Source organism: Rhizobium laguerreae (assembly GCF_002008165.1).
GTDB classification, from domain to species: Bacteria; Pseudomonadota; Alphaproteobacteria; order Rhizobiales; family Rhizobiaceae; genus Rhizobium; species Rhizobium laguerreae.
In genome coordinates this window covers 271638-497917 of record NZ_MRDM01000002.1, presented here as the reverse complement: position 1 = coordinate 497917, position 226280 = coordinate 271638, and the positions used below count along the sequence as shown (strand labels likewise).

The window sequence follows — 226280 nt, the reverse complement described above, 5'->3', positions numbered from 1 at the left end:
GAGACCGGCGCCATTAAGGCGCTGGCGCACATCACCGGCGGCGGCTTCCCGGAAAATATTCCGCGCGTGCTGCCGAAGCACCTGGCGGCCGAGATCAATCTTGCCGTTGTCAAGGTGCCGCCGGTGTTTTCATGGCTCGCCAAGACGGGCGGCGTCGAATCCAAGGAAATGCTGCGCACCTTCAACTGCGGCGTCGGCATGATCGCCGTCGTCGCCGGTGAGAATGTTGCAGCGGTTTCCGCCGCACTCGAAGCCGAAGGCGAGACGGTTGTCACGCTCGGCCGCATGATCGCCCGTGACGAGGGCGCTGCCGGCACGGTCTACAAGGGCACGCTTGCCATATGAGCTCGCCGCGCAAACGCGCCGTCGTCTTCATATCAGGCAGCGGCTCCAACATGATGGCGCTCGTTGCGGCGGCAAAGGCAGCCGACTATCCGGCCGAGATCGTCGGGGTGATCTCCGACAAGACGGATGCCGGCGGGCTTGCCAAGGCGGCTGCCGAAGGCATCGCCACCTTCGCCTTTCCCCGCAAGGACTATGCCAGCAAGGACGCGCACGAAGCGGCGATCTTTTCGGCGCTCGACGAGCTTAAACCCGACATTCTCTGCCTGGCAGGCTATATGCGGCTGCTGACGGCGACATTCATCCAGCGTTACGAAGGCCGGATGCTCAATATCCACCCTTCCCTGCTGCCGCTGTTTCCCGGCCTGCATACACATCAGCGTGCGATCGACGCCGGCATGCGGATCGCCGGCTGCACGGTGCATTTCGTCACCGAAGGCATGGATGAGGGGCCGGTGATCGGCCAGGCGGCCGTACCGGTTCTTTCCGGCGACACGGCCGAAAGCCTTGCCGCACGTGTGCTCACCGTGGAGCACCAGATCTACCCGCAAGCGCTGCGGCTCTTTGCCGAGGGCCGCGTGATGATGGAAGCCGGCAGGGCCGTCGGTGCGGAGGCCTCGACCGCTGTGCCCAAGGCTCAGCTGATTTCACTGATCGGCGATCGCGCTTAAGCCGCGAGCGCCCGCAATGGATGCAGCGTGCCGTCGCTGTAGACGAAGCGGCCGGCGCGGAAGGTGGCGCGGATGCGATTGATATCACCCGGCTCGACCACGATCAGATCGGCGCGCTGACCGATGGCGATCTCGCCACGATCCGACAGGCCGGCCGAGCGGGCCGCATTGCCGGTCGCCATGGCAACGGCTGCCGGCAGGCCACCTTCCACCATATCGGCAAGCTTGAAGATGCCGGGCACGAAGGCGGCCGGATGATAATCGGCGGCGATGATGCTCAGCAGGCCGGCGCTTGCGGCATCGAGCGCGCTGAGATTGCCTGACATCGACTGGCCGCGCAGCGCGTTCGGCGCGCCCATCAACGTCCAGAGGCCACGACGGCGCGCCTCCTCCGCCGCAGGTGCGGTGACCGGAAACTCGCTGATGGTGACGCCGAGATTATGCATCTCGGCGACCTTTTCGACGCTGTCATCGTCATGGGAGGCAAGCGACAGCTTGTGCTTCAGCGACAGCGCGACAATCTCCTTCAGCTTGGCCTCGATGTCAGGATTGCTGCGCATGGCGATGCGCTTGGCAACGATCTCCGCCGCCATTTCCTCGGAGATGGCACGACGCTCGGAAATGCTGAGGATGTAGCTCTGCAAGTTGTTGTACTGGCCCTGGCCCGGCGTGTGATCGGTCAACGAGACCATGTCGATCTGATCGTCATTCAGCAGGCGCTCGAGTGCAGGGGCTGCACCGACATTGGTGATTTCGTAGCGGGCGTGGACACGGTGGTCGATCAGCAGATCGTCACGCAGGCGGTTGATGCCTTCGATCACCGCCGATGTCGTCTCCAGCGAGCGGACGTGGCCGTAGACGCTTTCGGTCGCGAAGGAGACGGCGGCAAACGCCGTCGTGACGCCGGCGGCAGCAAGTTTCTTGTCGAGTTCGTGGATGCCGAAATCGATCGGCATCGTCGCGTTCGGCCGCGGGGCAATCTCGCGCTCGATCATATCCCCGTGGAGATCGACGAAGCCCGGCATCAGCAGCCGCCCGCCGCCATCGATCACAGCACCTGCGACCGGCTCCGGCCTGATCTCGGCGATGGCGCCATCCTCAACACGCACGGAACCTTCACTCACCACCTCGTCTGGGAGAACGAGGGTGAAATTGCCGAGCCACATGGGCTTTCTCCTGACCGCATCCGATGATTGACAAACCGCAGCGCATAGAACCGCTTCGTGACAACTGCATGAAGAACTTCCAAACTTCTTACCCTTTCCGTTCTTGCTTTGCCATACTTGACCAATCAGTTGACCAAGTTTTGACATAACATTATATTAGAGACAAAGTGGACGGTGGCCATGACGATCAAAGTGAAAGTGGCAGAGGCAAAAACGCATCTCTCGGAGCTTCTGACAAAGGTGGAAGCAGGCGAAGATGTGGTGATATCACGCGGCAACAACGCGGTCGCCCGCATGATCAAGATCGATGACCGTCGCCAGAGGCTCGACGCCATCCGTGCACTCCGCAGCGAACGGGCAGAACGCGCCGGAGCAACCGCGGCTGAAATTCAAGCCTGGCGGCGCGAAGGCCAGCGCTGATGCCGTTCGTGGTTGATGCTTCTGTTGCGGCGGCTTGGTTGCTTACCGATGAGGAAAGCCGGACTGCCGAAGAAGCCTTGTCGTTTCTCGAAACGGAAGATGCCTTGGTGCCCGATCTCTTCTGGCATGAGATACGCAACATCCTGTTGACCGCGGAACGGCGGAAACGCATCTCCAACGAGGATGTGCTCGCTTGTCTCATGCGGCTCACCAGCCTGCCGCTGCGCACTGTCTTAAGCGAAGACCATCTTCCCATCTTACGACTTGCCGGAAAATATCAGCTATCGGCCTATGACGCCGCTTATCTGGCGCTTGCGGTCGCAGAGAACGTATCGCTTGCGACGCTGGACGCCAGATTGGAGCGTGCCGCGTCAGCGGAAAGTCTCACCTTCGGGCTGGGTTAGAGCCTTTCCTGGTCAGATTGCAGCATTCTGTTGGCTCAAACGGAGTCGGATGGTCAACCGGCCGGCGCGCGTCGTAGCCAAGCTCTACGGCCAAGCCGGCCGGTCGATCAGCCGGCCCGTTTCAGCCAACCCGAAGGGCCGGGCATCTTTCCGCCAGGATCAAAGGCGATCGGCTCGGACGTACCAAGAGGTATGCCCTTCGCCAATCGCCTCTGCCCTGACGAAAACCTGCTCCGGCAGAATGCTACAATCTGACCAGGAAAGGCTCTAAGAAAGCGTCTTCCTGTTCAACAGAGCCCATTGCAGAAGCACGATCGTCTTGACGTCGAAGATTTCGCCGGTTTCGATCATCGCTGCCGCCTCGTCGAGCGGGATCTCGAGAACTTCGATATCCTCATGTTCCTCGTCTAGGCCGCCGCCTTCGGCGACGCGATCGGCGGTGTCGACGAGGGCTGCAAAGAAATGCACGACCTCGGTGACGGCGCCCGGCGAGGTATAGGATTTGAACAGGAAGCGCGCATCGCGCAGGTGATAGCCGGTCTCCTCCATCGCCTCGCGACGGATCGCTGCTTCCGGATGGTCGTCGTCGAGAAGGCCGGCCGGCACCTCGATCATCCAGGCCGGATCGCCGTTGAGATGAACGGCGAGGCGGAATTGGCGGACGAGAACGACGAGGTCGCGCCTGGGATCATAAAGCAGGATGCAGGCGGCCGGTGTGCGGTGATAGACTTCCCGCTTCAACCGTTGGGTTGCGCCCTGGCGGTCGATATAGTCGAGCAGGTAGCTGCTCAGCCGCGTCCACCCATTCGACAGGGTTTCCTCGCCGGCGATCTTCACGCGTGATTTCGGCTGCATCATGCTGCGTCCCTGCGAAGCCAGACCTTGTTGTCGTGGACGGCCGCCCCGCCATAAGGCGCGACAGGGTCGGCGCCGGTCAAGACGTTGATGCCTTCGCCGTCGACATGCGCCTTGTTCGGCCAAAGCCCCTCGGCGATCAGCACGCCGGATTTGACTTCGGTGGTGATGCGGGCGTGGATGCGCAGATCGCCGCGGCTGTTGCCGATGCGCACAAGATCGCCCTGCGCGATGCCATTGGCTTCGGCATCGGCCGGATTGATCATCACTTCAGGGCGGCCTTCCTTCTGGCGGGAGGTCTTGGTCTCGGAAAAGCTCGAATTCAGGAAGTTGCGCGCTGGCGAGGTGGCGAGCCGGAAGGGATGTTCGGAATCGGCGACTTCAATGACATCGACCTGATCAGGGAAAGCCGGAAGCGCGGCATGCGGCCCGAGCGCGCCGATCGCCGCCGGTGGCTTGTTCGGCGCCGGCTGATTGATCCAGTCCGGGCGGAAATGGAACTTGCCATCCGGATGGGCAAAGCCGTTCAGGTAATGCGCTTCCTCGAAAGCCGGCTGGCGGTCGAACCATTTGTGTTCGAGGAAATGGTCGTAGCCCGGCAGGCCGCTCGATTCGAGGATGCGGTCGACCATCTCGCGGGCGGTGAAGCCGAAGCCGGGGCGATCGGCGACGCCGAGGCGTTTGGCCAGTTCCTCGATGACGAAGAGATTGGTGCGCACGGTTGGCGGCGGCTCGACCAGCTTCGGCCCCAGCAGGATATGGTTCTGGCCGCCGGCCCGATAGATATCGTCATGCTCGACGAACATCGTCGCCGGAATGACGATATCGGCGATCTCAGCCGTTTCGGTCATGAATTGCTCATGGACGGCGACGAAGAGATCATCGCGGGCGAAGCCGCGTCTGACGAGGCGCTGCTCGGGCGCGATGTTTGCGGGATTGGTGTTCTGGATCAGCATCGCCGTGACAGGGCCGCGGTGGCGCAGCGCCACGGCATCGCCGGTCAGCACGCGGCCGATCTGCGACTGGTCGAGCATGCGGATATCGGCATCCTTCATCGACCGGCCGGTCAGTTCGGCGCTGTTCATGCGGAAAATATCGCTGTTCGAATGGAAGGCGCCCCCGCCCTCATACTGCCAGGAACCGAGAACGGTGGCGATCGAGGCGGCCGCATGCATGGCGACCGCGCCATTGCGCTGACGGGTGAAGCCGTAACCCAGGCGGAAGAAGGTCTTCTTCGTCGTGCCGACGAGGCTGGCGAAGGCTTCGATCTCCTCGACCGAAAGGCCGGTGACAGCGGCGGCCCATTGCGGCGTCTTGGTTTTCAGATGCGCTTCGAGACCGGCGGGATCATCGGCATATCTCGCCATGTATTCGCGGTCGGCGTAACCGTCGCGGAAGGCGATGTGCATGACGGCGCAGGCGAGCGCGGCGTCGGTGCCCGGCCTGACGACAAGCGCCATGTCGGCCTGCTTCATCGTCGGATTGTCATAAATGTCGATGACGACGATCTTCGCGCCGCGCTCCTTGCGCGACTTGATGGCGTGAGTCATCACATTGACCTGGGTCGACACCGCGTTGGTGCCCCAGATGACGACGCAATCGGTGCGGCCCATCTCGCGCGGATCGGGACCGCGCAGCGTGCCGGTCGCCATGGTGAAGCCGGTCCAGGCGGGGTTGGTGCAGATCGAGGAGAAGAAGCCGGAGTAACGCTTGGCATGACGTAGGCGATCGATCGAATCGCGCTGCACCCAGCCCATGGTGCCGGCGTAAAAATAGGGCCAGATCGCCTCGCTGCCGTCCCTTGCCTCGGACTTCACAAAGGCTTCTGCGATCTCATCCAGCGCATCGTCCCAGGAAATCTGCTGCCACTGTCCTGCCCCCTTGGCGCCGGTGCGACGCAACGGATGCATCAGGCGGTCGGGATGGTAGAGCCGCTCGGCATAACGGGCGACCTTGGCGCAGATGACACCTGACGTGTAGGAGTGGTCATTGGCGCCGCGGACACGGCCGATGCGGCCATCCTCCGATATCTCGACCTCCAGCGCGCAGGTGGAGGGACAGTCATGCGGACAGGCCGTGTGGCCCACCCTGTTGTCCGGCTTTTCTGATTTGGCGTGGATGGGGGTCGCAATGTTCATGGCATTTGTATATTCCAAGGCTTGCACGGCCAAAAGCCACAAAAATTTCCCATGATGCGAATTCATACGGACATCAGCGAACATGAACTACCGCCACATCTATCACGCGGGCAACTTTGCCGATGTGCTGAAACATGTCGTGCTGGCGCGGCTGATCCGTTACATGCAGAAGAAGGATGGCGGGTTCCGCGTGCTCGACACGCATGCCGGCATCGGGCTCTACGACCTCTCCTTGGAAGAAGCGCAGAAAACCGGCGAATGGCTCGATGGCATCGGCAAGCTGATGGAGGCAGACTTCGGCCCTCAGGTCTCTGAACTGCTGGAGCCCTACCTCTCGGCCATCCGCGAACTCAATCCTGAGGGCGGCATCCGCTTCTATCCCGGCTCCCCGAAACTTGCGCGCATGCTGTTCCGACCGCAGGACCGGCTGTCGGCGATGGAACTGCATCCCGAGGACTATGTCAGGCTGCACCGGCTGTTCGAGGGTGATCACCATGCCCGCATCACCGAGCTTGACGGCTGGCTGGCGCTCGGCGCCCATCTGCCGCCGAAGGAGAAGCGCGGCATCGTGCTCGTCGATCCGCCCTTCGAGGAGGAGGACGAATATCAGCGGCTGGCCGAGGGACTGGAAAAGGCCTATCGGCGCTTTCCCGGCGGCACCTATTGCCTGTGGTATCCACTGAAGAAGGGCGCGCCGATCAAGGAGTTCCACGAGACCCTGCAGGCGCTCGACATCCCGAAAATGCTCTGCGCCGAACTCACCGTGCGCAGCGACCGCGGCATTACCGGACTGACGGGCTCAGGCCTCGTCATCGTCAACCCGCCCTTCACGCTGAAGGACGAGTTGCACCAATTGCTGCCCGCATTGAAGGATCATCTGGCGCAAGACCGTTTCGCCTCGCACCGCGCCTTCTGGCTGCGCGGCGAAAACAAGGCCGTCAAGGACGATTGACCAGCCAATCGCCTTCAGGAATAGTCCGCGCCGCAGTCTACAACCTCATCAGGTGTCCCATGAAGCTCCTTTGTTCGCCCGCCTCGCCCTATTCCAACAAGGTGCGGATGGCCGCGCATTTTCTGGGCCTGGAGTTGAACGCCATCCGGGTCGACACCAATACCGGACCGGCGATCCTGGTGGACAACAATCCGCTCGGTAAGATCCCGACGCTGCTGACCGATGACGAGGTCGCGATATATGACAGCGTGGCGATCATGCATTATTTCGACCGGCTGACGAAGGGCGGGCTCTACCCTTCCAAGAAGGGCAAGCGCACGGATGCGGAAATCCTCGAGGCGCTCTGCGACGGCATCTGCGACTGCCTGCTCGCGATCGTCTACGAGCGGCGCTTCCGCGACGAGGAAAAGGTTCACCAGCCGTGGATCGACCGGCAGTGGAAGAAGGCGACGAGCGGGCTCGCTCATCTCAGCGCCAATCCGCCGAAAACAGGCAAGAGGCTCAATGGCGGACATTTCGCGCTGGCCGCGACGCTCGATTATCTCGAGCTGCGCTTCAAGGACCAGTGGGAAGCCGATCATGCGCCGCTGATCGACTGGCAGCGGCAGTTCGACAAGAAATTCCCGGCCCATAGCGAGCTCAAGTCTGACGGTTGAGCTCTCGGAAACAACGAGATGACAGCAAAAAGCCGGGCGAGGTGCCCGGCTTTTCCATGTTCGGATATCAATCAGCTTAGAACTTGACGCCGATACCGAGCTTGACGCTGTTCTCGTCGTAACCGCGCGAGAAGCTGCCGGAGTCGAGGTCGTAGTCTTTGCTCTGGTAGTCGGTGTAGCGATATTCGAGGCGCGTCGTGATGTTGTTGGTCACGAAGGCTTCGACGCCGGCGCCGACCGTATAGCCGAAGTTCGTCTTGCTTTCATCCGAGGTGTCGTCGGAAACCTTGACGTCGCCGATGGCAAGACCGGCCGTGCCGTAGAGCAGGAAGGGGTTCATGTCGTAGCCGACGCGGCCACGGACGGAGCCGTTCCAGCCATACTTGTTCTCGACCCCGCCCGAGGAGACGTCGTCGCCGCTGTAGCCGAGATCGGATTCAACGCCGTAAACGATCTGGCCCTGCTGCCAGTTGTAGCCGGTGAAGACCTGGCCGCCGAAACCGTAGGTGTGGCGGTCGGAACCGAAGTCACCCATGTTATAGGTGCCGGCACCGCCGAGGTAGAAACCTTCCCAGTTGCCAGCCGGCTTGACCGGAGCTTCCTGGGCGACCGGTGCTTCCGGAACCTGGTCGACGGCATCGGCCGCCTGAGCTGCCGAGACGCCCGCAATTGCAAAAACGGAGGCCATGAGGCCAGCAATGAGTACACGCATACTTAGTCTCCTTTCAGTCCCGCGCCGCTTGTCAACTGTCTATCAGTGAAGCATTGGCGGGATATTGCCAGATGTCCCTTCCGGATCGAGACTGAAATTGGAACTGAAATGCGGATTTGAAAGAGCCAAATTGTGATATCATTGTGGCTGCCGGATGGCTGAAATTCGATGTTGCTTTGGCGCAACATACACTTCATTAACCCTACTGAAGTGTTAAACTGAAAATACTTATTTTAAGAAATCGTATTCTTAAATAATACATAGAATATCCCCTTCCCCGACGCAACCGCAACGACCTATTTATATAATCTCCGTCGGCCCCTATATAGTCTGCTGACAGACTCGCGGGATCAGAAGGCACGATTTTGAACCACAAAAGACTTCGCTCGGCCCTTATAACAGGGGCTGCTAAAAGAATAGGCCGGGCAATCGCCGAAGACCTTGCTGCAAATGGCTTTTCCGTTGCGATCCACGCGAACGGCTCCATCGGCGAGGCCGAAGAGCTGGTGACGGAATTGCGGCGGAAGGGACAAAGGGCGATCGCGCTGCAGGCTGACCTTAGCGATCTCGGCGAAACGGGCGCGTTGATCGCGAAGGCGGCGGAAGCGCTCGGGCCGCTCGATCTGCTCGTTAATAATGCGTCGGTCTTCCAGCATGATTCAGCGCGTAGTTTCAATGCCGCCACCTGGGCATTGCACTTCGACCTGCATGTCCGTGCCCCCTCTATCCTTGCGGCGGCCTTCGCGCAGCAGATGCCCGCTGACGCAGCGGGGCTGATCGTCAATATCATCGACCAGCGGGTTTGGGCGCTGAGGCCCAGCTTCTATTCCTATACCCTCTCCAAATCCGCGTTGTGGACGGCGACGCAGACGCTTGCACAGGCTTTGGCGCCGCGCATCCGCGTCAATGCCATCGGCCCCGGCCCCTCGATGCCGAGCGAGCGGCAGGCGATGGAGGACTTCCAAGCGCAGGTCTCAGCCCTTATCTTGCAGCGAGGGCCGGCGCTGGAGGAATTCGGACAAACGATTCGCTTCCTTTACGACACGCCCTCGATCACCGGCCAGATGATTGCCCTCGACGGCGGCCAGCACCTCGCCTGGCAGACGCCCGATGTGGCGGAGATTACGGAATGAACGGACGAAAGCTGCCGGATGGCGGCGTTCTCTACGACGAGACGGACGAGAGCGAAGACGATATCGAGGTGGAAGGCGACGCTTCCGTCGCCGCGCCGCTTACGGCGACGGTCGACTGGAATGCGGGTAGCCTCAATGAAACCGGGCTCCTCGGTGCGGACCTGATCGGCGAATTCGTCAAGCGGCTGCCGAACAGCCCCGGCGTCTACCGCATGTTCAACGCCGAAGGCGACGTGCTCTATGTCGGCAAGGCGCGCAGCCTGAAGAAACGCGTCAACAATTACGCCGTCGGCCGCGTGCATTCCAACCGCATCGCCCAGATGGTGCGCCAGACGGCGAACATGGAATTCGTGACGACGCGCACGGAAACCGAAGCGCTGCTTCTGGAAGCGAATCTGATCAAGCGCTTGCGGCCGCGCTTTAATGTGCTTTTGCGCGACGACAAGTCCTTTCCCTATATCCTCATCACCGGCGACCACCGGGCGCCTGCCATTTTCAAGCATCGCGGTGCGAGAGCGCGAAAGGGCGACTATTTCGGACCTTTTGCTTCGGCCGGCGCGGTCGGACGGACGATCAACTCGCTGCAGCGCGCCTTCCTGATCCGCACCTGCACCGACAGCGTCTTCGAAACGCGCACGCGACCCTGCCTGCTCTACCAGATCAAGCGCTGTTCCGGGCCGTGCACACATGAGGTTAGCGACGAGGGTTACGGCGAACTGGTGCAGGAGGCGAAGGACTTCCTGTCCGGCAAGAGCCAGAAGGTGAAGTCGCATATGGCCGAGGCCATGAACCAGGCGGCCGAGGACCTCGACTTCGAGCGGGCGGCGATCTATCGTGATCGCCTGGCGGCATTGTCGCATGTGCAGAGCCATCAGGGGATCAATCCGGCGGGCGTCGAGGAGGCTGACGTTTTCGCCATCCACCATGAAGGCGGCATCTCCTGCATCCAGGTGTTCTTCTTCCGCACCGGCCAGAACTGGGGCAACCGCGCCTATTTCCCGAAGGCCGATCCACAGCTTTCGAGCGCCGAGGTGCTGAACTCCTTCCTCGCGCAGTTCTACGACGACAAGCCGGTGCCGAAGCAGATCATGCTGTCACAGACGGTCGAGGAGTTGGAACTACTGGCCGCCGCACTCAGCGAAAAGGCCGGCCACAAGGTTTCCATCCTCGTGCCGCAGCGCGGCGAGAAGCGGGATCTGGTCGACCATGTCGTCGGCAATGCGCGCGAGGCGCATGGGCGAAAGCTTGCCGAGACGGCGTCGCAGTCGCGGCTGCTCGAAGGTTTCAAGGAGACCTTCGGGCTTGCCTATGCGCCGCAGCGCATCGAGATCTACGACAACTCGCATATCATGGGCACCAATGCCGTCGGCGGCATGGTGGTCGCGGGGCCGGAAGGTTTCGTCAAGAACCAGTACCGCAAGTTCAACATCAAATCGACCGACATCACGCCCGGCGACGACTTCGGCATGATGAAAGAGGTGATGACGCGGCGGTTCTCGCGGCTGATCAAGGAGGAAGGCATTCCTGACCGGACGGCGCAGGTGGCCACGCCCGATGCAGCCGACATGCCCTTCCCGACTTGGCCCGATGTGATCCTTATCGATGGAGGCCAGGGGCAGATGACGGCGGTGCGCGCCATCCTTGCCGAGCTCGGCATCACCGACAGCGTGACGGCGATAGGCATCGCCAAGGGCGTCGACCGCGATGCCGGGCGCGAACGTTTCTTCCCGGCCGGACGCGAGAGTTTCACGCTGCCGCCGCGCGATCCTGTGCTCTACTTCATCCAGCGCATGCGCGATGAGGCGCACCGTTTCGCGATCGGCTCGCACCGGGCGCGGCGCAAGAAGGAAATGATCAAGAACCCGCTCGACGAGATCGGCGGCATCGGCCCGTCGCGCAAACGCGCGCTGCTCCAGCATTTCGGTACGGCGAAGGCGGTTTCGCGCGCAGCCCTGTCCGACCTGATGGCGGTGGAAGGCATATCGGAAGCCGTCGCCAGGCAGGTCTATAACCATTTCCACGACGACGCCGCGAAATAACCGGCGTCCGTCGCAAATTCCACGCAAAGGCGGTGAAAAGACAGAAAGAATGTTGACGGTCCGCGGCCAAAGCCGTCATCTACCGCATCGGCCCGAGCATGATGCGGAGGTTCTAAAGTGTTACAGCGTCCTTGGCTCGTCTGAAAAGGCGCGCGGCGCTGTAGCGGTGCATCAATTCAGAGAAACGATCCCATGGCATCGCGTGCGTACAGCATTCCCAATCTTCTGACCTACGGCCGTATCCTCGCCGTACCGCTGATCGTTCTCTGCTTCTTCATCGAGGGCAGGCTGTCGATCAGCAATACGGCGCGTTGGGTGGCGCTGTGGATCTTCGTCATCGCCTCGCTCACCGATTTCCTCGACGGCTATCTCGCGCGCATCTGGAACCAGACGTCGAATATCGGCCGCATGCTCGATCCGATCGCCGACAAGCTGCTGGTCGCCTCGATCCTTCTCCTGGTCGCGGCCGACCAGACGATCGCCGGCTGGTCGATCTGGGCAGCGATCACCATTCTCTGCCGCGAGATCCTGGTGTCGGGACTGCGCGAATATCTGGCGGCGCTAAAGGTCAGCGTCCCGGTGACGCGGATCGCCAAGTGGAAGACGACGCTGCAGCTCGTCGCCATCGCCTTCCTGCTCGCCGGCCCGGCCGGCGACGAGATTTTCCCCTATACGACGCAGACCGGCATCGCGCTGCTGTGGATCGCGGCGCTGCTGACGATCTATACCGGCTACGACTATTTCCGCGCCGGGGTGAAACATATCGTGGATGACGAAGAATGACGCGACTTGTCTATTTCGCCTGGGTGCGCGAGCGCATCGGCAAGGGCGAGGAGGAGATCGACCTCCCCTCCTCCGTCGTCACCGTCGCCGATCTCTTGAATCATTTGAAGACGCTGGGCGAAGAATATGAGACCGCACTTCAATATCCCGACGTGATCCGCGTGGCGCTCGACATGGAGCATGTCGAGCATGACGAACCGATATCAGGCGCACGGGAAATCGGGATATTTCCGCCGATGACGGGTGGATAGGGCGGTGACCGTGATGCCGTGTCGCTACCCCCCTCTGCCCTGCCGGGCATCTCCCCCACAAGGAGGGAGATTGGCTGGGCGCACCGGCTTCCCCAAACAATCGGCGTTTCAGCCCGGCAAAACTGTAGATGGGCACGATGGTCAAGCCACGTGTAATCTCCCTCCTTGTGGGGGAGATGCCCGGCAGGGCAGAGGGGGGTTGGCACGGCACGCCCTCTCCATAGCCTCCGCTACGACATCAAAGCAGTTGGGGATGTTATCATGACCATCACCCCCACCATCCGCGTCCAGCATGAGGACTTCGACCTGCAAGCCGAGGTCGATCGCCTCTCCAAGGGCAAAGCCGGCATCGGCGCCGTCGTCACTTTTTCCGGCCTCTGCCGTGATGAAGGCGGGACACTGGCCGCCCTCGAACTCGAGCATTATCCCGGCATGGCGGAGGCGGAGATGCGGCGCATCGGCGATCTTGCCATCGGGCGTTTCGGGTTGCTCGGGCTGACCGCCATCCACCGCTACGGGAAGATCGCTGCCGGCGAGAATATCGTGCTCGTCGTCGCAGCCGCGCCGCACCGGCAGGCGGCGTTCGACGGCGCCAATTTCGTCATGGATTTCCTGAAGACTGCAGCCCCCTTCTGGAAGAAGGAGCACGCTGGAGATGGCACCACCGGCGAGTGGGTCTCGGCGAAAGACGCCGACGACGCGGCGCGTGACAAGTGGAAGTAAATTAGAGAACCACGCGCTCCCTGCGGCTCATCACCAGGAGCAGGACGAGCAGCGAGAAAACGACCAGATCCCGCCAGACGAAGGGGCCGTAGGCGCCCCACATGGTTTCGACAACGGCAAGCCCGGCAGCGCCGCCTGCCGAGCGCAGCGGATCGGAATGGCCGCCGACGGCTGCGATCAGCAGCACCTTCAACCCGAACATAAGGCCGGCGCCGAAATCCATCGAGCCGTAGTAGAAAGTCGCGAGGATGCCGCAGATGGTGGCGACGAGGGCTGCGGCCCCATAGGCGACAAGAAAGACGCGGTTGGCGCTGGTGCCGCAGAGTTCGGCGGCCAGCGGATCATCGGTGACGGCGCGCCAGACGCGGCCCCAGGCCGTGCGCCTGAGGATCAGCGCACCCACGACGACGATGGCGCACATCAGTGCGGTGTCGATCAACTGGATATGGGTGAGCGTCACCTTGAACGGGCCGTCGCTCCAGAAGACGACCGTGTCGTTCAGGAACGGCGGCAGCCAGATGGCGCGGGTATTGGCGGCAAGCCGGGCGGTCTCCATGAGGACGATCATGATGCCGAGGGCAGCGACGATGACCGTATTCGGCGACTTGCTGACCAGCGGCAGCATGATCGAGCGACCGATCCATAGGCCCGCCGCCAGCGAATAGACGATGGAAGCGCCGGCGCCGACGGCAAGGGCGGCCGGCAGCACCAGCCAGAAGCGGTTGAAGGCGAGTTCGGTGAAGAGCAGCAGGATCTGGCTCGCGAAGGCAAAGATCGCCCCATAGGTGATATCGGTCCGCTTCGTCACGCCGAAGGCGACGGCATAACCGAAGGCGAGCGCGGCATAGAGGGCGGCAAGCGGAACCGCATTCGCCAGCTGCTGCAGAAGATAAGCCATTCCGGACACTCCGCGTCAGCAAAATTATAACTGGTAAAACCTATTTCACCAGTTATAATTTCATCATGAGTTTTTCCTGGACCCCTCACCGCTTTACCGGCGGCGCACTGGCGCTCGATGTCGTCAACAGCGTCGTTCTGCGCCACGATGCATCGCGGCGGATCGACCGCTTCGCGGTCAGGGACCAGATGCGGAGCTTTCCGCGCGCCGCCGCCGAATTCTGCGCCGAGCGCGCCCTCTTCGGCGACATCGCGCCGGTGGCGGCGGAAAACGAGGCGGATTTCATCGCGCTGCGGGAAGCGATCGACCTCTATTTCCGCGAGCGTATACTTGATGGAGGCGACGACCAACTGCTCGCTAGCCTGCTGGAGGCACTGGCGAAGGCGTTGCGCGACACGAGGCCCGACAGCTTGGTTGCGGCGACCGCCCATTCGGCGCTGCGGCTGATCGCCATGCCCGATCCGGAGCGCATGAAGATCTGCGGCAATTGCGGCTGGCTGTTCATCGACCGCAGCAAGAACAGGAGCCGGGCCTGGTGCGACATGGCGGTCTGCGGCAACCGCGCCAAGGCGAACCGTCACTATCGCCGCAAGAAGGAGGAGACGCCATGAGACAGCATTGGATCGTGATGGCGGCGGTGGCCGGGCTGATGCTGTCAGCCTGCCAGCGCCAGGCTGAAAATCTGGTCGAGGTCACGGGCCATCTCTTCGTGTTCAACTATCGGGTGGCGAGCGCCACCTATCTGCTGACGTTGAAGAAGACGGGGCCTATTCCCGACGGTTCGGTCATCATCGCCGAATTCGAAAATCCGCAAGGTGGCGATCCGCTGGTGCTGAACCAGAAGATCTACCCGATCGACGACAAGATCGCGCTGCAGAGCGAAAACCTGCATTGCGTGCGCAAGGACCGTCCCTATTCGGTCAGCGTCCGGCTGGTCGACAAGGACGGCAAGGTGCTGCAGGAATTGAAGACGCAGTTCCGGTCCGACCTCGACCAGACCGTCCTGCCGAGCAAGCCGCTCGTGGTAGGTGCGTTTTATGACAAGAACCCGGAGGTCTTCAAGCCTGACGGCAGCGTCGATTTCTCGAATACGGACAAATGTCCGGCATAGAGAAATGCATGGAAAAAGCCGGAGCGAGGCCCCGGCTTTCGAGAGTCAATTCAAGGCATTGCCGGCGAATGCCGAAGCGTGGCCTCAGCCGACGATTTCGGTATCGGAGAACCAGTACTTGATTTCCTGGGCAGCCGTCTCCGGAGCGTCCGAGCCGTGAACCGAATTTTCGCCGATCGACAGAGCGTGAACCTTGCGGATCGTGCCTTCGTCAGCGTTTGCCGGGTTGGTCGCGCCCATGATCTCGCGGTTCTTGAGGATCGCGCCTTCGCCTTCCAGCACCTGGACGATGGTCGGGCCGGAGGTCATGCCTTCGACCAGTTCGCCGAAGAAGGGACGGTCCTTGTGAACGGCGTAGAAGCCTTCGGCTTCGCGACGGCTCATCCAGACGCGCTTGGAAGCGACGACACGCAGGCCGGCATCTTCGAGCATCTTGGTGATGGCGCCCGTCAGGTTGCGCTTGGTTGCATCAGGCTTGATCATCGAGAAGGTGCGTTCAATCGCCATAGTCAAATCCTCTGTTTTCTCGGGAAAAGTGGGCGGTCTTTACCCGCCCCAACGCCCGAAAACAAGAGGTAGGCGGCAATTTCACGCCGCTGTCACAGTCCTGCCGCGGCATTGGTGAAGATCGAGGCAGCGTTCGAACCAGGCCATGACGGGATCGTCGGCAGCTAGCATGGCGAGACCGGCGGACACACGCAGCCATTGCAGCGCGCCGAAGACGATATAGTCGGCAAAGAGCGGTGCCTGCCCGCCGATGAAGGGCTGGAACTTCAGCATGTGCCGGAGCGGCTCCAGCTTGGCGCCGAAGGTGGCTTTCTCCGTCTCGCTGTCGGCGGCAACCACTTCCAACGGCTTGCCAAGCCGAGCCTCCCGGCTTTCGCGGAAATAGGCCTTGTCTGCCTCATCGAGGTTCGCATGGATGTCGAGAAGGGCGATGCGCATGATCGCTGGATGGATGATCATCTGCGAATAACCTTCCACCATGCGCGACAGCGCCTTGCCGCCCTCGCCGTTGAACAGTGACGGCCGCTCGGGATAGGCCTCCTCCAGATAGAGGGCGATGTCGAAACTGTCGGAGACCAGCCGGCCATTGTCGTCGAGAACGGGCACGATCGACGAGACACCGCCGCCGATCGCGCGGATGCGGGCATAAGTCGTCGGAATCTCCTCGAAATCGAGCCCCTTATGCGCGAGCGCCATGACAGCCTTCCAGCAATGGGGCGAAAAGAAGCGCCGCTCGTCGGCGCCGCAGAGGGAATAGAGGGCTCTGGTCATAACAGTCCTTTCGAGATCGCAGCTCCATGCATTCGACGACAGAAAGCGCCTGCGATCAAATCAGGAAATTTCATGGGCGCATCACTGCGATTTCCGGGAAAAGGGGCTAAACTGCCGCGACCAATCCGGGAGGGACAGAACGCTCAGACATTACAGGATGTTCGCCGCCTATAATCGCTGGGCCAACACGCAAGTCTATGCGGCTGCCGCCGAACTCAGCGATGCAGAATTCCGCAGCGACTGCGGCGCCTTCTTCGGCTCGCTGCATCGCACGCTCAATCATCTGATCGTCGCCGACCGAATATGGATGAAGCGCTTCACCGGCGCCGGCGAAGCACCGACGACACTCGATGCCGTGCTCTTCGAAGATCTGGATGCGCTTGCCGCCGCACGCAAAGCAGAGGACGAGCGGATCATTGCCTGGACAGGCATGCTGGACGAGGCGGCGCTTGCCGCCAACTTCACCTATGTAACAGTGGTACAGCCGGTCGAGATCACCCAGCCTCTGTCGGCAGCGCTGGCGCATTTCTTCAACCACCAGACCCATCATCGCGGCCAGTGCCACATGACGCTGACGGCGCTCGGCAAGCCGAGCCTCGTGCTTGATCTCATCTACTTCCTGCGCAGCGAGGGCCACGAATGGATGTGAGGCCCGATCCAAATTGAAAAGTTGGAACATGATGTCATCCGAAAACCGCTCACACTTTTCCGGCCATCAACACTGAATTAACCGCCTTTGCCGGTTCCACCCGCCAATCCCGGGATTCCCGTTGAAAATTCAGCCTCTTTTAAAAGCTTGCGGGCATAGCGGATGTGAGAGATGAGGCCGGGCCGCGAGGGATTGTCATGCAGAATGCAAGCGCAAACGCATTGGTGCCGCGCGAGGCTGCGCGCTCCGCACCGATGGCGGATATTCAGAAGATCGCCCAGCACATGGCGCGCCTGAACGTCCCGGCACTGCCGCGCAATTACGAACTCTTTCACGAGGCGATCGTCGGGCTCAATGCCGGCCTTGCGCAGGATATCGCAGCACTCGGGTCCCAGCCGCAGCAGCCAATGCTCGACGAACTCGGCCTGAAATACCGCCTCGTCGGCCATTGCGGGCTGGCGGGCGAGACATCACGCAACGAGGCGAGCCGGATGCTGCGCGACGTGGCGGAAAGGCTTGCCGAAGGGCTGAAGCACAAGAATGCCTTTGCGCGCGCCTGCGGCACGATCCTGAAATCCGTCTCCGGACAGGACGACCAGAGCCTTGCCGCCTTTCTCAGCGAGATCGACTACCTCACTGCGTCGCTTTCGACCGTTCTTGCAGCGGAGATGGAAATCGGCGCGAAGCTGCAGGACGATATCAAGACGCTGGAAACGCTGGAGCGCGGCATTTCGGCGATGCAATCGGCCGCGATCGCCGACAGGATCACCGGACTTCCGAACCGCATCGCGCTGAACCGGACGATCGCCGATCTCTACAAGCGCGAGGAAGGTGCCGCCGGCAGCGCGCTGATCATGGTCGATATCGACAATTTCACCGAACTCAACGACAAATACGGCACCCAAGCCGGCAACAAGCTCCTGAAGAAGCTCGCCGGCCTGTTCAGCAAGTCGGTCAAGAAAAACGATTTCGTCGCCCGCACAGAGGCTGACGAATTCGCCCTGTTGTTTTCCAACGTCGGCATGCAGGATGCGATGACGATTGCCGAACGCCTGCGCGCCTCCGTCGAAGACAATCTGGTCTTTGCGACATCCGACAAGGCCGATCCCGGCAGGCTCACCATCTCGATCGGCGTAGCGCTCAGCACCGATGCGGCAACGCCGGGACAGTTGCAGGCCAATGCCCGGGTGGCACTTCTCGCCGCGCAATCGAACCCCCGACAGCCGGTGCAGGCTTTCGGCCGCTGAGGCGGCGGACAATTGTTCTGGTCGCGAGACAAGCAAGCTTGGGGCGGACAAGCGAGCTTGCCGCGGGGATAAGCAAGCTTGTCAGCGCACAAGCAAGCTTGGCGCGGGGATAAGCGCTCTTGCCTTAGCGAGCGCTTTCGGCCAAAACGCCGGCCATGATCACGCTCACTGACATTTCCGCCCGCATCGCCGGGCGCCTGCTTCTCGACAATGCCAGCGTTTCGCTGCCTTCAGGCACGAAGGCTGGGCTCGTCGGGCGCAACGGCGCCGGCAAGTCCACGCTCTTTCGCGTCATCACCGGCGATCTCGGCTCGGAGAGCGGAACGGTGTCGATCCCGAAGGCCGCACGCATCGGCCAGGTGGCGCAGGAAGCGCCGGCGACCGAGGACGCGCTGATCGAGATCGTGCTTGCCGCGGACAAAGAACGCACCGCCCTCGTTGCCGAGGCAGAAACGGCAACCGATCCGCATCGCATCGCCGAAATCCAGATGCGTCTTGTCGATATCGACGCGCATTCGGCCGAAGCGCGTGCGGCGAGCATTCTTGCCGGCCTCGGCTTCGACAAGGACGCGCAGGCCCGCCCCGCCTCCTCCTTTTCCGGCGGCTGGCGCATGCGCGTCGCCCTTGCCGCCGTGCTGTTTTCCGAGCCTGACCTGCTCCTGCTCGACGAGCCGACCAACTATCTCGACCTCGAAGGCACGCTGTGGCTTGAAGATTATGTCAGGCGCTATCCGCATACCGTCATCATCATCAGCCACGATCGCGACCTGTTGAACAACGCGGTCAATGCAATCGTCCACCTCGACCAGAAGAAGCTCACCTTTTATCGCGGCGGATACGACCAGTTCGAGCGGCAGAAAGCGGAAGCTGACGAGTTGCAGACCAAGGCCAAGGCCAAGAACGACGCGGCGCGCAAACATCTGCAGGGCTTCATCGATCGCTTCAAGGCCAAGGCTTCCAAGGCTCGTCAGGCACAATCGCGCGTCAAGGCGCTGGAGCGTATGGGAACGGTTGCCGCGGTGATCGAGGACCACGTTCAGCCGATCACTTTTCCCGAGCCGGAAAAGCAGCCGGCTTCGCCAATCGTCGCGATCCAGAGCGGCGCCGTCGGCTACGAGCCCGGCAATCCGATCCTGAAAAACCTCAATCTGCGCATCGACAATGACGACCGCATCGCCCTGCTCGGCTCGAACGGCAACGGCAAATCGACCTTCGCCAAATTCATCTCCGGCCGGCTGGCGCCGGAGAGCGGTGAAGTGAAGATCGCGCCGAGCCTGAAGATCGGCTTCTTCGCGCAGCACCAGCTCGACGACCTGATCCCCGAGCAATCGGCGGTGGAGCATGTGCGCCGGCTGATGCCCGGCGCGCCGGAAGCCAAGGTGCGCGCCCGCGTCGCCCAGATGGGGCTTGCGACCGAGAAGATGGCGACGGCCGCCAAGGATCTTTCCGGCGGCGAAAAAGCTCGATTGCTGATGGGGCTTGCCGCCTTCAATGCGCCCAATTTGCTGATCCTCGACGAGCCGACCAACCACCTCGACATCGACAGCCGCCGCGCGCTGATCGAGGCGCTGAACGACTATGAAGGCGCCGTCATCCTGATCTCGCATGATCGCCATCTGATCGAGGCGACGGTCGACCGGCTCTGGCTGGTCAATGGCGGCACGGTGACGAGTTTCGAAGGCGATATGGACGAGTACCGCGACCTCATTGTCACTTCAGGTAAAAAAAAAGAAGAAAAGCCTCAGCTAGTTGAAGACGCGACGTCGAAGGCCGACCAGCGCAAGCTCAATGCCGAGCGTCGCGCCTCGCTGACGCCACTCAAGAAAAAGATCAACGAAATCGAATCCTTGACGGCGAAGCTGGAGAAACAGATTCAGGCGCTTGACGCGGAACTTGCGGATCCGGCCCTTTACGAGAAGACGCCCGCTAAAGCCGCCGAGAAGGCAAAGCAGCGCGGCGAAGCCGCGGCAAAACTGGCTGCCGCCGAGGAAGACTGGCTGATGCTGTCGGCCGAATACGAAGAAGCGATGGCGGGATAGCCACAGGGTGACGCTGAAATTCAAGAAGACCGAGGTGCCCGACACCGTCGTCGCCTCGGCCGAATTCGTGACGATCCGCTAGCGCATCAGCGCGTCTGAAGAGACGCGGCGCTATAAGGCGGGTTGCCAAGTCGGGACCGTCTGCCTAGATCTGTCCGACGTCAACGGAAGCCGGCAGGTTAGAATGAACCTTCATCTCGAAACGGACGACGATCCACGCACCCGTCAGTTCATCGACGAGCACAACCGGGCTTCCGGCGCGGCACTGAGAACACCTGAATTCGACAGGGATCGCGACGCGATCAAAGCGCTGATCGAGCGGCAGGACAGGCTGATCGTTCCGATGCGCCGAGGTGAGTGGCTGTTCGATTTCCGCCAGAGCAAGGACAATCCTCTCGGCATCTGGCTCCGCCTGCCGGCAGATCAGGAGCCGCTGCCGGACGCCGCCTGGGAGCCGGTCTTCGATCTCGACGCCTTCTGCGTCAGGGAAGGCAAGCGCTGGAACTGGCGCGGCGCCGTCACCTGCCCATGGGAGCCGACGCGGGTGCTGCTCACGCTTTCGGACGGCGGCTCCGACCTTCTCCGGCTGCTCGAATTCGACGCCGAGCGGAAACAGGTCGTCGAGGGCGGCTTCGATACACCGGCCACACGATCGCATGCCACCTGGCTGAGCCGCGACGAAATCTGCTATTTCGGTTCCATCGACAGATTTTCGGCGACCCGCTCCGGATGGCCGCGCGTCGGACGGCGATTGAAGCGCGGGCAGCGACCGGAAGATGCCGCCGTCATGTTCGAAGCCGCAGACGAGGACGTCTACGGCTTCAATCTCGTCATTGACCCTGACCTATCAGGCGCTTCGGCGGATCGCGGATTGATCGATATTTTCGTCGCCGCCCACGAGATCGGCGTCGCCAGCGCTTTCCTGATCGCCAACGACGGCACACAGCGGCGCATCGATCTGCCTAAGGAAGCCGATTTCCAGTTCAATCATGATCATTGCCTTTGGCGGGCAAAGACCGATGAACGCGTTGCGACCGGCAGCCTCGTGCTGCAACGCTTCGACCCCGCCTCGGAGACGGCCCTGCTCGGGCCGGAGCGGATCCTGTTTCAGCCTGGAGAGGGCCAGTCCATCGCGCAGATGATGCTGATGCAGGAGTGGTGCGTCTTCATCATCTCCGATCGGCTGCGACCGCGTCTCATGGTGCTGGACCTGACAAGGCCCGATGCCGAACAGCGCGAGATCGCACTGCCGGCGGATATGCAAACGGCTCACTTCAGGCCACTCCATGCGGATCTGCATCTTGGCGACGATACGCTCCTCGTCATCGGCCAGGGCTTCCTGCAGCCGCCCGTCTGTTACCGTCTCGAGCTGTCGGATCGCAGCAGAGAGGCCGAGCCGGTTTTTGTCGCCGCGGCGCCGAGCTATTTCGATACGACCGATATGTCATCCGAACTGCTGGAGGCTGTTTCGGAGGACGGAACGAGGGTTACCTACCGGTTGGTTCTGCCGAAGCAATGGACCAAGGGCGCGCTGCCGGTGCTGCTTTACGGCTATGGCGGCTTCGATGTCCCGTTGTCGCCAAGCTATTCCGGCGTGACAGGACGCTGGCTGGAACAAGGCGGCGCCTATGTGCAGGCCTATATTCGCGGCGGCGGCGAATTCGGGCCCGACTGGTATCGCAGCGCCAAGCGGCAGGGGCGAGACCGGGCGTTTGCCGATTTCGTCGCCATCGCGCGCGATCTCGTCGGCCGCGGCTATACCGTGCCGTCGCGGATTGCCTGCCAGGGCGGCAGCAATGGCGGTCTGCTGACCGGCGTGATGCTGACGCGCTACCCGCAAGATTTCGGCGCCGTCTGGTGCCAGGTGCCGGTTCTCGACATGACACGCTTCCACCTGTTTACCGCAGGGCAAGCCTGGATGGACGAATATGGCGATCCGGAGACGCCGGTGGACCGGGACTTCATGCTCGGTTATTCGCCGCTTCACAATGTCGGGGCGGCGACCAAGGTCAGCTATCCGCCTATCTACATCGAAAGCTCCGCCAATGACGACCGCGTGCATCCCTCGCATGCGCGCCGCTTTGCCGCGCGGCTGGAGGAAGAAGGACACCGGCCGCTCTTCCATGAATTCGGCTCCGGCGGGCATGGCGGTGACGGTAACTCCGAAGAGCGCGCGGCGCGTGCAGCGATGGGTTACAGCTTCCTTCGCCAAACGATCATGCGATAGAATGCCATAATGCAAAGAATGAAGAGGGAGAGCTTGTCGGCGTTCCTCTTTCTGCTAAAAAAACGAACCCAATAAGTCATACTTTTCATAGGCTGGAACGAAACACCATGTCCCCCATCAACCTCGCCATCGTTGGCGTCGGCAAAATTGTCCGCGACCAGCACCTTCCCTCCGTCGCCAAGAACCCGGATTTCGAACTCGTCGCGACGGCAAGCCGCCACGGCACGGTCGAAGGCGTCAAGAGTTATACGACGATCGAAGCGATGCTCGACGCCGAGCCTTCGATCGATGCCGTTTCGCTCTGCATGCCGCCGCAATATCGCTATGAGGCCGCCTATAAGGCGCTGGTCGCCGGCAAGCACGTCTTCCTGGAAAAGCCGCCCGGCGCGACGCTCAGCGAAGTGGCCGATCTCGAAGCGCTGGCGAACAAGCAGGGTGCGTCGCTCTTTGCTAGCTGGCATTCGCGCTATGCACCGGGCGTCGAAGCTGCCAAGGCGTTTCTTGCCTCGACGACGATCAAAAGCGTGCATGTGATCTGGAAAGAGGATGTCCGCCATTGGCATCCGAACCAGGACTGGATTTGGCAGGCCGGCGGCCTCGGCGTTTTCGATCCCGGCATCAACGCGCTGTCGATCGTCACTCATATCCTGCCTCGGCCGATCTTCATCACCGAGGCCGTGCTTGAATTTCCCGAGAATCGCGATGCGCCGATCGCGGCCGACATTCACTTCCGCAACGCGGACGGCCTGCCGGTTCACGCCGAATTCGACTGGCGCCAGACCGGCAAGCAGAGCTGGGACATCGTCGCGGAGACGGCAGCCGGCCAGATGGTGCTCGCCGAGGGCGGCGCCAAGCTTTTGATCGACGGCGCGCTCAGATTCGCCGAGCCGGAGCAGGAATATCCCTCGCTCTACCGTCGCTTTGCCGAAATCATCAAGGCCGGCAAATCGGATGTCGATCTCGCGCCGCTGCGTCACGTCGCCGATGCCTTCATGCTCGGCAAGCGGAAATTCGTCGACGCCTTCCACGACTGAGCGTCGCAATAACGTCATAGAAACCGGCAAGATTTGCCGGCCTATGGCAATCGTGTTCGGGGGCAGCCGCTCATGAGCAACAAAATTGGCCGCAAGGGCCGATTTTTCCGCGTGTCGAAGATTGGCATCCTTGTGGTGCCGCTTCTCGGCCTTGCAGCATGTTCGGGCGAAGAGGTCGTCATGCCGCCTGATCCACCGGGCATTTCCCGATCCGAGGAATATTCCTTCGGATCGGCGACCCAGGCCCAGGATTGGCGGGCCACCCGCAAGGTGCTGGGCCAACTGGAAGGGCGGTTCGGAGAGAAGTCCATGCGTATCCTGGCGCGCAATCTTGCCAGCACCACCGACCCGCAGACCATCAAGGCTTATTATGCCGAACGCCTTGTGCATCAAGCCGGCTGGGCGGAAATGCCGGTCAGCACCTTTGCCGACAAGGCGTGGGCATTCGCTTTGGTCAGTCCGAATGGAAAGCATGTTTTGGCAGTCGAGGCGCTGGACGCATCGGAAAGTGCTGGCGGGATCGTACCCCTCAATATCCTGACAAACCTCGACGAGGATAAAGGGGCGAGGCGATAACGGCTTCTATCGCGCGCATTTCACGCAAAACCCTCAAGCTTTCTTCTCCCACCGCCCCTGTGCCGTCTGCTGCCAATAGGTGAGGTTGTGCCCCTCGCCTCTCAGCTTCTTCCACTGCGCACGCGCGGCTTCCAGTTGCTCCTGGTCGTGACCGTCGAACATGAAGACGACGCGCTCATAGGCATCGGCGGGCGGCGGCTCTGCGCCGTCGACGATGAAACGCACGGTCGCCGCATTGGCATTGTCCGGCGTCACCGTCAAAAGCACCGGCTGGCTTTCGGCGAAATCCGCCTCGTCGGTGCCGTGCGGCAGGAAGCTCTCCTCGCGGAAAGTCCAAAGATGCTGATCGAGCGCATCACGCCGCGCCGGCTCGCGCGTCTGGACGGCAACGCGCCAGCCGCGCTCGACGCTTTTGTCGATGAGCGGCGGAAGCGCGTCCTCCAGCCTGGATTCGGTCAGATGATAGAAGAGAATTTCCGTCATCAGGATTCATAATGGGCGCGAACGAGTTCATCGAGCAGGCGCACGCCGAAGCCGGAGCCCCAGGACTGGTTGATCTCATCCTGCGGCGAGCCCATCGCCGTGCCGGCAATATCGAGATGCGCCCAGGGCGTGTCCTGCACGAAGCGCTTGATGAAATGCGCCGCCGTGATCGAGCCGGCCTGCCGGCCGCCGGTGTTCTTCATGTCGGCGAACTTGCTGTCGATCAGCTTGTCGTAGTCCCTGCCGAGCGGCATGCGCCAGAGTTTTTCGTTGCTCGAAAGACCGGCTGCCGTCAGTTGCGCGGAAAGCTGGTCGTCGTTGGAGAACAGGCCGGCATGCACATTGCCGAGTGCGACGACGATCGCCCCGGTCAGGGTGGCGAGATTGATCATGAACTGCGGCTTGAAGCGGTCGTTGCAGTACCAGAGCGCATCGCAGAGCACGAGGCGGCCTTCGGCATCGGTGTTGATCACCTCGATCGTCTGGCCGGACATCGAGGTGACGATATCACCAGGACGCTGGGCGTTACCGTCGGGCATATTCTCGACCAGGCCGATGATACCGACAGCATTGACGGCGGCCTTGCGGGAAGCGAGCACATGCATGAGGCCGGTGACGGCTGCCGCACCGCCCATATCGCCCTTCATGTCCTCCATGCCGGCGGCCGGCTTGATCGAAATGCCGCCGGTATCGAAGACGACACCCTTGCCGATGAAGGCGACGGGACGATCCTTGCCCTTGCCGCCCTTCCACTGCATGACCGCCAGGCGCGGCGGGCGCACGGAGCCTTGGGCGACGCCGAGAAGGGCGCCCATGCCGAGGCGGCGCATTTCGCGCTCCGTCAGGATTTCCACTTCGACGCCGAGCTTTTCCAGCTCCTTCGCCTTGGCGGCGAACTCGACGGGGCCGAGCACGTTCGGCGGTTCGTTGACGAGGTCGCGGGCAAGGTTGACACCACCGGCAATCGCTTCGGAATCGGAAAACGCCTTCTTGGCACCGCCCGGATCGGCAGTGACGATCGTCACCTTGACGGATTTCGCCGGCTTCTCCTCCTCGTCGCTCTTCTTCGTCTTGTAGGTATCGAAGCTATAGGCGCGCAGCAGCATGCCGAGCGCGAAATCGGCAGCTGCCCGCGCGCTCGTCTCGAGCCCGGGCACGTCGATGAAGACGGCGGCCTTGTCGGTATTCTTGATTCTCGATGCCGCAGCACCGCCGGCCTTCAGCCAGTCATGGGCGGTGAGTTCAGCTGCCTTGCCGAGCCCGATGACGACGATGCGCTCGACGGGCGCGCCTTCCGGGGCAACAATATCGAGCCCGCTCATGGATTTTGCGGAGAATCGGGCGATTCTCGCAGCCTTGGCGATCACGCCTGCCGGATCGACCGTGTCGGCGCCGGCAGCGCTGTCGGCCTCCGCAGTCTTCAACAGGATCGCCAGGCCGCCATTGAGCTTTGCCGACTTCGAGAATGAAATTTCCAACTTTACTGACATGTCTTCTCCGCTGGGATTCTTTGAAATCCGTCCCTCGCGGATAATTTCGCGTTTGGCGGGTCTGTCAATGGCTTGCGACAATTGTTATGGTCGCCCGCAGCCATCAGGGCTCTCTTGTTTTCGTCAGTTTTGTAGATATTCGCGTTGACAGTTTTTTCGAAAAATCGATGGCGGAGCTTGGCAATCCGCCTGCCGAAAACAACTTTCGGCGCATTCATGCTGCTGTTTTGGATGTGGTGGGCGCTGCTTGCCGTCTTCCGTGCTTTCCCCGAAATAGACATCTATTTTTCCCAGCTTTTTTTCGTGGGCGCAGATTGCGACGCGACTGCTGCTGCCGGGAGCATCTGCGGCGGCTTTCCCTATCGCGACGTCGCGGCCTTCGACCTGCTGCGTACTCTATTCTTCCGCCTGCCCTATGTGGTGGCGATCGTGATGCTGTGGAAACTCGTCGAATGCTACCAGCAGCACGGCGCAACCTTCAACGCCGAGCGCGCGCAAAAGCTCAAAGTCGCGCTCGAAACGATGCTGATCGGGCCGGTGCTGCTCGTCAATGTCATCCTCAAGGAACATTGGGGCCGGCCGCGGCCGATACAGACGGACATTTTCGGCGGTACGCTGCATTTCGTCGAGGCAGGTTCGCTTGCCGGAAAATGCGTTTCGAACTGCTCGTTCGTCTCCGGCGAGGCGGCGAGTGCCGGCTGGCTCTTCTGCCTCCTGCTCTTCGTGCCGAAATCCCTGCGTTATGCGGTGGCGGCACCCTTGGCGGCGATCTCGATCCTCACCCCGGCGATGCGGCTATCCTTCGGCGCACACTATCTTTCCGACGTCGTTCTTGGATGGCTTTCCTCGCTTGTCGTCTTCGCCGCATTGCTGGCGTTAACTGAGTCGCAACAGCATCAAAAAAATTCTGAAATTTGAATGAATTTTTGACACCAGCTTGTCGCAAAAGCGCGACAAAGAGCGTAGAGGGATTCTCCTGCAAGGTCGTTTGGGCGTGCAGGTGCTTTCAAGGGCAGGCATGAAACTACTCGAGACATACATATTGCGGCGCGTCGGCCAGATGTTTCTCGTGGCGCTCCTGCCGGTTCTGGCGATCATTTGGACGACTCAGGTTCTGCAGCGCATCAATCTGGTCACCGACAGCGGCCAGTCGATCGGCTCGTTCGCCAAGCTGGCGACGATGATTCTGCCGTCGATCATTCCTGTCGTGCTGCCCTTCGCTCTCGTTATCGCGATCACCCAGACGCTGACGACGATGAACAATGATTCCGAGCTCACCGTCATCGACGCGGCCGGGGCGCGGCGCAGCGTGCTGATCCGCCCGATCCTGCTGCTTGCCGCCGTCATCAGCGTCTTTTCCTTCTTCGTCGACAACGTCGTCGAGCCACGCGCAAAGACCGTCGTGCGCCAGATGATCGCCGAGACCTATGCTGACCTCCTCTCTTCGGTGATCGAGGAAAAGACCTTCCGCAAGCTCGATGAAGGCCTCTATGTACAGATCTCGCAGCGGATGGCGGGCCGCATGCTGAAGGGCCTTTTTGTCGCTGACGAGCGCGACCCGGCCTACGAACTGATCTATTATGCGAAGGAAGGCGCCGTCGACGACACGGGCACGACGCTGATCATGCATCAAGGCGAAGTGCACCGCAAAACGCCCGATGGCAATGTCTCGGTCATCAATTTCGATTCCTATTCCTTCGACCTCTCGGATATGACGGAGAATCGCGGTCAGGCGACGCTGCGCGCCAGCGACCGTGACCTGTGGTTCCTGTTCAATCCGGATCCGGCCGACAAGGACTTTACGATCCGGCCGCAAAGCTACCGCGCCGAACTGCATCGGCGGCTGACCGACTGGATCCTGCCTGTCGTCTTTGCACTGTTTTCACTGGCGATCGCCGGCGATGCGCGCTCGCACCGCGAAGCGCGGCTGCATCCGATGGTGAGCGCTCTCGCTTATGCCTTCGCGATGCGATGGGCGGCTTTCTACGCGGCCAATCAGATCGATACCGACCCTGAATATATCGCCGTCCTCTACGCCATCCCGATCGTCAGCAGCATCGTCTCGATCGTCTTCCTCGGCCTCCACAAACGACTGGTCATGCCTTCGTTCATCCGGGACCGGATTTCGTCTTTCTGGAGGCGGATGCAGGAAAGGCTGCTTGCTGCAACCGGCAGGATCGGCGGGGGCACTGCCCAATGATGTTCGGGACATTGTCGCGTTATTTCTTTCGCCGCTATCTGGTGACGACGGGCTGGTTCCTGATCGGCGTCTCGGCGATTTCTTTCCTCCTCGATTTCAGCGAGACGGCGGGCCGCATGTCCGGCCTTCCCGGCTACACGATCGGCGGCGGCGTCTTGATGACCGCGGTGCGCCTGCCGCTCATCCTGCAGCAGACGGTGCCGTTCATCGCGCTGTTCGTCGGCATGACGGTGCTGATCGGCCTCAACCGCAAATATGAACTCGTCGTCACGCGCGCCGCCGGCATTTCGGTCTGGCAGTTCATGTTCCCCTTCATCGCCGGCTCGCTGGCGCTCGGCCTGCTGACAATGGCGGCGCTGAACCCGCTTGCCGCCTGGGGACAGCGCCAGGCACTGCTGGTCGAATCCGACTGGCGCGGCGAGAACGCAGTTCTGCGCAAGGCGCCGCAGATTCCATGGCTGCGCCAGATCAGTGGCCGGGACGATGTCATCATCGGCGCCCAGACGGTCCAGGAGAACGGCACCAAGCTGATCGACGCCGTGCTGATCCATTTCGATTCAAGCGGTCAGGTCATTCTGAGACAGGACGCCGCCACGGCAAAATTGGAAGATGGTTACTGGCAACTTAACACCGTTGTCGAGCGCAAGCCTGGCGAAATCCCCGTGCGTAAAGCTTCGGTTCAACTTCGCACCAATCTGAAACAGGACTTCGTCCAGGAGCGGCTTACAGCGCCGGAAACAATTGGTTTCTTTGACCTTTCCAACCGGATTGCGGCGGCCAAATCCTTCGGCATCTCGACCAAGGCGCTGGAGACGCAATTCAACTCCCTGTTGTCCCAGCCATTGCTGCTGGTGGCCATGACTTTCATAGCCGCAACAGTGTCCCTAAAATTTAGCCGGTTCAACCAATCCCGCTCCGTGATTCTGGGTGGCATCCTTTCGGGCTTCATGCTTTATGTCATCACCGTGCTTGTAAAGGCATTCGGAAGCAGTGGAGTCGTGCCCCCCTTCGTGGCGACGTGGATACCGGTGGTCGTCGCGCTGGCCTTGGGTGCGACTATTCTGCTTCATCAGGAGGACGGCTAGTGGCGGCAGGCGACCGCAAGTATTTTAGTAAACAGTTGGTTGCCCTGCTTGTCGGTGCGGCTTTATGTTCCTATTTCGGCAGCGCCCCGGCCTCTTTCGGCCAGGCCAGCGCGCCCGAACAAACTATAGAGAAGAATATTCCCGAAGGGGCCAAGCTTCTGCTTTCGGCCAATGAACTGGTCTATAATCGTGACGCCGATCTGGTGTCGGCGGTCGGCGGCGTGCAGATCAACTATGGCGGCTATAAAATGGTCGCGCAGAAGGTCGAGTACAATCAGAAGACCGGCCGGATGATGGCGCTTGGCAATGTCGAGTTGGTCAGCCCGGACGGCAACCGTATCTATGCCGACAACCTCGACGTGACCGACAATTTTGCCGACGGGTTCCTGAACTCGTTGCGCATTGAGACCGCCGACAATACCCGCATCGTCGCCGAAAGCGGCGAGCGCGTCGGCGGCACGAAGATGATTCTCAACAAGGGCGTCTACACGGCCTGCCTTCCCTGCGCTGAAGATCCGAAGCGCGCCCCTTTCTGGCAGGTCAAGGCCCAGCGGGTGATCCAGAACGGCGAGACGCATACGATCCGTCTGGAGAGAGCGCGCTTCGAGCTGCTCGGCCATCCGATCGCCTTCCTGCCGTTCATCGAAGTTCCCGACAATACGGTGAAACGCAAGTCCGGCTTTCTGTTTCCGACGATGAGCCTGTCGCAGAATCTCGGCTTCGGACTTTCCGTTCCTTATTACTATGTGATCTCGCCGAGCATGGACGCGACGGTCACCGCCACGGGCTACACCGCCCAGGGCTTCCTCATCGAAGGCGAATTTCGCCAACGCTTCGAAAATGGCACGCATATTCTGCGCGTCGCCGGCATCGACCAGGCAAAGCCGGGCAACTTCAGCTCCGGCACCAGCGACGCCGAAGCCGATCAGCGTGGCATGGTGGCATCGAAGGCGGAATTCCGCATCAATCCGCGCTGGACGTTCGGCTGGGACGTCATGATGCAGAGCGACAACAATTTCTCGAAAACGTATAAGCTGCGGGGCCTGACCGGTACGGATCGCACCAACCAGATCTACCTGACAGGGCTCGGGAAACGCAATTATTTCGACATGCGGGCGTTCTATTTCGACGTCCAGGATGCCGATCGGACGAATACCGCTGAAAAGCAGCAGGCGATCGTCTATCCGTCGCTCGATTATCACTATGTGGCGCCGCAGCCGCTGGCCGGCGGCGAGCTTTCGGCGGATGTCAATCTCACGAATATTTCGCGCACACATGACGACTTCTATACCGTCGACGGCTTCGACCGTTTCCGCGGCCTGAAAGGCCAGACTTCGCGGCTGACTGCCGAGCTGCAGTGGAAGCGCACCTACGTCACGCCGACCGGCCTGGTGATCACACCGCTGCTGGCCGCGCGCGGCGATGCCTTCGCGCTGAACATGGATGATCCGACCGGCTACACCGGCAACTACGTCGACGGCAATTCTGCTACCCGCTCGATGTTCACAGCCGGTCTGGAGATCCGTTATCCGATCCTGATGACGACTGACAATAGCACCCACATCCTCGAGCCGATCGCGCAGATCTATGCCCGCCCCGACGAGCAGCTGGCAGGCCGCCTGCCGAACGAGGATGCGCAAAGCTTCGTCTTCGACGCCACCTCGCTGTTCGACCGCGACAAGTTCTCGGGCTACGACCGGGTCGAAGGCGGTACCCGCGCCAATATCGGTGTTCAGTACACCGGTACATTCGACAGCGGTTACAAGCTGCACGGCATCTTCGGCCAGTCCTATCAGATCGCCGGCCAGAACTCGTTTGCGACCGATGACCTCGTCAACGTCGGCGCGGATTCGGGCCTTGAAACCGACCGCTCCGATTATGTCGGCCTTGGCGGCGTCGAAACACCGTACGGCGTTTCCGTCGCAGCCTCCTACCGACTCGACGAAAAAGATTTCGAATTCCGCCGCGGCGACCTGACGACGGCCTACCAGAACGATACCTTCGCAACGCAGCTGACCTACACTCATCTCAGCGCCCAGCCGGCATATGGCTTTGCCGAGGACAATGACGAGATTCAGACCAACAGCAGCGTCAGATTCAAGGATTACTGGTCGATTTTCGGCGGCATTGCCTGGGATCTGAACAATGATGTGATCAGCCGGCGGACGATCGGCCTCTCTTATGACGACGAATGCACGATCTTCACGATCGCCTATACGGACAGCAGAGATTCCGATGACGAGTCGGGAAGCGACTGGACGATCGGCGCACGGCTGACCTTCCGCACGCTCGGCGACATCAAGATCGGTACCGACACCCTCGAATGACGGGCGATCGGCGCAAACATGGCCTGAAGCCATTCTTTCGCCGTAAGCCTGTGCAGGACATTGCCGCCAGTCGGTATCTGAGGCATAGGGGTTTCGCGCCGTGATGGAAGCGATTTCAGCGTGTCTCGCACTGTGGTAAGAACGCCGCGAACAACGTCTCGCGGCGCTATCGGGAGGTCAACAGATGATTGACGCGAAAAAAGCCATAACCAAGTTCCTCGCCGGGGCAGCGCTTGCATTGCTGACGGGCTTTGCCGCTCCAGCGCTTGCGGCCAGTGAAGTCAAAGCCGTGGTGAACGGCACCGCTATCACAAGCGGCGATGTCGTCAAGCGCCAGGCCTTCCTGCGCCTGCAGCGTACGAAGGCCGACGCCAAGACTGCCCAGGAGCAATTGGTCGACGAGGCGCTCAAGCGGCAGGAAGTCGCCCGCGTCCGTATGTCGGTTTCGCAGCAGGACGTCGATGCGTCATTCGCGCGCTTTTCGAGCGGCAACAAGCTTTCCCCAGAGCAGATGTCGCAGATCCTCGATCGCGCCGGCGTCGGCGTCGACCATTTCAAGAGTTTCATCGCCGTGCAGATGAGCTGGCCGCGCGTCGTCAACGCCCGCTACGGCTCGACTTCGCGGCTGTCGAACTATGATCTCGTCTCGCGCATGATGCAGAACAACAAGCAGAAGCCGGTGACGACGGAATATATGCTGCAGCAGATCATCTTCGTCGTTCCGCAAGCCAAGCGCGGCGCCATCACCGGCAAGCGCAAGGGCGAGGCCGAGGCGTCGCGCTCCAAATTTCCGGGCTGCGATCAGGCAAAGGTCTTTGCCGCGACGATGCGCGACGTTTCCGTGCGCGATCTCGGCCGCCTGCTCGCCCCCGAGATACCGCCGGATTGGAAGCCGCTGGTCGAGCAGGCCAAGGGCAACACGACAGGGACCCGCGTCACCGACAAGGGCGTCGAATATCTGGCAATCTGTAGCCAGCGGCAGGTTTCCGACGACCAGGCCGCCGAAATGGTCTTCCGCCAGGAAGATCTCGACAAGTCCAAGGCCGGCAAGGATGCCAGCCCGGAAAACGAAAACAGCAAGAAATACCTGGATGAACTGCGCAAAAAGGCGCAGATCGCCTATCGCTGACCGACCATGGCGATACCGTTTTCGCGACCGCTTGCGCTGAGCCAGGGCGACCCCGCCGGCATCGGGCCGGATATTACTCTGATGGCCTGGCTCCGGCGGCGTGAACTCGGGCTGCCGCCTTTCTTCCTGATCGGCGACCCCGACGTTTTGGCGTTGAGAGCCCGCCAGCTCAATCTGTCGGTCTCGATCCGCGAGACCGATGAAGCCAGCAAGGCCGCCGGCATATTCGCCGATGCGCTGCCCGTCATGACCATACCTGTTGGTATCGAGGTCGTGGCCGGCCAACCGCATGCGGCAACGGCGAAAGGCACGATCGCGTCGATCGAGAAAGCCGTGTCGCTTGTCATTGACGGCGAGGCGCTCGCAGTCGTTACCAATCCGATCGCCAAGGCCGTGCTTTACGAGGCGGGTTTCCGGTTTCCCGGCCATACCGAATTTCTCGCCGATCTCGCCGCCAGGGCGACCGGCCGGCCGGTGACACCGGTGATGATGCTGTCCGGACCGAAGCTCCGAGCCATTCCCGTCACCATCCATATTCCGGTCCGCGACGTGCCGCAGGCGCTGACGGGCGAACTGATCACGGAAACCTGCCGGATCGCCCATGAAGATCTGAAGCAGCGCTTCGGCATCGGCGCGCCGCGGCTCGCCGTTGCCGGCCTCAACCCGCATGCGGGCGAAGGCGGGGCGATCGGCACGGAGGACGAGGACGTCATCCGTCCGGCGATCGAGCGCCTGCGCGACGAGGGCATCGATGCGATCGGCCCCCTGCCCGCCGATACGATGTTCCATGACGAGGCGCGGGCGCGATACGACGTCGCCATCTGCATGTATCACGATCAGGCGCTGATCCCGGCCAAGGCACTTGGTTTCGACGACAGCGTCAACTTAACGCTCGGGCTTCCCTTCGTGCGCACCTCGCCGGATCATGGCACCGCTTTCGGCATTGCCGGCAAGGGACTGGCGCGCGAGCATAGTCTCGTTGCGGCGCTGAAGCTCGCCGCCCAGCTCGGCCGCAGCGCGGAAAGCCGCCGCTGATGGCAGCACTCGATGGCCTGCCGCCGCTTCGCGACGTCATCCAGCGTCACGGCCTCGACGCGCGCAAGGCGCTCGGGCAAAATTTCCTGCTCGACCTCAACCTCACCCAGAAGATTGCTCGCACGGCAGGCACGCTCGAAGAGGCTACCATCGTTGAGGTCGGCCCTGGCCCTGGCGGATTGACGCGGGCGATCCTGGCGCTTGGCGCCAGAAAGGTCATCGCCATCGAGCGGGATCCCCGCTGCCTGCCGGCACTCGCTGAGATCGCCGATCATTATCCCGGCCGACTGGAGGTGATCGAAGGCGATGCGCTGAAGACGGATTTCGAGACCTTGGTCCCGGAAGGTCCGATCAAGATCATTGCCAACCTGCCCTACAATGTCGGCACGCAGTTGCTGGTCAACTGGCTGCTGCCCAAAGCCTGGCCGCCGTTCTGGCAGTCGCTGACGCTGATGTTTCAGAAGGAGGTCGGCGAGCGTATCGTCGCCAACGAAGATGACGACCATTACGGCCGTCTCGGCGTGCTCTGCGGCTGGCGGACGGAGGCACGCATGGCCTTCGACGTGCCGCCGCAGGCTTTCACACCGCCGCCGAAGGTGACGTCGACGGTCGTGCAACTGACCCCCCGCGAAAACCCGATCCCCTGCGCTGTCGCCAATCTTGAAAAGGTGACGCAGGCGGCCTTCGGCCAGCGCCGCAAGATGCTGCGCCAAAGCCTGAAACCGCTCGGCGGCGAGAGCCTGCTCGTCAAGGCCGGCATCGATCCGGCGCGGCGGGCGGAAACCTTGTCCGTCGAGGAATTCTGCCTTCTCGCGAACAGCCTGTAGGTCAATTCCAGCAACGTCCGAAGCGGCTTTCCCAGGACATGCGCCAGAGCGCGTCGCGATCTTTCAGATTCGCTCGTCGCGCTTCAGATCTTTGTTTTTACGCACGTCGTTATCGCTTTTGCGGATATGTTTTAAAGCGACGGCGTCTCTTCGAGCAACTCGCGAACGAAGTCGAACATGCCGTGGCGGCGGTCGCGGCGCAGGCGCTCGGCCTTGACGATCGACTGGACGGCGTCGAGGGCGGCGTTGAGATCGTCATTGACGATGACATAATCGTATTCGCGCCAGTGGGCGATCTCGGCGCGGCTGTTGGCGAGGCGTGTCTGGATGACCTCCTCGGAATCCTCGGCACGGCGGTGCAGCCGCGACTGAAGCTCGGTCATGGTCGGCGGCAGCACGAAGATCGAGACGACGTCGGCCGACATCTTCTCCTGCAATTGCTGGGCGCCCTGCCAGTCGATGTCGAAGAGCATGTCGCGGCCTTCGGCCATGGCCTGCTCGACCGGTTCGCGCGGCGTGCCGTAGAAATTGCCATGCACCTCGGCCCATTCGAGCAGCGCGTCGCTATCGCGCAGCCGCTCGAACTCGCGCACACTCTTGAAGTGGTAATGCACATCCTCAACTTCACTCGGCCGGCGCTGACGCGTGGTGACGCTGACGGAAAGGCCGATTTGCCTGTCGGTCTCCAGCAGCGTGCGCGCGATGGTGGACTTGCCGGCGCCCGAAGGCGACGAGATGACAAGCATCAGACCGCGGCGGGCGATCTGCACGGGCGAGGATTTCGCCGGTTTCATGTCTTACTCCAAATTCTGGACCTGCTCGCGGAACTGGTCGATCACGACTTTCAGCTCGATGCCGGCGGCGGTGACCGCCGAGGCATTCGACTTCGAGCAGATGGTATTCGATTCGCGGTTAAATTCCTGTGCAAGGAAGTCCAGCCGGCGCCCGGCGGGGCCACCTTTCACCAGGAGGTCGCGCGCTGCGGCGATATGAGCCTTCAGACGATCGATTTCCTCGCGCAGATCCGCCTTGGTCGCCAACAGTGCGGCTTCGGCATGCAGCCTGTCGCGGTCGAGCGCGGCCATGCCGTCCATCAACAATGCGACCTGCGCGGCAAGCCGCGCGGCGATCTCCTGCGGCGAGCGCGATGGATCGGCCTCGATCGTCCGCGTCAGGCCTTCGATGGTCGTGACGTGGTCGTGAAGAATGCGGGCCAGCGCCGACCCTTCCTGTTCGCGCATTGCTCGCAGATCGACAAGCGCGGCCAACAGGCCGGCAGCGATATCGGCGTCACGGGCGGCAAGCGCCTCCTCGCCATCCTCGCTTTCGCGGAATTCGACGATGCCGCGCACCAGAAGCAGCGTATCGAGCTTCAGCGGCGCCGGATCGATGACACCGTCCAGCTGCTCGCGCATGGCCAGCACAGCGGCAAGCGCTTGCTTGTTCAGCACCGCCTCGAAAACGTTCTCGTCGGCGCTGACGGATAGGGATGCCTGCAGGTTGCCGCGGCTGAAGCTTTCGCCGGCGAGGCGGCGGACGTCAGCCTCCATGCGCTCGAGCCCGGGCGGCAGGCGCAGGCGCAGGTCGAGGCCCTTGCCGTTGACCGAGCGCAGTTCCCATGCCCAGCGCCAGCGGCCGCTCGTTCCCTCGCGCCGCGCAAAACCGGTCATGGACTGCAAAGCCATGCGTGCCTCCCGAAAGTCTCAGTTGATCTTCTTTTTCTTCGGCGGCGCGACGGTCGCGCCACTATCCGCAGGCTGCTCTTCCGGCTGGCCGTCGACTGCGATGTTCGGGTCGGAACCCTTGTCGGCTTCGAGCTTGCGCCAGCGCTTGACGTTGGCATTGTGCTCCTCGAGCGTCGCAGCGAAAACATGGCCACCGGTGCCGTCGGCGACGAAATAGAGGTCCTGCGTCTTCCAAGGATTGGCAACGGCTTCCAGCGCATCCTTGCCGGGATTGGCGATCGGCGTCGGCGGCAGACCCTTGATGACATAGGTGTTGTAAGGCGTGTCGCGCTTCAGGTCCGACTGGTATATCGGCCGGTCGGCCGGTTTTCCCTCGCCGCCGAAGAGGCCGTAGATGATCGTCGGATCGGATTGCAGGCGCATGCCCTTGCCGAGTCGGTTCAAGAAAACGGAGGCGACGTGGGCACGCTCGTCGGGAACGCCGGTTTCCTTTTCGACGATCGAGGCGAGTGTCACGAACTCCTCCTTGGACCGCAGCGGCAGCGACGAGTCACGCTTGTCCCAGATCTGATCGACGAGCTTCTGCTGCGCAGCCGCCATCTGTTCGATGATTTCCGAGCGCTTGGTGCCGCGCGAGAATTTGTAGGTATCCGGACGCAGGCTGCCCTCGGTCGGCAGTGCCGCCGGCAAGTCGCCTTCCAGCACGGTATCCTGCAGCATGCGGTCGAACATCTGGCGGACCGTCAGGCCCTCGGGGAAGGAAACGGAATAAAGAATGGACTTGCCCGATTTCAGCAGCTCCATGATATCCCTCATGGAGGCCCTCGCCTTGATCTCGTATTCACCAGCCTTCAGGCTTTCACCGGCAGAAAGATGCGTTGCCGTGAGATAGCGGAAGATGCGGGCATCGCTGATGATCGCGTTGCGCTCGAGGTTCGAGGCGATTTCGGTCAGACCGGCGCCGTTGCGGACGATGAAATTGGTGTTGGTTTGCAGCGGGCCCGGGTTCCGATAGGTCGATGTGGCGTAATAGAAGCCGATGACGGCGACGACGCAGACCAGAACCGCCATCGTCATGATGAAGTTCAGGAAAAGAACGACCTGGCCGCGGGCTTTCTTGGACCGCTTCGGCGGCTCCGGAACGCGCTCCGGACGCAGGGCTTCGCTGGGCGACTTCGGGATAATCGGTCCCTTTTGCGCCTGGGTATCGTTGCTCTGGTTCGTCGTATCGCTCACCGGCAATCCTCTAAAACTTGACCCTCACTTCGCTATTTCGCGAAGCAATGCGGCAAAAGCAGGTTCTGCCGCCGTTCAACGACGCCGCTGCCGGTCGTTATGCTTTCGCACGCCCCCTTACGCAACGTAGAGGACGGCCGGTTTGCGGTGCAAGGGAGACCCGTCACACCGCTTGCAGGACTCTTATTGCGCGTAACGGCGCAGTACGAGCGACGCGTTCGTGCCGCCGAATCCGAACGAGTTGGACAGCGCCACATTGATGTCTCGCTCACGCGCCTTGTGCGGAACAAGATCGATCGCCGTCTCCCGTTCGGGATTGTCGAGATTGAGTGTCGGCGGCGCGATATTGTCGCGAATGGCGAGCGTGGCGAAGATCGCCTCGATGGCACCGGCAGCACCGAGAAGGTGTCCTGTCGCCGACTTGGTCGAGGACATGGAGATCTTCGACGCCGCATTGCCGACCAGTCGCTCGACGGCGCCGAGTTCGATCGTGTCGGCCATGGTCGAGGTACCGTGGGCATTGATGTAGTCGATATCGGCGGGCGTCAGCCCGGCGCGTTTCAGCGCCATCGCCATGCAGCGGCCGGCGCCCTCGCCGTCTTCGGAGGGCGCGGTGATGTGATAGGCATCGCCCGACAAGCCGTAGCCGACGATTTCGGCGTAGATCCTGGCGCCGCGCGCCTTGGCATGTTCCAGTTCCTCGAGCACGACGATGCCGGCGCCTTCGCCCATGACGAAGCCGTCGCGGTCGCGGTCATAGGGGCGCGAAGCCTTCTGCGGGTCATCGTTGTGCTGGGTCGACAGCGCCTTGCAGGCGGCAAAACCTGCAAGCGAAATGCGGCTGACGGGGGATTCCGTACCGCCGGCGACCATGACGTCGGCGTCGCCCAGCGCAATCAAGCGCGCGGCATCGCCGATCGCATGCGCGCCCGTCGAGCAGGCGGTGACGACCGAATGATTGGGTCCGCGCAGCTTGTGGCGGATCGAGACCTGGCCGGAGACGAGGTTGATCAGGCGGCCGGGAATGAAGAAGGGGGAGATGCGGCGCGGGCCCTTGTCGCGCAGGGTATAACCCGCCTCGACAATGCCTTCGATGCCGCCGATGCCGGAGCCGATCAGCACGCCGGTGGCGATCTGGTCCTCATCGGTTTCAGGATGCCAGCCGGCATCGGCAAGCGCCATGTCGGCGGCGGCCATGCCGTAGATGATGAAGGGATCGACCTTGCGCTGCTCCTTCGGCTCCATCCACTGATCGACATTGAAGGTGCCGTCGGTGCCATCACCGATAGGAATACGGCAGGCGATCTTGGCGGGAAGGTCATCGACCTCGAATTCGGTGACGAGGCGGGCGCCGTTCTGACCGGCAAGCAGCCGGGACCACGTCACCTCGGTTCCGCATCCCAAGGGTGATACCATGCCGGTACCGGTGATGACGACACGTCTCATCGCGTGCTTTCCCCCGTCTCTTATGTTCTATGGAGAAATATGCCGAAAAGAAAAGGGCGGACTCCAGGCCCGCCCTTTCTCAAATTCACAGGATCAGGCCTGGGCCTTCTCAATAAACTTCACTGCATCGCCAACCGTCAGGATCGAGTCGGCGGCGTCGTCAGGAATTTCAACGCCGAATTCTTCTTCGAAAGCCATGACAAGTTCGACCGTGTCGAGCGAGTCAGCGCCCAGATCGTCGATAAAGCTGGCGCTCTCGACGACCTTGTCGGCGTCGACGCCAAGATGATCAATAACAATTTTCTTTACGCGTTCTGCGATATCGCTCATGTCGGTTTCCTCGACCTTATGTCCTGATCGGAATGCCATCGCGGCACCCCTACCCTGTTTCAGCCTGCGATGTTTTCAGACACCCTCGGCAAACTCGTTTACCCGGCTTCAGAGATGTCCCAGGCTTGCAAAAAGCCCGCCGGTCCGTCTGCTTTCTCGGGACGACTGTTCACAGTCATGGCCCGCTTAACATGCTTTATGTCTGCCGCAAAGCCAGAAAATCAACGGTTCGTGATTGCTCAACATGCTATTGGCGGAATTATTCCCATGCCAACAGTTTGTCGTTTCAGATCATCGCCATGCCGCCGTTTACGTGCAGCGTCTGGCCCGTCATATAGGCAGCCTCGGAGGACGCAAGGTAAGCGACCGCCGAAGCGACCTCGCCACCCGTTCCCATGCGCTTCATCGGGATCGCTCCCATGATCGCTTCCTTCTGCTTGTCATTGAGCTTGCCGGTCATGGCGCTTTCGATGAAACCGGGCGCCACGCAGTTGACCGTCACGTTGCGGGTGGCAATTTCCTGCGCCAGGGACTTGGTGAAGCCGATCATACCGGCCTTGGAGGCGCAGTAATTGGCCTGGCCCGGATTGCCGGTGACGCCGACGATGGAGGTGATGTTGATGATGCGGCCATAGCGGCGGCGCATCATCGGATGCGTCAATTCGCGCGTCAGGCGGAAGGTCGCCGTCAGGTTCACTTCGAGGACGCTGTCCCAGTCCTCGTCGCTCATGCGCACGAACAGCCCGTCGCGGGTGATGCCGGCATTGTTGACGAGGATGTCGACGCCTTCAAGGTCGGCCTCTGCTTTCTGGCCGAGCGCCTTGACCTCATCGCGGTCGGAGAGGTTCGCCGGGAAGATCTTGACGCGCTCGCCGAGATCGGCCGCCAGCGCTTCCAGCTTCTCGACGCGGGTGCCATGCAGGCCGACGATGGCGCCCTGCTTATGAAGAAGGCGGGCGATTTCCTCGCCGATACCGCCCGAAGCGCCTGTGACGAGAGCCTTGCGGCCGGAAAGATCGAGCATGGAAACGTTCCTTATATCAGGGACACCAAATCCGGTGTCCGGAAATACCAATCAGGCCATGAGGGCGGCGACGGCCGCGTCGATATCCGCCGGACCGTTGACGGAGATGCCGGTGATCGTCTTGTCGATGCGGCGGGCAAGGCCGGTCAGCACCTTGCCGGAACCGAGTTCATAAAGCGTCGTCACGCCATTTCCGGCAAACCATTCCACCGTCTCGCGCCAGCGGACCTGGCCGGTCACCTGCTCGACCAGCAGGCTGGCAATCTCGTCGGCGCCGGTCACCGGGGCGGCACGGACATTGGCGATGACGGGCACGACGGGGTCGGACTTCGCGACTTTTGCCAGCGCTTCGCGCATGGCGTCGGCGGCGGGCGCCATCAGCGTCGAATGGAACGGAGCAGAGACCGGCAGCAGGATGGCGCGCTTGGCGCCCTTGTCGGTCGCAAGGGCGGCCGCCTTTTCGACGGCTGCCTTCTCGCCCGAGATGACGATCTGGCCGCCGCCATTGTCGTTGGCGATCTGGCAAGCGCCGATAGCGGCCGCTGCCTCACAGACGGCAACGACGTCGGCATGTTCGAGGCCGATGATCGCGGCCATGGCGCCGACGCCGACGGGGACGGCGGCCTGCATGGCATTGCCGCGGATACGCAACAGCCGAGCGGTGTCGGCGAGCGAAAAGCTGCCGGCGGCGCAAAGTGCCGAATATTCGCCGAGCGAGTGGCCGGCGACGTAGGCGACCTTGGACTTCAGATCCAGCCCCTTGGCTTCGAGAACGCGGACAACGGCGATCGAGACGGCCATCAGCGCCGGCTGGGCGTTCGCCGTCAAGGTCAGCGTATCCTCGGGACCGTTGAACATGACGTCCGAAAGCTTTTCACCGAGTGCCTCATCGACCTCTTCGAAAACGGCGCGGGCTTCCGCGAAATTCTCGGCGAGATCCTTGCCCATGCCGACGGCCTGGCTGCCCTGACCGGGAAAAGTGAAAGCAATGGTCATTTTCATGTCCCTGATTGCGCCCCTTGAGGCTGTTTTGCCTCCAATTGACATTCTTTCCGGCAGAGTCAAGTAGCGGCTCATTCTCCGCAAAGCCTTTCGCGCGCGCGCAAAAGCCCGGCTTTTGCTCTTGCGCTCCGCCAAATCCAGCCTAGATTTGCCCGGACCTCCCAAGGCTTTCACCTCTCTCCCAAGGTTTTTCCATGAAGTACAATTCACTAGGCCGCACCGATATTTCCGTTTCAGAGATTTGCCTTGGCACCATGACCTGGGGCTCGCAGAACAGCGAAGCCGATGCGCATGCGCAGATGGATTACGCCGTCGAAAAGGGCGTCAATTTCTTCGATACGGCCGAGCTTTATCCAACCACCCCGGTTTCAGCGGCGACACAGGGCTGGACCGAAGACTATATCGGCAGCTGGTTCGAGAAGACCGGCAAGCGCGGCGATATCGTGCTCGCCACCAAGGTCGCCGGCCGCGGCCGCGATTATCTGCGCGGCGGCGAAGGTGCCGATGCAAAGAATATCCGCCTGGCGCTCGAGGCCAGCCTGATGCGGCTGAAGACGGATTACGTCGACCTCTACCAGATCCACTGGCCGAACCGCGGGCATTTCCATTTCCGCCAGAACTGGAGCTACAATCCGTTCACCCAGGATCGCGACAAGGCGGTCGCCAATATGCTCGACATCCTGGAAACGCTCGGCGCTCTGGTGAAGGAGGGCAAGATCCGCGCGATCGGCCTTTCCAACGAAACCACCTGGGGCATACACAAATACCTGACGCTCTCCGAACAGAAGGGCCTGCCGCGGGTCGCCAGCGTCCAGAACGAATACAACCTGCTCTACCGCCATTTCGATCTCGATCTCGCCGAACTCTCGCATCATGAGGATGTCGGACTGCTCGCCTATTCGCCGCTCGCCGGCGGTATCCTGTCCGGCAAATATATCGACGGCGGCAGGCCGAAAGGTTCCCGCGGTTCGATCAACCCCGATATCGGCGGGCGGCTGCAGCCGCTGCAGGAGCCGGCGACCAGAGCCTATCTGGAGATCGCCGCAACATATGGACTCGACCCGGCAGCGATGGCGCTCGCCTTTTGCCTGTCACGTCCGTTCATGGCCTCGGTCATCATCGGCGCGACGTCGATGGAGCAGTTGAAAATCGATATCGGCGCGGCAGACATTACGCTTTCGAACGAGGTCCTGGCGGAAATCGCCAAGGTGCACCGGCAGTATCCGCTGACGCTTTGATCATGTTTGTTTGGCGCCTGCCCGATGCCGACCATTGGCCGGCGTCGGGTTCGGGTATCCGATTGCGCTTGCCTTTGCCCGAAAAATCCGTATAAGCCGCCGTGTTCGTTAACCCGGTCTTCTGGCTGGTGGCTGAACGGAGGGCCGGTTTCCTCGCGGAAATCGTTCGGAACGGAAGCGTTCCAGCCTCCCGTGTCTCCGCTCTCGACCGTCTCGGAAACGCTTTCTTGCCTGGGTCCGCCCAATCAGGAGCAGTCGTTGAGGCTTAGCCGCCGAATATCGGGTTGAACCAAACGCAAGAAAGGCAAAGCTGTCATGGCTCTTTATGAACATGTATTCCTTGCCCGGCAGGATATTTCCGCTCAGCAGGTCGATGCCCTCGTAGAACAGTACAAGGGTGTGATCGAAGCGAATGGCGGTAAAGTCGGGCGTATCGAGAACTGGGGCCTCAAGTCCCTCACCTACCGCATCAAGAAGAACCGCAAGGCGCACTACGCCCTGATGGACATCGATGCGCCGGCTGCTGCCGTCCAGGAAATGGAACGTCAGATGCGCATCAGCGAAGACGTTCTTCGCTACATGACGATCGCCGTCGAGAAGCATGAAGAAGGTCCGTCTGCCATGATGCAGAAGCGCGACCGTGACGACCGTCCGCGCGAAGGCGGCCGTGGCCCGCGTGAAGGCGGATTCGGCGATCGTGACCGTGGCCCGCGTCCGCCGCGTGAAGGTGGCTTCGGCGACCGCGACGACCGTCCGCGCCGTCCGCGCGAAGACCGTGTATAAGGGAGATCTGAGATATGTCTGAAACTTCCTCCGCTCCGGTCCGCCGCCCGTTCCATCGCCGCCGCAAGACCTGCCCGTTCTCCGGCGCCAACGCGCCGCGGATCGACTACAAGGACGTACGCCTGCTGCAGCGCTACATTTCCGAGCGCGGCAAGATCGTTCCGTCCCGCATCACGGCCGTTTCCCAGAAGAAGCAGCGCGAACTCGCCCAGGCGATCAAGCGCGCCCGTTTCCTCGGCCTGCTGCCCTACGTCGTCGCCTGATCATCGGCCGACGCACACACCCTTGAGGGAAGGCATTCGTGCCTTCCCTTTTCCCTTCCGCGATGGGCGCGGATCGGAACTCTTAAAACCCATGTTGAGACGTTTCTGAATTTGATTCAGCAACATCCTCTAACTGCTTGATGAAGCAGGACAGCGACCTTGAAACGACCGAACATTAAAACGCTGCTGATCGGCGCACTCGCCGGATTGACCGCCGCCCTGCTGGTGCTGGGCGCGAGCATGCAGCCGTCGTTTTTCAGCGCGCTTCTCTACACGGCTTCGGCTTTGCCGATCCTGATCGTCGGGCTCGGCTGGGGCAATACCGCCGCGATCTCGGCCGTCGTCAGCGCCGCAGCACTCGGCGCGATCTTGATCTCGCCTTCCTTCGCGCTGATCATGACGATGGTGACGCTGCTGCCGGCCGGTTGGCTGAGCCATCTCGCCAATCTGGCGCGTCCCGCCTCCGAACTCGGCGGCCCCGACCATCTGCTTGCCTGGTATCCGCTCTCCGATATCCTGCTGCATCTTTGCGGTCTGGTGACGCTCGCCGTCATCGTCATCGGTGTGATCATCGGCTACGGGCCTGAGATCACCGATCCGATCGTCGACCTGCTGATCACCTCGCTCAAGCAGCAGCAGCCGGAATTCATGCCCGATCCGGCAGCGACCGCGCAGACCAAGTCGCTGATCCTGCTGATGCTGCCGGCTTTGCAGGGCGGCATGTGGGTCAGCATGCTGTTTGCCGCCTATTATTTCGCTGTGCGCATCGTTGCAGCCTCCGGCAAGGGCCTTCGCCCGCGTGAGGACATTCCCTCGTCGCTGCGGATGAACCGCAACTCGATCTTCATCTTCCTGGCCGGGCTTGCCGCCTGCTTTTTCGGCGGCGTCCCGGCACTGGTCGGCGCGACCGTGATCGGCGCCTTCGGCGCCGGCTTCATGCTTTCCGGTTTCGCCTCGCTGCATTTCCGCACGCGCGGCAAGGACTGGCGCATACCGGCCCTCATCCTCTGCTATCTGGCCTCGATGCTCATGCTGCTGCCAGCTCTCCTCATCCTCGTTCTCGGTCTCAGCGATACGCGCAAGGCGATCGCGCTGACCCCGACGAAAGATGCTGATACCCCCAAACAATCCGATACGAAAATCTGAGACACAAGAAAGGAAAAAGAAAATGCAAGTCATCCTTCTCGAACGCATCTCCAAGCTCGGCCAGATGGGCGAAACCGTAAAGGTTCGCGACGGCTTTGCCCGCAACTACCTGCTGCCGCTCGGCAAGGCGCTGCGCGCCAACGCCGCCAACAAGACCCGCTTCGAAGCGGAGCGCGCAACGCTCGAAGCCCGCAACCTGGAGCGCAAGTCGGAAGCCCAGACGGTCGCCGACGTTCTCGACGGCAAGTCCTTCATCGTCGTACGCTCCGCCGGCGAAACCGGCCAGCTCTACGGTTCGGTTGCTGCCCGTGACGTCGTCGATATTCTCGGCGCCGAAGGCTTCAACATCGGCCGCAACCAGGTTCACCTCAACACGCCGATCAAGTCGATCGGCCTGCACAAGGTCGAGCTGCAGCTGCATGCCGAAGTCGAAATTCACGTCGAGCTGAACGTTGCCCGTTCTGCCGAAGAGGCAGAGCGCCAGTCCAAGGGCGAAGAACTCACCTCGGTCGACGCGATCTACGGCGTCGACGAAGACGCGCTGCGTCCGGAAGACTTCTTCGATCCGGAAGCCGATGGCGTCGACGAAGACGAAGCATAATTTCGTCGGAGCGATCCGCGAGAGGGAAGCCCGGCCACCGCGCCGGGCTTTTTCGTTTCCACCCCTTCGATATGAGCCGCTGATCGGCTCGCTTCTTTTAAGGGGATCTTCCGGATGTTTTTGCTGCGTGCCTTATCGCATCGCGCTAAAATGACATTCTCCGAAGCGGATGGGCTGAGTCGGCGCCATACCGTGTCGTGCGGGTGACACTGCCAGTATTTCTCCTTTGCGTCGCCCAAGACTGTGGAGAAGTCGAACAACGTGCACAGTGTTCAGGATTTGGGCGAAGCGAGCCCCCGCTCCTTTCGTAGCCTCTTGATTTTCGCGTCCGGAATTGCAAATCCGGAGCTGGAAAAAGACAGAACGGATGATGATGAACGACGCCGCTCGAAAGATTGCAGCCGTTGCTCCGTCGGAGCAGCATTATCGCGAAGCACCCAACAACATCGAAGCCGAGCAGGCGCTTCTGGGTGCGATCCTGATGAACAACGACGCCTATTACCGGGTGTCGGACTTCCTGAAGCCGATCCATCTTTATGAACCGCTGCACCGGAAGATCTTCGAGGTTGCCGGCGATATCATCCGCATGGGCAAGATCGCCAATCCGGTGACGATCAAGACCTTCCTGAAGGCCGACGAGAAGGTCGGCGACATGACGGTTTCGCAATATCTGGCGAGCCTCGTCAGCAATGCCGTTACCGTCATCAATGCCGAGGATTACGGCCGGGCGATCTACGACCTGGCGCTGCGCCGAGCGCTGATCACCATCGGCGAGGACGTCGTCAACATCGCCTATGACGCGCCGCTCGACATGCCGCCGCAGTCGCAGATCGAGGATACCGAACGCCGCCTCTTCGAACTGGCGGAAAACGGCCGCTACGACGGCGGCTTCCAGGCCTTCAACGATGCGGTCGCGCTGGCGATCGACATGGCGGCCGTCGCCAAGGAACGCGACGGCGGGCTTTCCGGCATTTCCACCGGCATCCATTCGCTGGATTCCAAGATGGGCGGTTTGCAGCGGTCGGACTTGATCGTGCTTGCCGGACGCCCCGGCATGGGCAAGACCTCGCTTGCTACAAATATCGCCTACAACATCGCCGCCGCCTATGAAGGCGAAGTCCAGTCGGACGGCAGCATGAAGGCGAAGAACGGCGGCGTCGTCGGTTTCTACTCGCTCGAAATGTCGTCCGAACAGCTTGCCACCCGTATCATCTCTGAGCAGACCGAAGTCTCCTCCTCGAAGATCCGCCGCGGCGACATCAACGATGCCGATTTCGAAAAGCTCGTCGCCTGCTCGATGATGATGCAGAAGGTGCCGCTCTTTATCGACCAGACCGGCGGCATCTCGATCGCCCAGCTTTCGGCCCGCGCGCGCCGTCTGAAGCGCCAGCGCGGCCTCGACGTGCTTGTGGTCGACTACATTCAGCTGATGACCGGCTCGGGCAAATCCAGCGACAACCGCGTGCAGGAAATCACCCAGATCACCACCGGCCTGAAGGCGCTCGGCAAGGAGCTCAACGTTCCGATCATCGCGCTGTCGCAGCTCTCGCGTCAGGTCGAAAGCCGCGACGACAAGCGGCCGCAGCTGTCCGACCTTCGCGAATCCGGCTCGATCGAGCAGGACGCCGACGTCGTGCTCTTCGTGTTCCGCGAGGAATATTATGTCAAGAATTCGGAGCCGCGCGACCTCCACGATCCGAAATATCCGGAATGGGAAGCGCTGTTCGACAAGGTGAAGGGCACGGCCGACGTCATCATTGCCAAGCAACGCCACGGGCCTACGGGCACGGTGAAGCTCGCCTTCCAGGCGGAATTCACGCGCTTTGCAGATCTCGCCGATCCCTCCTTCACCCAATATGAAGAGCACTGATCGCGCGGATGCTGCATGCAGCGCCGGGCTTTCCCTTGACATAGTTGATCTTTAAACTGGCCGGAGAATCCTTCTCCGGCCTCTTTTCGATGTGGATCATGAGCGAATTTTTCGACGCCCCCGAAGACGACAATTTTGCCTCGGCAGGGCTGCGGCTGACCGTCGACCTCACCGCCCTGACGGAGAACTGGCGCGACATGGCGCGCCGCTCCAGTGCGGCGCGCGCCTCGGCAGTCGTCAAAGCGGATGCTTACGGCATGGGCATCGAGGATGCCGGCGAAGCGCTGTATATGGCCGGCGCGCGTGACTTCTTCGTCGCGACCGTCGACGAGGGCGTAACACTTCGCCTCTATGCGCCCGAGGCGCGCATCTTCGTGCTCTCAGGCATATGGCCCGGCACCGAACGGCGTTTCTTCGAGAACGATCTGGTGCCGGTGATTTCCTCCGACGAACAGCTCGCCTTCTGGATGGCGGTGCTCGCCGATTACGGCGACTACCCCTGCGCGCTGCATGTCGATACCGGCTTCAATCGGCTCGGACTGCATATCGACGATGCGATCGCGCTCGCCGACGACGTCTCACGGCCGGCGAGCTTCGCGCCCGTGCTTGTCATGAGCCACCTCGCCTGCGCCGACGATCCCACCCATGCGATGAACCGGCAGCAGCTCGAATCATTCCACAGAGTTAGCGCTGCTTATGAAGGCATCGATTCAAGCCTTGCCGCCTCGGCCGGCATCTTTCTCGGTGAGGATTATCACTTCGACCTGACCCGCCCCGGCATCGCGCTCTATGGCGGCGAAGCGGTCAGCGGCATGGTGAACCCGATGCGGCCGGTGGCAACTGCGGAAGCGCGCATCATCCAGGTGCGCAGCGTTGAAGCCGGCGAGACCGTCAGCTATGGGCGGGCGCTGCAGCTTCGCCGCGAAAGCCGGCTGGCGATCGCCTCGGCCGGCTATGCCGACGGCTACATGCGCAGCCAGTCGAGCGGCGGTGTGCCGCTGCGCCAGGTGGTGCCGCAAGGCGGGCAAGGCTTCATCGCCGGACACAAGGTACCGGTTGCCGGCCGGATCACCATGGACCTGACGATCTTCGATATCACCGACCTGCCTGACAACGCCGTGCGCGCTGGGGATTATGTCGAGCTGTTCGGAAAGAACCTGCCGGTCGACGATGTGGCGCGGACATCCGGCACGATCGGATACGAGATTCTGACCAGCATGGGCTTCCGCCACGAGCGGCGCTACGTGGCCGAGGAATAACGGCCGTCCTGTTCAACGGCTGCTGAGGGCGAGACGGACACCGAGCGCCACGAAAAGCGCACCGAGGCCGCGATCGAGCCAGAGGCCGACTTTTTGATTATGCCTGACCGCATCGGCAAGGCGCCCGCCAAGAAGGACGAGCGGCGGTTCGATGAAGGCGGCGACGACGATGATCAGCCCGCCATGCAGCATGAGCTGCGCCCATGCCGGCCCTGCCCCTTCGACGACGAATTGCGGCAGGAAGGCGAGGAAGAATATCGCCACTTTCGGATTGAGCAGCGACACCAGAATTCCCTGCCGATAGATTCTTGCAACCGGCAATTTTTCACCAGCAGCCTTTATCAGGCCATCGCCGCCACCGGAGCGCAAAGCCTGAATGCCGAGCCAGACGAGATAGGCGGCGCCGATCCATTTGACCGTGGAGAAGGCGACTGCGGAAGCGGCAAGCATGGCCGAGAGACCGAGTGCAGCCATCAGCACGTGCAGGCAAGCGCCGGACCAGACGCCGAACAGCGCGGAAAAACCGGCACGTTTTCCGCTTCTCATCGTGTGACCGAGGATGAAGGCGATATCGGGTCCAGGCGAGAGGTTCAGCAAAACCGCCGCCGACAGAAATGCAAGCCAGTGCGCAAACGAATAATCGAACATCATCATCATTCCAAATAAGCAGAAGCAAAGCATAGGCAGGGGTGCGCTGATGGGGAAATCATTAGTTTTGATCCGTCGCGATAGCCATTATCTCAAGCACGACAATGATTCGGTGAAGCGGCGCGTCGCTTCGCTCGGGAACCCGGACTGAAAGAGTAATCGATGGCGAAGGCCAGGACACAATTCATCTGCCAGAGTTGCGGCACGGTTCATAACCGCTGGGCCGGCAAATGCGAGAACTGCGGCGAATGGAACACCATCGTCGAGGAAGACCCGATGGGCGGGATCGGCTCCGGTCCCGGCAAGACGCCGAAGAAGGGCCGACCGGTGGCGCTGACGGCGCTCTCCGGCGAGATCGAGGAAGCGCCACGCATCCATACCGCGATGTCGGAGCTCGACAGGGCGCTCGGCGGCGGTTTCGTGCGCGGTTCGGCGGTGCTAATCGGCGGCGATCCCGGCATCGGCAAATCGACGCTGCTGATGCAGGCCGCCGCCGCCCTTGCGCGGCGCGGCCACAAGATCATCTACGTCTCCGGCGAAGAAGCCGTGGCGCAGGTCCGGCTGCGGGCACAGCGCCTTGCGGCGGCCGATACCGATGTGATGCTGGCAGCCGAAACCAATGTCGAGGATATTCTGGCGACACTCGCCGAGGGCAAGCGGCCGGACCTCGTCATCATCGATTCCATCCAGACGCTGTGGAGCGAACTTGCCGAATCGGCGCCGGGAACGGTGACGCAGGTGCGCACTGGGGTGCAGGCAATGATCCGTTTCGCCAAGCAGACAGGGGCCGCCATGGTGCTCGTCGGCCATGTGACCAAGGACGGGCAGATTGCCGGGCCGCGCGTCGTCGAACACATGGTCGATGCCGTGCTCTATTTCGAAGGCGACCGCGGCCATCACTACCGCATCCTGCGCACAGTCAAGAACCGCTTCGGCCCGACCGACGAGATCGGCGTCTTCGAAATGTCCGACAGAGGCTTGCGCGAAGTCGCCAATCCCTCGGAACTCTTCCTCGGCGAACGCAACGAGAAATCGCCGGGCGCTGCCGTCTTCGCCGGTATGGAGGGCACCCGTCCCATTCTCGTCGAGGTACAGGCGCTGGTGGCACCGACCTCGCTCGGCACGCCGCGGCGCGCCGTGGTCGGCTGGGATTCGGCGCGGCTGTCGATGATCCTCGCAGTTCTTGAGGCCCATTGCGGCGTCAGGCTCGGCCAGCACGACGTCTATCTCAACGTTGCCGGCGGTTACCGCATCTCCGAACCGGCGGCCGATCTTGCCGTCGCCTCGGCACTCGTTTCCTCGCTTGCCGGTATTGCCCTTCCTGCCGATTGCGTCTATTTCGGCGAAGTCAGCCTGTCGGGCGCCATCCGACCGGTTGCGCACACCGCCCAGCGCCTCAAGGAAGCCGAGAAGCTGGGTTTTTCGGCAGCACTGCTTCCATCCGCCTCCGCCGAACTGCCGAAAGGCTCCGGCGGGCGCTGGAGCGAAGTCGCAAGCCTGCCGGATCTGGTCGTGCGCATCGCCGGATCGAACGGAGCGCTGCGTGTGGAAGACGACGTTTGATCCTTTCATTGCCAAGAGTGGTGATGATATAGGAGCACACGATAAGGCACGACACGGCCGCCAAGCGGCAGTCCTGGAGTTGAATTTACATGCCCATTACGATTTTCGACGGTATTGTCATCGGCGTCGTGCTCTTCTCCGCCGTGCTGGCGATGGTCCGCGGCTTTTCGCGCGAGATTCTTTCGATCGCGAGCTGGGGCGGTTCGGCCGCGGCTGCCTACTATCTCTATCCGTACCTGCTGCCCTACGCGAAAAAATACACCGATGACGACCGCATCGCGATCGTCGGTTCGGCAGCGGTCGTCTTCCTGATCGCGCTCATCGTCATCTCCTTCATCACAATGAAGATCGCCGATTTCATCATCGACAGCCGTGTCGGCGCGCTCGACCGCACGCTCGGCTTCCTGTTCGGGGCAGCGCGCGGCGTGCTGCTCCTGGTCGTCGCCGTCGCCTTCTGGAACTGGCTCGTCGATGTCGACCACCGTCCGGCCTGGGTCAACGAAGCGAAGTCGAAGCCCTTCCTGGATTCGATGGTCGTGAAGCTGAAATCGGTTCTGCCGGAGCAATTTGCCCAGATGATACCGGAAAGCATCCGTGATAAGCTGCAGCCGCCGGCACAGGGCGCCGAAGGTACTACGCCGCCGACGGGCGACCAGGCTCCGGCGGAAGACGCACCGACCGCGCCTGCAGACGGCGCGCAGCAGCCGGCGAATTGACACAGTGTTCAAGAGCTTGACCCGCCTTCCGGCAATCGCCATTTGAGCGGGATCTGAAATGAGGGTCCGGCCGAGCATTCCAGCTCCGCCGGGCTCAGCTATTTCTGGAAATGCCGATCCATTCTTGTGAGAGCAGAGGCCCGCAGAAATGAACCAGTCCCATTCCTTCCCGAACGACGATCCACTCGACGGAGATACGCTGCATGAAGAATGCGGGGTTTTCGGAATTCTGGGACATCCCGATGCCGCCGCGCTCACGGCTCTCGGCCTGCATGCGCTTCAACATCGCGGACAGGAAGCGGCCGGCATCGTCTCCTTCGACGGCAAGCGCTTTTATCAAGAGCGCCACATGGGCCTCGTCGGCGACCACTATACCAATCCGATGACGCTGGCCCGCCTGCCCGGCAGCATTACGATCGGTCATACCCGCTACTCGACAACCGGCGAAGTGGCCATGCGCAACGTGCAGCCGCTCTTTGCCGAACTGGAAGAAGGCGGCATTGCCATTGCCCATAACGGCAATTTCACCAACGGCCTGACGCTTCGCCGCCAGATCATCGCGACCGGCGCCATTTGTCAGTCGACCTCCGATACCGAAGTCGTCCTTCACCTCATCGCCCGTTCCCGCCACGCTTCCACGTCCGACCGCTTCATCGACGCCATTCGCCAGATGGAAGGCGGCTATTCGATGCTCGCCATGACGCGCACCAAACTGATTGCCGCGCGCGACCCGACCGGCATCCGCCCACTCGTCATGGGAGAATTCGACGGCAAGCCGATCTTCTGCTCGGAGACCTGCGCGCTCGACATCATCGGCGCCAAGTTCATCCGTGACGTTGAGAACGGCGAGGTTATCATCTGTGAAATCCAGCCCGACGGTTCGATCAGCATCGATGCGCGCAAGCCCAGCAAGCCGCAGCCGGAACGCCTCTGCCTGTTCGAATATGTCTATTTTGCTCGCCCGGACTCGGTCGTCGGTGGCCGCAACGTCTATACGACGCGCAAGAGCATGGGCATGAACCTTGCGAAGGAATCGCCTGTCGATGGCGACGTGATCGTGCCGGTGCCGGATGGCGGCACGCCGGCGGCGCTCGGCTATGCGCAGCAGAGCGGCATTCCCTTCGAGTACGGCATCATCCGTAACCATTATGTCGGGCGCACCTTCATCGAGCCGACGCAGCAGATCCGCGCCTTCGGTGTGAAGCTGAAGCATTCGGCCAACCGGGCGATGATCGAAGGCAAGCGCGTGGTGCTGGTCGATGATTCCATCGTGCGTGGCACGACGTCTCTCAAGATCGTCCAGATGATCCGTGAAGCCGGGGCGCGCGAAGTCCATGTCCGCGTCGCAAGCCCGATGATCTTCTTCCCGGATTTCTACGGCATCGACACGCCCGATGCCGAAAAGTTGCTGGCAAACCAGTATGCCGATGTCGAAGCCATGGCCAAATATATCGGCGCGGACTCGCTCGCCTTCCTGTCGATCAACGGACTTTACCGTGCCGTTGGCGGCGAGGATCGCAACCCCGCCCGGCCGCAGTTCACCGACCACTATTTTACCGGCGACTATCCGACCCGCCTGCTCGACAAGAACGGCGAGTCCATGGGCAACAAAATCTCCATGCTTGCCAGCAACGGCTGACACGGCGCGCCGGCTTTTTCATTGTCCATCCCGAGGGGTGCATCGCACCCCTCTCCCTTCGTGAGGGAACACGACATCATGAATATCAATCTTGAGGGCAAGATCGCACTCGTCACCGGTGCGTCGCGCGGCATCGGCTATTTCACGGCGCTGGAACTTGCCAAAGCCGGCGCCCACGTGATTGCCTGCGCGCGCACGGTCGGCGGGCTCGAGGATCTCGACGATGCAATCAAGGCCGTCGGCGGCACGGCGACCCTCGTGCCCTTCGACCTTTCCGACATGAATGCGATCGATGCGCTCGGCGGCTCGATCTTCGAGCGCTGGGGCAAGCTCGACATCCTCGTCGCCAATGCCGGCGTGCTCGGCGTCATTTCGCCGATCGGCCATATCGAAGCGAAAGTGTTCGAGAAGGTGATGACTATCAATGTCACCGCGACATGGCGGCTGATCCGCTCGGTCGACCCGCTGCTTGCCCGCTCGGATGCCGGCCGCGCGGTGATCCTGTCTTCGGGTGCCGCCCACAAGTGCCGCCCCTTCTGGGGCGCCTATTCCGCTTCCAAGGCTGCGGTCGAAGCGCTGGCGCGCACATGGGCCGGCGAGAGCCAAAGCACCCCGCTGCGGGTCACCAGCGTCGATCCGGGGGCGACACGCACGGCGATGCGGGCGCAGGCGGTGCCCGGCGAAGATCCGCAGACGCTGCCGCATCCCTCCGAGGTCGCAAAGGCAATCCTGCCGTTGCTGGGGCCTGGTGTGACGGAGACGGGCAAGCTGTTCATCGTTCGGGAGAACAAGCTCGTCGATTATCGCCTGCCCGAATAGGCCGGCGTTTCAGATAGGCCGGACGTTTCAATTCGCTGCAACGGCGGGGAACAGATGCGCCAGGCCCGTTTCCGACGGGCATAGTGCATTGAGGTCAACCGGTCCCTGGATACCGTCCAAGGTGCCGTTATCGGCAAATTGCCAGATCGACCAACGGCTGCACTCTTCCTGCCTCGGTTCTCTGAACACGCTGCGCAGCCACAGATAGTGGTCGGGGAAGCGTGATTCATTGCCTTTCAGATATTGATCGAAGAACTCCTGCGTGACGTAGAAAATAGGCTTTTCGGAAAGGTGCCGTTCAGCTCGATGAAAAAGGCGTTCACCTCGGCAACCATTTCCTCGAGCGTCGGGATCCTGTTGCAATTGCCGACAAACTCCAGATCGACGGCGATCGGCAGAGTTCCCTGCTCCTTCGGCACGGTCGCCAGGACATTCTGCGCCTGATCCTTGCCCGGACGGCAGAAGGTGAAGAAATGATAAGCGCCCCTGACCACTCCAGCATCTCCGGCGCGCTGCCAGTTATCGGCGAACTTGGAATCCCGATGGTCTCCGCCTTCGGTCGCCTTCATGAAGGCGAAACGGACATTCGGCTGCGCGGCAACAACCTTCCAATCGATATCGCCCTGGTGATGGCTGACATCGATGCCTTGGATTGGATAGGTGCTCAGAGAGGGATTGTTGAAGCGAAGCATCCCGAAGTAGTATGCGAAATATACAGCGAATGCGACCGCCAGAACCGCAGTCGCTCCGATCGTCGATCGGGCAAGTCTCCGCATCCCTTCCCCCTATTTTCAACAGCTTCTCAACTGGCTATGCGAGATTTGTGCTCCGAAAATGGCGGACGAATTTCAAGAGCGCGCCAATGGGTTTCAAAGACGTTGGTTGCTGCCATCGATTCACCGGATAGATGGATCCCGTTGCCGCTGGATCGCTCTTCGCCCCCTTGACCGGAGGCGCGAACCGGGCCATAAAACCCGCCATGAAAACGGTTATCTGCATTATCTGCCGGAAGATTATTCGCTAGCGCGAGCGCTGGCCCGGCCGTTTTCGTCTCCCAAATAGTCAAGATGCGAAACGCCCCGGTCCGCCGGTCGCGATATTTTTCTGATCATGCCTTTGGGAGAGTGAAATGGACGCGACGCCGGAACTGAAGCTGTACAACACGCTGACGCGGGAAAAATCGGTCTTTTCGCCGATCGATCCCAACAATGTCCGCATGTATGTCTGCGGCCCGACCGTCTATGACTTCGCTCATATCGGCAATGCCCGGCCAGCCATTGTCTTCGACATGCTGTTCCGGCTGCTGCGCCATGCCTATGGCGAAGATCACGTCACTTATGCCCGCAACATCACCGACGTCGACGACAAGATCAATGCGCGGGCGCTTCGCGACCATCCGGGCTTGCCGCTCAATGAAGCGATCCGCGCGGTCACGGAAAAGACCGAGACGCAATATCACGCGGATGTCGCCGAACTCGGCTGCCTGGAGCCGAGCTTCGAGCCGCGCGCCACCGACAATATCGTTGAGATGACCGAGATCATCGAGAAGCTGATCGGCAACGGTCACGCCTATGTCGCATCGGGGGAAGTGCTGTTCGACACCAAATCCATGGCGGATTACGGTCAGCTTTCGAAGCGCCCGCTCGACGAGCAGCAGGCCGGCGCCCGCATCGCCGTCGACGCGCACAAGAAGAATCCGGGTGATTTCGTGCTCTGGAAGCTGTCGAGCCACAACGAGCCCGGCTGGGAGAGCCCGTGGGGCCGCGGCCGGCCCGGTTGGCACATCGAATGCTCGGCGATGAGCAAGCGTTATCTCGGCGATGTCTTCGACATTCACGGCGGCGGGCTGGATCTGATCTTCCCGCATCATGAAAACGAGATCGCCCAGTCGCGCTGCGCCCACGGCACCGAGGTGATGGCGAACGTCTGGATGCATAACGGCTTCCTGCAGGTCGAAGGCCGCAAGATGTCGAAATCCGAAGGCAATTTCGTCACCATCCACGAGTTGCTGCACACGGACATCTTCGGCGGCCGCAGCTGGCCGGGCCAGGTGCTGCGCCTTGCCATGCTGATGACGCATTACCGCGAGCCGATCGATTTTTCGATCAAGCGGCTGGAAGAAGCCGAACGGCTGCTCGCCAAGTGGCCGGCGGCAGAAGCCGGCGATGCGGCGCCCGATGAAACCGTGCTGAACGCGCTTTCCGATGACCTCAATACTGTCGCGGCGGTGCAGGCATTGCATGCGCTGGCCCAGGCTGCCCATGCGGATCCCACAGCCCGTGCCGTCTTTGCCGCAACCGCCGACCTTCTGGGCCTGTTGCCGAAAAAGATGGAAATCGACGAAGCCGTCGCATCGGCAGTCGATGCGCTGATCGCGATGCGTCTCGAAATGCTGAAGGCGAAGAACTTCACCGAGGCCGACAAGATCCGTGACGAGTTGACGGCGAAGGGCATCCAGTTGAAGGACGGCAAGGATCCGGTGACCGGCGAGCGCGTGACGACGTGGGAGGTCAAGAGATGACGACCTATACCGGTGGCTGCCAATGCGGAGCGATCCGTTTCCGCGTCAGCGGCGACATCAAGGATTCGTCGATCTGTCATTGCCGCATGTGCCAGAAGGCGTTCGGGGCCTATTATGCGCCGCTGGTCTCGGTGCGCGGCGCCGATTTCGAATGGACACGCGGAGAGCGGAAAAAATTCCGCTCTTCCAATTTCGTCGAGCGCGGCTTCTGCGGCGATTGCGGCACGCCGCTCACCTATGAGGCGCCGGATGGAGTGGCGGTAGCTGCAGGCGCATTCGACGATCCGTCATCCCTTCCTCCGACCATTCAATGGGGCGTGGAAGGCAAGATCGGCTTCGTCGATCATCTGCACGAATTGCCCGGAGAGCGAACCGAGGCGGATCTGGCTGCAGGCTCCTTCCTCAGCGAACTCGTTTCCTATCAGCATCCCGACCACGATACGCCGGTCTGGCCGCCGGAGGATCGCACTTGACCGGCGTGGCGAAGCAGACGGGCGGATGCCAGTGCGGGGCGGTCCGTTATCGGGCCAGCGGCGAGCTCGGCTACCCACACATCTGCCACTGCCGCATGTGCCAGAAAGCCGCCGGCAATTATTTTCTGCCGCTTGCAGCAGCCATGCGTAAGGATTTTGAGCTGACGCGCGGCGCGCCGAAATGGTTTCAGTCCTCGGATCTGGTGCGGCGCGGTTTCTGCGGCGATTGCGGCACGCCGCTGTTCTACGATATTCCCGAAGCGGACTTCATCAACATCACTCTCGGCTCGCTCGACGAGCCCGATACGGTCAAGCCGGTGATGCAATCGAATACCGGCCGCAAGATGTCCTGGTTTCATGCGCTCGACGGCCTGCCGCTGGAGCCACAGCCTGAAACGTCCGACCGTGAAAACGCGATCACGGCAAGCAACCATCAGCATCCCGACCACGACACGCAAAAATGGCCCCTCGGAGAAACCTCATGACGGACACGATAAAGACAGGCGGATGCCAGTGCGGCGCTGTGCGCTTCCGCATCTCAGGCAGACTGGGGCGACCTTCGATCTGCCATTGCCGCATGTGCCAAAAGCAGTTCGGCGGCTTCTTCTCCGCGCTCGTTACCGCGCCTGAGGAAGGGATGGATTGGACGCGCGGCGAGCCGAGCTATTTCCAGTCCTCGGTCAATATCGAACGCGGCTTCTGCAGCAATTGCGGCACGCCGATGACCTATCGCCATCCAGGCGGGCTGGAGCTTGCGATCGGCACATTCGACGATCGCAGCGACCTCGCTCCGCTGATCCAGGTCAACTACGAGGCCCGCCTGCCCTGGGTCGAGAAAATCTTCGAGGCGCCGGTGCTGAAGGATCAGGATTTCTACGCACGACAGGAGGCTATCATCTCCTTCCAGCATCCCGACCACGACACAGAAGTCTGGCCCGCGAAAGGCGTGAAGATATGACCGAGATGTTGCGCACGCTCTATCCCGAAATCGAGCCCTATGCTTCCGGCCATCTCGATGTCGGCGACGGCCATGTGATCTATTGGGAGCGCTCGGGCACACCAGGCGCCAAGCCTGCCGTCTTCCTGCATGGCGGTCCGGGCGGCGGCATCTCACCCGCCCATCGCCGGCTTTTCGATCCCGCTCTCTACGACGTCATGCTGTTCGACCAGCGCGGTTGCGGCAGGTCGACGCCGCATGCGGAACTCCATGCCAACACGACCTGGCACCTCGTCGCCGATATCGAGCGGCTGCGCGAGATGGCCGGCGTCGACAGCTGGCAGGTGTTCGGCGGCTCCTGGGGTTCGACGCTGGCGCTCGCCTATGCCGAGACGCATCCGGAGCACGTGTCCGAGCTCATCCTGCGCGGTATCTACACACTGACCAAGGCCGAGCTCGACTGGTACTACCAATTCGGCGTCTCGGAAATGTTCCCTGACAAGTGGGAGCGGTTCATCGCTCCCATTCCTAGGGAAGAGCGGCATGAGATGATGCATGCCTATCATCGTCGCCTGACGCATGAGGACAGGAACGTGCGCCTTGAGGCCGCGCAGGCCTGGAGCATCTGGGAAGGCGAAACGATCACACTGCTGCCGGAACCTTCGACGAGCGGCAAGTTCGAGGAGCCGGAATTCGCTTATGCATTTGCGCGCATCGAAAACCATTTCTTCGTCCATGCCGGCTGGATGGACGAGGGACAGTTGATCCGCGATGCCGGCAGGCTCAGGGATATTCCGGGCGTCATCGTACATGGACGCTACGATATGCCCTGTCCGGCCAAATATGCCTGGCTGCTGCACAAGGCCTGGCCGAAGGCAGAGTTCCACCTGATCGAGGGCGCGGGCCATGCCTATTCGGAGCCGGGGATTCTCGATCAGCTGATCCGGGCGACGGATAAGTTCGCCGGGAAGCAAGACTGATCGTTGGCATTGGGGGCAGCCCCTCACCCTAACCCTCTCCCCGCCCGCGGGGAGAGGGGACGTGCTCCGCGATACGGTGCGGCATGTTTCTTCTCCCCGTCATAACGGGGAGAAGGTGGCGGCAGCCGGATGAGGGGCAGCATCCGCACTTCATAACAACCCGCCTGGCGGGAGGAAACGACATGAAAGAACGCATCTATCTCTTCGACACGACACTCCGGGACGGGCAGCAGACGCCCGGCATCGATTTTTCCGTCGAGGACAAGATTGCGATCGCCGCCATGCTGGACGAATTCGGCCTCGATTACGTCGAGGGCGGATATCCCGGCGCCAACCCGACGGATACCGCTTTTTTCAGCGAGAAGCGCACCAGCCAGGCCAGTTTCGTCGCCTTCGGGATGACGAAGCGGGCCGGCGTTTCGGTCTCCAACGATCCCGGCATTGCCGGGCTGCTGCAGGCAAAATCCGACGCCATCTGTTTCGTCGCCAAGAGCTGGGATTATCACGTCGCGGTGGCGCTCGGCTGCACCAACGAGGAAAACCTCGAATGCATCGCCGAAAGCGTCAAGGCGGCGGTTGGCGCGGGCAAGGAGGCGATCGTCGATTGCGAGCATTTCTTCGACGGCTTCAAGGCCAATCCGGCCTATGCGCTCGCCTGCGCCAAGACGGCCTATGAGAGCGGCGCCCGCTGGGTCGTGCTCTGCGACACCAATGGCGGCACGCAGCCGCCCGAGGTGCGCGCCATCGTCGAGGCGGTGATCGCCTCAGGCGTTCCCGGCCACTGTCTTGGCATCCATGCGCATAACGACACCGGCCAGGCGGTCGCCAATTCGCTTGCCGCGGTCGACGCCGGCGTCCGGCAGATCCAGGGCACGCTCAACGGTATCGGCGAGCGCTGCGGCAATGCCAATCTGGTGACGCTGATCCCGACGCTGGCGCTGAAGAGCGCCTACAACACACGTTTCGAAACGACGATCGACGAGGAGCGGCTGCTCAACCTCACCCGGCTCTCGCATGCCTTCGACGAGCTCCTCAACCGCTCGCCCGACCACCAGATGCCCTATGTCGGCGCTTCCGCCTTTGCCACCAAGGCCGGCATTCATGCATCGGCGCTGCTCAAGGATCCGCGGACCTATGAACACGTGCCGCCGGAAACCGTCGGCAACTTCCGCAAGGTCATGGTCTCCGACCAGGGCGGCAAGGCAAACTTCATCAATGCGCTGAAACGGCGCGGCATCGCGGTCGCCAAGGACGATCCGAAGCTCGACCTGCTGATCTCGATCGTCAAGGAACGTGAATCCATCGGCTATGCCTATGAGGGCGCGGATGCGAGCTTCGAGCTGCTGGCGCGCCGCACGCTCGGCACGATCCCGGAATTCTTCACCATCGAAGGCTTCCGCGTGATGATAGAGCGCCGCTTCGACAGTCTCGGCCGAGTGAAGATCGTCTCGGAGGCGGTGGTCAAGATCACCATCGACGGCCAGACGCTGATGTCGGTTGCCGATGCCGAAGGCCCGGTCAACGCACTCGACCTCGCGCTGCGCAAGGATTTCGGCAAGTACCAGCACGAGATCGACGATCTGGTGCTCGCCGATTTTAAGGTGCGTATCCTCAATGGCGGCACGGAGGCGATCACCCGCGTGCTGATCGAATCCACCGACAGCGACGGTGTACGCTGGTGGACCGTCGGCGTCTCGGAGAACATCATCGACGCTTCGTTCCAGGCGCTGATGGATTCGGTCATCTACAAGCTGATGAAGAACCGGCAGCTGGCGGGCAAGATCGCGGCGGAATAAACCTATTCCGCGGCTCGGCGACGGGTCCCAGCCCTCGCCCGAATATTATTCGCTTCCTTCGGACTCCGCCTTCCAGCGCAGGGAGCCGGATCATCGCGTCGTCTCCCGATTCAAATCCTCTCACCCTTCATTCAACGAAATGAATTGGCCTATTCACGGCGCTTAAGTTAGGCCGGATCAGAAGAAGAACAAAGATGGAAACACCGATGTCGACCGATGCATCCGTTCCGTTGGCCAAGAACGAAGACAGTCCGCGCGGGTTCGCCTTCGCGCTGACGGCCTATCTGCTCTGGGGCTTCCTGCCGATCTACATGAAGGCGGTGGCGCATATCACGCCGGCCGAGGTGATCGCCCATCGCATCGTCTGGTCGCTGCCGCTGGCGGGCATCGTGCTGATCGTGCTCGGGCGCACGCAGGACATCCGCGCAGCACTCAGGTCGCCGCGCATGCTGGCGATGGCGGCGCTGACCGCGTCGCTGATCACCGTCAACTGGGGCACCTATGTCTGGGCGATCGGCGCCGGCCATTCGCTCGATGCAGCACTCGGTTATTTCATCAATCCGCTGTTCAGCATCTTCCTCGGCGCGGTGTTCCTCAAGGAAAAGCTGCAGCCGCTGCAGATCGCCGCGATCGCGCTTGCAGCACTTGCCGTCGCCATTCTCGCACTGGACAGCGGCGGCATCCCGTGGGTGGCGCTGACGCTGGCGGTCAGCTGGGGTTTTTACGCCCTGTTGCGCAAGACGCTGCCGCTCGGGCCGAACCAGGGATTTTTCCTCGAAGTGCTGATCCTCAGCGGGCCCGCCCTCCTCTACATCCTCTATCTCGAATTCGGCGGCCAGGGCCACCTCTACCGCACCGGTCTTGCAGATACGACCCTGCTGCTCGGCTGCGGCGTCATCACCGCCGTGCCGCTGATGATCTATGCAAACGGCGCCAAGCTCTTGAAACTCTCAACGATCGGCATCATGCAGTATATCGCGCCGACGATGATCTTCCTGATCGCGGTCTTCGTCTTCCACGAGCCATTCGGCACGGCGCGCATGATCGCCTTCCCGCTGATCTGGGCGGGGCTGTTCCTCTATAGCTGGTCGATGCTGAAGGGAAGCCGGGGGCGCTAAAGGCAACAGACCTACATCTTCGAAATCACCTCGTCCTCGCCGTCACGGTCGGCGGCGAGCTGGGCTGCCTGGGCCATGATCGCCGGAATGATGCCGGAGATCTCGTCGACGACGAGCGGCTGCACCCGGTGGGCGGTGTGCAGGAAGCCTTCTTCGGTCATATGGCGCATCAGTTCCATCATCGGATCCCAGAAACCGTTGACGTTGGCAAAGACCATCGGCTTCTCGTGGCGGCCGAGCTGCGCCCAGGTCATGATCTCGACGATCTCCTCCAGCGTACCGATGCCGCCGGGCAGCGCGACGAAGGCATCGGAGCGCTCGAACATGGTGTGTTTGCGCGCATGCATGTCAGGGGTTACAATGAGTTCGTTGAGCTGACCGAGCGAGTGGCGAGTCGCTTCCATATCGATCAGGAATTCGGGGATAATGCCCGTGACCTGACCGCCGCCTGAAAGCACGCCGCTGGCAACCGCGCCCATGATGCCTTTGGTCCCCCCGCCATAGACGAGGCGCAGGCCGTATTCGGCGATCTCTCTTCCGAGAGCACGCCCGGCCGCCATGTGGGAAGGATCGCCTCCCGGCCTGGAGCCGCAGTAAACGCAGATGGATCGAATCGATACAGATTGTTCGGTCATAGAGGCAAACAACTATTCCATTTCAATGCAGTCAAGAAAATTGACTGAAAAGCAGCGTGCCTAGCTTGCCGAATTGCTTTGAATGCTTGTGAAAAGCAACGGGAATCGCTAGCAATTTTGGTTACTACGGCAAATTGCCGCTCTGGGAGACATAATGATGAAGAACCGTGCCGGCTTGCTGGCTCTTGCAGTCCTCGCAATCGCAATCCTACTGATGGTGTTTGTCGTCATGCCGCGCATCGGCGGCGATGCAACCAAGGTCGGCGATGCCATCAACCAGGCGAGCACGGAGGTCAAGAACACGGTTAACGAGGCGGCAAAGACATCGCGCTCCGCCGTGGGCGACGCGGCTGCGGTCGCCGACCAGGTCGGTCGCCTTTCGGCCGATGCCGGCGTATCGCTCAGCGAGCTCAAGGCGCTGTTTGCCGACGGCAAAGGTCCGGCCATCGATGTCTTCACTGCCGCCAAGACCAAGGCCGTGAACGCGCTGACCGCGCTTGCCGATTTCACCATTCCCGAGGGCCTCGATCCCGCGACCCAGACCCTTGCCGCCAAGGCCAAGGTCGGTGGCGCGAAGGCACTCGCCATCGTCCGGTCGCTGCCCGAGAACATCGCCGATGCGCTTGCCGCAATCGCCAAGGCCGAGGTTGCGCTGACCGGTGCGCCGGAGACCGCCCCTGGGGCGAATACGGCAGCGGAAAATACCGGCCCGAAGCTTCCGGCCTTCGACGTATTGCGCGTCGAGCCCGACGGATCGACGGTGATTGCCGGTTCCGCCGAACCGAACGGCAAGCTCGAGGTGCTCGACGGCGAGAAGGTGGTGACGACGGCCAATGTCGATGCGAGCGGCGATTTTGCTGCCGTTCTCGACGATCCGCTTCCGGCCGGCGACCACCAGCTCGTGCTCAAGTTCACGGGCAAGGACGGCAAGAGCACGCTTTCCGAAGAAGTCGCGACCATTTCCGTGCCGAAGGACGGCAATGGTGCCAATCTGCTCGCCATGGTTTCCAAACCCGGCGCGGCGAGCCGCATCATCACCGCGCCGAAGGCCGGAACCGAAGTTGCCGATGCTTCCAACCCGATGGCGCCGCCTGCGGACAAGCCGGCAACCGGCGAAAGCTCGGCTACGCCTGCACCAACCGGCGAGCTGGCGCTGCAGACGCCGAACCTCACCGATACCCCCTCCGGTAGCGCTGATACGGCACCGGCCATTCCCGGCACCGCAGCACCGGATAAGACGAATGTGCCCGACGTGATGGTCAATGCCGTCGAGATCGAAGGCAACAAGATCTTCATTGCCGGCACGACGCGCTCCAATGCCAAGGTCATCGGTTATGCCGACGACAGCCTCGTCGGCCAGGACACAGCCGGCTCCGATGGCCATTTCGTCATCGACGGTGTGGTGGCGCTCTCGGTCGGCGACCATAAGATCCGCGTCGATGTCGTCGATCCCGCAGGCAAGGTGATCGTGCGCGCGGCGGTGAATTTCAATCGCCCGGCCGGCGATCAGGTGAGGGTCGCCGCGCAATCGGTCCCCGCCGACACCAACGGCGCTTCCTCGATGGTGCTGCTCGACGAAGGCGAACTCGGCAAACTCAAAGCCGAAGTCGGCAAGGCCTTTGGCCTGCTGAAGGGGCTGTTTGCCGATGGCAAGCTGCCCGGCGCCGAACAGCTTGCGGCGGCGCGCTCGGCAACGGAGTTCGCGCTACGCTCGGTCGCCGACTTCCGCCCGGCGCCCGATGCGCCCGGTGCCTTCAGGCAAACGTCCGGCTCGGCCTCGCAGGTCGCCGGCAATGCGCTGAAGCTGCTGCAGGGCCTGCCTGGGGATGCGAAGTCCGTCGGCGCCGCGCTCGAAAAACTGGGCGGGATGATCGCCGAACTCACCGCTGCACCCGCGCCGGCAACGCCATCTGCAAACGATGTCGGAAGCAACCAGCCGAAGACGATCGAACAGGCGCCGCTGACGGCAAACAATGCGGCGGTCATCATTCGCCGCGGCGACACGCTGTGGCAGATCTCGCGCCGCACCTATGGCCTCGGCGTTCGTTACACGACGATCTACATCGCCAACGAGGACAAGATCATCAATCCCGATCGCATCCGCCCTGGCCAGATTTTCGGCCTGCCGAAGGATGTCCTGCCGAATGCCGAAGAGCTGCACCGCAAGCGCATGTCCGGCCAGCATCTCTAAGCTGCAAAACAACGCGACGAGGCCGGGCGGGATAAGCGCCCGGCCTCGTCGTTTCCTTACGCCAGCAATTGTTGTATTCGTCCGCCCGGCACCCTATCTGGCGGTGGCGGCTACGGGATATGGGAAGCGCTTTCAGGTAGGTCCCGGTTCCGGGCTCCTGCCGCCATCGAATCGCCGCAATCGCGGCAAGCTCATCCGGGCTGGAGACAAGCATGGCAAACGGCAAGACAGTCTCGGAATCCAACCTGCCGCAGACGCTTCTCAACCTTTGGCCCTATATGTGGCCGGCCGGCCGGCCCGACCTGAAAATGCGCGTCGTCTGGGCTTCGGTCTACCTGCTGATCTCCAAATTCGTACTGCTGCTCGTTCCCTATTTCTTCAAATGGTCGACCGATGCGCTGAACGGCAGGATGGATCTTGCCGGCTCAGTGCCATCGCTGCTGGCCGGCGCCATCGCGCTGGTGATTGCCTATAACATCACCCGGCTGATCCAGCTCGGCCTCAACCAGCTGCGCGACGCGCTCTTTGCCAGCGTCGGACAACATGCGGTGCGCCAGCTCGCCTACAGGACCTTCGTGCACATGCACGAGCTGTCGCTGCGCTTCCATCTCGAGCGCAAGACCGGCGGGCTGTCGCGCATCATCGAGCGCGGTACCAAGGGTATCGAGACGATCGTGCGCTTCACGATCCTCAATTCGGTCCCGACCGTCATCGAATTCGTGCTGACGGCGGTGATCTTCTGGTGGGGCTACGGCTTCTCCTATCTCGCCGTTACCGCCTTTACTGTCTGGGCCTATATCTGGTTCACGATCCGGGCATCCGACTGGCGCATCGCCATCCGCCGGTCGATGAACGACAGCGATACCGACGCCAACACGAAGGCGATCGACTCTCTCCTCAATTTCGAGACCGTCAAATATTTCGGCAATGAGGAGATGGAGGCAAAGCGTTTCGACAAATCAATGGAACGCTACGAGAAGGCGGCGACCGATGTCTGGACCTCGCTCGGCTGGCTGAATTTCGGCCAGGGCGTCATCTTCGGCATCGGCACGACCATCATGCTGGTGCTGTCGGCGCTGGCCGTGCAGCGCGGCGAGCAGACGGTCGGCGATTTCGTCTTCGTCAATTCGATGCTGCTGCAGCTTTCCGTACCGCTCAACTTCATCGGCTTCGTCTACCGCGAAATCCGCCAGGGGCTGACCGATATCGAGCAGATGTTCGATTTGCTTGAGGTGCAGACCGAAGTCAAAGACGCGCCTGATGCGACGGAACTTCGGATCGGCAAGGGCGCGATCTCCTTCAAGGACGTGCACTTCGCCTATGATGCGGCCCGTCCGATCCTGAAGGGCATTTCCTTCGAGGTGCCGGCCGGTAAGACGGTCGCCGTCGTCGGCCCGTCCGGTGCGGGCAAATCGACGCTGTCGCGCCTGCTCTATCGTTTCTACGATATCCAGAGCGGCGCAATCACCGTCGACGGTCAGGATATCCGCACGGTGACGCAGAAGAGCCTGCGTACGGCGATCGGCATGGTGCCGCAGGATACCGTGCTCTTCAACGACACGGTCGCCTACAACATCCGCTATGGCCGCACATCGGCCAGCGACGGCGAGGTCTTTGCCGCCGCCGAGGTGGCGCAGATCGCGCATTTCATCGAAACGCTGCCCGAGGGCTTCGAAACCAAGGTCGGCGAGCGCGGGCTGAAGCTTTCGGGCGGCGAGAAGCAGCGGGTGGCTATCGCCCGCACCATCCTCAAGGCGCCACCGATCCTGATCCTCGACGAGGCGACATCGGCGCTCGACACGACAACGGAGCGGGAAATCCAGGAGGCACTCGACCTGGTTTCGAAGAACCGCACGACGCTTGTTATTGCCCACCGGCTTTCGACTGTCATCAGCGCCGATGAAATCATCGTGCTCAAAAGCGGCGAGATCGCCGAGCGCGGAACACATGCCGCCCTCCTCGAAATGAACGGCCTTTATGCCTCGATGTGGAACCGCCAGCGCGAGGCGACACAGGCGGAGGAACATCTGAAGCAGGTGCGCGAAAGCGACGACCTCGGCGTGATAACGCGGCTTGCTCCGGCAAGCTGACAGCGGAAGCCGACGCCGGCCGGCTTTTGTTGTTTAGAACCCCGGCGCGGGAACCAGGGCCGAGGCCACAGCATTGCCCCAGAGACGGTTTTTCGCTAACAGCAAAAATGAAAACGCAAGGAGACCGGCAGCCATGAGCCTGTTCAACACGGTTCGCAACACGATCGTCCCCGTGCACAAGGAGGGCTATCCCTTCGTTGCCGCCTTCTTCGTCGCGTCGCTTGTCCTGGGCTGGATCTTTAAGCCGCTCTTCTGGATCGGCATGATCTTCACACTTTGGTGCGCCTATTTCTTCCGCGATCCGGAGCGCGTGACCCCGCAGGATGACGACCTGGTGATCTCCCCCGCCGATGGCAAGGTCTCGGCGATCCAGATGGTGACCCCGCCGGCCGAGCTCAACCTCGGCTCCGAGCCGATGCTGCGCATCTCCGTTTTCATGAACGTCTTCAATTGCCATGTGAACCGGGCGCCGATGCGCGGGCGCATCGTCAGCATCAACTACCGCTCCGGCAGCTTCGTCAACGCCGAGCTCGACAAGGCGAGCGAAGACAATGAGCGCAACGGGCTGGTGATCGAAACCCAGCACGGCCAGATTGGCGTCGTGCAGATCGCCGGCCTCGTCGCGCGGCGCATCCTCTGCTGGGCAAACCCCAACGAGCCGGTGGATGCCGGCGAGCGCTTCGGGCTGATCCGTTTCGGCTCGCGGCTCGACGTGTTCCTGCCCGCCGGTGCTGCGCCACGCGTCTCGCTCGGCCAGACGGCGGTTGCGGGAGAAACCGTCATCGCCGAATTCGCCTCCGCCAAGGGTCCCGTCATCAGCCGCCGCAGCTAGAGCGGTTCAGCTTTTCACGGAAGTGCAGAAGCGCTACGCACTGTTGCAGGAATTGCCTTAGGAACGATTGGAACGCGATATGGAAACGCCTTTTCCGCCTTTCGAGCCCAATGGGCCAGATGATTCCGCCCGCGGCCCACGTCTGCGCGAAATCCCGCTCCGGCTCGTCTTTCCAAATCTCATCACCATTCTGGCGATCTGCGCCGGGTTGACCGGCATCCGGCTGGCTTTCGAGAACCGTTATGAGCTCGCCGTCTCCATGGTGCTGCTCGCCGCCTTCCTCGACGGCATCGACGGGCGCGTGGCACGGCTGATGAAAGCAACCTCAAAGTTCGGCGCGCAGATGGATTCGCTTGCCGACATCGTCAATTTCGGCGTCGCACCCGCCCTCGTCGTCTACGTCTTCGCGCTCGACCAGGCGCGCTCGCTCGGCTGGATCGCCGCCCTGATCTATGCGATCGCCGCCGGGCTTCGCCTTGCCCGCTTCAATGTCATGGCCGAACGCGAGAACAAGGCGAGCTGGCAATCGGAATATTTCGTCGGCGTGCCGGCGCCGGCCGGCGCCATGCTGGTGCTGCTGCCGGTCTATCTCGGCTTCCTCGGGCTGGCGACGGACCGCACCTTCGCCTATCTCTCGTCGATCTACACCGTGCTCATCGCCTTCCTGCTGATCAGCCGGCTGCCGGTCTGGTCGGGAAAAGCGGAAGGCAACCGCTTGCGGCGCGATCTCGTGCTGCCGATGATGCTCGGTGTCGTGCTCTATGTGGCTCTGCTGATGAGCTACACCTGGGAGGTGATGGTCTTCACCGTCGCCGCCTACCTCATATCGCTTCCCTTCGGCGCGCGGAAATGGCGGCGGAAATACGGGACATTAACGATCGAGGAACCCGGCATCGGCGACGACGATATCGGCCGGCACATCTGATCACCGAGCATTTCCGGATTTCTCCAAATGATGGAAATGCTTCTCTCTCTTCGTTCTGAGGGATACTTGGGAAAAGCGCAGGTTTTCCCCGGAGAAAACCGTGCGCTTATCCGGCTGTTCCGCATTTTGCCGAGAAAACCGCTTTCGCACTTTTATTGGAACTGCTCTCTTCAGTAAGTATTAACCAACGTAGGCTTCAGTTAAGCCTCGCGAATTATGGTGCGCGTTTACAAATCCTGATGAGCTACGCCCCCATTTTGTCGCTATTCGTGACGAAACATCAAACTATAAAATGCCCAGGGAAGAACCACGTAAGGAGAGTATCGTGACTTCGAAGACGAGCAGTACCGGCGAACAGCAAGCGGCCAAGCCAGACCTCGCCGCCAACTATCGCCCCGTCGGCCTGAAGGCTGTTGCCGCAGCATCGCTGATGGCGAAGCATAAGCCAACCAGCGTCAAAAAATCCGCTTGAAGAAGGCTTCAAATTGGAAGCATGCGTGCTCTCGGGTTACATCCGTCAGGCACCGCTGACCAAGTGAATGACGAGAGGCGATCGCCGGAATCTCCTGACAACGCTCCGGCGACATAAGCACAACCCGAAAAACCTGTTGGACGAAGCGATGCATGGCCACCGCCAATGTGACACGTCGGCGCCGATAGGTCGCCTACGGGCCGGCTGGTGCGGCGGACAGTGTTCAGAAGAAGCTGAGCTGGCCGTCGTCAGGCTTTTGCTTGTCGGGCGCCTTCAACGGCTTTTCGATGACAACCGGCTCCTGCAGGTCGGGACCCATGTTGGCAACCTTGTTGACTTTGTCGGAGACCGGCACGACCTCGAAGAAATCATCCTGAACCGGCTGCATCAGGTCGACCACCTCGCGTGGCTCTTGCGTCTTGCAGTCGAGCCAGCGCGTGAAATCCTCAGGTCTGATGACGACAGGCATGCGATCGTGGATCGCTGATATGGCTGAATTGGTCGATGTCGTCAGGATCGCGCCGGTATCGACCTCGGAGCCGTCGGCAGAAGACCATGTCTCCATCAGCCCGGCAAAGGCGATGATCCCACCCTGACGCGGCCTGATCCAGTAGGCCTGCGGCAGCTCGCGGCTTTCTTTCGACGGGCGATGCCATTCATAGAAACCGGAGGCCGGAATGAGCACGCGGCGATGCCGCATGGCGGCGCGGAAGGAGGCTTTACCGATTGCGGTTTCTGCGCGCGCGTTGATCAGCAGCGGGAAATCTCTCGGATCTTTGACCCAGCCCGGAGTGAGCCCCCAGCGCACGAGCACGGCGCGCCGGTCGGCCAAGTTGCTTCCCTGCTCCCTGCCCTCGCCTGATATGACGACGAGGATCGGCTGCGTCGGCGCGATGTTGTAGCGCGCCGGAAAATCGTCGAGATCGAGACCGGAGAAGACGTCGCTCAGGTCGACGCTGGAGACTGTCAGGGCGAAACGTCCACACATCGGCCTGTCTTTACACCCGGCTGGTACTCCGTCAAGACGCCTCAGCCTCTCGGCGCGAAGAGGATGAGGCTGGCGCCGGCAAGGCAGATCAGCGCACCGCCGATATCGTAACGATCCGGCACGCGGGCTTCGACCAGCCACAGCCAGAGCAGCGAAGCGAGGATGTAAATGCCGCCATAGGCTGCGAAGGTGCGGCCGGCGGCCTCGCTCGGCACCAGCGTCAGAAGCCAGGCGAAAAGCGCCAGGGAGATCATGCCCGGCGCCAGCCACCAGACTGACTTTTCGAGCTTCAGCCATGCCCAGAAGGCAAAGCAGCCGGCGATCTCGAAGAGGGCAGCAAACGCAAAAATGATGTAAGTCACGGAAGCACCTTTCGAATCCCCGTCGCACTATTCCTCCGATAAGATGGGCCATCACAGCAAGAGCAGCCTCCGATGATCTCCACCGCCAAAGCCGCCTCCTCCGCCATTCTCGAACGCGACGGCCGATTCCTCCTCGTGTTGCGGCGCAACCCGCCTTCCGCGGACATGTATGCCTTTCCCGGCGGACGGGCTGAACCCGGCGAAACTCCGGAGCAAACGGCATTGCGCGAACTCCATGAAGAGACCGGCATTTCGGCACGTAATCCGCGGCTGTTTTCGACCTACGACCTGAAAACGCATGCGGCCGACGGCAGCGTCAAGAGCCATTTCCTGCTGTCGGTCTTTCGCGTCGATGCGGATCGGGATGCAGTGGCGGAAGCTGCCGACGATGCGGCAGCCCTCGGCTGGTACACGGTCGAGGAAATCCGGCAATTGCCCGTACCGCAGAGCGTGCTCGAATGCGCGGAGCGGCTGGCGGGCGGCGAATAGACGTGGAAACTTTGAAGCACGCCTTGTTGCCGTCATGCTGAGCGTATCAACTGTGAGCATGATTCCCGTTCGACGCGTTTTTCTGTCCCTGCTCGTTCTCGCCGGCCCCACGATGGCGCAGGGCAAGAATACGCCGCCTCCACAGGAAGAGGAGATTGCCCCGCCGATCGTGAGCGTGCCCTATGACGACAAGCTGGCGCGGTTCGCCGAGGTGCTGGGCTCGGTCCATTATCTCAGAACGCTCTGCAAGGCGGCGGGCGGCGACGATTGGCGAAACGGCATGCAGCAGCTGCTCGATTCGGAGACCGGCAACGAGCCGCAGCGCAAGGAAAAGCTGACAGCAGCCTTCAATCGCGGCTATCGCGCCTTCGCCTCGGTCTATACGGATTGCACCCCGGCGGCCATCGTGGCAGAAGAGCGCTACCGTAACGAAGGTGCAACACTTGCCACAGAAATTACCTCGCGCTTTGGAAATTGACGTTTAATTAACCTGTTTTCGCAAGCGGACGTGTCGTTTTGGGAAAAGGCTGTTAGTGTTGTTAACGGTGCAGTAAGACATGAGAAGTTCTGAGGAAAAGACAATGGAAGCAAGCCTCAACGACATCGACGACATGATCGTCCACGAAAAGATGCAGGCAGCTCTGGAGTACCAGAACGAGGCTTGGGCCGACGGCATGGCCGACGGGATCGAGCCTGAAATCATCGCTGATGCTGCCATTGCACATGCGCTACGCGAGACGATCAGATTGCATGGGGAAAAGAGCGCCGAAGCCCTGCTGGATTCGCTGCGTGAGCGCATGCTTGCCGGCGAATTCTCCGCGAACCGCACCCTGCAATAATTGTTGTCAGAGAGTTTGATGCACACCGGTAAAGAGAAAGTTTCGCGAATTTCGCTCGCGCCGGTGCTGCTTGCGTTCAGCCTCGCCGCCGGCAATGTTTTCCTTGCGCCGGCAGCCTACGCGCTTTCCGAACTGCACAAGATCCCTGGCCAGGCGGCCAACGAGACGCCTGCACAGGGAAGCGCTCAGGGACAGAGCCAGCCGCAGACCACTCCCGGCGTTCCCATGGCCGACCCGCTGGTCAACAGCCAGAGCAATCAGGGTGTCGACAAGACGCCGGGCGCTCAGGACAATTCCAAGCCCACCGAGGTGATCTACGATATCAGCAAGGTGCCAGAGCCGGTTCGCAAGATGCGCGAGCAGATCGTCGAGGCGGCCGCATCCGGCGATCTCGAGCGGCTGCGGCCGCTGATGGGCACTGGCGCCGACCAGACGCAGGTGACTGTGGGCGAACCGACCGACGATCCGATCGGCACGCTGAAGGATCTGTCGGGCGATCCTGATGGCGACGAGATCCTTGCCATCATGCTCGACATCATCTCGACCGGCTTCGTGCATGTCGGCCAGGGCACGCCCGACGACATGTATGTCTGGCCCTATTTTGCCGAGAAGGACCTGAAGTCGCTGACACCGCCGGAGCGCGTCGAGCTGCTGCGCATCGTCACGGCCGGCGATCTCTCCGACATGCAGGAATTCGGCGGATATAATTTCTATCGCCTCGGTATTACGCCCGAGGGTAAATGGAAATTCTTCACAGCGGGCGATTGATGCCCGTCTCGCCTGCGCTTTTCACGTTCGCATGGCGCTTGCGATCCACCTCATGAAGACATACCTCTGAGCGATAACCAACGCGACAGGTTCCGCCATGCCAGCCGTATTCCTGAAAGACCGCTCCTTGCTCTTCGTCAGCGGAGCGGAAGCCCAATCCTTCCTGCAGAACCTGATCACCACCGATATCGCCGCGCTCGGCGCCGACGAGGCGCGGCCCGGGGCATTGCTGACGCCGCAGGGCAAGATCCTGTTCGACTTCATGATCTGGCAGGACGGCGACGGTTACATGATCGAGACCGATGCCGGCCAGCGCGATGGCCTGCTGAAACGGCTGACGATGTACAAGCTGCGCGCCGCCGTCACACTTGCGCCAAGCACCGAAGAAGGCGTTACCGTTTCCTGGGGCGAGGATGCCGAGGGCGCCCGGGGCAGCCAGGGCGCCCGAGACAGCCGCTTCGCCAAGGCGGGCGTCACCCTGACCCGCCGGGCAGGAAGACAGGGCGATGGTGCAGAAGCGCTCTACGACGTGCTACGCATCCGCCACGGCATCGTCACATCAGGATCTGACTTCGCCCTGCAGGACGCTTTCCCGCATGATGTGTTGATGGATTTCAACGGCGGCCTCTCCTTCAGGAAAGGCTGCTATGTCGGCCAGGAGGTCGTCTCACGCATGCAGCATCGCGGCACTGCGCGCCGGCGCGTCGTGACGGTGTCCGCCGCAACGGATCTGCCGGGAACCGGGACGGAGATTACCGCCGCCGGCAAGCCTGTGGGAACCCTCGGTTCGGTTCACGGCGGCAATGGACTTGCGATCGTGCGCATCGACCGCGCCGGCGCGGCGATGGCAGCAGGCACGCCGCTGCTCGCCGGCGACACGCCTGTTTCCCTCGTCCTACCGGCATGGTCCGGTCTCGTCTTTCCAGCCAGCGCCGACGAGGCCAGCGCGTGACAACGACGAAAGCTCCGCGTGCCTGGCAACGCATGCTGTCCGGGCGCAGGCTCGACCTGCTGGACCCCTCGCCGCTCGACGTCGAACTCATCGACATCGCTCACGGGCTTGCGCGCGTGGCCCGCTGGAACGGCCAGACCTCAGGCGATCATGCTTTTTCGGTGGCCCAGCACAGTCTCGTCGTCGAGGATATCTTCCGTCGCTTCAACGATGCGCGGCCGCAGGAATGCCTGATGGCGCTGCTGCACGATGCACCCGAATATGTGATCGGCGACATGATCTCGCCGTTCAAATCGGTGGTCGGCGGCGGCTACAAGACGGTGGAAAAGCGGCTGGAGGCCGCCGTGCACCTGCGCTTCGGCCTGCCGCCGCATCCCTCGCGCGATCTCAAGGACCGGATCAAGAAGGCCGACACGATCGCCGCTTATTTCGAGGCGACCGTGCTGGCCGGTTTCACACCCGCCGAGGCACAGAAATTCTTCGGCCAGCCACGCGGAATCAGCAAGGACATGCTGATGATCGAGCCCCTGCCGGCGGTCGAAGCGCAGCGGTTGTTTTGCGAGCGCTTTGCGGCGATCGAGGTCGAACGGGAGATGGTATCGTGACCTTCATCGTCGTCTCGCCGCTGTCGCGCATCGCGGAAATGGCGGTGCGCCACAAGGCGCGCGACATGATCAGCCTGATCGCCAAGGAGCAGGCCTTTCACCGGCCGGGCGTGATCGCGGCCGAGCGCCATCTGACACTTGCTATGAACGATATCGTCTTCAAGGGCACCGGCGATCTCGTGGCGCCTGACGAGACGCATGTGCAGGGGATTATCGACTTTGCCGCTTCATGGCGGCAGGAGACGCCGCTGCTCATCCATTGCTGGATGGGCGTGTCGCGATCGCCGGCCGCAGCGCTCATTGCCGCGCTGTCGCTGGCACCCGATCAGAGCGAGGAAACGCTTGCCCGCCGGCTGCGGGCCGCCTCGCCCTTCGCGACGCCGAATGCCCGGCTGATCGAGATCGGTGACGCGCTGCTCGGCCGCAGCGGCCGGCTGGTCGCGGCGGTGCGGGCAATCGGACGCGGTGCCGATGCCGACGGCAATGCGCCCTTCGTGCTTGCGATCCGAGACGCCGCCTGCGGTTGACGCTGCCGCCGGCCGCTCCATCTAGGCCCCGACCACGAACAATCGACAGAGCCTGATCATGGAACAACAAGCAGCCGACGTCTTCCTCGCCACCCGCACGGCACTCAGCCAAGCAAGCGCGCTCGCAGTCCAATATTCCTTCTCAATCCTGGGGGCGTTAATCCTGCTGGTCATCGGCTGGACGCTCGCCGGCTTCGTCAGCCGCTGGGCTTATGAGGGCTTGTCGCGCATCCACGGCATCGACGAGACGTTGGCACGCTTCTTCACCAATGTCGTGCGCTATGCGCTGCTGATCCTGGTGTTCATCACCGTGCTCGGCCAATTCGGCGTTCAGACCGCCTCGATCATCGCGGCGCTCGGCGCAGCCGGCCTGGCGATCGGGCTGGCGCTGCAAGGGACGCTGCAGAATATCGCGGCCGGTATCATGTTGCTGATCCTCAGACCGTTCCGCGTTGGCGAATATATCGAGACCAGCAGCGTGGCCGGTACGGTGCGCGAAATCGGACTGTTTGCGACCGAACTCAGGACTGGCGACGGGCTCTACCGCTTGGCGCCGAATTCGACGCTCTGGAACACGCCGATTACCAATTTCAGCCGCGAGCCCACGCGGCGTGAAGAGCTGAAAATCAGCGTCGCCCATGAGGATGACATCGATCTGGCGATGGAGAGGCTGATGGGCCTTGCCAGAGCCGATTCCAGAGTGCTGACGTCGCCGGCACCGAGTGTCTTCATCGACAGCCTCGGCGACGGCGCGATCTCCGTAACGCTGCGCTATTGGGCAAAGACCGGTGATTGGTGGCTGGTCAGCCGTGACATGGTAAAGCGCGTGAAACTCGCCTTCGACAAGAAACCGGTCGCTGATGCGGATGCTTCAGATGCCGCGCCACCAAAAAAGTCCAACGGCAAGGCAACCGCCGAAAAGCCGACGCAGACGCGACAGTGAGACATTGCGGCGCCGCGGATCTTTTAAGACCAGCGGCGCTGTGCACAGGTTGAATTACTGCATGGCTTTGTCCCTCAATCGATCCCGATTAAAGGACTTGTGCCGAAGCTATTGGACGACGCCGCAGGAAAGTCTTTCGCCGGCATCTCCCGAAGGCTGGCTCCGATAATCATCCGAATTGGCGTGCACCATCAATGCGCGGCCACGAATGCCGTCGGTCTTGCCGTCGAGCGTGACCATGCCGTTGAAGATCTGTGCCCGCAACACGCCATCCTGTCCGACATATTGATTGGGCATGTCGCCAGCGTGCGAACCCTTGGCGGCAAGAATGCCATGCTCCGCCTTCTCAGGATCGAAATGACCGCCCGCCGATTCGTGATGGGTCGCGGCGTCGCAACGGCCGGTCTCATGCACATGGAAGGCCACCCATTTGTTCGCCGGCAGTCCCGATATCTCGACTTCGATCAGGACACCGCCATTGGCAGCAGCCGTCAGTTGCGCGCGACCGTCTTCCTTGCCGTCCTTGGTGACGAAATTGGCGACCGCCGTCTGCTTGTCCTGAGCGCCTGCCGGCAATGCAACCGCAAGCAGGCTCAAGGCGGCGATGGTGCGCATGGCTTTCATGGAGATCTCCTTCCGTCCGGTTGTCCTTCTGAACGTATCAAACCGGAAGGTGTTCCTGATTAGAGACCGTCGAACGAGAAAAGCCGGCCAAACGGCCGGCTTGCAGATCGCCCGAATCGAGACGCGGTTCAGGCGACGGCATCGAAATCAAACTGGCCGTAGGTCTTGCGGTAAAGATCGTCGGACTGATTATCGGTCGTCGGCGCGGCCTGCTGGAGTGGATAGGGAACGGCAATGCTGCTTGCCGTGCCGCTGTCACGCGTGTCCATCATCAGCGCAACCAGGCTGCCGGAAAATTTCGGCTGCGTGTCGCTGGCCTTATCGTCTTCCAGAAGTTCCTTGATGATGCCGGGCTTCTCATCGGCGGCACGTTCGCCGCGGCTGAGCACGCCATCGCCGTTGGCATCGAGCCGCGACAGTGTCGCCAGATATGCGTATGAGGTGTCTGAAACGGATGGGGTGCTGGTCATACAAACCTCCATTCACCGCCTTTTGCCGGTGGTGTTTGCACGCAATACCAAGGTGGAAAATCAGTGTTAACTCGGTGGTTAAACTGATTTGCGCAGTGCGTCAATAAGTTGTTAACTTCTCATTAACGATGATTGACAAAAGTTAACGGAACGCCGCGAGGTCGCCTGCCGCCAGCGCCAGCCAACCCGATTTCCCGCATATTTCAGCGGTTTTTCACATACAAAACAATTGTCTGAGGACGTGCCCGTCGCTGTTGCACTGCAACCGAATATTAATTCGGGGCATAGAAAATGGGCGTCACGCTTTGCCACCAGACAGTCCGGCTATAAGAAGCAATTTCTGTGTTCATCTGAGAAAGGTTATCATGTCCGGCGTAATGATGCACGTACGTCAATCGAAGGCATCTCCGCCCGAGGCCGGGGCAGCTGCTGCGCAAGACGCATCCACATGAAAGCCGAAGCGCTTTTCTGGCAGCAATGCACTCAGTCCGTCTCAGACGATGGATCGATAGATGCGCAGCGCCTGATGGATCTGGTGATCGCGACCTATCGCGTCCATGAAAGCGACTATGACGAAATCGAGAGAAGCGCAGAAACGCTGCTGAGGGAAAACCATGCACTGAGAGGCAATATATCGGCCCTCAGTCAGGCGTTCGACGGACAGACAAAACTCTTCGAAATCATTCTCAACAACCTGCCGCTCGGTCTCAGCGTCTTCGACGCCGACCAGCGGCTGACGCTTTCCAACATCCGTTTCCGTCAGCTCTTCGGCTTGACGGAGGACGATGTCACCGCGGGCGCGACAATCGCCAATCTCACGGCCAAAATGCGCGGCAGGGAGAACGCCGACGCTAAACCCGGCAGGCGGACCAGGCTGCAGTCCTCCGCAACCGCAAGACGCGGCAGTATCCGTCGGCGCGAATGGTTGATGGACGACGACCGCATCATACAGAGCATGGTGACCATCCTTTCCGACGGCAGCAGCATCGCCATCCATGCCGATGTCACCGAGGATCGGCGGGCAGCCGAGCGCATTGCCTTTCTCGCCCACCACGACCCGCTGACAGGTCTTCCCAACCGCATCCATTTTCGCGAGCAGGTGGATGCCGCGCTTGCCGAACGAAAGCCGGATGAGCAGATCGCCTTGGTTCACCTCAATCTCGACCGGTTCAAATCGATCAACAACATGATGGGCGTGTCGGCCGGCGACACGATCCTGCAGCAGGTCGCTGAGCGCATCCGCGCCTCGGCCGGTTCGGAAAACATCCTGTCGCGCCTCGGTTCGGACGAATTCGCCATTCTGCAGACGGGCAGGCAGCAGCCGTGGAACGTGACGGCGCTGGCGGACCAGATCCGCCGAGAGCTTTCCGAACCATTCCTCCACGGCGACAAACAGGTGGAGCTCAGCGTCTCGATGGGCATCGCGGTCGCGCCTGATGATGGCGAGGAAACCGATATCCTGCTGAAAAATGCCGGCGTGGCACTGTCGCATGCCAAGGCCGACGGGCGCAAACGTGAGCGCTTCTTCGCCAATGAGATGGAAGCGCAGATGCAGCTGCGTCACGCGCTGGAAGCTGATCTCAGGGCAGCCGTCGAGAAAGAGGAATTCGAGCTGCATTATCAGCCGCTCTACGACCTCACGCAGCGGCGCATCTGCGGCTTCGAAGCATTGATCCGCTGGAACCACCCGGTCCGAGGCCGCGTTCCGCCGATGGATTTTATTCCGCTTGCCGAAGAGGTCGGCCTCGTCGTCGATATCGGCCGCTGGGTTTTGCGTCGGGCCTGCGACGATGCAGCGCAATGGCCGGAGGGCATCAAGGTCGCCGTCAACGTTTCGGCGATCCAGTTCAGCAGCAGCGACCTGACACGGGATGTCAGCGAGGCGCTTGCCGCCGCGACGCTGTCGCCGTCGCGGCTTGAACTCGAAATCACAGAGAGCGTGCTGATGGAAAATCTGAGCGAGGTGCTGCCGATCCTGCATGCGCTGAAGGAGCGCGGCATCCACATCTCGATGGACGATTTCGGAACCGGCTATTCTTCACTGAGCTACCTCTCGAGCTTCCCCTTCGACAAGATCAAGATCGACAAATCCTTCGTCAACGACATCGTCGACAACAAGGAAGCGCATGCGATCATGCACGCGATCATCCTGCTCGGCGATGCGCTCGGCATGCGGGTCACCGTCGAGGGTGTCGAGACGGCCGAGCAGCTGGCGCTGCTCGAGTGCGAGGAATGCGACGAGATCCAGGGCTATCACATCAGCCCGCCGAGACCGGCGCGTGAGGTGCCTCATCTTCTCTCCCTGCCGCCGAAAAACGGCGGCGTGACGCGTCTTCCCAAAGCCAAGCGGTGAGATCACCCTCGATTGCGACTCGCACGGCAAGCCGTTAGAATAGGATGATTTCAGGCCGGGTCGGCCTAAAATCTGAATCCTATTCTACAATATATAGTTAGAGCATGATGTCGCCCGAAAACCGCTCACACTTTTCGGCATCATGCTCTAGAAAATCGGCTGCGATTCCTGAGATCTTCGTTGTCGCATCCTTTTATCACCCGCATTCAATACCGCGCCGATGCGCTATCGGCGGAAACGATCTTCCTCATGACAGGTGGCGCTATGTTCGCGGCTGAAGCGTTCTCCCCACACGAAACGCTTGCCGCAGCGCTGATTGCGCATGCGGCCGACGGCGACGACGGCTCGCACGACCTTGCCCATATCCTGCGCGTTTTCAGGAATGCCATGCGCATCCATGCGGGAGAAGGCGGCGACGGGCGGGTTCTTGTTGCTTCCGTGCTGCTGCACGACTGCGTCGCCATCGAGAAGAATTCGCCGCAGCGGGCAAAAGCATCGGCTTTGGCGGCCGAGAAGGCATCGGCGATCCTGGCGGAACTTGGCTGGAGCGGCGCGGATATCGAGGCCGCGGCCCACGCAATCACCGCGCATAGTTTCTCGGCCGGGGTGGCGCCGCAGACGCTGGAGGCGAAGATCCTGCAGGATGCCGACCGGCTGGACGCGATCGGCATGATCGGCGTCGCCCGCTGCTTCTATATCGCCGGGCGACTGGGATCCGGGCTCTACGATCCGTTCGACCCGGCAGCGGCAGACCGCCCGCTCGATGACAAGCGTTATGCCATTGACCATTTCCAGACGAAGCTGTTCAAACTGGCGGAAGGATTCCAGACCGAGACCGGCCGCAGGCTGGCGGCCGCGCGTGACAAGAGCTTGCGCGATTTTCTCTCGGAATTCATGGACGAAATCTAGGAGAACGGCATGCTTGTCAGCGACCTCTTCATCTATCCGCTCAAGAGCGCCCGTGGCATTGCGCTGCCCGCCGCCGACATCGACGCCTATGGGCTTCCAGGCGACCGGCGGGCGATGATCACCGATGCGCAGGGGCACTTCATCACCCAGCGCGAGTTGCCCGACCTCGCACGCATCGAGGTACGACCGGAAGCGAGTGCCTTTCGGCTGCTGATGCAGGGGAAAACGGACATATCGGTACCACCGCCTCAGCCTGAAGCCCGCATGGATGTGATCGTGTGGAAATCTGCCGTCAACGCGGCCGTCGCCGATCCGGAGAGCAACCGGCAGCTTTCGGAATGGCTTGGCCGCGAGGTGCGCCTGGTCTTCTTCGACGGGCAGGCACGGCGGACGGCGAATGCCGAATGGGCCGGCGAAGCCACGCCCGTCACCTTTACCGACGGCTACCAGATCCTGGTGACGACGACCGGCTCGCTGAAGGCATTGAATGCCGATCTCGCCGCCCATGGCGAAGGTAGTGTCGGCATGGAACGCTTCCGTCCGAACATCGTCATCGATACCGAGGAGGCCTGGCCGGAGGACCGCTGGGCGGCAATCGAGATCGCCGGCATCCGCTTCGATCTCGTCAAACCCTGCTCCCGCTGCATCATGACGACCCAGGACCAACTGACCGGGTCGCGCGAGGGACCAAGCCCGATGCCGGCCATGGGTCGCCTCCGTATGTCGGCCGATCGGCGCGTGCCAGGCCCGCTCTTCGGCTGGAACGTCACGCCGCGCGGCAGCGGCAGGATCACGATCGGTGACACCGTCCGCATCGTTGCAGAGAGGCCGGAAGGCTGGGCGCTCAAGCGTCGCGTCGCAGCATAAAGCAATTCCAGGAAAAGGGCGAAGCGGTTTTCCGTTCGGAATTGCGTAAAAACAAAGAGTTAGAGCGGCTCTGTGCTTCCGTGAAAAGCTGAACCGCTCTAGAAACGTTATACGCGCGCGAGTGCGGCATCGATGCCCGCCATCACATCGGCCGAAAGCGGTCCCTTCTCCAGCGCGCCGGCATTTTCCTCCACCTGGGCGACGGTGCGGAACCCCGGAATGGGAAGGGTGCGCGGCGAGCGTGCCCAGAGCCAGGCAAGCGCGCCCTGCGTCAGTGTGCGGCCGCCTGACGTCAGGAGATCGCGGACGGCATCGAGCCTTGCGGCGAATTCCGGGGCCATGCGCCCGTCCTTGAAATAGACCATCCAGTCAAGGGCCGCCCCACGGACATCCTTGGCGCCCACCGCCTTGTCGGCGGTGAACTTGCCGGTCAGCAGTCCCATCGCCAGCGGACCGCGATTGATGGAGATCAGACCCTTCCCCTCGATCACCGAGATCATCTCCGGCACCGGTTCGAAAACGTTCATCGTATGCTGGATCGAGACGTAGCCCTGGCGGCCGACATGACGGGCGGCACGATCGGGAAAATCGGTGCTCCAGCCGAACGCATCGATCTTGCCTTCGGCGCGCAGCGCCTCCAGCGTATCGAAGACGGCATCCGACTGTTCAAGCGGAAAATCATTGAGGTGGAACTGCAGGAGATCGAGGCGATCGCGCTTGAGGCGGCGCAGCGAGGTCTCGACCGAACGGCGGATGAAGGCCTCATCGGCGAAGGCGCCGGTTGCCTGCTTGGTTTCCGGGTCGGTGGCGAAGCCGAACTTGGTGGCGATGACAATATCGTCGCGATTGCCGATCGCCCGGCCGAGCACCTCCTCCGAGTGGCCGGCGCCGTAGTTCGAGGCCGTGTCGAAGAAGCGGATGCCGAGTTCGATGGCACGGTGGATCGCTTCCACGGATTCATCGTCGTCGACATCGCCCCAGCCGAGCGGCGTGTCGCCGGCGAAGAAGGGACCGCCGATCGCCCAGCATCCCATACCGAGGCGCGGAATTTCGCGGCCATTCCAGAGCGTGATCGTCGTCGGTGATGCGGTCTTGGTCAGCATGAGATCCTCCTTGATTGGCAATCCTGTGAAGACATAGGAAGCGCTCATAGGCAGGTAAACCGCCAAATCCGGAGGATGTTTTGCACCCGTAAAAAACGGAAGTCAGGCGGAAATACCATTCGGACCTGAAAGCGTCCGCAAGGCTGGATTGAGCGCCTTGAGTGCCGCCTGAACGAAGCCGTCGCGGGCTGCCACGGCTTCGATGCCGCGCGGCTCGTAGACATGGCGATGCAGAAAAAACCCTGTCAGACGGAATGCGGCTGAGAGACTATCGAAGTCGGCCGCATGATTGCCCTCGATGCTGAGGAACTGCGGCAGGAGCAGCATCTTGTCCGCCCAGGGGGCACCAGCGGCGCGGCTGACGGCGCGGCCGGATTTCGGCGAGACATAGACGAGATCGGAACGGGCGCCGGTCGCGGCGCATTCGGCAAGATCGAGGCCGAAGCCGAGGTCATTCAGCACCGCAAGCTCGAAACGCACAAAGAGTTCGCCGGCATCGGCCGGGTTGTGCAGGTGATCGAGGATGACCTCCAGCGCATCGAAGAGATGCGGATGCGGGTCACGCTCCGGCAGCAGCCGCAGCAGCGCGCCCATCGCCTGGACACCGTAGACGGCGGTTGCCGTTTCCATCAGCCGGGCAGCGCGCAGCGTCACCGGCTCGACGCGGAATTCGCCCAGATGCTCGTCAAGCCGGGCGCGCCAGATAACCTCCACCGCATTACCCGCCTGCAGCACCGGCTGCATGGCGCGCGAGCGGCCGGAGCGCACCAGGCCGAGATGGCGGCCGCGATCACGCGTCATTACCTCGGCGATGACGCTCGTCTCGCCGTGGCGCTTGACGCCCAGGATGATCGCATGGTCCTGCCACTGCATCGAAAGAAGTCCTTACGGCTGACGAATCCATCCTACTGCATAATTCAACGCGTTACAGCGTCCTTTGCGCGTCTGAAAGACACGCTGCAATGCAAGGCCCGGCTTCCGTCGGGGACTGCGTCAGGCGACAGCCGGGAAAAGCCTCTGCAGGAATTCCCGCATCGCCATTTCGTCGAAAGGCTTCACCAGAAGCGGTATCTGCTGCAGGTCGGGCGGGAAATCGCCGGTATCGGAATAGCCGCTGACGAAGCCGAACGGGATGCCGATGTCGAGAAGATGGCGGGCAAAACCGAAGCTCATGCCCTCGCCGAGATTGACGTCGAGAAGAGCGAAATCATATTTCTCCGCAGCAATGGCGGCCCTTGCCTGTTCGACGCTGCCGACGATATCGATGCTCTCGACGCCGGCCAGGCGTAGAATATCCTCCGCCTCCATCGCGATGATCAAACTGTCTTCAAGAACCAGAACACGGATTGCGCTCATGATTCGATGCCCCTCGTCGGGCGCCTGTCGCAGCGCCCCGGCCGTTTCGCCAACATCATTGCCCTCCGGTGCCCCGCATGGCACGCTATCGGTGAATTCCGCCACCTTTTCTGAATAAACCATTTTTCTGCCCGGTCGATAAGAATCAAAATCGGAGGAAGATGACAGCCGACCTTATTTTCCTTGCTGCTAATCTGCATTTAAAAAAGACATAACCAGGCTGCTTGACCAAAGCATGTCGCGCAGAACAAAGACCTAAGACGCGACGCGCTTTAGATGAACGGGCGTTTGCCCTCTCCCAGCCCTTCCCAGCCGGCGATCGCCATCAATTCCTCGCCGTTCAGCACCTCGCAGCCGCGCTCCTGCCAGCGGATCAACCCTCGTTCGCTGAGCTTTTTCAAAGTTTTATTGGTGTGAACGATGGAAAGACCGAGCGTGTCGGCGATGTGCTGCTGGGTGATGGGAATGAATTTGCGGCCGTTGAAGATATTGAGCTTCCGGCCACGCTCAAACAGGAAGGCGATCAGGTAGGCTGCTCTTTCCAGCGCCGTGCGGCGGCCGATGCTCAAGAGATGCTCATCCAGGATGCGCTCCTCGCGCGCGGCGATCCAGGTGATGTCGAAGGCCAGCGAGGCGTGCTTGTTGTACAGCGTCATCAGCCTGTCACGCTCGAAGACACAAAGGGACACGGGCGAAAGCGCTTCGACGGAATGCTGCATCTCACCGGCGATCGTTCCCTGCAGGCCGACCAGGTCGCCCGGCATAATATAGTTCAGAATCTGGCGGCGTCCGTCCTCCAGCATCTTGTAGCGGAAGCCCCAGCCGGCGAGCACGGTGAAGAGGTGAGCGCTATGTGCGCCCTCGACGAGGATGGTGGAGCCGGCATCGACGGCAAGCTCTCCCCTCTTGAAGCTCGAGACGAATTCCAGCTCGTCGCGGCTGAACTCCCTGAAATGCGGCAGAGGCCGCAAGGGACATTGGTCGCAAGGGGTCTTGAAAGAATTGATGGGTCTCGACGTCGCCATGCTTGCCCTTGCCGTCGCAAAATCGGCGCGCCAACATTGGCGCGCCGTTCGTCAAGGAATGACGCAAGGCACGGATTTGTTCCATGAGCGAGGCCAATTTTTTATGCGGAAACAAAGGGCTGGCGCCAACCCGACGAAATCCTTGCCATGCTTATTTCGGGAAATCGAGACCCATTTCGCGGAACCGCTCGGGATCATCACCCCAATTCTCGCGAACCTTGACGAACAGGAAGAGATGGACCGGCTGTTCGAGGATCTGCGACAATTCCTTGCGGGAAGCAGTCGAGATCGCCTTGATGGTTTCACCACCCTTGCCGAGCGCGATCTTCTTCTGGCTGTCACGCTCGAGATAAATCACCTGCTCGATCCGCACCGAGCCGTCCTTGCGCTCTTCCCACGTCTCCGTCTCGACATGCGAGGCATAGGGGAGCTCTTGGTGCAGGCGCAGAAACAGCTTCTCGCGGGTGATCTCGGCAGCGAGCTGGCGCATCGGCAGATCGGAGATCTGGTCTTCCGGATAGTACCACGGCCCCTCCGGGAGCGTTTTCGCCAGATAGTCCATGAGATCGTCGCAGCCGGAGCCGTTTTCGGCGGAGATCATGAAGGTGCGATCGAAAGCGATCTTCTCGTTGGCGGCAGCGGCCAGCGCCAGCAGATCCTCGCGATTGACGCGGTCGATCTTGTTGAGCAGCAGGATCTTCGGCTGCCGGACTTCCTTGAGGCCTTCGAGGATGGCTTCGGCATCCCCGCGCAGGCCGCGCTCGCTGTCGATCAGCAGCACGATCAGATCGGCATCCCTCGCACCGCCCCAGGCCGAGGTCACCATGGCGCGGTCAAGCCGGCGGCGCGGCTTGAAGATACCAGGCGTATCCATGAAGACGATCTGGGCATTGTCGTGGATCGCGATGCCGCGGACGATGGCCCGCGTCGTCTGCACCTTATGGCTGACGATCGAGACCTTGGCGCCGACGAGGCGGTTGACCAGCGTCGACTTGCCGGCATTGGTCGGCCCGATCAGCGCGACAAAGCCCGAATGCGTCGGACCATTGGTTTCTGCGGCAGCTTCGGCCGCGATCTCTTCTTCTTGTGTCATTGTCCCGTCAGTTTCCGGCAGGCGATTGCTGCCAAATGCCTTCGCGCTCGAGCATCTTCGTTGCCGCCACCTGTTCGGCGGCACGCTTCGACCGCTCTACGCCGGTTTCGGGCTTAATGCCAGCAACTTCCACCGTCACCTTGAAGCGCGGATCATGATCCGGTCCGCTGCGTTCATCAACCCGGTAGATCGGCGTGACACCAAATTTCGCGTGCGACCATTCCTGCAGCTCGGTCTTGGCGTCGCGCTTGGCGCCATCGGCCCGCACCGCCCTGCCCTGCCAGTAACGCAGAATGAAGCGGCGGGCGACTTCGAGGCCGCCGTCGAGATAGATCGCGGCGATCAGGCTTTCGACGACATCGGCGCGCACATTCATCATGCGCTTGCCGGTCAGTTTTTTCACATCGGCGCCGGTGCGGATATAGAGGTGAAGATTGAGTTCGTCGGCGACCGCAGCACAGGTTTCGGCGCTGACGAGCTGGTTGAGGCGAACCGAGAGCTCGCCTTCTCCTGCCGTGCCAAAGGTGCGGAACAGAAGCTCGGCGATGCAGAGCCCGAGGACCCTGTCGCCGAGGAATTCCAGCCGTTCGTAATTGCCGCCCTTTTCGGTACGGGCGCTGGCATGGGTCAGCGCGCTATCCAGGCGTTCCTTTTCAGCGAAGTCATGACCGATCAGGCCCTCAAGCTTTGCGCGGTCCGCCGCAGAAAGCGTCTGCGCCTTACTCATTCAACAACCTTGAAGAGGCGGTCCCAACGCATGTTCGTCGGCCACTTCCAGATTTCGCGGAAGGAGGTGTCGTTGCCGAGCGAGAAGAAGATGACGCTGGCACGGCCGACAAGATTTTCAGCGGGCACGAAGCCGACGTCGAAGCGGCTGTCTAGCGAGTTGTCGCGATTGTCGCCCATCATGAAATAATGGCCTTCCGGCACGATGAACTCGCGGGTGTTATCACCACGCGACACCCGAGACTGATCGAGCGTGTCGTAGGACTTGCCGTCGTCAAGCGTTTCGCGGAATACCGGCACGTCCTCGCCCGGGTCGAGCTTGTAATCCGAAGTGAACGCACCGTCCGCCACCTTCGGAACCGGCTTGCCGTTGACGTAGAGCACGCCGTCGGTAACCTGGATACGGTCGCCCGGCAGGCCGATGCAGCGCTTGATGTAATCGATGTCGGGGTTCGGCGGGAAACGGAAGACGACAATGTCGCCACGCTTCGGATCGGCGCCGAACAGGCGGCCGCTGAAGATATCAGGCGAAAAGGGCAGCGAATATTTCGAATAGCCGTAAGCGAACTTGTTGACGAAGATGTAGTCGCCGACAAGCAGGGTCGGCATCATCGAACCGGACGGAATGGTAAAGGGCTGGAACAGCACCGTTCGGATCACCATCGCCAAAATCAGCGCCTGGATGATAACTTTGATATTTTCCCAGAGGGCGTTCGGCTTGGCTTCGACTTTTTCGGACACGCAGTCTTATTCCTTCAAGACGCCGCGGCGGCGCAATTCTTTCTGTCGTTCTCTCTAGCGGCTTCGGCCGGTTGCGGCAATGGCGACAACATCAAAAGCGACGAGAGGTCGCGATCAACGCTTCTGAGGTCGCGATCAACAGCTCCCGAGGTCGCGCGATCAGAGGCTCAAGGGCAACGCTTCGATAATGACGAAAGCCTGCGCCAAGGGATAATCATCCGTTATTGTCAAATGAATGGCGGGCCTGTGGCCCGCAGGCAGCAGCGATTCGAGGATCAGGGCGGCGCCGCCTGATAAAAGCATGGCGGGTTTGCCGCTCGGCAGGTTGACGACGCCCATGTCCTTCCAGAAGACGCCCTGCGCCATGCCCGTGCCGAGCGCCTTGGAACAGGCCTCCTTGGCGGCAAAACGCTTGGCATAGGATGCGGCACGGTTTGCCCGCCTGTCGGAACGCGCGCGCTCGATCTCGGTGAAGCAGCGATGGGTGAAGCGCTCGCCGAAGCGCTCGATGGATTTCTCGACACGGCGAATGTCGATCAAATCACTGCCAATGCCGATGATCATGCCGGCCCCTTCCGTCGCTTAAGAATTCTTGATCGGGTTCATACGCTCGGCATGTCGCCGGCTGGAACGGCAAGACGCAGGCGCGCCCGCTCCATCAGCCGTATATGGCGGCGCGTCTGAAAAACCTTCACGGTGTATAATGTCAGCGCGTAGAGCGCAACGGAGGTGACGATCGCCGGCGGGATAGCGCCGACCAGCATCGGCTCCAGCACCGGCTTCCATAATTCGGTGAAGTTCAGCTTGTGGAAAAGGGCGGCGAGATCCACCGTCTGACCAGCCAGTTGATCCTCGCGGCTCAACAGCAGATGCCCGATTTCCCAGGTGATGCCCCAGATGAAGGGATAGGTCAGCGGATTGCCGAAGGCGGCGCAGCCGAGGGCGGCGGCCACCATACTACCGGAGAGGAAATAGGTGATGACGAAAGCCATGACGAAATGCACGCCGATGAACGGCGTCCACGAGACGAAGACACCCGCAGCGACGCCGGCGGCAACCGCATGCGGCGAAGCGCTCAGGCGCAGGACGCGCATTGTCAGATAACGGATCGGGCGAAGGAAACCTTTGCGAGGCCATAAAAGCTCCCGCATCTTTTCCTTGAATCCCGCAGGCTTGCGACGGCGAAACAACATGGCCGGTATTTAGTGCAGCGCACACCACCATGACAAGAGCGGCAAATGATACCGCTCCAAAAACCGCCCCTCAATTCTCGCTGCGAAGAGGAGCTTCTTCATGCCGAGGGGCGTCCGTTATGCATAACGTCCCTCACTTACCTCAAGTATAAAGTCCATTATCAGCGATTACGGAACAGACCGCGATCGACCTGGCGCTGACGAAACTCGAGATCGATACGATCGAGCGAGCCATTCAAATATGCCATTTCACGTTCCTGCGTGGTCGGAGCGCGAAAGGCGCGAGCGAATTTCTTGATAGGGTCAAACATTATCTTGTCTCATCTTCTGTTTACGTTTCGATGACCAGAAGATAGGCCCGGCACAGGTTAATTACTACCGCCGCAATATGGAGACAGCCATGCGCTGAGTGCACCGCTTGCCCCTCTCATGCGCTGCTCCGATTATAAAATGTGCAATTTTTCGCCCAACCCTCTGGAGGGGCTTAACAAAAGCTTTAGTCGTAGAGGCGCCGGACCGTGGCGATGCAATCCAGTTCCTTCATCTGGGCGAGCAACTGGTTGAGCTGGCGCAGGTCCCAGACCTCGACCTCGAGCATCATTTCGGTGAAATCGGCCGCCACTCGCACCGTGTTCAGCAAGCGGATATTGACGTCGAGGCCTGCGACCGTCTGGGCGACCTTGGCAAGCGTGCCGGGCTCATTCAACCCATTCACCATGATGCGCGCCATGAAACGCGACTTGTTGGCTTCGTCGAGGTCCCAGCGCACGTCGATCCAGCGGTCGGGCTGATCGTCGAAGCGCTGCAGGCTCGGCGACTGGATCGGATAGATGGTGATGCCCTTGCCCTGATCCATGATACCGACGATGCGATCGCCGGGCACGGCGCCGGTCGGCGCGAACTTGACGTCGACATTGCCGGACAGGCCGCGGATCGGCCCGATATCGGCATCGGCGTCGATTTCCGAATGGCCGCCGTCGTGCCCTGTCTTGGTCTTGCCGGGGATCTTGAAGATCATGCCGGCGGCGCTGCGAACGTTGAACCAGCCATCATCGCCGGAGGGCTTCACGGTGACGCGCTCATCTTGATGATCGGGATAGACGGCGCGCAACACGTCGAGCGAGGACATCTCGCCGCGGCCGACGGCGGCGATCGCATCCTCGACATCCTTCTGGCCGAGACGGTGCAGCGCCGGCTTCATCGCCTCGCGCGAGAAGATCTTGCCGGCCCTGTTGAAGGTGCGCTCGAGAATGCGGTGGCCGAGGCCGGCATATTGCTTGCGGATCGCCATGCGGGTGGCGCGGCGGATGGCGGCGCGCGCCTTGCCGGTCACGACGATCTCCTCCCAGGCGGCGGGCGGAACCTGCACGCCGGAGCGGATGATCTCGACCTCGTCGCCATTTGCAAGTCGCGTCACCAGCGGCATGATGCGGCCGTTGATCTTGGCGCCGACTGTCGTATCTCCGATATTGGTGTGCACCGCATAGGCGAAATCGATCGGGGTGGCGCCGCGCGGCAGGGCGATCAACTTGCCCTTCGGCGTGAAGCAGAAGACCTGGTCCTGGAAGAGCTCGAGCTTGGTGTGTTCGAGGAATTCTTCCGGGCTGTCGCCCTCGGCCAGGGCCTCGATCGTATGACGCAGCCAAGAATAGGCATTGGATTCGCGGGAAAGAATATCGCCATCGGCATTGGTGGCGCCGTCCTTATAGAGCGTGTGGGCGGCGATGCCGAATTCGGCGATTTCGTGCATGCGCTTGGTGCGGATCTGCAGTTCGATGCGCTGGCTGGAGGGGCCGACGATAGTGGTGTGCAGCGAACGGTAATCGTTCTGCTTCGGCGTCGAGATATAATCCTTGAAGCGGCCGGGCACGACGCGCCAGCGCGTGTGGACAATGCCGAGTGCCCGGTAACAGGACGGGATGTCCTCGACGATCAGGCGGAAGCCGTAGACATCGGAAAGCTGTTCGAAGGAAAGCGACTTCGATTGCATCTTGCGGAAGACGGAATAGGGCTTCTTCTGCCGGCCCTTGACATAGGCGCTCGTCAGGCCGCTTGCGACCAGAAGGTCGCGCAGTTCGGCCTCGATCTTCTTGACGATGCCCTCGTTGCGCTTCGAAAGCTCTTCCAGCCTTTTGGTGACGGTCTCGTAGGCTTCCGGGTTCATATGGCGGAAGGAGAGTTCCTCGAGTTCCTCGCGCATGTCCTGCATGCCCATGCGGCCGGCGAGCGGCGCATAGATTTCCATCGTCTCCTCGGAAATGCGGGCACGCTTGTCGGCCGACATGTGATCGAGGGTACGCATATTGTGCAAGCGATCGGCAAGCTTGACGAGCAGCACGCGCACATCGTCGGAAATGGCGAGCAGCAGCTTGCGCAGATTTTCCGCCTGCTTGGCTTTCTTGGTGACGAGATCGAGCTTCTTGATCTTCGTCAGACCCTCGACCAGGCGACCGATATCCTCGCCGAAGAGTTCGTCGATCTCGGCGCGTGTCGCCGTCGTATCCTCGATCGTATCATGCAGAAGGGCGACAGCGATCGTCGATTCATCGAGATGCATGTCGGTGAGGATGGCGGCGACCTCGAGCGGATGGGAAATATAGGGATCGCCGCTCGCGCGCTTTTGCTGGCCATGTTTCTGCATGGCGTAAACATAGGCTTTGTTCAGCAGTGCTTCATTGGCATCGGGCTTGTATTGCTGAACCCGCTCCACGAGCTCGTACTGCCGCATCATTCCAAAGCCACTCCGATAAAAATAAAAGCGCGCCAATCAACGATTGGCGCACACATGGGCAATAATATGCCTAAGCAATAAAGGTGCAAGATTGACGATTGGTAATCGTCGCTCTTTTGCGTCGCATGCAGCTTTTTTCGGATCGCATCAATGCGACCGCGGGATTGCATCTGACCGATGCGACGGAGATCCGGCCGGTGCGCTTAGTAGTCGTCGCTCTTTTCCGGCGGCACAAGGCCTTCGATGCCGGCAAGCAGCTCTTCTTCCGACATCTGGTCGAAAGTGATCGTCTCCGGCACGTCGTCCTGCTCTTCGCTGTCGGCCGCAGTGGCACCGCCGGCGGCGATCATGCTTGCCGGGTCGGGCTCGGGCTCGTCGACTTCGACGTGCTTCTGCAGCGAATGGATCAGATCTTCCTTGAGGTCATCGGGCGAAAGCGTCTCGTCGGCGATTTCGCGCAGGGCCACGACAGGATTCTTGTCGTTGTCGCGATCGATGGTGATCGAGGCACCCTGGGAAATCAGCCGGGCGCGGTGGCTGGCGAGCAGAACCAGCTCGAAGCGGTTCTCCACCTTGTCGATGCAATCTTCAACTGTGACACGGGCCATTGCCTGTCCTTTACGGTCGTCATTTCGGGATTAACACGCCCGATACAATTAAAACCGGGCAAATACAAGTTTTTCGTTCCGGCTCCCCTCGTCTTTATCCGCGGCTGAGCTAGATTTCCATGGAGAATGTCATAATTCCACCGAAGGTTGCTTGGAATATGTCGAATCGTGCCCTAAATCTTTCATATATGAATAATTCATAAAGTAAAGGATCAGATCGAAATCGAAACACAAGCTATTGTTTTTATTGAAGTTTGACCCATACGGATTTCGATTGCTCTCATTGGATTGGTAAGCGATGTTTGACCCACGCGAAAAAATTGCACTCTTCATTGACGGCGCCAATCTCTACGCTGCATCCAAGAGCCTCGGCTTTGACATTGATTACCGCAAGCTCCTGAAAGCATTCCAGAAACGCGGATATCTGCTGCGCGCGTATTATTATACCGCTCTGATCGAAGATCAGGAATATTCGTCGATCCGGCCGCTGATCGACTGGCTCGACTACAACGGCTACAAAGTCGTCACCAAGCCCGCCAAGGAATTCACGGATTCCATGGGGCGCCGAAAGATCAAAGGCAACATGGACATCGAGCTTGCGATCGATGCCATGGAACAATCCGAAACGGTCGATCATCTGGTCATCTTCTCGGGCGACGGCGATTTCACCAACCTGGTCGAGGCATTGCAGCGCAGAGGCCGCAAGGTCTCGGTGATATCAACCATGGCGACCCAGCCACCAATGATTGCCGACGACCTGCGCCGCCAGGCCGATCATTTCATCGATCTCTTGTCTCTGAAGGCTGAGATCGGTCGCGATCCTTCCGAGCGGGCGCCACGCCCGGCCGAAGTCGCGCCGGCCAGCGATTTCGAGGACTGATCTCTCACTGTAACACTTTGAATTATGCAGGGCGCGGCGGCCAGCTCCTCGCGTGGCCACGCCTTTACATGGACGATACGCGACAGCGGCCGATTGCAGCGTGATCGGACCTAAAGCGCGCCGCGATCTTCCAGATTCGCGTCTTGCGCTTTAAGTCTTTGTTTTTACGCATGCCGTTGTCGCAAAACCGCCGCACACTTTTGCGCGACATGCTTTAGCGCGGTCAACCATGAGCCTTCAGCAGGCGGCTCTTCTGCCGGTTCCAATCGCGCTCCTTCTCGGATTCGCGCTTATCGTGCAATTTCTTACCCTTGGCGAGCGCCAGTTCCATCTTCGCCCGACCGCGATCATTGAAATAGATCTTCAGCGGGATCAGCGTCATGCCTTCACGGTTGATGGCAGAGCGCAGGCGATGGATTTCACGGCCCGACAGCAGCAGCTTGCGGCGGCGGCGCGGTTCGTGATTGAAGCGGTTGGCCTGCAGATATTCCGGTAGATAGGAATTGATCAGCCAGATCTCGCCGCCCTCATCCGAGGCGTAGGATTCGGCGATATTGGCCTTGCCTTCGCGCAGCGACTTGACCTCCGTGCCCATCAGCACGATGCCGGCCTCGTAAGTATCGATGATCTCGTAGTTAAAGCGGGCCTTGCGGTTTTCGGCCACGACCTTATTCACCACGCGCTGGCTGCCTTTGGGGGCCATGACGATATTCCAATTGCTTTTTAGGGCGCGAAAAGCCGCGCCCTCATTCCTTGCCCTCTATGTAAGGGAGAGACCCCGTCTTGTGAAGACGGCCGGTCTCGTCAGTTCAGCAGGCCTGCATGGCGCATCGCGGCGTCGATCGCCGATTCCGTTGCCGGCTCCAGCGTCGAAAGCAGCGGCGAACGAACGTTGCGGCTCATCCGGCCGAGCTTGGAGAGCCCGTATTTGGCGCCGCAAAGACCCGGCTCAAGGAAGATAGCCTTGTGCAGCGGCATCAGCCGATCCTGATATTCCAGGGCGCGGGCATAGTCGCCGGCCAGCGTCGCCGCCTGGAAGTCGGCACAGAGACGCGGGGCGACATTCGCCGTCACCGAAATACAGCCGACGCCGCCATGGGCGTTGAAGCCAAGCGCCGTCGCATCCTCGCCTGACAATTGCCTGAAATCCGCGCCGCAGCTGATGCGCTGTTCGGAGACGCGCTCGATCTTGCCCGTCGCATCCTTGACGCCGACGATATTCCTATGCGCCTTGGCGAGCGCACCCATCGTTTCGGGCGTCATGTCGACCACCGAGCGACCGGGGATATTGTAGATATAGATCGGCAGATCGACGGCCTCGGCGATCGCCGAAAAATGCGCGATCAAACCCTTCTGCGTCGGCTTGTTGTAATAGGGGGTGACGACCAGCACGGCGTTCGCACCGACCTTTTCGGCATGCTGGGCAAGTTCGATCGCCTCACGCGTATTGTTCGAGCCGGCACCGGCCATGACGGGAACGCGTTTTGCGGCAACTTCGATGCAGAGTTCCACCACCCGCTTGTGTTCGGCATGCGACAGCGTCGGGGATTCGCCGGTTGTGCCGACCGGAACGAGACCGCCGCTGCCTTCCTTGATCTGCCAGTCGACATGAGCGGCGAAGCTGTCTTCGTCGATCAGTCCGGCATCGGTGAAGGGGGTGACGAGGGCGGGAATGGACCCATTGAACATGCAAAGCTCCTCACGACCAAATCCTTGCTTCGGCCGCATTCCATGAATAAGAGTTGCGCACCATAGAGCGCCGAAATCATCGCGACAAGCGCGTAGAGTTCGGTTTAGGGCAAATTCCGATAGCAGATGTGAATGAATTTTACCTGGTACGGTAAGGTTTCGTTAAGATGCCTCTAGCCTAATGGCAAGGCGTGTTTTCATTGCGAGATCCCGGATGAAGAAAGCTGTCCTGATTCTGTCCGCCTTCGGCTTCATTGCCGCTGCGTGGGGCAGCGTTGCGTCGCCGCTTCCCGGCGAGAGCACTTCCATGCCTGAGGTCAAGCCGCTCGGCTTCATTCCCGAGACAGCCATACCGGAATCGATCACGACAGGCGCTATTCCGCGCAATCCGGCCATCGCGCCCGTCAATGGCGACCTGAAGGCCGGCCTCGACGCGCTTTCCGACAAGGATCCGCAGCTGGCACTTTCGATCCGTGACAGCATGCGCGACGGGACGCTCGACCGCCATATCCTCACCTGGGCGATCGCCGTTTCCGGATTGAAGGGCGTTCCTTCTTTTGAAATCGCCAGCGCCGCGCAAGAGCTCAAGGGCTGGCCGGGTCTTTCGCGGTTGCGCGCCTATTCCGAACGCGCGATCTATGATGAAAATCCCGCCCCTTCCGCCGTGCTCGCCGCCTTCGGCGATACCGCGCCCGAGACAATGCAGGGCGCCGTCATCCTCGGCCGGGCGCTGGTTGCGTCAGGCAAGCAGGCGCAGGCGGCGAAATATATCCGCAAGGTCTGGCGCGTAGAGGCGCTCGACAAGGCGACCGAGGACAAGATCCTCATCGAGTTTTCCGCGCTGTTGACGCCTGCCGACCATAAGGCGCGGATGGACTATCTGATGTATCGCGGCCGGGTGGCGCAGGCCAAGCGCTTCGGAGACATGGGCCAGGCGCAGTCGCTCTACACGGCCTGGGCTGCAGTCGACGCCAAAGCCGGCAATGCCGGCGCGCTGCTCAACGCCGTCGATGCGAAATGGCGCGGCGATGCCGGCCTGCTGTTTGCGCGGATCGAATATCTACGCAAGCAAGACAAATATGCCGAAGCGGCCGTGCTTCTGGAGCAGATGCCGCCCGAGCGTAGCGAACTCGTCAATTCCGGCGAATGGTGGAACGAGCAGCGCATCATCAGCCGTGGTCTCGTCGACCAGGGACAGTTCAAGCCTGCCTATCGCATCGTCGCAAACTACGCCGCAACGAGCCCGACGGATATCGTCGAGGCTGAATTCCATGCCGGATGGTACGCGCTTCGCGGCCTGCGGGACCCGGCAACGGCGGAAAAACATTTCCGCAAGATCCTCCAGACATCAAACGGACCGATCTCGGTTTCACGCGCCTGGTATTGGCTGGGACGAGCAGCGGAGGCCGGAGGCCCCGGCAAATCCAGCGAACTCTATGCGAAGGCCGCGAATTTTCCCGGCACCTTCTATGGACAGCTCGCGGCCGAAAGGCTGGGGCGAAAGACGCTTAACGTCACCTATCCCGCACCGAGCACGGCCGACCGGCAGCGCTTCCAGGCACGCGAAGCCGTGCAGGCGATCGCCCGGCTGGAGGCCGCCGGCCATGGATGGCGGGCCGCCATTCTCTATCTCGCGCTCGCCGATCAACTGCAAAGCCCCGGTGAATTGGCTGTCCTTGCGGCACGGGCCGAGCAATCCGGCGATCATCATCTCTCGCTGCAGATCGGAAAGATCGCCTATGGACGCGGCATCGATGTCGCAGCGCTTGCCTTTCCGGTCGGCGTAATCCCGGCGAACGCCAACATAACAGGCTCCGGCAAGGCGCTCGCCTATGCCATCGCCCGGCAGGAAAGCGCCTTCAACCCAGCCGCCGTATCGGCGGCGAACGCGCGCGGCCTGCTGCAGATTCTGCCGGGAACAGCCCAGGCGGTGGCCAAGCGCCACAACATCGCCTTTTCCAAAGACAAGCTGACGGCCGATGCCGGCTATAACGCGACACTCGGTGCTCATTATCTCGGCGAGCAGATCGACGCCTTCGGCGGCTCCTATATCCTCACCTTCATTGCCTATAATGCCGGGCCGAAGCGGGTGCCGGAATGGATCGGCCGCTACGGCGATCCGCGCGGCAGGCCGATCGACGAGATCGTCGACTGGATCGAGCGCATCCCCTTCCCCGAAACGCGCAACTACGTACAGCGGGTGATGGAGAACTACGAAGTTTATAAAGCCCGTCTCGGCCAACCCACCGATATCGAGCGCGACCTGATCGGCGGACGCAGCGCCTCCTGAAGCCGTTTGGCGCGACTTGAAAAGCAAGCTACATCTTCGGGATCAAACAGATCTCGAGGGATGCGATGCCGGATATGGATGCAGGCGGTTTCCAGGAACGATTTTACACGTCTTCTGATGGGTTAAGGCTTTATGCCCGCGACTACCGACCAGACCAGGCGGCAGCCGCCGGACGGCTGCCGGTGATCTGCTTGCCCGGCCTGACCCGCAATACGCGGGATTTTCATCCGCTTGCACTGCTTCTCTCCCGGGACACAACAATGCCTCGCAGAGTGATTGCGCTCGATTCGCGCGGACGGGGAAACTCGGCATGGGATGAGAACAAGGCGAACTACAATCTCGCCATCGAGGCCGGCGACGTCCTTGCCGCCTGCGCAGCACTCGGCATCGAGCGGGCGATCTTCATCGGCACGTCGCGGGGCGGGCTGATCCTGCATCTGATCGCGGCGACACGGCCGGATCTTCTCGAAGCCGTCATCCTCAACGACATCGGGCCTGTGCTCGAGGCTGAGGGGCTGGCGCGGATCCGCGATTACCTCAACGGCGGCAGGAAGCCGGCGGACTGGAACGAGGCGGCCGATATATTGAAGGAAAATCATGGCGCGTCGTTTGCCGCGCTTGCAGAGGAAGACTGGCGCGAGATGGCGCTTGCCCTTTATCGCGATATAGGTGGACGGCCGGTCGCCGACTTCGACCCGGCGATCGCAGAGGCACTGAAATCGATCGATTTCAGCCAGTCGTTGCCTGATCTCTGGGGGCAATTCGAAAGCCTGAGCCGGTTGCCGGTCATGCTGATCCGCGGTGAAAGTACGTTGCTGCTTTCACAGGAAACCGCCGGCGAAATGGCACGGCGGCATTCGCGGTTGATCCTTCATGCTGCCGAAGGACAAGGACATGCCCCGCTCCTGCACCTCGGCAATATCCCCACGACAATTCGAGCTTTTCTCGCCACCCGCCGATAACCTCAGGAAATTGGTCAGCTGGTACAATGGGCCATTCGTCCAAATACAAAAAGCCCGGCTCGAGAGCCGGGCTTTCCTGATTGACCGAAGTCAGATCAGATTAGAACGAACGCTGCAGGCGGAAGTAGCCCGAAGTGGAGTCGTCATCATCTTCCGGATCGAGGTACTGAACCGAAGCCTTGGCATAGAAGTTGTCGACGATCTGGTAATCAACCGTCAGACCAGCCTTCCAGGCATCGCCATCAGCAAAGTCGTCGCCGACAACGCCGTAGTTGCTGTAGTACTGCACACCAGGGGTGATCTTGAGCTTGTCGGTTGCCTTGATAGCGTATTCGGCAGCGACAGCCCATTCAGCCGCGGTGTAGTAGGAGCTCGGGCCGGTAGCGTATACAACAGCGAGGCCGAGCGTACCAGGACCGATGTCAGCCGTACCCATTGCACGGACAGCACCTTCTTCATTGTCGACGTCGTAGCCGGCAGTGATCTGGTAGCTGAACGCACCAGCCTTGCCGCCGAGACCGACTGCAACGCCAACGTTGTTGGGTTCTTCGTCCGCCTTGTAGAAGCCGTCTTCGAGTTCATCGACGCTGATGCCAGCGTAGAAGGCGTCGGTTTCATACTGATAACGGATGGAGTTATGCAGCGTGACCGGCGAGCCGATGTCGTCGGTTTCGCCCGAGAGACCATCGTCCCACCAGCTGTAGAACAGACCAGCGCGGAAGCCGGCGATGTCAAGGTAAGCGGAGTCGAGGATGGCTTCCTGTTCCGAGGAGTTGTCAGCATTGAACTGCATGACGATGACGCCGGTCAGCGGACCATACTCGGTGTCGCTCTTGGCCGTGAACTGAACCTGGCCGCGAGTTCTTGCGTCCCAATCGGAGTCGTTGTCTGCCGAAAGGTTGAGCGGCTGGTCACCAATATCAACCTGGAAACGGATGTAACCTTCGATCTTGAGGCAGGTTTCAGTGCCCGGGATGTAGAAGTAGCCGGTGCCGTAAGCGTCGCAGACGCGAACATATTCAACCGGTTCCGGCTCGGCAGCAACGATAGCGTCAGCAGCCTGAGCACCGGAAACTACTGCGAGAGCAGCAGCGGAGCCGAGAAGAAGGCTCTTGATGTTCATAAATGACCTCCAATTCAAAGTTTCGATCGGGTTTGGGATCTTTCGCTGAGCAGCGTTCCCTGCCCCATCCCCGTGTTTCAAGAAGTGGACGATCAGTCGCCCTTGCTTCCGACGCTGAAAATACAAGACGGAAGCCGTCACGCAATCACCAACTTACTCGGACAGGGGATTTGAAGGAGCCTTCCCGACATTCTGTTGCTGAAAGGACACAAGTCGGGCAACCGGCCTCGATTTCCTTTATGCTTCGTTAAGAAAACCGTGATTTTGCGGAGGCTTAGGTCAAGCCAACAAAGATTTGGACATGCGCTTGGCGACACATTCGTGACACTTTTTTGACAAAGTGCGGCTCTTGCGAGGGATTCATGATTGCCGGAAGCGTAACCGGACGTGCACCGATCCGCTTTCGCCACCTGTCAGTGGCTTGAGCGCGGGAGGTGATTCCCGCAGGCGATTCTCTCACTTGGGGTAGAGAGATTTTTTCGGCGCCCGGCTTAGCCGACTAAGCGAACATGATTCCCAGCAGAAACTAACGATCGACGCACGCTCAGGAAATCGGAATGGCGGAGAAGATGGGATTCGAACCCACGATACGCTTTTGACGTATACTCCCTTAGCAGGGGAGCGCCTTCGACCACTCGGCCACCTCTCCGGTGCGGCCTAACTATGGTGACCGGTCTGTGAATGCAAGGGTTTTTTGAGTTTTCACCAGAAGAAATGCAGCGAGCTGGCAATTCAGCCGGTTGCGCAAACAAACCGCATTTCCTGGCGAAATCCGCGGAATTTGATCGCGCTTCGTTCTCTTCGATGAAGGAGCCGAACTCAACCGAGCAGGCTCTTGAGGTCGGCAGAAGGGTCGGCGAGAATCGATTTATCGGGATTGGTCCCGGATTCCAGCAGTTTTTTGCCGGTCACATAAGCCTTCGCGTCGTTGATCGCATCGACGGCAATCAGCCGGCCCTCCCTGAAGTACCAGACCGAATGCGCGCCTTCGCGGGCGCCGGAGCGCAGCAGCGTCTCGTCATAACCAAGATTGAAGCCGGCGATCTGCAGCTTGACGTCATACTGGTCGGACCAGAACCACGGCTTCGGATCATAGGGCTCGTTGCCGCCGGCGATGACGGCTGCCGCCGCTTCGGCCTGGTCGACAGCGTTCTGCACCGATTCGAGCCTGATGCGTCCGCCCTGCCAGGGAAGTTCGGCGCAATCGCCAGCCGCAAAGATCGCCGGATCGGAGGTGCGGGCGAATTCGTCGACGACAATGCCGTTGGCGACTTCGAGGCCGGCTTCCTTGGCAAGCTGATCGTTCGGGGCGACGCCGATGCCGACGACGGCGAAATCGATGTCGATGACCGATCCGTCGGAAAGTGCGGCGCCGGTGACGCGGCCATCCTTGCCGATCAGATGCTTGAGCCCTGTCTTCTCGCGGATCACCACGTCATGGGCCTCGTGGATCACGCGCATGATGTCGGCGGTCTCCTTCGCCGCGACGCGCTGCAGGATGCGGTCGGCCATCTCAATGACGGTGACTTCCAGGCCGCGATGGCGGGCAACGGCCGCCGCCTCGAGACCGATATAACCGCCACCGATGATGAGGACGCGGCGACCGGGGCGCATCTCGTCAGCGAGCAGATCGGCATCGCGCTTGTCGCGGGCGACATAAACGCCTTCGAGATCGCCGCCGATTGCGGCCGGCAGCCGGCGCGGCGTCGAGCCGGTGGCGAGCGCCAGCGTGCCGTAATCAAGAACGGAGCCGTCCTGCAGCAGAACCTGCTTACTGTCCGGCTTGATCTGCTCGGCCCAGGTCGAAAGGCGAAGATCGACGTCATTGTCCGCATACCAGTGCTCGGCGCGGAACAGAAGGCGGTCGAAAGCCATTTCGCCGAGCAGGTATTTTTTCGAAAGCGGCGGGCGCTGATAGGGAGCGACATCCTCTGCGCCGATGAGGGTGATCGGGCGCGTATCCTTCAACGCACGCAGCTTGGCTGCCAATGCGAAACCGGCCTGTCCCGCGCCGATGATCACCAGTCTATCCGTCACGATCTCACTCCTGAAGCTGCGCCCGACGCCCACGCCAAGGCCTATTCCCTACCCCACGCCCCGTCAACGGAAAGCGGCCTCTTACATTCAGCCGATCTCGATCCAGCGGCGCTCGTGGAAGGACTGTGCCATGGCATGCACCGACTTCTCTATCCTGAGACCGTCTTCGAATGTCACGATCGACGACGGCTCGCCTGATATTGCCCGGATCAGCTCACGGCATTCGATGATCTTCAGATCGTTGAAGCCGAGGCCGTGGCCTGGTGCCGGGATAAACCGATCATAAGGCTGATGGGCGGGGGCCGCCAGTATCTTGCGGAAGCCCTGCTCGGAGCCACGGCCGTCGGCCTGATAGAGCTCGAATTCGTTCATCCGCTCCTGGTCGTAGACGATCGAGCCTGTCGAGCCAAAAATCTGCAGCGCAATGCGGCCCTTGCGACCCCAGGCGGCGCGATTCGCCATCAGCACGGCGGAGATGCCGCCGCCAAGCCGCATCAGCACGTTGGCGCCATCGTGGTTTTCGACGGCACGGCGACCGCCCTCGCTTAGCGGGCGGTCGGCATAGGGTTTGACCATATCCGTTATGACGGCCTCGACATGGCCGAAGAGATACCAGAGCAGCGACAGCGGGTGCACGGCGAAATCGTCGAGCGCGCCGTAGCCGGCGGAAAGCTCGCTCTTCCAATAAAAGAAGACATCCGGATCGGCCATGAAATCCTCGTCCATCTCGACGCGGATGTGGTTGACCGTGCCGATGGCGCCCTCGCCAATCAGCGTCCTGATATGCCGCATGACAGGATTCTGGATGTAATTATAACCAAGGACGGCAACCCTGCCTGATTTCTTCGCCGTCTCCAGCATGCGCTCGGCATCGGCATAGGCCGGCGCCATCGGTTTTTCGCACCAGACATGTTTGCCGGCTGCAAGGGCTGCAATCGCCATCTCGGCGTGGAACTGATTGGGCGTGGTGACGGAGACGACGTCGACCTCGGGGTCGGCAATCAGCGCCCGCCAGTCGGCCGTTGCCTTCTCGAAACCGAATTCACCGGCACGAGCCTCAGCAAGCCCGGCATTGGCTTCGGCCAGATGCACGAGACGCGGACGCTCGACATCGCCGAACACCGTCTTCACCGCATTCCACGCCAATGCATGGCACTTGCCCATATAACCGGTGCCGATCAAACCGATGCCGAGTGGCTTCATTTCCGTCTCCTCCAGAGCTGTGCGCGGATTTTTGGAATATTTGGATCATTTTGACAAGGGACCCAGCCACAGGCACTTTTGCGCCCATCCCGACCAGACTGTCCAAAAGCCTTCAATTACAGGGGATTAAAAACAATTAGCCGTGTCGTTTGAAATCGTTTATGTTCGATAATATGGAATATTTGTTTCATCTCGTGAGCCGTAAGCATGGATAACGATTCCCAGAGGCACGCGCGCGTGCCGCGCGATTTCGAAAGCCTGCGCAGCACCATCATCGAGCGCAAGGCGAGCATGCCGAAGCGGCTGGCGCAGGTCGCCGCCTTCGCGCTCGGCAATCCCGACGAAATCGCCTTCGGCACGACGGCGAGCATCGCGGCCGCCTCCGATGTCCAGCCGTCGACGCTGGTGCGCCTGGCGCATCATCTGGGTTACGGCGGCTTTTCCGACCTGCAGAGCATCTTTCGCGAAAGATTGCGGGACCGGACGCTAAGCTACGAAGAGCGCCTCGTCACGCTCGAGCAATCGAGCGGCGACGATGAGGACGCCAATCTGCTCTCCGGCTTCATTGCCGCGGCTAACCAGTCGGTCAACCGGCTGGCGGCGACGGTGCAGAGCGATACTTTTACGAAAGCCGTGAATATCCTTGCCAGCGCCGAGACGATCTATCTGATCGCCAAACGGCGCTCCTACCCGCTGACGGCGCACATGACCTACGCTTTTTCCAAGCTCAATATCCGCCACCAGATCGTCGCCTCGCCAAACGGCGTCGACCCTGAAATGGTGCAGTTCGCAACACCGAAAGACGCAGCGATCGCGGCAAGCTTCTCGCCCTATGCCGCCGACAGCCTTAATCAGAGCCAGGAGCTTGCCGACCGCGGCGTCCCCGTCATCGCGATCACCGATTCGGCCTTCTCGCCGCTTGCCGCCTGCGCCACGCACTGGTTCGAAGTGGCGGAAGCCGATTTCGCCGGCTTCCGCTCACTTTCGGCCTCGATGGCGCTCACCATGGCACTACCGGTTGCAATCGCCGAACGGCGGCGCAAGAGTCAGCAGTCAAAACCTGCAAAAGGCAAAATGGAATAAACATTCCGAATTGACAAAATATCGGAACCGATGTTTCATTATTGAAAATTCGCAGGCACTGGAAGCCGCGCAAAATCTAGCGGGAGGACATCATGGTACAATCGAATCCGGGTTCACAGCCGGAGCCGGCGCTTGATGTGATCACCATCGGCCGTTCCTCGGTCGATCTTTACGGCCAGCAGATCGGTTCGCGGCTTGAGGATATCGGCTCCTTCGCCAAGTCCGTCGGCGGCTGCCCGGCCAATATCGCCATCGGCACGGCACGGCTCGGCCTCAAATCCGGCCTCATCACCCGCGTCGGCGACGAGCAGATGGGACGCTTCATCCGCGAGCAGTCGGCGCACGAAGGTGTCGCGACAGACGGCATCGTCACCGACAAGGAGCGGCTGACGGCGCTGGTGCTGCTGGCAGTCGAAGCCGAGGGCGTGTCGCCGATGATCTTCTATCGGTCGGACTGCGCCGACATGGCGCTCGATGAAGGTGATATCGACGAAGATTTCATCAGATCGTCGCGCGCCGTTCTTGTTTCCGGCACGCATTTCTCGCGGCCGAATACCGAGGCCGCGCAGCGCAAAGCCATCCGCATCGCCAAGGCGAACGGCCGCAAGGTGATCTTCGACATCGATTACCGGCCGAACCTCTGGGGCCTTGCCGGCCATGCGGAAGGCTTCGAACGCTACGTGAAATCCGACCGGGTCTCCTCGAAGATGAAGGAGACGCTGCCGGATTGCGACCTCATCGTCGGCACCGAAGAGGAAATCCTGATCGCTTCCGGCGCCGACGACGTGCTCGGCGCGCTGAAGGAGATCCGTCGGCTGTCGCCGGCGACGATCGTGCTTAAGCGCGGCGCCATGGGCTGCATCGTCTATGACGGGCCGATCGCCGACGATCTCGAAGCCGGCATCATCGGCCAGGGTTTCCCGATCGAGGTCTTCAACGTGCTGGGCGCCGGCGATGCCTTCATGTCCGGCTTCCTGCGCGGTTTCCTGCGCGACGAGCCGCTGAAGACCTGCGCCACCTGGGCCAATGCCTGCGGCGCCTTCGCCGTCTCCCGCCTGCTCTGCTCGCCGGAATATCCGACCTGGGCGGAACTCGACTTCTTCCTGACGACCGGCAGCAAACAGCGGGCGCTGCGCAAGGACGAGGCGCTCAACCATATCCACTGGGCATCGACCCGGCGCGGCGAAATCCCGCTTTTGATGGCGCTGGCGATCGACCACCGTTCGCAGCTCGTCAGCGTCGCCGATGAGCTCGGCGTCGGCCATGAGAAGATCGTCGCCTTCAAGCGGCTGGCGGTGGCGGCAGCGGCGCGGGTTTCGAACGGCCGCGACGGCTACGGCATGCTGATCGACGAACGCTTCGGCCGCGACGCTTTCTTCGATGCGGCGACGAAGAATTTCTCCTGGATCGGACGGCCGGTGGAATTGCCGGGCTCGAAGCCGCTGCGCTTCGAATTCAGCCAGGATATCGGCTCGCAGCTCGTCGAATGGCCGCTCGGTCATTGCATCAAATGCCTGTGCTTCTATCATCCTGATGATCCGGCTGACTTGAAGACGGAGCAGCAGGAGAAGCTGCGGACGCTGTTCGAGGCCGCCCGCAAGGTCGGCCGCGAGCTGCTGGTGGAGATCATCGCCGGCAAGAACGGGCCGCTCACCGACGACACGATCGCAACCGCGCTGGAGGAACTCTATGCGCTCGGCATCAAGCCGGACTGGTGGAAGCTGGAACCGCAGGCATCCCGTGAAGCCTGGAAGAAGATCGATGCGGTGATCGCCAAAAATGATCCATGGTGCCGCGGTATCGTGCTCCTGGGGCTCGAGGCGCCCGCCGACGAGCTGATCTCCTGCTTCGAGGCGACGCTGGCAGCTCCCTCCGTGAAGGGTTTCGCCGTCGGCCGGACGATCTTTGCCGATCCGGCGCGCGCCTGGCTTTCAGGTGAAATGAACGACGAGGAAGCGATCGCCGATATGGCCGGCCGCTTCCGGCAACTGACAGAGGCGTGGCTGAAGACGCGCGGACATCAATAGACTTAGAATTGAGACCTCTCCTCAACCCCTCCCCACAAGGGGGAGGGACTTAACCCGGAGCACCGCCTCACGCCATCAGCAAGCTTCCCTTTGGAGGAGACATTGCGGCGAGAATGTAGAGAGCCCGGCAGGTTAGCCCCTCCCCCTTGTGGGGAGGAGTTGGGGAAGGAAAAATGCGAAAAGAAAGATTGCGGGAGGACCCGATGGGCAAGACGATACGGTTGACGATGGCGCAGGCCGTCGCGCATTTCCTGAAAGTACAGATGACGATCGTCGACGGCAAGAAAGTGCCGATCTTCGGCGGCGTCTGGGCGATCTTCGGTCACGGCAACGTCGCCGGTATCGGCGAAGCGCTCTATCAGGTGCGCGCGGAATTGACGACCTATCGCGCCCACAACGAACAGGGCATGGCGCATGCCGCGATCGCCTATGCCAAGGCGAATTTCCGCACGCGCTTCATGGCCTGCACCAGCTCGATCGGGCCCGGGGCGCTGAACATGGTGACGGCTGCCGGCGTGGCGCATGTCAATCGTATCCCCGTTCTCTTCCTGCCGGGCGACGTCTTCGCCAACCGCGCGCCGGATCCGGTGCTGCAGCAGATCGAGGATTTCGGGGACGGCACGGTTTCGGCCAATGACGCCTTCCGTCCGGTTTCGCGCTATTTTGACCGCATCACCCGGCCCGAGCAGATCATCACGGCGCTGAAGCGCGCCATGCAGGTCCTGACCGACCCGCTCGATTGCGGTCCGGTGACATTGTCGCTCTGCCAGGACGTTCAGGCGGAGGCCTATGATTATCCGGAAAGCCTGTTCGAGGAAAAAGTCTGGGCGACCCGCCGGCCGCAGCCGGATGCGGATGAGCTCGCAAATGCCATCGCGCTGATCAAGGGATCGCAGAAGCCGGTGATCATTGCCGGCGGCGGCGTGCTTTATTCGCAGGCGACGAAGGAGCTTGCCGCCTTTGCCGAGGCCCACGACATTCCGGTCGTCGTCAGCCAGGCCGGCAAATCGTCGATCAACGAGAGCCATCCGCTGGCGCTTGGTTCGGTCGGCGTCACCGGCACCTCGGCGGCGAATGCGATCGCCGAAGAGACGGACCTCGTCATCGCCGTCGGCACCCGCTGCCAGGATTTCACCACCGGCTCCTGGGCGCTGTTCAAGAACGACAGCCTGAAGATGATCGGCCTCAATATCGCCGCCTATGACGCGGTGAAGCACGACAGCCATCCGCTGGTGACTGACGCCCGCGAAGGGCTGAAGGCGCTTTCGGCAGGGCTTTCCGGCTGGAAGGCGCCGGCAGCCCTCGCCGAGAAGGCAGCGGCGGAGAAAAAGATCTGGATGGAGACCGCGGCCAGGGCGATGGCGACGACCAATGCCGCCCTGCCCTCCGATGCGCAGGTGATCGGCGCGGTGGCGCGCACGATCGGCGGCGAGAATACGACGGTGCTTTGCGCCGCAGGCGGCCTTCCCGGCGAATTGCACAAGCTGTGGCCGGCCACCACGCCCGGCAGCTATCACATGGAATACGGCTTTTCCTGCATGGGCTACGAGATCGCCGGCGGCCTCGGTGTCAAGATGGCGCGTCCGGAACGCGATGTCGTCGTCATGGTCGGCGACGGTTCCTACATGATGATGAATTCCGAGCTCGCCACCTCGGTCATGCTCGGCCTCAAGCTCAACATCGTCGTGCTCGATAATCGCGGTTACGGCTGCATCAACCGGCTGCAAATGGGGACCGGCGGCGCCAACTTCAACAATCTGCTGAAGGACTCCTATCACGAGGTGATGCCGGAGATTGATTTCCGCGCGCATGCCGAAAGCATGGGCGCCATCGCCGTCAAGGTCGCATCGATCATGGAGCTGGAGCAGGCGCTCGCCGCCTCGAAGAAGAACGACCGCACCTCGGTCTTCGTCATCGACACCGATCCGCTCATTACCACCGAGGCCGGCGGCCACTGGTGGGATGTCGCGGTACCTGAGGTCAGCCCCCGCGAAGAGGTCAACGAAGCGCGCAAGGGCTATGTCGAAGCACGCGCCGCCCAGCGCATCGGTTAATCTACTGCATAATTCCTTAAATCGGGACCGATTTAAGGACAAAATTATGCAGCAATTCGAGGTACTACAGCGTCCTTTGCGCGTCTGAAAAGACGCGCGGCGCTGTAGTGCTATGATTTCTCGGAAGAGCGTCCCGGCTCTTCCGCAATGCTTTTAAGGAGAATGTTGATGAAGGCCAAACTCGGCATGTCGCCCATCGCCTGGTGGAACGACGATCTTCCTGAGCTCAGCGACGATGTGTCCCTGGAGGAATGCCTGCGGCAATCGCGCAGTGCCGGTTTCACCGGCATGGAAAAGGGACGCCGCTTCCCCGACGATCCCGAGGTGATGCTGCCCATTCTGCGCGCCGCCGACGTGACGCTGTGCGGTGGCTGGTTCTCCGGCACGCTGGTCAATGAGGAGCTTGCCGCCAACAAGGACCGCATCGCGCCGATGATCGCGCTGTTCAAGGCGGTCAATGCACCTTGCATCGTTTATGGCGAAGTCGGTCGCTCCATCCAGGGCGACCGCTCCAAGCCGCTCGCGACCAAGCCGCGCCTCTCCGATGACGAGATGAAGGACTATGCGCGTCGCGTCACGGAATTCGGGGAATGGTGCGCCGAGCAGGGCATGCCGCTCTCCTACCACCATCACATGGCCGCCGTCGTCGAAACCGAGCCGGAACTGGACGCCTTCATGCGCCATTCGGGCGAAGGCATTCCGCTGCTGCTCGATGCCGGGCATTTGGCCTTTGCCGGCGGCGACGTGTTGCGTGCCATCGAGAACCACCACGCCCGTATCAACCATGTTCACGTCAAGGACATTCGCAAGCCTGTGGTGGATGGGCTGGACCGCAGCCGGCAGTCCTTCCTCGATGCGGTGGCACTTGGCGCCTTCACGGTGCCGGGCGACGGCTCGCTCGATTTCGGCGCCATCGTCCAGAGGCTGGCCGATCATTGCTATGAAGGCTGGTTCGTCGTCGAGGCCGAACAGGATCCGCGCAAGGCCCCGCCGCAGAAAATGGCCGAGATCGGCCACGCCGAGTTGATGCGCGTCATGACGGCTGCGGGCTATACCGTTGAAACGGAAGGCTTTCCTAAGGGATCGTAGAGAACTGTTTGCCCGGAGATTCCTCCCACAAGGAGTTGGTCTTTCCGGACTGCTGGAGCAAGTAGCCCCCTCATCCGCCCTTCGGGCACCTTCTCCCCGTGGGGAGAAGGGGGAATGGAACGGCGCGGCATGTCCCTTCTCCACTCGGGGAGAAGGTGGCGGCAGCCGGATGAGCAAGGGGGCCGCACACGCCAATTTACAAGGAAAACACCAATGCCAAATCTCAAGGTGAAACCATCAGGCACGCATGGCCGCGTCACGCATGTCACCCCGGAAAGCGCCGGCTGGACCTATGTCGGCTTCGATCTGCATCGGATGAAGCCGGGCGAAACCGTCTCGGGAGAGACGGGCGATCGCGAAGTCTGCCTCGTCTGGGTGACCGGCAAAGGCAAGGCATCGGCCGGCACCAAGGATTTCGGCACGCTCGGCGGCCGCATGAATCCGTTCGAAGGCGCGCCGCATGCCCTCTATATCCCGATGGAATCGACATGGTCGGTGACGGCAGAGACCGATCTGGAGCTCGCGGTCTGCTCCGCACCCGGCGGCGGCACCTATCAGGCAAAGGCCATCCCGCCCGGCACGCATCCGCAGGTGACGCGCGGCAAGGGCACGAATGTGCGCTATGTCAACAATATCATGCCGGAAGACGACAGCTCGGCGCATTCGCTGCTGGTCGTCGAGGTGATCACGCCAGGTGGACACACCTCTTCCTATCCGCCGCACAAACACGACCAGGACGACCTGCCGAACGAGAGCTTCCTGGAAGAGACCTATTACCATCGCCTCAACCCGCCGCAGGGCTTCGCTTTTCAGCGCGTCTATACCGACGATCGCTCGCTCGACGAGGCAATGGCGCTCGAGGACGGCGATGTGACGCTGGTGCCGAAGGGCTATCACCCCTGCGCCGCCTGCCATGGCTACGACCTCTACTACCTCAACGTCATGGCCGGACCGCAGCGGATCTGGAAATTCCACAATGCCGCCGAGCACGAGTGGCTGCTGAAAGCATAACCGTCGCCTCCGATCGCTAAATAATCTGACAGCGCGAAACCGCCGCTGATGGTTCACTGCCTCCATCCAAAACACGGATGGAGGATCACCATGCACAGCCCGAATTTCACGATACCGGCGCGAAATATTCGCTCTCTTACGCGACCAGGCCTGGTCCTTGCCGCAATCAGGGCGGCGCGCTGGCTGGCGCGCAAAATAAACGAACGACGCAACCTGAATGCGTTGATGGAGCTTTCCGACGAACAGCTGAAGGATGTCGGCCTTTCCAGGGGGCAGACGGAAAGCGATGTTCACGTCTACAGCCGTTACTAAAGTGCTGTTATAAGTACGGTCGGTTCTGGCCTGTCTGATACGGAATATGCAATGTCGCAGTTCTCAACGGCACCGCTTCTGAAAACGAAGATGGTCACTATTCGTGACATCGTCTGCAATGGCGAGTGCCGTCATAAGAGCGACGAGGAATGCGCCCACAGGACGAGCCTCGTCTATCCCTATCGCGGCGTCTTCATGCGGCATGTCGGCCGCAATGATACGGTGGCCGAAGCCAATCAGGTCTTGTTCTTCAATGCCGGCCAGGGATATCGGATCAGCCACCCTATCGAGGGTGGCGACGCCTGCATCGATCTGGCGATCGACGAATCCATGCTTGAAGAGCTTACGCCGAAGGAGCAGGCGCAGCCCGGCCCGCCCTTTTCCTTCCGCCGCCAGCGCCGGCGGATCGATCCGCGCGCACAGGCGCTGGTTGCGCTCCTGCGTCATGGTCTCAGCCGCAACGTCGCCGAAACGCTGGAAGCGGAAATATTGGCGCTGACGCTGGTGCGCCGCTCACTCGGCGAGCGCACATCGCATGCGGCGGGCGCCAGCGCCGGCCGGCAGAAACTCGTCGACCGGGCAAAGCTGGTGCTTTCCTCCGATCTCGCGCGGCGCTGGACGCTTTCGGAAATCGCCGCCGAAGTGGGCGTCTCGCCCGTTTATCTCACCCAGGTCTTCCAGCAGGTCGAGGCGACGCCACTTTACCGCTACCAGCTGCGGCTGCGGCTTGCCCGCGCGCTCGATCTGCTTGGCCAGTATGAGGATCTGACCGCGCTCGGTCTCGATCTCGGCTTCTCCAGCCATAGCCATTTCAGCGCTTCCTTCAAGCAGTCTTTCGGGCAGACTCCGGCCGAATTCCAGCGCGCGGCGCAGCTGCGACGCAGGTAAAAGCTTCCATCAATCGCTAAAGATTTCGACAGCGACGATGCGGTCTTCGATGATCTTATGAGCTTGTCCCGATCGCGGGACGATTAACGGAGGATCCTCAGATGAAGAAGACCACATGCGCCGCCTGCGACTGCGAACTCGGTGCGGAGACCATCACCGTCAAGCTTGGCGGCAAGGCTGTCGAGGTCTGCTGCCAGGAATGCGCCGAGGCGCTGAACGAGGCGGAAGCCGCAACATCGGCCGCTTCGGCAGGCAAGGAATGACGATTCCAGGCAAAAGCCGCGCTCCCTAGCGCGGCTTTTCCGTCTCAGGCGGGCAGAAGCCCGTAGCGCCAGCCGCGGCGTTTGGCGTTCTGCGACAGCACCAGGAAAGCAAGGATGAACATGCCTGCCTCGGCAAAGACCGGCACCATCCAGATCCCCTGCTCGCCGAAGACGAAGGGCAGCAGGAAGGTGAGCGGCAGGGTGAGCAGATAGGGCCGCGACAGGCCGAAGATCGCCGCGCGCGGGGCATCGCCGATCGACTGGAAATAGGACGACAGGATCAGCATCTGCCCGAAGAGAAAATAGGCGCCGATCGTCCAGGGCAGAATGCGCCTGACCTCGGCAATGATCGCCGGATCGGCAACGAAGACGGCGCCGATCCGGCCGGCCAGCAATTCGACGGTGATCTCCACCAGGGTGCAATAGACGAGCGCTGCGAGCATGGCGATCTGCAGGCTGCCGCCGACGCGGAGCCCGAGGCCGGCACCGTGATTGTTGCCGACGATCGTCTGCAGCGCGATGCTGAGGCCGAGCAGTGGCAGATAGGTGAAGGTCATGATCCGGGTGATGATGCCGTAGGCGGCAACAGTCGCGACGTAGTCATGCGTGCTCCAGAGCGAGACGTTGAGCAGAATGGCGGCCGAGGCCAGCGATATGCCGATGAAGCCGAGGCTCATCGGTGCGCCGAAGGCGACGATGCCGCGCCATTCTGCAAGAGCCAACCCCGGGGAAGGCCTCAGTGCCGCCGGCCGGCGCCAGCGATAGGCGAGCACGGCTGAGAGGCAGACGAATTGCGATGCGATGGAGCCAGCTGCCGAACCGAGCACGCCCCAATGCATCACCGCCATGAACAGCCAGTTGGCGAGGATGTTGAGCAGCGAGGCCGACAGCGTCACCAGTGTCATGAAGCCGATCTTGCCTTCGCAGCGCAGCCCATCGAGATGCAGCGACAGGAAGAAGCCGACCGGCGCACAGGCGATCATCGCGCCCATGAACAGCATGGCGCCATCGGCCACGGCAGCATTGCCGGCGGCACCGGCATCGATGATCTGCCTGCCCACCTTCCAGTGGACCAGATTGAGGATGAGGGTAACGGCGAACGCCAGCGCATGCGCGCCGGCAAACACCCGACGCGCGCCTTGACGATCGCCGGCGCCGAGCCGGCGGGCGAGGATGCTCGCCATGCCGTTCGAGACCAGCGATTGCAGGGCGACCAGCAGCATCAGCCCCGGGAAAATCAAGCTGACGGCAGAGAGCGCGTCCGGGCCGACATAGGCACCGAGGAAATAGGCGTCGACGACGGTGAACAGGCCGTTGACGGTGGTGATCGTGACGATCGGTGCCGCCGTTTTGATGAAGACGCCCGGCAGCCAGCCGGTGAGAAAGGCATTGCCTTGAGAGAGATCGGTCATGGAGAAATCCGTGCAATAGCGGGCGAGGCCCGATCCGGCTTAAAAATCCTGCGTATCCGGACAGCCTCAAAAGGATGAGAGCAAATTAGAGATCGAGCACCAGATGCGGCACGCCGTTCGATGTCTTCCGCGGCGACACGCCGTCGGCGTCGATCTGCGCGTTCACACGCTGGCGAAAGGCGGAAAAACTCTCGAAGGTAACCACATCCACCGGCTCGCCGAAATGGATGGTGATCCTGTGGAGATCGCCGCCCGGCAGGGCCGAAAGCGCCAGTACTTCGCCGGTGAACGGCTGATTGAGATAACGGCCGCGAATATGCGCGCCGACGAAGAGCGGCGTCTTCGGGCTAGCATTGGGCTTTGCCGCAAGGGCCGCGAGCGTGTTCCAATCGCGCACGCCGTGCTGGCGGGCAATCATTTCCAACGCCGCACTGTGGGTCAGCGGGGTGCCGCGATCGTTCATCGCCTGGCGCAGGCGCCTGGCCTGGGCCTTCAATTCATCAATGGCAGGATAGGTCGTCGTCATGGCGTGAGCCTTCGCAAGGCATGCTCTTCGACTGCGGATGGTAGCTCGCTTTGCCGCCAGTCAGCATGCACAAAGGGCCGTGACCATGATCGCGAGGACTTCACCATGGATTTTCATCCGCGAGCGGCCGGTGCCTCGAACCGGCCTTTGTATGCGCGAACGCCACCGACATGTCAAGAATGGCGCATCTGCTTCAGGAATGCGCAGCTTTGGAGCAAATCTGCACGAAATCGGTGCGATTTTCCCGCGGCTTTCACATAAGCATTCAATCTTAACGGTGTTCTTCAGCAAATGTCAGCATTCTTCGGCTAATATCCTGTCGTATTACAAGCGGAGGCTAAAAGGGCCTTTCAGATGCACCTCGACACAGAACACCCCAAGCCGGAACGTGCCTACAGGGAATTCAACCTCGACAGGCCCGGCAACATCATCTTCGTCGGCCATCACCTCAGCACCGGAACCCAGGTGCGCTGCCTGATCCGCACGATCACGCTTGCCGGCGCATTGCTTGAAGTCAGCCCGAACCTGGAAATACCGAGCCATTTCTTTCTCGAAATCCTAGGCATCCATGACGAGATCGGTGCGACCGTGGTCAAGCGCGAAGGCGAATCGGTGACGATCAGCTTCAACATGCTGATCAATCCGGAATTCCTGCACCACGTGTTGCGATTGAACTTCGAAACCTGAGGCTTTTTCCGATCCGTGAATCATCGCGGCGCGTCGCCTTTGTTTCGCCGCTCCGTCTTGCGGCGAGACGCGCGATGATCGAAACGGCCCAGAGAAATCCGCGCCATTCCGGACGCTCGAGTGGATCGGCCAAGGGATCATGGCGGATCCGGCGATTGCCGTTTTCGATTTCCTTAAAGAGAACAATCCAGTTGAGATCCATTGCTCGATCCTCCATCTATTTGGCTCAGGCACTTGAGCTAAGCCTTCGCGCCCCTCCGATGTAGAGGCGCTAGGGAAAGGGGGTTTTCATCCATGAAAGATGCGAGCTGGGACGACTTGCAGCTTTTCTTCCATGTTGCGACCGGCGGCGGGCTTTCGGCGGCGGCGACGCGCACCGGGCTCAGCGCACCGACGATCGGCCGGCGCATGCTGGCGCTCGAACGGGTGACCGGCCGCTCGCTGTTCAGCCGCGGCCCCACCGGTTATCTGCTCGCCAAGGACGGGCAGGAACTGCTCGATCGCGTCCGGCTGATGCAGGATGCGGCGCGTGCGATCTCCGACTGGCGCGGCGAGGTGCTGACACTGCCGATCGTCTCGACGGCCGCCGACAGCTGGACCTCGCGCTTCGTCGCCGACCATCTGGCAAGCGTCTGGACGCCGAAGGACAGCTTCCGCATGTGCTACAAGACCTGCGATGCGACCGTCGATTTCACCTATCGCGAGGCGCATATCGCCATTCGCCACAGCCGGCCAGAGAGCGGCAACGTCGCGATCCGCCGTTCGGTCAAGGTGGCGCATGCGGCTTATCAGGCGGCCGGCTATGACGACAAAAACTGCAACTGGATCTCGCTCGGCACAGATACCGCCATCACGCCGGCGGACAAATGGACGTTCGAACAGCCGGATTCCTGGATCACCAGCTGGACGAACACGCCGCATATGCTCTTTTACCTCATCCGCGGCGGTGCCGGCCGCGGCGTGCTCCCCTGTTTCATCGGCGATCAGGAGCGCAGGCTCGTCCGCGCCGGACCGGTCATCGACGAACTGACCTACGACATGTGGATCGTTGCGCATGACGACGAGCGGCAAAGGCCGGAGGTCAGGATCGTCATCGACCGCCTGGCGGCGCTCTTTGCCGATCATGAAGTCCTGTTTGCCGGGCAGAAACCGTCCGCGTGACGCGAAAACGCGGGCCTCTCGACCCGCGTTTCCTCAGGTTGTGCTAGAGCGGTTCAGCTTCACGGGAAGCGCATAACCGCTCTAGCCTTCTGTTTTTACGCAATGCCGGACGGAAAACCGCTTCACACTTTTCCTGGAATTGCTCTACTGGTTCTTCGCAATTCCGGACGGAAAACCGCTTCACACTTTTCCTGGAATTGCTCTACTGGTTCAGGCGGCGAGATGCCGCTCGATCTCATCGACCGGCATATTGGTATAGTCCTTCGCCAATTCCACGGAGATCGCTGCTTGCGTATCGGCGCTGAGCGCCGGCCGCAGCGCGCCGAGTGCTTTCGGCGGCGCAACGAGGACGATGCGGCGGACATCCTTTTCCTGCGACAGCTCATCCAGCCTTTCTGCGACTTGTTTCAAGAATTGGGCTTCGGCCTGATCCTGCCAGTTGGTCTCCTCCACAGCACTGCGGCTGAAGCCATCGGCGGCATGGCTGCGGCCGGGCTTGTCGGTGCCGATCTCGCGGTCTGGCTCGCTCGGCTGCGTTAGAGTTTCCAGCACCTTCAGCTTCATCAGCTGGGCATCGCCGGCATTCTGCATGATCAGAGCCTTGGCTCCGTTGCAGACCACGACCCATGATTTCCAAGGGATTTTGACGTCGGTCATCTTCAACTCCTCGCTGTCGTCATTCGAAGCGCGCCGTGCTTCATCGATCAAGGCACAACGCTCGGCCATTGAAAGAGTTCGGGAAAATTGCGCCGAAATCGAACGGGGCGGCGATCCGGTCGGCCTTGGCCGCGTAGAAAGGCTAAGCTCGGTAAATTGACGACGAAGACAGCGCTGTTTGCCTATGCCGGCACCTTTCTCACTCTTCTCATCTGCGACGGGATATGGCTCGGCCTCATCGCCCGCAACTTCTACCGCGACCAGTTGGGAGCGCTGATGCTGCCCTCGCCCAATCTGGCGGTCGGCGCACTGTTCTACCTGTTCTTCGCCGCCGCAGTGCCGTGCTGCCAGCGCTGTCGGCGGGCTCTATCGCCACGGCGTTCTCCACGGTGCCATTCTGGAACTGGCGGCCTATGGCACTTATGACATCACCAATCTCGCCACGCTTCGCAACTGGCCGCTCGCCATGAGCCTGGTCGACATGGCCTGGGGCACGGCTCTGACGGCGCTGACTGCCGCCGGTAGATATTTCGCCGTCAGATTTTTTGGCTGAAACGGGAGCCTGGAGATGCAAGCCCGCGTCCCGAAAATGGACATCGGGCGTCCCGCTTGGAAACAAAGTTTAAACTCGTTAAAATTGTAATTTTATATTTGACGAATGTGCAAAACATTCATGTGACCTTGGTTGGAGCAAGACCCCAGCTTGAATGAGATCAAGACCAGCTTGCTCGTGATCAAGACCAGCTTGCTCGTGATCAAGACCCCAAATGTGCACTGTCTGACGGAGAATGTGAATGACTATGCTCCGCGCTACACACCTTGCCACGGTCAAATCCGCTGTCTACGACCTGCGCTGGGAAGAGTTCAACGTCAAGCGACCCGCCCGCATCGTCGCCGTCCGCCCGTGCCTGACCGGTGTGTCGATGCGAAGCGCCGAGATCATCGATATCTCGCAGGGCGGCGCCACCTTCATCGTATCGACCACCGCCGGTCTGCCGAAGCATTATTATCTCAACATTCTCGGTCTCGCCTACCGGATCGGCTGCGCCGAGGTCTATCGCCACAAAGAACGCATCGGGGTGCGGTTCATCAACATCATGGACCCCGAGGTTCTGCGCCGCGTCGTCCGCACCGATTTCATGATCGGCAACATGGAAGCAATCGACGCCCGACGTGCGCCGATCTTCCGCGCGTGAACCGGCCCATAACAGGCTTATTGCAGAAATAATCTTGCTTGCGTTGGCCGTGCCCGGGCCTATTGTTGCGCCGATTGTCAATATGTCCGGGAAACCGCCTTCGCATGTCCGCCTTTTCGCGCTTCACACCTCTTGCCAGCGCCCTGCCCTCCACAGTTCCCTTCGTCGGTCCCGAGGCGATCGAGCGCCAGCGCGGGCTTGCCGTTTCGGCGCGTATCGGCGCCAATGAGAACGGCTTCGGCCCAGCCGCTTCCGTGTTTGCCGCGATGCGCGAGGAGGCCGGCAATATCTGGAAATACAATGATCCGGAGAATTTCGCGCTCCGGGAAGCGCTTGCCGCCCAACTCGGCGTCTCGGCCGCCAATATCGCCATCGGCAGCGGCATCGACGAATTGCTCGGCCAGATCGTCCGGCTGGTGATCGAGCCGGGGGCGCCCGTCGTTACCTCGCTCGGTGCCTATCCGACCTTCAATTTCCATGTCGCCGGTTTCGGCGGCCGGCTGGTAACCGTTCCCTACGCAAACGACCGCGAGGATCTCGACGGGCTGCTCGATGCGGTGAGGCGCGAGAATGCGCCGCTCGTCTATTTCGCCAATCCCGACAATCCGATGGGAAGCTGGTGGGATGCCGACAGCATCCTCGCTTTCGCCCGTGCGCTGCCCGAGACGACGCTGATGGTGCTCGACGAGGCCTATAGCGAGACGGGGCCGGCAGGTTCGCTGCCGTCGATCTCCTCGCTCATCGAGCTGCCGAACGTCGTTCGCACCCGCACCTTCTCCAAGGCCTACGGGCTTGCCGGCTCACGCACCGGCTACGCGATCTCGACGTTAGGCACGGCACAGGCCTTCGACAAGATCCGCAATCATTTCGGCATGAACCGGCTGGCGACTGCAGCAGCGCTCGCGGCGCTGAAGGACCAGGCCTATCTCGTCGAGGTGGTCGGGAAAATCCATGCGGCGCGGGAGCGGATCGGCGGCATCGCCCGGGCGAACGGCCTTCAACCGCTGCCCTCGGCGACGAATTTCGTGGCGATCGACGCCGGCCGCGACGGCGCTTATGCCAGGGCGATCGTCGACGGGCTGATGGATCTCGGGGTTTTCATCCGCATGCCTGGCGTGGCGCCGCTCAATCGCTGCATTCGCGTCAGCGTCGGGCCGGAGACGGATATGGCGCTGCTCGAAGAAGCGCTGCCGCAGGTGCTGAAACAGATCAGCCGATAAAACGAAGAACCGCGGCCGGTGGAGGATCCGGTCGCGGTTCCGTTCTCCCGGCGTCGGCCCCGTCCAAAGCGCCCCGCCAGCCCCTGTTTTTGAGGTTGTTATTGCTGCTCTTGTCAAATGCCTGATCGGAGACGGTGTTAGCTAGTGAACCGTCATCCACTCGCGGGCGGCGCGCAGCGCTGCTGCGAGCTGCATCTTGTCCATGGCGGCGGCCACGTCGGCGCGAAGCTCGGCGGCGCGGTCGTTGCCCTTGATTGCGGCGATGTTCAGCCATTTGTGGGCTGCGACGAGATCGACTTCGCAGCCGCGGCCGGTCGCATACATCAGACCCATCTCGCAGAAGACATCGGCGCTGTTGTTGTCGCCACCCATGGTGGCCGTTTCAGCATCGTGCATTTCAAAGCGTGCCATCGGTTTTATCCCTGTTAGCCTGTTTATGACTGACCCTGTTTTACCTCTAGGCCTTGCCGTCTATCGCGGCTTGCGGCCCTTTCGGTCCGGCGGGTTTGCCCCGCTCGTTTGATGGGTTCACTATGCCAAACGGCTTTCAAAAAACGCCTAAAATGCATGATTAATTTGAGACAAACAAAGTGCAAACACTTGGTAAAATTGGATTTTCGTTAAACATCGGACTCCCTGCGAATTAAGGATTTTCGAGCGAATTTTACGAAAGATTCAGATTTGAAAATAAACGGATCGTTCATCATGAAATCAGCAGGCGATCTCTTTCTAAGCTGGACGAATGGCTTTTTCTCGCATTTTTCAGCCGGTCAGCTTGATAGCGATTGACCCTGTTTACCTTTACGTTCGCGTCAGTTATTTTCGCGGAGATCAAGGACATCATGGAGGAAAAGATGATCCGCAGCTTCGTTCTCGCCGGCGTCATAACAGTCATCGCGGGTATCGCGCATGCCGAGGAGCCGATCGTCGGCAACTGGAAGACGGCCGCCGGTGATACGGCGGTGATCGCATCCTGCGGCGGCAGTTACTGCGTGACACTGAAGACCGGTAAATATGCCGGCCGGAAGATCGGCAGGCTGGCGGGAACCGGCGGCAGCTATGCCGGCGAGATCACCGACCCGGCCGCCGAGAAGACCTATAGCGGCTCGGGCAAGATTTCCGGCAATTCGCTGAGGATGCAGGGCTGCGTGATGAAGATCCTCTGCAAGTCTCAAACCTGGACGCGGCTCTGAGGCCATAGGGCACCTGCGCAACGATCCCAAATGCAGAAGCATGCCGACGAAGCGGCGGCATGCTTCGAAGCCCCTTGCGGCCTCCTCCGCTACGCCACCGGCGCAGTCGAATGGCGTCGAACTCCCCGGCGAATCCTTCCTGATCCTCTCTCCGCAACCTGGCCGAGCCTGTCCGGCAAGCTGAACGGCTGATGAACCGGCATCTCAGCACTCGTTCAGCCATCGCATGCCAAAACTCTTCTCACGATAGAGTTGCGTATCGGGGGCAAGGCAATGAACCACTATATTATGGCGAGACGCCTCAGCATCATCACGCTGTTTGCGGCGATCTTTGCGATCACGTTTTCGGCAGTCGTGGTGCATGAGGGCGGCGGCGGTGCGCAGTCGCATTTCGGGGCGAGCTATACCTGCCTGGAGAGAAACGGTACCTTCTGCGCGCCGACGGTGCGGTGACTGGCATCAGACACGGAAGGAGATAAAAAATCGAATTCCGCCGGCGCGCGTCGTTTGCTTGTCAAGAACAACTCTCTATAATGCGTCATGAACAAACGAATCTCTCTTTTGTCGCCCCTCGACACATCCTCTCCACCGCCTTTCCAGCCTCAGAGCTTCGATGATCCCGCCAAGGCGGTCGAGACGCTGACAGCGCTTTACGAGCGCAACACGGCGTTCCTGATCGAGAGTTTCAGCGAACTTGCGCAGGGCGCTCCGATCTCCTCGCGCTACCGCGCATTTTATCCACAGGTCAGCATCGAGACGACAAGCTACGGCCATGTCGATTCGCGGCTTTCCTACGGTCATGTCACGGCACCCGGCATCTACACGACGACCGTCACCCGGCCGAAGCTCTTCAAGCATTACCTCAAGGAGCAGCTGTCGCTGCTGATGAAGAGCCATAATGTTCCAATCGTCGTCTCAGAATCGTCGACGCCGATCCCGCTCCACTTCGCCTTCGGCGAAGGTGCACATGTGGAAGCATCGACCAACGCCTTCATCGACGTTCCGATGCGCGATATCTTCGACACGCCCGACCTCAACACCACTGACGACGAGATCGCCAACGGCGAATATATCCCGCCGCCGGGAGAGCCCTCGCCGCTGGCGCCGTTCACCGCGCAACGCATCGACTATTCGCTCGCCCGGCTGTCGCATTATACGGCGACGCATGCCGAGCATTTCCAGAATTTCGTGCTGTTCACTAACTACCAGTTCTATATCGACGAATTCTGCGGCTGGGCGCGCAAGCTGATGGCGGAGGGCGGCGACGGCTATACCGCCTTCGTCGAGCCCGGCAATGTCGTCACCCTTCCCGGCTCGAACGCGCCGGAAACGGATGCTACCCTCACCCGCCTGCCGCAAATGCCGGCCTACCATCTGAAGAAGAAGGGCCATGCCGGGATCACCATGATCAATATCGGCGTCGGCCCCTCCAACGCCAAGACGATCACCGACCATGTCGCCGTGCTGCGCCCGCATGCCTGGCTAATGCTCGGCCACTGCGCCGGTCTTCGCAACAGCCAGCGGCTCGGCGACTATGTTCTCGCCCATGCTTATATGCGTGAGGACCATGTCCTCGACGACGACCTGCCGGTCTGGGTACCGATCCCGGCGCTGGCCGAAGTGCAGGTGGCGCTCGAAGCAGCCGTGGCCGAAATCACCGGCTATGAAGGTTTCGAGCTGAAGCGCATCATGCGCACCGGTACCGTCGGCACGATCGACAACCGCAACTGGGAACTGCGCGACCAGCGCGGGCCGGTGAAGCGGCTCTCCCAGGCGCGAGCCATCGCGCTCGACATGGAATCGGCAACGATCGCCGCCAACGGCTTCCGGTTCCGCGTGCCCTATGGCACGCTGCTCTGCGTCTCCGACAAGCCGCTGCACGGCGAATTGAAGCTGCCGGGCATGGCAACGGCCTTCTACCGCACGCAGGTCAACCAGCACCTGCAGATCGGCATCCGCGCCGTCCAGAAGCTTGCCGCCATGCCGAAGGAAGCGCTGCATTCACGCAAGCTGCGCAGCTTCTTCGAAACGGCCTTCCAATAGGCCGTTTCCTCATCTGCCCGTCACGACAGGCGCCGAACCCTCGGCCAGCATCTGCGGCCTACCGGCGGCAAGATTCAGCCCTGATATCAGCAGGGTGAACGCCATCACGACGAAAGCGATGCGCAGGAGAACCTTCAGCACATCGGCATCGTCGAGTACTACCAGCTGACGCTTCTCGTTGCGACGTGCCCAGATCTGGCTTGCCAGAGCGATTTCAAGAATGCTCATTTCCATTCTCCTCGACGGGTTTCGATGAAGCCTTGTCGAGTGCTGCCTTGCGATTTCGACACCTCGTCCGCACATTTTTTTTTCGCGGCGCTGTCGAAATGCATGCAGTTCGTTCGTCCATGTTTATGGGAACAGAGCAAGGAGGCTGCCGCGATGAAATATCTCTGTCAGGTCTGGTTCGATGGCGGGGTACTCGACGCCATGACGCAAGAGGAAAAGACCGAACTCGATACCAATTCCTTGAATTATGACAAGGACCTCGTCGATAGCGGGCATATGATCGTCGCCCAGGCGCTGCAGCCGCCGAAATCGGCGGTGACCGTACGGGTGCGTCATGGCGAGATGTCGGTGACGGACGGTCCCTTCGCCGAGACGAAGGAGGCGCTCGGCGGCTTCATCCTGATCGAGGCAAAGGATCTCAACGAAGCGATCCGCATTGCCGCCGGTATCCCGCTCGCCAGGCTCGGCGCGATCGAGGTACGGCCAATCCACGAATTCGGAGCTAAATGAGGAGAGACCAATGAAATTTCTATGCCAGATCTGGTTCGACACGGAAAAAAGCAAGCTGGTCCCTCAGACCGAATGGGATGCGCTGACACAGGAGTGCATCATCAGCGACAATCGCTGGCGCGAGAGCGGCCATCTGCTGGTGGCGCTCGCCTTGCATGACCCGTCAACGGCGATCACGGTCCGCCTGCGCAATGGCGAAGCCTTTGCGACCGATGGCCCATTTGCCGAAATCAAAGAGCACCTCGGCGGTTTTTTGCTGATCGAAGCCGAGACTATCGAGGAGGCGAGGACGATCGTGTCGAGTTTTCCGATCCTCAAATATTGCTCGATCGAAGTGCGCCCGACTTACTCCATTGAGGATGGGAAATAGCGATGCGCTACATCTGCCTGATTTATAACAGCACCGACACGGACGGAACGCTGACGCCTGATGAAACCGCCCAACTTATCAAAGCGCATTTCGTTTTCGATGAGGAGCTGAGCCGCGAAGGCATCATGATCCACTCCGATGCCTTGGAGATGCCTGACACGGCGACCGTGCTGCGCGTTCGCAACAACACGCTCTCCGCCACGGACGGTCCCTATGTCGAAACGAAGGAGCATCTGGCCGGCTTCTACGTCATCGAGGCGCCCGACATGGTCAAGGCCAAAGAGATCGCCGGGCGAATCCCGTCGGCCCGTTACGGCGCGGTCGAACTGAGGCCCGTGCGGACGCTGACCCTGCCAGACTGAGGAGCCCGATTGGAAAGCATCATCGAAGAAATCTACCGAACTCAGTCGCGCCGGGTGCTGGCGACGCTGATCCGTCTGCTCGGCGATTTCGACCGGGCGGAGGAGGCGCTTCACGACGCCTTTGCCGCCGCCGCCCGGACATGGCCGACGGACGGCATTCCCGGCAATCCCTTCGCCTGGCTCGTTTCGACAGGGCGTTTCAAGGCGATCGACACGATCCGACGGCGGGCGCGTTTCGATGCTTCGCAGCATCATATCGAAGACAGCCTCTACACGCCCGATGCAACGGAGATCGGCGACATGGAACCGATCGAGGACGACATGCTGCGGCTGATCTTCACCTGCTGCCATCCGCTCATCCCGGCCGATGCGCAGATGGCGATGGCGCTGAGGGAAATCTGCGAGCTGACCACTGAAGAGATCGCCCGTGCCTTCCTCATTCCGGCGCCGACGGTGGCCCAGCGGATCGTGCGCGCCAAAGGCAGGATTCGGGCGGCGAAGATCCCCTACGAGGTGCCGGGCCGCGAGGCGCTGCCGCCGCGACTCGACCGGGTGCTGCACGTCATCTACCTCGTCTTCAACGAGGGCTATTCCGCCTCTTCGGGCGAGGAGGTGGTCCGCGCCGACCTGACCGCAGAAGCGATCCGTCTGGCGCGACTGCTTCTGGCGCTGCTGCCGCATCCCGACGTCTCCGGCCTGCTGGCCTTGATGCTGCTGCAGGATTCCCGTCGCACCGCCCGCCGCGTCGGAGACGGATCGCTGGTGCTGCTTGCCGATCAGGACCGCTCGCTCTGGGATCATGCGAAGATTATGGAAGGCCTGGCGCTGCTCGCCGCGGCGATGGAAGCGGGAGAGATCGGCACCTATACGCTGCAGGCGGCGATCGCCGCCGAGCATGCCAGGGCGCCGGCTGCCGAAGAGACCGACTGGCGGCGGATCGCCTTCTATTACGATCTGCTGCTGGCGGCGCAGCCCTCTCCGATCGTCGAGCTCAACCGCGCCGTGGCGATCTCGATGGCCGAAGGACCGGCAGAGGGGCTGGATCTGGTCGACGCCATTCTGGGGCGCCAGGAGCTTGAGGCCTATCACCTTGCCCATTCGGCGCGTGCCGATTTCCTGCGCAGGCTCGGCCGCACCGAAGAGGCGATTGCGGCCTATCAAACAGCGCTGTCTCTCTGCCGGCAGGAGCCGGAGCAGGCGTTTCTGAGAAAGCGGATTTCAGAGCTTGCCACGACGTCCGAGCGGTAGTGAGATCGCCGTTCCCGTCAGCGCCGAGACAATGATCAGCAGGTGGGCATTGACGCTCGCCTGCGCCAGCGCGGCCAGGGCCAGCCGTTCGCTCGATGCGCCCAAGGCGATGGCGCCGGCGGTGATGCCGGCCGGATAAGTGCCGACGCCGCCCGGCGCATGCATCGGCAGCACGGAGGAGAGCTCGCCGCCGAGCGCGCCGCCGAAACTTGCCGCCATCGGCAGAACGCCCATCAGGCCGAGGGCCCAGGCCAGCACCATCACCTTCACCAGCCAGTTGACGATGGTCATCGCCCAGGCACGCGCAAAGGCGACGGCATCGAGCGGCAAGCCGTTTTCGATCTCGGCGACGAATTTCTGCGCCTTGTTCGGCAGCAGTCTGGCGGCTAGGCGCAGCAGCGGCTTGCGGGCGGCGAAGGCCGCGACCGGCAGCAGCAGGAAGACAGTCCAGAGCGACCAGGCAACGGCGGCATCGGCTGAAGCGACGGCAAAGCCGATGCCAGCGGCGGCCAGAAGCGCGTGCAGGTCGAGCAGCCGCATGACGAACAGCGCCGAGGTCCCGCGCGTCAGCGGAATGCCGAATTCGGTCCGCATCAACAGCGGAAAGCTGGTTTCGCCAGTTCGGAAAGGCAGCATGATGTTCAGGAGATTATGGATCTGCGTGACGCGGAAGAGGGTCGCAAACCGGCCGGCTGTCTCGTTCGGGAAATAATCATAGATGCGCCAGGTGCGCAGGAAATAGGTGCTCGTCAGCAGCACCAGCGCAGCGATCACCGGACCTGCGCCGACATCTGCCCACTGCCTGATGATGACGGGCCAACCCCAGAACCATTGGATGAAGAGGCCATAGGCTGCGACGATGACAGCCGTCAGAACGGTCATGCGATTGCGCATAAACCAGGATTGCCGGCTTTCAACGATCGAACTCTTCATGTAGTAGGCATTCCTCGCTTGGCGTCGGCATAGGTCTCGGTTCCGTCGCCAGGCGTTTTAGGAGAAATGAAGGTTGCGCACAACGGCGGAGTTGATGGCGGCGGCGAACACGCTTCTACTCTGCGAGCGCCGTGACGGCGCCTTGCCGGCTTGACGTGGAGACGATGTTGGAGCGGATTACCAAAAGCATTACGAGCGCAAGCATTTTTCTGGCAGCCTATTTCCTGCTGAACATCGCGCTTCGCATCGCCTTGCCGCATACACTCGATCTCGACGAGGCGGAGCAATCCTTCTACTCGCAATATCTGCTTGCCGGCTACGGTCCGCAACCGCCCTTCTACAACTGGATCCAATATGCCATCGTTTCGGTGACCGGCATATCGATGTGGGTGCTCTCGGTGCCGAAGAACATCATTCTCTTCGGCTGCTATCTCTTCTACGGGCTTGCTGCCCGCGAGGTGCTGAAGAGCCGTTCGCTCGCAGCGCTCGCTATGCTGAGCCTGATTACCCTGCCGCAGGTCGGCCTGATGGCGCAACGCGAACTGACCCATACGGTTGCTCTGCTGTTTGCGACCTCGCTCTTCCTCTTCGGTTTTTTCCGCACGCTGCGCCAGCCGACGATCGGGACCTATCTCCTCATCGGCATCGCCACCGGCATCGGGCTCATCTCGAAGTATAATTTCGCCATCCTGCCATTTGCCGCCCTCATCGCCGTGCTGCCGGAACGGAAATGGCGCAGCCGTCTCATCGACTGGCGTTTGCTGCCGGCGGCCGTTCTCGCCATTCTGATCGTGCTGCCGCATGCGCTCTGGCTGCCTGACAACCTCGTCAGCGCCTCCGCGCCGACGCTCGAGCGGATGACTGCCGAAGACCTGGCACCGGCCGGCCTCCCCCGCATCGGCCAAGGACTGCTGTCTCTTGTGATCGCCGTCCTCGGCTTCGTCGCTTTGCCGATCGTTCTGATCGCTGCCGCCTTCCGGCGCGACTTCTTTCGCGCGCTCTCCGCTTCCAGCCCGATGATCCGGGTGATCGAGCGGATGATGGTCATCAGCCTGCTCGCCTTCGTCGGCGTGGTCCTCTTCGCCGGCGCGAGCGACATCCACGAGCGCTGGCTCGACCCATGCCTGCTCGTCCTGCTGATCTATCTGTTCCTGAAACTGGAAACCGCAGGCTTCGATCTCTCCGCCGGCCTTGCCCGCTTCCGACCCGTGGTGCCGGTCTTCATGGTCGTCATCCTGTCGATCCTTCTCTTCCGGATCGTCGGCATTCAATATATCGGCACTTACACGAGAACGAACGTACCCTTTTCCGGCTATGTGGCTGAATTGACCGCGACCCGCAAGCCGGTTCTCATCGTGGCGGGAACCAAGTTCGTGGCCGGCAACATGCGGCTGAGATTTCCCGATATTCCCGTCGTGATCCCGTTCTTTCCCGGTCCCGGAGTTCCCCAATATGCTGACGCGAAGGGGCCGGTGCTGGTTATCTGGCGCGGCGAGACCGCAGATGATCCAACAATTTCCCCCGGCTTCGCCAATGACCTGGTGAGATCGGGCATTCATCTGCAAGAGTTGAAGACGCTGACGCTGCCCTATCTCTTCGGTGACGGCAAACGCAGCTTCTCCATTGGTTACTCCTGGGTGGAAGGCGGCGCGAAATAGCGCCCCGGCAGATCAGCCGATTGCGGGAAACCAGCATTGCCCGCTGGCAACCGGCGGACACTTCATGTAGTAGCCTTCCGCAAGTGCGGCGGCAGCATTAAAGATTGCTCGGCTGTCCGGCCTTTTGGAGATGAAAGTTGCAGACAACCGTAGAGCCCATTCGCGGTACGAATGATCCGGTACAATCGCTCGAACTGTCGCTGGTCGTGCCTATTTTCAACGAAGAGCAAAGCGTCGGCCCGCTCGTCGAACGCGTCGCGGCTGCGATGGTCAGCTACCCCCATCGCTGGGAGCTGATCCTCGTCGACGACGGCAGCACGGATGCGACGCTCGTCAACGCCCGCAAGTATGTCGGACGCGAGGGGCTGGCGCTCAGGATCGTCGAGCTGCAGCGCAACTTCGGCCAGACAGCCGCCATGCAGGCCGGCATCGATACCGCCCGTGGCCGCCTGATCGCGACGATGGACGGCGACCTGCAGAACGACCCGAAGGACATTCCTTCGATGGTCTCCGAGCTGGAACGGCGTGAACTCGACCTCTTGGTCGGCTGGCGCAAGAACCGCAAGGACGGCCTGTTCCTGCGCAAGATCCCCTCCTGGTGCGCCAACTACCTGATCGGCCGCATCACCGGCGTCAAGCTGCATGATTACGGCTGCAGCCTGAAGATCTACCGTGCCTCGATCATCAAGCAGGTGAAGCTGATGGGCGAGATGCACCGCTTCATCCCCGCATGGGTCGCCGGGGTCGTGCCGAGCTCGCGCATCGGCGAGATGGCCGTTACCCACCATGCCCGCGAGCACGGCGTCTCGAAATACGGTATTTCGCGCACCTTTCGCGTCATCCTCGACCTGCTGTCAGTGATGTTCTTCATGCGCTACAAGGCGCGGCCGGGGCATTTCTTTGGTTCGCTGGGTCTGGGCCTCGGCGCGCTCGCCATGCTGATCCTGCTCTATCTCAGCTTCGACAAGTTCATCCTGGGCAACGACATCGGCACGCGACCGATGCTGATGGTAGGCGTCGTGCTGCTGCTGTCGTCGGTGCAGATGATCACCACCGGCATCCTGGCGGAAATGATCGCGCGCACCTATTACCGCGACGATGCCTCTCCGAATTACATCGTGCGGCAGATCTTCGACGATCAAAGCCAAGCCTAAGCCGGCAGCACGATGCTGGAGCGCGCGACGAGGACGATCAAAACCGCGGGCCTGCTGCTTGCAGCCTATTTCGTGCTCAACATCGTGCTGCGCATCGGGCTCCCGCATTCGCTGGAGCTCGACGAGGCCGAGCAATCCTTCTTCTCGCAATATCTGCTGGCGGGCTACGGCCCGCAGCCGCCCTTCTACAACTGGATGCAATATGCCGTCGTTTCGGTGACGGGCATGTCGATCGGCGCGCTGATCGTTCCGAAGAACATCCTGCTGTTCCTGTCCTATCTCTTCTATGGCCTGGCCGGGCGGCGCGCGCTGAAGGACGAGGCGCTTGCCGCCGTCGGCATGCTGGCGCTGATCACCCTCCCCCAGGTCTCCTATATGGCCCAACAGGATCTGACCCACACGACGGCGCTGCTCTTTGCCAGTTCGCTGTTTCTCTACGGGCTCTTCCGCACACTCGACCAGCCCGATATGGCGAGCTACCTGCTGCTCGGGCTGGCGACCGGCATCGGGCTGATCTCGAAATATAATTTCGCGCTGATGCCTGTCGTCGCCTTGATCGCCATCCTACCCGATGCCGAATGGCGGCGCAGGGCGCTCGACTGGCGCATGCTGGCGGCGATCACTGTTGCGCTCCTCATCGTCCTGCCGCACGCGATCTGGCTGCAAGGTAATCTCGCATTCGCCTCCTCCGACACTCTGGTCAAGATGGCCGCCGGCAGCGAACCCGCCGGCGCCGTGCGGATCGGCAAAGGCCTTCTCGCCTTTTTCGTCGCCATCATCGCCTTTGCGGCGCTGCCGGTGGTGATCTTCGCTGCCACCTTCCGCCGGAATTTCGTCCGGGCACTTTCGGCGGGCAACCGCTGGACTGGGATGATGGAGCGGATGATGCTCGCAAGCCTCGCCGGCATCGCTTTGATCGTGCTGTTGACCGGCTCCACCACGGTGCGCGAGCGCTGGCTCGACCCCTTCCTGCTGGTGCTGCCGATCTATTTCCTGGCGAAAATGCAGGCCGCCGGGCTCGACCTTTCCGCCGGGCTGCGCCGCTTCCGGCCGGTGCTGCCGGTGCTGATGGCCTGCGTGCTGATCGCCCTCGGCTTTCGTGTCGTCGGCGCCGGGCTGATCGGCACTTACAGCCGGCCGAATGTGCCGATGGCGGGTTTTTCGCGCGAGATGACGCGACAGGCGGAACCGGCGCTGGTGATCGCTTCCGACACCTATATCGGCGGAAACATGCGGCTGCAGTTTCCCGATGTGCCGGTGGTGATCCCGGATTTTCCGACACCGGGCATTCCGGCCTATGCCGAGGCCAAGGGGCCGGTGCTGATCGTCTGGCGCGGCAAGAAGACCGCGACGGCTGCCGATGCGGTCATGGCGGAGCGTTTTTCCTCGGCGCTGACGGCGGCGGGTATCGCGCTGCAAGAGATCGGCTCGCTGTCGCTTCCTTATTATTTCGGCCGCCAGGGCGACAATTTCGCGCTCGGCTACGCCTGGGTTCGGCCGGAGACCAGATAGAATGACCGAGAGCAGCCGTCGCGACATCAGTTGGATCTTCGTTCTGCTGGCAGCCTATTTCGTGCTCCAGGTCGGCGTGCGGCTCGCAACCTCGCATTCACTCGATCTCGACGAGGCCGAACAGGCTTTCCGCTCGCAATGGCTTGCCGCCGGCTACGGCCCGCAGCCGCCGTTCTACAACTGGCTGCAATACACCGTCTTCCAGTTTGCCGGCGTCTCGCTGACCGCCCTTTCGGTGGTGAAGAACCTACTGCTGTTCAGCTCCTATGTGCTCTACGGCCTGACGGCGCGACTCGTGCTGCGCGACAAGGCGCTGGTGGCGATCGCCACGCTCGGGCTGCTGACGATCCCGCAAATGGCTTTCGAAATGCAGCGCGACCTGACGCACACGGTCGCGGTGTTCTTCTCGGCCAGCATCTTCTTCTACGGCTTCATCCGCAGCCTGAAGCAGCCGAGCCTTGCCTCCTACCTGATATCAGGCATCGGCATCGGTTTCGGCCTGCTTGCCAAATATAATTTCGCGATCCTGCCGGCGGCAGCCCTGATTGCCGCGCTTTCGGATGCGCGCCTGCGGCCGCGGATCTTCGATTGGCGGCTGGTGCTGACGGCGGCGGTGGCGCTCGTCATCACCCTGCCGCATCTCTTCTGGCTGAAGGACAATCTCGATTTCGCCACCGCACGCACGCTGGAGAAGATGACCGCGAGCGGCGATGCGAGCTATCTCACCCAGGTCGCCATGGGCGTCAGCTCGCTCGCTGTCGCCACCATCAGCTTTGCCGCATTGACCGTTGCTGTGTTCGCGATCGTCTTCGGCAAGAGCCTTCGCCCGGCGCTCGGCTCCGGCTCGGAATGGACGCGGCTTCTCGAGCGGATGATGCTCGTCTTCTTGGCCGGTATTCTGCTTCTGATCGTCTTCGGCGGTGCTGCCGGCATCAAGGATCGCTGGCTCGTGCCGATGCTCTTCATCCTGCCGCTCTATTTCTGCCTGAAGATCGAGGCCGCAGGCGTCACGACAGACAGAGCGTTCCGGCGTTTTATACCCATCCTCACCGTCATCATGATCGGCGTGCCGGCGGTCCTCTACGGGAGCGTTGCGACGGCGCGCTTTACCGGTCATTACGAGCGGCTGAACAGGCCTTATGCCGGCATGCTGGAAACCTTGCGCAAACAGGCCGAACCGGCCGCGATACTTGCCGGCGACAGCCTGCTTGCCGGCAATCTCAGGCAGGATATTCCCGGTGTGCCGATCCTCTCCGTGGACTATCCCGGCTTCAACCCGGATCTTACGGGCCGCCGACCGCTTCTCCTGGTGTGGCTCCTCCCGCAAAAAGGGGGTAACGAAGGGCTTCCGCCGGCCATGGCTCAATGGCTGCAGACCAATCTCGGCGTGTCCGCACCCGAGACGTCGGTGATCAACGTGCCCTATTTCTATGCGCGCGGCGACGACACCTATCGTTTCGGCTATGCCTGGGTCAACCAGCCAGGCTGAGCACAATCAGGATTTCAGCTCCTTCCAGGCCAAGTCCAGCGCCAGCCTTGTAATCCTCGCCATCTCGTCCACCTCGGCGTGGCTGATTACGAGAGGCGGCGAGGCGAGCATGCGGTCGCCGGTGGCGCGCAGCACCAGACCGTTCGCCAGCGCGTGATTGCGCACCAGCGCACCGACTTGATCGGGCTTGGCATAACGGGTGCGCGTGCTCTTCTCGGCGGTAAGCTGCAGGCCGCCCATCAGGCCGATGCTGACGGCTTCGCCGGCGAGATCATGCTCTGCCAGCGCTGCCCAGGCCCTGCCGAAATAGGGGCCGATATCATCGCGCACGCGTTCGACCAGTCTTTCCTCTTCGATGATGCGCAGGTTTTCGAGGGCGGCGGCAGCGCAGACCGGGTGGCCGGAATAGGTGAAGCCGTGGTTGAAGTCGCCGACATCGTTGATCAGCACATCGGCGATGCGATCGCTGACGAGCACGCCGCCGATCGGCAGGTAGCCGGAGGAAAGTCCCTTGGCGATCGGCGCCAGATCGGGTTCGACGCCGAAATACTGGTGGCCGAACCAGGCGCCCAGCCGGCCGAAACCGCAGATTACCTCGTCGGTCACCAGCAGGATATTGCGCGCCTTGCAGATGCGGCCGATCTCCGGCCAGTAGGTCTCGGGCGGGATGATGACGCCGGCTGCGCCCTGCACCGGCTCGGCGACGAAGGCGGCGACATTCTCCTCGCCGAGTTCGTCGATCTTCGCTTCGAGTTCGCGGGCAACCTTGAGACCGAATTCATCAGGCGTGAGATCGCCGCCCTCGCAGTACCAATAGGGCTGGCCGATATGGACGATGCCCGGAATCGGCAGGTCGCCCTGCTCATGCATGTATTTCATGCCGCCGAGGCTGGCGCCGGCGACGGTCGAACCGTGATAGCCGTTCCTCCTCGATATGACGACCTTCTTGGACGGGTTGCCGACGGCGCTCCAGTAGACCCGGGCCATGCGGAACCAGGTGTCGTTCGCCTCCGAGCCGGAGCCGGTAAAGAAGATATGGTTGAAACGCTCGCCGGCATGGGATGTGACCTTCTGCGCCAACAGCGTCGCCGGCGTCGAGGTCGTGCCGAAGAAGGTGTTGTAATAGGGCAGTTCATTCATCTGCCTGGTAGCGGCATCGGCGATCTCCCGGCGGCCATAGCCAATATTGACGCACCAGAGGCCGGCGAAGCCATCGAGATATTTCCTGCCGTGATTGTCGAAGATGTAGACGCCCTCGCCGCGCTGGATGATGCGCGCGCCCTCGGCATTCAGCTTCTTCATGTCGGCGAAGGGGTGCAGGTGGTGCGCGGCGTCGATCGCGGCAAGATTCGAGGGCGGGTAAGTATCGGGCATGATTGGTAAAGACCCTCGCGGATTGAAAGGCTGATGTCGATGGGATAGGAGCTTGGCCTTGTCCCGGAGGATTTTCAAGGTCATGGCGAGCGACAGGGTGGACGGTAAGGCCGAGTGCGGCGACCCGCGTTTCGAAATCCTGATCGTCGGCATGAACGGCGACCTGCGTGGCAAGCAGCTTCCGCCCGGCGCCGAAGACAAGGTCTGGGCCGGTGACATCCGCCTTCCGACCTCGACGCAATCGCTCGACATCTGGGGCGACGACAATGACGATATCACCGGCCTGTCGCTAACGATCGGCGATCCCGACGGCAAGGTCATCCCCGACCGGCGCAGCCTGGCGCCGATGCCCTGGGCGCCCGAGGGCTCGATGCAGGTGCTCGCCACCATGCACGAATTCAACGGCAGCCCGAGCTTCATGGATCCGCGCGCCATCCTCGCTTCGGTGCTGGAGCGCTATGCGGCGCGCGGGCTGACGCCCGTCGTCGCCACCGAGCTGGAATTCTACGTGATGTCGGGAGACTGGCGCGAGACCGGGCGCCCTTCCCCGCCGGAAAGCCTCACCTATCGCGGCGAACCGAACGGTTTCCAGCTCTACGACATGAGCGCCGTCGACGCGCTCGATGGCTATTTGCAGACGCTGAGGGCCTATGCGAAGGCGCAGGACCTGCCGGCGGATGCGACGACGGCAGAATTCGGTCCGGGCCAGTTCGAGGTCAACCTGCTGCACCGCGCGGACGCGCTGGCTGCCGCCGACGATTGCCTCTATCTGAAGCGCATCGCCGAACAGGCGGCGCGCCGTCACGGGCTGAAATCGACCTGCATGGCCAAGCCCTATTCCGAACATGCCGGCTCCGGTCTGCATGTGCATGCGAGCATCATCGACGGGCAAGGCCGCAACATCCTCGATGCCAAGGGCGGCGAACCGAAGCTGCTCAAATCGGTGATATCAGGCCTGCTCGATACCATGCGCGCGGCGCAGCTGATCTTCGCTCCCTTCGCCAATTCCTACCGCCGCTTCCAGCCGGGCTCGTTTGCGCCTGTGGATCTGACCTGGGGCAGCGGCCATCGCGGCACGGCGATCCGCATCCCCGACAAGGATGGCCCGGCCGCACGCATCGAACACCGAGTCGCCGGCGCCGACGCCAATCCCTATCTGCTGCTGGCAGCGATCCTCGGCGGCATGCTCGCCGGTCTCGACGGCGAACTCGACCCCGGCGAAGAGACGACGCCCTCGTACATACCTGCGAATACGGCGCGACTGACGCATGATTTCCTCAGCGCCGTCGAGACCTTCCGCACCTCGCCCTTCATCACCGATATCTTCGGCGCGCGTTATCAGACGCTCTATGGCGACACCAAGCGCAAGGAAGCGCTTGCGCATCTGCGCACCGTCTCGGATTTCGACTACCGCACTTATCTGCCGCGGCTCTGAATTACGCGGCGGCCGACTTACGCAGCCGGCCGACTTACGCAGCGGGCTCGCGGCGTTCGTCCGCATTCACCTGAGCGGCGAGACCCTGCTTGACGAGAACCTTCAATTCGCCTGGATGCAGCCGGATCGAGACGTCGCGTTCGAGCGGCAGCAGCTCGCCGTCCATGACGCAATTGGCCTTGGAGCGCAGTTTCGGGAAATGCAGGTGCACTTCGGCCGGGTGCATCACCATGACATCGGCATTCTCGCGGACCTTGCCGCGCAGCATGTCGATGGCGAGACGGGCGACACCGAGGGGTTTCAGCGGATTTGCCGTGTAGAAGCCGAGTTCGCCGCTTCTCAAATTATCGGCGTAGAGCAGCGCGTTCTCACCGAAGGGATTGTTGGAGACTGAGATCGCCGACACCCTGCGGCGCTCGCGCATGCCGATCGCCTCGAACTCGACCTCGAATTCCGGCGGGTTGAAGATGACGCCCAAAGCCGCCTTCGTGCTCGCCCGTATCTTACCCAGCCGGGAACGATAGCTGTAGGCGTTGCGGTAGCGCACCATGCGGGCGTGCAGGCCGGCGGAAAACTGGTGGATGAAGGGCCGGCCGTTGGCGCTGGCGATATCGACATTGTCGACCTCGCCGGAGGCAAGCACATCGAGCGCCTGCCAGATATCGAGCGGCACACGTAGCGAGCGGGCAAAGAGGTTCATCGTGCCGGCGGGCACGACGCCGAGCGCAATTCCGTTCTTCCAGGCGATCGATGCCGCCGCCGAAATCGTGCCGTCGCCGCCGCCGGCGACGATGCCGTCGATATCGTCGCGCTTGGCGGCCCGCTCCATGGCAGGAACGATTTCCTTTCCTGAGAAGACGATGGCGTCGAAATCGTGCCCCGCTTCGCGGAAAGCCGCTTCCGCCCTTTTTTCATAGGCCGGCATGTCGGTGGTCTTGAAGGTCCCGCCGTCGCGATTGAAAAAGCCTACAAGCTTCATAAGAGCTCCCGTCCCTGGCGCGGAAATGCTCCTGCCTTGCCCCTGAGATGGTTGCGGTATCGCCGATTTCAAGCGCAACCTTCTTTCCTGACAAAGGGCAGAAATGCAAAAATTGCAATAGACGTATGCACATAGCAGGACGCTGCACTGCAAAAAATGCACTCGACGGCAGCCCGGACCTCACGGATAGATGCTCTATCGGAGACATCGTCTCCACCTCCCGCCATTTCCACCGATCGGCTTGCGGCCGCGCCTGCGCGCCAGGGCCATTGCCAAGCAGAAACCGCCTCGAGGAGCTCTCGTGAGTGAGATTGCCGCCAATATTTCAGTTGATAGCCAGGATGAAGAGCTGCCGTCGGCAATGACCGTGGCGCTGGTCCAGTTGGCGCTCGCCTGCGGCGGCTTCGGCATCGGCACCGGCGAATTCGCAATCATGGGATTGCTGCCCAATGTCGCCGAGACCTTCTCGGTCACGACGCCGCAGGCCGGTTACGTCATCAGCGCCTATGCGCTCGGCGTCGTCGTAGGCGCACCGGTCATTGCCGTGCTCGCCGCAAAGATGGCGCGCCGCACGCTGCTTTTGACCCTGATGCTGATCTTTGCCGCCGGCAATATATCGAGCGCCATGGCGCCGACCTTCGAAAGTTTCACGCTGCTGCGCTTCGTCAGCGGCCTGCCGCATGGCGCCTATTTCGGCGTCGCGGCCCTTGTCGCCGCCTCGATGGTGCCGGCGCATCGCCGCGCCCGCGCCGTTGGCCGCGTCATGCTCGGCCTGACCGTTGCGACACTTCTCGGCACGCCGTTGACGACCTTCTTCGGCCAGTCGCTCGACTGGCAGGTGGCGTTTTTCTCGGTCGGCGTGCTCGGCCTGCTGACCGTGGTGCTGATCTGGTTCTACGTTCCGAAGGACAGGGTTTCTGCGGAAGCGGGTTTCCTGCGCGAACTCGGCGCCTTCCGCCGGCCGCAGGTGTGGCTGACGCTCGGCATCGCCGCCGTCGGTTACGGCGGCATGTTCGCGATGTTCAGCTATATCGCCTCCACGACGACTGAGGTGGCGATGCTGCCGGAAACGGCCGTTCCGATCATGCTGGTCCTCTTCGGTGTCGGCATGAACGCGGGCAATTTCATCGGCTCGTGGCTCGCCGACAAATCGCTGCTCGGCACGATCGGCGGGTCGCTCGTCTATAATATCGTCGTGCTGACCACCTTCTCGCTGACCGCCGCCAATCCCTATTTGCTCGGGCTTTCCGTCTTCCTCGTGGGCTGCGGCTTTGCCGCCGGCCCGGCGCTGCAGACGCGGCTGATGGATGTCGCCGCCGACGCGCAGACGCTTGCGGCCGCGTCCAACCATTCCGCCTTCAACATCGCCAATGCGATCGGCGCCTGGCTCGGCGGCCTCGTCATCGCCGGGGGTTACGGTTTTGCAGCGACCGGTTATGTCGGCGCAGCACTATCCTTCCTCGGCCTGTTCGTCTTTGCAGCCTCGCTACGCCTCGAGCGCCGCGACCGGAGCGCGCAGGCCATCTGAGGCCAGGCGCAGTTCGCGGCCTTCCGGGCTGCAGAAGACATAATCGTCACCCCAGGCGGCCAACGCCTGGATGACAGGCTTCAGCGTCATGCCGAGGGGCGTCATCGCATATTCGACCCTCGGCGGCACGACCGGATAGACGGTGCGTGATACCAGGCCGGACTCTTCCAGTTCACGCAGCTGCTTGGTCAGCATGCGCTGGGTCACGGCCGGCAGCTTACGCCGCAATTCGTTGAAGCGCAGGGTTCCCTCCATCAGATGAAAGAGGATCACGCCCTTCCATTTCCCGTCAAGGTAAGTCAGCGTCGCTTCGACCGGGCAGCCGGGGAAATTCTGGACGAGCTTGGCGCGCGGCAATGACATTTACAGTATCCTTTTGGGTACTACGTACAGAATTTGTGCATTCTTGCGTTGTCAGACCATAGTGCGCATCTAGCTTCCGTGCAACGAACACAGGAGTTTCCCATGCGCGCCGTCGCCTATAAAACGCCCCAACCGATCTCCGCCGAAACCTCGCTGATCGATGTCGAACTGCCGATGCCGGAGGCTGGGGGCCACGATCTGCTCGTCGAAATCAAAGCCGTTTCGGTCAATCCCGTCGACGTGAAGGTGCGCGCCCATTCCGCACCGCCCGCAGACGAACTCAAGGTGCTCGGCTGGGATGCCGCCGGCATCGTCAAGGCCGTCGGCGCTGATGTCACCCTGTTCAGGCCCGGCGACGAGGTGTTTTACTCCGGAGTCATCAGCCGCCCGGGCAGCAATGCCGAATTCCACCTCGTCGACGAACGCATCGTCGGCACCAAACCGAGGAGCCTCGATTTCGCTGCCGCGGCGGCCCTGCCGCTGACCTCGATCACTGCCTACGAAGCGCTGTTCGACCGGCTGAAGGTGCAGGACGCGGTTTCGGGGGCGGGACGCTCCATCCTGGTCATCGGCGGCGCCGGCGGCGTCGGCTCGATCGCCATTCAGATCGCCCGGGTATTGACCGATCTGACGGTGATCGCCACGGCCTCGCGGCCGGAAACGCAGGACTGGGTGAAGGAACTCGGCGCGCATCATGTCGTCGACCATTCCAGGCCGATCGCGCCGCAGGTGGCAGCGCTCGGCATCGGCGCGCCGGGATTCATATTCTCGACCACCAATACCGACAGCCATATCGGCGACATCGTCGAAGCGATTGCGCCGCAGGGCCGCTTCGTTTTGATCGACGATCCGAAGACGCTCGACATCATGCCCTTCAAGCGCAAGGCCGTCTCTGTTCATTGGGAGCTGATGTTCACCCGCCCGCTCTACGGCACGCCTGACATGATCGAGCAGCACAAGCTGCTGAACAGGATTTCCGAGCTCGTCGACGCCGGAAAGATCCGCACCACGCTTTCGGAGATCGTCGGCCCGATCAATGCGGCAAACCTCAAGACGGTTCATGCCATGGTCGAAAGCGGCAGAATGAAGGGCAAGGCGGTGCTTGCAGGATTCTGAGATCGCGGCCGGCAGCGCCGGTGTTTTTGGAAGCCCCGAGGTCTACATGCCATACCGCCGGCCATACCTGCCTGGAATGCCGCATCGCGGGGGTGCGGCATTCTGGCGTTAAGCATTTACCCCGCTTGACTTTTTTCGCGTCCGGGACCACCTAGCATCCATGTGGATGACACTCGTCAGCCACGGATTTCAACGGAGCCATCATAACGATGCCAAGCGACAGTAGCAGTCGATTGCCTTTGCCGTACGCTGCCCTCGTGCGCTGACCGACTCCTGTCGGCTCGCCCGATCGGACGCTACGGCGGATCGACGGAAAGGCGAGCCTCAAATGAATATCAATCGCTTCCCTCTTCGGGCAGGCCATGCCGCCCGTGCCTTCATCAACAACAGCCGCGGCGCAACAATCGCCGAACGCGTCGAATCATTGAACGCGCTGAGCGTCCAGGACGCCGGACGTGTTCTATGCGGCATGCCGCTGGACTATGCGGTCAACATTCTCGACCGGCCGGAGCTTCGCAACTCCGCACAGATCCTTGCGCTGATCAGTGCCGAGGATGCCGCACGGCTGCTGCACGGCATGTCGAACGACCGCGTCGCCGACGTGCTGCTCGAACTCGACGGCGAGACCCGCGCCCGGCTGTTCTCCAGCCTCGACGAACCGGTGCGCATCGCGATCCAGCACCTGATGGGATATCCGCCGCGCACGGCCGGCGGCATCATGACGACGGAGTTCGTCAGCGTGCTTGACAGCTGGACCGTCGCCCGCACACTCGACCATGTGCGCCAGGTCGAACGCTCGCGCGAGACCGTCTACGCCATCTATGTGCTCGACGAGGTCAGCCATACGCTGCTGCATGTGGTGACGCTGCGTCGCCTCATCACCGGCGAGCCGGAGGCTTCGATCCTCTCGGTGGCACAGAAGGGCGTGCCGGTTTCGGCCGGTCCGCTGATGAAGCAGGAGGATGTCGCGCGGCTGATCCGCAAGCACGACCTGCTCGCCCTGCCCGTCACCGACGAACATGGGCAGATGCTCGGCATCGTCACCGTCGACGACGTGATCGACACGATGATCTCAGACACGACGGAAGCGGCCCAGAGGTTCGGCGGCATGGAGGCGCTCGGCCAGCCCTACATGAAGATCAGCTTTGCCGGCATGATCCGCAAGCGCGCCGGCTGGCTCGCTGCGCTCTTCCTCGGCGAGATGCTGACGGCAAGCGCCATGCAGCATTTCGAAGGCGAGCTGGAAAAGGCCGTGGTGCTGACGCTGTTCATCCCGCTGATCATGAGCTCGGGCGGCAACTCGGGTTCGCAGGCGACGTCGCTGATCATCCGGGCGCTGGCGCTCGGCGAGCTGAAGCTCTCGGACTGGTGGAAGGTGCTTTTGCGCGAACTGCCAACGGGCATCGTGCTCGGCGCGATCCTCGGCCTGGTCGGCTTCATCCGCATCGTCTTCTGGCAGTCGGCCGGGCTCTACGATTACGGCCCGCACTGGCAGATGGTCGCCGTCACGGTGTTTGCCGCCCTGATCGGGATCGTCACCTTCGGCTCGATCTGCGGCTCGATGCTGCCCTTCGTGCTGCAGAAGCTCAGGCTCGATCCGGCCAGCGCGTCAGCTCCTTTCGTCGCCACGCTGGTCGACGTCACCGGGCTCGTCATCTACTTCTCGGTGGCGCTGCTCATCCTCAGCGGGACGCTGCTCTAACCCGCAAACAAGCCCGAGGGGAATTATTTTCCCTCGGGCAGCTTCAACGGCCCGTGCGTCTTGATGCTGCGGATGGCGAAGTTCGAGCGGATGTCGCTGACATTCGGCAAGGTCAACAGCGTTTCGGTCAGAAGCTGTTCGTAGGCGGCAAGATCTTCCACCACCACCTCGGCGAGGAAATCGGCCGTACCCGAAATCAGGAAGCAGGAGACGATCTCGGGGATGGCGAGCAGCGCCTTCTGCTGCGCCTCGGAATTCTCGCGGCTGTGATGGACTACCTTGAATTCGACGAAGACGGTGAGGCCGAGACCAACCTCCTTGCGGTCGATATCCGCCCTGTAGCCGCGAATGATGCCGGACCGTTCGAGATTGCGGATGCGGCGCAGGCAGGGCGACGGCGAAAGGTTCACCTTCTCGGCGATTTCGACATTGGTGGCGCGCGCATCCTCCTGCAGGCACTTCAGGATGGCGATATCGAATTTATCGAGATTTGGCATTTCTGCGATCCCAGTTGGCACTAATTGGCAGAAGATTGCGCATAGCATCATTTAAGAGCCATAGATAGCAAGGACATGCCTCGGCCTCTGGCGCTAATCTTTTCTTCAACCGGACAAACTCCGGACGGAAGAAAGGATTGAGACGATGACCACCATTGCATTTACAAACGACAAGTCGCCGTCGCAGCTACTGGGTTATGCTGGCGGCACCATTACCGTGCTGATCTGGGCAACATGGTTTCTCGTCACCCGCCACAGCGCCGCAACGCCGCTCGACTCGATCGATATTGGGCTGATCCGCTTCGGAGTTCCGGCGCTGGTGCTTTCGCCTGTCTGGCTGAAGACGGGGCTGCTGCCGAAGGCCCTGCCGCTTCACCTGCTGGCGATCATGGCGTCCGGTTCCGGCGCCGTCTTCTTCCTGCTGACGACGCTGGCAATCCATTCGACGCCGGCCGCCTCTTCGGGGATTCTGCTTGGTGGCTCGATGCCGCTCGCCACGGCGCTGATCGGCATTGTGCTGTTTCGCGAAAGACCTGACGGCACCCGCATCGCAGGGCTTATCGCAATCGTTGCCGGCGTGCTGATCCTGCTCACGCGCAGCCTTGCAGACGCCTCGCTGCCATGGACAAGCTTCGTGCTGCTGCCGGCTGGCGCCGTTCTCTGGGCAAGCTATACGCATGCCTTCCGCCGCTCCGGTCTGACGGCCGTGCAGGCAAGCGCCCTGATCGCCGTCTGGTCTTTCCTGATCATGGGCGCGCTTGCCCTCGTCTTCGGCATCTCGCTGCCAGAGGCTACTCTCCCGGAGATCGGCCTGCAGGTGCTGAGCCAGGGCGTTCTTTCCGGCCTCGTCGCTATGGTCGCCTACGGCACCGCCGTCAGAACACTCGGCGGAACACAGGCTGCCGCCTTTACGGCGCTGACGCCGGTGCTGGCGACGCTTGGCGGCGGCTTGCTGCTTGGCGAAGCGATCGGCATGACGGAAATCAGCGCCGCCGTGATCACCGGCATCGGCGTGGCGCTTTCGACAGGTATCGCCACGCCACGCCGCTGAAATCCAACACCAACAGCAGATGGAAAAGCCGCCTGCAGCCATCGCTGCGGCGGCTTTTTTCATCGGCAATGCTATCTGCGTATTGCCTAAGCCTGGATAACGACAACCCTGGCGCCGACTTCGACTCGGCTATAGAGGTCGATCACGTCGTGGTTCATCATGCGGACACAGCCGCTCGACATGGCAAGACCAATCGATTGCGGCTGGTTGGTGCCATGAATGCGAAAATGCGTGTCGTTGCCACCGCGATAGAGATACATCGCCCGCGCACCGAGCGGGTTGTTCGGGCCGCCCGGCATGCCGCCGGCGAGCTTGCGATAGCGCTCTTCGCGGCGCTGCATGTTTTCGGTGGGCGTCCAGCTTGGCCACTCGGCCTTGCGGCCGATATAGGCGTTACCGGCAAAGGCCAGCCCCTCGCGGCCGACGCCGACGCCATAACGCATCGCCCTGCCGCCGCCGAGAACGTAATAGGCGCGGCGCGCCGGTGTATCGACGATCACGGTGCCGGCAGCATGCGTGGTTTCGTACGCCACTTCCTGGCGGCGGAGTTCCGGCTTGATCTTGTCGATCGGCACCTGCTTCAACGGGAATTTTTCGTCCGGAAGTGCGGCATAATTCGTCTGGCTGTTCAGACCGGTCGAAGAGCAGCCGGCCACGAAAAGCGGCAGAGCGATCAGAAAGCCCCGGCGGGAGATCGTCATGAATGTGTCCTTAGTGCGTCAACTTGATGTCGCAAGCTAAGGAAATTATGGTTAACGAACGGCTAACAGCCTCCGGCAGAAGGCGATCACGAAGGCGTCAGCACGCAAGAATTGTCGCGGTGGGGATAATCCGCATCACATATTCGGATAGACCGGCCCCTCGCCGCCCTGCGGCGGCACCCAGTTGATGTTCTGGTTGGGGTCCTTGATGTCGCAGGTCTTGCAGTGCACGCAGTTCTGGGCGTTGATGACGAAGACCTCTTCGCCGTCCCTTTCCACCCATTCATAGACGCCGGCCGGACAGTAACGTGTCGACGGACCGGCATAGATGTCGTGTTCCGAACGCTTCTGCAGCGCCATGTCCTTGACCTGCAGATGCACCGGCTGGTCTTCCTCGTGATTCGTGTTCGACAGGAACACCGAGGAGAGGCGATCGAAGGTCAAGACGCCATCGGGTTTGGGATAGGCGATCGGCTTGTGCTGCGACGCCGGCTCCAGGCTCTCAGCATCGGTCTTGCCATGCTTCAGCGTGCCGAAGACGGAGAAGCCGAACAGCTGGTTGGTCCACATGTCGAAGCCGCCGAGCGCCACGCCGAGTGCGGTGCCGAACTTCGACCATAGCGGCTTGACGTTGCGCACCCGCTTCAAATCCTTGCCGATGTCGCCCTTGCGCCATTCATTCTCGATCTCGGCCACCTCGTCATGGCTGCGGCCGGTCGCGATCGCGGCGACGATCTTCTCGGCGGCCAGCATGCCCGACAGCACCGCATTGTGGCTGCCCTTGATGCGCGGCACGTTGACGAGACCGGCCGAACAGCCGATTAGCGCCCCGCCGGGGAAGGAGAGTTTCGGCACCGACTGGTAGCCGCCCTCGGTGATGGCACGCGCCCCATAGGACAGCCGCTTGCCGCCCTCGAAGGTGGTGCGGATCGCCGGGTGCGTCTTGAAGCGCTGGAATTCCTCGAAGGGATAGAGATAGGGGTTCTTGTAATTGAGGTGAACGACGAAGCCGACGGCGACCAGATTGTCTTCCAGGTGATAGAGGAAGGAGCCGCCGCCGGTCTTCATGCCGAGCGGCCAGCCGAAGGAGTGCTGCACCAGGCCCGGCCTGTGGTTTTCCGGCTTTACCTGCCAGAGTTCCTTGAGGCCGATGCCGAATTTCTGCGGTTCGCGGTCTTTCGAAAGATCGAACTTGGCAATCAGCTGCTTGGCGAGCGAGCCGCGCACGCCCTCGCCGATCAGCACATATTTGCCGAGCAGTTCCATGCCGCGGGTATAGTTCGGGCCGGGCTCGCCATTCTTCTCGATGCCCATATCGCCGGTGGCGACCCCGATGACCGCACCCTGGTCATTGTAGAGCACTTCGGTGGCGGCAAAGCCGGGATAGATCTCGACGCCGAGTTCTTCGGCCTTGGTCGCCAGCCAGCGACAGACATTTCCGAGCGAGACGATGTAGTTGCCGTGATTGTTCATCAATGGCGGCATCAGCACATTCGGCAGGCGAACAGAGCCGGCGGGACCGAGCAGCAGGAAGTGATCGGCCGTGACCTTGGTCTTAAACGGGTGGTCGGCCCCGTCGCGCCAGCCGGGCAACAGCCGGTCGATGCCGATCGGGTCAACCACGGCACCAGAGAGGATATGCGCGCCAACTTCCGCGCCCTTCTCCAGCACGACGACGGAGAGTTCCGGATTGACCTGCTTCAACCGGATCGCCGCCGCAAGACCAGCCGGACCGGCGCCGACGATCACAACGTCGAATTCCATGCTCTCGCGTTCGGGCAGCTCAGTCGTCTCGGTCATTCGCTCGTCTCCGCTTGGCGGCACGCGGCCGTCATCCCGTCATGGCACTTTCTTGTCAAAACGAGAAAGCATTGTCGAGCCGGGATACGACAGCCAATCTTCCAATTCGCACAATGATGAGGCCTGGTGGGAAAGAATTACATAACGCTTACGTCAACGTCAATTATCAAACGCTGCCGAACCGGTTACATGCCCTTTCCTTTTCCGCCGCTTGCGCCTTATACATCGCTCAAAGCTATCGGAGGACAATCATGGATCTCGGCATCAGGGGCAAACGGGCACTCGTCCTCGCCTCCTCGCGCGGCCTTGGCCTCGGCATCGCCGTGGCGCTGGCGCGTGAGGGCGCAAACGTGCTGCTCTGCGGGCGCAGCGGCGAACAGCTGGAGGCCAATTGCAAGGCGATCAATGGCGAAGGCCAAGGCCGGGCCGACTGGATCTGGGCCGATCTCGGGGACGAACGCTTCGTCGAGATGACGACGACGGCGGTGAAGGAGAAGTTCGGCGGTCTCGATATCCTCGTCAACAATACCGGCGGGCCGACGCCCGGTACGACGGAGGAGATGACGGGCGAAAAGCTCGAAAGCTATTTCCTCTCCATGGTCGCCCGCGTGATCACGCTCACCAATGCGCTGCTGCCCGGCATGAAGGCGCAGGGCTGGGGGCGCATCCTGACGGTTGCCTCATCCGGCGTGATCGAACCGATCGCCAATCTGGCGCTGTCGAATACGCTGCGCCCGGCCCTTGCCGGCTGGAGCAAGACGCTTGCCTCCGAAGTGGCGGGCTTCGGCGTCACCACCAACCTGCTGTTGCCGGGCAGCATCCTGACGGCGCGGCTCGACGATCTCGACGGAGCTGCGGCAAAGCGAACCGGCAAGAGCCTCGAGGAAATCCGCACCGACAAGGAAGCGCGCATTCCGGTCGGCCGCTACGGCAGGGTCGAGGAATTCGCCGCAACGGCTGCCTTCCTGTGCAGCCAGCCGGCAAGCTACATCACCGGCTCGCTCATCCGCTGCGATGGCGGCGCGGCGCGATCCGTCTGACATTCTCTCTCAGCCGACGCGGGCCGCCGCCGCCCATGTCGCCACACTTTGGATCATCTGTTCGACGTTGGCCGGATCGTCCGCAAGTTCGGCGAGTTCGGACAGACGATGGAAACCGGTCAGGATCGTAATGCGGCGCCGGTCGAGCCGGCGTCCGGTCAGCGTTTCATAGGCCGATATGATGCGCGCGGTCAGATCGGGCGAAATGAAGTTCGAGTAGATGAATTCCTGGTGCAGCGGGCCAAAGCCGGAATCGGCGAAATCGTAGATGCCGTTCAGCCGCCTTTGCGCATGGTCGAAGGCCATGTTCCAGCCGTGACCGTCGAAGAAGCCGTAGATGTTGCCGTAGGGATCGGGCGGCAAGGCTTCGAAATCCGAAATAATGGCCTGCGCAAAACTACTGATGTCAGGCGGCAGCAGCGGCAAAGCCTTCGTTCGCACCGTCTCGGGAAATTGCCATGGTTGGATAGCCCCGGCACCCGCCGACCGTATGCGATCGGCATCGAGCACATGCAGCTCGGCGTAAAAACGCGCGAGATCTTCCGCGAGGCGCTGCCGATCGCTTTCGCCAAGGGCATCGTAATCTTCGGCAATGAGATGTTCGCCGTCGAGTTTGGCATGGCTGGAGAAGATCGGCGGCCCGTCGTGAATGCGCATGTCGGGAACCGCCATCGACAGCGACGGCCGAACAATATCGAGCAAGGCGGCTTCCTTCTGAAGCGCTCTTTCCGCGCCGAGATTACGGGGAAACTTGAAGATTAATGTGTCATCGACGTCGACGGCAAGCGAATCCCAGCCCTTCGCCGCCAGCTTGAAGACGGAGGCCGTGAGTTCAGGAAATAGGCTTACGATCAGAGAGCGAAATTCGCTGGCATCCAACTCAGTCATGACGACCTGCCTTCTCTCGTTTTTCCGTGTTTTTCCGCGCGATGGACGGCATACGGGTCGGCATCGTCATCTGTCGAACCGCCCTCGCCGCCGCCGTCGGACGGCATCGGACTACACTGGATCTATATTAGTATAATTTGAATATTACGGAATATTCATTACAAAATTTTAAGCCATTATAACCACTTAGTGATCGCACACCGGGAATTATGTCCTTTTTGCGCCGCAATATAAGCAGCTCAATCAGAGCATAAAGTTTGCAACCTTGCTCAAGACCGGTTCCCGCCCATGAAGAAATTTTGGATCACCGTCAGCGTTATCGCAATTGCCGCCATCGGCGTCTGGCAATTCGGGAATCTGGTCCCTTATGCCTCCCGCATTCCCTACCTCTCGCAGTTCATCAAGCAGCCGGCCGGCGGCAATGGCGGCGGGCAGCAGGCGCAAGCCGATCAAGGTCAGGCCACCAGTCAGGATGGCGGGCAACATCAGGGCGGCGGGCGCAGGCGCGGTGGCGGCGGCCCGACCGTCGTCAAGACCGTCGCAGCCGTGAAAACGACGCTGCCGATGGATGTGACGGCGACCGGCTGGGCCGATGCCGATGACAACACGACCATTGCCGCACAGGAACAGGGCTTGATCGTCAGAATCGATGCGCAGGATGGGGCGACCGTGAAAGCCGGCGACCTGATCGCCAAGCTGGACGACCGGACGGCCAAGGCAACCGTCGACAAGGACAATGCGATGATCGTGCGCGACAGGGCAACCCTTTCGGAAGCCGAGACCGCATTGACGCGCGCGCAGGATCTCTTCAACCAGAAGGCCGGCACCGAGCAGAGCCTCGACCAGGCGGTCGCCGCCCGCGATACCGCCGCAGCCACTGTTGACGCCGACAAGGCGTCGCTGGCCTCCGACCAAATCCTGCTCGAGCACACCGACATCCGTGCTCCCTTCGATGGCCGGCTTGGCGATATCGCCGTCAGCAAGGGCGCCTTCCTCAATGCCGGCTCGGCAATCGTCACCATTGCGAAATACGATCCGATCTATGTGAAATTCCACCTGCAGGAACGCTACCTGCGGGAGCTGAAGAGCGCTCTGGCAGGCGGTCCGGTCGAGGTCAGCACCGCTCCCAGTTCCACCAAGGGGCAAGTGCGAAAGGGCGAGATCAGCTTCTACGACAATACGGTCGATACCGCCTCGGGCACGATCCTCGCCAAGGCGAAATTCGAGAATTCCTCCGGCGCGCTCTGGCCCGGCCAGTCGGTCAACATCGTCGTGCATTTCAACAATGACGAACAGCAGGTGGTGGTGCCAACGGTCGCCGTCAGCCCCGGCCCGGAGGGTTTCTTCGCCTTCGTCGCCAAGGACGGCAAATCGCATCTGACGGCCGTCACCGTTGCCCGCGCAAATGGCGGCTTCACCGCCATCGCCTCGGGCCTTTCGGAAGGCGACCATGTCGTCGTCGAGGGCCAGGGCCAGCTCAGCGACCAGCAGGCGATCAAGGAGCAGTTCGACGATAAGGCGCTTGATGTCGCCTCCGCCGAAGAGCCTCGGCAACAGCAGCCCTCCGAGACAATCGCGGTGGGAGCTCAACAATGATCCCGAATTTCTGTATCCAGCGACCCGTCGCGACGACGCTGCTTGCGATCGGCGTCATTCTGGCCGGTCTTGCCGGTTATCAGCTCGTCGCCGTCGCAGCGCTACCGCAGGTCGATTTTCCCACCATCAACGTTTCGGCGCAGTTGAGCGGCGCCTCACCGCAGACGATGGCGACCTCGGTTTCGACGCCGCTGATCAAGCAGTTCGAGACCATTCCCGGGATCACCGAAATCAGCGCCTCCAGTTCGCTCGGCAGCACCAGCATCGTGCTGCAGTTCGACCTCAGTCGTAATATCGATGCGGCCGCAGCCGACGTGCAGGCGGCGATCTCGAATGCGACCCGGCAACTGCCCGACAATCTGACGACGCCGCCGAGTTATCGCAAGACGAACCCGGCCGATGCGCCTGTCATGCTGCTCTCGGTGCAGAGCAACACCATGCCGCGCAGCAAGCTTGACGACATCGCCGAGAACATCATCTCGCCGTCGCTTTCGACGCTTCCCGGCGTTGCCCAGGTCAGCGTCTACGGTGCGCAGACCTATGCCGTGCGCGTCGAGGTCGATCCCAACAAGCTTTTGACCCGCGGCATCGGCATCGATACCGTCAACAAGGCGCTTGCTGCCGCCAACAGCCAGCAGCCCGTGGGAACGCTGCAGAACAATTCGCAGAGCATGACCATCACGGCGAACACGCAGCGCACCAGCGCCGAACAATTCCGTTCGCTGGTCATTGCCAATCCGAACGGCGCGCCGATCCACCTCGGCGATATTGCCGATGTGCAGGACAGCGTCGAGAACCAGTATACCGGCAGCTGGTATGATGGCCAGCGTGGCATTATCCTCGCCATCCAGCGTCAACCCGATGCCAATACGGTGGATGTCGTCGATGCGATCAACGCCAAGCTGCCGCAGCTTCACGCCGAAATCCCGCCCTCGGTCAACACGGTCGTCATGAATGACGCCGCAAAACCGATTCGCGATGCCATCTCCGATGTCAAGTTCACGCTGCTGCTCACGATCGGCCTCGTCGTTCTCGTCATCTACCTGTTTACCGGCCATGCGACCGCAACGATCATTCCCGGGCTTGCCGTTCCGCTGTCGCTGATCTCGACTTTCGGCATGATGTATGTGCTCGGCTACAGTATCGACAACATCTCGCTGCTCGGGCTGACGCTCGCGGTGGGGCTCGTGGTGGACGACGCGATCGTCATGCTCGAGAACATTCTGCGCCATGTCGAGGACGGCATGCCCGCGCGGGAAGCGGCGATCAAGGGTGCGGGCGAAGTCAGCTACACCATCATTTCAATGTCGGTTTCGCTCATCGCGGTCTTCATCCCGATCCTGCTGATGGGCGGCGTTGTCGGCCGCGTGTTCAACGAATTCGGCATGGTGGTTGCGATTGCGATCATCTCCTCGGCAATCGTCTCGCTGACCGTGACGCCGATGCTCGCCTCGCGTCTGTCCAACCACCAGAGCCGCCCGCCGCTCATCATCCGCATCTTCGATGCCGGCTTCGAACGGACTCTCAACGGCTATGACAGGGCGGTCGGCTGGTGCCTTCGCCACCGCCCCACGATCCTCGGCGTTTTCCTCGCCTCGGTCGCGCTGACGATCTATTTCTTCATGACGCTGCCGACGAGCTTCTTCCCGCAGGAGGATATCGGCCGCCTGACGATCAGCACGCAGGCTCGCCAAGACATTTCCTATTCGGCCATGGAGGCGCTGCAGCAGCAGGCGGCAGCCGTCGTCAAGGCGAACCCGGCAGTCAACCATGTGATGTCGACGATCGGCGGCAACCCGAACAAACCGCAAAACAACGGCTCGATGTTCGTCGAACTCAGGGACAAGAAGGAACGTCCGCCGCTTGACCAGACGCTGCGTGAGCTGCGCGCGGAGATCAACAAGATCCCCGGATTGCAGGCCTTCGTGACGCCGAACCAGAGCCTGCGCTTCGGCGGTCGCCAGACGGCAAGCCAGTATCAGTTGGTGGTGCAGGCACTGAGTGCTGATCAAACCAACCTCTGGGCCGGCAAGATCCAGGCAGCGATGCGCAAGGACCGGCTGTTCACCGACGTGACCTCGGACGCCCAGAACAACGCGCTGCAGGCCAATATCGTCATCGATACGGAGCGGGCAGCCGCCTATGGGATCGACAACGACACACTGCGCACGACGCTGCAGGAATCCTTCAGCGGATATGCAGCGGCGGAAATCCAGTCTACCGGCGACAGCTACGACGTCATCGTCGAATATGACACGAGCAAGCCATGGGACGACCAGAAGCTCTCGGAAATCCGTGTCGCCTCGCCCAATGGCAGCCTGGTGCCGCTTTCAAACTTCGCGCATGTCGAGCGCACGGTCGGCCCTGTGACAATCAACCAGACGGGCCAGCTCGTCTCGACCACCGTTTCCTTCAACCTGCCGGAGGGCGTATCGCTCAGCAATGCCACGGCGGCAATCGACCAGATCAAGACGGAAATGAGCATGCCGGCCGACGTCTTCACCTCCTATGGCGGTACAGCTGAGATTTTCGAGCAGTCTCAGGGCAATACGCCATACCTCATCCTGGCGGCGGTGCTGACCATCTATGTCGTGCTCGGCGTGCTCTACGAGAGCTTCATCCACCCGCTCACCATTCTCTCCGGTTTGCCTGCGGCGGCATTCGGTGCGCTGCTGGCGCTAAAGATCATGGGCTTCGACCTGTCGATCATCGCCCTTATCGGCCTGCTGATGCTGATCGGCATCGTCAAGAAGAACGCGATCATGATGATCGACGTGGCGGTGGAGACCATGCGCACGACCGGCGAAAAGGCGACGGTGGCGATCCACGAGGCCTGCGTGCGACGCTTCCGGCCGATCATGATGACGACCTTCTGTGCCCTGCTCGGCGCCCTGCCGATCGCGCTCGGCACCGGCGCAAGCTCGGAACTGCGCCAGCCGCTAGGCATCGCCGTCGTCGGCGGCCTGATCGTCTCGCAGATGCTGACGCTCTTCATCACCCCGGTCATCTTCGTCGAGATGGACCGCTTCGGAAACTTCCTCGGCCGCCTGATCGGCCACAAGAAGGTCGAGGAGCCGCAGCTGGAAGAGGCAAGGGCAATGGCCGCCGAGTGATGACGGCCCTCTGAATTCGGCATTGCCGATTGACCCTTGCGGCGCACTTCTTCTTCTAACCGGGAGAAGAAGTGCGCCCGCGATCACATCAACTTCCGCTCCTCTTGAATGTGTCACGCCCCTGTGGCATCACCCGCCCTCCTGAATTCGGGGCGTCCTCACGTCCTTTTGCGGAGCGATGCTCCGTCTCCAATAACAATCGGCATGAAGAGGTGCGGGCATGGCTCAGGCGCTGGGTTTCGACTTCGGCACGACGAATACGGTTCTCGCCATGGCGGATGGCGGGGCGACGCGCTCGATGGCGTTCACGAGCACGGAGGGTACGGCAGACAGCATGCGCACGGCGCTTTCCTTCATGAAGGATGCCCAGCTCGGCGCTTCGGCGCTGAAGGTGGAAGCAGGCCATGCGGCGATCCGCCAATTCATCGACAATCCCGGCGAATGTCGCTTTCTGCAATCGATCAAGACCTTTGCGGCGAGTGCGCTGTTCCAGGGCACGCTAATTTTCGCCAAGCGGCATAATTTCGAGGATCTGATGGAGATCTTCGTGCGGCGGCTGCGCAACTATGCCGGCGACAACTGGCCTTCGGATGTCGGTCGCATCGTCACCGGCCGGCCGGTGCATTTTGCCGGCGCCAGCCCCGATCCGGCGCTGGCGACCGAGCGCTACAACGCGGCGCTGTCGCGCTTCGGCTTTCCCGAAATCCACTATGTCTACGAGCCGGTCGCCGCCGCCTTCTATTTCGCGCAGAACCTGAAGCAGGATGCCACCGTGCTGGTCGCCGATTTCGGCGGCGGTACCACCGACTATTCGCTGATCCGCTTCGAGACCGTCGCCGGCAAGCTGACGGCAACGCCTATCGGCCATTCAGGCGTCGGCGTCGCCGGCGACCATTTCGACTACAGGATGATCGACAACATCGTCGCGCCGCTGATCGGCAAGGGCAGCCACTTCAAAAGCTTCGACAAGATCCTCGAAGTGCCGTCCAACTACTATTCCAGCTTCGGCCGCTGGAACCAGCTGTCGATCTTCAAGACGACCCGCGAATTCGAGGATCTGAAGAAGCTGGTGCGCACCAGCCTGGAACCGGAAAAGCTCGAAATCTTCATCGACCTGATCGATCATGACGAGGGTTACCCGCTCTATCAGGCGGTGTCGGCGACGAAGATGGCGCTCTCGGCCGCAGAAGAGGCGCCTTTCGATTTCGCGCCGCTTGGCCGCAGTGGACATCGCAGCATCAAGCGCAGCGACTTCGAAGGCTGGATCGCCGATGATCTCGCTCGCATCGAAGGCGCGCTCGACGACGTGCTCGACAAGACCGAGACGAAACCATCGGAGATCGACAAGGTGTTCCTGACCGGCGGCACCTCCTTCGTGCCGGCGGTGCGCCGCATCTTTACCGAACGGTTCGAGCGCGACCGGATCGAAAGCGGCGGCGAGCTGTTGTCGATCGCCCATGGCCTGGCGCTGATCGGCGAACGCGACGACATCGCGCAATGGACTGTGCAATAGAGCCGGCAAGGGCGGGCAATCTGCCACCCGCCCTTTCAATGCCCCGGTCACTCCGCTAAGCTTGCCCTCATGATCTCCGCCAACGACCTTTCCCCAGCCGAGCTCGCAGCGCTTCTGCATTTCCATGCCGATGCCGGCGTGGAATGGTTGCTGGAGGAAGAGGCGATCGACCGCTTCGCCGAGTTCGAGGCAATGAAGGCCGCCCGCCGCCCGGCGACACAGGCGCAGCAGCAACGTCCCGTAGCTGGGGAAAGCCTCACACCTAAGGAACGATCTGTCCCCGGGGAACGCCAGACGCCGCCGCGTCCGGGCACGGCCTCGCTACGTTCGGCAGCGCCAGCCGAACGCGCAGCTTCCGGCCCGCAACCGGCGATCCCTGATGGCGAGGCGGTGCAGCAGGCACGGTTCGCTGCCGAAAGCGCGCGCTCGCTCAGTGAGCTCAAGACGGCGATCGAAGCCTTCAACGGCTGCAACCTCAAGCACAGTGCCCGCTCGACCATATTCGCGAGCGGCGATGCCGAAAGCGGCATCATGGTGATCGGCTCGGCGCCGGGCGCCGAAGACGATCGCGAAGGCGTGCCCTTCTCGGGAAAATCCGGCCAGCTGTTCGACAAGATGCTGGCGGCGATCGGGCTGAAGCGCTCAGCCATTCTGTTGACGCAGGTCATCCCCTGGCGACCACCTGGCAATCGTGCACCCTCGGCCGCGGAAATGGACATCTGCCGCCCCTTCATCGAGCGGCAGATCGCGCTTGCCGAACCGAAAGCGATCCTGCTGCTCGGCAATTTTTCGGCACGTTTCTTCTTCGGCGAAAACGATACGATTCACGGGTTGCGCGGCCGTTGGAAGGAGATTGCCGTTGCGGACTGTGTCATTCCTGCCATAGCCAGCCTGCATCCGCAGGATCTGTTAACCGCACCTGTAAACAAGCGGCTGGCCTGGAATGACCTGCTGGCTTTTCAGGCGAAGCTTAAGTCCCTATCTTTGCTTAGAAATTAGCCAAAGTTGAATAATTTATGAATCAATCTATGCGTTTTTCGCATGGCTGCATCCCGCCGTGACGCATTGCGGAATCTATGCTGCATCGCAATATCAGCTGTGTCTTGGGAGGAATCACAGGAACCAAGGCCATGAACAAGCGTTTTCGCCCTATCCATAGCGGGTTTGAAACCCTTCGCCTCGCCGGCGACCAGGTTCGTTCCACTCAAGGCTACAGCCGGTTCGGCTTTGCCACGAACGAACAGATGATTGCCCGCGGCACCGGCATCAACAGCCGTACGGCGCGCCCGAACGCCATTTTTTCGGACTTCCAGCAATATTGAGCGGCAGGCCCATCGCCTGCCCTTCGTATCAAGAGTACCCCAACATGTCGACGATCCTGATATCGCTTCTGCGCAACATCGAAACCTTCGAGCACATCCGCGTCGCGGTCTGCGCCGCGCGGGAATATGAGCGCGAGCTTTCGGTCAAGCCGGCCGATGCCAGCGCGCGCATTGGTGCAGGTGCTACAGCCATCGTTCTGTAGAACATTTCCGAGTCATGGAAATGCTCTATCTCTTTGGTTTCGCGCATTCCGGACGCAAAACCGCTGCGCACTTTTGCCGGAAATGCTCTGGTCAGATGGCCATTTCCTCGATCTGGGCCTTTGCCCATTCGAAGGCTTCGTCGACATAGGCGAACTTGACCGCCTGCCAGGCGCAATATTCCTCGACGAAATCCCGCGATATCCAAAGGTGCGTCTTGCGCGGCTCGTCCTGCCAGCCGACGCAGCCGCGTTGCGCCGCCTTTGCCAGCACCCGCTGCAGGTGCGTGCGCGACATCATGAAATCGGCAGCGAGCGCCCGGGTTTCGACGCGGCCGACGGAAAACCTGTCCGGTTCGCTGCTATCCATATCCATCCGGGCGATGAAGTTGTCGACGACGAGGCCGCCGGCTTCCGTCCAGAGGAACAGCGCCACCTGCTCCGGCGGTTCGCGCCAGGCGGCATCTTCGAGGCAATGGCGGGCAATGCGCGGCTGAACGAGCCGAATCAATGACGGGTTTTCCTGGAAAAAACCTGCCCTTCGACCGCCGTCGAGCAGGTCGAGCGCGCCGAGATTGCCGAGAATCCAGGCAAACATTCCCTGATGGCTGACGTCAGCCGGTTCGAAATGACGTGGCCGCCGCCGCTCGTCGCCGGGCGTGTGGGTTATGAAGCGGTAGGTATAGAGTTCTTCGATGAAAGCGAGCACGGTGTTGCGGCTCGCTACCTTGTGCGCGGTGATGCGCCCGGTCAGCCGAACGGCAGTGAAACCCGACGTCGGGTCGCGCGGATCATGTTCCAGGTGGAGGGCATAGGCAGTCTGGGTCAGAAGCCAGCGTTGATGGGAGGCGAGCAGTCGCGCCAGCCGCGGACCGGCATCGAACATGCCGCGCATCTGCCCAGCCAAAAAGCGAATGCTCATCAGAAAGGAAGGGTTCCCCACCAATTGCTCCGCTGTGAATGCCATTATGCTTTTCTCCACCCCCGCTCGCCGGCCAGCGTTCGGAGCAACGACACCGAGAGCTCCTCCGGCATCAGCGGCCATTCAGACATGCACAGCTTGGAATAAATGATACTCTCTCATGTTCAACAATCATATTCCACAGGCCAACGGTATCCCAAGAATTCACCATTCTTTTCACTCTTTGAGTGCAAGTTCCAAGCCACTGCAATCCCTGCGTTAAAACCTTGATGAACATACGCTTGTAGGCGTCAGGCTTGCGGCGTCGTGGCCTTGCGCGCCTCTCTCTGCTCGATGCCCAGCCGATGCTCGCGATAGATGATGAAGATGCCGGCGGCGACGACGATGACGGTGCCGATCAGCATGGTCACGCTCGGCACGTCACCGAAGACGAAGTAGGCGACAATGCCGCCGAGCAGGATCGAAGTATATTCGAACGGCGCGATGGTGGAGACGTCGGCATGGCGGTAACTTTCCGTCAGCAGGATCTGCGCGACGCCGCCGCAAAAACCGGCGGCGATCAGATAGAGCGCCGTCGGCCATGCCAGGATGAGCCAGCCGAAGGGAAGAGAAGCCAGCGAGAAGACCGAGGCGGTGATCGAGAAATAAAGCACGATCGTCGCCGTCTTCTCTTCCTCGACGAGGCGGCGCACCTGGATCATCGCCACGCCGCCGAGAACGGCCGAGAGCAGCACGCAGAGCGCACCGACGGCCTGTTCTGCTTCCATGCCGCCGTCGCGAAACAGCGTGAGTTTCGGCCAGGAAACGATGGCGACGCCGACGATACCGACCAGGACGGCGCTCCAGCGATAGATGCGCACGGTCTCGCCGAGAAAAACAGCAGCGAAGATGACGGCGACGAGCGGCAGCGCATAGCCAAGCGCGATCGCCTCCGGCAGCGGCAGATGCAGCAGGCCGTAGAAACCGAAAGCCATCGACAAGATGCCGATCGTACCGCGCTTCAGGTGACCGATTGGATTGGCGGTGTAGAAGGCGGCGCGCAACTGCCTGTTATAGGCCAGATAGGCCATGATCGGGAACAGCGCGAAGAACGACCTGCAGAAGGTGACCTGCCCCGGCGGGATGTCTGAGCCCGCCAGCTTGATGAAGGTCTGCATGGCCAGGAAGACCACGACCGACGAGACCTTCAGCGCAATGCCTCTCATCGGGTTTCTGAGAACCGAGTGCATGATCCTGGCTCTTGATACTGACTTAACCGGAACGGGGAGACGCGTTCGACTCGGGAACGCAGCAGGTGACGTCGCCCACCGCAGCGAAAGAAAAGCCCGATTGGCGAAAAAACCGCAAGCAATATGAGAGAATCACAGAATCGCCGTCAGCCGCGGGCTCAACCGTGCTGCATGCGCGTCACCGCGCTGAAATTTCCCTATTTGAGCCATTTACCCCCAAAATGTTCATCTCCCGGCGCTCGGCGTTAACCAATTGAAAACCATAGGCAAGCATCGTTTTTATCGCTGATCTCGAAATTTTCTTCACCGCACAAACAATTGCCCGCTCCTTTCAGGATCCCATTTGATGAAGCCGCTTAGCGCCGAAACCATTGCCCAGTCGCAGAATGCGACACCGCGCTCCATGCGCGTCGTCACCGACGGCATCAGCACCGACCTCGAGCGCTTCAGCGCCGACAACACCCATATCGTCAAGCAGATCAAGCTGCTGGCGATCAATGCGCTGATCGAGGCGGCCAGGGCCGGCGAGACCGGAAAGGGCTTTGCCGTCGTTGCCAACGAGGTGCAGCGGCTGGCGCAGATCGCAACCGACATTACCGGCAGGTTCGAGAGCAACGTGCTCGGCCGCATCGGCCTCAGCCGCGCCATGGCCGATTCGCTGGTCGAGGAGATGGAGGGCGTTCGCCTCACGGATCTGGCGCAGACACTGGTGCAGCTCATCGTCCGCAACCTCTTCGAGCGCACGGCCGATGTGCGCTGGTGGGCGACGGATCCAGCGCTCTGGCAGGCGCTGCAGAACCCGGCTCGTGAATCCGTCGCCTTTGCGGCGGAGCGTCTCGGCGCCATCAACCGCTTCTACACGGTCTATCTCGATCTCGTCATGACCGATCTCTCGGGCAAGGTGATCGCATCCGCCAATCCCAAGTTCCAGCGCAAGATCGCAGGCACGAGCCTGGCCGGCGATCCATGGTTCCGCGCGGCATCGGCCTGCTCCTCCGGCGACGCTTATATCGTCGACGATGTCAAAGCGAGCCCGCTCCACGACGCCAGGCATGCGCTCGTTTATGCCACAGGCATCCGCGAAGAAGGCAAGCTCGACGGGCGGCTGGTCGGCACGCTCGGCGTCTATTTCGACTGGCAGAACCAGGGCCAGGCGATCGTCGAGAAGGAGGCGAACCTGCCACCGCAGCTGGCGGAAAAAACGACGGTCATGCTGCTCGACGGCAAGAGCCGGGTCATCGCTACCACCAATCCCGCCTTGCTCTTTTCCCATTTTGCGCTCGCCAATCCGTCCGGCCAGGGGAAAGGCAGCTACTACGACAATAACGGCTCGATCGTCGCCTTCGCGCGCACCCTCGGCTACGAGGATTACGACGGGCTCGGCTGGTACGGCGTCGTCGTGCAGCAGACGGAAAACGACGCGACGATCAAGGCCGCCCTCAATCTTAAGTAGCACTCATCTTGCGCCGGTGGCGTTCATCCATGTCCAATAAGATATTTTGCCCGCGAACTTGGTGTTCGCGGGCAATTTGCTTTAAGTTTAGTTCAGACTTTAATGTAATCATTCCCGGCAAAATTTATGGCAGAGTGCGCCCGCCTCTGTATTCCGCGGTTATCAAATAACGGTCTTCAGGAAACACCATGCGAACAGATACCGGCCAGGTCATTCATCTGGCAGATTACCGTCCCACCGACTTCGTGCTGGAACGTGTGGACCTGACCTTCGAACTCGACCCGACGGAGACAAAGGTCGAGGCGCGTCTGATCTTTCATCGTCGCCCGGGCACCGATCCTGCAGCGCCGATCGTTCTCGACGGCGACGAACTGACGCTGTCGGGGCTGCTGTTGGACCAGATGGAACTGGACGCTTCGCGTTACGACGCAACACCAGAAAGCCTGACGGTGCGCGACCTGCCGGAAAGCGCGCCCTTCGAACTGACGATCACCACCGTCATCAACCCTGAGGCCAACACCAAGCTGATGGGCCTTTACCGCACCGGCGGCATCTACTGCACGCAGTGCGAGGCGGAGGGTTTCCGCCGCATCACCTATTTCCCCGACCGGCCCGACGTGCTTGCGCCGTTCACGGTCAACATCATCGCCGATAAGGACGCCAACCCGCTGCTTTTGTCGAACGGCAACTTCCTCGGCGGCGCCGGCTACGGCCCCGGCAAGCATTTCGCCGCCTGGTTCGACCCGCATCCGAAGCCGAGCTATCTCTTTGCACTCGTCGCCGGCGATCTCGGCGTCGTCGAAGACACGTTCACGACCATGTCCGGCCGTGAGGTGGTGCTGAAAATCTATGTCGAGCACGGCAAGGAGCCGCGCGCAGCCTATGCCATGGACGCGCTGAAACGTTCGGTGAAGTGGGACGAAGAGAGGTTCGGCCGCGAATACGATCTCGACATCTTCATGATCGTCGCCGTCTCCGATTTCAACATGGGCGCGATGGAGAACAAGGGCCTCAACGTCTTCAACGACAAATACGTGCTTGCCGATCCAGAGATCGCCACCGATGCCGATTATGCCAATATCGAGACGATCATCGCGCATGAATATTTCCACAATTGGACCGGCAACCGCATCACCTGCCGCGACTGGTTCCAGCTGTGTCTCAAGGAAGGCCTGACTGTTTATCGCGACCACGAATTCTCTTCCGACCAGCGCTCGCGCGCCGTCAAGCGCATCGCAGAAGTGCGCCACCTGAAATCGGAGCAGTTCCCGGAAGATGGCGGCCCGCTCGCCCATCCGGTGCGGCCGACGACATATCGTGAGATCAATAATTTCTACACGACGACCGTCTACGAAAAGGGCAGCGAAGTCACGCGCATGATCGCGACTCTGCTCGGCAAGGACGGCTTCAAGAAAGGCATGGACCTCTATTTCGACCGCCATGACGGTGAGGCCGTGACGATCGAGGATTTCGTCAAATGCTTCGAGGATGCAAGCGGACGCGACCTCACACAATTTTCGCTCTGGTACCATCAGGCCGGCACGCCGCTCGTCACCGCATCGGGCAGCTATGATGCGGCGGCCGGCAGCTTCACCCTGTCGCTCGAACAGATGATCCCGGCAACGCCCGGCCAGCCGAGCAAGGAGCCGATGCATATCCCGCTCAGCCTCGCGCTGTTTGGCGAAAACGGCGGCAGGATCGAGCCGACCTCGGTCGACGGCGCGGAATATGCCGGCGAGGTGCTGCATCTCACGGGCCGCACGCAGACGGCCGTGTTCCATGGCATTGGCTCGCGGCCGGTCGTTTCGATCAACCGCAGCTTCTCGGCGCCGATCAACCTGCATTTCGATCAGAGCCCGGCCGATCTTGCGCATCTCGCCCGCCATGAGACCGATCATTTCGCCCGCTGGCAGGCATTGACCGATCTGGCGCTACCGAACCTCCTGAAAGCGGCTCGCGACGCCCGCGAGGGCAAGCCTGTCGTCTGCGAGGCGACCTTCGTCGAGACGCTGATTGCCGCCGCCGCCGACGAGAGCCTCGAGCCCGCCTTCCGCGCCCAGGCGCTGGCTCTGCCGAGCGAATCCGATATCGCCCGGGAACTCGGTGGCAACAACGATCCCGATGCCATCCATGCCGGCCGGCAGGCGGTCCTGAAACAGATCGCCGATGCCGGAAAGGATGTCTTTGCCGGCCTCTACGCAGCGATGACGACAACGGGCGATTTCAATCCGGATGCGAAAAGCGCCGGCCTGCGGGCGCTGCGCAATAGCGCCCTCACCTACCTCTCGCATGCCGAACAGACGCCGGCCCGCTCCAAGGCCGCCTTCGATGCGGCCAACAATATGACCGATCTCAGCCATGCGCTGACGATCCTCGCCCATCGTTTTCCCGACAGCGCGGAGACGAGCGAGGCGCTCGCCACCTTCCGTGACCGCTTTGCGGAAAATGCGCTCGTCATCGACAAATGGTTCGCGATCCAGGCCGGCATTCCGGGCGCAAAAACCCTGGGACGGGTCCGCGCGCTGATGGACGATCCGCTCTTCAAGCGCACCAATCCGAACCGGATGCGGTCGCTGGTCGGCACCTTCGCCTTTGCCAACCCGACCGGATTCGGCCGCGCCGACGGCGAAGGCTATCGTTTCCTCGCGGATCAGATTCTCGATATCGACGGGCGCAACCCGCAGCTTGCCGCCCGCATCCTCACCTCGATGCGCTCCTGGCGGTCGCTCGAACCCGTGCGTGCCGATCACGCCCGTTCGGCGCTGATCGAGATCGAGCGGGCCGCCGATCTTTCGACCGACGTGCGCGATATCGTCGAGCGCACGCTTAAAGGGTAATTTGATTCGACCGGCCATCAGGAGAAATTCGGCGGCCGGTCGCCCGGAACCTCGAATCACCTGGAAAAACCCGAAATTATAAATAGTTAACGGATTTTTACCTTTGCCTCTGGACAAGGCGAATCACCCATGATTCTCTAGGTCAGGTTCGAGCGAGCGGCGCGCGAATCACATGAGGGACAAGGCGAAGAGATGATGGACGTGCGGCGGGCAACCGTGGCCGGTGGACGGCTGCGTGTCGATTTTGACGGGCTGAAAGCCTGGCGCGACAGCCTTTCGGGCCACGCGACATCGGAACCACTTCTCCGTTATCTGCCGAAGGCCGAGTTGGTCTTGAAGCGGGCCATCCCGGCGCTGATCGTCGCCTTCCTCTCCGTCGTCGCCGCCTCGCATTTCTTTGGCATGATGAGCGAATATGGGCGCCTGGAGGCCTCGGCACGCCATGCCACCGCACTTTCGGCGGCGACCGCCTCTGCGGTGTTTGCCGATGCGGCCGACATCTTCGACAGCGGCGATATCACCGGGGCGCAGGCCCGCCTCGCCAAATACCTGCCGCAGGACCGGCTGGACAGCGGCGCTTTCGTGCTGCTGGTGCAGGCAAGCGGCAAGGTTTTTGGCGCGACCACCGCCGGGCTTTCGCATGTGGGTAGCAATGTCGCTGACTTCTTCCCCGAGGTTTCGGCGATCCGCCGTTTCGGCGACCGCACCGGCGTCATCGAAACGACGATCGGCGGCGTGCCCTATTATGCCGAGATCACGCTGATGGGCAATGCCGGTGGTTATATCATCGCCGCCACCTCGCTCGACGAGGTCGGCCGGCTCTGGCGCGAGGAACTGGCCCTCAACGTCACGCTGTTTGCCGGCATCTCCTCGATCCTGCTCGTCATCCTCTATGCCTATTACACCCAGGTGAAGCGCGCCCGCGACGCCGACGACATCTTCGTGGAATCGAACCTGCGCGTGGAGACGGCGCTGTCGCGCGGCCGCTGCGGCCTCTGGGATTTCGATTTCGAGAGCCGCGAATTCTTCTGGTCGCGCTCAATGTACGACATGCTCGGCCTGCCGGGCTCCGACAAGACGATGGGCTTCGGCGACGCCGCGCGGCTGATGCATCCCGATGACGGCGGGCTCTACGAGATCGCGCGCGTCATCGGCAAGGGCGCTTCCGCCCAGGTCGACCAGATCTTCCGCATGCGCCATGCCGGCGGCCACTATGTCTGGATGCGGGCGCGCGCCCAGGTGATCCGCAGCAATTCCGGCCGTATGCACCTGATCGGCATCGCCATGGACGTGACCGAACAGCATCGGCTCGCCCAGCGCTACGCAGAAGCCGACCAACGCCTGGCCGACGCCATCGAATGCACCTCGGAAGCCTTCGTGCTCTGGGACAAGAACGATCGGCTGGTCATGTGCAACACGCATTTCCAGCAGGCCTATGGCCTGCCGGACAGCGTGCTCGTGCCCGGCACCGAGCGCTCGACCGTCAATGCCGCCGCCGCCCGGCCTGTCATCGAACGGCGGATTTCCGATGCCGACGGCTCCGGCTATTCGCGTACGACGGAGGTGCAGCTTGCCGACGAGCGCTGGCTGCAGATCAACGAGCGGCGCACCCGCGACGGCGGCAGGGTCTCGGTCGGAACCGACATCACGCTGATGAAACGTCATCAGGAGCGGCTGCGCGAATCCGAACGCCGGCTGATGGCGACGATCGGCGATCTTTCCGCCTCGCGCCAGACGCTGGAGATCCAGAAATCCGAGCTTTCGACGGCCAACGCCAACTACCAGGCGGAGAAGGAACGCGCCGAGGCTGCCAACAAGGCGAAATCGGAATTCCTCGCCAACATGTCGCATGAGCTGCGCACGCCGCTCAACGCCATCCTCGGCTTCTCGGAAATTCTGCAGAACCAGATGTTCGGGCCGCTCGGCTCGCTGAAATACGACGAATATGCCCGCGATATCCATGACAGCGGCAAACATCTGCTCAACGTCATCAACGACATTCTCGACATGTCGAAGATCGAAGCCGGCCATGTCAGGCTGCATTGCGAGCGCATCGATCTTGTGCCGCTGATCGAGGAAAGCCTGCGCTTCACCGCCATGCCCGCGGCTGAAAAGAACATCGTCATCGAACAGCGCATCTGCTCCGGCCTGACATTGATGGCCGACCGCCGCGCGATGAAACAGGTGCTGCTCAACCTGCTCTCCAATGCGGTGAAGTTCACCGACAATGGCGGTCGCATCGCGGTGCGCACTCGCCGCGTCGACGGCGCTGTCGTCGTCACCATCGCCGACACTGGCATCGGCATTCCACGCTCGGCGCTGTCGAAGATCGGCCAGCCCTTCGAGCAGGTGCAGAGCCAATATGCCAAGAGCAAGGGTGGCTCCGGCCTCGGGCTCGCCATCTCCCGCTCGCTGACCTTGCTGCATGGCGGCCGCATGAAGATCCGCTCACGCGAAGCGGTCGGCACCGTGATCTCGCTGCGCATTCCCGACGATATTTAGGTGTCGGACAAAGGGCCCGAATGATGCGCTCATCCCGGCCCCTAACTGGTCTTCACAGCTAGCTGGCAGCCACAGCCCTTCATTGCGGCTCGACGCCGAGTGATGCCGTCAAACGGCAATCTTGCCATCGCCCACTTTGGTGATGGCAACGACAGCAGGTTGCACTGGCATGTAGACTTCAAGTCCGGCCAGCGGTTGACGCGGACCGCTTCTCAGAAAAGCAGCGCAAAAACGGCGATCACGCCCTCCTCACTTTTCATTGCTACCCCTTGATCTCGTGAATTTGTCTTTTTTAAACAAAAGCTTATCGTCCCTCAAGTGATTGTCAACAAATGTCGAACAGTTCGTCGCTGTTTCGGGAGGGCTGAGCACCCGCTAGGGAAATGCTGCACGCAATGTGCTGTCAAAACAATTCAAGGATCAGCGATGTTTTCCATTAAGTCCGCCCTCGTTGCCGGTGTCCTGGCACTTGCGTCCTCCACTGCATATGCGCAGACGATCGATGTTCCTGCCGGCACCTACCGGGCGGATGTGACCCATACCAACGTTCTGTGGAGCGTCGTCCATTTCGGCCTTTCCAACTATATCGGCCGCTTCGACAAGATCTCTGCGACGCTCGAGCTCGCCCCTGCGGACGTTACGAAGTCGAAACTCACGGCAACCATCGATCCGGCTTCGGTCAGCACGAACTATCCGGCAAGCGACAAGAGCTTTGATGCAGAGATTGCCGGTGAAATGTTCTTTGATGCGGCCAAGTTCAACCAGATCACTTTCGTTTCCACGGCCATCGACGTCAAGGACGGCAAGACCGGAACCGTCACCGGTTACTTGACGTTCCACGGCGTCACCAAGCCCGTTACGCTCGACGTTACCCTGAACGCAGCGCTCAACCCGCACCCGATGTCCAAGAAGCCGACCGTCGGCTTTTCAGCAACCGGCGTGATCAAGCGCTCCGATTTCGGCGTTGCCGCTTTGGTCGGTCCTGTCAGCGACGACGTCAAACTGACGATCGAAACCGAATTCGTCGCTCAGTAGATGTTCGTTGCCGGTGCAGCCCCGACATCGTCGGGTTGCGCCGGCTCTTTTGCGTTCCCATTGAGACGACCGGAAGTCATCCATGTCAGCTACACATTCGGTACGGGCCTACAGTATGGGTGCTATGATCCTGCACTGGCTCATCGCTGCGCTCATCCTGACTCAGCTGGCCATGGGTTTTCTGATGAGCCGCGTGGAGAGCGTCCCAGATACGCTGCGTTTTGCGATGTTCCAGTGGCACAAGACTTTCGGCATCGCGATCCTAACCTTGACGATCGCCCGCATCGCCTGGCGCCTGTTCCACACGCCGCCCGCGCATGCGCCGATGAGACGGGAAGAACAGGTCGCGGCCGGCATCGTCCATGCACTATTCTATGCGCTGATGCTGGTCGTGCCTTTGACCGGCTGGCTGCTGGTGTCGGCGTCCTCTACAGGGATTCCCACCCTTCTGTTTCTCTCCGATACTCTGGTCTGGCCACATCTGCCCATTCCGGTCTGGATGCGCGCAACGGTTGAGGCCGCGTCCGAGAATGCGCATGTCATTCTGGCCTATGGTTTCGGGTTGCTTCTGGTTCTGCATGTGGCCGGGGCGCTCAAGCATTCGGTGATCGATCGGATGCCGTCCTTTTCGCGAATGATGCCTGTTGGCTGGCTGCGCCGGATGCCCTCCTCCGCAATCGGCGTGCTGGTCTCCGTCGTTCTGGCACTGTGCTTTATCGCCGGCGGACTGTTGATCTCCAGAACGGGCGGCACCGCATCCGTCAATGCCGCGGACCTTGGATCGACTGAAGCATCGCCATCCGGCTGGGTGATCGATAAAACGAAGTCTGCACTGACCTACACGATCAATTTTTCCGGAACGCCGACTGCCGGCACGATCGGAAAATGGGACGCATTCATCGAATTCGATCCGGACAATCTTGGCGCCGCCAAGGCGCGGATTGCCATAGACGCCGCCTCCATCGATTTCGATAATTCATTCGTCAGGCCCAATATCGGCGGCGACGACGGCCTGCAGACGACCACCCATCCGCTGGTGGAGGTTGTGCTCGACCATTTCGAAACTGCGGGCGAGGCCTATTTCGGCAAGGGCAATGCCCTTGTCCGCGGTGTGACGGTGCCTGTGTCGGTCCCGTTTACGATGCAGCGCGATGGGGCGGGACGGGCCATCGTTGCCGGCACGGCGGAGCTGGATCGTCTGGCCCTTGGACTTGGCGTGCAGAATGACGGAAAGGGTGAATGGCTCGACAAGGTTATCCGCGTAACCTTCAAGCTCGAAGCGACGCCGTCAGCGCCGACGAGCTAAGCCGGAAAGTCGTTCGTCAGCCGGCCGATGCGGCGGTAAAAACGGCCAGCTGAGCGGCGAAAGCACGCTTGTATGCCGGCCGCGCTTCGCCGCGGGCGACATAGGCGGAGAGGTTCGGATATTCCTCCAGTATAGCAGATCCCTTCAACCTGAGCAGCACCGACACCATCAGCAGGTCACCGGCGCTGAACGCACCATCGAGCCAGTCGGCATCGCCAAGACGGCGGGAGAGGTCGGTCAGCCGTTTCCGGATGCTGTCCTCAACGGCGGAAAGGCGATGGTCGTACCAAGGCTTGTCGCGCTCGAGGATCATGGCGAGCGCGCGGTCGAAGATCGGTGGTTCCACGGTGTTGAGCGCGGCAAACATCCATGTAAGCGCGCGTGCCCGGGCATTCGCGTCGTCCGGCAGCAGGCCCGCATGGCGCTCGCCAATATGGAAGACGATGGCGCCGGACTCGAATAAAGCGAGATCGCCTTCTTCATAGGTCGGGATCTGCCCGAAAGGCTGAAGTGCGAGATGCGCGGGTTCTCTCATCGTCTTGAACGAAACAAGACGAACGTCGTAAGGTTGGCCCACTTCCTCGAGCGCCCAGCGAACGCGCATGTCACGCGCCAGACCCTTGCCGCGATCGGGCGACCGTTCAAAGGCGGTAATGGTAATCGTCATTGGTGTTCTCCATAGCTTTGTCCTGAAGACGACCGGCTAAACGAGAATCCGACAGGCCATGCTCGAGATAATCCTGCGGTCGTTCCATCTGATGTGAGATCAGGCTTTCACGACATTCAGGAATATTTTCCGAACCGCTTTCGACAGCCGCTTCACCTCCGCTTCCAGCGTCTTGATGTCAGGGCAGTCGCCGGCGCGGCAGACGAGTTCGACGAGGCCCGCCGGTGCTTCTTTCGGATCGAACAGGCCGTCGATGGAGAGGCGGATCAGCTGCGAAAGTCCGGTATAAAGCGCGAAGGCCTCGAGACATATGTCGAGATCGGACGTCACCATCAGCGGGTCGCCAAGCACCTTCAGGGCCTCGCCGGTGCTCATCCCATTGACGGCAATGCCGACGCCCCTGGTCGGCGCGATCAGTGCGAGATACTGGGCGATGAATTCGAGGTCGATGACGCCGCCGGGAATGAGCTTCAGGTCCCACGGGCCGGAGGGCGGCTTTTCCGTGTCGATCAATGCGCGCATCTCGGCGACATCATGCGCCACCTTGGCAATATCGCGATCGGCCGACAGCACCTCGCGGACGATATGTTCCGCTTCGGCGATCAGGCTCTCATTGCCGCAAATCAGCCGGGCGCGGCTGAGCGCCATATGTTCCCAGGTCCATGCCTCTTCGCGCTGATACTTGCCGAAGGCATTGATGCGGGTGGCGACCGGCCCCTTGTTGCCGGATGGGCGCAGCCGCATGTCGACCTCATAGAGCACGCCTTCGGCGGTCGGCGCCGACAAGGCGGCCATCAGTCTCTGGGTGATGCGGGTGAAGTAACGCGTCGCATCGAGCGGCTTCGGCCCGTCGGATTCGGAAGCCGCATCGTCATAATCATAGAGCAGGATCAGATCGACGTCGGAACCGGCCGTCAGCTCGAAGCTGCCGAGCTTGCCCATGCCGGCGACCGCGATGCGCCCGCCAGGATAGTCGCCGTGTGCTGCCCGCATCTCGCCGACCACGGCATCGAGTGCCGCCGCAATGACGAGGTCGGCGAGATGCGTAAAGGCGCGTGCGGCCATCACGCCGTTGATCGCGCCTGTAAGCAGGCGGATGCCGATCAGGAAGCGCTGCTCGGCGGCGAAGATGCGCAGCCGGTCGAGCACCTCTTCATAGTGGCGCGCCTGGGCAAGCGAGCCCTTCAGCCGTTCGCCGAGATAATCACGCGTCGGCAGCTCGGCCATCAGGCCCGGATCGAGCATGCCGTCGAAGACATGCGGCTTGGCGGCGATCACCTCGGCAAGCCGGGGTGCCGAGGACATGATGTTGACGATCAGCGACAGCAGCGCCGGGTTGCTGCCGAGCAGCGAGAACAGCTGGATGCCGGAGGGAAGGCCGGAGATGAAACTGTCGAAGCGCAGCAGCGCCTCGTCGGCGCGCTTGCTTTCGCCGAAGACCCGCAGGAGCTCCGGCGCCAGCTCCGTCAGCCTTTCACGCGCCTCGACCGATTGCGTCGCGCGGTAGCGGCCGTAGTGCCAGGTGCGGATGATGCGGGAAATATCGGACGGCCTGGTAAAACCGAGCCTCTTCAACGTCTCCAGCGTATCCGGGTCGTCGCCTTGACCGGTGAAGACGAGATTTCCGGTGTCGGTGGAAAGCCTGCTCTCCTGCTCGAAGAGGTGGGCATAACGCCGCTCGACCGTCTTCAGCACGCCGACCAGCCGTTCGGAGAAGCTCGGCGTGTCGGAAAAGCCCATCATGAAGGCGATGCGCTTCAGGTCGGCATCCGTTTCCGGCAACAGGTGGGTCTGCTCGTCGCGCACCATCTGGATGCGATGCTCGACATCGCGCAGGAACCAGTAGGCCTCCGTCAGTTCGTCGCGGGTCTCCGCGTCGATCCATTTCGCCTTGGTGAGCTCACCGAGCGTCCCCTCCGTCGCCCTGCCACGCAATGCCGGCATGCGGCCGCCGGCAATCAGCTGCTGCGTCTGGACGAAGAATTCGATCTCGCGAATGCCGCCGCGGCCGAGCTTGACGTTGTGACCCTTGACCGCAATGGCGCCGTGGCCCTTATGCGCATGGATCTGCCGCTTGATCGAATGGATATCGGCAATCGCCGCGTAATCGAGATATTTGCGGAAGACGAAAGGGGCGAGCCCGCGCAGGAAATCGCCGCCAGCCTTGAGGTCGCCGGCAACGGCGCGCGCCTTGATGAAAGCCGCCCGTTCCCAGTTCTGGCCCCTGCCCTCGTAATAGATCATCGCCGCATCGACCGGGATCGCCAGCGGCGTCGAACCGGGATCGGGTCGCAATCTGAGATCGGTGCGGAAGACGTAGCCATCGGCTGTCCGCTCCTGCAGGATGCGCACCAACCGCCGCATCATCCTCGGGAAGACCTCGATCGCATCATCCGGGTCGGGCACGATGCCTGCCTGTTCGTCGAAGAAGACGACGAGGTCGATATCGGAGGAATAGTTGAGTTCGCTTGCGCCGAGTTTGCCCATGCCGAGCACGATCAGCCCGGACCCTTCGCTCGGCGCCGCCAGATCCCGCAGCCTGAGTTTTCCACCCTCATGCGCCGCCAGCAGCAGATGGTCGATCGCGGCGGCAACCGACGCTTCGGCGAGCTCGCTCAGCCAGGCCGTCGTCGCCCGGCCGTCGAAGATGCGCGCGAGATCGGCGAATGCAACGAGGAAGGCCATCTTGCGCTTGATGATGCGCAGCCTGCTCATCACTACGGATTCGGCAGGTGCAGCACCCTCCTCGTCTGGCCGCCAGCAGCGCCGCGCCTCGGCGACCAGCGCCTCGATCTGCGGCTCCAGCGGCTGGGTGATGGCACCAGCGAGGATAGCGGGATCGAGATTGACGATTTCGCGCAGATAGGGCGACAGCGTCAGCACGGCCGCAATGAAATCGCGAAGCGGGCCTTCCGTCTTCAGCATCGCCGCCACCGACGGCTCGTGTCCGCCGGCCTCCTGGAGGTCGGCCAACGCCAGCTTCAACTCCGTCTGGTTCAGCGGACGTAGCAGCCCTTCGGCCACATCCTTCAGGCCATGCGTCGATTTCGTCAGCATGCGCTCTCCCTGCTTTAGCGCCTAAGGAACGGTCCCGCAGAATCGCGGAAACGCCTCCTTCGACCGGCATTAAACTAGGGTCTTGGCGGCAAACCGCCAATATACGATTCAACCCATCGTATTTCGGCGGAAAAGCTCAGGCAGCCTTGGCGGGGAAGATCATGCTGACGGTCAATCCGCGCTTTTCAGGTTTGTCGGGATCGGTATCGGAGAGTTCCAACCGGCCGTTGTGCAGCTCCATCACCGCTTCCACCAGCGAAAGCCCGAGCCCCGTTCCCGGCTTCGAGCGGCTTTCATCGAGGCGGACGAAGCGCTTCACCACGTCGTCGCGCCTGTCGGCCGGAACGCCCGGCCCATGGTCGGCGACCGAAAGGCAGATGCCATCCGGGCGGCGGGAAAGCTTCAGCGATACCTTGCCCGCCCCTTCCGTATCGGAGGAATATTTGATGGCATTGTCGAGCAGATTGAAGATTGCCTGGCCGATCAGCTCTCGATTGCCCTGCACCTCGACATCCGGCTCGATGCTGGAGCTGAGGCCGAGCCCGGCCTCCTCCGCCGCCGGCTCGTAAAGCTCGGCGCTGTCGGCGACGATGGCCGAAAGCTCCACCGGCGACATCTCGGCGGCGACCGATCCGGCCTCGACGCGGGAGATCATCAACAGCGCGTTGAAGGTGCGGATCAACTGGTCCGATTCGGAAATGATGCCTTCCAGCGCGGTGCGCCGCGCCTCGCCATCGGCGACACCGAGCGCATCGGCCGCCTTGTTGCGCAGCCGCGTCAACGGCGTCTTGAGATCGTGGGCGATGTTGTCGGAGACCTGCCGCAGTCCCTCGTTCAGCTTCTCGATGCGCTCCAGCATGGTATTCAGCGACATCGACAAGCGGTCGAATTCATCGCCGGATCCGCCCACCGGCAGGCGCTGCGACAGGTCGCCGGCCATGATCTTCTTGCTGGCATCCGACATGCGGTCAATGCGTTTCAGCGCGTTGCGGCCGATGCCGAACCAGATGATGATGGCGCCGAGCCCCATGATCGCCAAGGCCACCATCAGCGCCTGGCGCACCAGCAGACGGAAACGCTCGGGGTCGCCGAGGTCGCGGCCGATCAGGATTCTGAGGCCATTGTCGAGCACGAAAATATTGGCGATTGCCTTGTGGCGGCGCTCGACACCCCCGCCGTCAGTATAGCGTTGGTAGCCGAAGGGCGCGGAGGTCCAGCCGATCTCCTCGAAGACACCCGGCTGCACCGAGGCGACGTTGCCGGCGAGAATATCGCCGGAGGGACCGGCGATGATGTAGAGGTTGGCTCCAGGCTGGCGTGCACGCCGCTCCATCGTGCGCAGGAGAAGGTTCATGCCGCCGGTGTCATAGGCGCGCTGCACCTGCTCCACCTCCTGCCTGACGGCGTCGCGGATCTGGCCCGTCAGCAGCCGCTCCGACATCGCCGTCACATAGAAGACGAGCGTCGCGGCGCAGATGGCGAAAAGGAGAATGTAGAGTGCCGAAAGGCGGACTGCTGTGGACTTGAAGAGAACCCTGAAACGGCTCATCCCTCATCCTTGATCATGTACCCCGCGCCGCGAATGGTCTTCAGGAGCGGCTGGTTGTAGTCCTTTTCAATCTTCGAGCGCAGGCGCGAGACATGAACGTCGATGACGTTGGTCTGCGGGTCGAAGTGATAGTCCCAGACATTTTCGAGCAGCATGGTGCGGGTCACCACCTGGCCCGCATTCTTCATCAGATATTCCAGCAGGCGGAATTCGCGCGGCTGCAGCGGGATCTCCTTGCCGCCGCGGCGCACCTCATGGGAGAGCCGGTCGAGTTCGAGATCGCCGACGCGATAGACGACGTCCTGATCCGGCGTGCCCTTGCGGCGGCCGAGCACCTCGACGCGTGCCAGCAACTCGCTGAAGGCATAGGGCTTCGGCAGGTAATCGTCGCCGCCGGCACGAAGACCGGTCACGCGGTCATCGACCTGGCCGAGCGCCGAGAGGATGAGGACCGGCGTATGGATGGCCTTGCGGCGCAACTCGCTGATGACGGAAAGCCCGTCCCGGCGCGGCAGCATGCGGTCGATGACGATGACGTCGTAGGTATTTTCCGACCCCATGAACAGGCCGCTCTCGCCGTCGCTGGCGTGATCGGCAACGATACCCGCCTCGCGAAAGGCTTTCGTGAGGTAGGCGGCAGCCTCGAGATCATCTTCGATGATGAGAATCTTCATGCGGCCGACATTACCCGCCGGCTGCGTTTCGGCAAGGCTCAAAGCATCTTCCTGCGGGGCGGCGCTCATCGTGATCATCCTTCAAAAGGCAGAAGAATCGAGCCGCGCGGAGTTTCGTCCGCACGGCTCCAAGTTGTCTTAGGGATCAGCCCTGGCCGTTGATCGGAAGCGCTACGAAACGGCTTCCTTCATTGGACTGTATCTGGAAGAGCGCGCGGGTGCGCCCGTCCTTCTTTGCCTGGTTCAGCACCTTGACGATATCGTCGGCGCTGGAGACCTCCTGGTTGTTGACCGAGGTGATCTTTTCGCCTTCCTTGATGCCCTTGTCAGCGGCGTCGGAGTTCGGATCGATGTCTGTTATCGCCAGGCCCTTGCCGTCGTCAGACGGGCCGACCGTCAGGCCGAGATCGGCAAGCGCCTTTTCGGAAGCCGGTGCCTCAGGCTGCTGCGGCTGATTGCTGTCATCGGCGGACGCATCCTTCTGGTCGATCGGCAACGTGCCGAGTTCGACGGTGAGAGGCTGGGCCTTGCCGGCGCGCCAGACCGAAAGCTCGACCTTGCTGCCCGGCTGCATCGCGCCGATGCGGCGGCTGAGATCACGCGCATCCTTGATCGTCTCACCGTTCAGCGCGGTGACGACGTCGCCGGCCTTCATGCCGGCCTTGTCACCCGGCGATCCGGCCTGCGGGGCGACGACAAGGGCGCCGCTCGGCTCGGAGAGACCGATGGATTCGGCGATATCCTTGGTCACCGGCTGGATCTGCACACCCAGCCAGCCGCGCGAGACCTGGCCGTCCTTCATCAGATCGGCGACGACATCCTTGGCGGTCGAGGCGGGAATGGCGAAGGCGATGCCGACGCTGCCGCCCGACGGCGAGAAGATTGCGGTGTTGATGCCGACGACTTCGCCGCTGAGATTGAAGGTCGGGCCGCCGGAGTTGCCGCGGTTTACCGCGGCATCGACCTGCAGGTAATCGTCATAAGGACCGGAGCCGATATCGCGGCCGCGGGCCGAGACAATGCCGGCCGTGACCGTGCCGCCGAGGCCGAAGGGGTTGCCGACGGCAACGACCCAGTCGCCGACGCGGACGTTGTTGTCGTCTGCCCAGTTGACGTAGGTGAACTTCTTGCCCTTGCCGTCGACCTTCAGCACGGCGAGGTCGGTGCGCGGATCCTTGCCGATCAGCTTGGCATCGAGCTCGGTGCCGTCATTCGTGACAGCGACGAAGGCCTGGCCATCAGAAACGACGTGGTTGTTGGTGACGATATAGCCGTCCTCGGAGATGAAGAAGCCGGAACCCTGGGCGACGGGGCGGAGGCGACCCTTGCCGCCCGGACCACCATTCGGGCCGTTCTGGCCGAAGCGCCTGGAATGGCCCTGCTGATCATTCGGATCCTGGCCGAACTGCTTGAAGAACCGCTTCAGCGGATGATCATCGGGAAGGTCGTCGAAGCCGCGGCCGTTGAAATCGAAGGAGAAGCCGTCATTGTTGTTGTCGGAGACGGGATTGACGCGGTTTTCGACCCGGACGGAAACGACGGCCGGCGAAACGGCGTCGACGACATTGGCGAAGCTCGGAACGGCAGGCGCCTGAACCTTGACAGCTTCGGCATAAGACCGGGTGATTTCGAGCGGAACGCCGGTTGCGAGCACAGCGGCTGTGATACCGGCGACGGTAGAAGCCTTGAGCACAGTAGCGAGGGACGGACGTCCGTTGAAATTCTTGAGCATTGGAGCACCTTCTCTTGTTCTTAGATCTTCAGACCGGCGACGCCGGATCAGTCGATGACGAAAGATATAGGACGCCGCACCTTACTGCGAACTGTCCGGCCAATGAAAAGTTCGTAATGTTTGCAAGGTTTGTTTTCGGCCAAACGTGCCGCCGGCCTCTCTGGCGGCTAGAAATGCTCGCCTGCCGGCCAGCCTGGTCGATTATTTCTTGAGAAGCTCGCTCAACTTCGCCTGCTCGTCTGCCGTCAGCTTGCTGCCGGTCGGCTTGCCGGCCCTCTTGCGCGCAAAGACCAGCAGTGACATCCCGCCGGCGAGCACCAGCAGCACCGGTGCGCCCCAGAGCAGCACCGTCTTCATGCTGACACGCGGCTTCAGCAGCACGAACTCGCCGTAGCGCGAGACGATATAGCTCAGCACCGCCTCGTCACTGTCGCCATCGGCGATGCGCTCGCGCACCAGCAGGCGCAGGTCCTTGGCCAGATCGGCGTTGGAATCGTCGATCGACTGGTTCTGGCAGACCATGCAGCGCAGTTCCGCCGAAAGGGCGCGGGCGCGCGCTTCGAGCGCCGGATCGGCCAGCACCTCGTCCGGATTGACGGCAAAGGCGGGGGCCGCCATCAGCAGCAAAACGACAGCGAGGAGCAGACGCCGCATCATTCCGCCGGCTCCATTGCGGGAGCTGCCGGCCTTGCCGGCTTCGCCTTGCGGCGCGGCGCACCGACACGCAGGCGCCTGTCGCTGAGCGAGACGAGGCCGCCGAAGGCCATGAACACCGCTCCGCCCCAGATGCAAAGAATGAACGGCTTCCACCAGATGCGCACGACGATGCCACCGTCCTTGGTGGCGTCACCGAGCGATACATAGAGCTGACTGAGCCCGAAGGTCAGGATGCCGGCCTCCGTCGTCGGCATCTGGCGAGCAGTGTAAAGGCGCTTGGCCGACCAGGTATCGGCAACTGCGACACCGGCGCGGCGGATGGTGAAGTGGCCGCGGTCCTCGGTATAGTTCGGCCCGGTCCCCGGCTGCATGCCGTCGAAATGCAGGCTGTAACCGCCGGCCTCGGTCACCTGCCCCGGCTTCATCTCGATGACGTGCTCCGTCTCAAACGTCGTAACCGCGACGATGCCGAGCACGGTGACGCCGAGCCCGGCATGGGCAAGGGCCGTGCCGAAGGCCGAACGCGGCAGGCCGGAAAGCCGGCGCCAGGCAAGGCTTGCCGCGACCTTACCGATGCCGGCCCGATACCAGAGATCGGCGATCGCACCGAAGATGAGGAACAGCCCGGCAGCGAGGCCGAGCACCGAAAGCACCGGCCCGCCATGTTCGATATAGAAGAAGGCCAGCGCGGCAAGGAAGGCCAGACCTGCGACGACATAGAGCCGCTGCAGGGCGCCGAGCAGATCGCCGCGCTTCCAGGCCAGCATCGGCCCGAAGGGCACGATGACGATCAGCGGCGCCATCAGCAGGCCGAAGGTCAGGTTGAAAAAGGGCGCTCCGACGGAAATCTTGTCGCCGGTCAGCGTTTCCAACAGCAGCGGATAGAGCGTGCCCGTCAGCACCGTGCCGCAGGCAACCGTCAGGATCAGATTGTTGACGACGAGCGCGCCCTCACGCGAAATCGGCGCAAACAGCCCACCTGCCGACAGCTTCGGCGCGCGGAAGGCAAACAGCGACAGCGCCCCGCCAATGAAGATCAGCAGAATGCAAAGAATGAAGACGCCGCGGGAGGGGTCGCTGGCAAAGGCATGCACCGAAGTCAGCACGCCGGAGCGCACCAGGAAGGTGCCCATCAGCGACAGCGAGAAAGTGAGGATGGCAAGCAGCACCGTCCAGATCTTCAGCGCCTCGCGCTTTTCCATGACGAGCGCCGAATGCAGCAGTGCGGTGCCGGCGAGCCACGGCATGAAGGAGGCGTTTTCCACCGGATCCCAGAACCACCAGCCGCCCCAGCCGAGCTCGTAATAGGCCCAGTAGGAGCCCATGGCGATGCCAAGCGTCAGAAAGGTCCAGGCCGCCAGCGTCCAGGGCCGCACCCAGCGCGCCCAGGCGGCGTCGATACGTCCTTCCAGGAGGGCAGCGACGGCAAAGGAGAAGCAGACGGAGAAGCCGACATAACCGAGATAAAGCAGCGGCGGGTGGATCGCGAGGCCGACATCCTGAAGAACCGGATTGAGATCGCGGCCCTCGGCCGGCGCCGGATCGAGACGGAGGAAGGGATTGGAGGTCAAAAGAATGAACAGCGTGAAGGCGACCGAAATCCAGGCCTGCACGGCCAATACATTGGCCTTGAGCGTCTCCGGCAGATTGCGGCCGAAGACGGCGACGAGCGCGCTGAACAGTGTCAGGATCAACAGCCAGAGCATCATCGATCCCTCGTGATTGCCCCAGACACCGGAATATTTATAGAGCAGCGGCACCAGCGAATGCGAATTCTCCCAGACGTTCTCGACCGAGAAATCCGAGACGACATGGGCATAGGTCAGCACGGCGAAGGAGAAGGCCACGAGCGCAAACATTGCCAGCGAGCCGATCGTCGCCACATCCATCATCGCCCGGTCGTGACGACGGGCTCCGATTACCGGCACGATGGAAAGGATGAGCGCCGTGGCGAGCGCCAGCACCAGCGCGTAATGGCCGATCTCGATGATCATGGCGTCGCCTTCACTTCCTGCGCTTGGCTTTCCTTTCCTGGGCCTTGCTTCCCAGGACCTTCCTGGCCTTGGCCTTCCTTCCACAGCCCCTGGGATTTCAGCCTGTCGGCCACATCCTTCGGCATATAGGTCTCGTCATGCTTGGCAAGCACGGTGTCGGCGACGAAAACGTTCGTGCCAGTGGCAAACATGCCTTCGGTGACGACACCCTGGCCCTCGCGGAAGAGATCGGGGAGAATACCGGTATATTTGACCTTCACGGCATTGGTGCTGCCGTCGGTGACGGCAAATTCCACCGTCGAGCCTGTGCCGCGCACGACGCTGCCCTCGCCGACCAGCCCGCCGAGGCGGATGCGGGTTTCCGGCGCCACCGGCGTCTTGGCGAGATCGGCCGGCATGTAGAAATAGGCGACCGATTGGGCGAAGGCGAACATGACCAGCAGCACGGCGGCGATGATGAAGCCCATGCCGCCGCCGATCACCGCAAGGCGCTTCTGCTTGCGCGTCATTGCGTCGCTCCCTCCGTGGCTATGCCGAGTTCCCTGGCAAGCGCCAGCAATTGCCTGCCCTGTTCGCCGGGCGGCGGAAAGGCCGCAAGCCCGCGCTTCAGGGCGCCTGCCGCGCGATCCTTGTCGTTCAATACGGCATAAGAGCGGACGAGCCGCACCCATCCTTCGAAATTGTTCGGTTCCTCGCTAAGCTTGGCATCGAGGCTCTCGACCATGCCGCGGATCATCTGCTGCCGGTCGCCCGCGCTCATAGTCTCGGCCGCCGCCACATCTTGCTGCGTGGGATTGCCCGGGGCAGCCGGATCAACCCTCGCCTTCGCGCCGCCGTTCATGGCGATATGCTCGTTGACCAACGGCAGCCAGGGCGCATCGGCGGGCGATTGTTTTGCCAGAGTCTCAAAAGCCTGGCGCGCCTCTTTTGACCGTCCCGCCTGCTCCATGCTGAGGGCTATGTAGAAGCGGGCACGCGGATTGTCAGGTTCCAGCGTCAGCGATTGTTCCAGCACTTGCCGCGCCTCCTCCGTCACCACGCCGTCCGAGACCGCCATCAACGTCTCGGCAAGCCCGTCGAGCCGGGCCGGGCTCGGACCGAGAAGCCGGATCGCGTTGCGATAGGCCAGTTGCGCATCGTTGACGCGCATCGTGCGGAAATAGATCGGCGCCAGCACGTCCCAGCCCTTGCCGTCATCGGGCTTCTCAGCCAGGTGCCGTTCCGCCTTGGTGATCAGCACCGCCACGTCGTTGCCGGGATTTTCCAGCCGCGCTTCCAGCGGCTGCGAGGGCAGGTCCGGCCTGCCCGTCGTCAAATAAAGACAGAGCCCGAGAACCGGCAGGACCAGGAGCACGACGGCCTCGGTGAAACGGTGATGCCCTGGGGGTTTCGCCGTCTCAGCCGGCTCATCGGCAGAGACGGCGATCAGCCGCCGGCCGATTTCCGCCCTGGCGTAATCGGCTTCCTCCGGGGTGATCAGCCCGCCGTTGAGATCGCGGTCAAGTTCGCGCAACTGGTCGCGATAGACCGCCGCCTCGCCCGCGCGGATATTCTCCGCCGCCTTCGCTCCGCGCAGAAGGGGGTAGAGCAGGATAACGGCGAGGGCTGCCGTCATAACGGCAACGAGAATCCAGAACAGCATGTCGCCCAAATACGTGAAGCGCGCCGTCATTCCAACTGCCAAAGCCGGAATGACGAAGATTTGAGGCTAGCGCATAACCCCGAGAATCGGAATCGATTTTCGGAAAGGATCATGCGCCATTTAAAGTGATAGAGCGTCTTTAGCGTGTCCTGTCGGACGCGCGGCGCTCTATTGGCCGCAATTCAGAGCGGCGACCAGCTGCCGTCGTCGTTGCGACAGGCAGCGCCGCGCACCACGGTGTCCTTGCCGTCGACGGTGAGCGTATGGGTATATTGCCGGCAGTTCTGCGAACCGACCTGATAGGGTGCCGCCGCGACCACCTTGCCGGTCACGTCCTTACCGGTCCAGAGCATCGGCTGGCCGACTGCCGCCCCTTCCAGCGCCCGATATTCCGCCTCGAGCGCCCGCTGCTTGTCGCTGTCGGTCAAGCTCACGCTGCTGCGGCCGACGATGCCGCCCTGGAGCGCGGTGATGAAGGCGGCCGATGCCGAGGGCTTGCTCGAAAAAATGCCGCGCGAAGCGGCACTCTTCGTCGTCGTGCAGCCGGACAGCGCGACGGCGACGAGAAGAGCGGAAACGATCATGCCTTGCGAGCGTAAAATCATTGCGTCGAACCACGATCAGGGGTCAATTTCAGCCGATCGAAGTGCAGCGTCCCCGTGTCAGCATTAAGGCAAAGCATGCTATACATTTGCCAGTATCTTTGTGACATCAAGCAGTTGCTCATGCAACATCCTTTGTGACGCCGGGCAGGATAAGCTTCGCCTTCAGCCCGCCCCATTCACCGCGGGAAAGCTCGAGCCGTCCCTGGTACTCGTTGGAAATCTCGGTGACGATCGAAAGGCCGAGTCCGGTTCCGGGTTTGCTTTCATCGAGCCTGCGGCCGCGCTTCAGCGCCTCGCGGATCTGGTCCGGCTCCAGGCCCGGCCCGTCATCCTCGACGGCGAGCTCCACCCAGTGGCGGCGCGCGCTCGCCTCTACCCCCTTCACATCCTCGCCGGCCTCGACGGCCGAAAGCCGCACTCTGCTCTTGGCAAAACGCGCCGCATTTTCCAGGAGATTGCCGACGGTCTCCTCGAGATCCTGCTGCTCCATGGCAACGGCCAGATGCGGTGGCGAGACGACCAGATCGAATTCGGTATCGACGTTCAGCCGGCGCATGACGCGCACCAGCCGTTCAAGCGCCGGCTCGGCATCGGTGCGGGCGAGCACGGATTCGCGCTGCGCGGCGATGCGCGCCCGATTGAGATAGGACTGCACCTGCCCCTGCATCGATTCCGCCTGGCTGCGCACCAGCTCGCCATGGGATTTTTCGAGCACGCGCGCCTCGTTGAGGAGCACGGCGATCGGCGTCTTCAGCGAATGCGCGAGATTGCCGACCTGCATGCGGGCTCGCTCGACGATGCGGCGATTGCTGTCGATCAGCGCGTTCACCTCGTTGGCGAGCGGCAGGATTTCGCGCGGGAAGTCGCCTTTCAGCTGTTCGCTCTCGCCGGCGCGGATGCGCTCCAGCGCGGCGCGTGCCTTGTCGAGCGGCTTAAGGCCGTAGAGAATCGCCAGCGCGTTGACGATCAGGCTGCCGACGCCGAAACCGGCGAGCGCCAGATAGAGGCTGTGGGAAAAGGTGCGCACGTCGTCTTCGACGACATCGACGTTGCCGGTGACGCGGAAGCGCGCCGCGCGCCCGTCGGTATCGAGCACCACTTCGGTTTCGGCTACCTGCACGCGGTTCCCGGAAGCATCCGTCACCTGGTAGTAGCGCTCGTAATTCTTGTCGAAGGGCGCCTCGACCACGGAGGGAACCGCAATGAGCGCCGAGCCGAGCGAAGGCGACACCAGCGGTGCGGTCGTATAGGTGCCGAGCGGCTCCACCACCCAGTACCAGCCGGTCTTCGGCTGGGCAAAACGCAGGTCGCCGAGCTGCGGGCTGCCGCTGAGCGCGCCCTGATCGCCGATCGTCACCGAATTGATGACATTGTAGAGCTGCGCCCGCAACAGATCCTGGAAACCGCGTTCGGCGCTCTTGCGGTAGAGGGTGGAGATCAGCAGACCGATCACCACCAGCGCCACCGTCGACCAGACCGTGGTCAGCAACAACACACGTGCGGTGAGCGACTTAATTCGCATGTTTCGGCGCTTGGATACGGTAACCAAGACCGCGCACCGTTTCGATCAGGTCGACCCCCATTTTCTTGCGCAGGCGGCCGACGAAGACCTCGATCGTGTTGGAATCGCGGTCGAAATCCTGATCGTACATATGCTCGACCAGTTCCGTGCGCGAGACGACCTCGCCCATGTGATGCATGAGATAGGAAAGCAGGCGATATTCGTGCGAGGTCAGCTTCAGCGTCGTGCCGTTGACCGTCGCCTTCGAGGATTTAGTATCGAGCCGCACCGGCCCGCAGATGATCTCGGATGAGGAATGCCCGGCTGCGCGCCGGATAAGCGCCCGAATGCGGGCCAGCACTTCCTCGACATGGAAGGGCTTGGTGACGTAGTCGTCGGCACCGGCGTCGATGCCGGCGACCTTGTCGCTCCAGCGGTCGCGCGCCGTCAGGATCAGCACCGGCACACCGCGGCCGGCGCCGCGCCATTTTTCAAGAACGGTAACCCCGTCCATCTCCGGCAGGCCGATATCGAGGATGATGGCGTCATAGGGTTCGGTGTCGCCGAGGAAATGGCCTTCCTCGCCGTCGAACGCCTGGTCGACGACATAGCCCGCCTCTTTCAGCGTGTCGGCCAGCTGCCGGTTCAGATTAACGTCGTCTTCGACTACCAGGATGCGCATCGGTCCGCCTTCGTCCGCTTCAAATCGTTCAATGTCCTGAATAAGCCGATTCCGCCTACATCGGAACCTTTACCGTCACCTTGCGTGGACGCTGGCCATTGCCGGACACGAGAACGGTGATGATGCAGGTATCGCCCACCGGTTGCACGGACAGGAGCTGGCCGCCCGTCTGCTCGACGACCTGGGCTGCGGCGGCGCTGCAATCGCCTCCGATACGCACGACAAAAGTGCCCGCGGCGTCCGGTGAGGGCGCCGATACCACCAGTCCGGCGGCCAATGCTGCGACGCTCAGAGGAAAGGCCATGTGTTATGCTTCCAAGGTAATGCCAACTTGCCCCGAATATGTACTCACGCGACCTGAATGGCAAATGAATGCGCTGTAATGCAGGGCGTTTAGAACTGTTCTCGATTGTTCGGGACACCCTGTTTCAGCACCTGGAAACCGCTGCCGCGGCAAGCTCCGGCGGCCGCCGTAGCGCTCAAAACGATTCCCTCCAGCCTTGGGATCCACGCGTTCTTCATGACCTCCCGAAAGGTGGGGAGCCGGCAGCACCGGCACCATAATCTCTGTCTGCGAATCGGCCGCAATCTTCTGATTCCGGCCGACCGCAGCTTTCACCGGTCGGTTGAAACTGTTATGTCTTGCTGCCCCACATTTCAGACCGTTTCAGCACCAATGCCAAAATCCTCCCGCTTCCGCTCGGCGCAGACGGTCACCGTCCTTGCCGTTACCCAGCTGATCGGCTGGGGCACGACTTTCGACATGCTCGGTGTCATGGGCCGCGTTGTGGCGCCCGATCTCGGCCTGCCGAACGAGGCGGTGTTTGCCGGCCTGACGATCATGATGGTGGTCAGCGCCATCGTTGGTCCGGCAACCGGCCGCTGGCTCGACCGCTATGGTGCTGCTCGGGTGCTTTCGGCCGCCTCGCTGACCTTTGCGCTTGGCCTGCTTCTGCTGGCTGCCGCAAACGGCATCGTGCTCTATGCCGGCGCCTGGATCATCATCGGCATCGGCGGCGCGTTCGGTCTCTCGGCACCAGCCTATACCGCCGTCGTCGAGCGCGAAGGAGCAAACGGCAAACGCGTAATCGCCATCCTGATGCTGTTTACCGGGCTTTCGAGCGCCATCTTCTGGCCGATCCTCAGCCTGCTCAACGAGGCGGTCGGCTGGCGCCTCACCTTCCTGGTTTGTGCGGCGCTGCAATTCTTCGTCTGCCTGCCGCTGCATCTTTTCGCCCTGCCGAAGGCGATCGCAACACATGTCGACGGCGGCACAGCCGAAATCGCTCCGGTGCCGCTGTCGAAGGCCAAGCAGCGCAAAGCCTTTCTGCTGATCGCCGCGGCGACGACGATCTCGACCTTCGTCACCTTCGGCATCTCGCCATCACTGCTCGAAATCCTCCGCCAGTCCGGCGCTTCGCCGGCCTTTGCGCTGCAGCTCGGCTCGGCACGCGGCATCCTCGGCATCTCGGCACGTTTCCTCGATATGCTGCTTGGCCGGCGCGGCAACCCCATGCTCAGCGCGGTCATGGGCATCAGTCTGATGATGATGAGCTTCGTTATTATGCTGATTGCCAGCCCGTCGACGCCGTTGCTCGTCACCTTTGTCCTGTTTTACGGGTTCGGCACCGGCGTCATGACCGTCGCCCGCGCGCTGCTGCCGCTGGCGCTGTTCTCACCGCGCGAATTCGGACTGCAATCGGCCAGACTATCGCTGCCGCAGAACCTCGCCAATGCCGTCGCCCCGGTCATCTTCACCGCCATCCTCGACCGCGCCGGCACCGGCCCGGCGCTCGCCGCCTGCGCCGTTCTGGCGGCATTGTCGCTCATCTTCGTGCTGATGCTGATGGCGCTGGTGCGCGGCGCCCGTGCGTCGGAATCAGCCGTTCTTAATATTTCCTGATTATCATCCACGCCTGGACGAGAGCGGCTCTCCGTCCACGCCGCAACCGCTGGGGCAATCTGACCATGAACCAACAGCCGGTTTGGCGAATCTTTAGAATCGCTTGCCGCCGCTTTTTCGAAAGTTGAGTCCGGTGGTTCGGAAGTTGAGCCAGCTTCAGAGCGATCCGAATCCGGACAATCATTCATCCATTTGAAATTTCAATGGAATACAGCGTGGCCCAACGCTTCCGCAAGTCAGAGCGGCCGCGTCACCGCCGTGCGGCTGTCGTAATCGGCGGCGATGCGCTTTTCGCGGAGCGGCCGCACGCGATCGATCGAGAGCTGATAATCGGGATGCGCCTTGTAGGCGGCAAGGGCCGCCTCGTCGTCGAATTCGCCATAGACCACGAGATCGATCTCGGTGCCCAACTGATCGGTCTTCACATTGGTGCCGATTTCAAGCAGCCGCGCATGCGGAATGCCGGTCAGTATAGAAAGCCCGGCCCTCACCTCCTGCAGATGTTCCTCCTGCACGGTGAAGAATACGATATGACGGATCACGCGGAAGCTCCTGTCAGATTTATCAAAATGATGGAGCGACCTTGGCGCATCCTATCGGACGCGCCGCACTCCAGCTGTCAGCCGGGCGATAACATGCGCGCCCCAGGCCTTCAACCGCGCGAGCATGCCACGGGCCGCATCGGGACGTATCGCCGCATCGAAGACCATGGCATAGGCGGCGAGCTTTTCCGCCCGGTCTGTGCCATTGACGATGCGGCGCGCATTCACCCAGTCCGCGGTCGTCGCGTTCAGGTGATCGGCGAGCCTGTGGCCGGTAAAGCTGCCCTGCAGCATGCCCTCGATCAGGATCGTCACTGCCGCATCCATCTCCATCGCCCGGTCGGGATCGGCAACGAGATCGATCCCCGTCAGCACACTCATCGCCTCGTAGTTCCGCTTGTGGGTGAGCTGCACCAGGCCGCGTCCGAGCCAGCTGCGACCATCCTCGTCCGGCCGCCAGTAGGGCGTCTTCACCCAGGAGAGCCGGCCTGCGGCAAAGGCCGTCTCGAGGATCTCGACCGCGCGCATATCGCTTTGCGCCAGCGTCTCGCGCACCGGCTGCATCGTATAAGCGGTCTCGTGGTAAGCGGTTGCGAGGACATAGGCGAGCCACCGCCGGTCGGCATCGGCAAACCGTTCTTCCCAGGCGTCGAGGATCGCCGTGATACCCACTACCTGAGGCTGCGTCAGATCTCCCTTGAAGAGTCCGTGCCGCACAACATCGAAAAAGAATGCCCGGTCCATGTGGACAACCATTCCGCGCTTCCCTCGAATATCATCGTTAAAACCCTCTTAATCGATTAAATTCGATCTAATCGTTTAAAGTGTTTAAGCCACTGATTTACACGCCTTTTGTCTTATGCAATGCATCTTCTTGCCCCGAAGCCTTACCACGAACAGAGGAGACTTCCGATGCAGACGCCCGCCAATAGCCAAACCACCATTCCCCAGCATGTCGTCGACCAGATGGAAAACGAATGGCGCCAGGTTCGCCCTGAACGGGAAAATACGCGCCCGGCCCAGCAGCCTCAACAACAACGCTGAAATAGACGCAAAACGCTACCGATGTAAGCTCGAGCGCCGCGCAGCGCCCGATCAATGCCCCGGCCAGTCACTCGTGGCCGGGTGAATTTTTTCATAGTTACAATAAACGTCCCAGCGGTTTGCCCCCTCATCACATCACCACCCCCTCATCGCATAACAGCATCAAGCCGTTTCGCCAGCGTGTCCAAGGCCCGGGTGAAAACCATCCTGTCGTCCAGCGCACGCGATAGCACCAGCGCGCCCTGAATACCCGCGACGCCCTCCTCGGCGAGCGTTTGCGCCTCCCCCTCAGGGCAGCCTGCCCGCATCAGCGCTGACCGCAAGGCGTCGATCCAGCGGATGAAATAATCGCCGATCTCTGCCGAAAACCGTTCGCGGGTCTCGTCAAGCGCGAAGGCACCGACGAGGCAGATGCGACGGCCGGAGCAGAAGTAGTCGTTCACATTCGTCCACATCGCCGCAATCGCCTGATCGGCGTCGTCCTTTCTCAGCGGCTGATAGATCGCATGTTCGAACCAGCCATCGACATCGGCGAGTACCGCGCCCGCCATCTCCTGCTTGCCGCCGGGAAAGAAGTGGTAAAGGCTGCCCTTGCCGATGCCGGTGCGTTCGGTGATGCGGCTGAGCGACGTGCCCTCATAGCCGAGCTCGCGGAAGATTTCGGCGAGCAGCGGCACGATGTCGGCACGTTCGTAGACAGTTTTCACCCGCGAACTTCCTTGATCAGAGACCGAGCTCGGTCAGGCCGGGATGCTCGTCCGGCCGCCGGCCGAGCGGCCAATGGTACTTGCGCTCCGATTCCCGGATCGGCAGGTCGTTGATGCAAGCGAAGCGGCGCTGCATCAAACCGGCGACGTCGAATTCCCAGTTCTCGTTGCCATAGGAGCGGAACCAGTTGCCGCTGTCATCGTGCCATTCATAGGCGAAGCGCACGGCGATGCGATGATCGGTGAAGGCCCAGATCTCTTTGATCAGCCGGTAATCCAGCTCCTTTGCCCATTTGCGGGTGAGGAAGGCGACGATCTCGGCACGGCCGGTGATGAATTCGGCGCGGTTCCGCCAGCGGCTGTCCGGCGTATAGACGAGCGAGACGCGCTCGGGATCACGGCTGTTCCAGCCGTCCTCGGCAAGACGGACTTTCTGGGTGGCGGTCTCAAGGGTGAAAGGCGGGACGAGGCTGGACATGGGTTCTCCGGGGCGCTCCTGTACTGAGCAGTTATCATTGTACCGATCGGTACAATGATTGACAAGCCGCTTCGAGGCGGCATTTCTCAAAGGCCGGGAGGCCGGCTCCACCGCAGCGGCAGGGCATCCGGGCGAAGCACGATCTCTTCCGGCGTGAAACGCCACAGCCGTTCCGCCCGTTGAAAGCTGGCGACCTCGGGCGAATCCAGCAGCACCTCGATCTTTCCGGTCATCTGCAGCATGTCGCCGCTTTCGAAATCGATGAAGACCAGCCCCGCCTTCGGATTGACGAGGAAATTGCCCAGCGTGTTGAAAAACCGATTGCCGGGAAAGTCTGGAACGGTCAGCACGCCGTCGGCGCCGACACGCACGAAGCCGGCATTGCCGCCGCGATGGGACACGTCCACCTGCCGCTCGCCGTTCTCCCGGTCGACATAGGAGGCGACAAAGAAGGTATCCGCACCCTCAATCATCCCTAGCGCCCGATCGTCGAGTTGGCCAGAGTGTAGCGGCGGCATCGCTGTGGGCACATCGGGATCGCGGACGAAGGCGGAAGAGCGAAGCTGGATATATTGCGGGCAATTGCCGAAGCTCTGGCCGACGTGCACCTGGAAAGCTCCAGGATCCGTCCTGCGGATCACGCCGTTCAGCCGGTTGCGCCGCCGCGTCTCGAGCTGGATGCCGAGCATTCCGATTGCGTCGCCATCCTCCATGCCGGCATCGGCAGGATCGGCCGCGTCGCGCGGCAGGCGGACATCGAGAATCTCCGGCTCCGGTGAGACCATGAAACCCGGGCGCTCGGCCCTGACCGTTGCCCAGACATCGCCCTTCGCATCGACGGCGCCGAGCACGACGAAAGGCAGCATCGGAAAGAAGGCGCGATGCTGCTCCGGCATGGCCTTGCGGACGAAATTACGGCCCGGCCCGTCCATGCGTTCGGCGACACCGACGCTGCGCTGCATGGCGAGTTCACCCTTATGCCAGGGCGATGTGGCGTCCTGTCTTGTCTGTTCCAGCATCACGGCCTCCTTCAGGGCAGCATTTGGGGGAACCGGGGCAGCGTCCCTGCCCCGGTGGTTTCTCACGCGGCAAGGCCGATCTTGGTCTTGCGAAAGCCGACGAAACCCGGCAGCGCCTCGATGCGCGCAAGCCAGGCACGAACGCTTGGATAGGCCGAGATATCGACATTGCCCTCCGGCGCATTGGCGATGTAGCTGTAGAGTGCCACGTCGGCGATCACAGGATTGTCGCCGAGCAGGAAGCTGCGGTTGTCCAGTTCTGCCTCGATCAGCGCCAGAATGCGGTGCGCCCGGGCGATCACCTCGTCGGTGCGGAAATCGGCGCCGAAGACGGTGACCAGGCGCGCAGCACAAGGCCCATAGGCGATCTCGCCCGCTGCGACCGAAAGCCATTTCTGTATCCGCGCCGCGGCCACCGCCTCTTCCGGCAGCCAGTCGGTGCGGCCGTATTTGCGCGCGAGATAGACGAGGATGGCGGAGGAATCGGCAATGACCGTGCCATTGTCGTCGAGCACCGGCACCTGGCCAAAGGGATTGAGCTTCAGAAAGTCCGGCGCCTTGTGAGCGCCAGCCGCCAGGTCGACCTCGACCAGTTCATAGGGTACGCCAAGCAGCGACAGGAACAGGTGAGCCCGGTGGGCATGGCCGGAAAGCGGGTGGTGATAGAGTTTCATGATGGTTCCTCTGGTCTTCGAATCGACGGGACGCGGTTGGCGATGGCCGCTTCGAACCATCTGCGGTGTAATTTACTGCCTTCCATATGACTGCAGTAGAATGCTAATCTGGAAGGCATGCTACCAATTCATGGAAGGATAGAATGGACCGCCTCGACGCCATGACCGTGCTTCTTGCCGTTGTCGAACAGGGCAGCCTGTCGGCCGCCTCACGGCATCTGCGATCGCCGCTCGCAACCGTCAGCCGCAAGGTTTCGGAACTGGAAGCACATCTCAACGCTCAGCTGCTGCAACGGAGCAACCGGAAGATCACGCTGACGGAAGCCGGCCGCTCCTACGTCGAGGCGGCGCGGGAGATTCTCGATCGGGTGGAAGAGGCGGAACGGACGGCAGCCGGTGAATACAGCGCCCCGAAGGGCGAGTTGACGATGACCGCACCGATCGTCTTCGGTCGGCTGCATGTCCTGCCCGTCGTGGTGGATTTCCTGAAAGCCTATCCCGATATCAATCTGCGGCTGATGCTTGGCGACCGGCTGTCGAACCTCATCGAGGATCACATCGACGTGGCGCTGAGGATCGGCAACCTGCCGGACAGCAACCTGATCGCCACAAGGCTCGGCGCGATCCGCCGTACGGTCTATGCCAGCCCGGATTATCTGACGCGGCACGCCCTGCCCCGGCATCCAGGCGATCTTGCCGGGCATGACTGCGTCACCTTCGAGGGTATGGCCTCGATGCTGAGTTGGACATTCATCGAGGGGAAACATGATCTCGCCGTGCCGATCCGCTCGCGGCTCGCGGTCAACACAGCCGAGGCCGCGGTCGATGCGGCCGTCGCCGGCCTCGGCATCACCCGGGTGCTTTCCTACCAGGCCGCACGCGCCGAGATGGCCGGGTTGCTGGTGCCGCTGCTCCAAGATTTCGAACCGCCGCCGGCCCCGGTGCATCTCGTCTATCCCGCGCAGGGACTGGTGCCCCTGAAACTGCAGGCGCTGCTCGATTTCGCGACGCCGCGCCTGCGCGCGACGCTAAACAAGTCCTAAAGCGCGTGGCGATCTTTCAGATTCGCCCTCGCGCTTTAGGTCTTTGTTTTTACGCATGTCGTTTGCGCAAAACCGCTGCACAGTTTTGCGCGACATGCTTTAGGCAAGCTTACCCTCTTCCGCCTTGTAGAAATACTGGCTGGCCACCAGCCAGCCCTTCAGCGGCCGCAGCGGCGGAATGCAGGTGGCGAGCATGAAGGGACCGGTGACCAGAAGCTGCACCCAGATCGGCGCCGAAAAGGCCACCTCCAGCCAGACGCCGAGCAGCACGCTCGGGATGCAGGCGAAGCAGATGACGAAGAAGGCCGGACCGTCGGCCGGATCGGCGAAGGAATAATCCAGACCGCAGACCTCGCATTCCGGCTGCAACGTCAGGAAGCCCTTGAACATATGGCCCTGGCCGCAGCGCGGGCAGCGTCCCTTGATGCCGGTCTGCATCGGAGGAAGTGGGGGATATTCCGTGTCCATGACGATCTCGCTTTCTTGCTCCGCAAATATTGATACGATCAATAGCTGCAATGACTGCATGCAATATAATTACATTATAGGGAAATTACCAGTCAATTCGCCAGAATGCCGCAGAGCTCCCCAGCGCATGCCGGCAGCAAGCTGACTGCAGATTTTCAAGCAGCATTTGGGGGCGCAGCCAGGGCGGATCAGACGTGAACGTGACGGTTACGCTTCGCCCATGCCCGGATAGATCTGGGCACGACCGATCTGATCTCGACCGCCTCCGGCTTTCGTCCGTGTCTGATCAGCCCGGAGCTGGGTTCCGCGTCAGAAGAACGACGCCGCCATTTCCGGCGGGCCTTCCAGCGCATGGGCCATGAATTCCAGTGCGCCCTGCAGTTTCTCCCGGGTGATCGGTCCGCCAAGGCAGACACGCACGGCCTCGGGTGCCGTGCCCTCGACCGTGAAGGCATCGCTTGCGACGACGCCGATGCCGGAAGAGCGAGTATGGCTGCCGAAGGTGGAGCGGGTCCAGCCGTTGGAGAGCGGCAGCCAGATGTTGAAACTGATCGGATCGGCGCGGTAGCTGCCGGCCGGCAGAATGGCGGCGACCATTTGCTGGCGGGCGGCGGCCTCGGCACGGATGAAACGCAGGATCGTATCGGCGGTGCCGTCCTCGATCCAGCGGGTGGCGAGCGCCACGGTCAGTGGCGAGGCCATGACATTGTTGGCGCGCATGGCGCTGACGAAGGGCCACACGGCCTTGCTATCAGGCGCTACGACATAGGCAAGTCGCAGACCCGCGCCGATGCATTTCGCCAGTCCACCGATATGCCAGGTCAGATCGGGCGCTGTTGCGGCGAGCGGCGCCGGGCCATGCTGCGGAATGAAGCCATAGGCATCGTCCTCGACGATCGGCACGTGATATTTGCGGGCAACGGCGCAGATCTCCTCGCGGCGCCTGGCCGGAATGGTCAGCGTCGTCGGGTTCTGCAGCGTCGGATTGAGATAGAGCGCCTTCGGCTTCAATCTCTCGCAGGCCTCGGCAAAGGCGTCCGGCAGGATACCGTCCTCGTCCATCGGCAGGCCGGCCAGATTGAGCCGCAGCTGGGCGGCGATCGAGCGCATGCCGGGATAAGTGATGATTTCCGAAAGCACGGTTTCGCCCGGCTTTGCCAGCAGGCCGAAGATCGCCAGCAGGGCCGGATGGGCGCCGGGTGTGACGAAGATGCGTTCCTGCGAGGGCACCAGCCCGCGACGGCTGAGCCAGGAGGCGGCAGCCTCCTTGTCCATGCTGGAGCCGCCGAAGCCCTGGTAGCGCAGAAGCGGAATGAGGTTCGCCGTCACCGCCGACATGCCCTCGCGCATGCGGGCGATCAGCTCCGGGTCGTCCGTTTCCGGCGGCATGTTCATCGAGAAATCGACGATGGAGGCGCGGCGGGGATCGGGCGCGGCGTCGGGCGCGAATCCCTGGCGCTCCTTGTCCGCGCCACCGGTGACGAAGGTGCCTCGACCGACATGCGAATCGACAAGCCCGCGCTTCTGCGCCTCGACATAACCTCTCGCCACCGTCGTGAAATCGACATTCAGCCGCTTGGCGAGTTCACGTTGCGGCGGCAGCCGGTCCCCAACCACCAGATGCCCGCTGCGCAGATCCATTTCGATCACATCGGCGATCGCCATATAACGCGGACCGCTGCTGCGGCTGAGATCGGGATGCCAGTCTTTCATGTCGTGATCCGTGTCGGTCTGATTCCTGATGAGATTGACCGTATATTGTTGCACACTGCCGCTGTCACGAAAAATGTCGCGCGCCAAGTCCGGAGAACGACGCAGGACGGATTGTCGCCGGACGTGACTGCTATCTGCGCAAATACAATCCGGCACGGCGACCGCGCTGTCGCAGGCCGATTTCGGCAGCGTGTGCGCCAATGACGTGCTGACGATCCGCTCGGCTTGCCGATCGGGCTTTCACCCGCCCGGGTGAGGCGTGAGGACGGCAAGACATCAGCAGCGTCTTCATCGCGCATTGACGACGGTTTGCCGCGCGCTATGGCTTCAGGCGTAGGCCGCGAAAGCGTCAATCCCGGTCAGCCTTGCCGACCAGATCCACAGGCGTGCCGCCTCCTCGGCGTCGGCTGCATGGTCGCTGACGCCGCCGGGTTCTCCAGCCGTTGCGCGGATGGCGATATCGCAGTCCTCGCAATAGAGGCCTCCCATACCGTCGAGTTGCGGCGAGGTCGCCGCCCAAACCTGCGTGGCGGCCCCCTGGGCTGGTGTCTTGAATGTCGGATCAATCGGATTGCCGTCTGCATCGATCCAGCCGGCACTGACCATTTCCTCCTGTGCGAGATAGCGCTGCAAGGGGGTAAGGATCTTGCCCGGGTGCAGCGAGAAGGCGCGGATGCCGGTGTCGCGCCCGAGCCTGTCCAGATGCACGGCGAAAAGTGCGTTGGCGGTCTTCGACTGGCCGTAGGCCCGCCATTTGTCGTAACCGGTGTCGAATTGCACATCCTCCCATCGTATGGCCGAGTTGTGATGGCCACCGGAGGAAACCGAAACGATGCGAGTGCCGCGCGAGATCGCCGGCCAAAGGCGGTTGACCAAGGCGAAATGGCCGAGATGATTGGTCGCGAACTGTGCCTCCCATCCGTCGCCGACACGCGTTTCCGGGCAGGCCATGATGCCGGCGCTGTTGATCAGAATGTCGATGCTGCGGCCAGATGCGACGAACCGCTCGGCAAAGGCGCGAACGCTTTCGAGGTCGGAAAGGTCGAGCCGATCGATCTCTACTCCATCGATACCGGCGACCGCGCTACGCGCCGGCTCGATGCTCCTTGCGCCGATGGTCACCTTGGCGCCGGCGCCCGCCAGAGCGCGCGTGGTCTCGAGCCCGAGGCCGGAATGGCCGCCGGTGACGATGGCGCGCTTGCCGGAAAGATCGAGACCGGCCAGAACCTCGCCGGCCGTCGTGTGGGCTCCAAATCCGGAGCGGATGGGGACTTGTTTGTCACTCATGATAATTACCTTTGTTCTGCGGCGCGTTGCCGTCGCTCGGGATGACGGTCGCGAGAATAAGGCGTGGCCTCCAGACGATCCATGCGCTAAAGTCCGGCATCTCTTCGCCATCGTCCGGATTTCTACATGGACCCGTTATCCGATGTTCTCGCATTGCTCAAACCGCGCAGCTATGTTTCCGCGGGGCTTGACGCTGGCGGTGCTTGGGCGATCGATTTTCCGCCCCCTGATGGCATCAAGTTCAACGCGGTGATTTCAGGCGCCTGCTGGCTGAGCGTCGATGGCGTTGCCGAAGCTGTCCGCCTGGAGGAAAGCGACTGCTTTCTGCTGACCAGCCGCCGAGCCTTTCGTCTCGCCAGCGATCCGGCTCTTGAAGCGATCCCGTCCGATGCGATCTATTCGATCGCCCGCGACGGCATTGCGACTTGCAACGGCGGCGGCGATTTCTTCCTGATCGGCAGCCGTTTTTCCTTTTCGGGAGGAAATTCGGACATCCTTCTCGGAATCCTGCCGCCGATCGTCCATGTGAAGAGGGATTCCGATCACGCCACCGTGCTGCGCTGGTGCCTCGATCGGATGACGCGCGAATTGCGCGACCAGCAGCCGGGTGGCTTTCTGATGGCGGAGCATTTTGCTCATGTCATGCTCATGCAGGTGTTGCGCCTCCATATCGCATCGCCGAATGCGCGCGGCGTCGGCTGGCTTTTCGCGCTTACCGACCGGCGGATCGGCGCGGCTATCGGTGCCCTGCATGCCGATCCAGCCCGCAAGTGGACCTTGCAGTCGCTAGCTGAACGGGCCTCGATGTCCCGGTCCAGTTTTGCTCTCCACTTCAAGGAAAAGGTCGGGCTTGCGCCGATGGATTATCTGACGCGCTGGCGCATGCTTCTCGCAGGTGACCGATTGACAAATTCGGCCGAAGCAATTGCCGGTGTCGCCCTGTCGCTCGGTTATGAATCCGAAAGCGCATTCAGCACCGCTTTCAAGAGAGTGATGGGATGCTCGCCGCGGCAATATGGTCGCGCTCAGCCGCCCGCCGGTGCCATGCGAGATAGTCTCGGCGCTCAGTGAAACCTTGATTGGTGCAGGCATCGGAGGGAGGTCGCGCGTTGGCCTGCCAAAATTCCGTCCGATACGGTCTTGCACCCGCCGTCCATTCTCTTACCTATTCAAGGAAGAATGCGCCGGCTTTCGGACTTTCGCGCCGGCGTCTATCGGGATGAAAGTATGAATATCGATCCGATTTTACGGTCAGTCGTGGCCGTCCGTTCCTCTATTCCGGAAGATGCCTTCACGGCGGAGACGCTGGGCACTGTCCGGGAAGGCAGCGGCGTGGTCATTCGCGACAACGGGCTGGTGCTGACCATCGGTTATCTCATCACCGAGGCCGAAGAGGTCTGGCTGACGACCCATGACGGGCGCGTGGTTCCCGCGCATGCGCTTGCCTATGATCAGGAAAGCGGCTTCGGCCTAGTCCAGGCGCTTGGGGCCCTGAATGCGCCGGCGGTGGATCTCGGCGACGCGGCCACGGCCAAGCCCGGCGATCCCGTGGTGCTGGCCGATGGCATCGGAGAATTCGTCGAGGCAAATATCGTCGCACGGCAGGAATTTGCCGGCTATTGGGAATATCTGCTCGACGAGGCGATTTTTACGGCACCGGCCCATCCCTCATGGGGCGGCGCGGCCCTGATCGGTTCGGACGGCAAGCTTCTCGGCATCGGTTCGCTTCGCCTGCAAATGAGCCATGGCGACGAGGTTGCCGATATCAACATGGTCGTGCCGATCGACCTTTTGCCGCCGATCCTCGACGATCTCTTGAACCGGGGCCAGGTCAACAAGCCGCCGCGGCCCTGGCTCGGCGCCTTCTCCGCCGAGAGCAATGGGGGCGTGGTAGTCATGAGCGTGGCCGAAGACGGCCCGGCCGCCCAGGCGGGCCTGCGTCAAGGCGATATCATTTCGGAGATCCGCGACGAAGAGGTCGATGGCCTGGCCGATTTCTATCGCAAGCTCTGGAGCAGCGGCCCCGCCGGCGCCGAGATCCCCATGCGGATCCTCAGGAACGGCCGGGAAGCCTGGCTGCGCATCAAATCCGCCGACCGCAACAGCTTTCTTAAGAAACCGCAGCTGCAGTAAGGTTACGCCGGTGTCGTGAAACCCGCTGGGCGCCCATTCGAGCGGATTGTCCGGGCATCCTCATCCCGTCTCAGAGATTTTCCGGTGTGATCGTCAGGAAACGCACCGGTTCGGCGCTGACCTCCACCTCGATGAGACCCAGCCTGTTCAGGGCAAGATCTATCGATCGCCTCGCCTGCACCTCCGGCGCCTGGTCGAGCACGATCGACATGATGCCGCGGCGGAGATAGTCCTGCGTCTCTCCCGTCAATTCGTGGCCGACCCAGAACGACCGCCCAGCCTTATTTGCCTCGAGCACCCTGGCAACACCCTTGTTGTCGCCGCCTGCACTATAGACGCCGATGATGCCGGGCTCCCGCCGAAGTGCCGCTTGCAGCAGTTCGATTGCATTGTGCTCGTCATCAAGGTCGAACATGACCTCGATGAAACGATGTTCGTTTGAACGGTGGTCTGAGAGATAGGCGGAGAAGCCGCGGATCCTCTCCTTATGGTTCTCATAGGCGCCGCTGTGGCAGAGAGCGACGAACGAACCGGGGCGCTGCGCCAGCATGCCCGACATGTAGTGAGCCGCAGTGCGTCCGGCAGCGTAGTTGTCGATGCCGACATAGGGCAGTTCGGGGGCCGGACGGGTCATGATTTGGACGACGGGAATGCCGAGACCGGCCGCCTCGCGCACGCTGGTGACGACGTCGGCATGGTCGGGCGCAACCACGATCAGCGCCGAACGGCGTGCCGTCGGGTTGGCGATGTAGTGGGCGAATTGCGCCGGCTCGTCCTCGCGGACGAAGGTGCGGTGAACGACAATGCTGTCGTCGAGCGAGGCGGCAATGCGCTCGAACGCCCGGTTCAGACGCGAATAGAAGCTGGTCTCCGGACGAACGAGGATCACCTCTATCCGGATCACGCCGCGATGGGCGACCGGCAGGCTTTGCCGGTATTCAAGGCGTCTTGCCGCCAGGAAGACTTTCTCCACCGTCTCCGGCCGTACGCCGCCGCGGCCGTTGAGGACGCGCTCGACGGTCGCGGTGCCAACGCCGGCCTGCGTCGCGACATCCTTCAAAGTCACCTTCATCAGGGCTCATCCACTCCCAAAGCTGACACAACAGAGCATCGGTCTGCTGTGCGGTCAATGATCAAATTTGATCAAGGAAGCATTGGAGTCTGGGGGCACTGCAGCAGTATCGTGCCAGCAATCCGGGAGGAGCACCCGAAGCACGAAACGAATGAGATCAAGGATCATCCACCGGCGCGAAGCCGCTGGGGGATAACGGAGGAACCAGATGAAGATCGCACTCGACCCGCATATGCACCGTCACCTGAACCTGCGCGACCTCTGCCGCAAGGCGGCGGAACTCGGCTACGAGCATATCGAGCTCTCACCGCGCGACGATTTTCTGCCTTGGTGGGTGCGCCCGCGGGCACACAAGGAACGCATCGCGGAATTCAAGGCCGCTCTGAAGGATCACGGCCTCCAGCTCGCCTCGATCCTGCCGATGTACCGCTGGGCGAGCCCGCATGAGGACGAGCGGCAGGCGGCAGTACGCTACTGGAAGGAAGCGATCGCGATTTCTGCCGAGATGGGCTGCGATACGATGAATTCGGAATTCGGCCGCGGACCGTCGCCGGATCGCAGCCACCGCGCCAGCTGCTGCGGCGGCATGCATACCCACGAGCACAGCGAGGCTGCCTGGTGGCGCTCGATCGAAGAGCTCGTTCCGGTGTTCGAGCGCGAGGGCGTCACGCTCAACATGGAACCGCATCCGGAAGACTGGTGCGAGACGCTGCATCCGGCGATCGACATGCTGAAGACCATCGGCTCGAAGAACGTCAAATTCCTCTACTGCGCGCCGCATACCTTCTATTTCGGTGACGACATGGCGCGGATGATCCGCGATGCCGGTCCGCTGATCGCCCATGTGCATGTGGCCGATACCTATAACCACAAGGCATCGTCAGGGCTGCGCTACATCATCAATCCGCCGGGCGCGAAGGTCACCATCCATCAGCACATGGATATGTACCAGGGCGAGATCAATTGGGATGTCTTCTTCTCCTCACTCGCCGCGGTCGGGTTCGACGGGATCATCACCGCCTGCGTCTTCGGCTGGGAGGAGCGTGCCGATGATTCCGGCCGCTTCATGCGCTCCGAAATCCAGAAATATGTCGACAAATACTGGCCCGGGAAACTTGGTTGATCGTCAACATCTTCCCGGCCCCCACTTTTCAGGAATAAAACCGTGACCATCACGATTACGACAGCCCCCTGCTGCTGGGGCGTTGATGACGTCAACAATCCAAACCTTCCCGTCTGGAAGCGCGTCTTCGACGAGGCGACGGCGGCTGGTTATGGCGGCCTCGAACTCGGGCCGTACGGCTATGTGCCACTCGATGATGGGCTCGTCGCAAAGGCGCTTGCCGAGCGCAATCTCTTCATCGTCGCCGGCACGATCTTCGACGATCTCGTCTCGCCTGAAAATCGGGAGACATTGCTGCGGCAGACGGAGGAAATCTGCGCCGTCATCACCAGGCTGCCGCAGCCGGAACAGATGGAAGGCCAGCGGTTCAAGACTCCCTATCTCACGGTCATGGACTGGGGGCACGACGAGCGGGACTATGCCGCCGGCCATTCCGATCGCGCGCCGCGTCTCGACGACAAGGCCTGGGCCGGGATGATCGCCAATATCAGGGCGATCGCCGAACTCGCCCAGCGCAAATACGGCGTGCGCGCCGTCATCCACCCGCATGCGGGCGGCTATATCGAATTCGCCGATGAGATCGAGCGGGTGGCAGGCGCCATTCCGCAGGAGATCGCAGGCTTCTGCCTCGACACCGGCCACAGTTATTATGCCGGAATGGATCCCGTGGAGATGCTTCGCCGCTATGCCGACAGGCTCGACTACGTCCACTTCAAGGACATCGACCAGGCCGTCTTCGACCGTGTGCTTGGCGAGAAGATCCGCTTCTTCGAGGCCTGCGGACAGGGCGTCATGTGCCCGATCGGCCGCGGCGTCATCGATTATCCCGCCGTCAGGCGGACGCTCGAGGAGATCGGCTATCACGGCTTCATCACCGTCGAGCAGGAGCGCGATCCACTCAATGTCGCCGGCAGCCTCGAAGATGTGAAGCAAAGCCGCGATTACCTCAGCTCGGTTGGTTTTTAGGGAAAAGATGATGACGAATGACAGGAAAAAGCCGATCCGCTGGGGCATGGTCGGCGGCGGCAGAGGCAGCCAGATCGGCTATATTCATCGCTCGGCAGCGCATCGCGACGACGTTTTTGCCCTTGCGGCGGGCGCCTTCGATATCGATCCGGAACGCGGGCGCGCCTTCGGCATCGATCTCGGGCTCGACGAAGCCAGGAGCTACCGGGACTATGCGGCGATGTTTGCGGCTGAGGCCCGGCGGGCCGACGGCATCGAGGCCGTGTCGATCGCGACACCCAACAACACCCATTTCGCGATCTGCAAGGCAGCACTCGAACATGATCTGCACGTGATCTGCGAAAAGCCGCTCTGCTTCACGACCGCCGAAGCCGAGGAGCTGAAGGCGCTTTCTGAAGTGCGCGACCGGATCGTCGGCGTGACCTATGGTTATGCCGGCCACCAGATGATCGAGCAGGCGCGCGCGATGGTCAGGAATGGCGATCTCGGCGAAATCCGCATCGTCAACCTGCAATTTGCCCATGGCTTCCATAGTGCTGCGGTGGAGGAGCAGAACCCCGCGACGCGCTGGCGCGTCGATCCGAAATTCGCAGGTCCCAGCTATGTGCTCGGCGATGTCGGGACCCACCCGCTTTATATCGCCAAGGTCATCCTGCCGCATCTGAAGATCAGGCGGCTGCTCTGCACCCGCCAGAGCTTCGTCAAAAGCCGCGTGCCGCTGGAAGACAATGCGGTGACCCTGATGGAATATGACAATGGCGCGATCGCCACCATCTGGTCGAGCGCCGTCAATGCCGGCTCCATGCACGGCCAGAAGATCCGCATCGTCGGCTCGAAGGCCAGTATCGAATGGTGGGACGAGCGGCCGAACCAGCTGTCATACGAGATCCAGGGCGAACCGGCCCGCATTCTCGAGCGCGGCATGGACTATCTCTACCCCGAGGCCAGGATCGACGACCGGATCGGCGGCGGCCATCCGGAAGGTCTCTTCGAAGCCTGGGCGAACCTCTATCGCCGCTTCGGCTTTGCCATCAACAGAGAGCGCGGCCTCGCTCCTGCGGGGATCGAAGAGCTGGTCTTTCCCGATGTCGATGCGGGACTGGAAGGAGTGCGCTGGGTGGAAACCTGCGTGCGTTCCGCCGATGCCGGAGGGATCTGGCTGGACTATCGCTAGGTCGTCAACAGCGGTGCGGCGCTGTGCTCAGATAAGCGGATCGTCGTCTTCCGGCGCCTGCGGCGCGCGGCGACGCGTGCTGTCGTTGGCGGCTTTCTTAGGCCCGTCGGCGGCTGCCTCAGGGACTTTCTTGACGCTTTCGCCGCCGGCGTCTTCTGCGGCTGGCTTTGGGTCGCTCTTTTTCACGAAACGGATCATGGGTCATTTCCTGCTTCAACAGTGGGAGCGCTCCGCACGTATATCGGAGCGCTCTGGAAAACGGTGTCAGATGGCAAGCGCCGTGGCGCAGCCTTGAACACTTCGGCTATCGGCTGAGGTCTGCCCAGGCATGGTCGCCCAACCGCCCGCCTCAACGAACTGACGCTGCTTGTAGCCTTCGGTAATCGCCTTGAACTCGATCAGTTTAGCGCTCGCATCCGGCGCCGCCTTGAACCGCTCGACGCAGATGGCGGACGCCAGTTCGCCGCGCGCGGTCTCGCCGGCGGCGGCTGCCGCTTTGCTTGATGTGCCGCCTGTGACCCAGCCTCCCCAGCTGAAGCCGATGATCATCGTGGCGATCGCCGTGACGACGCAGGCCCAGGCGAGAAGCGTCTTGGATGGCTGGTAACTGTCGAAACGCTGGGTAATCGATGTCTTGCTGCTGCTCTGCACGGACATTGGAATTCTCCCTGTCTGTTGTTCGGGTTGTGCCGTCCGGCGACGCCGGACCGGTTCAAGCTGGCCTTAGAATAGGATGATTTTAGGCCGGGTCTAAAATCTGGTTCCTGTTCTACATTAAATAGTTAGAGCATGATGTCGTCCGAAAACCGCTGACACTTTTCGGCATGATGCTTTAGTATCCCATAGCGCCCATGCCGCCATTTCCGGCCGCAGGCGCAGAATTTTTCGCGGGAATGTCGGCGATCATCACCTCGGCGGTGATCAGCAGCGCAGCGATCGAGCCGGCGTCCTGCAGAGCGGTGCGCACGACCTTGGCAGGATCGACGATGCCGGCCTCGATCATATCGACATAGGTCTCCGTCTGCGCGTCGAAGCCCTGATTGTGATCATTGCTGCCGGCGAGTTTTCCGACGACGATGGAGCCCTCGAACCCGGCATTGTCGGCGATCTGCCGGATCGGAGCTTCGAGCGCCCTGAGCACGATCGAGATGCCCGCCGTCACGTCGGCGTTCTCCCCCGTCAGTCCCGTGAGCGCCGACTTTGCACGCAACAGTGCCACGCCGCCGCCGGGCACGATGCCCTCTTCGACCGCCGCACGGGTGGCGTTCAGCGCATCGTCGATGCGGTCCTTCTTTTCCTTGACCTCCGTCTCGGTCGCGCCGCCAACGCGGATGACCGCGACGCCGCCGGCGAGTTTCGCCAGGCGTTCCTGCAGTTTTTCCTTGTCATAGTCGGAGGTGGTGTCTTCGATCTGCGCCTTGATCTGCTGGATGCGCGCCTGGATGGCCGCTTTCTCGCCGGAGCCGTCGATGATCGTGGTGCTTTCCTTGTCGATCAGCACGCGTTTGGCGTGGCCGAGCATATCGAGCGTGACGTTTTCGAGCTTGATGCCGAGATCCTCGGAAATCATCTGGCCAGCGGTCAGCACGGCAATGTCTTCGAGCATGGCCTTGCGGCGATCGCCGAAACCCGGCGCCTTGACGGCTGCGACCTTCAGGCCACCGCGCAGCTTGTTGACGACAAGCGTCGCCAACGCCTCGCCTTCGACATCCTCCGAGATGAGGAGCAGCGGTTTGCCGGTCTGTACGACGGCTTCCAGGATCGGCAGCATTGCCTGCAGGCTGCCGAGTTTCTTCTCGTGAACGAGGATATAGGGCTCCTCCAGTTCAACGCGCATCTTCTCGGCATTGGTGACGAAATAGGGCGAGAGATAGCCACGATCGAACTGCATGCCCTCGACGACATCGAGTTCGGTTTCGGCGGTTCGCGCCTCTTCGACGGTTATGACGCCCTCATTGCCGACCTTGTCCATCGCCCTGGCGATCATCTCGCCGATGGTGGCGTCGCCATTGGCGGCAATGGTGCCGACCTGTGCGATCTCGCCTGACGATTTGACCTTCATCGCCCGCGCCTGGATTTCCTTGACGACGGCGGTAACGCCGAGATCGATGCCGCGCCTGAGATCCATGGGGTTCATGCCGGCGGCGACGAGCTTTGCGCCTTCGCGGAAGATGGAGGCGGCGAGCACCGTTGCCGTCGTCGTGCCGTCGCCGGCAAGATCATTGGTCTTCGAAGCCACCTCGCGCACCATTTGCGCGCCCATGTTCTCGAACTTGTCTTCGAGCTCGATCTCCTTGGCGACGCTGACGCCGTCCTTGGTAATGCGCGGTGCGCCATAGGCCTTGTCGATGACGACGTTGCGACCTTTCGGGCCAAGCGTCACCTTGACGGCGTTGTTGAGTAATTCGACGCCGCGCAGCAGGCGGTCGCGCGCGTCGGTGGAGAACCTGATTTCCTTGGCAGACATGATATTTCTTCCCAGTTCGGTCTTGAGTTGCGGGTCACAAATTTTCGACCCTCAGGCGGCTTTGCCGGCAGCCGCTTCGGTCTTTCCGACGATGCCCATGATGTCGATCTCCTTCATGATCAGAAGGGTTTCGCCATCGATCGTGACCTCGCTACCCGACCATTTTCCAAACAGAATGAGATCACCGACCTCGACATCGAGCGGGACGAGACTGCCGCTTTTGTCGCGCAGGCCCGGGCCGACTGCGACCACTTCGCCTTGCTGCGGCTTCTCCTTGACGGCGTCTGGAATGATGATCCCGCCCTTGGATTTGACATCGCCTTCCGCACGTCGAATGACGACGCGGTCGTGAAGTGAACGGAATTTCATAGAGGTCTTTCTGCTGCCGGCGCGTAGGGCGGCTGCAATTCATAAATAGCACTCGTGGCACTCGATTGATAGGAGTGCCAAGAAATATTGTTCACGCAGGGAATTTCTGGAAAATTCAGGAAATCAATTTGGGCGGATATTTGTAATAATCAGGAAGTGAATAGAATTTTTACGCCGCCGCACCCAATTTTATTTAAATGGCCATCGAGTTAATTTGGCGTTTTTCATAGATAAATCCGAATTATCTTGATTTAAACTCAATCGAGGCGCAATGATAGGCCTCGTCGATTTGGCCGACTTGGCTTCGCGGTGTCAGAGACCTACGACCCGCCATCACCACTGAATTTTCGATAGCAATCTATGACGTCGTTCCGGCGTTGATTTCGCCTATTGCGATCCGGAATGAGCTTGGCGCTGACCGCGGATGTACCGGCAGCATCGAGTTCCTCCGGTTCGGAACTCAACGATACAGGAAACGCATCGGTGTCTTCCTGCGGGGGCCTCAGCCGTGACCAGTCGCACCACACAAACCGTCGTCCGCTTTTCATTCCCATTCCGCCTGCCCGGTTTCGACGGGGCGCAGCCAGCCGGAGAATACCGCGTCGATTATGACGAGGAATTGATCGATAGCGTTTCCAGGCTTGCCTGGCTAAGGGTCGGCGCCTTCATCCACCTGCCGGCGATTGCCGCGCAGAGTTCGACGCAGCAGATGATGCCTATCCACCTGTCAGATCTCGAAACCGCGCTCGAAGAGGACCACAAACCGTCATGACCGCTACGCGCATCCCGCAACGCAATGGACGCTCGATCCGGCGCGAGGCAGCAACACATATCTTCAAGGTTGGACAGACTGTCCGGGTGAAGGACGGGTTCCTGGTCGTTCCCTCCAAGCTCCCCGAGACATACCGCATTACCGCCACGCTGCCTCTGAGAGGAAATGTGCTGCAATACCGCATCCGCAGTGACGATGAACGTCATGAGCGGGTCGCGACGGAAGACAGCCTGGAACTGGTAGACCTAACGCCCGCCGGCAGCGGCGCAACACTGATCGAGAGGACGTTTGGCCATGGCCACGGCCCGAATGACGAAAGGTTGACATCGTGAACAGCCATGAAGACGAAGCCGAACGAAGGAATGCCTTTGCCGTCGGCACATGGGAAAACAAATGTAGCGCTTCCGGCCGCTACTCCATGGAGATCGAACACGACCGCCGGATCGAATCCGCCCGTTCGTCGACCGTCTATCGTGTCTCAGCAAACGTTCCAGTGCACGCCGACCATGCCGTGACCGGGAAGAGCCGTCCGCAGGCCGGGAAAGACATGATGTCCTTCAATCTTCTCAACATAGGATACCGGAAGGAATGGCTGAGGCTGTCGGACGCCGCCCGGAGCGCTCGTCAGACCCCGCCGGTTCAACCATGGCGCTAGCCTTTCTGAATCAAAGCCGCAGCTTCGATGCGGCGAGAAATGCGGTGCGCTTCGTCGGCCACGACGGCATGTTCCAGGTGTTGTTCTTCATCGAGGTTGACGCGCTGGCGAAATCCGACACCACATTGCAAAGAACCGAGCCTTCGGAAACGAGGTGGCTTTCGGCGTTCGACGCCCTGCGCAACTCCATTCAGGACGTGGCACACAAAGCCTATTCCTACCGCCGCCGCGCCTTTTATACTCTAACTGCGGCGGATTTCCGCTAGCGGGATCCGGACGCGCGAGAAAACGCTCCATGTTGATCCGTTACGGCTATGAAATCACGCTGACCTGCCCGCAGCCGACCGCATTGGTGTGCCTGTTGTCGGTTCATGATGATCGTGCCGCCGACATCAGAATTCCGGAAACGGTCTTCACCACCCCCGATGTTCCCACATCGACTTATCGCGACCTCTTCGGCAACCGCTGTCTTCGGCTGGTTGCCCCAGCGGGCGACCTGACCATATGGGGCGATGCGACGATCGAAGACGATGGCCAACCGGACAGGTCGCTGCCAGGCGCCAGGGAACTCCCGGTTTCGGAGTTGCCGGATGATTGCCTCGTCTACCTGATGGGCAGCCGCTATTGCGAGACGGATCGTCTTAGTCAAATTGCATGGGATATGTTCGGCACCGTCTCACCCGGCTGGGGCCGCGTTCAGGCGATCTGCGACTTCGTTCACGGCCACATCCAATTCGACTACATGCAGGCGCGATCGACGCGGACAGCCTTCGAGGCGTTTCACGAACGTGTCGGCGTCTGTCGCGACTTTGCGCATCTCGCGGTGGCGCTGTGCCGTTGCCTCAACATTCCTGCCCGATATATCAATGGCCATCTCGGCGACATCGGTATTCCGGTCGTCGACCCGATGGACTTCAGCGCCTGGATCGAGGTCTTCCTCGACGGTGCATGGCATACATTCGATCCGCGCAACAATACGCCGCGGATCGGTCGTATCATCGTCGCACGCGGGCGCGACGCCGCCGACATACCGCTCATCAATTCCTTCGGACCGCATGTGCTGAAGGCGTTTCGAGTCTGGACCTATGAGGTGACGAACCTGCAGCAGATGCAAAGCGTCGCCGAGGGTGCTGGTTAGAACGAGACCTGGGCAGGATGCGGCATGCCCAGCCTCAGGCTGCCGCAGGTAGAACTGCTTGTCCGTTCCCGGTTCATCGCAGCCGCCCGCAGCAGCACCGAGCCGAACTGCGCCCTCCCCCCAAAATCACGTGACAGCGTCGCTCGCCTTGTCTTAACTGAGACATTGCCGGTTCGGGGCCGACTCGCGCCCGGAAGTCGGCGTCGATGTCTTCGAGTGGAGGGCCGCTTCAGATGAAAATCCTTGTCATAGGCGCGGCCGGAATGGCCGGCCGCAAGCTGGTGGCTGCGCCGGGCAATTCCGATGCGAGCCGGGCGCAGGCGCTCGGCTTCGGCGCTGAAACATCCTTCGACGAGATCATTCACGTACCTATCGAGGACGAGCTCGAAGGCCGCCTGCCGGAGCTTTCCTGACATGCTGCTTGGGGCGATTGCCGATGATTTCACCGGCGCCAGCGATCTTGCCAACACGCTTGCGAGAGGCGGCATGTCGACCGTTCAGTTCGTCGGCACCGGCCGCGGCAAGACGGATTGCGAGGCCGGCGTCGTCGCACTGAAGACGCGCTCAGCGCCGGTCGACGATGCGGTGCGCCAGTCGCTGGAGGCGGCGCGCTGGCTGCTCGAGCAGGGCTGCGAGCAGATCGTCTTCAAATATTGCTCGACCTTCGATTCGACGCCTTCAGGCAATATCGGGCCGGTGGCTGAAGCGCTGCTGCGCCTCACCGGCACCGGCGTCGCCGTCGTCTGCCCGGCCTTTCCGGCGACCGGCCGAAGGCTTTTCATGGGACATCTCTTCGTCGGCGACCGGCTGCTTAGCGAATCCGGCATGCAGAACCATCCGTTGACGCCGATGACCGATCCCGACATCCGCCGCTGGCTGCAGCAGCAGACGAAAGGCGAAATCGGCAGCATTGCGCTCGACGTGGTGCGCTCGGGCGCTGCGGCCTTGCGCAACGGCCTGCGCGCCGAACTCACCGCCGGCCACCGCCTCGTCGTCGTCGACGCCATCGAGGACGACGACCTGGCGACGATCGCGGCCGCGGTCGCCGACCACAAGCTGGTGACCGGCGGCTCTGGCATTGCGCAGGGCTTGCCGCAGAATTTCCGCAACCAGGGCAAGCTCTCAGGTACGGCGGCCGAAGTGCCTCTGGTCGAGGGTCCTGGTGTCGTGATCTGCGGCTCCTGCTCCACGACCTCGCAGAACCAGGTCGCCTGCCACCTGCAGAACCATCCGGGGCTTGCGATCGATCCGGCGGTGCTGATGCGCGGATCAATGTCGGTGGAGCGCGCGGCACGCTGGGTGGAAGCGAATGCCGCCGAAAATCCGATCGTCTATTCGACAGCCGCTCCTGAAGTGGTGAGCTTCGTGCAGCAGCGTTTCGGGCGCGAGGACGTGGCTGAAAAAATCGAGACCTTCTTTGGAGGGCTGGCGCGGCGGCTCGCCGATGCCGGCATGCGGCAGATCGTCGTCGGCGGCGGAGAAACTTCCGGCGCGGTGGTGGAAGCGCTCGGTCTCAAGAACATGATGATCGGGCCGGAGATCGATCCCGGCGTACCGGTTCTCGTGGCCGACCGCTCCGGACCGCTCGGGCTTGCGCTGAAGAGCGGCAATTTCGGAGCCCCCGATTTCTTCGCCAAGGCGCTGGACAGAATCGCCGGCCATGAATGAGCGCGCAGGCCGCTGACGATGCGCCCGTTCGCTGACTTAGAACGACGGTTGAAAGATGTTGTCATCGTGCCATCTTGGGGGTGAGAGAGCTCACACCGGTGATGAGAGAGCTCACACCGGGGATGAGCAGAGAAGGAGTTCGCAGTCCATGTTCGATCATATCTCCATCGGCGTAAAAGACTTGGAAAGAGCCCGCCGTTTCTACGATGCGGCGCTGGCGCCACTCGGATATGAGCGCCTGTCTAATTCCGACACCATGATCGGCTACGGCCCGGAAACGGTCGGGCTCTGGGTGATGCAGGTCGAGCAGCCTGTTGTTGCCGACATGCGATCCGGGCTGCATTTCTGCTTCGTCGCGCCTGATGAGGCCGCGGTCGATGCCTTTCACGCGGCGGCGGTCGCATCCGGCGGCACGGATAATGGTGAACCGGGTGTGCGGCCGGATTACGGGCGCTTCTATTATGCCGCCTTCATCATCGACCCGGACGGCTACCGCCTCGAAGCTTATTTTCACAAGGGCGAACTTTAAGGCTCAGGCCGCAACTCTCGATATCGATACGCGGCAGCCCGAGGCTTCGAGCGCCTCGCTGGCGACATCGAGAAACAGGCGACGGAACCAGCGCGCCCGGCCGTCCGCCTGGTCGACGCGGCGATAGAGCATGGTCACGGGATCGGCCGGTAGCGCAAGCGGCGGCGCGCAGATCGTTAGTCCATGCAGTTGCGCCATGCAGCGGCCGATCGATTCCGGCACGGTGGCGATGGCGGGCATCGCCCGCAGTGCCGTCGGCAAGGCGGAAAAACGCGGCACCGTCGCGACCACCTGTCTGACGTGGCCGGTGCGGCCGAGCGCGATGTCGATGCTGGTCGCGGCATTGCCTTCGAACGAGACGGTGAGATGGGCGGCATTGGCGAAATCTTCAAGGCTCAGCGGCGCCTTCAGCCGGAGCTGGGCGGCATCGTAAATGCAGATCGAGGCCTGATCGAACAGCGGCGCGCGGATGTGCCAGGAGGCCGGTTGGTCATGCACGGAGACGCTGAAGTCGAAGACGCCCTCGTCCAGCCGGCGCGCGGCATCGCGCTTTTCGGAAGCGATGCCGATCAACCGGGCGCCGGGTGAAAGCTGGAGAAGACGGGCGGCAAGCGGGCCGAAGAAGGCCGATTCGAGATTGTCGCACATGCCGATGCGGAACTCGCCCTGCCAGCTTGCCGGATCGAACTCGGCCTGCGGGCGGATGGCGCGCTCGATGCCCGACAGCGCATCCTCGATCGCCGGGGCGATGGAAAGGGCGCGCGGGGTCGGCTGCAGGCCGCGGCCGACACGTACGAACAGTTCGTCGTCCAGCGCCTCGCGCAGGCGCCGCAAAGCAGCCGACAGACCCGGCTGGCCGAGCAGCAGCCGCTCGGCGGCGCGACTGACATTGCGCTCCTGCATCAGCACCGAAAAGGCCAACAGGAGATTGAGGTCGATCTTGCGAAGAGTGGCATCATTCATCATCGTTAGTAATACCTGGCATGGCTACTATCAATTTGCAATAGGAAAGGAAGCTGTCCATTTTCTCGTTCCCTGCCGCCCGGCAACCTCCCCCGATGAGGCGGCAGCAACGAAGGAACGATTTCGATGACTCTTTCCAAATCGCGAAGCGGGGCGGGGCTGGCATTGCTGCTGCTCTGCACCGCCAACTTCCTCGACGCCATGGACGTCTCCACCATTGGTGTCGCGCTTCCTGCCATCCAGGCCGAACTCGGCATGGAGGCGACATCGCTGCAATGGGCCGTCAGCGCCTATGTGCTCGGTTATGGCGGCTTCCTGCTGCTCGGTGGCCGGGTCGCCGACGTCTTCGGCCATCGCCGCGTCTTTCTCTGGTCGCTGGCGATCTTTGCCGCCGCCAGCATCGCCGGCGGCTTCGTCGATAGCGGGCCGACGCTGATTGCCGCCCGCTTGATCAAGGGCATTGCCGCCGCCTTCACTGCGCCTGCCGCCCTTGCGCTGCTGCTCTCGGTCTTCGGCGAGGGAACCGCACGGGCAAAGGCGCTCGGGGTCTTCGCCTCGACCGGCGCCACCGGCTTCGTGCTCGGCATGGTGCTCGGCGGTGCCGCGACGATCTTCAGCTGGCGGGCGACCCTTGTCATGGGCGCGCCTGTCGCCATACTGACGCTCCTTCTTGCGCCGCTGGCGCTGCCGGCCGACCCGAAAAGGACGGGACCGCGGCCGAGCTTCGACTGGGCCGGCGCGCTGACGATCACGCCCGGACTGCTGCTCTTCGTCTTCGGCATCACCAATGCCGCAGCCGCCGGCTGGCGGGCCTTCCCGACCTGGGGTTCGCTCGCCGCGTCGCTGGTGCTGATCCTGCTCTTCCTCGTGGTCGAAGCGCGCCATGCCGATCCGATGGTTCCGCTCGGCATGTTCCGCCGAGCCAAGCTCCGGCATGCAAATGCCATCGCCGCCCTCTTCCAGGGCGCCTATGTCGGCTTCCAGTTCCTGGCGACGCTCTATTATCAAAACGTCATCGGCTGGTCGGCCTTCACCACCGGCTTCTGTTTTGCGCTTGGCGGCGTCTTCGTCATGTTCCTGGCGCCACGTTTTGCGACGCTCGCGCAAAATCGCGGCGCCACCGGGCTGATGGCGGCGGGTGTCGGCCTGCAAGCGTTCAGCTATATCTTCTGGGTGACCGCACTCGGACATGTCGACCCGATCCTGCTCGTGCTGTTTTCGCAGATCCCACTCGGCCTCGGTTACGCCATGACCTACCCCTCAGTGCAGGTCGCGGCCCTTTCGGACGTTGAGGACGATAAGTCGGGGCTCGCCTCCGGACTGCTCTTCGCCTCCTTCCAGATCGGCGGCGGCATCGTGCTTGCGGCGGCCTCGGCAGTCTTCGGCGCCGCACCGCACTTCGGCTGGGACCCCTATGTCGCCGGCATCGCCTTCGTGGCGCTGCTTGCGGTGGCGATTACCTTGCTTGCAGCCGCCGGTCCGCGGACATCGGCCGCCCGGAGACCCAGCTATCAGGCGGCGGAATGACCGTCATCAGCCCGCACCCTGACCGGTGCGGGCTACTCATCAACCGGAGCGATATCTGCAGCAAGAATCCCGTTGCGTTGCCTGGGTGAAAGGCGCATGGTCGCAACTTCGGCAGCCAGTGTACGGGCGCTGCCGACTGAGGGTTTTTATACCCTTGCCCCGATGAAAGGAGGACCGATGTCTTCCACTTTCGAAAAGTCGCATCTGACTTCGTCCGATCTCGACATGCTGCAAGGCGTGCTCGACGACGCCGGCTACGACGCCAAAATCCTGATCGGCAACGAACGCGTCTTCAACGTCGCGGCCATACTGTTGATCAGGCTGTTCGAAGAGGGCGTCACCTCGCCGGCCATGCTCTCACAAGCGCTCGAACACCATTTCGGCAAGCTGAAGACGCCGCCGAAACCGATAACCCCCGTCTTCAATCGATATGCGATACAGGGATTGCCCCGCGAAAGACGCGTCGCCGGCTAGAGCATGATGCCGAAAAGTGTGAGCGGTTTTCGGACGACATCATGCTCTCACTGATGTTCTAAAGCGCGTCGCGATCTTTCAGATTCACTCCTCGCGCTTTAGGTTTTTGTTTTACGCATGCCGTTAGCGCAAAACCGCTTCACACTTTTGCGCGACATGCTTTAGCGGCAAGCGAGCCGCCCGGCTCCGAAGGAATATTGTGCGAAAAACCCTCCTGCTTTGTATCTGCGTCGCAGCGGCCGGTTATTTCGGATGGGTGCAATTCGGGGCTTACCAACAACGGCAACAGGATAGCGATCTTGCCGACATCGATAGGGAGCGCCGGGTGGCGCTCCTGGAAAGCGATGGCTGCCAGGCGAAAGTGGATATGCTTCTGTCGATGACAGACCGCCTGCTCAAGGCCGGCGGCATGCTGGTGCCGCTCGATATCGGACGGGACATAGAACTCTGTTTGGCCCGCGGCATCATGTCTGCATCAGGCCGTGCGGAGATGGAAAGAACAAAGCTGATCCGCCTGTTTCCCGTGAATGAATAAGCGCGTCGGAAGATTCATCTCTCGCTTTAGTCCTATTGTTTCGAATGTCGTTATCGCAAAACCGCCGCCCCCTTTGCGCGGCACGCTTTATCCCCTGTGGAAATATGGCTTTCCTGCGGCGGCGGCCTTAATGGCACCTCAATTTTACTCTATAAGGAGGGCTCGCTGATTTGGCCGATGCGGCATTTGCGGTGACCGGATTTCCGGCCCCGCCATTTTCCCGATCGCGAAAGCATGGTGACGTCCCGTCTCAACGTCGGGTTTGGCTTTCGGTGACCTCTCCGGTCATCCGCCTCCAGACTGCGATGCGGTTTCAGCAGGCATCATTTTCATTCCATCCCTGCGGCCCGGTGTTGTCGGGTTGCCCCTCATGACGATCCCGCGATCTCCGATCGCGACCGACAAGCGGGGCGAATACCACGCAGGCTGCGGCTTTCAATTTCGATCTAAAGGGAGATTTTATCGATGGCAAAAGGACAAGTAAGAAGCAATCGCGAGGTCCGGAAGCCGAAGAAGGACAAGCAGGCAGCGAAGGTGGAAAGCACATTCGCCAATCAGATGAAGACGGCGACCAAAACTGCCCCGCAGGGCAGTGCTCCAAAGAAATAGAACCTCTTATCGAGCCCCCGCTCCGCCCCCGTGCGCATAACAGCGCCAGTGATAGCGCGTCTTGTCGGACGCGCCGCGCTCCGGCGCGACACCATCACCCATTGACATGTTTTCGGAAAAACAGGAATTGCTGCAACCATGACAACTCTTAATACAATGTACAACTTCGACTATCCGCTCTTCCTCATTCGCTCGGCCGTGGTGATTGCACTCGGCTTTTCGGCGATCGCCGCCTTTCACGGCGTCACTCTATGATCGAATCTGCGCGCCGCAGCGAGTGCGAGGAAATCCAAGTGGCCCCTTTGGGAGAGCCCGACGACAACCCGGAGCGATCCGCACTTTTCGCAGAAAAGCGCTGGCTGAAGATCCTTGCCGGATATCGCCAGCCGCGGGCCGGACGCAGCGCCTTCGAGCTTGCCGTCACAGTCGTCCCCTTCGCGCTGTTCTGGGCTGCCGCTTGGGCAGCGGTTCATTACAGTTTCTGGCCCGGCCTGATCCTCATCCTTCCCGCCGCTGCTTTCCTGCTCCGGCTGTTCATGATCCAGCATGATTGCGGCCACGGCTCGTTTTTCGCTCGTCGCCGCGTCGACGACTGGGTTGGACGCACGATCGGCATCCTGACGCTGACGCCCTACGACTACTGGCGCCGGGCGCATGCGGAACACCACGCCTCGGCCGGAAACCTGGACGAGCGCGGCGTTGGCGATATCGAAACGCTGACGATCGCCGAATATAACGCGCTGTCGCGCTGGGGCCGGCTTGGCTACCGGCTCTACCGGCACCCGATCGTGATGTTCGGGATCGGACCGGCATGGCTGTTCCTCTTCAAGCAGCGCCTGCCTTTCGGCATGATGCGCTCCGGCGCCCTGCCCTGGATCTCGACCATGGCGACCAATCTTGCCATCGCGGTGGTCGCCGCGCTGCTGATCTGGGCGGTCGGGATCGTCCCCTTTTTACTGGTGCATCTGCCGACCGTGCTTCTGGCAGGTGCTGCCGGCGTTTGGTTGTTCTACGTGCAGCATCAATTCGAGGAAACACATTGGTCGAAGGAGCCGGACTGGCAGTTCCAGCATGCGGCCCTGCACGGCGCCTCGCATTACGACCTGCCGCCAGTGCTGCGGTGGATCACCGGCAATATCGGCATCCACCACGTGCATCATCTGTCGAGCCGGGTGCCTTACTACCGGCTGCCGGAGGTGCTGCGAGATCATCCTGAGCTTGCCGATCTGGGCCGCATCACGCTCATGGAAAGCCTGCGCTGCGTCAAGCTGGTGCTGTGGGACGAGCAGACGAAGCGACTGGTCTCGTTTCGCGAGGCGGCGCGGCTTGCCACAGCATGATAACGGGGCGTTAGAGCGGTTTAGCTTTCACGGAAGCGCAGAGCCGCTCTAACCTTTTGTTCCTGGAATTGCTCCAGTAAAATCATCCTGTTCTAAATTAAACAGTTAGAGCATGTTGTCGTCCGAAAACCGCTCACACTTTTCGGCATCATGCTCTAGCGATAGCCTGTCACATCCGCCGGTCCGCCCGGCTCCTGCACTTCCACCATGTAGCGCCAGCAATCCGGCCGCGAACCGTCGATATCGTCGAAGCCATAGGTCTTGGCCACTCCGCCGCTCGACAGCGACTGGCCGTTCCAGCGGGCGCGGTCGGGATCGGCGGCGATGGCCGCAACGGCCCGGCCGACGAAGCGCGGGGTTTCGGAAATGGCGAAATGCGGCTGTACTTTCGTCGCCTCGCTCCAGTTCTCCTCGCGAACACCATAAGCATCCAGCATCATTTCCGAACGCAGCCAGCCGGGCGTGATCGAAACGGCGGTGGCGCCGTGTTTCGCCAGATCTTGCGCATGCGCCCAGGCCATGCGGGTGACGCCTGTCTTGACGAGGTCGTAAAAGGGCGACAGCCGGTAATGGGTGGCATTGTATTCGGCCGTGCCGTCGGTCATCTCCACCAGCAGCCCGCCGGGCCGCTCGATCATCAGCGGCAGGGCGTAATGTGCGGTGATCAGATGCGTCTCGATGCCGAGCTGCAGCATGCGCAGGCCCTTATCCAGCGAATGCTCCCAGACGGCCTTGTCCCATTCGAACAGTTTCTCGCAGCCCCAGATGTCGTTGACGAGAATATCGAGTCGGCCGGCCTCCTCGCGGATGCGGGCGACCAGCGCCTCGACCTGTTGCTTGACGAGATGGTCCACCTGCACGGCGATACCCTTACCGCCTGCGGCGGTTACCAGTTCGGCCGTCTCTTCGATCGTCTCCGGCCTGGCATACTCGGATTGCTGAGCGCGCGTCGTGCGCCCGGTCACGTAGACGGTGGCGCCGGCGGCGCCGAGTTCCACCGCGATGCCGCGGCCGGCGCCACGCGTAGCACCCGCCACCAAGGCCACTTTCTCCCGCAAGTTCGCTGTCACTTCTCCATCCTCCACGCTAGAACGCCTCATGCCGTAATGAAGCGCCAAGTATTAGCCAGCGCCGCTTGTTTATAAACGAATGATCGTTTATATATGACCTGAATGCAAGAGGAATTTCATGCCGCGCCGCCGCACACTGTCCGACGAACAGCTTCTCGCCATGGTGCTGGCGCTGATTCATGCCGAGGGGCCGGATGCAGCGACCTTTGCGGCGGTGGCGAAAGCCAGCGGACTTTCCGGTTCGACGCTGGTGCAGCGTTTCGCCACGAAAGCGGCGATGCTGCGCGCAGCGCTGCTTTATGCCTGGGACAGGCTGGATTCGGAAACGGCGCGGCTTGCCGAGACCGTGCCGAAAACGCCGGACGGCGCCGTCGTGCTGCTCGTCGGTCTGTCGCAGGATTACGGCGACAATGCCGCTGCCTATGGCGAGGGACTGCTGGTGCTTCGCGAGGATTTCCGCGATCCGGTGCTGCGCGCCCGGGGTGCGGCCTGGGGAACGGCACTGACGGCGGCAATCGCTCGATGTTTCGGCTCGGCGAAGGCGCCGGAGACGATCGCCCGGCTGATGCTGTCGCAATGGCAGGGTTCGCTCATCTGGTGGGGTTTTGGCGCCGAGGGGCCGGTGGCCGCCTATGTGGAGACGGAGCTTCGGCGCTTCCTCGCCGCGGTACCTGTCCATTCAGCCTAGGAGACTGTGAAGATCATCGCCTTGATAAAATAAAGAAAAGCGGCGGTCGCGACGATGGTCGCCAATGTGAGCAGCAGTCCGATCAGGGTGACGAGACCATCCCGCTCCATCAGGGCGACGGCGAGCACCACCAGCGAGAACACCGGCAGAATATTGCCGAAAGGGATCGGCAGCGCGATCACCACGGCGAGCAGGAAGACAGGAATGCCGAGAAGCGCCTGCACCGTCGGGCCGGTGAGGGCCTCCAGCCGGCCGGCGCGCACGACCTTCTCCACCCGGGCGATCACCGGGACCGCGTGCCCCACGACGAGATCGAGCGCCGCGGACGAAACCCGGCGATCCCTGACGATGGCGGGCAGCCAGACCTTCCGGCCGCCCGAAACGATCTGGAGGGAAACCAGCGCGAGCGCGGTACCGAAAACCATTCCGAACGGCCCGGGAATCGGGGTCAGCGCCGGGATTGCCAGGAACAGGATGGTGAAGGCGATGCTCGTCGAGCCCATCGCCTCCAGAGCCTCACCGATGGAGAGGCCGCCCTTCACCCGGGCGAGTTCCAGCATCTCCCGGAGCCGCGCGGTGGCCACACCGCGCGGCCGCCGTCTATTTCCGTCTTGATCAGACATCACGCAGTCCATTTTTCAGCTGGCAGCCGTCACGCACCCTCGTCGGCTCCCTTCAGGGCGCCGACGAGGGCTGCGCATTGTGGGTCGCTGCCGTCGAGAAGTTCGGCCGGCGCGGTATGGCCGATCGCTATGTTGACGACTGTGGCCGCCGCCCAGCCGTAGTCGCCGGCGGCGCGCTCTATGAGCTTCGGCCCCTGAGATGTCAGGCAGGCCTGGGATTGGCGGACGATCTCCACGGGAAGCCGGGCGCGCTCAGCCTGTTGCTGTATCTCAGCCTGCAACGGATCGACGACGAGCAGGGCAAAAATCCAGCCGATGAAATTCGAAATCATATCTGTTTCCTTCCTTTGTTAACGTATTCCCTCGCAGAGCCCGCTCAGGCGGGCTGCTGCGGATCCCGCTTTTTGAGGAGGCTCCAGACCGCTCCGGCAGCGATGATCGCGAAAGCGATGCTGAGCGAGAGCGCGGCCGGGAATTTTTCAAGGCCCAGCAGATCGGCGAGAAAGATCTTCGAGCCGATGAAGATCAGCACGATGGCAAGCGCCGGCTTCAGGTAACGGAAGCGGGGCGAAAAAGCTCGACCACATCCAGAGCGGCGTTCCCAGCCGCTCGACGAACAAAAAAGAGAGATTCAAGGATAGTCCCCTGTCGGCACTGGTTGTCGGAGAAGAGGTCCGACATCGCAAGAGTGCCGAAGCTCTCGCCAGAGGGGCCCGGACCAGCGGGTCGCACTGCAGGTAGGGTCTCACTCTTCAATAATCAAGCAGCGGCCAGTGCCGATTTTACGCATCGCGCGGAGGTAAGGCGTGCGCTGTGCGAATGCGTCATTCGCCCCGCAAGAGAAAGCCTTCGCCAGCCGTATCAGGCGTCCTCATCGTCCTTCTCCTCGCCCACAGTCAGCGGCCAGTCGACGACGTAGTCTTCGAGATCGTCGAGATCGATCTCATTTTCGTTGATCGCGCGGCCTCGCGCGGAAATGCCGGCGGCATGGACGGTCGCCGGGTCGCCGGAGACGAGCGGGTGCCACCAGTAGAGGTCGCGGCCTTCATTGACCAGCCGGTAGCCGCAGGTGGGCGGCAGCCAGGCGATATCCGGCACGTTCTCCTTGGTCAGTTGCACGCAGTCCGGCACGAAATCCCAGCGGTTCTCATAGCTGGAGCAGCGACAGCTTTCGCCATCGAGCAGCTTGCAGCTGACCGAGGTGAAATAGATATCGCCGCTATCCCATTCCTCGATCTTGTTGAGACAACAGAGGCCGCAGCCGTCGCAAAGGCTTTCCCACTCGGCGACGGTCATTTCGGCAAGCGTCTTGCTCTTCCAGAAAGGCAGATCGTTCATCGTTCGTTTCTTGCAACAGCGACCCGCAAATTCGCGTGACCCTGATGCATCTCTCTTGTTATCAGCCGCAAAATCAATCAATCCTTCAGTATACTCCTGGTACTCGGAGAATTCTCTCCCGGTATCGGAGAGCTTTGCGGCCATATGCGGGCCTCGCGCTTTCGTCGGATATGACCGAAGTGAGATCAGGCGGGAATACAGGACGTGCAGGATCCGGACAACCCAGGAAATGGGCCAGGAAATGGCCCAGAAATCGGGCCAGGAAATGGCCCAGAAAACGGGCCAAAAAAAAGGCCCGGAAAAGCGGCGAACGAGGCAGCGGAAAAGCGGCCGGCGAAGAGCCGTCACATTCTGCTGCGCATCGATTCCTGGATCGATTCGACAGTCTGGAACGCCGGCTTCCGCGCCGCCGAGATCTGGGAAGACATTACCATCTTCTTCCGCCGCTTCCGCGTGCGCGGCTGGAAGCGCATGGTCTTCGAACTTGCCGGCGAAGGACTGACGCTCGGAGCGGCCGGCTCGGTGCTGATGCTGCTACTTGCCCAGCCGGCCTTCGAGGCGACCAAGGAAGACTGGCGCAACCGCGGCGATTTCGCCGTCACCTTCACCGACCGCTACGGCAACGTCATCGGCCATCGCGGCGTCATCCACCAGAATTCCGTGCCGATCGACGAGCTGCCGGATTCGCTGATCAAATCGGTGCTCGCCACCGAGGACCGGCGCTTTTTCGACCATTTCGGCATCGATTTCATCGGCCTCTTCCGCGCCATGAGTGAGAATGCACGCGCCGGCGAAGTCGTGCAGGGCGGCTCGACGCTGACGCAGCAGCTCGCCAAGAACCTGTTCCTGTCGAACGAACGCTCGATCGACCGCAAGGTCACCGAGGCGTTCCTGGCGCTTTGGCTCGAGGCGAACCTTTCCAAGAAGGAAATCCTCTCCACCTATCTCGACCGCGCCTATATGGGCGGCGGCACTTTTGGCGCCGCGGCGGCGGCGCAGTTCTATTTCGGCAAGAACATCACCGATGTGAACCTTGCCGAATCCGCCATGCTTGCCGGCCTGTTCAAGGCGCCGGCGAAATACGCACCGCATGTCAACCTGCCGGCGGCGCGTGCGCGCGCCAACGAAGTGCTGACCAATCTGGTGCAAAGCGGGCTGATGACCGAGGGCCAGGTGATCGCCGCCAGGCGCAATCCGGCCACCGTCGTCGACCGCAACGAGGTGGAATCGCCCGATTTCTTCCTCGATTGGGCTTTCGACGAGGTGCAGCGGCTTTCGTCGCGCTTCCACCAGCATTCGCTGATCGTGCGCACGACGATCGATATGGGCATCCAGCAGGCGGCGGAGGATTCGGTCGAGACGTCGCTGCGCGAATATGGCGAAGCCTATCACGCCAAGCAGGGCGCGATGGTGATGATCGAAAACGGCGGCGCCGTCCGCGCCATGGTCGGCGGCCGGGATTACGGCGAGAGCCAGTTCAACCGCGCCAGCAGGGCGCTGCGCCAGCCAGGCTCGTCCTTCAAGGTCTACACCTATGCGGTGGCGATGGAGAGCGGCATGACACCGCAGACGACGATCGTCGATGCGCCGATCTACTGGGGCAACTGGAGCCCGCACAATTACGCAAACCGCTATGCCGGCCGCATCACGCTTGAGACCGCGATCGCCCAGTCGATCAACACCGTGCCGGTGCGGCTCGCCAAGGAAAAACTCGGTATTCAGCCGATCCGGGCGATGGCGAAGAACCTCGGCGTCGAAACGCCGATCCGCGACGACGTCACCATCCCGATCGGCACCTCCGAGGTGACGGTCCTCGACCAGGCGACGGCCTACGCCACCTTCCCGGCCGGCGGCTACCAGTCGCGCCGCCACGGTATCACCCAGATCCTCGATTACGACGGCGACGTTCTCTACGATTTCGACCGCGACGAACCGGCGCCGAAGCGTGTGCTCTCCGAACAGGCCGACGCCTATATGAACCAGATGCTGTCGCGCGTTCCCTATGTCGGCACGGCGCGCAAGGCGGCCCTCGACAACGGCATCCTGACGGCCGGCAAGACCGGCACGACCCAGGCCTATCGCGACGCCTGGTTCGTCGGCTTCACCGGCAATTACACCTGCGCCGTCTGGTTCGGCAATGACGACTACACCTCGACCAACGAGATGACCGGCGGTTCGCTGCCGGCGATGACCTTCAAGCGCGCCATGGATTACGCCCATCAGGGTGTCACGCTGCGCGCCATCCCCGGCGTCGAAAACCCCCTGCCCTCGGAAAAGGACCTCGCCAAGACTGCCGCCGCCAAGCCGCAGGACGGATTGCCGCAGCTCATCCGGCCGCGCATGCTCTCGGTTCAATCGACTGGCATCCTCAAGAAGCTCGGCGAGAAGCTGAAGGATGCCGCCCCGCTCGCGCCGGCGAAGGTGGCGAGCGCGGAGTAGTTGGCGGGATCTTACGCGCGGGTTCCGAAATCTCCGGCCTGGGAGATTGCCGACGCCGGCCCCTCATCCGCCTGCCGGCACCTTCTCCCCGTAAACGGGGCGAAGGGGACACGCCGCAACCTCTCCGTTCCTCGCCCACATCTCGCAAGGCACGTCCCCTCTCCCCGTTTTACGGGGAGAGGGCTAGGGTGAGGGGCAGCCATCGGCCAGAACCGGACAGCCCTACATGACGGCTTTGCCGCACGTGGCAGACGGCTTTGCCGCATGGACATAAGCTGGGATCAATCGGCGCCTATGTCACGGCCCGGCATTCCACCCTGCCAGAATCAGTGGTAACCCTTTCATCCGATATGGTTTCCAAGGTCATGACGTGTTTCGATTCCCCCTCTTTATCGCGATCACGCTGATCGTCGCCTTCGGCGGCGGGATCATGATTTCGCTTTATGCGCTGGACGCGACACAGGGTTTCGGGGCGATCAAGCTCGGTGCCTGGGAGGCCTTTCCGGCGTTGCAGACAGTCGAGGCCGATCCTTACGCCAAATCGCATCGCGCGCGTGCCGGCAAGCTTCTCTATGGCAGCGCCGAGGGCTTGACCTTCACGGCGAGCGTCGACGACGAGGGCGCGCGGCTGAATGCCAATTGCCGCTACCGCATCAGCGGGCAGACGCCGCCTGCCCGGCTCTGGACCCTCTTTACCGCCGACAATGGCGGCAATCCGGCAGCGGTGAAGACCGGGCATCCCTCAGCGCTCAATTCCTGGACGGTGCTGCGCAATCAAGACAGCAGTTTCTCGATCGAGATCTCAGCCGTCGCGCAGCCGGGCAACTGGCTGGCCCTGCCGGAGGCCGGCACCTTCCGGCTGGTGCTCACGCTGTTCGACACCCCGACAGCCGGCAGTTCCGGCGTGATCGACCTCGCTATGCCGAAGCTCACCAAGACCGGATGCGGCAATGCTTAGGATATTTTTCGCCGTCCTGACCGGCCTTTTCGGCGCAGCCCTGCTGCATCTCGTCATCATCCTGTCGCTGCCGCATTTCACCGGCAGGGATGCGGCGACCCGCGTGGAGGCAGAGGGCGACCTCAACAATTTCTACCTGCTCGGCGACCAATATGACGAGGCTGGCCTTGCCAATGGCGACCCCTTCCTGCGCACCGCCGTCTGCTCCTTCGACGTCGAGGATGCGCCGGTACATTTCACCGCCAAGGGCAACGTGCCCTTCTGGTCGATCGCGATCTATGACAGTGCCTCCAACGAGGTCTTCAGCATGAACGACAGAACATCGGTCGGCGGCGCGCTCGACGTGCTGGCCGGCAGTCCGATCCAGCTGACAGACCTGCGCAAGAACTTGCCGCAGGAGCTGCAGCAGGCGATCCTGGTGGAAATGGCACGGCCGGACGGCTATGCCGTGCTGCGGACGCTGGCGCCGCAGGCGAGCTTCGATGAGGCTGCGCGCAACTTCCTGACGGAAGCCGGCTGCGAGCAATTCGCTCGCTGAGGTTGAAGAGCGGTTACTTCTTGTTGACGCGCGGCGCGGGCGCCGGACGATGTTTCGGGCTCTCGGCGAGCCGCTCGTAGCGGACGCCGGTGAACCAAAGGATCTTGGCTTCGCGGGGCTCTTTGTCCGGGCGACGCGGCGCCCGCGGCCGCCGATCCGCCAATGCGACTACTATTGCCATTCTCGTCTCCATGCACTGCCCGAGACGGATGAAGTTGCGATGGATTTCACCCTGCCCGCCAATGTGCGGGCCGGCGCGTCCTGCAGTGCCGGGATAACCGGACCGAGGGCATTCGCGCCTTTCCCACGGCACCTGATTGAAATACCGTGATGCGGAGTTTCAACGATCCAAATACTCAAATCGCGTCGTTCCTATCCGAATTGAGACAGATGACAGTTAACAGTTTACTAATACTCGGCCGATGCCAAACACAGTTCGCGTTACTTTCCCTTTAACGCTCGAAGAGCTGATTTGGTTTCACCCCGCCTGCGCAAACGGCCGGCTGGAGATCAACGGATAAAATTAGAAACAATTCATATACTTGACATCAGCGCTGCAATTCGCCGGCCGAGAAAAATGGCGACGTTGCAAAAATACATCATGAAAATATTTAATTGCGAGGCGCACAGATGCGCGTATGTTCGCTCATGTCGATCACACGTTTCCGGCTTCCGATCGATCGGGATTTCCACGTTCTTGCCGGAATGCGGAGGGCAAGCGGTGTCTTTGCTGGTGAATTCATCTTTCTCGCCTGAAGATCTCGACGTGCTGCGCAGTGCGCTTGATGCCTGGTGCGCAGAACGGCGCATCGACATCAAAAGCGTCGACGCGCAATTCGCGGCATCCGCAGCACTCGACCTTTATCAGGCCGGTTACGACAGCCGCGAAAAACTGCTGCACGCGCTGCGCGATCACAGGATCGCCTGATTTTTCCTCTATCTCGGCAGCGATGCTGCGATCGTCTCAACGCGCCTTCCAAACCACCCATTTTTATATTGCCGGCTGACAATGCCGATACACGTTCGGCGTGTATATTTCTGTTGCATTTTAATAAAATCTTCAGCATGCATTAACCGTACCGGTGTAGGATTTGTTCATAACCGTATGGCCTGACATGCGTTCCGCCAGCGCATATCGGCCCTTGGTCCCCTTATTCTGCGTTTTCGGGGTGTTTTTGTGCGTGACCGGTTTCGAGACCTAGAAGGCCCCTTGGCCGTCAGGAAAAAGGACGTGGTATTGATGGCGACTGTCAGCAGTTTCGAGAACCTGTCTCATCCGACACGGTCCGAACTGCGCCAATTCGCCGAGCTTTTCATGCCGCTATTCCAGGCCTCCTCCGACGAGGCCAAGCGCCAAGCGGTCGCCGCCCTTTCTCAATGCGAGAACATGCCGGCCGCAGTGGCGCTGTTCATCGGCAACCAGCCGATCGAGATCGCAGCCCCTTTTCTTGCCGCCTCAAAGGCCGTCGCCGACGATACGCTGATCACCATCGCACGCATGCAGGGTGCAGCGCATGTCAAGGCGATCGTCAGCCGCGATTCACTCTCGCCGAAGGTCATCGATGCTTTGGTGGCGCTGCGCCAGAGCCAGCCGCGGTCGGCGACCACATCGGCGCCGGTCATGGAATCGCCGGCGGTGCCGCTTTCGCCGGCGCCTACCGAGACCAACGAGGCAGATGCGCTGGAGGAACAGCGGGTTGCCAATGAAGAGGCATTGCGCGAGCGTATCCTCGGGCTTGCCGGCCATCTCGGCCGTGCCGACGAGGACAGGCTCGGTCTGCGCACGCTCACCGACATTCAGGAGGCGCTGCTGGTGCGCTTTGCCCGCTCGCGTGAGGCGACGCATTTCGCGACCGCACTTGCCGATGCGCTTTCCGCCAGCCGCTGGCTTGCCGAGCGCATCATGCTCGATCTTTCCGGCCAGCAGCTCGCCACGACGCTGACGAGCCTCGGCATGGGCTTTCTCGATGCCGTCTTCGTGCTCGAAAGGCTCTATCCGCACCTTACCGAACAGCAACACAACGTCACGCGCGGCTGGATGGTGCTCGATGCGCTCGACCCGGAAGAATGCCATGAACGCGTCGAAGCCTGGCGGCGCGCCGACCGCTACACCTATAGGCACGACGTACCCAATGTGCCCGCACCTCAGGAAACGCCCAACCACCGCTTCATCCGCCAAGCGCCGCCGCAGCGCGACATGCGCGTCATGGGGCGGCGATCTCGCTGAGCTGGAATGACTAACCTCACCGCATGCTGAGCTGTTTGAAATTAGGAACTGACGAGCGCCTTGGCTCAGCCGCCCTTCGCAAGCGGGATCATGTCCCCCAGTTCCTCCGCCTCCAGCTCAACGATCCAGAGATCGGGGTCGAATTTACGTTCGCGCTCCAGCATCGCCCGCACCGCTTCCGGATCGCTGCGCGACAGGCGGACCTCGAACAGACGGTCGCCGGCCTGACCTTCGTCGAAAGCGGTCTGCGGCGCCGGCGCGTAGAGCGTTTCCAGGCCGTTGCGGAAGTGCTGGCGGATAAAGATCGCCCCGGCTTCCTCGGCGCCCTTCTTCTCCACGGCGGCGAAATCGCCGCTGGCGAAGACGCGGCGCAGGAGGGCTGAAACGAAGATGTCGGCGCGTAATCTCATCGGCGCGGTATAGACCGGCGCGCCGGTGGCGGCAATGCGGGGCCAGAGTTTGACCTCAGGGGTCAGACCTTGACCGCCAGCCGCAATCCGCCCCAATGCCGTCCGCGCACTGTGATCGGAGCGGAGATATCCTTCATCATCACGAAATTGCCGCCGCCCATGTCGCGCCTGTAGGTCTGGACGAGGAAGGGCGCGGTGCTGCGGCCGGCGGCAAGGCCGACGCGATCGGCGAAGATGCGGCGATTGCGGCAATTGGCGGTGTTCCAGACGCTGTCGCCAGGCCGCTGGGCTTGCGAGAATTTCCGGTTGTGGGTCGGCAGATAGCCGTTTTCGTCGATCGCCGCGCAGAAAGCGATGCGCTCGTCCAAGGTTGTGACGGGTTCCTGGATCGGCGGCAGCAGGCGGTCGGTGAGTTCGGTGAAGGCTGCCATCATCTGTGCCGGATCGGAGCCTGGTATCGGCCGATACCGCCGGTCGAAAAGAGCATCGAGCCCGATCTGCCCTTCCGCGACGGCGCGCTCGAAGGCGCCGGAAATCTGTCTTGCCACCGACTGCGCTTCCTCGATCCAACGGCTGTCGGCGGTCTTGACGCCAGCGCTCGCCGTCAGCTGGATCAGGGTTTCCGAGAGGCCGACGACGCTGTCGACACGTTTTGCCGCCTGCTGCAGCCTGACATTCGAGCCGGCGACCTCGGCCGACATCTCGCCGAGTTTCTCGACGAAGCCGGCGCATTGCTGGTCGACCGCCTCGGTGGTGTTGGCCATGACAGTCGAACTGTCGAGGATGCGGGTGATGACATGTTCCATGCTTTCGAAGGCGCCGCGCATCGCCTCCGACTTGTCACGCACGCCGGCGGCACTGTCGCGCGCATCGCTGCCGGCGGCCGACAGCCGGTCGATCTTCACGCGCAGTTCGTCCAGCGTCTGCTGGATGGAACCGGTCGCCTTCGAGGTCTGCAGCGAAAGCGCGCGGACCTCGGTGGCGACGACCGCAAAACCCTTGCCCGCATCGCCGGCGCGCGCCGCCTCGATCGCGGCGTTCAGCGCCAGCAGGTTGGTCTGGCGGGCGATGGTGCTGATCTCCTCGGCGATATTGTCGACATCGGCAAGCGACTTCGAGAAGCCGGCGATCTCAGCGCCGATCTCGTTGGAGGACTGGACCATGTGGCCGATCTCGGCGACGGAGCCCGTCAGGCGGTCGGCCGATTCTTTCAGCATGTGGCGGGCCTCGGTCGCCGTGCGGTCGGTCTCGCGCAGCGACACGGCGACCGAGCGGTTGGTCTCTGCAATCGAAAGCGCGGTGCGGGTGACATGATCGAAGGCGGAGGCATGCCGGGCCGACATTCCCGCCATGTCCTGGATGGCGCCGGCGATATCGACGAGATCGATGCCAAGGGTGGAGGCTTCTTCGGCAAGACGCAGCAGGATGCGGCGCAGCGCCTCGCGATCAGGCCCTCCCGCTTCGACCGCCGGCTCTCCGGCCAGATCGTCTATCGCCTTCAGCGCATGCATGTCCGACGCTCCTCCGCCCAATCAGAAAAGCTTCCGTCAACATCGTTAATAAGCTGCAAACAGCAGCCTCGCCTTAGACTTAGGTTGTAGGGCGAAGCCAACCGTGCGGCATCATGGCGGTTAGATCGCGCCGATTTCCTTGAGTTTCTTCAGCACCGCCTGGTTCGGCTCGCCGTCTTCGGGCAGGTTGTAGTGCTTCTGAAAATGGCGGATGGCCGCGCGGGTCTGCTCGCCGGCGACGCCGTCGACGCCGACATTGGCATAGGCCATGTTGGAAAGACCCTTCTGGATCTTCAACACCAGGTCGACATTGGTGATTTGGCTTGATGGAACCTGCTTTGCCGCCGATGGAACCGTTTTGACGGTCTTCTCGGCGCTGCGGATCGCCGCTGCCACCGGGTCTTCCGCCGCCGCCTTCGAGCTGACATCCTCGGGCGGCTTTTCGGCGGGTACGGTCGAGGGGCCGGCAGCATCGGTCTTCAGCGCCACGAGCACCTCCGGCGTCGGATCGCCGGTCTGGGTCATGCCGACGGTTTCCTCGAAGAAGAGAATGGCCGCACTGGTGCGGGGGCCGATGATGCCGTCGGGTATGCCGTTATAGAGGCCGCGGCGCACCAGCTGCTGCTGGATGTCCATGACGAGTTGGCTCGGCTGCTGGCCGGGTGCGGCAGGCGCCGGTGTCGCGTTGGTGGCGGCGGTATCCTGCGGCCGTTCGATCCGGAAGGTGGTGACGTCACCCTGTTGCTCCTCGGCCGGACGGCGGGCGCCGAGCACGGTTGGGGACTGCGGATCGCGGGTGCGGAAGATCGGATGCGGATGCAGGCCCGGCTGATACCAGAGCGCATTGGCGGCGACGAAGGAGAAGATGACGGCGAAGGTGATCGTGCCGCCGGCGACCGACGGATTGCGGCCGATGACGCCGCCGAGCACGGAGGCGCCCTGCAGGCCGAGCCCGCCGAGGGCGGCGGCGCCTGACATCAGAAGGCCCGGCTGCTGGCGCTTCCCCTTAGGCGATTTTCGCTTGCGCGCGGCCATCGAAACGCCCCTCTTCTAATTCTGCACCTGTGTTGACCGCGCCCTTCAGCCGCGGCGGAAACTCGACAGTCGCGCCATGGCCGACGTCTTCGGCGTGCTGGGCAGCCGAGCCGTCCATTGCGATCTCAATGGTAATGATCGTGCCTTCGCCCGGCTGGCTGGCGATGGCGAAATACCCGCCATGCAGCGCCACCAAGCCCTTGACCAGGGAGAGACCGAGGCCGGAGCCTTCGAACTGTCGGGTATAGTCGTTCTGGATCTGGACGAAGGGCTGGCCGAGCAATGCCAGCTTGTCGGCCGGGATGCCGATGCCGGTGTCGCTGACCGTCAGCTTGAGGATGCCGTCGCGCGCTGCCGCATCGACCGAGACCACGCCGCCGGCCTCGGTGAACTTTATGGCATTGCCGACGAGATTGATGAGGATCTGCTGGATGGCCCGCTGATCGGCGACGACCTCGCCGAGGCCGCGCTGGATACGGCTCGTCAGGGTGAGGCCCTTGGTCTTCGCCTGCAATGCCAGCATCGATTCGCAGGATTTGACGGAGCTTGATATGTCGAAGGCTTCGAGGATCAGCTCGTAGCGGCCGGCTTCGATCTTGCTCATGTCGAGCATGGTGTTGACGACGGAGAGCAGATGCGCCCCGGATTCGCGGACCAGGCCGACATATTCGCGCTGACGGTCGTTTTCGAACTTGCCGAAATATTCGCCGATCAGGATGTCGGAAAAACCGAGAATGGCGTTCAGCGGCGTGCGCAACTCATGGCTGACGGCGGCGAGGAAGCGCGATTTGGCATCATTTGCGGATTCGGCATCGGCCGCGCGGTTCTGGGCTTCGTCACGCAGCTGTTGCTCGACGGAGACATCGCGCAGCTGGGCAATGATGGCGGCAAGTTCGCCGTCGGCATCGCGCCGGGCCGTCATGTCCATTCTCAGATAGGCAAACTGGCGTTGATCACGCGAGACCGAGGGCCGGTCGAGGCGCAGGTCGACGCTCTGAGCATCCTCGCCCCGGCGCAGGCCATCGAGCGCCTGCAGGAAAAGAATGCGGTCGGAGACATGCACCTGCTCGAGGAAGCCCCTGCCCTTCGGATCGCGCATCCAGGCGAGGAAGTCGCGTCGGTCGCGACCGCCGACGGTCGCCACACTGCCGTGCGGGTCGAGGAAGAAGACGAGGCCCGGGGTGGCGGCAAGGAAGAAATCCTCGGCCGACTGCGTGGCGATACCGGCAGACGAACCCTGACGGGCTAGCGCGATGCTGCCGACGGCGGAAAAGAGAAAGGCGGCGCAGACCATGGCGACACCTGCCGGCAGCGCCACGGCCGGACTGGTGACCGCCGAAAGGCCGACAGGAGCGGCAACGAGAGCAGCCGACGAGAGCAGCACGAGGCGGCGCAGGATCGCGAGCTCGCGTTGGCGCACGGCTTCACCGCCGCCCGTCCGGGAGAGCCAGCTTGTCGCTGCCCGGTCTACGAGGGCCGTCATCCAGCCGCCAATGTTACTCAATACACGCACGCAATACCCGCCCGAAAGGCTGTCTATCGATCCGGACAATAGGCCTTGGCGACTTAAAGAAAGGATAAGGCAAAAGCGCTGTTCACAGCCTGAAACGGCCGAAATTCTCGTTTTGAAGCATCTGGAAGGCTCTTTGCCTTTTGTGGTTAATAGGGGGTAAGCGACGGATTTTCCTCATATTTCAGCATTGCGTTAACTCCTGTGGCAAGGCGAGCCGGCAAAAGTCCTGCAATTGCAAGCAGGTGCTGCCCTGATGCTTAACGGCGATCGGTCGCATTCGACTAAAATACGGGTCAAATACCGTTCGCTAAAATTTGAACTAAATTTGCCGCAAATGCGCGTGAGTTTCGAAAAGCGGCATTCGCAACTTGGCGGTAGGGTGAAAACACACCGGACAACCGGCCTGATTCGGCAACAAGAACCGGACGGGAAAACAGGATGGGCAACGACAATGTGGTTTCTGATCAAAGGATCCTTCTGGTTTGGCCTCGTGCTCGTGCTTCTTTCCGTCTTCAGCACGGAGAGTTCCGACAAGCTCGCCAACGGCCCGCAATTGCAGCTTTCCGACGCGTTCACGGCGGCAAGCGGCGCCTACGACTATTTGACCGGCATGTGCTCGGAGAAGCCAGAGGTCTGCGCCAAGGGCACCGAGACCCTCACCGCACTCGGCTACCGGGCCCGCGAGGGAGCCCACGTCGCCTACCAACTGCTCGACAGCCAATTCAAAGATGAGGCGCCGGCAACCGCAAAGCTTGCCGAACCGCAGATGCCGGTGGCGCTCAACATGCCTTCCCTCACCACGCCTGCCATTCAGGAAAAGGTGCGCGAGGCAAAGGCCGCGCTCAACCAGCCGATGCCTTACCGTCCGCCGGTCGAGGACGATGCCTCCCCTGAGGCGGTGGTGACCGGCGCCATTCCGCTGCCGACGCCGAAACCGGCGACCTGACCCTTAACCAGCTTGCATCGGTGGTCCGCATGACGCGGAGATGCCCCATGCCTGACGTGCCTGCCCTGTTTAATTCAGCATGTTGCTGCGCCGTAAGGATGCTCATCCCTCACGGCGTTTCTTTTTAACGGTTCAAATCTGCCGGTCTTTCACCTATATGCAGTCTTAGAGCACTTCCTGACGCATTCCGGACGCAAAACCGCTGCGCACTTTTGCTGGAACTGCTTTAATAGTGAAAGGCTACCATGGCATCCCTCGACCAGATCATCGACGACTTCGCCTTCCTGGACGATTGGGAAGACCGCTACCGCTATGTCATCGAACTCGGCAAGGCGCTGCCCGACTTGGCGGAGGAAAAGCGTACCTCCGAGAATAAGGTGATGGGTTGCGCCAGCCAGGTGTGGCTGGTGAGCCATACGGCAGGCGATCCCGACAATCCCGTCATGAGCTTCGAGGGTGATTCCGACGCCCATATCGTGCGCGGCCTCGTCGCCATCGTGCTTGCCACCTATTCCGGCAAGACGGCCTCCGAGATCGCCGGGCTCGATGCCTTCGAGATATTCTCGAAGATCGGCCTGGTGGAGAACCTGTCATCGCAGCGTTCGAACGGACTGCGGTCGATGGTGAACAGGATCCGAGAAGAGGCGAGAGTCCGCGCTGCGGCTTGACCGTGCTCGTGGCTGCTGGCCCGTTTTGAAAGCGACAGGACGGGCGAGTGGGGCGGTGCCGGCTCTGCAATCGAGTATATTAACACTTACTCATAGTATAGGAAAACATTCTAAGCCCGTCGGCAAAGCATAAGACGGGACCGCTTACGCTGTCGTGGCGTCCGGCCGAAACGGGCCGGCCGGTCGACCAGCCGACTCCGTTTGAGCCAACAGAATGCTTCAATCTAACCCGGAAAGGCTCTAAATATCGGAATGAGTATTTTTTCGTCTTGAAAAAGCGCACAAAAAGCCGGGCACAAGACCCGGCTTTTTGTCGTCGATGCTTTCGAAAAAGCTCAGCCGCGGCCGCGCTTGCGGCGCTGCCCGAGGCCCATTTCCTTTGCCAGGCGCGAACGCGCTTCGGCATAAGCGGGCGCTACCATCGGGTAATCGGTCGGCAGATCCCACTTCTCGCGGTATTCTTCCGGCGAGAGGCTGTGATGCGTCATCAGGTGACGCTTCAGGGACTTGAAGTTGCCGCCGCATTCCAAACACGTGATCTGCTCGTCCTGTACGGACTTGCGGACAGAAACTGCAGGCTTCTGTTTTTCGACGATCGCCGCAGCAGGCTGCGGTACGGACGTGTTGCTCAGTGCCGAATGCACGTCGGAAATCAGATTGGCCAGGTCGCTGACCGGTACAACATGGTTGCTGACATAGGCCGCGACGATGTCGGCTGTCAGTTCCACAAGCAGCTCCGGCGCATTGCCGGTCGCTATATCCGTCATATTCTTTCTCCTGTTAGCATGCTCAAACGGTCTTTGACTGACACGCCAAAGACCCGCCTCGTAGAAGCGAACAGCAAAAGCACAGGAAGCGACCTTCTGTTTCGAAAAACGCGAAATCCACCCCTAGATTCCGAAGAGCGTAACCTGTTCTTATACTGCCTGACTGGAAACCACTACGTTATGCCCCAGGCGATGGCCTCAGTTTAGACATTAAAAATCAAAACTGAGGGACTTGGAAGCAGTACGATTGCAATCCACAATCAGAACTCTACTTGCATTTTCAAATACCATCGTTTGGTCGAAAGGCCAATTATTATTTGTCGTTTTTCTTGAGAAAAAATGACAGATGAAGAATTGAGGGTCTCTTCGGCAAGCTTTACTCACAGCTTCCTGTGCATAAGTTTTGCATAAATCTGGTAAAGTCGCCGAACAGCATAGGCTCAACGATCCCTGATATCGTCACGGACCGAGAGTGCACCGAGATCATATCCCGAACGATGGGCAGCTCTGGCAAGCAGGTGGGCAGACACCGGCGCCGTCAGCAGGAAGAAGACGAAACCGGCAAGGGCGCGGGCGAGAATCGCCGGGTCCTCTGAATAGAGACCGGCGGCAAGGAGCAACAGCCCGGAGCCGACGGTCCCCGCCTTCGAGGCCGAATGCATGCGCGTATAGAGATCGGGCAGCCGGACCAGGCCGATCGCCGCCGCAAGCGCAAAGAGCGCACCGACGATCAAAAGCAGGGCGGTGACGGCAGCCACGATATAATCGATCATCGCTTCTTTCCCCCTGCCCGGCGCTTTTGCGTGTTGCCGTTTGCCGCAGCGGCGGGCGGCTTCGATTTGATGTTGCCGCGCGACAGCACGAATCGGGCGAAGGCGACGGTCGCCAGGAAACCGACGAGGCCGAGCGAAATGGCGATATCGATATAGAGCGAAAAACCGGTCTTGACCGCGATGACGGCGATGAAGCCGATGGCGATGCCGGTCAGCATGTCGAGGGCGAGGATCCGATCCGGCAATGTCGGGCCGGCAACGA

227 protein-coding genes, 1 tRNA gene and 3 pseudogenes (2 of these 231 cut by a window edge) are annotated in these 226280 nt (G+C 61.7%); 133 read left to right on the top strand and 98 right to left on the bottom strand.

The features are described 5' to 3' along the window. A protein-coding gene (gene purM / locus BS630_RS02740; protein ID WP_077976171.1) for a phosphoribosylformylglycinamidine cyclo-ligase crosses the window boundary here: on the top strand, positions 1 to 345 show its 3' end. The gene continues 729 nt to the left of window position 1, outside the view; only the last 345 of its 1074 coding nucleotides appear in the window; its start codon lies off the left edge, out of view; it ends in the stop codon at positions 343 to 345. Beyond that, the gene (gene purN, locus BS630_RS02735) at positions 342 to 1013 is read left to right on the top strand and encodes a phosphoribosylglycinamide formyltransferase (protein ID WP_077976170.1); all 672 of its coding nucleotides are present in this window, start codon (positions 342 to 344) and stop codon (positions 1011 to 1013) included. Before purM ends, purN begins: the two co-directional genes overlap by 4 nt. Here the strand turns inward: purN and BS630_RS02730 are convergent. Then, positions 1010 to 2179 (bottom strand): alpha-D-ribose 1-methylphosphonate 5-triphosphate diphosphatase, encoded by a 1170-nt coding sequence (locus BS630_RS02730; RefSeq protein ID WP_077976169.1) that lies wholly within the window; start codon positions 2177 to 2179, stop codon positions 1010 to 1012. The two genes, purN and BS630_RS02730, sit on opposite strands and share 4 nt — an antisense overlap. A gap of 180 nt (positions 2180 to 2359) precedes the next feature. Here BS630_RS02730 and BS630_RS02725 point away from each other — a divergent pair, with 180 nt between their 5' ends. Together BS630_RS02725 and BS630_RS02720 are read left to right on the top strand one after the other, a co-directional pair. Next, a complete protein-coding gene (locus BS630_RS02725; protein WP_017959842.1) occupies positions 2360 to 2599 on the top strand; it encodes a type II toxin-antitoxin system Phd/YefM family antitoxin in 240 nt (79 codons plus the stop codon). Further along, positions 2599 to 3003 carry a type II toxin-antitoxin system VapC family toxin gene (locus BS630_RS02720; RefSeq protein ID WP_025393995.1) on the top strand — a complete coding sequence of 135 codons (405 nt, stop codon included), beginning with the start codon at positions 2599 to 2601 and terminating at the stop codon, positions 3001 to 3003. The genes BS630_RS02725 and BS630_RS02720 overlap by 1 nt, the downstream gene beginning before the upstream one ends. Before the next feature lie 267 nt (positions 3004 to 3270). Here BS630_RS02720 and BS630_RS02705 read toward each other — a convergent pair whose 3' ends face one another. Together BS630_RS02705 and BS630_RS02700 are read right to left on the bottom strand one after the other, a co-directional pair. After that, positions 3271 to 3861, bottom strand: a complete 591-nt coding sequence (locus tag BS630_RS02705) for an NUDIX domain-containing protein (protein WP_025393994.1) — start codon at positions 3859 to 3861, stop codon at positions 3271 to 3273. Then, positions 3858 to 6062: a molybdopterin-containing oxidoreductase family protein gene (locus BS630_RS02700; RefSeq protein ID WP_025393993.1), complete on the bottom strand. Its 2205-nt coding sequence runs from the start codon at positions 6060 to 6062 to the stop codon at positions 3858 to 3860. The genes BS630_RS02705 and BS630_RS02700 overlap by 4 nt, the downstream gene beginning before the upstream one ends. Before the next feature lie 16 nt (positions 6063 to 6078). On the opposite strand from BS630_RS02700, the gene BS630_RS02695 reads away from it, so the two are divergent. Together BS630_RS02695 and BS630_RS02690 are read left to right on the top strand one after the other, a co-directional pair. After that, on the top strand, positions 6079 to 6948 hold the full coding sequence (locus BS630_RS02695; RefSeq protein ID WP_077976168.1) for a 23S rRNA (adenine(2030)-N(6))-methyltransferase RlmJ: 870 nt from the start codon (positions 6079 to 6081) through the stop codon (positions 6946 to 6948). Positions 6949 to 7007: 59 nt separating this feature from the next. Beyond that, the gene (locus BS630_RS02690) at positions 7008 to 7604 is read left to right on the top strand and encodes a glutathione S-transferase (RefSeq protein WP_077976167.1); all 597 of its coding nucleotides are present in this window, start codon (positions 7008 to 7010) and stop codon (positions 7602 to 7604) included. Between the two features lie 76 nt (positions 7605 to 7680). On the opposite strand, the gene BS630_RS02685 is transcribed toward BS630_RS02690, so the two are convergent. Continuing rightward, positions 7681 to 8316 (bottom strand): outer membrane protein, encoded by a 636-nt coding sequence (locus tag BS630_RS02685; RefSeq protein WP_003547106.1) that lies wholly within the window; start codon positions 8314 to 8316, stop codon positions 7681 to 7683. A 365-nt stretch (positions 8317 to 8681) separates the two neighbouring features. Between BS630_RS02685 and BS630_RS02680 the strand changes: the two genes are divergently transcribed. From BS630_RS02680 to BS630_RS02655, 5 genes are all read left to right on the top strand, one after another. Next, positions 8682 to 9449: an SDR family oxidoreductase gene (locus BS630_RS02680; protein ID WP_077976166.1), complete on the top strand. Its 768-nt coding sequence runs from the start codon at positions 8682 to 8684 to the stop codon at positions 9447 to 9449. Beyond that, positions 9446 to 11488, top strand: a complete 2043-nt coding sequence (gene uvrC, locus BS630_RS02675) for an excinuclease ABC subunit UvrC (protein ID WP_077976165.1) — start codon at positions 9446 to 9448, stop codon at positions 11486 to 11488. The genes BS630_RS02680 and uvrC overlap by 4 nt, the downstream gene beginning before the upstream one ends. A gap of 192 nt (positions 11489 to 11680) precedes the next feature. Further along, positions 11681 to 12271, top strand: a complete 591-nt coding sequence (pgsA, locus tag BS630_RS02670) for a CDP-diacylglycerol--glycerol-3-phosphate 3-phosphatidyltransferase (RefSeq protein ID WP_003547103.1) — start codon at positions 11681 to 11683, stop codon at positions 12269 to 12271. After that, on the top strand, positions 12268 to 12522 hold the full coding sequence (gene moaD / locus BS630_RS02665; RefSeq protein ID WP_017959832.1) for a molybdopterin converting factor subunit 1: 255 nt from the start codon (positions 12268 to 12270) through the stop codon (positions 12520 to 12522). Before pgsA ends, moaD begins: the two co-directional genes overlap by 4 nt. A gap of 261 nt (positions 12523 to 12783) precedes the next feature. Next, positions 12784 to 13245, top strand: a complete 462-nt coding sequence (locus tag BS630_RS02655; RefSeq protein ID WP_077976164.1) for a molybdenum cofactor biosynthesis protein MoaE — start codon at positions 12784 to 12786, stop codon at positions 13243 to 13245. 1 nt (position 13246) lies between these two features. Here the strand turns inward: BS630_RS02655 and BS630_RS02650 are convergent, their stop codons facing one another. Then, a complete protein-coding gene (locus tag BS630_RS02650) occupies positions 13247 to 14143 on the bottom strand; it encodes a branched-chain amino acid ABC transporter permease (protein ID WP_077976163.1) in 897 nt (298 codons plus the stop codon). 65 nt (positions 14144 to 14208) lie between these two features. Here BS630_RS02650 and BS630_RS02645 point away from each other — a divergent pair, with 65 nt between their 5' ends. Together BS630_RS02645 and BS630_RS02640 are read left to right on the top strand one after the other, a co-directional pair. Further along, positions 14209 to 14754, top strand: coding sequence for a CGNR zinc finger domain-containing protein (locus tag BS630_RS02645; RefSeq protein ID WP_077976162.1), 546 nt, complete (start codon positions 14209 to 14211; stop codon positions 14752 to 14754). After that, complete coding sequence (locus BS630_RS02640) at positions 14751 to 15254, top strand: hypothetical protein (RefSeq protein ID WP_077976161.1); 504 nt, start codon at positions 14751 to 14753, stop codon at positions 15252 to 15254. Before BS630_RS02645 ends, BS630_RS02640 begins: the two co-directional genes overlap by 4 nt. Positions 15255 to 15338: 84 nt before the next feature. Here BS630_RS02640 and ndk read toward each other — a convergent pair whose 3' ends face one another. Together ndk and BS630_RS02630 are read right to left on the bottom strand one after the other, a co-directional pair. Further along, the gene (ndk, locus tag BS630_RS02635) at positions 15339 to 15761 is read right to left on the bottom strand and encodes a nucleoside-diphosphate kinase (protein ID WP_003547097.1); all 423 of its coding nucleotides are present in this window, start codon (positions 15759 to 15761) and stop codon (positions 15339 to 15341) included. Between the two features lie 81 nt (positions 15762 to 15842). After that, positions 15843 to 16532: a glutathione S-transferase family protein gene (locus BS630_RS02630; protein ID WP_077976160.1), complete on the bottom strand. Its 690-nt coding sequence runs from the start codon at positions 16530 to 16532 to the stop codon at positions 15843 to 15845. Between the two features lie 157 nt (positions 16533 to 16689). On the opposite strand from BS630_RS02630, the gene BS630_RS02625 reads away from it, so the two are divergent. The 6 genes from BS630_RS02625 to BS630_RS02600 all read left to right on the top strand — a co-directional run bounded on the left by BS630_RS02625 (position 16690) and on the right by BS630_RS02600 (position 24304). Then, a complete protein-coding gene (locus tag BS630_RS02625) occupies positions 16690 to 17181 on the top strand; it encodes a DinB family protein (RefSeq protein ID WP_077976159.1) in 492 nt (163 codons plus the stop codon). A gap of 197 nt (positions 17182 to 17378) precedes the next feature. Further along, positions 17379 to 18428, top strand: a complete 1050-nt coding sequence (locus BS630_RS02620) for a GGDEF domain-containing protein (RefSeq protein ID WP_077976158.1) — start codon at positions 17379 to 17381, stop codon at positions 18426 to 18428. A gap of 155 nt (positions 18429 to 18583) precedes the next feature. Next, positions 18584 to 20467: an ABC-F family ATP-binding cassette domain-containing protein gene (locus tag BS630_RS02615; protein ID WP_077976157.1), complete on the top strand. Its 1884-nt coding sequence runs from the start codon at positions 18584 to 18586 to the stop codon at positions 20465 to 20467. Between the two features lie 184 nt (positions 20468 to 20651). Further along, entirely contained in the window at positions 20652 to 22694 is a 2043-nt protein-coding gene (locus tag BS630_RS02610; protein ID WP_077976156.1) for a prolyl oligopeptidase family serine peptidase, read from the top strand. A gap of 107 nt (positions 22695 to 22801) precedes the next feature. Continuing rightward, complete coding sequence (locus tag BS630_RS02605; protein WP_077976155.1) at positions 22802 to 23728, top strand: Gfo/Idh/MocA family protein; 927 nt, start codon at positions 22802 to 22804, stop codon at positions 23726 to 23728. A 72-nt stretch (positions 23729 to 23800) separates the two neighbouring features. Continuing rightward, entirely contained in the window at positions 23801 to 24304 is a 504-nt protein-coding gene (locus BS630_RS02600; protein ID WP_077976154.1) for a hypothetical protein, read from the top strand. A 33-nt stretch (positions 24305 to 24337) separates the two neighbouring features. Here the strand turns inward: BS630_RS02600 and BS630_RS02595 are convergent, their stop codons facing one another. Continuing rightward, positions 24338 to 24787, bottom strand: coding sequence for a DNA polymerase III subunit chi (locus tag BS630_RS02595; protein WP_077976153.1), 450 nt, complete (start codon positions 24785 to 24787; stop codon positions 24338 to 24340). Beyond that, positions 24787 to 26277, bottom strand: coding sequence for a leucyl aminopeptidase (locus tag BS630_RS02590; RefSeq protein ID WP_025393978.1), 1491 nt, complete (start codon positions 26275 to 26277; stop codon positions 24787 to 24789). The genes BS630_RS02595 and BS630_RS02590 overlap by 1 nt, the downstream gene beginning before the upstream one ends. 144 nt (positions 26278 to 26421) lie before the next feature. Here BS630_RS02590 and BS630_RS02585 point away from each other — a divergent pair, with 144 nt between their 5' ends. The 7 genes from BS630_RS02585 to rsmA all read left to right on the top strand — a co-directional run bounded on the left by BS630_RS02585 (position 26422) and on the right by rsmA (position 34880). Continuing rightward, positions 26422 to 27195 carry a phosphatase PAP2 family protein gene (locus BS630_RS02585; protein ID WP_077976152.1) on the top strand — a complete coding sequence of 258 codons (774 nt, stop codon included), beginning with the start codon at positions 26422 to 26424 and terminating at the stop codon, positions 27193 to 27195. A 100-nt stretch (positions 27196 to 27295) separates the two neighbouring features. Then, positions 27296 to 28477 (top strand): LPS export ABC transporter permease LptF, encoded by a 1182-nt coding sequence (gene lptF, locus BS630_RS02580; RefSeq protein WP_077976289.1) that lies wholly within the window; start codon positions 27296 to 27298, stop codon positions 28475 to 28477. Beyond that, on the top strand, positions 28474 to 29562 hold the full coding sequence (lptG, locus tag BS630_RS02575; RefSeq protein ID WP_011651253.1) for an LPS export ABC transporter permease LptG: 1089 nt from the start codon (positions 28474 to 28476) through the stop codon (positions 29560 to 29562). Before lptF ends, lptG begins: the two co-directional genes overlap by 4 nt. Then, the gene (locus tag BS630_RS02570) at positions 29562 to 31889 is read left to right on the top strand and encodes an LPS-assembly protein LptD (RefSeq protein WP_077976151.1); all 2328 of its coding nucleotides are present in this window, start codon (positions 29562 to 29564) and stop codon (positions 31887 to 31889) included. Before lptG ends, BS630_RS02570 begins: the two co-directional genes overlap by 1 nt. Before the next feature lie 184 nt (positions 31890 to 32073). Then, positions 32074 to 33018: a SurA N-terminal domain-containing protein gene (locus BS630_RS02565; protein ID WP_077976150.1), complete on the top strand. Its 945-nt coding sequence runs from the start codon at positions 32074 to 32076 to the stop codon at positions 33016 to 33018. A 6-nt stretch (positions 33019 to 33024) separates the two neighbouring features. Beyond that, a complete protein-coding gene (pdxA, locus tag BS630_RS02560; protein ID WP_077976149.1) occupies positions 33025 to 34053 on the top strand; it encodes a 4-hydroxythreonine-4-phosphate dehydrogenase PdxA in 1029 nt (342 codons plus the stop codon). After that, entirely contained in the window at positions 34053 to 34880 is an 828-nt protein-coding gene (gene rsmA / locus BS630_RS02555) for a 16S rRNA (adenine(1518)-N(6)/adenine(1519)-N(6))-dimethyltransferase RsmA (RefSeq protein WP_077976148.1), read from the top strand. Before pdxA ends, rsmA begins: the two co-directional genes overlap by 1 nt. 131 nt (positions 34881 to 35011) lie before the next feature. Here rsmA and gmk read toward each other — a convergent pair whose 3' ends face one another. The 7 genes from gmk to fabD all read right to left on the bottom strand — a co-directional run bounded on the left by gmk (position 35012) and on the right by fabD (position 41597). Beyond that, positions 35012 to 35674, bottom strand: coding sequence for a guanylate kinase (gene gmk / locus BS630_RS02550; protein WP_025393970.1), 663 nt, complete (start codon positions 35672 to 35674; stop codon positions 35012 to 35014). A gap of 3 nt (positions 35675 to 35677) precedes the next feature. Further along, positions 35678 to 36565, bottom strand: coding sequence for a YicC/YloC family endoribonuclease (locus BS630_RS02545; RefSeq protein ID WP_077976147.1), 888 nt, complete (start codon positions 36563 to 36565; stop codon positions 35678 to 35680). An 18-nt stretch (positions 36566 to 36583) separates the two neighbouring features. Beyond that, positions 36584 to 37801 (bottom strand): endolytic transglycosylase MltG, encoded by a 1218-nt coding sequence (gene mltG, locus BS630_RS02540; RefSeq protein WP_077976146.1) that lies wholly within the window; start codon positions 37799 to 37801, stop codon positions 36584 to 36586. Between the two features lie 183 nt (positions 37802 to 37984). Continuing rightward, positions 37985 to 39247, bottom strand: a complete 1263-nt coding sequence (fabF, locus tag BS630_RS02535; RefSeq protein ID WP_065279474.1) for a beta-ketoacyl-ACP synthase II — start codon at positions 39245 to 39247, stop codon at positions 37985 to 37987. Positions 39248 to 39340: 93 nt separating this feature from the next. Then, positions 39341 to 39577: an acyl carrier protein gene (locus tag BS630_RS02530; RefSeq protein ID WP_003547058.1), complete on the bottom strand. Its 237-nt coding sequence runs from the start codon at positions 39575 to 39577 to the stop codon at positions 39341 to 39343. Between the two features lie 286 nt (positions 39578 to 39863). Continuing rightward, positions 39864 to 40601, bottom strand: coding sequence for a 3-oxoacyl-[acyl-carrier-protein] reductase (gene fabG / locus BS630_RS02525; protein ID WP_077976145.1), 738 nt, complete (start codon positions 40599 to 40601; stop codon positions 39864 to 39866). A gap of 51 nt (positions 40602 to 40652) precedes the next feature. Beyond that, positions 40653 to 41597, bottom strand: a complete 945-nt coding sequence (gene fabD / locus BS630_RS02520) for an ACP S-malonyltransferase (protein WP_077976144.1) — start codon at positions 41595 to 41597, stop codon at positions 40653 to 40655. A 200-nt stretch (positions 41598 to 41797) separates the two neighbouring features. Between fabD and BS630_RS02510 the strand changes: the two genes are divergently transcribed. The 7 genes from BS630_RS02510 (at position 41798) to alr (ending at position 48763) form a co-directional block, all read left to right on the top strand. Beyond that, complete coding sequence (locus BS630_RS02510; RefSeq protein ID WP_077976143.1) at positions 41798 to 42841, top strand: aldo/keto reductase; 1044 nt, start codon at positions 41798 to 41800, stop codon at positions 42839 to 42841. A gap of 315 nt (positions 42842 to 43156) precedes the next feature. Beyond that, entirely contained in the window at positions 43157 to 43624 is a 468-nt protein-coding gene (rpsF, locus tag BS630_RS02505; RefSeq protein ID WP_003547040.1) for a 30S ribosomal protein S6, read from the top strand. Positions 43625 to 43638: 14 nt separating this feature from the next. Then, positions 43639 to 43887: a 30S ribosomal protein S18 gene (gene rpsR, locus BS630_RS02500; protein WP_003547038.1), complete on the top strand. Its 249-nt coding sequence runs from the start codon at positions 43639 to 43641 to the stop codon at positions 43885 to 43887. Positions 43888 to 44046: 159 nt separating this feature from the next. Next, a complete protein-coding gene (locus tag BS630_RS02495) occupies positions 44047 to 45033 on the top strand; it encodes a DUF2232 domain-containing protein (RefSeq protein WP_077976142.1) in 987 nt (328 codons plus the stop codon). A 22-nt stretch (positions 45034 to 45055) separates the two neighbouring features. Then, on the top strand, positions 45056 to 45634 hold the full coding sequence (gene rplI / locus BS630_RS02490) for a 50S ribosomal protein L9 (protein ID WP_011651241.1): 579 nt from the start codon (positions 45056 to 45058) through the stop codon (positions 45632 to 45634). A gap of 373 nt (positions 45635 to 46007) precedes the next feature. Then, complete coding sequence (locus tag BS630_RS02485; RefSeq protein WP_077976288.1) at positions 46008 to 47504, top strand: replicative DNA helicase; 1497 nt, start codon at positions 46008 to 46010, stop codon at positions 47502 to 47504. Positions 47505 to 47593: 89 nt separating this feature from the next. Continuing rightward, the gene (alr, locus tag BS630_RS02480) at positions 47594 to 48763 is read left to right on the top strand and encodes an alanine racemase (protein ID WP_170268430.1); all 1170 of its coding nucleotides are present in this window, start codon (positions 47594 to 47596) and stop codon (positions 48761 to 48763) included. Positions 48764 to 48775: 12 nt separating this feature from the next. On the opposite strand, the gene BS630_RS02475 is transcribed toward alr, so the two are convergent. Beyond that, positions 48776 to 49411, bottom strand: a complete 636-nt coding sequence (locus tag BS630_RS02475) for a LysE family translocator (protein WP_077976286.1) — start codon at positions 49409 to 49411, stop codon at positions 48776 to 48778. Between the two features lie 162 nt (positions 49412 to 49573). Here BS630_RS02475 and radA point away from each other — a divergent pair, with 162 nt between their 5' ends. The 4 genes from radA to BS630_RS02455 all read left to right on the top strand — a co-directional run bounded on the left by radA (position 49574) and on the right by BS630_RS02455 (position 54148). After that, positions 49574 to 50974, top strand: a complete 1401-nt coding sequence (radA, locus tag BS630_RS02470; protein ID WP_077976141.1) for a DNA repair protein RadA — start codon at positions 49574 to 49576, stop codon at positions 50972 to 50974. Between the two features lie 89 nt (positions 50975 to 51063). Beyond that, the gene (locus BS630_RS02465) at positions 51064 to 51690 is read left to right on the top strand and encodes a CvpA family protein (protein WP_003547015.1); all 627 of its coding nucleotides are present in this window, start codon (positions 51064 to 51066) and stop codon (positions 51688 to 51690) included. A gap of 148 nt (positions 51691 to 51838) precedes the next feature. Next, on the top strand, positions 51839 to 53329 hold the full coding sequence (gene purF, locus BS630_RS02460; protein WP_077976140.1) for an amidophosphoribosyltransferase: 1491 nt from the start codon (positions 51839 to 51841) through the stop codon (positions 53327 to 53329). 78 nt (positions 53330 to 53407) lie between these two features. Next, on the top strand, positions 53408 to 54148 hold the full coding sequence (locus BS630_RS02455) for an SDR family NAD(P)-dependent oxidoreductase (protein ID WP_077976139.1): 741 nt from the start codon (positions 53408 to 53410) through the stop codon (positions 54146 to 54148). Between the two features lie 27 nt (positions 54149 to 54175). Here the strand turns inward: BS630_RS02455 and BS630_RS02450 are convergent. Next, positions 54176 to 54840: pseudogene (locus BS630_RS02450) on the bottom strand (glycoside hydrolase family 25 protein). A gap of 437 nt (positions 54841 to 55277) precedes the next feature. Between BS630_RS02450 and cysS the strand changes: the two are divergent. The 7 genes from cysS (at position 55278) to rarD (ending at position 61973) form a co-directional block, all read left to right on the top strand. Further along, positions 55278 to 56669 carry a cysteine--tRNA ligase gene (gene cysS / locus BS630_RS02440; protein WP_077976137.1) on the top strand — a complete coding sequence of 464 codons (1392 nt, stop codon included), beginning with the start codon at positions 55278 to 55280 and terminating at the stop codon, positions 56667 to 56669. Then, positions 56666 to 57142 (top strand): GFA family protein, encoded by a 477-nt coding sequence (locus BS630_RS02435; RefSeq protein ID WP_077976136.1) that lies wholly within the window; start codon positions 56666 to 56668, stop codon positions 57140 to 57142. The genes cysS and BS630_RS02435 overlap by 4 nt, the downstream gene beginning before the upstream one ends. After that, positions 57139 to 57627 (top strand): GFA family protein, encoded by a 489-nt coding sequence (locus tag BS630_RS02430; RefSeq protein ID WP_077976135.1) that lies wholly within the window; start codon positions 57139 to 57141, stop codon positions 57625 to 57627. The genes BS630_RS02435 and BS630_RS02430 overlap by 4 nt, the downstream gene beginning before the upstream one ends. Beyond that, positions 57624 to 58100 carry a GFA family protein gene (locus BS630_RS02425; protein ID WP_077976134.1) on the top strand — a complete coding sequence of 159 codons (477 nt, stop codon included), beginning with the start codon at positions 57624 to 57626 and terminating at the stop codon, positions 58098 to 58100. The genes BS630_RS02430 and BS630_RS02425 overlap by 4 nt, the downstream gene beginning before the upstream one ends. Then, positions 58097 to 59059, top strand: coding sequence for a prolyl aminopeptidase (gene pip, locus BS630_RS02420; protein ID WP_077976133.1), 963 nt, complete (start codon positions 58097 to 58099; stop codon positions 59057 to 59059). Before BS630_RS02425 ends, pip begins: the two co-directional genes overlap by 4 nt. Positions 59060 to 59241: 182 nt before the next feature. Continuing rightward, positions 59242 to 60855 (top strand): citramalate synthase, encoded by a 1614-nt coding sequence (gene cimA, locus BS630_RS02415; protein ID WP_077976132.1) that lies wholly within the window; start codon positions 59242 to 59244, stop codon positions 60853 to 60855. A 206-nt stretch (positions 60856 to 61061) separates the two neighbouring features. Beyond that, positions 61062 to 61973 (top strand): EamA family transporter RarD, encoded by a 912-nt coding sequence (gene rarD / locus BS630_RS02410; protein ID WP_077976131.1) that lies wholly within the window; start codon positions 61062 to 61064, stop codon positions 61971 to 61973. A gap of 11 nt (positions 61974 to 61984) precedes the next feature. Here rarD and BS630_RS02405 read toward each other — a convergent pair whose 3' ends face one another. Further along, on the bottom strand, positions 61985 to 62608 hold the full coding sequence (locus BS630_RS02405; RefSeq protein WP_020049334.1) for an LOG family protein: 624 nt from the start codon (positions 62606 to 62608) through the stop codon (positions 61985 to 61987). A 154-nt stretch (positions 62609 to 62762) separates the two neighbouring features. Between BS630_RS02405 and BS630_RS02400 the strand changes: the two genes are divergently transcribed. From BS630_RS02400 to BS630_RS37230, 5 genes are all read left to right on the top strand, one after another. After that, positions 62763 to 64799, top strand: a complete 2037-nt coding sequence (locus BS630_RS02400; RefSeq protein WP_077976130.1) for a LysM peptidoglycan-binding domain-containing protein — start codon at positions 62763 to 62765, stop codon at positions 64797 to 64799. Positions 64800 to 65011: 212 nt separating this feature from the next. Further along, the gene (locus BS630_RS02395) at positions 65012 to 66889 is read left to right on the top strand and encodes an ABCB family ABC transporter ATP-binding protein/permease (protein ID WP_077976129.1); all 1878 of its coding nucleotides are present in this window, start codon (positions 65012 to 65014) and stop codon (positions 66887 to 66889) included. Positions 66890 to 66962: 73 nt separating this feature from the next. Next, positions 66963 to 67721 (top strand): phosphatidylserine decarboxylase, encoded by a 759-nt coding sequence (locus BS630_RS02390; protein WP_260691447.1) that lies wholly within the window; start codon positions 66963 to 66965, stop codon positions 67719 to 67721. Positions 67722 to 67800: 79 nt separating this feature from the next. Next, entirely contained in the window at positions 67801 to 68646 is an 846-nt protein-coding gene (gene pssA, locus BS630_RS02385) for a CDP-diacylglycerol--serine O-phosphatidyltransferase (protein WP_077976128.1), read from the top strand. 325 nt (positions 68647 to 68971) lie between these two features. Further along, the gene (locus BS630_RS37230; RefSeq protein ID WP_017959783.1) at positions 68972 to 69118 is read left to right on the top strand and encodes a hypothetical protein; all 147 of its coding nucleotides are present in this window, start codon (positions 68972 to 68974) and stop codon (positions 69116 to 69118) included. Positions 69119 to 69341: 223 nt separating this feature from the next. On the opposite strand, the gene BS630_RS02380 is transcribed toward BS630_RS37230, so the two are convergent. Together BS630_RS02380 and BS630_RS02375 are read right to left on the bottom strand one after the other, a co-directional pair. Continuing rightward, positions 69342 to 70106, bottom strand: a complete 765-nt coding sequence (locus BS630_RS02380; RefSeq protein ID WP_077976127.1) for an SOS response-associated peptidase — start codon at positions 70104 to 70106, stop codon at positions 69342 to 69344. 41 nt (positions 70107 to 70147) lie between these two features. Next, entirely contained in the window at positions 70148 to 70468 is a 321-nt protein-coding gene (locus BS630_RS02375) for a YnfA family protein (RefSeq protein WP_077976126.1), read from the bottom strand. A gap of 72 nt (positions 70469 to 70540) precedes the next feature. On the opposite strand from BS630_RS02375, the gene BS630_RS02370 reads away from it, so the two are divergent. From BS630_RS02370 to BS630_RS02335, 8 genes are all read left to right on the top strand, one after another. Continuing rightward, positions 70541 to 70957: an NUDIX hydrolase gene (locus tag BS630_RS02370; RefSeq protein WP_077976125.1), complete on the top strand. Its 417-nt coding sequence runs from the start codon at positions 70541 to 70543 to the stop codon at positions 70955 to 70957. A 34-nt stretch (positions 70958 to 70991) separates the two neighbouring features. Continuing rightward, the gene (locus BS630_RS02365; protein WP_027665234.1) at positions 70992 to 71435 is read left to right on the top strand and encodes a TIGR02301 family protein; all 444 of its coding nucleotides are present in this window, start codon (positions 70992 to 70994) and stop codon (positions 71433 to 71435) included. Positions 71436 to 71538: 103 nt separating this feature from the next. Beyond that, complete coding sequence (locus BS630_RS02360) at positions 71539 to 71796, top strand: hypothetical protein (protein WP_003546972.1); 258 nt, start codon at positions 71539 to 71541, stop codon at positions 71794 to 71796. An 18-nt stretch (positions 71797 to 71814) separates the two neighbouring features. Beyond that, positions 71815 to 72564 carry a hypothetical protein gene (locus tag BS630_RS02355; RefSeq protein ID WP_077976124.1) on the top strand — a complete coding sequence of 250 codons (750 nt, stop codon included), beginning with the start codon at positions 71815 to 71817 and terminating at the stop codon, positions 72562 to 72564. 97 nt (positions 72565 to 72661) lie between these two features. Further along, complete coding sequence (gene ygfZ / locus BS630_RS02350) at positions 72662 to 73516, top strand: CAF17-like 4Fe-4S cluster assembly/insertion protein YgfZ (protein WP_077976123.1); 855 nt, start codon at positions 72662 to 72664, stop codon at positions 73514 to 73516. Then, a complete protein-coding gene (locus BS630_RS02345; protein WP_017959775.1) occupies positions 73513 to 74121 on the top strand; it encodes a YfbR-like 5'-deoxynucleotidase in 609 nt (202 codons plus the stop codon). Before ygfZ ends, BS630_RS02345 begins: the two co-directional genes overlap by 4 nt. After that, complete coding sequence (locus BS630_RS02340; RefSeq protein WP_077976122.1) at positions 74118 to 74648, top strand: tyrosine phosphatase family protein; 531 nt, start codon at positions 74118 to 74120, stop codon at positions 74646 to 74648. The genes BS630_RS02345 and BS630_RS02340 overlap by 4 nt, the downstream gene beginning before the upstream one ends. 58 nt (positions 74649 to 74706) lie before the next feature. Continuing rightward, positions 74707 to 75591: a mechanosensitive ion channel family protein gene (locus BS630_RS02335; protein ID WP_025393936.1), complete on the top strand. Its 885-nt coding sequence runs from the start codon at positions 74707 to 74709 to the stop codon at positions 75589 to 75591. A 108-nt stretch (positions 75592 to 75699) separates the two neighbouring features. Here the strand turns inward: BS630_RS02335 and BS630_RS02330 are convergent, their stop codons facing one another. Together BS630_RS02330 and BS630_RS02325 are read right to left on the bottom strand one after the other, a co-directional pair. After that, entirely contained in the window at positions 75700 to 76215 is a 516-nt protein-coding gene (locus tag BS630_RS02330) for a superoxide dismutase family protein (RefSeq protein WP_077976121.1), read from the bottom strand. Positions 76216 to 76343: 128 nt separating this feature from the next. After that, positions 76344 to 76697 (bottom strand): hypothetical protein, encoded by a 354-nt coding sequence (locus BS630_RS02325; RefSeq protein ID WP_183594461.1) that lies wholly within the window; start codon positions 76695 to 76697, stop codon positions 76344 to 76346. Between the two features lie 436 nt (positions 76698 to 77133). Here BS630_RS02325 and BS630_RS02320 point away from each other — a divergent pair, with 436 nt between their 5' ends. The 3 genes from BS630_RS02320 (at position 77134) to BS630_RS02310 (ending at position 80814) form a co-directional block, all read left to right on the top strand. Beyond that, on the top strand, positions 77134 to 79038 hold the full coding sequence (locus tag BS630_RS02320) for a putative bifunctional diguanylate cyclase/phosphodiesterase (protein ID WP_077976119.1): 1905 nt from the start codon (positions 77134 to 77136) through the stop codon (positions 79036 to 79038). A gap of 249 nt (positions 79039 to 79287) precedes the next feature. After that, the gene (locus BS630_RS02315) at positions 79288 to 79947 is read left to right on the top strand and encodes an HD domain-containing protein (protein ID WP_183594471.1); all 660 of its coding nucleotides are present in this window, start codon (positions 79288 to 79290) and stop codon (positions 79945 to 79947) included. Positions 79948 to 79956: 9 nt separating this feature from the next. Then, the gene (locus BS630_RS02310; RefSeq protein WP_077976118.1) at positions 79957 to 80814 is read left to right on the top strand and encodes an MOSC domain-containing protein; all 858 of its coding nucleotides are present in this window, start codon (positions 79957 to 79959) and stop codon (positions 80812 to 80814) included. A 107-nt stretch (positions 80815 to 80921) separates the two neighbouring features. Here BS630_RS02310 and BS630_RS02305 read toward each other — a convergent pair whose 3' ends face one another. From BS630_RS02305 to rpoZ, 12 genes are all read right to left on the bottom strand, one after another. Further along, the gene (locus BS630_RS02305; protein ID WP_077976284.1) at positions 80922 to 81917 is read right to left on the bottom strand and encodes an aldo/keto reductase; all 996 of its coding nucleotides are present in this window, start codon (positions 81915 to 81917) and stop codon (positions 80922 to 80924) included. 102 nt (positions 81918 to 82019) lie between these two features. Then, entirely contained in the window at positions 82020 to 82790 is a 771-nt protein-coding gene (gene recO, locus BS630_RS02300; RefSeq protein WP_025393929.1) for a DNA repair protein RecO, read from the bottom strand. A gap of 120 nt (positions 82791 to 82910) precedes the next feature. Beyond that, entirely contained in the window at positions 82911 to 83396 is a 486-nt protein-coding gene (locus tag BS630_RS02295) for a response regulator (protein WP_077976117.1), read from the bottom strand. 149 nt (positions 83397 to 83545) lie between these two features. Further along, complete coding sequence (locus tag BS630_RS02290; RefSeq protein WP_017959764.1) at positions 83546 to 84298, bottom strand: Crp/Fnr family transcriptional regulator; 753 nt, start codon at positions 84296 to 84298, stop codon at positions 83546 to 83548. Between the two features lie 151 nt (positions 84299 to 84449). Next, positions 84450 to 85391, bottom strand: coding sequence for a GTPase Era (era, locus tag BS630_RS02285; RefSeq protein ID WP_003546943.1), 942 nt, complete (start codon positions 85389 to 85391; stop codon positions 84450 to 84452). 7 nt (positions 85392 to 85398) lie between these two features. Continuing rightward, on the bottom strand, positions 85399 to 86118 hold the full coding sequence (gene rnc, locus BS630_RS02280; RefSeq protein WP_017959762.1) for a ribonuclease III: 720 nt from the start codon (positions 86116 to 86118) through the stop codon (positions 85399 to 85401). Further along, complete coding sequence (gene lepB, locus BS630_RS02275; protein ID WP_077976116.1) at positions 86115 to 86858, bottom strand: signal peptidase I; 744 nt, start codon at positions 86856 to 86858, stop codon at positions 86115 to 86117. Before lepB ends, rnc begins: the two co-directional genes overlap by 4 nt. A gap of 159 nt (positions 86859 to 87017) precedes the next feature. After that, complete coding sequence (gene acpS, locus BS630_RS02270) at positions 87018 to 87422, bottom strand: holo-ACP synthase (protein WP_077976115.1); 405 nt, start codon at positions 87420 to 87422, stop codon at positions 87018 to 87020. Between the two features lie 38 nt (positions 87423 to 87460). Then, positions 87461 to 88051 carry a DUF2062 domain-containing protein gene (locus BS630_RS02265; protein WP_077976114.1) on the bottom strand — a complete coding sequence of 197 codons (591 nt, stop codon included), beginning with the start codon at positions 88049 to 88051 and terminating at the stop codon, positions 87461 to 87463. A gap of 161 nt (positions 88052 to 88212) precedes the next feature. After that, positions 88213 to 88362 carry a DUF3563 family protein gene (locus tag BS630_RS02260; protein WP_003558084.1) on the bottom strand — a complete coding sequence of 50 codons (150 nt, stop codon included), beginning with the start codon at positions 88360 to 88362 and terminating at the stop codon, positions 88213 to 88215. A gap of 185 nt (positions 88363 to 88547) precedes the next feature. Further along, positions 88548 to 90782: a RelA/SpoT family protein gene (locus BS630_RS02255; RefSeq protein ID WP_017959758.1), complete on the bottom strand. Its 2235-nt coding sequence runs from the start codon at positions 90780 to 90782 to the stop codon at positions 88548 to 88550. Between the two features lie 203 nt (positions 90783 to 90985). Beyond that, positions 90986 to 91390, bottom strand: a complete 405-nt coding sequence (gene rpoZ / locus BS630_RS02250) for a DNA-directed RNA polymerase subunit omega (RefSeq protein ID WP_017959757.1) — start codon at positions 91388 to 91390, stop codon at positions 90986 to 90988. Between the two features lie 298 nt (positions 91391 to 91688). Between rpoZ and BS630_RS02245 the strand changes: the two genes are divergently transcribed. Further along, a complete protein-coding gene (locus tag BS630_RS02245) occupies positions 91689 to 92270 on the top strand; it encodes a LabA-like NYN domain-containing protein (protein WP_003546927.1) in 582 nt (193 codons plus the stop codon). A 223-nt stretch (positions 92271 to 92493) separates the two neighbouring features. Here the strand turns inward: BS630_RS02245 and smpB are convergent, their stop codons facing one another. Together smpB and dapA are read right to left on the bottom strand one after the other, a co-directional pair. Beyond that, positions 92494 to 92973, bottom strand: a complete 480-nt coding sequence (gene smpB / locus BS630_RS02240; RefSeq protein WP_003546925.1) for an SsrA-binding protein SmpB — start codon at positions 92971 to 92973, stop codon at positions 92494 to 92496. Between the two features lie 101 nt (positions 92974 to 93074). Further along, positions 93075 to 93959 carry a 4-hydroxy-tetrahydrodipicolinate synthase gene (gene dapA, locus BS630_RS02235; protein WP_077976113.1) on the bottom strand — a complete coding sequence of 295 codons (885 nt, stop codon included), beginning with the start codon at positions 93957 to 93959 and terminating at the stop codon, positions 93075 to 93077. A gap of 214 nt (positions 93960 to 94173) precedes the next feature. Between dapA and BS630_RS02230 the strand changes: the two genes are divergently transcribed. Continuing rightward, positions 94174 to 96249 (top strand): lytic transglycosylase domain-containing protein, encoded by a 2076-nt coding sequence (locus BS630_RS02230; RefSeq protein ID WP_077976112.1) that lies wholly within the window; start codon positions 94174 to 94176, stop codon positions 96247 to 96249. A gap of 65 nt (positions 96250 to 96314) precedes the next feature. Continuing rightward, positions 96315 to 97211, top strand: coding sequence for an alpha/beta fold hydrolase (locus BS630_RS02225; protein ID WP_077976111.1), 897 nt, complete (start codon positions 96315 to 96317; stop codon positions 97209 to 97211). 100 nt (positions 97212 to 97311) lie between these two features. Here the strand turns inward: BS630_RS02225 and BS630_RS02220 are convergent, their stop codons facing one another. From BS630_RS02220 to BS630_RS02205, 4 genes are all read right to left on the bottom strand, one after another. Beyond that, a complete protein-coding gene (locus BS630_RS02220; protein WP_017959753.1) occupies positions 97312 to 98334 on the bottom strand; it encodes a porin in 1023 nt (340 codons plus the stop codon). A gap of 558 nt (positions 98335 to 98892) precedes the next feature. Further along, positions 98893 to 98983, bottom strand: a tRNA-Ser gene (locus BS630_RS02215). A gap of 170 nt (positions 98984 to 99153) precedes the next feature. Then, positions 99154 to 100371 (bottom strand): NAD(P)/FAD-dependent oxidoreductase, encoded by a 1218-nt coding sequence (locus BS630_RS02210; protein ID WP_077976283.1) that lies wholly within the window; start codon positions 100369 to 100371, stop codon positions 99154 to 99156. Positions 100372 to 100458: 87 nt separating this feature from the next. Further along, positions 100459 to 101574 (bottom strand): Gfo/Idh/MocA family protein, encoded by a 1116-nt coding sequence (locus tag BS630_RS02205; protein WP_077976110.1) that lies wholly within the window; start codon positions 101572 to 101574, stop codon positions 100459 to 100461. A gap of 207 nt (positions 101575 to 101781) precedes the next feature. Between BS630_RS02205 and BS630_RS02200 the strand changes: the two genes are divergently transcribed. The 8 genes from BS630_RS02200 to BS630_RS37225 all read left to right on the top strand — a co-directional run bounded on the left by BS630_RS02200 (position 101782) and on the right by BS630_RS37225 (position 110301). Further along, positions 101782 to 102657, top strand: coding sequence for a MurR/RpiR family transcriptional regulator (locus BS630_RS02200; protein WP_017959750.1), 876 nt, complete (start codon positions 101782 to 101784; stop codon positions 102655 to 102657). Between the two features lie 92 nt (positions 102658 to 102749). Then, positions 102750 to 104684 carry a bifunctional 5-dehydro-2-deoxygluconokinase/5-dehydro-2-deoxyphosphogluconate aldolase gene (locus BS630_RS02195; protein WP_077976109.1) on the top strand — a complete coding sequence of 645 codons (1935 nt, stop codon included), beginning with the start codon at positions 102750 to 102752 and terminating at the stop codon, positions 104682 to 104684. A 203-nt stretch (positions 104685 to 104887) separates the two neighbouring features. Further along, positions 104888 to 106738 carry a 3D-(3,5/4)-trihydroxycyclohexane-1,2-dione acylhydrolase (decyclizing) gene (iolD, locus tag BS630_RS02190; RefSeq protein ID WP_077976108.1) on the top strand — a complete coding sequence of 617 codons (1851 nt, stop codon included), beginning with the start codon at positions 104888 to 104890 and terminating at the stop codon, positions 106736 to 106738. 168 nt (positions 106739 to 106906) lie between these two features. Beyond that, on the top strand, positions 106907 to 107827 hold the full coding sequence (gene iolE / locus BS630_RS02185) for a myo-inosose-2 dehydratase (RefSeq protein ID WP_077976107.1): 921 nt from the start codon (positions 106907 to 106909) through the stop codon (positions 107825 to 107827). Between the two features lie 213 nt (positions 107828 to 108040). Next, complete coding sequence (gene iolB, locus BS630_RS02180) at positions 108041 to 108838, top strand: 5-deoxy-glucuronate isomerase (RefSeq protein WP_077976106.1); 798 nt, start codon at positions 108041 to 108043, stop codon at positions 108836 to 108838. 90 nt (positions 108839 to 108928) lie between these two features. Further along, positions 108929 to 109150 carry a DUF1127 domain-containing protein gene (locus tag BS630_RS02175; RefSeq protein WP_029871484.1) on the top strand — a complete coding sequence of 74 codons (222 nt, stop codon included), beginning with the start codon at positions 108929 to 108931 and terminating at the stop codon, positions 109148 to 109150. Positions 109151 to 109201: 51 nt separating this feature from the next. Then, a complete protein-coding gene (locus BS630_RS02170) occupies positions 109202 to 110038 on the top strand; it encodes a helix-turn-helix domain-containing protein (protein WP_077976105.1) in 837 nt (278 codons plus the stop codon). A 101-nt stretch (positions 110039 to 110139) separates the two neighbouring features. Beyond that, positions 110140 to 110301 (top strand): hypothetical protein, encoded by a 162-nt coding sequence (locus BS630_RS37225; RefSeq protein ID WP_017959744.1) that lies wholly within the window; start codon positions 110140 to 110142, stop codon positions 110299 to 110301. Positions 110302 to 110345: 44 nt separating this feature from the next. Here the strand turns inward: BS630_RS37225 and BS630_RS02165 are convergent, their stop codons facing one another. Together BS630_RS02165 and BS630_RS02160 are read right to left on the bottom strand one after the other, a co-directional pair. Continuing rightward, positions 110346 to 111713 carry an MATE family efflux transporter gene (locus tag BS630_RS02165; protein ID WP_077976104.1) on the bottom strand — a complete coding sequence of 456 codons (1368 nt, stop codon included), beginning with the start codon at positions 111711 to 111713 and terminating at the stop codon, positions 110346 to 110348. 85 nt (positions 111714 to 111798) lie between these two features. After that, positions 111799 to 112239, bottom strand: a complete 441-nt coding sequence (locus BS630_RS02160) for a glyoxalase superfamily protein (RefSeq protein ID WP_077976103.1) — start codon at positions 112237 to 112239, stop codon at positions 111799 to 111801. 354 nt (positions 112240 to 112593) lie between these two features. Here BS630_RS02160 and BS630_RS02155 point away from each other — a divergent pair, with 354 nt between their 5' ends. Continuing rightward, entirely contained in the window at positions 112594 to 112926 is a 333-nt protein-coding gene (locus tag BS630_RS02155) for a hypothetical protein (RefSeq protein ID WP_077976102.1), read from the top strand. Here the strand turns inward: BS630_RS02155 and BS630_RS37795 are convergent. After that, positions 112877 to 113128, bottom strand: coding sequence for a hypothetical protein (locus BS630_RS37795; protein WP_077976101.1), 252 nt, complete (start codon positions 113126 to 113128; stop codon positions 112877 to 112879). The genes BS630_RS02155 and BS630_RS37795 overlap by 50 nt on opposite strands. Before the next feature lie 92 nt (positions 113129 to 113220). Between BS630_RS37795 and BS630_RS02145 the strand changes: the two genes are divergently transcribed. After that, positions 113221 to 114087, top strand: coding sequence for a LysR family transcriptional regulator (locus tag BS630_RS02145; protein WP_077976100.1), 867 nt, complete (start codon positions 113221 to 113223; stop codon positions 114085 to 114087). Between the two features lie 210 nt (positions 114088 to 114297). On the opposite strand, the gene BS630_RS02140 is transcribed toward BS630_RS02145, so the two are convergent. Next, positions 114298 to 114744, bottom strand: a complete 447-nt coding sequence (locus BS630_RS02140) for a baeRF12 domain-containing protein (RefSeq protein ID WP_077976282.1) — start codon at positions 114742 to 114744, stop codon at positions 114298 to 114300. Between the two features lie 156 nt (positions 114745 to 114900). On the opposite strand from BS630_RS02140, the pseudogene BS630_RS02135 reads away from it, so the two are divergent. The 3 genes and pseudogenes from BS630_RS02135 to BS630_RS02125 all read left to right on the top strand — a co-directional run bounded on the left by BS630_RS02135 (position 114901) and on the right by BS630_RS02125 (position 117160). Continuing rightward, positions 114901 to 115297: pseudogene (locus BS630_RS02135) on the top strand (DUF2177 family protein). A 241-nt stretch (positions 115298 to 115538) separates the two neighbouring features. Continuing rightward, positions 115539 to 115940 (top strand): hypothetical protein, encoded by a 402-nt coding sequence (locus tag BS630_RS02130; protein ID WP_003546879.1) that lies wholly within the window; start codon positions 115539 to 115541, stop codon positions 115938 to 115940. Positions 115941 to 116044: 104 nt separating this feature from the next. Then, entirely contained in the window at positions 116045 to 117160 is a 1116-nt protein-coding gene (locus BS630_RS02125; protein WP_077976099.1) for a pyridoxal phosphate-dependent aminotransferase, read from the top strand. A 141-nt stretch (positions 117161 to 117301) separates the two neighbouring features. Here BS630_RS02125 and BS630_RS02120 read toward each other — a convergent pair whose 3' ends face one another. Beyond that, positions 117302 to 117571 (bottom strand): SEL1-like repeat protein, encoded by a 270-nt coding sequence (locus BS630_RS02120; RefSeq protein ID WP_077976098.1) that lies wholly within the window; start codon positions 117569 to 117571, stop codon positions 117302 to 117304. A 443-nt stretch (positions 117572 to 118014) separates the two neighbouring features. On the opposite strand from BS630_RS02120, the gene BS630_RS02115 reads away from it, so the two are divergent. The 3 genes from BS630_RS02115 to BS630_RS02105 all read left to right on the top strand — a co-directional run bounded on the left by BS630_RS02115 (position 118015) and on the right by BS630_RS02105 (position 120396). Then, positions 118015 to 118353 carry a DUF2147 domain-containing protein gene (locus BS630_RS02115; protein WP_025393904.1) on the top strand — a complete coding sequence of 113 codons (339 nt, stop codon included), beginning with the start codon at positions 118015 to 118017 and terminating at the stop codon, positions 118351 to 118353. Positions 118354 to 118626: 273 nt separating this feature from the next. Further along, on the top strand, positions 118627 to 118806 hold the full coding sequence (locus BS630_RS02110) for a hypothetical protein (RefSeq protein WP_020049280.1): 180 nt from the start codon (positions 118627 to 118629) through the stop codon (positions 118804 to 118806). Positions 118807 to 118893: 87 nt separating this feature from the next. Continuing rightward, complete coding sequence (locus BS630_RS02105; protein WP_077976097.1) at positions 118894 to 120396, top strand: AMP nucleosidase; 1503 nt, start codon at positions 118894 to 118896, stop codon at positions 120394 to 120396. A gap of 9 nt (positions 120397 to 120405) precedes the next feature. Here the strand turns inward: BS630_RS02105 and BS630_RS02100 are convergent, their stop codons facing one another. Then, the gene (locus BS630_RS02100) at positions 120406 to 120624 is read right to left on the bottom strand and encodes a hypothetical protein (protein ID WP_025393901.1); all 219 of its coding nucleotides are present in this window, start codon (positions 120622 to 120624) and stop codon (positions 120406 to 120408) included. Positions 120625 to 120777: 153 nt separating this feature from the next. Between BS630_RS02100 and BS630_RS02095 the strand changes: the two genes are divergently transcribed. The 4 genes from BS630_RS02095 to BS630_RS02080 are packed head-to-tail and all read left to right on the top strand — an operon-like array spanning position 120778 to position 123114. Continuing rightward, a complete protein-coding gene (locus BS630_RS02095; RefSeq protein ID WP_077976095.1) occupies positions 120778 to 121134 on the top strand; it encodes a YciI family protein in 357 nt (118 codons plus the stop codon). Between the two features lie 10 nt (positions 121135 to 121144). Then, entirely contained in the window at positions 121145 to 121504 is a 360-nt protein-coding gene (locus BS630_RS02090) for a YciI family protein (protein ID WP_025393899.1), read from the top strand. A 2-nt stretch (positions 121505 to 121506) separates the two neighbouring features. After that, positions 121507 to 121866, top strand: coding sequence for a YciI family protein (locus BS630_RS02085; RefSeq protein WP_025393898.1), 360 nt, complete (start codon positions 121507 to 121509; stop codon positions 121864 to 121866). A gap of 9 nt (positions 121867 to 121875) precedes the next feature. Next, entirely contained in the window at positions 121876 to 123114 is a 1239-nt protein-coding gene (locus tag BS630_RS02080) for an RNA polymerase sigma factor (protein ID WP_077976094.1), read from the top strand. On the opposite strand, the gene BS630_RS02075 is transcribed toward BS630_RS02080, so the two are convergent. Further along, positions 123085 to 124047 carry a lysylphosphatidylglycerol synthase domain-containing protein gene (locus BS630_RS02075; RefSeq protein ID WP_077976093.1) on the bottom strand — a complete coding sequence of 321 codons (963 nt, stop codon included), beginning with the start codon at positions 124045 to 124047 and terminating at the stop codon, positions 123085 to 123087. The genes BS630_RS02080 and BS630_RS02075 overlap by 30 nt on opposite strands. Positions 124048 to 124211: 164 nt before the next feature. On the opposite strand from BS630_RS02075, the gene BS630_RS02070 reads away from it, so the two are divergent. From BS630_RS02070 to BS630_RS02055, 4 genes are all read left to right on the top strand, one after another. Beyond that, entirely contained in the window at positions 124212 to 125705 is a 1494-nt protein-coding gene (locus BS630_RS02070; protein ID WP_077976092.1) for an ArnT family glycosyltransferase, read from the top strand. Between the two features lie 137 nt (positions 125706 to 125842). Then, complete coding sequence (locus BS630_RS02065) at positions 125843 to 126859, top strand: glycosyltransferase family 2 protein (RefSeq protein ID WP_077976091.1); 1017 nt, start codon at positions 125843 to 125845, stop codon at positions 126857 to 126859. Positions 126860 to 126871: 12 nt separating this feature from the next. Beyond that, positions 126872 to 128371, top strand: a complete 1500-nt coding sequence (locus tag BS630_RS02060) for an ArnT family glycosyltransferase (protein WP_077976090.1) — start codon at positions 126872 to 126874, stop codon at positions 128369 to 128371. A 1-nt stretch (position 128372) separates the two neighbouring features. Next, positions 128373 to 129860 carry an ArnT family glycosyltransferase gene (locus tag BS630_RS02055; protein WP_077976089.1) on the top strand — a complete coding sequence of 496 codons (1488 nt, stop codon included), beginning with the start codon at positions 128373 to 128375 and terminating at the stop codon, positions 129858 to 129860. Between the two features lie 6 nt (positions 129861 to 129866). On the opposite strand, the gene BS630_RS02050 is transcribed toward BS630_RS02055, so the two are convergent. Continuing rightward, positions 129867 to 131234 (bottom strand): aspartate aminotransferase family protein, encoded by a 1368-nt coding sequence (locus tag BS630_RS02050; RefSeq protein ID WP_077976088.1) that lies wholly within the window; start codon positions 131232 to 131234, stop codon positions 129867 to 129869. An 82-nt stretch (positions 131235 to 131316) separates the two neighbouring features. Here BS630_RS02050 and BS630_RS02045 point away from each other — a divergent pair, with 82 nt between their 5' ends. Beyond that, positions 131317 to 132669: a glutamine synthetase family protein gene (locus tag BS630_RS02045; protein ID WP_077976087.1), complete on the top strand. Its 1353-nt coding sequence runs from the start codon at positions 131317 to 131319 to the stop codon at positions 132667 to 132669. Positions 132670 to 132703: 34 nt separating this feature from the next. On the opposite strand, the gene BS630_RS02040 is transcribed toward BS630_RS02045, so the two are convergent. Next, a complete protein-coding gene (locus BS630_RS02040) occupies positions 132704 to 133648 on the bottom strand; it encodes a diacylglycerol/lipid kinase family protein (protein WP_077976086.1) in 945 nt (314 codons plus the stop codon). A 301-nt stretch (positions 133649 to 133949) separates the two neighbouring features. Between BS630_RS02040 and BS630_RS02035 the strand changes: the two genes are divergently transcribed. Further along, entirely contained in the window at positions 133950 to 135176 is a 1227-nt protein-coding gene (locus BS630_RS02035) for an MFS transporter (protein WP_077976085.1), read from the top strand. Here BS630_RS02035 and BS630_RS02030 read toward each other — a convergent pair. Further along, positions 135135 to 135539, bottom strand: coding sequence for a winged helix-turn-helix transcriptional regulator (locus BS630_RS02030; protein ID WP_072638956.1), 405 nt, complete (start codon positions 135537 to 135539; stop codon positions 135135 to 135137). The genes BS630_RS02035 and BS630_RS02030 overlap by 42 nt on opposite strands. Positions 135540 to 135641: 102 nt before the next feature. On the opposite strand from BS630_RS02030, the gene BS630_RS02025 reads away from it, so the two are divergent. Beyond that, positions 135642 to 136655 carry a zinc-binding alcohol dehydrogenase family protein gene (locus BS630_RS02025; protein ID WP_077976084.1) on the top strand — a complete coding sequence of 338 codons (1014 nt, stop codon included), beginning with the start codon at positions 135642 to 135644 and terminating at the stop codon, positions 136653 to 136655. A gap of 328 nt (positions 136656 to 136983) precedes the next feature. Beyond that, the gene (mgtE, locus tag BS630_RS02020; RefSeq protein ID WP_077976083.1) at positions 136984 to 138357 is read left to right on the top strand and encodes a magnesium transporter; all 1374 of its coding nucleotides are present in this window, start codon (positions 136984 to 136986) and stop codon (positions 138355 to 138357) included. Positions 138358 to 138380: 23 nt separating this feature from the next. Here the strand turns inward: mgtE and BS630_RS02015 are convergent, their stop codons facing one another. Then, a complete protein-coding gene (locus tag BS630_RS02015) occupies positions 138381 to 138902 on the bottom strand; it encodes an Lrp/AsnC family transcriptional regulator (protein ID WP_170268426.1) in 522 nt (173 codons plus the stop codon). Positions 138903 to 138999: 97 nt separating this feature from the next. On the opposite strand from BS630_RS02015, the gene BS630_RS02010 reads away from it, so the two are divergent. Then, positions 139000 to 139905: a DMT family transporter gene (locus BS630_RS02010; protein ID WP_077976081.1), complete on the top strand. Its 906-nt coding sequence runs from the start codon at positions 139000 to 139002 to the stop codon at positions 139903 to 139905. An 86-nt stretch (positions 139906 to 139991) separates the two neighbouring features. Here the strand turns inward: BS630_RS02010 and BS630_RS02005 are convergent, their stop codons facing one another. Together BS630_RS02005 and BS630_RS02000 are read right to left on the bottom strand one after the other, a co-directional pair. Further along, on the bottom strand, positions 139992 to 140606 hold the full coding sequence (locus tag BS630_RS02005) for a L,D-transpeptidase (protein ID WP_017959713.1): 615 nt from the start codon (positions 140604 to 140606) through the stop codon (positions 139992 to 139994). Positions 140607 to 140741: 135 nt separating this feature from the next. Next, the gene (locus BS630_RS02000; RefSeq protein ID WP_077976080.1) at positions 140742 to 142406 is read right to left on the bottom strand and encodes an electron transfer flavoprotein-ubiquinone oxidoreductase; all 1665 of its coding nucleotides are present in this window, start codon (positions 142404 to 142406) and stop codon (positions 140742 to 140744) included. 251 nt (positions 142407 to 142657) lie between these two features. Here BS630_RS02000 and BS630_RS01995 point away from each other — a divergent pair, with 251 nt between their 5' ends. After that, positions 142658 to 143446 carry an SDR family oxidoreductase gene (locus tag BS630_RS01995; RefSeq protein WP_077976079.1) on the top strand — a complete coding sequence of 263 codons (789 nt, stop codon included), beginning with the start codon at positions 142658 to 142660 and terminating at the stop codon, positions 143444 to 143446. A gap of 9 nt (positions 143447 to 143455) precedes the next feature. Here the strand turns inward: BS630_RS01995 and BS630_RS01990 are convergent, their stop codons facing one another. Further along, positions 143456 to 144334, bottom strand: a complete 879-nt coding sequence (locus BS630_RS01990; protein ID WP_077976078.1) for a phosphotransferase family protein — start codon at positions 144332 to 144334, stop codon at positions 143456 to 143458. A 288-nt stretch (positions 144335 to 144622) separates the two neighbouring features. Between BS630_RS01990 and BS630_RS01985 the strand changes: the two genes are divergently transcribed. The 6 genes from BS630_RS01985 to BS630_RS37215 all read left to right on the top strand — a co-directional run bounded on the left by BS630_RS01985 (position 144623) and on the right by BS630_RS37215 (position 152081). Further along, positions 144623 to 145930, top strand: a complete 1308-nt coding sequence (locus BS630_RS01985) for an efflux RND transporter periplasmic adaptor subunit (protein ID WP_077976077.1) — start codon at positions 144623 to 144625, stop codon at positions 145928 to 145930. Further along, entirely contained in the window at positions 145927 to 149043 is a 3117-nt protein-coding gene (locus BS630_RS01980) for an efflux RND transporter permease subunit (protein WP_077976076.1), read from the top strand. Before BS630_RS01985 ends, BS630_RS01980 begins: the two co-directional genes overlap by 4 nt. A 220-nt stretch (positions 149044 to 149263) precedes the next feature. After that, positions 149264 to 150556 (top strand): Hsp70 family protein, encoded by a 1293-nt coding sequence (locus tag BS630_RS01975; protein ID WP_077976075.1) that lies wholly within the window; start codon positions 149264 to 149266, stop codon positions 150554 to 150556. Between the two features lie 69 nt (positions 150557 to 150625). After that, a complete protein-coding gene (locus BS630_RS01970) occupies positions 150626 to 151555 on the top strand; it encodes a uracil-DNA glycosylase (RefSeq protein WP_077976074.1) in 930 nt (309 codons plus the stop codon). A 131-nt stretch (positions 151556 to 151686) separates the two neighbouring features. Continuing rightward, positions 151687 to 151878: a hypothetical protein gene (locus BS630_RS01965; protein WP_003546802.1), complete on the top strand. Its 192-nt coding sequence runs from the start codon at positions 151687 to 151689 to the stop codon at positions 151876 to 151878. A 44-nt stretch (positions 151879 to 151922) separates the two neighbouring features. Further along, complete coding sequence (locus BS630_RS37215; RefSeq protein WP_020049252.1) at positions 151923 to 152081, top strand: hypothetical protein; 159 nt, start codon at positions 151923 to 151925, stop codon at positions 152079 to 152081. 91 nt (positions 152082 to 152172) lie between these two features. On the opposite strand, the gene BS630_RS01960 is transcribed toward BS630_RS37215, so the two are convergent. Both BS630_RS01960 and BS630_RS01955 read right to left on the bottom strand, forming a co-directional pair. Beyond that, entirely contained in the window at positions 152173 to 153045 is an 873-nt protein-coding gene (locus BS630_RS01960; RefSeq protein WP_077976073.1) for a hypothetical protein, read from the bottom strand. A gap of 245 nt (positions 153046 to 153290) precedes the next feature. Further along, a complete protein-coding gene (locus BS630_RS01955; RefSeq protein ID WP_077976072.1) occupies positions 153291 to 154229 on the bottom strand; it encodes a DMT family transporter in 939 nt (312 codons plus the stop codon). 65 nt (positions 154230 to 154294) lie between these two features. Here BS630_RS01955 and BS630_RS36975 point away from each other — a divergent pair, with 65 nt between their 5' ends. The 6 genes from BS630_RS36975 (at position 154295) to BS630_RS01925 (ending at position 163362) form a co-directional block, all read left to right on the top strand. Then, a complete protein-coding gene (locus tag BS630_RS36975) occupies positions 154295 to 154486 on the top strand; it encodes a hypothetical protein (RefSeq protein ID WP_158081397.1) in 192 nt (63 codons plus the stop codon). Positions 154487 to 154575: 89 nt separating this feature from the next. Then, positions 154576 to 155682, top strand: a complete 1107-nt coding sequence (locus BS630_RS38385) for a methyl-accepting chemotaxis protein (RefSeq protein WP_077976071.1) — start codon at positions 154576 to 154578, stop codon at positions 155680 to 155682. A 188-nt stretch (positions 155683 to 155870) separates the two neighbouring features. Continuing rightward, entirely contained in the window at positions 155871 to 158519 is a 2649-nt protein-coding gene (gene pepN / locus BS630_RS01940; RefSeq protein WP_077976070.1) for an aminopeptidase N, read from the top strand. Positions 158520 to 158711: 192 nt separating this feature from the next. Beyond that, a complete protein-coding gene (locus BS630_RS01935; RefSeq protein WP_077976069.1) occupies positions 158712 to 161021 on the top strand; it encodes a PAS domain-containing sensor histidine kinase in 2310 nt (769 codons plus the stop codon). A gap of 426 nt (positions 161022 to 161447) precedes the next feature. Continuing rightward, entirely contained in the window at positions 161448 to 162056 is a 609-nt protein-coding gene (locus BS630_RS01930; protein WP_077976068.1) for a YceI family protein, read from the top strand. A gap of 82 nt (positions 162057 to 162138) precedes the next feature. Beyond that, positions 162139 to 163362: a cytochrome b/b6 domain-containing protein gene (locus BS630_RS01925; RefSeq protein WP_077976067.1), complete on the top strand. Its 1224-nt coding sequence runs from the start codon at positions 162139 to 162141 to the stop codon at positions 163360 to 163362. Between the two features lie 16 nt (positions 163363 to 163378). Here BS630_RS01925 and BS630_RS01920 read toward each other — a convergent pair whose 3' ends face one another. The 13 genes from BS630_RS01920 to BS630_RS01860 form a co-directional block, all read right to left on the bottom strand. Continuing rightward, positions 163379 to 164029, bottom strand: coding sequence for a glutathione S-transferase family protein (locus BS630_RS01920; RefSeq protein WP_077976066.1), 651 nt, complete (start codon positions 164027 to 164029; stop codon positions 163379 to 163381). Between the two features lie 99 nt (positions 164030 to 164128). Then, positions 164129 to 167086 carry a bifunctional [glutamine synthetase] adenylyltransferase/[glutamine synthetase]-adenylyl-L-tyrosine phosphorylase gene (locus BS630_RS01915; RefSeq protein WP_077976065.1) on the bottom strand — a complete coding sequence of 986 codons (2958 nt, stop codon included), beginning with the start codon at positions 167084 to 167086 and terminating at the stop codon, positions 164129 to 164131. A 136-nt stretch (positions 167087 to 167222) separates the two neighbouring features. Further along, positions 167223 to 168635 carry a sensor histidine kinase gene (locus BS630_RS01910; protein ID WP_077976064.1) on the bottom strand — a complete coding sequence of 471 codons (1413 nt, stop codon included), beginning with the start codon at positions 168633 to 168635 and terminating at the stop codon, positions 167223 to 167225. Further along, on the bottom strand, positions 168632 to 169387 hold the full coding sequence (locus tag BS630_RS01905) for a response regulator transcription factor (protein ID WP_020485979.1): 756 nt from the start codon (positions 169385 to 169387) through the stop codon (positions 168632 to 168634). The genes BS630_RS01910 and BS630_RS01905 overlap by 4 nt, the downstream gene beginning before the upstream one ends. Positions 169388 to 169454: 67 nt before the next feature. After that, positions 169455 to 171041, bottom strand: a complete 1587-nt coding sequence (locus tag BS630_RS01900) for a Do family serine endopeptidase (protein ID WP_077976063.1) — start codon at positions 171039 to 171041, stop codon at positions 169455 to 169457. A 201-nt stretch (positions 171042 to 171242) separates the two neighbouring features. After that, positions 171243 to 171698 carry a cytochrome c-type biogenesis protein gene (locus tag BS630_RS01895; protein WP_077976062.1) on the bottom strand — a complete coding sequence of 152 codons (456 nt, stop codon included), beginning with the start codon at positions 171696 to 171698 and terminating at the stop codon, positions 171243 to 171245. Continuing rightward, a complete protein-coding gene (locus BS630_RS01890) occupies positions 171695 to 173692 on the bottom strand; it encodes a heme lyase CcmF/NrfE family subunit (RefSeq protein ID WP_077976061.1) in 1998 nt (665 codons plus the stop codon). The genes BS630_RS01895 and BS630_RS01890 overlap by 4 nt, the downstream gene beginning before the upstream one ends. Further along, positions 173689 to 174201 (bottom strand): cytochrome c maturation protein CcmE, encoded by a 513-nt coding sequence (gene ccmE / locus BS630_RS01885; protein WP_077976060.1) that lies wholly within the window; start codon positions 174199 to 174201, stop codon positions 173689 to 173691. The genes BS630_RS01890 and ccmE overlap by 4 nt, the downstream gene beginning before the upstream one ends. Beyond that, positions 174198 to 175334 carry a c-type cytochrome biogenesis protein CcmI gene (gene ccmI, locus BS630_RS01880; RefSeq protein ID WP_420910164.1) on the bottom strand — a complete coding sequence of 379 codons (1137 nt, stop codon included), beginning with the start codon at positions 175332 to 175334 and terminating at the stop codon, positions 174198 to 174200. The genes ccmE and ccmI overlap by 4 nt, the downstream gene beginning before the upstream one ends. A 182-nt stretch (positions 175335 to 175516) precedes the next feature. Continuing rightward, positions 175517 to 175939, bottom strand: coding sequence for a hypothetical protein (locus BS630_RS01875; RefSeq protein ID WP_077976058.1), 423 nt, complete (start codon positions 175937 to 175939; stop codon positions 175517 to 175519). A gap of 118 nt (positions 175940 to 176057) precedes the next feature. Then, positions 176058 to 177461 carry a sensor histidine kinase gene (locus BS630_RS01870; protein ID WP_020049235.1) on the bottom strand — a complete coding sequence of 468 codons (1404 nt, stop codon included), beginning with the start codon at positions 177459 to 177461 and terminating at the stop codon, positions 176058 to 176060. Further along, positions 177451 to 178122: a response regulator transcription factor gene (locus BS630_RS01865; protein ID WP_003546765.1), complete on the bottom strand. Its 672-nt coding sequence runs from the start codon at positions 178120 to 178122 to the stop codon at positions 177451 to 177453. The genes BS630_RS01870 and BS630_RS01865 overlap by 11 nt, the downstream gene beginning before the upstream one ends. Before the next feature lie 55 nt (positions 178123 to 178177). Continuing rightward, on the bottom strand, positions 178178 to 178426 hold the full coding sequence (locus BS630_RS01860; protein ID WP_020049234.1) for a hypothetical protein: 249 nt from the start codon (positions 178424 to 178426) through the stop codon (positions 178178 to 178180). Between the two features lie 372 nt (positions 178427 to 178798). Here BS630_RS01860 and BS630_RS01855 point away from each other — a divergent pair, with 372 nt between their 5' ends. Further along, entirely contained in the window at positions 178799 to 180025 is a 1227-nt protein-coding gene (locus tag BS630_RS01855) for an MFS transporter (RefSeq protein WP_077976057.1), read from the top strand. A 236-nt stretch (positions 180026 to 180261) separates the two neighbouring features. Here BS630_RS01855 and BS630_RS01850 read toward each other — a convergent pair whose 3' ends face one another. Beyond that, positions 180262 to 180567 (bottom strand): Dabb family protein, encoded by a 306-nt coding sequence (locus BS630_RS01850; RefSeq protein ID WP_003546748.1) that lies wholly within the window; start codon positions 180565 to 180567, stop codon positions 180262 to 180264. 51 nt (positions 180568 to 180618) lie between these two features. Beyond that, positions 180619 to 181323, bottom strand: a complete 705-nt coding sequence (locus BS630_RS01845; protein WP_077976056.1) for a hypothetical protein — start codon at positions 181321 to 181323, stop codon at positions 180619 to 180621. Positions 181324 to 181479: 156 nt separating this feature from the next. Here BS630_RS01845 and BS630_RS38380 point away from each other — a divergent pair, with 156 nt between their 5' ends. Then, the gene (locus BS630_RS38380; RefSeq protein ID WP_003546730.1) at positions 181480 to 181611 is read left to right on the top strand and encodes a hypothetical protein; all 132 of its coding nucleotides are present in this window, start codon (positions 181480 to 181482) and stop codon (positions 181609 to 181611) included. Between the two features lie 146 nt (positions 181612 to 181757). On the opposite strand, the gene BS630_RS01840 is transcribed toward BS630_RS38380, so the two are convergent. The 4 genes from BS630_RS01840 to BS630_RS01825 all read right to left on the bottom strand — a co-directional run bounded on the left by BS630_RS01840 (position 181758) and on the right by BS630_RS01825 (position 184489). Continuing rightward, positions 181758 to 182318, bottom strand: coding sequence for a TetR/AcrR family transcriptional regulator (locus tag BS630_RS01840; RefSeq protein WP_077976055.1), 561 nt, complete (start codon positions 182316 to 182318; stop codon positions 181758 to 181760). A 16-nt stretch (positions 182319 to 182334) separates the two neighbouring features. Beyond that, positions 182335 to 182796: a nuclear transport factor 2 family protein gene (locus BS630_RS01835; protein ID WP_077976054.1), complete on the bottom strand. Its 462-nt coding sequence runs from the start codon at positions 182794 to 182796 to the stop codon at positions 182335 to 182337. Between the two features lie 86 nt (positions 182797 to 182882). After that, positions 182883 to 183815 (bottom strand): pyridoxamine 5'-phosphate oxidase family protein, encoded by a 933-nt coding sequence (locus tag BS630_RS01830; RefSeq protein WP_077976053.1) that lies wholly within the window; start codon positions 183813 to 183815, stop codon positions 182883 to 182885. 62 nt (positions 183816 to 183877) lie between these two features. After that, positions 183878 to 184489, bottom strand: coding sequence for a glutathione S-transferase family protein (locus tag BS630_RS01825; RefSeq protein ID WP_077976281.1), 612 nt, complete (start codon positions 184487 to 184489; stop codon positions 183878 to 183880). A gap of 143 nt (positions 184490 to 184632) precedes the next feature. On the opposite strand from BS630_RS01825, the gene BS630_RS01820 reads away from it, so the two are divergent. Continuing rightward, positions 184633 to 185532, top strand: a complete 900-nt coding sequence (locus BS630_RS01820) for a LysR family transcriptional regulator (RefSeq protein ID WP_077976052.1) — start codon at positions 184633 to 184635, stop codon at positions 185530 to 185532. Between the two features lie 99 nt (positions 185533 to 185631). Here BS630_RS01820 and BS630_RS01815 read toward each other — a convergent pair whose 3' ends face one another. The 3 genes from BS630_RS01815 to BS630_RS01805 all read right to left on the bottom strand — a co-directional run bounded on the left by BS630_RS01815 (position 185632) and on the right by BS630_RS01805 (position 189000). Then, positions 185632 to 186000: a DUF983 domain-containing protein gene (locus BS630_RS01815; protein ID WP_027665144.1), complete on the bottom strand. Its 369-nt coding sequence runs from the start codon at positions 185998 to 186000 to the stop codon at positions 185632 to 185634. Between the two features lie 309 nt (positions 186001 to 186309). Then, a complete protein-coding gene (locus BS630_RS01810) occupies positions 186310 to 187713 on the bottom strand; it encodes an aminotransferase-like domain-containing protein (RefSeq protein WP_077976280.1) in 1404 nt (467 codons plus the stop codon). 327 nt (positions 187714 to 188040) lie between these two features. Then, the gene (locus tag BS630_RS01805; RefSeq protein WP_077976051.1) at positions 188041 to 189000 is read right to left on the bottom strand and encodes an SDR family NAD(P)-dependent oxidoreductase; all 960 of its coding nucleotides are present in this window, start codon (positions 188998 to 189000) and stop codon (positions 188041 to 188043) included. 126 nt (positions 189001 to 189126) lie between these two features. Between BS630_RS01805 and BS630_RS01800 the strand changes: the two genes are divergently transcribed. Together BS630_RS01800 and BS630_RS01795 are read left to right on the top strand one after the other, a co-directional pair. After that, a complete protein-coding gene (locus BS630_RS01800) occupies positions 189127 to 190071 on the top strand; it encodes an AraC family transcriptional regulator (protein WP_027665141.1) in 945 nt (314 codons plus the stop codon). A gap of 156 nt (positions 190072 to 190227) precedes the next feature. Then, positions 190228 to 191133 (top strand): S1C family serine protease, encoded by a 906-nt coding sequence (locus BS630_RS01795; protein WP_026158598.1) that lies wholly within the window; start codon positions 190228 to 190230, stop codon positions 191131 to 191133. Positions 191134 to 191203: 70 nt separating this feature from the next. Here BS630_RS01795 and BS630_RS01790 read toward each other — a convergent pair whose 3' ends face one another. Then, positions 191204 to 192205 (bottom strand): LacI family DNA-binding transcriptional regulator, encoded by a 1002-nt coding sequence (locus BS630_RS01790; protein ID WP_077976050.1) that lies wholly within the window; start codon positions 192203 to 192205, stop codon positions 191204 to 191206. Positions 192206 to 192413: 208 nt separating this feature from the next. Between BS630_RS01790 and BS630_RS01785 the strand changes: the two genes are divergently transcribed. The 3 genes from BS630_RS01785 to BS630_RS01775 are packed head-to-tail and all read left to right on the top strand — an operon-like array spanning position 192414 to position 195468. Beyond that, the gene (locus tag BS630_RS01785; RefSeq protein ID WP_077976049.1) at positions 192414 to 193328 is read left to right on the top strand and encodes a sugar phosphate isomerase/epimerase family protein; all 915 of its coding nucleotides are present in this window, start codon (positions 192414 to 192416) and stop codon (positions 193326 to 193328) included. A 42-nt stretch (positions 193329 to 193370) separates the two neighbouring features. Next, complete coding sequence (locus BS630_RS01780) at positions 193371 to 194294, top strand: TIM barrel protein (protein WP_077976048.1); 924 nt, start codon at positions 193371 to 193373, stop codon at positions 194292 to 194294. 7 nt (positions 194295 to 194301) lie between these two features. Next, positions 194302 to 195468, top strand: a complete 1167-nt coding sequence (locus tag BS630_RS01775; protein ID WP_077976047.1) for a Gfo/Idh/MocA family protein — start codon at positions 194302 to 194304, stop codon at positions 195466 to 195468. 27 nt (positions 195469 to 195495) lie between these two features. Here BS630_RS01775 and BS630_RS37210 read toward each other — a convergent pair whose 3' ends face one another. The 4 genes from BS630_RS37210 to BS630_RS01760 form a co-directional block, all read right to left on the bottom strand. Next, complete coding sequence (locus BS630_RS37210; protein WP_165503767.1) at positions 195496 to 195666, bottom strand: hypothetical protein; 171 nt, start codon at positions 195664 to 195666, stop codon at positions 195496 to 195498. 66 nt (positions 195667 to 195732) lie between these two features. Further along, a complete protein-coding gene (locus BS630_RS01770) occupies positions 195733 to 196125 on the bottom strand; it encodes a hypothetical protein (RefSeq protein ID WP_077976046.1) in 393 nt (130 codons plus the stop codon). Between the two features lie 175 nt (positions 196126 to 196300). Continuing rightward, positions 196301 to 197935 (bottom strand): chaperonin GroEL, encoded by a 1635-nt coding sequence (groL, locus tag BS630_RS01765; RefSeq protein WP_077976045.1) that lies wholly within the window; start codon positions 197933 to 197935, stop codon positions 196301 to 196303. 51 nt (positions 197936 to 197986) lie between these two features. After that, complete coding sequence (locus BS630_RS01760; RefSeq protein WP_077976044.1) at positions 197987 to 198304, bottom strand: co-chaperone GroES; 318 nt, start codon at positions 198302 to 198304, stop codon at positions 197987 to 197989. A 508-nt stretch (positions 198305 to 198812) separates the two neighbouring features. On the opposite strand from BS630_RS01760, the gene BS630_RS01755 reads away from it, so the two are divergent. The 8 genes from BS630_RS01755 to BS630_RS01720 all read left to right on the top strand — a co-directional run bounded on the left by BS630_RS01755 (position 198813) and on the right by BS630_RS01720 (position 203066). Further along, complete coding sequence (locus tag BS630_RS01755) at positions 198813 to 199076, top strand: hypothetical protein (RefSeq protein ID WP_077976043.1); 264 nt, start codon at positions 198813 to 198815, stop codon at positions 199074 to 199076. After that, on the top strand, positions 199073 to 199408 hold the full coding sequence (locus tag BS630_RS01750; protein ID WP_020049211.1) for a hypothetical protein: 336 nt from the start codon (positions 199073 to 199075) through the stop codon (positions 199406 to 199408). Before BS630_RS01755 ends, BS630_RS01750 begins: the two co-directional genes overlap by 4 nt. After that, positions 199405 to 199731 carry a hypothetical protein gene (locus BS630_RS01745; protein WP_077976042.1) on the top strand — a complete coding sequence of 109 codons (327 nt, stop codon included), beginning with the start codon at positions 199405 to 199407 and terminating at the stop codon, positions 199729 to 199731. Before BS630_RS01750 ends, BS630_RS01745 begins: the two co-directional genes overlap by 4 nt. Then, positions 199722 to 199997, top strand: a complete 276-nt coding sequence (locus BS630_RS01740; RefSeq protein ID WP_077976041.1) for a DUF1488 family protein — start codon at positions 199722 to 199724, stop codon at positions 199995 to 199997. The genes BS630_RS01745 and BS630_RS01740 overlap by 10 nt, the downstream gene beginning before the upstream one ends. Positions 199998 to 200026: 29 nt before the next feature. Next, positions 200027 to 200869, top strand: coding sequence for a transglutaminase-like domain-containing protein (locus BS630_RS01735; protein WP_077976040.1), 843 nt, complete (start codon positions 200027 to 200029; stop codon positions 200867 to 200869). A gap of 233 nt (positions 200870 to 201102) precedes the next feature. Further along, positions 201103 to 201282, top strand: coding sequence for a hypothetical protein (locus BS630_RS01730; protein WP_077976039.1), 180 nt, complete (start codon positions 201103 to 201105; stop codon positions 201280 to 201282). Between the two features lies 1 nt (position 201283). After that, entirely contained in the window at positions 201284 to 202537 is a 1254-nt protein-coding gene (gene otnK / locus BS630_RS01725) for a 3-oxo-tetronate kinase (RefSeq protein WP_077976038.1), read from the top strand. Between the two features lie 148 nt (positions 202538 to 202685). Continuing rightward, the gene (locus tag BS630_RS01720) at positions 202686 to 203066 is read left to right on the top strand and encodes a VOC family protein (RefSeq protein WP_077976037.1); all 381 of its coding nucleotides are present in this window, start codon (positions 202686 to 202688) and stop codon (positions 203064 to 203066) included. Positions 203067 to 203069: 3 nt separating this feature from the next. Here BS630_RS01720 and BS630_RS01715 read toward each other — a convergent pair whose 3' ends face one another. Next, positions 203070 to 204032 (bottom strand): LysR family transcriptional regulator, encoded by a 963-nt coding sequence (locus BS630_RS01715; protein WP_077976036.1) that lies wholly within the window; start codon positions 204030 to 204032, stop codon positions 203070 to 203072. Between the two features lie 123 nt (positions 204033 to 204155). Here BS630_RS01715 and BS630_RS01710 point away from each other — a divergent pair, with 123 nt between their 5' ends. From BS630_RS01710 to BS630_RS01695, 4 genes are all read left to right on the top strand, one after another. Beyond that, positions 204156 to 205556, top strand: a complete 1401-nt coding sequence (locus tag BS630_RS01710; protein ID WP_077976035.1) for an MFS transporter — start codon at positions 204156 to 204158, stop codon at positions 205554 to 205556. Positions 205557 to 205652: 96 nt separating this feature from the next. After that, on the top strand, positions 205653 to 206030 hold the full coding sequence (locus tag BS630_RS01705) for a hypothetical protein (RefSeq protein WP_017959655.1): 378 nt from the start codon (positions 205653 to 205655) through the stop codon (positions 206028 to 206030). A gap of 199 nt (positions 206031 to 206229) precedes the next feature. Continuing rightward, complete coding sequence (locus BS630_RS38505; RefSeq protein ID WP_077976034.1) at positions 206230 to 206565, top strand: hypothetical protein; 336 nt, start codon at positions 206230 to 206232, stop codon at positions 206563 to 206565. A 911-nt stretch (positions 206566 to 207476) separates the two neighbouring features. Then, a complete protein-coding gene (locus tag BS630_RS01695) occupies positions 207477 to 208514 on the top strand; it encodes a fatty acid desaturase (protein ID WP_017959652.1) in 1038 nt (345 codons plus the stop codon). A gap of 155 nt (positions 208515 to 208669) precedes the next feature. On the opposite strand, the gene BS630_RS01690 is transcribed toward BS630_RS01695, so the two are convergent. Next, positions 208670 to 209584: an SDR family oxidoreductase gene (locus BS630_RS01690; RefSeq protein WP_077976033.1), complete on the bottom strand. Its 915-nt coding sequence runs from the start codon at positions 209582 to 209584 to the stop codon at positions 208670 to 208672. Positions 209585 to 209702: 118 nt separating this feature from the next. Here BS630_RS01690 and BS630_RS01685 point away from each other — a divergent pair, with 118 nt between their 5' ends. Then, on the top strand, positions 209703 to 210272 hold the full coding sequence (locus BS630_RS01685) for a TetR family transcriptional regulator (RefSeq protein WP_077976032.1): 570 nt from the start codon (positions 209703 to 209705) through the stop codon (positions 210270 to 210272). On the opposite strand, the gene BS630_RS01680 is transcribed toward BS630_RS01685, so the two are convergent. The 4 genes and pseudogenes from BS630_RS01680 to BS630_RS01665 all read right to left on the bottom strand — a co-directional run bounded on the left by BS630_RS01680 (position 210269) and on the right by BS630_RS01665 (position 212233). After that, positions 210269 to 210895, bottom strand: a complete 627-nt coding sequence (locus BS630_RS01680; protein WP_077976031.1) for an exopolysaccharide biosynthesis protein — start codon at positions 210893 to 210895, stop codon at positions 210269 to 210271. The genes BS630_RS01685 and BS630_RS01680 overlap by 4 nt on opposite strands. Positions 210896 to 210924: 29 nt before the next feature. Continuing rightward, a complete protein-coding gene (locus tag BS630_RS01675; protein ID WP_025393833.1) occupies positions 210925 to 211227 on the bottom strand; it encodes a hypothetical protein in 303 nt (100 codons plus the stop codon). 44 nt (positions 211228 to 211271) lie between these two features. Continuing rightward, a pseudogene (locus BS630_RS01670) lies at positions 211272 to 211460 on the bottom strand (TerC family protein); the annotation flags it as partial. A 296-nt stretch (positions 211461 to 211756) separates the two neighbouring features. Continuing rightward, positions 211757 to 212233: a YcgN family cysteine cluster protein gene (locus tag BS630_RS01665; protein WP_017959646.1), complete on the bottom strand. Its 477-nt coding sequence runs from the start codon at positions 212231 to 212233 to the stop codon at positions 211757 to 211759. A 204-nt stretch (positions 212234 to 212437) separates the two neighbouring features. Between BS630_RS01665 and BS630_RS01660 the strand changes: the two genes are divergently transcribed. From BS630_RS01660 to BS630_RS01650, 3 genes are all read left to right on the top strand, one after another. Next, entirely contained in the window at positions 212438 to 214672 is a 2235-nt protein-coding gene (locus tag BS630_RS01660; RefSeq protein WP_077976030.1) for a transglycosylase domain-containing protein, read from the top strand. 370 nt (positions 214673 to 215042) lie between these two features. Beyond that, positions 215043 to 215630 carry a DUF1214 domain-containing protein gene (locus tag BS630_RS01655; RefSeq protein WP_017959644.1) on the top strand — a complete coding sequence of 196 codons (588 nt, stop codon included), beginning with the start codon at positions 215043 to 215045 and terminating at the stop codon, positions 215628 to 215630. Further along, positions 215623 to 216168: a DUF1254 domain-containing protein gene (locus tag BS630_RS01650; RefSeq protein ID WP_077976029.1), complete on the top strand. Its 546-nt coding sequence runs from the start codon at positions 215623 to 215625 to the stop codon at positions 216166 to 216168. Before BS630_RS01655 ends, BS630_RS01650 begins: the two co-directional genes overlap by 8 nt. Before the next feature lie 13 nt (positions 216169 to 216181). On the opposite strand, the gene BS630_RS37205 is transcribed toward BS630_RS01650, so the two are convergent. Further along, positions 216182 to 216349, bottom strand: a complete 168-nt coding sequence (locus tag BS630_RS37205; protein WP_003546657.1) for a hypothetical protein — start codon at positions 216347 to 216349, stop codon at positions 216182 to 216184. Between the two features lie 540 nt (positions 216350 to 216889). Between BS630_RS37205 and BS630_RS01645 the strand changes: the two genes are divergently transcribed. Together BS630_RS01645 and BS630_RS01640 are read left to right on the top strand one after the other, a co-directional pair. After that, positions 216890 to 217096 carry a hypothetical protein gene (locus tag BS630_RS01645; RefSeq protein ID WP_077976028.1) on the top strand — a complete coding sequence of 69 codons (207 nt, stop codon included), beginning with the start codon at positions 216890 to 216892 and terminating at the stop codon, positions 217094 to 217096. Between the two features lie 249 nt (positions 217097 to 217345). Continuing rightward, positions 217346 to 218395, top strand: a complete 1050-nt coding sequence (locus BS630_RS01640; RefSeq protein WP_077976027.1) for a DUF2336 domain-containing protein — start codon at positions 217346 to 217348, stop codon at positions 218393 to 218395. Positions 218396 to 218460: 65 nt separating this feature from the next. Here the strand turns inward: BS630_RS01640 and BS630_RS01635 are convergent, their stop codons facing one another. The 4 genes from BS630_RS01635 to BS630_RS01620 form a co-directional block, all read right to left on the bottom strand. Beyond that, on the bottom strand, positions 218461 to 218805 hold the full coding sequence (locus BS630_RS01635; RefSeq protein WP_077976279.1) for a DUF1491 family protein: 345 nt from the start codon (positions 218803 to 218805) through the stop codon (positions 218461 to 218463). A gap of 62 nt (positions 218806 to 218867) precedes the next feature. After that, complete coding sequence (locus BS630_RS01630; protein WP_077976026.1) at positions 218868 to 220316, bottom strand: methyl-accepting chemotaxis protein; 1449 nt, start codon at positions 220314 to 220316, stop codon at positions 218868 to 218870. 120 nt (positions 220317 to 220436) lie between these two features. Further along, on the bottom strand, positions 220437 to 221351 hold the full coding sequence (locus tag BS630_RS01625; protein WP_077976025.1) for a peptidoglycan-binding domain-containing protein: 915 nt from the start codon (positions 221349 to 221351) through the stop codon (positions 220437 to 220439). Beyond that, positions 221323 to 222903, bottom strand: a complete 1581-nt coding sequence (locus BS630_RS01620) for a sensor histidine kinase (protein ID WP_206111797.1) — start codon at positions 222901 to 222903, stop codon at positions 221323 to 221325. Before BS630_RS01620 ends, BS630_RS01625 begins: the two co-directional genes overlap by 29 nt. 412 nt (positions 222904 to 223315) lie before the next feature. Between BS630_RS01620 and BS630_RS01615 the strand changes: the two genes are divergently transcribed. Together BS630_RS01615 and BS630_RS01610 are read left to right on the top strand one after the other, a co-directional pair. Then, positions 223316 to 223810: a DUF5330 domain-containing protein gene (locus BS630_RS01615; protein WP_077976023.1), complete on the top strand. Its 495-nt coding sequence runs from the start codon at positions 223316 to 223318 to the stop codon at positions 223808 to 223810. Positions 223811 to 224055: 245 nt separating this feature from the next. Continuing rightward, a complete protein-coding gene (locus BS630_RS01610) occupies positions 224056 to 224478 on the top strand; it encodes a SufE family protein (protein ID WP_017959631.1) in 423 nt (140 codons plus the stop codon). 335 nt (positions 224479 to 224813) lie between these two features. Here the strand turns inward: BS630_RS01610 and BS630_RS01605 are convergent, their stop codons facing one another. The 3 genes from BS630_RS01605 to BS630_RS01595 form a co-directional block, all read right to left on the bottom strand. After that, positions 224814 to 225245 carry a Ros/MucR family transcriptional regulator gene (locus BS630_RS01605; RefSeq protein WP_003557810.1) on the bottom strand — a complete coding sequence of 144 codons (432 nt, stop codon included), beginning with the start codon at positions 225243 to 225245 and terminating at the stop codon, positions 224814 to 224816. Positions 225246 to 225685: 440 nt separating this feature from the next. Next, a complete protein-coding gene (mnhG, locus tag BS630_RS01600) occupies positions 225686 to 226018 on the bottom strand; it encodes a monovalent cation/H(+) antiporter subunit G (RefSeq protein WP_020049186.1) in 333 nt (110 codons plus the stop codon). Beyond that, positions 226015 to 226280 carry the 3' portion of a cation:proton antiporter gene (locus BS630_RS01595; protein ID WP_077976022.1) on the bottom strand. Its footprint extends 88 nt past the window's final position, so the window shows 266 of its 354 coding nt (coding positions 89–354); its start codon lies off the right edge, out of view; it ends in the stop codon at positions 226015 to 226017. Before BS630_RS01595 ends, mnhG begins: the two co-directional genes overlap by 4 nt.

Coding starts and splice junctions, on each gene's coding strand:
- purN (WP_077976170.1), top strand. CDS start 342: ATGAGCTCGCCGCGCAAACGCGCCGTCGTCTTCATATCAGGCAGCGGC.
- BS630_RS02730 (WP_077976169.1), bottom strand. CDS start 2,179: ATGTGGCTCGGCAATTTCACCCTCGTTCTCCCAGACGAGGTGGTGAGT.
- BS630_RS02725 (WP_017959842.1), top strand. CDS start 2,360: ATGACGATCAAAGTGAAAGTGGCAGAGGCAAAAACGCATCTCTCGGAG.
- BS630_RS02720 (WP_025393995.1), top strand. CDS start 2,599: ATGCCGTTCGTGGTTGATGCTTCTGTTGCGGCGGCTTGGTTGCTTACC.
- BS630_RS02705 (WP_025393994.1), bottom strand. CDS start 3,861: ATGATGCAGCCGAAATCACGCGTGAAGATCGCCGGCGAGGAAACCCTG.
- BS630_RS02700 (WP_025393993.1), bottom strand. CDS start 6,062: ATGAATTCGCATCATGGGAAATTTTTGTGGCTTTTGGCCGTGCAAGCC.
- BS630_RS02695 (WP_077976168.1), top strand. CDS start 6,079: ATGAACTACCGCCACATCTATCACGCGGGCAACTTTGCCGATGTGCTG.
- BS630_RS02690 (WP_077976167.1), top strand. CDS start 7,008: ATGAAGCTCCTTTGTTCGCCCGCCTCGCCCTATTCCAACAAGGTGCGG.
- BS630_RS02685 (WP_003547106.1), bottom strand. CDS start 8,316: ATGCGTGTACTCATTGCTGGCCTCATGGCCTCCGTTTTTGCAATTGCG.
- uvrC (WP_077976165.1), top strand. CDS start 9,446: ATGAACGGACGAAAGCTGCCGGATGGCGGCGTTCTCTACGACGAGACG.
- pgsA (WP_003547103.1), top strand. CDS start 11,681: ATGGCATCGCGTGCGTACAGCATTCCCAATCTTCTGACCTACGGCCGT.
- moaD (WP_017959832.1), top strand. CDS start 12,268: ATGACGCGACTTGTCTATTTCGCCTGGGTGCGCGAGCGCATCGGCAAG.
- BS630_RS02655 (WP_077976164.1), top strand. CDS start 12,784: ATGACCATCACCCCCACCATCCGCGTCCAGCATGAGGACTTCGACCTG.
- BS630_RS02650 (WP_077976163.1), bottom strand. CDS start 14,143: ATGGCTTATCTTCTGCAGCAGCTGGCGAATGCGGTTCCGCTTGCCGCC.
- BS630_RS02645 (WP_077976162.1), top strand. CDS start 14,209: ATGAGTTTTTCCTGGACCCCTCACCGCTTTACCGGCGGCGCACTGGCG.
- BS630_RS02640 (WP_077976161.1), top strand. CDS start 14,751: ATGAGACAGCATTGGATCGTGATGGCGGCGGTGGCCGGGCTGATGCTG.
- ndk (WP_003547097.1), bottom strand. CDS start 15,761: ATGGCGATTGAACGCACCTTCTCGATGATCAAGCCTGATGCAACCAAG.
- BS630_RS02630 (WP_077976160.1), bottom strand. CDS start 16,532: ATGACCAGAGCCCTCTATTCCCTCTGCGGCGCCGACGAGCGGCGCTTC.
- BS630_RS02625 (WP_077976159.1), top strand. CDS start 16,690: ATGTTCGCCGCCTATAATCGCTGGGCCAACACGCAAGTCTATGCGGCT.
- BS630_RS02620 (WP_077976158.1), top strand. CDS start 17,379: ATGCAGAATGCAAGCGCAAACGCATTGGTGCCGCGCGAGGCTGCGCGC.
- BS630_RS02615 (WP_077976157.1), top strand. CDS start 18,584: ATGATCACGCTCACTGACATTTCCGCCCGCATCGCCGGGCGCCTGCTT.
- BS630_RS02610 (WP_077976156.1), top strand. CDS start 20,652: ATGAACCTTCATCTCGAAACGGACGACGATCCACGCACCCGTCAGTTC.
- BS630_RS02605 (WP_077976155.1), top strand. CDS start 22,802: ATGTCCCCCATCAACCTCGCCATCGTTGGCGTCGGCAAAATTGTCCGC.
- BS630_RS02600 (WP_077976154.1), top strand. CDS start 23,801: ATGAGCAACAAAATTGGCCGCAAGGGCCGATTTTTCCGCGTGTCGAAG.
- BS630_RS02595 (WP_077976153.1), bottom strand. CDS start 24,787: ATGACGGAAATTCTCTTCTATCATCTGACCGAATCCAGGCTGGAGGAC.
- BS630_RS02590 (WP_025393978.1), bottom strand. CDS start 26,277: ATGTCAGTAAAGTTGGAAATTTCATTCTCGAAGTCGGCAAAGCTCAAT.
- lptF (WP_077976289.1), top strand. CDS start 27,296: ATGAAACTACTCGAGACATACATATTGCGGCGCGTCGGCCAGATGTTT.
- lptG (WP_011651253.1), top strand. CDS start 28,474: ATGATGTTCGGGACATTGTCGCGTTATTTCTTTCGCCGCTATCTGGTG.
- BS630_RS02565 (WP_077976150.1), top strand. CDS start 32,074: ATGATTGACGCGAAAAAAGCCATAACCAAGTTCCTCGCCGGGGCAGCG.
- pdxA (WP_077976149.1), top strand. CDS start 33,025: ATGGCGATACCGTTTTCGCGACCGCTTGCGCTGAGCCAGGGCGACCCC.
- rsmA (WP_077976148.1), top strand. CDS start 34,053: ATGGCAGCACTCGATGGCCTGCCGCCGCTTCGCGACGTCATCCAGCGT.
- gmk (WP_025393970.1), bottom strand. CDS start 35,674: ATGAAACCGGCGAAATCCTCGCCCGTGCAGATCGCCCGCCGCGGTCTG.
- BS630_RS02545 (WP_077976147.1), bottom strand. CDS start 36,565: ATGGCTTTGCAGTCCATGACCGGTTTTGCGCGGCGCGAGGGAACGAGC.
- fabF (WP_065279474.1), bottom strand. CDS start 39,247: ATGAGACGTGTCGTCATCACCGGTACCGGCATGGTATCACCCTTGGGA.
- BS630_RS02530 (WP_003547058.1), bottom strand. CDS start 39,577: ATGAGCGATATCGCAGAACGCGTAAAGAAAATTGTTATTGATCATCTT.
- fabG (WP_077976145.1), bottom strand. CDS start 40,601: ATGCTCGATCTTTCCGGCCGCAAGGCTCTCGTCACAGGCGCTTCGGGC.
- fabD (WP_077976144.1), bottom strand. CDS start 41,597: ATGACCATTGCTTTCACTTTTCCCGGTCAGGGCAGCCAGGCCGTCGGC.
- BS630_RS02510 (WP_077976143.1), top strand. CDS start 41,798: ATGAAGTACAATTCACTAGGCCGCACCGATATTTCCGTTTCAGAGATT.
- rpsF (WP_003547040.1), top strand. CDS start 43,157: ATGGCTCTTTATGAACATGTATTCCTTGCCCGGCAGGATATTTCCGCT.
- rpsR (WP_003547038.1), top strand. CDS start 43,639: ATGTCTGAAACTTCCTCCGCTCCGGTCCGCCGCCCGTTCCATCGCCGC.
- rplI (WP_011651241.1), top strand. CDS start 45,056: ATGCAAGTCATCCTTCTCGAACGCATCTCCAAGCTCGGCCAGATGGGC.
- BS630_RS02485 (WP_077976288.1), top strand. CDS start 46,008: ATGAACGACGCCGCTCGAAAGATTGCAGCCGTTGCTCCGTCGGAGCAG.
- alr (WP_170268430.1), top strand. CDS start 47,594: ATGTGGATCATGAGCGAATTTTTCGACGCCCCCGAAGACGACAATTTT.
- BS630_RS02475 (WP_077976286.1), bottom strand. CDS start 49,411: ATGTTCGATTATTCGTTTGCGCACTGGCTTGCATTTCTGTCGGCGGCG.
- radA (WP_077976141.1), top strand. CDS start 49,574: ATGGCGAAGGCCAGGACACAATTCATCTGCCAGAGTTGCGGCACGGTT.
- BS630_RS02465 (WP_003547015.1), top strand. CDS start 51,064: ATGCCCATTACGATTTTCGACGGTATTGTCATCGGCGTCGTGCTCTTC.
- purF (WP_077976140.1), top strand. CDS start 51,839: ATGAACCAGTCCCATTCCTTCCCGAACGACGATCCACTCGACGGAGAT.
- BS630_RS02455 (WP_077976139.1), top strand. CDS start 53,408: ATGAATATCAATCTTGAGGGCAAGATCGCACTCGTCACCGGTGCGTCG.
- cysS (WP_077976137.1), top strand. CDS start 55,278: ATGGACGCGACGCCGGAACTGAAGCTGTACAACACGCTGACGCGGGAA.
- BS630_RS02435 (WP_077976136.1), top strand. CDS start 56,666: ATGACGACCTATACCGGTGGCTGCCAATGCGGAGCGATCCGTTTCCGC.
- BS630_RS02425 (WP_077976134.1), top strand. CDS start 57,624: ATGACGGACACGATAAAGACAGGCGGATGCCAGTGCGGCGCTGTGCGC.
- pip (WP_077976133.1), top strand. CDS start 58,097: ATGACCGAGATGTTGCGCACGCTCTATCCCGAAATCGAGCCCTATGCT.
- cimA (WP_077976132.1), top strand. CDS start 59,242: ATGAAAGAACGCATCTATCTCTTCGACACGACACTCCGGGACGGGCAG.
- rarD (WP_077976131.1), top strand. CDS start 61,062: ATGTCGACCGATGCATCCGTTCCGTTGGCCAAGAACGAAGACAGTCCG.
- BS630_RS02405 (WP_020049334.1), bottom strand. CDS start 62,608: ATGACCGAACAATCTGTATCGATTCGATCCATCTGCGTTTACTGCGGC.
- BS630_RS02400 (WP_077976130.1), top strand. CDS start 62,763: ATGATGAAGAACCGTGCCGGCTTGCTGGCTCTTGCAGTCCTCGCAATC.
- BS630_RS02395 (WP_077976129.1), top strand. CDS start 65,012: ATGGCAAACGGCAAGACAGTCTCGGAATCCAACCTGCCGCAGACGCTT.
- pssA (WP_077976128.1), top strand. CDS start 67,801: ATGGAAACGCCTTTTCCGCCTTTCGAGCCCAATGGGCCAGATGATTCC.
- BS630_RS02380 (WP_077976127.1), bottom strand. CDS start 70,106: ATGTGTGGACGTTTCGCCCTGACAGTCTCCAGCGTCGACCTGAGCGAC.
- BS630_RS02370 (WP_077976125.1), top strand. CDS start 70,541: ATGATCTCCACCGCCAAAGCCGCCTCCTCCGCCATTCTCGAACGCGAC.
- BS630_RS02365 (WP_027665234.1), top strand. CDS start 70,992: ATGCTGAGCGTATCAACTGTGAGCATGATTCCCGTTCGACGCGTTTTT.
- BS630_RS02360 (WP_003546972.1), top strand. CDS start 71,539: ATGGAAGCAAGCCTCAACGACATCGACGACATGATCGTCCACGAAAAG.
- BS630_RS02355 (WP_077976124.1), top strand. CDS start 71,815: ATGCACACCGGTAAAGAGAAAGTTTCGCGAATTTCGCTCGCGCCGGTG.
- ygfZ (WP_077976123.1), top strand. CDS start 72,662: ATGCCAGCCGTATTCCTGAAAGACCGCTCCTTGCTCTTCGTCAGCGGA.
- BS630_RS02335 (WP_025393936.1), top strand. CDS start 74,707: ATGGAACAACAAGCAGCCGACGTCTTCCTCGCCACCCGCACGGCACTC.
- BS630_RS02330 (WP_077976121.1), bottom strand. CDS start 76,215: ATGAAAGCCATGCGCACCATCGCCGCCTTGAGCCTGCTTGCGGTTGCA.
- BS630_RS02325 (WP_183594461.1), bottom strand. CDS start 76,697: ATGGAGGTTTGTATGACCAGCACCCCATCCGTTTCAGACACCTCATAC.
- BS630_RS02320 (WP_077976119.1), top strand. CDS start 77,134: ATGAAAGCCGAAGCGCTTTTCTGGCAGCAATGCACTCAGTCCGTCTCA.
- BS630_RS02315 (WP_183594471.1), top strand. CDS start 79,288: ATGACAGGTGGCGCTATGTTCGCGGCTGAAGCGTTCTCCCCACACGAA.
- BS630_RS02310 (WP_077976118.1), top strand. CDS start 79,957: ATGCTTGTCAGCGACCTCTTCATCTATCCGCTCAAGAGCGCCCGTGGC.
- BS630_RS02305 (WP_077976284.1), bottom strand. CDS start 81,917: ATGCTGACCAAGACCGCATCACCGACGACGATCACGCTCTGGAATGGC.
- recO (WP_025393929.1), bottom strand. CDS start 82,790: ATGCAGTGGCAGGACCATGCGATCATCCTGGGCGTCAAGCGCCACGGC.
- BS630_RS02295 (WP_077976117.1), bottom strand. CDS start 83,396: ATGGTTTATTCAGAAAAGGTGGCGGAATTCACCGATAGCGTGCCATGC.
- BS630_RS02290 (WP_017959764.1), bottom strand. CDS start 84,298: ATGGCGACGTCGAGACCCATCAATTCTTTCAAGACCCCTTGCGACCAA.
- era (WP_003546943.1), bottom strand. CDS start 85,391: ATGACACAAGAAGAAGAGATCGCGGCCGAAGCTGCCGCAGAAACCAAT.
- rnc (WP_017959762.1), bottom strand. CDS start 86,118: ATGAGTAAGGCGCAGACGCTTTCTGCGGCGGACCGCGCAAAGCTTGAG.
- acpS (WP_077976115.1), bottom strand. CDS start 87,422: ATGATCATCGGCATTGGCAGTGATTTGATCGACATTCGCCGTGTCGAG.
- BS630_RS02265 (WP_077976114.1), bottom strand. CDS start 88,051: ATGTTGTTTCGCCGTCGCAAGCCTGCGGGATTCAAGGAAAAGATGCGG.
- BS630_RS02260 (WP_003558084.1), bottom strand. CDS start 88,362: ATGTTTGACCCTATCAAGAAATTCGCTCGCGCCTTTCGCGCTCCGACC.
- BS630_RS02255 (WP_017959758.1), bottom strand. CDS start 90,782: ATGATGCGGCAGTACGAGCTCGTGGAGCGGGTTCAGCAATACAAGCCC.
- rpoZ (WP_017959757.1), bottom strand. CDS start 91,390: ATGGCCCGTGTCACAGTTGAAGATTGCATCGACAAGGTGGAGAACCGC.
- BS630_RS02245 (WP_003546927.1), top strand. CDS start 91,689: ATGTTTGACCCACGCGAAAAAATTGCACTCTTCATTGACGGCGCCAAT.
- smpB (WP_003546925.1), bottom strand. CDS start 92,973: ATGGCCCCCAAAGGCAGCCAGCGCGTGGTGAATAAGGTCGTGGCCGAA.
- dapA (WP_077976113.1), bottom strand. CDS start 93,959: ATGTTCAATGGGTCCATTCCCGCCCTCGTCACCCCCTTCACCGATGCC.
- BS630_RS02230 (WP_077976112.1), top strand. CDS start 94,174: ATGAAGAAAGCTGTCCTGATTCTGTCCGCCTTCGGCTTCATTGCCGCT.
- BS630_RS02225 (WP_077976111.1), top strand. CDS start 96,315: ATGCCGGATATGGATGCAGGCGGTTTCCAGGAACGATTTTACACGTCT.
- BS630_RS02220 (WP_017959753.1), bottom strand. CDS start 98,334: ATGAACATCAAGAGCCTTCTTCTCGGCTCCGCTGCTGCTCTCGCAGTA.
- BS630_RS02205 (WP_077976110.1), bottom strand. CDS start 101,574: ATGAAGCCACTCGGCATCGGTTTGATCGGCACCGGTTATATGGGCAAG.
- BS630_RS02200 (WP_017959750.1), top strand. CDS start 101,782: ATGGATAACGATTCCCAGAGGCACGCGCGCGTGCCGCGCGATTTCGAA.
- BS630_RS02195 (WP_077976109.1), top strand. CDS start 102,750: ATGGTACAATCGAATCCGGGTTCACAGCCGGAGCCGGCGCTTGATGTG.
- iolD (WP_077976108.1), top strand. CDS start 104,888: ATGGGCAAGACGATACGGTTGACGATGGCGCAGGCCGTCGCGCATTTC.
- iolE (WP_077976107.1), top strand. CDS start 106,907: ATGAAGGCCAAACTCGGCATGTCGCCCATCGCCTGGTGGAACGACGAT.
- iolB (WP_077976106.1), top strand. CDS start 108,041: ATGCCAAATCTCAAGGTGAAACCATCAGGCACGCATGGCCGCGTCACG.
- BS630_RS02175 (WP_029871484.1), top strand. CDS start 108,929: ATGCACAGCCCGAATTTCACGATACCGGCGCGAAATATTCGCTCTCTT.
- BS630_RS02170 (WP_077976105.1), top strand. CDS start 109,202: ATGTCGCAGTTCTCAACGGCACCGCTTCTGAAAACGAAGATGGTCACT.
- BS630_RS37225 (WP_017959744.1), top strand. CDS start 110,140: ATGAAGAAGACCACATGCGCCGCCTGCGACTGCGAACTCGGTGCGGAG.
- BS630_RS02165 (WP_077976104.1), bottom strand. CDS start 111,713: ATGACCGATCTCTCTCAAGGCAATGCCTTTCTCACCGGCTGGCTGCCG.
- BS630_RS02160 (WP_077976103.1), bottom strand. CDS start 112,239: ATGACGACGACCTATCCTGCCATTGATGAATTGAAGGCCCAGGCCAGG.
- BS630_RS02155 (WP_077976102.1), top strand. CDS start 112,594: ATGCACCTCGACACAGAACACCCCAAGCCGGAACGTGCCTACAGGGAA.
- BS630_RS37795 (WP_077976101.1), bottom strand. CDS start 113,128: ATGGATCTCAACTGGATTGTTCTCTTTAAGGAAATCGAAAACGGCAAT.
- BS630_RS02145 (WP_077976100.1), top strand. CDS start 113,221: ATGAAAGATGCGAGCTGGGACGACTTGCAGCTTTTCTTCCATGTTGCG.
- BS630_RS02140 (WP_077976282.1), bottom strand. CDS start 114,744: ATGACCGACGTCAAAATCCCTTGGAAATCATGGGTCGTGGTCTGCAAC.
- BS630_RS02130 (WP_003546879.1), top strand. CDS start 115,539: ATGACTATGCTCCGCGCTACACACCTTGCCACGGTCAAATCCGCTGTC.
- BS630_RS02125 (WP_077976099.1), top strand. CDS start 116,045: ATGTCCGCCTTTTCGCGCTTCACACCTCTTGCCAGCGCCCTGCCCTCC.
- BS630_RS02120 (WP_077976098.1), bottom strand. CDS start 117,571: ATGGCACGCTTTGAAATGCACGATGCTGAAACGGCCACCATGGGTGGC.
- BS630_RS02115 (WP_025393904.1), top strand. CDS start 118,015: ATGATCCGCAGCTTCGTTCTCGCCGGCGTCATAACAGTCATCGCGGGT.
- BS630_RS02110 (WP_020049280.1), top strand. CDS start 118,627: ATGAACCACTATATTATGGCGAGACGCCTCAGCATCATCACGCTGTTT.
- BS630_RS02105 (WP_077976097.1), top strand. CDS start 118,894: ATGAACAAACGAATCTCTCTTTTGTCGCCCCTCGACACATCCTCTCCA.
- BS630_RS02100 (WP_025393901.1), bottom strand. CDS start 120,624: ATGAGCATTCTTGAAATCGCTCTGGCAAGCCAGATCTGGGCACGTCGC.
- BS630_RS02095 (WP_077976095.1), top strand. CDS start 120,778: ATGAAATATCTCTGTCAGGTCTGGTTCGATGGCGGGGTACTCGACGCC.
- BS630_RS02090 (WP_025393899.1), top strand. CDS start 121,145: ATGAAATTTCTATGCCAGATCTGGTTCGACACGGAAAAAAGCAAGCTG.
- BS630_RS02085 (WP_025393898.1), top strand. CDS start 121,507: ATGCGCTACATCTGCCTGATTTATAACAGCACCGACACGGACGGAACG.
- BS630_RS02075 (WP_077976093.1), bottom strand. CDS start 124,047: ATGAAGAGTTCGATCGTTGAAAGCCGGCAATCCTGGTTTATGCGCAAT.
- BS630_RS02070 (WP_077976092.1), top strand. CDS start 124,212: ATGTTGGAGCGGATTACCAAAAGCATTACGAGCGCAAGCATTTTTCTG.
- BS630_RS02060 (WP_077976090.1), top strand. CDS start 126,872: ATGCTGGAGCGCGCGACGAGGACGATCAAAACCGCGGGCCTGCTGCTT.
- BS630_RS02055 (WP_077976089.1), top strand. CDS start 128,373: ATGACCGAGAGCAGCCGTCGCGACATCAGTTGGATCTTCGTTCTGCTG.
- BS630_RS02050 (WP_077976088.1), bottom strand. CDS start 131,234: ATGCCCGATACTTACCCGCCCTCGAATCTTGCCGCGATCGACGCCGCG.
- BS630_RS02045 (WP_077976087.1), top strand. CDS start 131,317: ATGGCGAGCGACAGGGTGGACGGTAAGGCCGAGTGCGGCGACCCGCGT.
- BS630_RS02040 (WP_077976086.1), bottom strand. CDS start 133,648: ATGAAGCTTGTAGGCTTTTTCAATCGCGACGGCGGGACCTTCAAGACC.
- BS630_RS02030 (WP_072638956.1), bottom strand. CDS start 135,539: ATGTCATTGCCGCGCGCCAAGCTCGTCCAGAATTTCCCCGGCTGCCCG.
- BS630_RS02025 (WP_077976084.1), top strand. CDS start 135,642: ATGCGCGCCGTCGCCTATAAAACGCCCCAACCGATCTCCGCCGAAACC.
- mgtE (WP_077976083.1), top strand. CDS start 136,984: ATGAATATCAATCGCTTCCCTCTTCGGGCAGGCCATGCCGCCCGTGCC.
- BS630_RS02015 (WP_170268426.1), bottom strand. CDS start 138,902: ATGCTATGCGCAATCTTCTGCCAATTAGTGCCAACTGGGATCGCAGAA.
- BS630_RS02010 (WP_077976081.1), top strand. CDS start 139,000: ATGACCACCATTGCATTTACAAACGACAAGTCGCCGTCGCAGCTACTG.
- BS630_RS02005 (WP_017959713.1), bottom strand. CDS start 140,606: ATGACGATCTCCCGCCGGGGCTTTCTGATCGCTCTGCCGCTTTTCGTG.
- BS630_RS02000 (WP_077976080.1), bottom strand. CDS start 142,406: ATGACCGAGACGACTGAGCTGCCCGAACGCGAGAGCATGGAATTCGAC.
- BS630_RS01995 (WP_077976079.1), top strand. CDS start 142,658: ATGGATCTCGGCATCAGGGGCAAACGGGCACTCGTCCTCGCCTCCTCG.
- BS630_RS01990 (WP_077976078.1), bottom strand. CDS start 144,334: ATGACTGAGTTGGATGCCAGCGAATTTCGCTCTCTGATCGTAAGCCTA.
- BS630_RS01985 (WP_077976077.1), top strand. CDS start 144,623: ATGAAGAAATTTTGGATCACCGTCAGCGTTATCGCAATTGCCGCCATC.
- BS630_RS01980 (WP_077976076.1), top strand. CDS start 145,927: ATGATCCCGAATTTCTGTATCCAGCGACCCGTCGCGACGACGCTGCTT.
- BS630_RS01975 (WP_077976075.1), top strand. CDS start 149,264: ATGGCTCAGGCGCTGGGTTTCGACTTCGGCACGACGAATACGGTTCTC.
- BS630_RS01970 (WP_077976074.1), top strand. CDS start 150,626: ATGATCTCCGCCAACGACCTTTCCCCAGCCGAGCTCGCAGCGCTTCTG.
- BS630_RS01965 (WP_003546802.1), top strand. CDS start 151,687: ATGAACAAGCGTTTTCGCCCTATCCATAGCGGGTTTGAAACCCTTCGC.
- BS630_RS37215 (WP_020049252.1), top strand. CDS start 151,923: ATGTCGACGATCCTGATATCGCTTCTGCGCAACATCGAAACCTTCGAG.
- BS630_RS01960 (WP_077976073.1), bottom strand. CDS start 153,045: ATGGCATTCACAGCGGAGCAATTGGTGGGGAACCCTTCCTTTCTGATG.
- BS630_RS01955 (WP_077976072.1), bottom strand. CDS start 154,229: ATGCACTCGGTTCTCAGAAACCCGATGAGAGGCATTGCGCTGAAGGTC.
- BS630_RS38385 (WP_077976071.1), top strand. CDS start 154,576: ATGAAGCCGCTTAGCGCCGAAACCATTGCCCAGTCGCAGAATGCGACA.
- pepN (WP_077976070.1), top strand. CDS start 155,871: ATGCGAACAGATACCGGCCAGGTCATTCATCTGGCAGATTACCGTCCC.
- BS630_RS01935 (WP_077976069.1), top strand. CDS start 158,712: ATGATGGACGTGCGGCGGGCAACCGTGGCCGGTGGACGGCTGCGTGTC.
- BS630_RS01930 (WP_077976068.1), top strand. CDS start 161,448: ATGTTTTCCATTAAGTCCGCCCTCGTTGCCGGTGTCCTGGCACTTGCG.
- BS630_RS01925 (WP_077976067.1), top strand. CDS start 162,139: ATGTCAGCTACACATTCGGTACGGGCCTACAGTATGGGTGCTATGATC.
- BS630_RS01920 (WP_077976066.1), bottom strand. CDS start 164,029: ATGACGATTACCATTACCGCCTTTGAACGGTCGCCCGATCGCGGCAAG.
- BS630_RS01915 (WP_077976065.1), bottom strand. CDS start 167,086: ATGCTGACGAAATCGACGCATGGCCTGAAGGATGTGGCCGAAGGGCTG.
- BS630_RS01910 (WP_077976064.1), bottom strand. CDS start 168,635: ATGAGCCGTTTCAGGGTTCTCTTCAAGTCCACAGCAGTCCGCCTTTCG.
- BS630_RS01905 (WP_020485979.1), bottom strand. CDS start 169,387: ATGATCACGATGAGCGCCGCCCCGCAGGAAGATGCTTTGAGCCTTGCC.
- BS630_RS01900 (WP_077976063.1), bottom strand. CDS start 171,041: ATGCTCAAGAATTTCAACGGACGTCCGTCCCTCGCTACTGTGCTCAAG.
- BS630_RS01895 (WP_077976062.1), bottom strand. CDS start 171,698: ATGATGCGGCGTCTGCTCCTCGCTGTCGTTTTGCTGCTGATGGCGGCC.
- BS630_RS01890 (WP_077976061.1), bottom strand. CDS start 173,692: ATGATCATCGAGATCGGCCATTACGCGCTGGTGCTGGCGCTCGCCACG.
- ccmE (WP_077976060.1), bottom strand. CDS start 174,201: ATGACGCGCAAGCAGAAGCGCCTTGCGGTGATCGGCGGCGGCATGGGC.
- ccmI (WP_420910164.1), bottom strand. CDS start 175,334: ATGCTGTTCTGGATTCTCGTTGCCGTTATGACGGCAGCCCTCGCCGTT.
- BS630_RS01875 (WP_077976058.1), bottom strand. CDS start 175,939: ATGATTTTACGCTCGCAAGGCATGATCGTTTCCGCTCTTCTCGTCGCC.
- BS630_RS01870 (WP_020049235.1), bottom strand. CDS start 177,461: ATGCGAATTAAGTCGCTCACCGCACGTGTGTTGTTGCTGACCACGGTC.
- BS630_RS01865 (WP_003546765.1), bottom strand. CDS start 178,122: ATGCGCATCCTGGTAGTCGAAGACGACGTTAATCTGAACCGGCAGCTG.
- BS630_RS01860 (WP_020049234.1), bottom strand. CDS start 178,426: ATGGCCTTTCCTCTGAGCGTCGCAGCATTGGCCGCCGGACTGGTGGTA.
- BS630_RS01855 (WP_077976057.1), top strand. CDS start 178,799: ATGCCAAAATCCTCCCGCTTCCGCTCGGCGCAGACGGTCACCGTCCTT.
- BS630_RS01845 (WP_077976056.1), bottom strand. CDS start 181,323: ATGGTTGTCCACATGGACCGGGCATTCTTTTTCGATGTTGTGCGGCAC.
- BS630_RS38380 (WP_003546730.1), top strand. CDS start 181,480: ATGCAGACGCCCGCCAATAGCCAAACCACCATTCCCCAGCATGTCGTC.
- BS630_RS01835 (WP_077976054.1), bottom strand. CDS start 182,796: ATGTCCAGCCTCGTCCCGCCTTTCACCCTTGAGACCGCCACCCAGAAA.
- BS630_RS01830 (WP_077976053.1), bottom strand. CDS start 183,815: ATGCTGGAACAGACAAGACAGGACGCCACATCGCCCTGGCATAAGGGT.
- BS630_RS01825 (WP_077976281.1), bottom strand. CDS start 184,489: ATGAAACTCTATCACCACCCGCTTTCCGGCCATGCCCACCGGGCTCAC.
- BS630_RS01820 (WP_077976052.1), top strand. CDS start 184,633: ATGGACCGCCTCGACGCCATGACCGTGCTTCTTGCCGTTGTCGAACAG.
- BS630_RS01815 (WP_027665144.1), bottom strand. CDS start 186,000: ATGGACACGGAATATCCCCCACTTCCTCCGATGCAGACCGGCATCAAG.
- BS630_RS01810 (WP_077976280.1), bottom strand. CDS start 187,713: ATGAAAGACTGGCATCCCGATCTCAGCCGCAGCAGCGGTCCGCGTTAT.
- BS630_RS01805 (WP_077976051.1), bottom strand. CDS start 189,000: ATGAGTGACAAACAAGTCCCCATCCGCTCCGGATTTGGAGCCCACACG.
- BS630_RS01800 (WP_027665141.1), top strand. CDS start 189,127: ATGGACCCGTTATCCGATGTTCTCGCATTGCTCAAACCGCGCAGCTAT.
- BS630_RS01795 (WP_026158598.1), top strand. CDS start 190,228: ATGAATATCGATCCGATTTTACGGTCAGTCGTGGCCGTCCGTTCCTCT.
- BS630_RS01790 (WP_077976050.1), bottom strand. CDS start 192,205: ATGAAGGTGACTTTGAAGGATGTCGCGACGCAGGCCGGCGTTGGCACC.
- BS630_RS01785 (WP_077976049.1), top strand. CDS start 192,414: ATGAAGATCGCACTCGACCCGCATATGCACCGTCACCTGAACCTGCGC.
- BS630_RS01775 (WP_077976047.1), top strand. CDS start 194,302: ATGATGACGAATGACAGGAAAAAGCCGATCCGCTGGGGCATGGTCGGC.
- BS630_RS37210 (WP_165503767.1), bottom strand. CDS start 195,666: ATGATCCGTTTCGTGAAAAAGAGCGACCCAAAGCCAGCCGCAGAAGAC.
- BS630_RS01770 (WP_077976046.1), bottom strand. CDS start 196,125: ATGTCCGTGCAGAGCAGCAGCAAGACATCGATTACCCAGCGTTTCGAC.
- groL (WP_077976045.1), bottom strand. CDS start 197,935: ATGTCTGCCAAGGAAATCAGGTTCTCCACCGACGCGCGCGACCGCCTG.
- BS630_RS01760 (WP_077976044.1), bottom strand. CDS start 198,304: ATGAAATTCCGTTCACTTCACGACCGCGTCGTCATTCGACGTGCGGAA.
- BS630_RS01750 (WP_020049211.1), top strand. CDS start 199,073: ATGACCGCTACGCGCATCCCGCAACGCAATGGACGCTCGATCCGGCGC.
- BS630_RS01740 (WP_077976041.1), top strand. CDS start 199,722: ATGGCGCTAGCCTTTCTGAATCAAAGCCGCAGCTTCGATGCGGCGAGA.
- BS630_RS01735 (WP_077976040.1), top strand. CDS start 200,027: ATGTTGATCCGTTACGGCTATGAAATCACGCTGACCTGCCCGCAGCCG.
- BS630_RS01730 (WP_077976039.1), top strand. CDS start 201,103: ATGAAAATCCTTGTCATAGGCGCGGCCGGAATGGCCGGCCGCAAGCTG.
- otnK (WP_077976038.1), top strand. CDS start 201,284: ATGCTGCTTGGGGCGATTGCCGATGATTTCACCGGCGCCAGCGATCTT.
- BS630_RS01720 (WP_077976037.1), top strand. CDS start 202,686: ATGTTCGATCATATCTCCATCGGCGTAAAAGACTTGGAAAGAGCCCGC.
- BS630_RS01715 (WP_077976036.1), bottom strand. CDS start 204,032: ATGATGAATGATGCCACTCTTCGCAAGATCGACCTCAATCTCCTGTTG.
- BS630_RS01710 (WP_077976035.1), top strand. CDS start 204,156: ATGACTCTTTCCAAATCGCGAAGCGGGGCGGGGCTGGCATTGCTGCTG.
- BS630_RS01705 (WP_017959655.1), top strand. CDS start 205,653: ATGGTCGCAACTTCGGCAGCCAGTGTACGGGCGCTGCCGACTGAGGGT.
- BS630_RS01685 (WP_077976032.1), top strand. CDS start 209,703: ATGCCGCGCCGCCGCACACTGTCCGACGAACAGCTTCTCGCCATGGTG.
- BS630_RS01680 (WP_077976031.1), bottom strand. CDS start 210,895: ATGTCTGATCAAGACGGAAATAGACGGCGGCCGCGCGGTGTGGCCACC.
- BS630_RS01675 (WP_025393833.1), bottom strand. CDS start 211,227: ATGATTTCGAATTTCATCGGCTGGATTTTTGCCCTGCTCGTCGTCGAT.
- BS630_RS01665 (WP_017959646.1), bottom strand. CDS start 212,233: ATGAACGATCTGCCTTTCTGGAAGAGCAAGACGCTTGCCGAAATGACC.
- BS630_RS01650 (WP_077976029.1), top strand. CDS start 215,623: ATGCTTAGGATATTTTTCGCCGTCCTGACCGGCCTTTTCGGCGCAGCC.
- BS630_RS37205 (WP_003546657.1), bottom strand. CDS start 216,349: ATGGCAATAGTAGTCGCATTGGCGGATCGGCGGCCGCGGGCGCCGCGT.
- BS630_RS01635 (WP_077976279.1), bottom strand. CDS start 218,805: ATGAGATTACGCGCCGACATCTTCGTTTCAGCCCTCCTGCGCCGCGTC.
- BS630_RS01630 (WP_077976026.1), bottom strand. CDS start 220,316: ATGCATGCGCTGAAGGCGATAGACGATCTGGCCGGAGAGCCGGCGGTC.
- BS630_RS01625 (WP_077976025.1), bottom strand. CDS start 221,351: ATGGCCGCGCGCAAGCGAAAATCGCCTAAGGGGAAGCGCCAGCAGCCG.
- BS630_RS01615 (WP_077976023.1), top strand. CDS start 223,316: ATGTGGTTTCTGATCAAAGGATCCTTCTGGTTTGGCCTCGTGCTCGTG.
- BS630_RS01610 (WP_017959631.1), top strand. CDS start 224,056: ATGGCATCCCTCGACCAGATCATCGACGACTTCGCCTTCCTGGACGAT.
- BS630_RS01605 (WP_003557810.1), bottom strand. CDS start 225,245: ATGACGGATATAGCGACCGGCAATGCGCCGGAGCTGCTTGTGGAACTG.
- mnhG (WP_020049186.1), bottom strand. CDS start 226,018: ATGATCGATTATATCGTGGCTGCCGTCACCGCCCTGCTTTTGATCGTC.